The organism is Paenibacillus sp. FSL W8-0919 (genome assembly GCF_038003785.1).
Lineage (GTDB): Bacteria > Bacillota > Bacilli > Paenibacillales > Paenibacillaceae > Paenibacillus_AQ > Paenibacillus_AQ lactis.
The window spans coordinates 576712-807397 of the sequence record NZ_JBBOPV010000001.1 but is presented as its reverse complement, the minus strand read 5'-3'; the positions used below and the strand labels follow the sequence as shown (position 1 = coordinate 807397).

At 54.0% G+C, this 230686-nt stretch carries 198 protein-coding genes and 2 riboswitches (1 of these 200 cut by a window edge); of the genes, 121 read left to right on the top strand and 77 right to left on the bottom strand.

Features of this window, described 5'->3' with window-relative positions; all coding sequences use genetic code 11:
• Together NST44_RS03430 and NST44_RS03425 are read right to left on the bottom strand one after the other, a co-directional pair.
• A protein-coding gene (locus NST44_RS03430; RefSeq protein WP_007130699.1) for an RNA polymerase sigma factor crosses the window boundary here: on the bottom strand, window positions 1-49 show its start. Its footprint begins 485 nt before the window's first position; only the first 49 of its 534 coding nucleotides appear in the window; the start codon lies at window positions 47-49; its stop codon lies beyond the left edge, outside the window.
• A 216-nt stretch (window positions 50-265) separates the two neighbouring features.
• A complete protein-coding gene (locus tag NST44_RS03425; protein WP_007130698.1) occupies window positions 266-3061 on the bottom strand; it encodes a glycoside hydrolase family 3 protein in 2796 nt (931 codons plus the stop codon).
• A gap of 255 nt (window positions 3062-3316) precedes the next feature.
• Here NST44_RS03425 and NST44_RS03420 point away from each other — a divergent pair, with 255 nt between their 5' ends.
• Both NST44_RS03420 and NST44_RS03415 read left to right on the top strand, forming a co-directional pair.
• Window positions 3317-3646 (top strand): PadR family transcriptional regulator, encoded by a 330-nt coding sequence (locus NST44_RS03420; protein WP_007130697.1) that lies wholly within the window; start codon window positions 3317-3319, stop codon window positions 3644-3646.
• 2 nt (window positions 3647-3648) lie between these two features.
• Window positions 3649-4968 (top strand): FtsW/RodA/SpoVE family cell cycle protein, encoded by a 1320-nt coding sequence (locus NST44_RS03415; protein WP_007130696.1) that lies wholly within the window; start codon window positions 3649-3651, stop codon window positions 4966-4968.
• Window positions 4969-5239: 271 nt separating this feature from the next.
• Here the strand turns inward: NST44_RS03415 and NST44_RS03410 are convergent, their stop codons facing one another.
• From NST44_RS03410 to nikC, 4 genes are read right to left on the bottom strand one after another with little or no spacing between them, the layout of a single operon-like run.
• A complete protein-coding gene (locus tag NST44_RS03410) occupies window positions 5240-6265 on the bottom strand; it encodes an ABC transporter ATP-binding protein (protein WP_007130695.1) in 1026 nt (341 codons plus the stop codon).
• Complete coding sequence (locus NST44_RS03405) at window positions 6255-7271, bottom strand: ABC transporter ATP-binding protein (protein ID WP_251536145.1); 1017 nt, start codon at window positions 7269-7271, stop codon at window positions 6255-6257. The genes NST44_RS03410 and NST44_RS03405 overlap by 11 nt, the downstream gene beginning before the upstream one ends.
• Before the next feature lie 33 nt (window positions 7272-7304).
• Complete coding sequence (locus NST44_RS03400) at window positions 7305-8228, bottom strand: ABC transporter permease (protein WP_028404120.1); 924 nt, start codon at window positions 8226-8228, stop codon at window positions 7305-7307.
• 16 nt (window positions 8229-8244) lie between these two features.
• The gene (gene nikC, locus NST44_RS03395; RefSeq protein WP_007130692.1) at window positions 8245-9147 is read right to left on the bottom strand and encodes a nickel transporter permease; all 903 of its coding nucleotides are present in this window, start codon (window positions 9145-9147) and stop codon (window positions 8245-8247) included.
• Window positions 9148-9374: 227 nt separating this feature from the next.
• Here nikC and NST44_RS03390 point away from each other — a divergent pair, with 227 nt between their 5' ends.
• From NST44_RS03390 to NST44_RS03315, 17 genes are all read left to right on the top strand, one after another.
• On the top strand, window positions 9375-11042 hold the full coding sequence (locus NST44_RS03390) for a glutathione ABC transporter substrate-binding protein (RefSeq protein WP_210094254.1): 1668 nt from the start codon (window positions 9375-9377) through the stop codon (window positions 11040-11042).
• A 265-nt stretch (window positions 11043-11307) separates the two neighbouring features.
• The gene (locus tag NST44_RS03385; protein WP_100085238.1) at window positions 11308-11640 is read left to right on the top strand and encodes an ArsR/SmtB family transcription factor; all 333 of its coding nucleotides are present in this window, start codon (window positions 11308-11310) and stop codon (window positions 11638-11640) included.
• Between the two features lie 69 nt (window positions 11641-11709).
• Window positions 11710-12219 carry an SRPBCC family protein gene (locus NST44_RS03380; RefSeq protein WP_007130689.1) on the top strand — a complete coding sequence of 170 codons (510 nt, stop codon included), beginning with the start codon at window positions 11710-11712 and terminating at the stop codon, window positions 12217-12219.
• A 15-nt stretch (window positions 12220-12234) separates the two neighbouring features.
• Entirely contained in the window at window positions 12235-13059 is an 825-nt protein-coding gene (locus NST44_RS03375; protein ID WP_007130688.1) for an alpha/beta fold hydrolase, read from the top strand.
• Window positions 13060-13321: 262 nt separating this feature from the next.
• Window positions 13322-14281, top strand: a complete 960-nt coding sequence (locus tag NST44_RS03370) for a LacI family DNA-binding transcriptional regulator (RefSeq protein WP_007130687.1) — start codon at window positions 13322-13324, stop codon at window positions 14279-14281.
• A 164-nt stretch (window positions 14282-14445) separates the two neighbouring features.
• Entirely contained in the window at window positions 14446-15708 is a 1263-nt protein-coding gene (locus NST44_RS03365; protein WP_007130686.1) for an ABC transporter substrate-binding protein, read from the top strand.
• 292 nt (window positions 15709-16000) lie between these two features.
• On the top strand, window positions 16001-16876 hold the full coding sequence (locus NST44_RS03360) for a carbohydrate ABC transporter permease (RefSeq protein ID WP_007130685.1): 876 nt from the start codon (window positions 16001-16003) through the stop codon (window positions 16874-16876).
• Window positions 16876-17712 (top strand): carbohydrate ABC transporter permease, encoded by an 837-nt coding sequence (locus NST44_RS03355; protein ID WP_077570263.1) that lies wholly within the window; start codon window positions 16876-16878, stop codon window positions 17710-17712. The genes NST44_RS03360 and NST44_RS03355 overlap by 1 nt, the downstream gene beginning before the upstream one ends.
• Window positions 17709-18470, top strand: a complete 762-nt coding sequence (locus NST44_RS03350) for a ChbG/HpnK family deacetylase (protein ID WP_340897824.1) — start codon at window positions 17709-17711, stop codon at window positions 18468-18470. The genes NST44_RS03355 and NST44_RS03350 overlap by 4 nt, the downstream gene beginning before the upstream one ends.
• A gap of 54 nt (window positions 18471-18524) precedes the next feature.
• A complete protein-coding gene (locus tag NST44_RS03345) occupies window positions 18525-19964 on the top strand; it encodes a serine hydrolase domain-containing protein (protein WP_340897822.1) in 1440 nt (479 codons plus the stop codon).
• Between the two features lie 275 nt (window positions 19965-20239).
• Window positions 20240-21160 carry a proline dehydrogenase family protein gene (locus tag NST44_RS03340; RefSeq protein WP_340897821.1) on the top strand — a complete coding sequence of 307 codons (921 nt, stop codon included), beginning with the start codon at window positions 20240-20242 and terminating at the stop codon, window positions 21158-21160.
• Between the two features lie 568 nt (window positions 21161-21728).
• Window positions 21729-21903: riboswitch (cyclic di-AMP (ydaO/yuaA leader) on the top strand.
• A 129-nt stretch (window positions 21904-22032) separates the two neighbouring features.
• Entirely contained in the window at window positions 22033-22443 is a 411-nt protein-coding gene (locus NST44_RS03335; protein WP_340897820.1) for a hypothetical protein, read from the top strand.
• Between the two features lie 155 nt (window positions 22444-22598).
• A complete protein-coding gene (gene kdpF / locus NST44_RS31025; RefSeq protein WP_077570726.1) occupies window positions 22599-22676 on the top strand; it encodes a K(+)-transporting ATPase subunit F in 78 nt (25 codons plus the stop codon).
• Between the two features lie 31 nt (window positions 22677-22707).
• Window positions 22708-24387, top strand: a complete 1680-nt coding sequence (kdpA, locus tag NST44_RS03330; RefSeq protein WP_340897818.1) for a potassium-transporting ATPase subunit KdpA — start codon at window positions 22708-22710, stop codon at window positions 24385-24387.
• Window positions 24388-24409: 22 nt separating this feature from the next.
• Entirely contained in the window at window positions 24410-26443 is a 2034-nt protein-coding gene (gene kdpB / locus NST44_RS03325; protein ID WP_007130677.1) for a potassium-transporting ATPase subunit KdpB, read from the top strand.
• Window positions 26444-26539: 96 nt separating this feature from the next.
• A complete protein-coding gene (gene kdpC / locus NST44_RS03320) occupies window positions 26540-27169 on the top strand; it encodes a potassium-transporting ATPase subunit KdpC (protein ID WP_340901414.1) in 630 nt (209 codons plus the stop codon).
• Window positions 27166-29484, top strand: a complete 2319-nt coding sequence (locus tag NST44_RS03315) for a histidine kinase (protein WP_340897816.1) — start codon at window positions 27166-27168, stop codon at window positions 29482-29484. Before kdpC ends, NST44_RS03315 begins: the two co-directional genes overlap by 4 nt.
• Window positions 29485-29642: 158 nt before the next feature.
• Here NST44_RS03315 and udk read toward each other — a convergent pair whose 3' ends face one another.
• The gene (gene udk, locus NST44_RS03310; protein WP_007130673.1) at window positions 29643-30278 is read right to left on the bottom strand and encodes a uridine kinase; all 636 of its coding nucleotides are present in this window, start codon (window positions 30276-30278) and stop codon (window positions 29643-29645) included.
• Window positions 30279-30476: 198 nt separating this feature from the next.
• Here udk and NST44_RS03305 point away from each other — a divergent pair, with 198 nt between their 5' ends.
• Complete coding sequence (locus NST44_RS03305; RefSeq protein ID WP_340897815.1) at window positions 30477-31106, top strand: carbohydrate-binding family 9-like protein; 630 nt, start codon at window positions 30477-30479, stop codon at window positions 31104-31106.
• Between the two features lie 65 nt (window positions 31107-31171).
• Window positions 31172-31591: a hypothetical protein gene (locus NST44_RS03300; RefSeq protein WP_340897814.1), complete on the top strand. Its 420-nt coding sequence runs from the start codon at window positions 31172-31174 to the stop codon at window positions 31589-31591.
• A gap of 194 nt (window positions 31592-31785) precedes the next feature.
• Here NST44_RS03300 and NST44_RS03295 read toward each other — a convergent pair whose 3' ends face one another.
• The 4 genes from NST44_RS03295 to fabF all read right to left on the bottom strand — a co-directional run bounded on the left by NST44_RS03295 (window position 31786) and on the right by fabF (window position 35955).
• The gene (locus NST44_RS03295) at window positions 31786-32910 is read right to left on the bottom strand and encodes a stalk domain-containing protein (RefSeq protein ID WP_210094248.1); all 1125 of its coding nucleotides are present in this window, start codon (window positions 32908-32910) and stop codon (window positions 31786-31788) included.
• 202 nt (window positions 32911-33112) lie between these two features.
• Complete coding sequence (locus NST44_RS03290; protein ID WP_340897812.1) at window positions 33113-33997, bottom strand: DUF3298 domain-containing protein; 885 nt, start codon at window positions 33995-33997, stop codon at window positions 33113-33115.
• Window positions 33997-34509, bottom strand: a complete 513-nt coding sequence (locus NST44_RS03285) for an RNA polymerase sigma factor (protein ID WP_007130668.1) — start codon at window positions 34507-34509, stop codon at window positions 33997-33999. The genes NST44_RS03290 and NST44_RS03285 overlap by 1 nt, the downstream gene beginning before the upstream one ends.
• A 201-nt stretch (window positions 34510-34710) precedes the next feature.
• Complete coding sequence (fabF, locus tag NST44_RS03280; RefSeq protein ID WP_251536120.1) at window positions 34711-35955, bottom strand: beta-ketoacyl-ACP synthase II; 1245 nt, start codon at window positions 35953-35955, stop codon at window positions 34711-34713.
• Window positions 35956-36093: 138 nt separating this feature from the next.
• Between fabF and NST44_RS03275 the strand changes: the two genes are divergently transcribed.
• Window positions 36094-36939, top strand: coding sequence for a helix-turn-helix transcriptional regulator (locus NST44_RS03275; RefSeq protein WP_340897811.1), 846 nt, complete (start codon window positions 36094-36096; stop codon window positions 36937-36939).
• A 356-nt stretch (window positions 36940-37295) separates the two neighbouring features.
• Here NST44_RS03275 and NST44_RS03270 read toward each other — a convergent pair whose 3' ends face one another.
• From NST44_RS03270 to NST44_RS03255, 4 genes are all read right to left on the bottom strand, one after another.
• Complete coding sequence (locus NST44_RS03270) at window positions 37296-40256, bottom strand: DEAD/DEAH box helicase (protein WP_340897810.1); 2961 nt, start codon at window positions 40254-40256, stop codon at window positions 37296-37298.
• On the bottom strand, window positions 40253-41905 hold the full coding sequence (locus NST44_RS03265; protein WP_340897809.1) for an SWIM zinc finger family protein: 1653 nt from the start codon (window positions 41903-41905) through the stop codon (window positions 40253-40255). The genes NST44_RS03270 and NST44_RS03265 overlap by 4 nt, the downstream gene beginning before the upstream one ends.
• Window positions 41906-42210: 305 nt before the next feature.
• On the bottom strand, window positions 42211-42381 hold the full coding sequence (locus NST44_RS03260) for a hypothetical protein (protein WP_210094363.1): 171 nt from the start codon (window positions 42379-42381) through the stop codon (window positions 42211-42213).
• A 191-nt stretch (window positions 42382-42572) separates the two neighbouring features.
• Window positions 42573-42863, bottom strand: a complete 291-nt coding sequence (locus NST44_RS03255) for a hypothetical protein (RefSeq protein ID WP_210094241.1) — start codon at window positions 42861-42863, stop codon at window positions 42573-42575.
• Between the two features lie 732 nt (window positions 42864-43595).
• Between NST44_RS03255 and NST44_RS03250 the strand changes: the two genes are divergently transcribed.
• From NST44_RS03250 to NST44_RS03220, 7 genes are all read left to right on the top strand, one after another.
• Window positions 43596-45401 carry a sensor histidine kinase gene (locus NST44_RS03250; RefSeq protein WP_007130660.1) on the top strand — a complete coding sequence of 602 codons (1806 nt, stop codon included), beginning with the start codon at window positions 43596-43598 and terminating at the stop codon, window positions 45399-45401.
• On the top strand, window positions 45398-46960 hold the full coding sequence (locus NST44_RS03245; RefSeq protein ID WP_340897807.1) for a response regulator transcription factor: 1563 nt from the start codon (window positions 45398-45400) through the stop codon (window positions 46958-46960). Before NST44_RS03250 ends, NST44_RS03245 begins: the two co-directional genes overlap by 4 nt.
• A gap of 97 nt (window positions 46961-47057) precedes the next feature.
• Complete coding sequence (locus NST44_RS03240; RefSeq protein WP_007130658.1) at window positions 47058-48383, top strand: extracellular solute-binding protein; 1326 nt, start codon at window positions 47058-47060, stop codon at window positions 48381-48383.
• Between the two features lie 51 nt (window positions 48384-48434).
• Window positions 48435-49310, top strand: a complete 876-nt coding sequence (locus NST44_RS03235; RefSeq protein ID WP_007130657.1) for a carbohydrate ABC transporter permease — start codon at window positions 48435-48437, stop codon at window positions 49308-49310.
• An 18-nt stretch (window positions 49311-49328) separates the two neighbouring features.
• Complete coding sequence (locus tag NST44_RS03230) at window positions 49329-50198, top strand: carbohydrate ABC transporter permease (RefSeq protein ID WP_077570218.1); 870 nt, start codon at window positions 49329-49331, stop codon at window positions 50196-50198.
• Window positions 50199-50502: 304 nt separating this feature from the next.
• Window positions 50503-51564 (top strand): bifunctional transcriptional activator/DNA repair enzyme AdaA, encoded by a 1062-nt coding sequence (locus tag NST44_RS03225; protein ID WP_007130655.1) that lies wholly within the window; start codon window positions 50503-50505, stop codon window positions 51562-51564.
• 145 nt (window positions 51565-51709) lie between these two features.
• A complete protein-coding gene (locus NST44_RS03220) occupies window positions 51710-52558 on the top strand; it encodes an arylamine N-acetyltransferase (RefSeq protein ID WP_040738813.1) in 849 nt (282 codons plus the stop codon).
• 154 nt (window positions 52559-52712) lie between these two features.
• Here NST44_RS03220 and NST44_RS03215 read toward each other — a convergent pair whose 3' ends face one another.
• The gene (locus NST44_RS03215) at window positions 52713-53531 is read right to left on the bottom strand and encodes a helix-turn-helix domain-containing protein (protein ID WP_007130653.1); all 819 of its coding nucleotides are present in this window, start codon (window positions 53529-53531) and stop codon (window positions 52713-52715) included.
• Between the two features lie 141 nt (window positions 53532-53672).
• Here NST44_RS03215 and NST44_RS03210 point away from each other — a divergent pair, with 141 nt between their 5' ends.
• Both NST44_RS03210 and NST44_RS03205 read left to right on the top strand, forming a co-directional pair.
• Entirely contained in the window at window positions 53673-54446 is a 774-nt protein-coding gene (locus NST44_RS03210; protein WP_007130652.1) for a sugar phosphate isomerase/epimerase family protein, read from the top strand.
• A 39-nt stretch (window positions 54447-54485) separates the two neighbouring features.
• Window positions 54486-55505, top strand: coding sequence for a Gfo/Idh/MocA family protein (locus NST44_RS03205; protein WP_007130651.1), 1020 nt, complete (start codon window positions 54486-54488; stop codon window positions 55503-55505).
• A gap of 109 nt (window positions 55506-55614) precedes the next feature.
• On the opposite strand, the gene NST44_RS03200 is transcribed toward NST44_RS03205, so the two are convergent.
• From NST44_RS03200 to NST44_RS03170, 7 genes are all read right to left on the bottom strand, one after another.
• Window positions 55615-57261, bottom strand: a complete 1647-nt coding sequence (locus tag NST44_RS03200; protein WP_007130650.1) for an MGH1-like glycoside hydrolase domain-containing protein — start codon at window positions 57259-57261, stop codon at window positions 55615-55617.
• 83 nt (window positions 57262-57344) lie between these two features.
• Window positions 57345-58661: an ABC transporter substrate-binding protein gene (locus NST44_RS03195; RefSeq protein ID WP_007130649.1), complete on the bottom strand. Its 1317-nt coding sequence runs from the start codon at window positions 58659-58661 to the stop codon at window positions 57345-57347.
• 72 nt (window positions 58662-58733) lie between these two features.
• Entirely contained in the window at window positions 58734-59573 is an 840-nt protein-coding gene (locus tag NST44_RS03190) for a carbohydrate ABC transporter permease (protein WP_007130648.1), read from the bottom strand.
• 4 nt (window positions 59574-59577) lie between these two features.
• The gene (locus tag NST44_RS03185) at window positions 59578-60492 is read right to left on the bottom strand and encodes a carbohydrate ABC transporter permease (protein ID WP_007130647.1); all 915 of its coding nucleotides are present in this window, start codon (window positions 60490-60492) and stop codon (window positions 59578-59580) included.
• A gap of 147 nt (window positions 60493-60639) precedes the next feature.
• Window positions 60640-62223 carry a helix-turn-helix domain-containing protein gene (locus tag NST44_RS03180; RefSeq protein WP_007130646.1) on the bottom strand — a complete coding sequence of 528 codons (1584 nt, stop codon included), beginning with the start codon at window positions 62221-62223 and terminating at the stop codon, window positions 60640-60642.
• The gene (locus NST44_RS03175; RefSeq protein WP_007130645.1) at window positions 62198-64015 is read right to left on the bottom strand and encodes a cache domain-containing sensor histidine kinase; all 1818 of its coding nucleotides are present in this window, start codon (window positions 64013-64015) and stop codon (window positions 62198-62200) included. Before NST44_RS03175 ends, NST44_RS03180 begins: the two co-directional genes overlap by 26 nt.
• Window positions 64016-64129: 114 nt before the next feature.
• A complete protein-coding gene (locus NST44_RS03170; RefSeq protein WP_007130644.1) occupies window positions 64130-65419 on the bottom strand; it encodes a Gfo/Idh/MocA family oxidoreductase in 1290 nt (429 codons plus the stop codon).
• A gap of 128 nt (window positions 65420-65547) precedes the next feature.
• On the opposite strand from NST44_RS03170, the gene NST44_RS03165 reads away from it, so the two are divergent.
• From NST44_RS03165 to NST44_RS03155, 3 genes are all read left to right on the top strand, one after another.
• Window positions 65548-66408: an AraC family transcriptional regulator gene (locus NST44_RS03165; protein WP_007130643.1), complete on the top strand. Its 861-nt coding sequence runs from the start codon at window positions 65548-65550 to the stop codon at window positions 66406-66408.
• Window positions 66409-66645: 237 nt separating this feature from the next.
• Window positions 66646-67776, top strand: coding sequence for a DUF4261 domain-containing protein (locus tag NST44_RS03160; protein ID WP_007130642.1), 1131 nt, complete (start codon window positions 66646-66648; stop codon window positions 67774-67776).
• A gap of 297 nt (window positions 67777-68073) precedes the next feature.
• Window positions 68074-68619, top strand: a complete 546-nt coding sequence (locus tag NST44_RS03155; RefSeq protein ID WP_138919333.1) for a hypothetical protein — start codon at window positions 68074-68076, stop codon at window positions 68617-68619.
• Between the two features lie 4 nt (window positions 68620-68623).
• Here the strand turns inward: NST44_RS03155 and NST44_RS03150 are convergent, their stop codons facing one another.
• Entirely contained in the window at window positions 68624-69130 is a 507-nt protein-coding gene (locus NST44_RS03150) for a hypothetical protein (protein WP_007130640.1), read from the bottom strand.
• A 29-nt stretch (window positions 69131-69159) separates the two neighbouring features.
• Window positions 69160-70119, bottom strand: a complete 960-nt coding sequence (locus NST44_RS03145; RefSeq protein WP_007130639.1) for a phosphotransferase enzyme family protein — start codon at window positions 70117-70119, stop codon at window positions 69160-69162.
• A 292-nt stretch (window positions 70120-70411) separates the two neighbouring features.
• Here NST44_RS03145 and NST44_RS03140 point away from each other — a divergent pair, with 292 nt between their 5' ends.
• Window positions 70412-71650: a DUF4073 domain-containing protein gene (locus NST44_RS03140; RefSeq protein ID WP_040738810.1), complete on the top strand. Its 1239-nt coding sequence runs from the start codon at window positions 70412-70414 to the stop codon at window positions 71648-71650.
• 126 nt (window positions 71651-71776) lie between these two features.
• Here NST44_RS03140 and pgmB (NST44_RS03135) read toward each other — a convergent pair whose 3' ends face one another.
• Both pgmB (NST44_RS03135) and NST44_RS03130 read right to left on the bottom strand, forming a co-directional pair.
• On the bottom strand, window positions 71777-72451 hold the full coding sequence (gene pgmB / locus NST44_RS03135) for a beta-phosphoglucomutase (protein ID WP_210094234.1): 675 nt from the start codon (window positions 72449-72451) through the stop codon (window positions 71777-71779).
• Between the two features lie 292 nt (window positions 72452-72743).
• Window positions 72744-75032: a glycoside hydrolase family 65 protein gene (locus NST44_RS03130; protein ID WP_007130636.1), complete on the bottom strand. Its 2289-nt coding sequence runs from the start codon at window positions 75030-75032 to the stop codon at window positions 72744-72746.
• Between the two features lie 111 nt (window positions 75033-75143).
• Here NST44_RS03130 and NST44_RS03125 point away from each other — a divergent pair, with 111 nt between their 5' ends.
• From NST44_RS03125 to NST44_RS03065, 13 genes are all read left to right on the top strand, one after another.
• Entirely contained in the window at window positions 75144-75896 is a 753-nt protein-coding gene (locus NST44_RS03125) for a helix-turn-helix transcriptional regulator (RefSeq protein WP_007130635.1), read from the top strand.
• Between the two features lie 17 nt (window positions 75897-75913).
• Window positions 75914-77716, top strand: a complete 1803-nt coding sequence (locus NST44_RS03120) for a sensor histidine kinase (protein WP_040738808.1) — start codon at window positions 75914-75916, stop codon at window positions 77714-77716.
• 6 nt (window positions 77717-77722) lie between these two features.
• Entirely contained in the window at window positions 77723-79273 is a 1551-nt protein-coding gene (locus tag NST44_RS03115) for a response regulator (RefSeq protein ID WP_007130633.1), read from the top strand.
• Between the two features lie 174 nt (window positions 79274-79447).
• Window positions 79448-80686 (top strand): ABC transporter substrate-binding protein, encoded by a 1239-nt coding sequence (locus NST44_RS03110; protein ID WP_007130632.1) that lies wholly within the window; start codon window positions 79448-79450, stop codon window positions 80684-80686.
• Between the two features lie 103 nt (window positions 80687-80789).
• Window positions 80790-81734, top strand: a complete 945-nt coding sequence (locus tag NST44_RS03105) for a carbohydrate ABC transporter permease (RefSeq protein WP_007130631.1) — start codon at window positions 80790-80792, stop codon at window positions 81732-81734.
• A 5-nt stretch (window positions 81735-81739) separates the two neighbouring features.
• Window positions 81740-82564, top strand: a complete 825-nt coding sequence (locus NST44_RS03100; RefSeq protein ID WP_007130630.1) for a carbohydrate ABC transporter permease — start codon at window positions 81740-81742, stop codon at window positions 82562-82564.
• 49 nt (window positions 82565-82613) lie between these two features.
• Window positions 82614-84722 (top strand): beta-glucosidase BglX, encoded by a 2109-nt coding sequence (gene bglX, locus NST44_RS03095; RefSeq protein WP_007130629.1) that lies wholly within the window; start codon window positions 82614-82616, stop codon window positions 84720-84722.
• A 33-nt stretch (window positions 84723-84755) separates the two neighbouring features.
• Complete coding sequence (locus NST44_RS03090) at window positions 84756-86828, top strand: amylo-alpha-1,6-glucosidase (RefSeq protein WP_340897796.1); 2073 nt, start codon at window positions 84756-84758, stop codon at window positions 86826-86828.
• 195 nt (window positions 86829-87023) lie between these two features.
• Window positions 87024-87494, top strand: a complete 471-nt coding sequence (locus tag NST44_RS03085) for a DinB family protein (RefSeq protein ID WP_340897795.1) — start codon at window positions 87024-87026, stop codon at window positions 87492-87494.
• Window positions 87495-87949: 455 nt separating this feature from the next.
• Window positions 87950-88270, top strand: coding sequence for a hypothetical protein (locus NST44_RS03080; RefSeq protein WP_340897794.1), 321 nt, complete (start codon window positions 87950-87952; stop codon window positions 88268-88270).
• Window positions 88271-88385: 115 nt separating this feature from the next.
• Window positions 88386-88691 (top strand): DUF3139 domain-containing protein, encoded by a 306-nt coding sequence (locus NST44_RS03075; protein WP_340897793.1) that lies wholly within the window; start codon window positions 88386-88388, stop codon window positions 88689-88691.
• A 222-nt stretch (window positions 88692-88913) separates the two neighbouring features.
• Entirely contained in the window at window positions 88914-89696 is a 783-nt protein-coding gene (locus NST44_RS03070) for a TrmB family transcriptional regulator (protein WP_007130625.1), read from the top strand.
• A gap of 75 nt (window positions 89697-89771) precedes the next feature.
• The gene (locus tag NST44_RS03065; protein ID WP_007130624.1) at window positions 89772-90569 is read left to right on the top strand and encodes an inositol monophosphatase family protein; all 798 of its coding nucleotides are present in this window, start codon (window positions 89772-89774) and stop codon (window positions 90567-90569) included.
• Between the two features lie 123 nt (window positions 90570-90692).
• Here the strand turns inward: NST44_RS03065 and NST44_RS03060 are convergent, their stop codons facing one another.
• From NST44_RS03060 to NST44_RS03045, 4 genes are read right to left on the bottom strand one after another with little or no spacing between them, the layout of a single operon-like run.
• Window positions 90693-91682 carry a ketoacyl-ACP synthase III gene (locus NST44_RS03060; RefSeq protein WP_007130623.1) on the bottom strand — a complete coding sequence of 330 codons (990 nt, stop codon included), beginning with the start codon at window positions 91680-91682 and terminating at the stop codon, window positions 90693-90695.
• A gap of 12 nt (window positions 91683-91694) precedes the next feature.
• Window positions 91695-92036 carry a hypothetical protein gene (locus NST44_RS03055; protein WP_007130622.1) on the bottom strand — a complete coding sequence of 114 codons (342 nt, stop codon included), beginning with the start codon at window positions 92034-92036 and terminating at the stop codon, window positions 91695-91697.
• A gap of 59 nt (window positions 92037-92095) precedes the next feature.
• Window positions 92096-93721, bottom strand: a complete 1626-nt coding sequence (locus NST44_RS03050) for a thiamine pyrophosphate-binding protein (protein ID WP_007130621.1) — start codon at window positions 93719-93721, stop codon at window positions 92096-92098.
• On the bottom strand, window positions 93718-94173 hold the full coding sequence (locus NST44_RS03045) for a GAF domain-containing protein (RefSeq protein ID WP_007130620.1): 456 nt from the start codon (window positions 94171-94173) through the stop codon (window positions 93718-93720). The genes NST44_RS03050 and NST44_RS03045 overlap by 4 nt, the downstream gene beginning before the upstream one ends.
• A gap of 951 nt (window positions 94174-95124) precedes the next feature.
• Between NST44_RS03045 and NST44_RS03040 the strand changes: the two genes are divergently transcribed.
• The 9 genes from NST44_RS03040 to NST44_RS03000 all read left to right on the top strand — a co-directional run bounded on the left by NST44_RS03040 (window position 95125) and on the right by NST44_RS03000 (window position 104227).
• Window positions 95125-96465 carry an ABC transporter substrate-binding protein gene (locus NST44_RS03040; protein WP_007130619.1) on the top strand — a complete coding sequence of 447 codons (1341 nt, stop codon included), beginning with the start codon at window positions 95125-95127 and terminating at the stop codon, window positions 96463-96465.
• Window positions 96466-96470: 5 nt separating this feature from the next.
• Window positions 96471-97421 (top strand): carbohydrate ABC transporter permease, encoded by a 951-nt coding sequence (locus NST44_RS03035; RefSeq protein ID WP_007130618.1) that lies wholly within the window; start codon window positions 96471-96473, stop codon window positions 97419-97421.
• On the top strand, window positions 97411-98271 hold the full coding sequence (locus tag NST44_RS03030; protein WP_007130617.1) for a carbohydrate ABC transporter permease: 861 nt from the start codon (window positions 97411-97413) through the stop codon (window positions 98269-98271). The genes NST44_RS03035 and NST44_RS03030 overlap by 11 nt, the downstream gene beginning before the upstream one ends.
• 110 nt (window positions 98272-98381) lie before the next feature.
• Window positions 98382-99101, top strand: coding sequence for a glycerophosphodiester phosphodiesterase (locus NST44_RS03025; RefSeq protein WP_340897787.1), 720 nt, complete (start codon window positions 98382-98384; stop codon window positions 99099-99101).
• A 281-nt stretch (window positions 99102-99382) separates the two neighbouring features.
• Window positions 99383-100831: an MDR family MFS transporter gene (locus NST44_RS03020; protein WP_373872011.1), complete on the top strand. Its 1449-nt coding sequence runs from the start codon at window positions 99383-99385 to the stop codon at window positions 100829-100831.
• 59 nt (window positions 100832-100890) lie between these two features.
• Window positions 100891-101466 carry a TetR/AcrR family transcriptional regulator gene (locus NST44_RS03015; protein WP_232239381.1) on the top strand — a complete coding sequence of 192 codons (576 nt, stop codon included), beginning with the start codon at window positions 100891-100893 and terminating at the stop codon, window positions 101464-101466.
• A gap of 250 nt (window positions 101467-101716) precedes the next feature.
• The gene (locus NST44_RS03010; RefSeq protein ID WP_007130613.1) at window positions 101717-103039 is read left to right on the top strand and encodes an MFS transporter; all 1323 of its coding nucleotides are present in this window, start codon (window positions 101717-101719) and stop codon (window positions 103037-103039) included.
• Window positions 103011-103928 carry a polysaccharide deacetylase family protein gene (locus NST44_RS03005; protein ID WP_034273828.1) on the top strand — a complete coding sequence of 306 codons (918 nt, stop codon included), beginning with the start codon at window positions 103011-103013 and terminating at the stop codon, window positions 103926-103928. The genes NST44_RS03010 and NST44_RS03005 overlap by 29 nt, the downstream gene beginning before the upstream one ends.
• Before the next feature lie 23 nt (window positions 103929-103951).
• Window positions 103952-104227: a hypothetical protein gene (locus tag NST44_RS03000; RefSeq protein WP_138919332.1), complete on the top strand. Its 276-nt coding sequence runs from the start codon at window positions 103952-103954 to the stop codon at window positions 104225-104227.
• 22 nt (window positions 104228-104249) lie between these two features.
• Here the strand turns inward: NST44_RS03000 and NST44_RS02995 are convergent, their stop codons facing one another.
• Complete coding sequence (locus NST44_RS02995; RefSeq protein WP_007130611.1) at window positions 104250-105140, bottom strand: hypothetical protein; 891 nt, start codon at window positions 105138-105140, stop codon at window positions 104250-104252.
• Window positions 105141-105300: 160 nt separating this feature from the next.
• Here NST44_RS02995 and NST44_RS02990 point away from each other — a divergent pair, with 160 nt between their 5' ends.
• From NST44_RS02990 to NST44_RS02930, 13 genes are all read left to right on the top strand, one after another.
• Window positions 105301-106020, top strand: coding sequence for a response regulator transcription factor (locus tag NST44_RS02990; protein ID WP_007130610.1), 720 nt, complete (start codon window positions 105301-105303; stop codon window positions 106018-106020).
• On the top strand, window positions 106017-107402 hold the full coding sequence (locus tag NST44_RS02985; RefSeq protein WP_007130609.1) for a sensor histidine kinase: 1386 nt from the start codon (window positions 106017-106019) through the stop codon (window positions 107400-107402). Before NST44_RS02990 ends, NST44_RS02985 begins: the two co-directional genes overlap by 4 nt.
• A 231-nt stretch (window positions 107403-107633) precedes the next feature.
• Window positions 107634-108221: a TetR/AcrR family transcriptional regulator gene (locus NST44_RS02980; RefSeq protein WP_007130608.1), complete on the top strand. Its 588-nt coding sequence runs from the start codon at window positions 107634-107636 to the stop codon at window positions 108219-108221.
• A 141-nt stretch (window positions 108222-108362) separates the two neighbouring features.
• A complete protein-coding gene (locus tag NST44_RS02975; RefSeq protein ID WP_007130607.1) occupies window positions 108363-108824 on the top strand; it encodes an SRPBCC family protein in 462 nt (153 codons plus the stop codon).
• Between the two features lie 240 nt (window positions 108825-109064).
• Complete coding sequence (locus tag NST44_RS02970; protein WP_007130606.1) at window positions 109065-110486, top strand: aspartate ammonia-lyase; 1422 nt, start codon at window positions 109065-109067, stop codon at window positions 110484-110486.
• A gap of 310 nt (window positions 110487-110796) precedes the next feature.
• A complete protein-coding gene (locus tag NST44_RS02965; RefSeq protein WP_007130605.1) occupies window positions 110797-112434 on the top strand; it encodes an ATP-binding protein in 1638 nt (545 codons plus the stop codon).
• A 342-nt stretch (window positions 112435-112776) separates the two neighbouring features.
• A complete protein-coding gene (locus tag NST44_RS02960) occupies window positions 112777-114108 on the top strand; it encodes a hypothetical protein (protein WP_007130604.1) in 1332 nt (443 codons plus the stop codon).
• A gap of 285 nt (window positions 114109-114393) precedes the next feature.
• Window positions 114394-115488 carry a DUF4349 domain-containing protein gene (locus tag NST44_RS02955; protein ID WP_007130603.1) on the top strand — a complete coding sequence of 365 codons (1095 nt, stop codon included), beginning with the start codon at window positions 114394-114396 and terminating at the stop codon, window positions 115486-115488.
• Between the two features lie 227 nt (window positions 115489-115715).
• Entirely contained in the window at window positions 115716-116732 is a 1017-nt protein-coding gene (locus NST44_RS02950; RefSeq protein WP_007130602.1) for an NAD-dependent epimerase/dehydratase family protein, read from the top strand.
• On the top strand, window positions 116733-117815 hold the full coding sequence (locus NST44_RS02945) for a dihydrodipicolinate synthase family protein (protein ID WP_007130601.1): 1083 nt from the start codon (window positions 116733-116735) through the stop codon (window positions 117813-117815). It abuts the gene before it with no gap.
• A gap of 39 nt (window positions 117816-117854) precedes the next feature.
• On the top strand, window positions 117855-118538 hold the full coding sequence (gene sdaAB / locus NST44_RS02940) for an L-serine ammonia-lyase, iron-sulfur-dependent subunit beta (RefSeq protein ID WP_007130600.1): 684 nt from the start codon (window positions 117855-117857) through the stop codon (window positions 118536-118538).
• Window positions 118535-119455 (top strand): L-serine ammonia-lyase, iron-sulfur-dependent, subunit alpha, encoded by a 921-nt coding sequence (gene sdaAA / locus NST44_RS02935; RefSeq protein ID WP_007130599.1) that lies wholly within the window; start codon window positions 118535-118537, stop codon window positions 119453-119455. The genes sdaAB and sdaAA overlap by 4 nt, the downstream gene beginning before the upstream one ends.
• Before the next feature lie 6 nt (window positions 119456-119461).
• Complete coding sequence (locus NST44_RS02930) at window positions 119462-120367, top strand: Gfo/Idh/MocA family protein (RefSeq protein ID WP_007130598.1); 906 nt, start codon at window positions 119462-119464, stop codon at window positions 120365-120367.
• 149 nt (window positions 120368-120516) lie between these two features.
• Here the strand turns inward: NST44_RS02930 and NST44_RS02925 are convergent, their stop codons facing one another.
• Window positions 120517-120780 (bottom strand): hypothetical protein, encoded by a 264-nt coding sequence (locus NST44_RS02925; RefSeq protein WP_040738803.1) that lies wholly within the window; start codon window positions 120778-120780, stop codon window positions 120517-120519.
• A 126-nt stretch (window positions 120781-120906) separates the two neighbouring features.
• Between NST44_RS02925 and NST44_RS02920 the strand changes: the two genes are divergently transcribed.
• The 6 genes from NST44_RS02920 to NST44_RS02895 all read left to right on the top strand — a co-directional run bounded on the left by NST44_RS02920 (window position 120907) and on the right by NST44_RS02895 (window position 129401).
• Complete coding sequence (locus tag NST44_RS02920) at window positions 120907-122529, top strand: extracellular solute-binding protein (RefSeq protein WP_007130597.1); 1623 nt, start codon at window positions 120907-120909, stop codon at window positions 122527-122529.
• A gap of 83 nt (window positions 122530-122612) precedes the next feature.
• Window positions 122613-123578, top strand: a complete 966-nt coding sequence (locus NST44_RS02915; RefSeq protein ID WP_007130596.1) for an ABC transporter permease — start codon at window positions 122613-122615, stop codon at window positions 123576-123578.
• Complete coding sequence (locus tag NST44_RS02910; RefSeq protein WP_007130595.1) at window positions 123572-124450, top strand: carbohydrate ABC transporter permease; 879 nt, start codon at window positions 123572-123574, stop codon at window positions 124448-124450. Before NST44_RS02915 ends, NST44_RS02910 begins: the two co-directional genes overlap by 7 nt.
• A gap of 66 nt (window positions 124451-124516) precedes the next feature.
• On the top strand, window positions 124517-126757 hold the full coding sequence (locus NST44_RS02905; RefSeq protein ID WP_007130594.1) for a helix-turn-helix domain-containing protein: 2241 nt from the start codon (window positions 124517-124519) through the stop codon (window positions 126755-126757).
• A gap of 27 nt (window positions 126758-126784) precedes the next feature.
• A complete protein-coding gene (locus tag NST44_RS02900; RefSeq protein ID WP_007130593.1) occupies window positions 126785-127783 on the top strand; it encodes a zinc-dependent alcohol dehydrogenase in 999 nt (332 codons plus the stop codon).
• Window positions 127784-127826: 43 nt separating this feature from the next.
• On the top strand, window positions 127827-129401 hold the full coding sequence (locus tag NST44_RS02895; protein WP_007130592.1) for an FAD-dependent oxidoreductase: 1575 nt from the start codon (window positions 127827-127829) through the stop codon (window positions 129399-129401).
• A 95-nt stretch (window positions 129402-129496) separates the two neighbouring features.
• Here the strand turns inward: NST44_RS02895 and NST44_RS02890 are convergent, their stop codons facing one another.
• Entirely contained in the window at window positions 129497-129865 is a 369-nt protein-coding gene (locus NST44_RS02890) for a hypothetical protein (protein WP_210094232.1), read from the bottom strand.
• 303 nt (window positions 129866-130168) lie between these two features.
• Between NST44_RS02890 and NST44_RS02885 the strand changes: the two genes are divergently transcribed.
• From NST44_RS02885 to NST44_RS02865, 5 genes are all read left to right on the top strand, one after another.
• Window positions 130169-131395 (top strand): glycosyl hydrolase family 8, encoded by a 1227-nt coding sequence (locus tag NST44_RS02885; RefSeq protein WP_340897775.1) that lies wholly within the window; start codon window positions 130169-130171, stop codon window positions 131393-131395.
• 393 nt (window positions 131396-131788) lie between these two features.
• The gene (locus NST44_RS02880) at window positions 131789-134191 is read left to right on the top strand and encodes a LamG-like jellyroll fold domain-containing protein (RefSeq protein ID WP_007130589.1); all 2403 of its coding nucleotides are present in this window, start codon (window positions 131789-131791) and stop codon (window positions 134189-134191) included.
• Window positions 134192-134498: 307 nt separating this feature from the next.
• A complete protein-coding gene (locus tag NST44_RS02875) occupies window positions 134499-134900 on the top strand; it encodes a DoxX family protein (RefSeq protein ID WP_007130588.1) in 402 nt (133 codons plus the stop codon).
• A gap of 30 nt (window positions 134901-134930) precedes the next feature.
• Window positions 134931-135557 (top strand): nitroreductase family protein, encoded by a 627-nt coding sequence (locus NST44_RS02870; protein WP_007130587.1) that lies wholly within the window; start codon window positions 134931-134933, stop codon window positions 135555-135557.
• Between the two features lie 249 nt (window positions 135558-135806).
• A complete protein-coding gene (locus NST44_RS02865; RefSeq protein WP_251536077.1) occupies window positions 135807-136919 on the top strand; it encodes a hypothetical protein in 1113 nt (370 codons plus the stop codon).
• Between the two features lie 113 nt (window positions 136920-137032).
• Here NST44_RS02865 and NST44_RS02860 read toward each other — a convergent pair whose 3' ends face one another.
• From NST44_RS02860 to NST44_RS02835, 6 genes are all read right to left on the bottom strand, one after another.
• Window positions 137033-137467: a DUF6376 family protein gene (locus tag NST44_RS02860; protein WP_007130585.1), complete on the bottom strand. Its 435-nt coding sequence runs from the start codon at window positions 137465-137467 to the stop codon at window positions 137033-137035.
• A 216-nt stretch (window positions 137468-137683) separates the two neighbouring features.
• Window positions 137684-138193, bottom strand: coding sequence for a hypothetical protein (locus NST44_RS02855; RefSeq protein WP_244152713.1), 510 nt, complete (start codon window positions 138191-138193; stop codon window positions 137684-137686).
• 300 nt (window positions 138194-138493) lie between these two features.
• Entirely contained in the window at window positions 138494-139144 is a 651-nt protein-coding gene (locus NST44_RS02850) for an amino acid ABC transporter permease (RefSeq protein WP_007130583.1), read from the bottom strand.
• A 65-nt stretch (window positions 139145-139209) separates the two neighbouring features.
• Complete coding sequence (locus tag NST44_RS02845) at window positions 139210-139863, bottom strand: amino acid ABC transporter permease (protein ID WP_040738847.1); 654 nt, start codon at window positions 139861-139863, stop codon at window positions 139210-139212.
• 132 nt (window positions 139864-139995) lie between these two features.
• The gene (locus NST44_RS02840) at window positions 139996-140805 is read right to left on the bottom strand and encodes an ABC transporter substrate-binding protein (protein ID WP_007130581.1); all 810 of its coding nucleotides are present in this window, start codon (window positions 140803-140805) and stop codon (window positions 139996-139998) included.
• Window positions 140806-140904: 99 nt separating this feature from the next.
• Window positions 140905-141633 carry an amino acid ABC transporter ATP-binding protein gene (locus tag NST44_RS02835; RefSeq protein WP_040738845.1) on the bottom strand — a complete coding sequence of 243 codons (729 nt, stop codon included), beginning with the start codon at window positions 141631-141633 and terminating at the stop codon, window positions 140905-140907.
• A 192-nt stretch (window positions 141634-141825) separates the two neighbouring features.
• Between NST44_RS02835 and NST44_RS02830 the strand changes: the two genes are divergently transcribed.
• Window positions 141826-143013 carry an acyltransferase gene (locus tag NST44_RS02830; protein WP_340897768.1) on the top strand — a complete coding sequence of 396 codons (1188 nt, stop codon included), beginning with the start codon at window positions 141826-141828 and terminating at the stop codon, window positions 143011-143013.
• 157 nt (window positions 143014-143170) lie between these two features.
• Here the strand turns inward: NST44_RS02830 and NST44_RS02825 are convergent, their stop codons facing one another.
• Window positions 143171-143704, bottom strand: a complete 534-nt coding sequence (locus tag NST44_RS02825; RefSeq protein ID WP_340897767.1) for an AAA family ATPase — start codon at window positions 143702-143704, stop codon at window positions 143171-143173.
• Window positions 143705-144006: 302 nt separating this feature from the next.
• Here NST44_RS02825 and NST44_RS02820 point away from each other — a divergent pair, with 302 nt between their 5' ends.
• The 10 genes from NST44_RS02820 to NST44_RS02775 all read left to right on the top strand — a co-directional run bounded on the left by NST44_RS02820 (window position 144007) and on the right by NST44_RS02775 (window position 155174).
• A complete protein-coding gene (locus NST44_RS02820) occupies window positions 144007-145632 on the top strand; it encodes a cellulase family glycosylhydrolase (protein WP_340897765.1) in 1626 nt (541 codons plus the stop codon).
• 25 nt (window positions 145633-145657) lie between these two features.
• A complete protein-coding gene (locus NST44_RS02815) occupies window positions 145658-146122 on the top strand; it encodes a pyridoxamine 5'-phosphate oxidase family protein (protein WP_340897764.1) in 465 nt (154 codons plus the stop codon).
• A gap of 337 nt (window positions 146123-146459) precedes the next feature.
• The gene (gene cspD / locus NST44_RS02810; RefSeq protein ID WP_006207896.1) at window positions 146460-146660 is read left to right on the top strand and encodes a cold-shock protein CspD; all 201 of its coding nucleotides are present in this window, start codon (window positions 146460-146462) and stop codon (window positions 146658-146660) included.
• A gap of 175 nt (window positions 146661-146835) precedes the next feature.
• On the top strand, window positions 146836-147078 hold the full coding sequence (locus NST44_RS02805) for a cold-shock protein (protein ID WP_028404717.1): 243 nt from the start codon (window positions 146836-146838) through the stop codon (window positions 147076-147078).
• Between the two features lie 187 nt (window positions 147079-147265).
• Window positions 147266-147439 carry a hypothetical protein gene (locus NST44_RS02800; RefSeq protein WP_007130574.1) on the top strand — a complete coding sequence of 58 codons (174 nt, stop codon included), beginning with the start codon at window positions 147266-147268 and terminating at the stop codon, window positions 147437-147439.
• Window positions 147440-147714: 275 nt separating this feature from the next.
• The gene (locus NST44_RS02795) at window positions 147715-148713 is read left to right on the top strand and encodes an ABC transporter permease (RefSeq protein ID WP_340897726.1); all 999 of its coding nucleotides are present in this window, start codon (window positions 147715-147717) and stop codon (window positions 148711-148713) included.
• A gap of 22 nt (window positions 148714-148735) precedes the next feature.
• Entirely contained in the window at window positions 148736-149617 is an 882-nt protein-coding gene (locus NST44_RS02790) for a carbohydrate ABC transporter permease (RefSeq protein WP_007130572.1), read from the top strand.
• Between the two features lie 170 nt (window positions 149618-149787).
• Window positions 149788-151461 carry an extracellular solute-binding protein gene (locus NST44_RS02785; protein WP_007130571.1) on the top strand — a complete coding sequence of 558 codons (1674 nt, stop codon included), beginning with the start codon at window positions 149788-149790 and terminating at the stop codon, window positions 151459-151461.
• Window positions 151462-151684: 223 nt separating this feature from the next.
• Window positions 151685-153616, top strand: coding sequence for a cache domain-containing sensor histidine kinase (locus tag NST44_RS02780; protein ID WP_340897723.1), 1932 nt, complete (start codon window positions 151685-151687; stop codon window positions 153614-153616).
• Window positions 153591-155174 (top strand): response regulator, encoded by a 1584-nt coding sequence (locus NST44_RS02775; protein ID WP_340897721.1) that lies wholly within the window; start codon window positions 153591-153593, stop codon window positions 155172-155174. Before NST44_RS02780 ends, NST44_RS02775 begins: the two co-directional genes overlap by 26 nt.
• A 180-nt stretch (window positions 155175-155354) precedes the next feature.
• On the opposite strand, the gene NST44_RS02770 is transcribed toward NST44_RS02775, so the two are convergent.
• Window positions 155355-155507: a hypothetical protein gene (locus NST44_RS02770; RefSeq protein WP_007130568.1), complete on the bottom strand. Its 153-nt coding sequence runs from the start codon at window positions 155505-155507 to the stop codon at window positions 155355-155357.
• 301 nt (window positions 155508-155808) lie between these two features.
• A complete protein-coding gene (locus NST44_RS02765) occupies window positions 155809-156678 on the bottom strand; it encodes an AraC family transcriptional regulator (protein ID WP_340897718.1) in 870 nt (289 codons plus the stop codon).
• Between the two features lie 157 nt (window positions 156679-156835).
• Between NST44_RS02765 and NST44_RS02760 the strand changes: the two genes are divergently transcribed.
• Window positions 156836-158230, top strand: coding sequence for an MATE family efflux transporter (locus NST44_RS02760; RefSeq protein WP_007130566.1), 1395 nt, complete (start codon window positions 156836-156838; stop codon window positions 158228-158230).
• Between the two features lie 195 nt (window positions 158231-158425).
• Here the strand turns inward: NST44_RS02760 and NST44_RS02755 are convergent, their stop codons facing one another.
• A complete protein-coding gene (locus NST44_RS02755) occupies window positions 158426-158758 on the bottom strand; it encodes a hypothetical protein (protein WP_340897714.1) in 333 nt (110 codons plus the stop codon).
• A gap of 565 nt (window positions 158759-159323) precedes the next feature.
• On the opposite strand from NST44_RS02755, the gene NST44_RS02750 reads away from it, so the two are divergent.
• The 7 genes from NST44_RS02750 (at window position 159324) to NST44_RS02720 (ending at window position 166868) form a co-directional block, all read left to right on the top strand.
• Window positions 159324-160316, top strand: coding sequence for a LacI family DNA-binding transcriptional regulator (locus NST44_RS02750; protein ID WP_213613200.1), 993 nt, complete (start codon window positions 159324-159326; stop codon window positions 160314-160316).
• Between the two features lie 149 nt (window positions 160317-160465).
• Complete coding sequence (locus NST44_RS02745; RefSeq protein WP_340897713.1) at window positions 160466-161962, top strand: glycoside hydrolase family 32 protein; 1497 nt, start codon at window positions 160466-160468, stop codon at window positions 161960-161962.
• On the top strand, window positions 161959-163380 hold the full coding sequence (locus tag NST44_RS02740; RefSeq protein ID WP_007130562.1) for a sucrose-specific PTS transporter subunit IIBC: 1422 nt from the start codon (window positions 161959-161961) through the stop codon (window positions 163378-163380). Before NST44_RS02745 ends, NST44_RS02740 begins: the two co-directional genes overlap by 4 nt.
• Window positions 163381-163523: 143 nt before the next feature.
• Window positions 163524-164066 carry an RNA polymerase sigma factor gene (locus NST44_RS02735; protein WP_007130561.1) on the top strand — a complete coding sequence of 181 codons (543 nt, stop codon included), beginning with the start codon at window positions 163524-163526 and terminating at the stop codon, window positions 164064-164066.
• The gene (locus NST44_RS02730; RefSeq protein ID WP_340897710.1) at window positions 164056-164877 is read left to right on the top strand and encodes a hypothetical protein; all 822 of its coding nucleotides are present in this window, start codon (window positions 164056-164058) and stop codon (window positions 164875-164877) included. The genes NST44_RS02735 and NST44_RS02730 overlap by 11 nt, the downstream gene beginning before the upstream one ends.
• Before the next feature lie 4 nt (window positions 164878-164881).
• Window positions 164882-165250, top strand: a complete 369-nt coding sequence (locus tag NST44_RS02725) for a hypothetical protein (protein WP_340897708.1) — start codon at window positions 164882-164884, stop codon at window positions 165248-165250.
• A 400-nt stretch (window positions 165251-165650) separates the two neighbouring features.
• The gene (locus tag NST44_RS02720) at window positions 165651-166868 is read left to right on the top strand and encodes an asparaginase (RefSeq protein WP_340897705.1); all 1218 of its coding nucleotides are present in this window, start codon (window positions 165651-165653) and stop codon (window positions 166866-166868) included.
• A gap of 212 nt (window positions 166869-167080) precedes the next feature.
• Here the strand turns inward: NST44_RS02720 and NST44_RS02715 are convergent, their stop codons facing one another.
• Window positions 167081-169087 (bottom strand): S9 family peptidase, encoded by a 2007-nt coding sequence (locus tag NST44_RS02715; protein ID WP_340897703.1) that lies wholly within the window; start codon window positions 169085-169087, stop codon window positions 167081-167083.
• 532 nt (window positions 169088-169619) lie between these two features.
• Here NST44_RS02715 and NST44_RS02710 point away from each other — a divergent pair.
• Both NST44_RS02710 and NST44_RS02705 read left to right on the top strand, forming a co-directional pair.
• On the top strand, window positions 169620-170204 hold the full coding sequence (locus NST44_RS02710) for a nitroreductase family protein (RefSeq protein ID WP_007130557.1): 585 nt from the start codon (window positions 169620-169622) through the stop codon (window positions 170202-170204).
• Between the two features lie 111 nt (window positions 170205-170315).
• Complete coding sequence (locus tag NST44_RS02705) at window positions 170316-170687, top strand: hypothetical protein (RefSeq protein ID WP_007130556.1); 372 nt, start codon at window positions 170316-170318, stop codon at window positions 170685-170687.
• A 113-nt stretch (window positions 170688-170800) separates the two neighbouring features.
• On the opposite strand, the gene NST44_RS02700 is transcribed toward NST44_RS02705, so the two are convergent.
• On the bottom strand, window positions 170801-170992 hold the full coding sequence (locus tag NST44_RS02700; RefSeq protein ID WP_028404723.1) for a hypothetical protein: 192 nt from the start codon (window positions 170990-170992) through the stop codon (window positions 170801-170803).
• Between the two features lie 193 nt (window positions 170993-171185).
• Between NST44_RS02700 and NST44_RS02695 the strand changes: the two genes are divergently transcribed.
• Entirely contained in the window at window positions 171186-172016 is an 831-nt protein-coding gene (locus NST44_RS02695) for an aldo/keto reductase (protein ID WP_007130554.1), read from the top strand.
• An 84-nt stretch (window positions 172017-172100) separates the two neighbouring features.
• Here NST44_RS02695 and NST44_RS02690 read toward each other — a convergent pair whose 3' ends face one another.
• The 8 genes from NST44_RS02690 to NST44_RS02655 form a co-directional block, all read right to left on the bottom strand.
• A complete protein-coding gene (locus NST44_RS02690) occupies window positions 172101-172676 on the bottom strand; it encodes a PadR family transcriptional regulator (RefSeq protein WP_340897700.1) in 576 nt (191 codons plus the stop codon).
• 14 nt (window positions 172677-172690) lie between these two features.
• Entirely contained in the window at window positions 172691-174196 is a 1506-nt protein-coding gene (locus tag NST44_RS02685; protein ID WP_007130552.1) for an MDR family MFS transporter, read from the bottom strand.
• A gap of 281 nt (window positions 174197-174477) precedes the next feature.
• Window positions 174478-174885, bottom strand: coding sequence for a VOC family protein (locus NST44_RS02680; RefSeq protein WP_028404725.1), 408 nt, complete (start codon window positions 174883-174885; stop codon window positions 174478-174480).
• A 259-nt stretch (window positions 174886-175144) separates the two neighbouring features.
• Window positions 175145-176206, bottom strand: coding sequence for a BtaManbiosPhlase (locus NST44_RS02675; protein ID WP_028404726.1), 1062 nt, complete (start codon window positions 176204-176206; stop codon window positions 175145-175147).
• Window positions 176207-176325: 119 nt separating this feature from the next.
• Window positions 176326-177273, bottom strand: coding sequence for an MTP-1 family protein (locus NST44_RS02670; RefSeq protein WP_340897697.1), 948 nt, complete (start codon window positions 177271-177273; stop codon window positions 176326-176328).
• Between the two features lie 59 nt (window positions 177274-177332).
• Window positions 177333-178172 carry a carbohydrate ABC transporter permease gene (locus NST44_RS02665; protein WP_340897695.1) on the bottom strand — a complete coding sequence of 280 codons (840 nt, stop codon included), beginning with the start codon at window positions 178170-178172 and terminating at the stop codon, window positions 177333-177335.
• Window positions 178159-179037, bottom strand: coding sequence for a carbohydrate ABC transporter permease (locus tag NST44_RS02660; RefSeq protein WP_028404728.1), 879 nt, complete (start codon window positions 179035-179037; stop codon window positions 178159-178161). Before NST44_RS02660 ends, NST44_RS02665 begins: the two co-directional genes overlap by 14 nt.
• The gene (locus NST44_RS02655; protein ID WP_340897693.1) at window positions 179037-180350 is read right to left on the bottom strand and encodes an ABC transporter substrate-binding protein; all 1314 of its coding nucleotides are present in this window, start codon (window positions 180348-180350) and stop codon (window positions 179037-179039) included. Before NST44_RS02655 ends, NST44_RS02660 begins: the two co-directional genes overlap by 1 nt.
• Before the next feature lie 358 nt (window positions 180351-180708).
• On the opposite strand from NST44_RS02655, the gene NST44_RS02650 reads away from it, so the two are divergent.
• On the top strand, window positions 180709-181740 hold the full coding sequence (locus NST44_RS02650; RefSeq protein WP_340897691.1) for a LacI family DNA-binding transcriptional regulator: 1032 nt from the start codon (window positions 180709-180711) through the stop codon (window positions 181738-181740).
• 281 nt (window positions 181741-182021) lie between these two features.
• On the opposite strand, the gene NST44_RS02645 is transcribed toward NST44_RS02650, so the two are convergent.
• Window positions 182022-184514 (bottom strand): UvrD-helicase domain-containing protein, encoded by a 2493-nt coding sequence (locus NST44_RS02645; protein ID WP_340897689.1) that lies wholly within the window; start codon window positions 184512-184514, stop codon window positions 182022-182024.
• Between the two features lie 191 nt (window positions 184515-184705).
• On the opposite strand from NST44_RS02645, the gene NST44_RS02640 reads away from it, so the two are divergent.
• Window positions 184706-184885 carry a hypothetical protein gene (locus NST44_RS02640; RefSeq protein ID WP_007130543.1) on the top strand — a complete coding sequence of 60 codons (180 nt, stop codon included), beginning with the start codon at window positions 184706-184708 and terminating at the stop codon, window positions 184883-184885.
• A gap of 18 nt (window positions 184886-184903) precedes the next feature.
• On the opposite strand, the gene NST44_RS02635 is transcribed toward NST44_RS02640, so the two are convergent.
• The 5 genes from NST44_RS02635 to NST44_RS02615 form a co-directional block, all read right to left on the bottom strand.
• On the bottom strand, window positions 184904-185530 hold the full coding sequence (locus NST44_RS02635; protein ID WP_007130542.1) for a hypothetical protein: 627 nt from the start codon (window positions 185528-185530) through the stop codon (window positions 184904-184906).
• A 266-nt stretch (window positions 185531-185796) separates the two neighbouring features.
• On the bottom strand, window positions 185797-186924 hold the full coding sequence (locus tag NST44_RS02630) for an ArnT family glycosyltransferase (RefSeq protein ID WP_007130541.1): 1128 nt from the start codon (window positions 186922-186924) through the stop codon (window positions 185797-185799).
• A gap of 155 nt (window positions 186925-187079) precedes the next feature.
• Window positions 187080-187310, bottom strand: a complete 231-nt coding sequence (locus tag NST44_RS02625; RefSeq protein WP_007130540.1) for a hypothetical protein — start codon at window positions 187308-187310, stop codon at window positions 187080-187082.
• A gap of 109 nt (window positions 187311-187419) precedes the next feature.
• Window positions 187420-189276, bottom strand: a complete 1857-nt coding sequence (locus NST44_RS02620; RefSeq protein ID WP_007130539.1) for a bifunctional diguanylate cyclase/phosphohydrolase — start codon at window positions 189274-189276, stop codon at window positions 187420-187422.
• A 262-nt stretch (window positions 189277-189538) separates the two neighbouring features.
• On the bottom strand, window positions 189539-190156 hold the full coding sequence (locus tag NST44_RS02615) for a DUF5317 domain-containing protein (RefSeq protein ID WP_210094224.1): 618 nt from the start codon (window positions 190154-190156) through the stop codon (window positions 189539-189541).
• A 315-nt stretch (window positions 190157-190471) separates the two neighbouring features.
• Between NST44_RS02615 and NST44_RS02610 the strand changes: the two genes are divergently transcribed.
• Together NST44_RS02610 and nfsA are read left to right on the top strand one after the other, a co-directional pair.
• Window positions 190472-190675, top strand: coding sequence for a cation transporter (locus NST44_RS02610; protein ID WP_007130536.1), 204 nt, complete (start codon window positions 190472-190474; stop codon window positions 190673-190675).
• 367 nt (window positions 190676-191042) lie between these two features.
• Window positions 191043-191783, top strand: coding sequence for an oxygen-insensitive NADPH nitroreductase (nfsA, locus tag NST44_RS02605; protein WP_210094351.1), 741 nt, complete (start codon window positions 191043-191045; stop codon window positions 191781-191783).
• A 213-nt stretch (window positions 191784-191996) separates the two neighbouring features.
• On the opposite strand, the gene NST44_RS02600 is transcribed toward nfsA, so the two are convergent.
• Entirely contained in the window at window positions 191997-194324 is a 2328-nt protein-coding gene (locus NST44_RS02600) for a helix-turn-helix domain-containing protein (protein WP_028404735.1), read from the bottom strand.
• Window positions 194325-194662: 338 nt separating this feature from the next.
• Between NST44_RS02600 and NST44_RS02595 the strand changes: the two genes are divergently transcribed.
• The 4 genes from NST44_RS02595 to NST44_RS02580 all read left to right on the top strand — a co-directional run bounded on the left by NST44_RS02595 (window position 194663) and on the right by NST44_RS02580 (window position 198652).
• Complete coding sequence (locus NST44_RS02595) at window positions 194663-195655, top strand: ABC transporter permease (RefSeq protein WP_007130533.1); 993 nt, start codon at window positions 194663-194665, stop codon at window positions 195653-195655.
• Window positions 195656-195681: 26 nt separating this feature from the next.
• On the top strand, window positions 195682-196566 hold the full coding sequence (locus NST44_RS02590) for a carbohydrate ABC transporter permease (protein ID WP_007130532.1): 885 nt from the start codon (window positions 195682-195684) through the stop codon (window positions 196564-196566).
• Window positions 196567-196654: 88 nt separating this feature from the next.
• Window positions 196655-198205 (top strand): extracellular solute-binding protein, encoded by a 1551-nt coding sequence (locus tag NST44_RS02585; protein WP_340897678.1) that lies wholly within the window; start codon window positions 196655-196657, stop codon window positions 198203-198205.
• Window positions 198206-198475: 270 nt separating this feature from the next.
• Window positions 198476-198652: an aspartyl-phosphate phosphatase Spo0E family protein gene (locus tag NST44_RS02580; RefSeq protein WP_028404736.1), complete on the top strand. Its 177-nt coding sequence runs from the start codon at window positions 198476-198478 to the stop codon at window positions 198650-198652.
• 135 nt (window positions 198653-198787) lie between these two features.
• On the opposite strand, the gene NST44_RS02575 is transcribed toward NST44_RS02580, so the two are convergent.
• The 6 genes from NST44_RS02575 to NST44_RS02550 form a co-directional block, all read right to left on the bottom strand.
• Window positions 198788-199630 carry a TatD family hydrolase gene (locus NST44_RS02575; protein WP_340897676.1) on the bottom strand — a complete coding sequence of 281 codons (843 nt, stop codon included), beginning with the start codon at window positions 199628-199630 and terminating at the stop codon, window positions 198788-198790.
• A 346-nt stretch (window positions 199631-199976) separates the two neighbouring features.
• The gene (locus NST44_RS02570) at window positions 199977-200807 is read right to left on the bottom strand and encodes an ABC transporter ATP-binding protein (protein ID WP_340897675.1); all 831 of its coding nucleotides are present in this window, start codon (window positions 200805-200807) and stop codon (window positions 199977-199979) included.
• A gap of 189 nt (window positions 200808-200996) precedes the next feature.
• The gene (locus NST44_RS02565; RefSeq protein ID WP_007130527.1) at window positions 200997-201752 is read right to left on the bottom strand and encodes an ABC transporter permease; all 756 of its coding nucleotides are present in this window, start codon (window positions 201750-201752) and stop codon (window positions 200997-200999) included.
• Window positions 201749-202042, bottom strand: a complete 294-nt coding sequence (locus NST44_RS02560; protein ID WP_340897672.1) for a thiamine-binding protein — start codon at window positions 202040-202042, stop codon at window positions 201749-201751. Before NST44_RS02560 ends, NST44_RS02565 begins: the two co-directional genes overlap by 4 nt.
• A 103-nt stretch (window positions 202043-202145) precedes the next feature.
• On the bottom strand, window positions 202146-203186 hold the full coding sequence (locus tag NST44_RS02555) for an ABC transporter substrate-binding protein (protein WP_007130525.1): 1041 nt from the start codon (window positions 203184-203186) through the stop codon (window positions 202146-202148).
• A gap of 120 nt (window positions 203187-203306) precedes the next feature.
• Window positions 203307-203418, bottom strand: a riboswitch (TPP riboswitch).
• A gap of 199 nt (window positions 203419-203617) precedes the next feature.
• Complete coding sequence (locus NST44_RS02550) at window positions 203618-204001, bottom strand: VOC family protein (protein ID WP_007130524.1); 384 nt, start codon at window positions 203999-204001, stop codon at window positions 203618-203620.
• A gap of 302 nt (window positions 204002-204303) precedes the next feature.
• On the opposite strand from NST44_RS02550, the gene NST44_RS02545 reads away from it, so the two are divergent.
• Window positions 204304-205842 (top strand): diguanylate cyclase domain-containing protein, encoded by a 1539-nt coding sequence (locus NST44_RS02545; RefSeq protein ID WP_144867127.1) that lies wholly within the window; start codon window positions 204304-204306, stop codon window positions 205840-205842.
• A 212-nt stretch (window positions 205843-206054) separates the two neighbouring features.
• Complete coding sequence (locus NST44_RS02540; protein WP_028404740.1) at window positions 206055-207098, top strand: EAL domain-containing protein; 1044 nt, start codon at window positions 206055-206057, stop codon at window positions 207096-207098.
• A gap of 336 nt (window positions 207099-207434) precedes the next feature.
• Here the strand turns inward: NST44_RS02540 and NST44_RS02535 are convergent, their stop codons facing one another.
• The 3 genes from NST44_RS02535 to NST44_RS02525 form a co-directional block, all read right to left on the bottom strand.
• The gene (locus NST44_RS02535) at window positions 207435-209741 is read right to left on the bottom strand and encodes a glycoside hydrolase family 65 protein (protein ID WP_340897666.1); all 2307 of its coding nucleotides are present in this window, start codon (window positions 209739-209741) and stop codon (window positions 207435-207437) included.
• An 89-nt stretch (window positions 209742-209830) separates the two neighbouring features.
• The gene (gene pgmB, locus NST44_RS02530; protein WP_340897664.1) at window positions 209831-210490 is read right to left on the bottom strand and encodes a beta-phosphoglucomutase; all 660 of its coding nucleotides are present in this window, start codon (window positions 210488-210490) and stop codon (window positions 209831-209833) included.
• 141 nt (window positions 210491-210631) lie between these two features.
• Window positions 210632-211666 carry a LacI family DNA-binding transcriptional regulator gene (locus tag NST44_RS02525; protein WP_007130519.1) on the bottom strand — a complete coding sequence of 345 codons (1035 nt, stop codon included), beginning with the start codon at window positions 211664-211666 and terminating at the stop codon, window positions 210632-210634.
• A gap of 626 nt (window positions 211667-212292) precedes the next feature.
• Between NST44_RS02525 and NST44_RS02520 the strand changes: the two genes are divergently transcribed.
• Complete coding sequence (locus tag NST44_RS02520; RefSeq protein ID WP_340897663.1) at window positions 212293-214035, top strand: alpha-amylase family glycosyl hydrolase; 1743 nt, start codon at window positions 212293-212295, stop codon at window positions 214033-214035.
• 112 nt (window positions 214036-214147) lie between these two features.
• On the opposite strand, the gene NST44_RS02515 is transcribed toward NST44_RS02520, so the two are convergent.
• The gene (locus tag NST44_RS02515; RefSeq protein WP_213613431.1) at window positions 214148-216439 is read right to left on the bottom strand and encodes an ATP-binding cassette domain-containing protein; all 2292 of its coding nucleotides are present in this window, start codon (window positions 216437-216439) and stop codon (window positions 214148-214150) included.
• 173 nt (window positions 216440-216612) lie between these two features.
• On the opposite strand from NST44_RS02515, the gene NST44_RS02510 reads away from it, so the two are divergent.
• The 6 genes from NST44_RS02510 to NST44_RS02485 all read left to right on the top strand — a co-directional run bounded on the left by NST44_RS02510 (window position 216613) and on the right by NST44_RS02485 (window position 223380).
• The gene (locus NST44_RS02510; RefSeq protein WP_210094220.1) at window positions 216613-217557 is read left to right on the top strand and encodes a helix-turn-helix transcriptional regulator; all 945 of its coding nucleotides are present in this window, start codon (window positions 216613-216615) and stop codon (window positions 217555-217557) included.
• Window positions 217558-217704: 147 nt separating this feature from the next.
• Complete coding sequence (locus tag NST44_RS02505) at window positions 217705-218379, top strand: response regulator transcription factor (protein WP_213613430.1); 675 nt, start codon at window positions 217705-217707, stop codon at window positions 218377-218379.
• Complete coding sequence (locus NST44_RS02500) at window positions 218376-219851, top strand: sensor histidine kinase (protein WP_340897659.1); 1476 nt, start codon at window positions 218376-218378, stop codon at window positions 219849-219851. The genes NST44_RS02505 and NST44_RS02500 overlap by 4 nt, the downstream gene beginning before the upstream one ends.
• 1159 nt (window positions 219852-221010) lie before the next feature.
• Entirely contained in the window at window positions 221011-221931 is a 921-nt protein-coding gene (locus NST44_RS02495; RefSeq protein WP_445670715.1) for an ABC transporter ATP-binding protein, read from the top strand.
• Entirely contained in the window at window positions 221928-222644 is a 717-nt protein-coding gene (locus tag NST44_RS02490) for an ABC transporter permease (protein WP_007130511.1), read from the top strand. Before NST44_RS02495 ends, NST44_RS02490 begins: the two co-directional genes overlap by 4 nt.
• Window position 222645: 1 nt before the next feature.
• A complete protein-coding gene (locus tag NST44_RS02485) occupies window positions 222646-223380 on the top strand; it encodes an ABC transporter permease (protein WP_007130510.1) in 735 nt (244 codons plus the stop codon).
• Window positions 223381-223532: 152 nt separating this feature from the next.
• On the opposite strand, the gene NST44_RS02480 is transcribed toward NST44_RS02485, so the two are convergent.
• The 3 genes from NST44_RS02480 to NST44_RS02470 form a co-directional block, all read right to left on the bottom strand.
• A complete protein-coding gene (locus NST44_RS02480) occupies window positions 223533-224390 on the bottom strand; it encodes a hypothetical protein (RefSeq protein WP_007130509.1) in 858 nt (285 codons plus the stop codon).
• 33 nt (window positions 224391-224423) lie between these two features.
• On the bottom strand, window positions 224424-225506 hold the full coding sequence (locus NST44_RS02475) for a Gfo/Idh/MocA family protein (protein ID WP_007130508.1): 1083 nt from the start codon (window positions 225504-225506) through the stop codon (window positions 224424-224426).
• 171 nt (window positions 225507-225677) lie between these two features.
• Window positions 225678-226610: an AraC family transcriptional regulator gene (locus tag NST44_RS02470; RefSeq protein ID WP_340897653.1), complete on the bottom strand. Its 933-nt coding sequence runs from the start codon at window positions 226608-226610 to the stop codon at window positions 225678-225680.
• A 190-nt stretch (window positions 226611-226800) separates the two neighbouring features.
• Between NST44_RS02470 and NST44_RS02465 the strand changes: the two genes are divergently transcribed.
• Window positions 226801-226998: a hypothetical protein gene (locus NST44_RS02465; RefSeq protein WP_340897650.1), complete on the top strand. Its 198-nt coding sequence runs from the start codon at window positions 226801-226803 to the stop codon at window positions 226996-226998.
• Between the two features lie 227 nt (window positions 226999-227225).
• Here NST44_RS02465 and NST44_RS02460 read toward each other — a convergent pair whose 3' ends face one another.
• The 3 genes from NST44_RS02460 to NST44_RS02450 form a co-directional block, all read right to left on the bottom strand.
• Complete coding sequence (locus tag NST44_RS02460; RefSeq protein WP_340897649.1) at window positions 227226-227810, bottom strand: TetR/AcrR family transcriptional regulator; 585 nt, start codon at window positions 227808-227810, stop codon at window positions 227226-227228.
• Window positions 227811-227817: 7 nt separating this feature from the next.
• Entirely contained in the window at window positions 227818-228573 is a 756-nt protein-coding gene (locus NST44_RS02455) for an alpha/beta fold hydrolase (RefSeq protein ID WP_213613155.1), read from the bottom strand.
• 216 nt (window positions 228574-228789) lie between these two features.
• Window positions 228790-230538, bottom strand: a complete 1749-nt coding sequence (locus NST44_RS02450; RefSeq protein ID WP_007130504.1) for an alpha-glycosidase — start codon at window positions 230536-230538, stop codon at window positions 228790-228792.
• Window positions 230539-230686: the final 148 nt, after the last annotated feature.

The window sequence follows — 230686 nt, the reverse complement described above, 5'->3', positions numbered from 1 at the left end:
TCCGGTACACTTCCTTGTTGTACGAATCAAACAGCTCACGTTCGGTCAATTACGGCACTCCTTTCTTCGCGTTATGCTATATAAACAAATGACCCTTGGAAAAGGTTCATTTTCCGAAATAGCCCCAAGTATGGTAGAACAATCCGTTAAAGCTATGACTCTAAGATAGCAAAAGAACATCTGTCCCGCTCTAAAAAAAGAGGGGCAGATGTTCTCGGAATTGATAGGGAGAAGGCATTGCCGAAAATATAAGCAGTTTCGCCGATTAAACCATCCGCAGCCAGCTGACTTGAACTTCGCCTTTTAAGATAAGGAACACATCATGCCGTCCGCATATGGCCTCTACGGACGCCTTGACGGTCGTCCAGGCTTGGCGTCCGCCGGTCGGGATCACCTTGCAGCTTCCGATGATCGGGCCATCTGGGCTGCCTGTTGCGAGAACTAACTCGCCGCCCCGGATATGGCCGGACACTCTGGCCTCGAACGTAGAGACAGGTTCGCTGAACTCAACGTCATGGAAGGCGATCCATCCGCTTTCCGTGGCGACACGGATGCTTTCGCCGCCTTCGCGGCATTCGTCGATGAACACCCCGCTGTAATCGTCGTAATTGACGGCACGGACACGCCCGGATAAGGAACGCGGCGGAATGACTTCTCCTTCCACTTGCAGGATAGCCGTTTCGGCAGCCTGTGAAGAGGAAGGTCCGACCATAACGCTGTATTCACCGCTCTCGATGCAGTAACGCTCGCGCGTGACGTCCCAGAACGCCAGCTCCTCCGCGGCTAGCTCGAAGCTTACCGTTTCCGAGGCGCCCGGGTCCAGGTGAATCCGGCGGAAGCCCTTTAACGTTTTGAGCGGACGCACGACGCGGGAGTTGTTCGCGCTGACGTACAGCTGGACGACCTCGTCGCCGGCGCGATCGCCTTCATTGCGCACCTGAACGGAGACCGTAACCTGACCGTCCGCTTTCATAACGGGTTCGCTGATGGACAGCCGGCCGTAAGCGAAGCGGGTATAGCTAAGACCATGTCCGAACGGGTAAAGCACATCCCCGTCAAAATATTGATACGTACGCTTCCCTTTAATGATATCGTAGTCCATCAGGTCCGGAAGCTGATCAACGGATTTATACCAGGTCATGTTCAATCGGCCGCCCGGATTGTAGTCTCCGTATAGGACATCCGCTACGGCACGGCCGAGCTCCTGGCCGGCATGCGACGTGAAGACGATGGAAGGCACATGCTCCTGCTCCCAGTTCACGGCGAATGGATAGCTGCCCACAATGACAACAACCGTGTTTGGATTCGCTGCATGTACTGCTTGAATCAGCTGCTGCTGGGATGGCGGGAGCACGATGTCAGGACGGTCGATGGTTTCCTTGCCGTTAATGAACGGGCTGTTGCCCACAAAAACGATGGCCGTTTCGGCCGCTTTCGCCGCGGCAGCCGCTGCTTCGATGCCATCCTGAACGGTCTCCACCATAAACGGTGCGGCCTCTGCACCGTCAGCACCGATGGTTAACCGGCCTTGTTCATCCAGAATGACCGGCTTGCCTTCCCATGAAGTCATGACCGTTGTACCGTCCGGAAGCGTCTCGAGACCAAAGGCTTCCTTCACGAACCAGCCGCGGGCTTCGTCAGCGATCGCCTGAAGACCGTTCTCGGTCTCCGTCACGAATTTGCCGCTGCTCACAAGGCGGAGCGTAACGGATCCCCAACCCCAATCGTTGCGTTCAAAGAGGGCAGCCTCCGAAGACTCGTTCGTTCCGAAGAGAAGCCTGTTATCATCCGCCAACGTCACGTACTGACCGCTGGCCGCGCTGCGCAGGCGCACTTGATCCAGCCCGGTATGGAAGTTCACCTTGCGGCCGTTCATTTTCTCCGTAATGCCTTGGAGCGGCGTGATCCGGTATGGCGGCGTGCCGCTGTACCAGTCGGTAAAGGCTTCATCCGCAAGCGGGCCGATCACCGCTGCCGACGGCATATTGTTGTTCAGCGGCAGCAGGCCGTCGTTCTTCAACAGGACTACGGATTCACGAGCTGCCCGTAAGGACAGCTCGGCATGCTCGGGTGCGCACAGCTTCGATTCCGGGACGTGGCTGTATGGATTGCGGTCCTCCGGATCGAATTCGCCGAGGCGGAAGCGCACGCGAAACGTGTTGCGGAGCGCGTGATCGAGATCCTGCTCTGTAAGCAGGCCCTGCTCCAGCGCATCGCGGAGGGCGCGGAAGGAGATCTCCTGGTCATCGGTAATGCTGTCGATTCCGGCCTTTACGGAACGGGCTACAGCCTCGGCGTAGGAATCGACGTAATGATGATCCATGACGGTGCCGAGCACGTCCCCGGCATCGCCGACGACAAATCCGTCCATGCCCCATTCCTGTTTGACGATCCGGTTTACCTCATCGTTCAGATTGCACGGCGTACCGTTAATGCCGTTATAAGCGGTCATCATCGATTTGGCGCCGCCTTTACGGAAAGCCGGCTCGAAGGCCTTCAAATAGTACTCCCGCTTGTTGCGCGGGTCGATGCTTACCGAAGCGTTGCCGCGGTCAACCTCGTTGTTGTTGCCGTAGAAATGCTTAAGGGTTGCGACCGTTTTGTAGTAGAAAGGATGGTCGCCTTGCATGCCTTGAACAAGTCCGGTGGACAGCTCGCCGGTCAGATGCGGGTCCTCGCCGTAGGCTTCCTCGGTGCGTCCCCAGCGGGGGTCGCGTTCCATATCGACGGTCGGCGCCCAGATGGTCAGGCCGTTGACGGCCTTGTCGCGCTGGTAGTAGACGCGGGCCTCATCGGCGATGACCGATCCGATCTGACGCATCAGCTCGGGGTTCCAGGTGCAGGCAAGCCCGGTATTTTGGGGAAAGACCGTCGCCTCGCCAAGCCATGCAACGCCGTGGGCACCTTCGGTGCCGTGTTTGTATTTTTGCACGCCAAGACGGGGAATTTCCGCCTGGTATTGGCACATGAGCTCGATTTTCTCCTCCAGCGTGAATCTTGAGACCAGGTCGTTAACCCGTTCTTCTAAGGGAAGATCCGGATTTTGGAATGGATAATTCATAATATAACCTCATTTCTTAGCATGATTGTGAAATGGAAACGCTGTCAGTAACAACCGGGCAGCGTCTACACGTTGCAGCCGAATTGAAATCAACTCTATCATATCGTGGACCGCAGCCGCTTCATACACGCATAATTAGCGTTGTTTTCATGCGATAATTTAGCCTTTTTAGGATTGCGAATCAGGGGAGGATGATTTATACTCATACCTAAGATTACAATACATAGATTTACTAGGTATAGGGGTGAGAGCAGGATGGGCATCAACAAAGAGCTGCTGAAGGGCAGCACCGTCATTTTACTGTTGACCGTCTTGAACAAGCGGGAGATGTACGGGTATGAGCTGATCAAGGAGATCGAGCAAAGCTCGGACGGTGTATTCGTTATGAAGGAAGGCACGCTGTATCCGATCCTGCATACGCTTGAGGCGGAAGGGTGGCTTGAATCCTATTGGAGCCAGGTTGATGGACGCAAACGGAAGTATTATCGGATCACGGAGCGGGGGAAGGATCAGCTTCATGAGAAGACCAAAGAATGGATTACGTTCCGCACCGCGGTAGATACCGTAATCGGGGAGGGAAGCTAACCGTGCGGTATATTGAAGAGTACAGGACGGTACAGGATTTTCTGGACCGCGTGTGCAAGCAGGTTCGGGCTAAGCCCATGCATGCGGAGATCCGCGAAGAGCTGCTAAGCCATATCGAGGAGCGGGCAGAGCTGCTGATGCTGGAGGGGAATGCCGAGGAGCCGGCCGTGCTGGAAGCGGTTCGTCAGATGGGCGAGCCGGAAGAGATCGGGCGAAGTCTGCATATGGCCCACCGGCCGCAGCTGGATTGGAAGCTGCTTGTCATTGTAGGATTGTTCTCGGTAATCGGACTGTTCGGGACAATGAGCGTTTACTATACCGATGTTATTCGCTTTATGCAAATCCCTGATAGGAAGATACTGTTTTTTGGAATAGGGATTTTCCTGCTTATCGTTCTTTATTTTACGGATTATCGAAAATTAAGAAGATTCGCGGGAATGGTATTTTTCTCTGTCTTATTCTTACTTGGATATGTTTTAGTCTACGGTAAGCTGCATGGATACAATACAGGATATTTGGGTATCGGCTTTATTGGGGTCAATATGATTACCTTTTCCTTGCTCCCGCTCCTTGTTGCACAGGCTGGAATGAAACCTGCATTCGAGTGGGGGCGATGGGAGATGGTGCTGAATCTGCTGTATCGGGGCGTTCTGCCAATCGTGCTTTACAGCATGAGCAACTCGGTTATGTATTCTCTTATTTACGCGGCCGGATTCCTTGTCTTGACCTGGAGAACGAAGAAAAACCCGCGGCAATTTGTCCTAATCATGACGCTTCCACTTGCGAGCTTAACGATTTCTCTTTTTACGCATATGGAGCTTTTGCTTATTCGGTGGAGGGATATGTTAAACCCGCTTTCCGGCTATAACTGGCATGTTGGCAACAGCATAAGTGCGATTAAGAATGCCGGGTGGTTTGGGCAAGGATTCGGAGCAGAATCCCCCAAATTGCCTTATATCTTGAATGATAGCGTATTTCCTTATCTCGTATATTGCTTCGGTTGGATTTTTGGTATTGCCGTTGTAGTCTTGACGATATTATTCCTGATTAGAATCTGGAAAGTTTCCAAAACGCATCGGGATCTTTATGCCAGACATATGGCAGCGATGATCATGGTCGTCTTTGGAATCCGGCTGTTATGGCCGTTACTTATGGGAATAGGGATTGCCCCGCTCGTCTCTCTGGACCCGCCCTTCATCTCCTACGGCGGAACGAACCAGCTCATAGATTTGGCTGTCGTCGGCCTGATCCTGTCGATTTACCGGCGGAAAAATATGATTCCGAGCGACCTCGGAGGAATCGAAGCGGTTAGAGTGAAGTGAGCGAAAACAAGCTACCACGTAGCGGTTGATTCTGCTCTAGCCCATGATTAAGACCGAGCGGCACAGCCGCTCGGTCTTTCTATTGCATCACTTCTATCCGCACCATTTCTACCCGCACCATTTCTACCCGCACCATTTCTACCCGCACCATTTCTATCACACCTGTTTCTTACGCACCTGTTTCTATCCGCACCTGCGTCCACTCACACCCGTATAATTTCGCACCCGGTTCTTTCCTCCGCATAGCGATGTATTACCGGCCTGCGGTATATTACTCCCGCCTAGAATAAAGCGCACCTTCCGCAATTTCCTCGATGTAATGGCACGCTGCCTGATGGCCGCCGCCCATGCCTGCTTCCCGAAGGACTGGGGCTTCGGATTTGCAGCGGTCCGTGGCGTACATACAGCGGGTATGGAAGCGGCAGCCGGACGGCGGGTTGAGCGGGGAAGGGACGTCCCCTTTCAGCAGAATCCGCTCCTTCTTGCGGTCGGGATCGAGGGTGGGGATCGCAGACAGCAGCGCTCGGGTGTAGGGATGCTGCGGCCGCCGGAACAGCGATTGTTTGTCCGCAATCTCAACGATCGTGCCAAGGTACATGACGATGATCCGGTCGGAGATGTGGCGGACGACGCCAAGATCATGGGAGATGAACAGATACGTCAGCTTGAATTCCTTCTGGAGCGATTTCATCAGGTTCAGCACTTGAGCCTGGATCGAGACGTCAAGGGCAGACACGGCCTCGTCGCTGATAATGAGCTTGGGATTGACCGACAGCGCGCGGGCGATGCCGATCCGCTGCCGCTGTCCGCCGCTGAACTCGTGGGGATAGCGATCGGCCTGATAGGCGGAGAGGCCAACGGTTTCGAGCAGCTCGATGGCCCTTGACCGGCGTTCCTTTTTCGGGACGATGTTCTGGATTTCCATCGCTTCCTCCAGCACTTGAACCGCGGTTTTGCGAGGGTTCAACGAAGCGTACGGGTCCTGGAAAATCATCTGCAGGTCCTTGCGCTTCCGATTCATCTGCGATTTGCTTAGGGCAAGAAGATTCGTGCCCTCGAACATGACTTCACCGGAGGTGGGCTCATCCAGGCGCAGAATTGCCCGTCCGGTCGTCGATTTGCCGCATCCCGATTCGCCGACGAGGCTGACGGTCTCCCCCTCGTTAACGGAGAAGGAAATGTCGTCTACGGCCTTCACGACATTGACGGTACGTCCAAAGATGCCGCCCTTGATCGGAAAATACTGCTTCAGATGCTTAACGGACAATAATTCCTTTGCGGTTCTATTATCGCTCATCGTTATCATTCACCTCGCTTACGGCATCCCATTGATCGGTATACTTCCAGCAGCTGACCTGCTGGCGGTTCGTCAGCGCCGACAGCTCGGGCTGCTGATCATAGCAGAGCTTCCGGGCATCCGGGCAGCGCGGGGCAAACCGGCAGCCTTTCTGCAGGTCGAATGGGCTCGGCACCGAGCCCCGGATCGGCTCCAGCGCTTCTTGGTCGACGTCATGGCGCGGCAGCGAATTCATCAATCCGATGGTGTAGGGATGCTTCGGATGCTTGAATAGGGACCGGACATCGGCATATTCCACGACCTTGCCGCAGTACATCACCGCCACATCATCACAGGTTTCGGCGACAATCCCCAAATCATGCGTGATGAAAATAATCGACATATGCAGCTTCTGCTGCAGCTCTTTCATCAGCTCCAGAATTTGCGCCTGAATCGTCACGTCGAGCGCGGTCGTGGGCTCATCCGCGATCAGGAGGTCGGGATTGCAGGCGAGCGCCATCGCAATCATGACGCGCTGCCGCATCCCGCCGGACAGCTGGAACGGGTACTGCGAAATCCGCTTCTCCGGGGAGGGGATGCCGACAAGCCGCAGCATGTGCACGGCTTTCTCCAGCGCTTGTTTGTTGCCCAGCTGCTCGTGAATGCGATAAACCTCGGCGATTTGATCACCGATCGTAAAGACCGGGTTCAGCGATGTCATCGGCTCCTGAAAGATCATCGAAATTTGATTGCCCCGCAGCTTGCGCATCTGCCGGTCCGTTTTATCCAGCAGATTCTCGCCGTTATATAGAATTTGACCGCCTACAATCCGGCCCGGACTCAAGATGAGACGGAGAATCGACAAGGACAGAATGCTCTTCCCCGAGCCTGATTCGCCTACGATCCCAAGCGTCGCTCCTTTGCGGACATGCAGGCTGACCCCGTCCACGGCCTTGACCTCCCCCTGCTCCGTGAAAAAAGAAGTCCGCAAATCCTTAATGTCCAGCAGCGTTGATGCTGACTTCATCTACCCTCGCTCCCTTCTCTTCGAATTCGTCGATCAATCGAAATCAATGCGTTTGTTGAAATACCGATAGGAGATGTCCACGAGCAGGTTGACGAGCACGAACATGACCGAGAGCACCAGCACCGTAGCCTGCACGACCGGGAAATCCCTGCCCCTGATGGAATCGACCACATAACGGCCCATGCCATTGACCGCGAATACGGATTCGGTTAGCACGGCGCCGCCAAGCAGTCCGCCGAATTCGAGCCCGATGACGGTGATGACCGGAATCATTGCATTTTTCAGCGCGTGCCGGTAGATGATGACGCGTTCCCGAACGCCCTTCGCCCGCGCTGTGCGGATATAGTCCTGGCTGATCACCTCCAGCATGCTGGAGCGGGTCATCCGCGCAATGATCGCGGCACCGCCGGTCCCAAGGGTAATGACGGGCAGGACGGTCTGCGACCAGGTGCCCCAGCCGGAGGGACGGAACCAGCCGAGATCCACTGCAAAATATTGGATCAGCATCAGACCGAGCCAGAAATTCGGCATCGACAGCCCGAACAGGGCGATGAACATGACCCCGATGTCGGCGGGGGAGCTTTTCTTGACGGCGGAGATGATGCCGGCGAGGATGCCGAGAAACACGGCCAGAATCGTACTATACACGGCGAGCTCTAACGTAATCCAGAACCGGCTGGTGAAAATCTCATCGGCAATCGGCCGGCTGCTGCGGATCGAGTCGCCCAGATCCCCCTGAAGCAGCCCGCTGACATAGTTCCAATACTGAAGCGGCAGCGGATCGTTGAGTCCGAGATTTTCCCGGATCTGTTCGACTTGCTCTCTCGGCGCGCCTTCCCCGATGATGACCTGTGCCGCGTCCCCGGGAATGAGATGCATGAGCAGGAAGACGACAATCGTGACGCCGATGATCACGGGAATCGTCTGAATCAGTCTCCGAACGGAATACTTGAGCATGGCCCGGCAGCTCCCTTCATAATTTTTTTAATTTCGGGTCAAGGACGTCCCGCAGTCCGTCGCCCAGCAGATTGAAGGCAATGACGACAAGCACGATCGACAAGCCGGGGAACAAAGCGACATGCGGATGGTCGGTAATATAGTTGCGGCCGTCGTTCAGCATGGCCCCCCATTCCGGCGTGGGCGGCTGGGCCCCGAGCCCGAGGAAGGAGAGCCCGCTAGCCGTCAGAATAGCAACGGCAATCCGGAGCGTAGCCTGTACGATGATCGGCGACAGGATATTCGGCAGTATGTGGCCGAAAATAATCCGCCGGTCGCTGGCGCCGAGCGAGCGCATGGCATCAATGTACTCCAGCCGGCGTACGGCAAGGGTGGAGCCGCGCACGACCCTGGCGAACATGGGGATGGAGAAAATGCTGACGGCGATGATGACATTGAACAGATTTTTGCCAAGAACGCTGACGATCGCCAGGGCAAGCAGTATGCCGGGGAATGCAAGCATCACGTCGGTGATCCGCATGATGAACGTATCCCATTTGCCCCCGTAATACCCCGAAACAATCCCGAGCACGATCCCGAACGCGGCGCCGATGATGACGGAGACGAAGCCGACCGACAGCGTCAGCCGCATGCCGTGAATGATGCGGGTGAAGATATCTCGTCCATTATGGTCCGTGCCGAACCAATGATCGGCGGATGGCTTCAGGAATTTGGCCGTATAGTCGATTTTGCTCGGGTCGTATTGGGTCAATAGCGGACCGATTATCGCAACGAGGATGACGAATAGGAGAAAGTAGCCTCCGAATAATGCCGCTTTATTCTTCCTCAACCGATAATAGAAAGATTTCCATCTAGTCCTGTGAGCCTCATGCAGGCCGGGCTGCTGTGTTGTTCTAGCATCAGCGGTCAGGTTATCCATGGGGAATCATCCTTTCTCCAAAATATGAATTTGAGAATTGTTGCTAACATGCGCATGCGGATGTTGGATTAATATCTAGCTGGTATCAGGAATATGCAATATAGCTGATGGAAAGTCGATCTTTGGATTTTTGCAAAATCCTCGTATAAATATCAAATAGTAAAATATATGTTAACTGTGCATGAAATATTTTCCTATTTATCGCAAGAAGGGGGAGGATGTTTACTATGACAGGTAACAAGAGGACAAAATGGTGGCTGATCTGCATGCTGGTCATCTTTACGCTGCTGCTGTCGGCCTGCGCAGGCGGCGGCAAGAGCGCTAACCCGGAGACGCCGCCAAGCGGCGGAACAACAACGCCGCCTTCCGGGACGGACAACAAGGACCCCGGCACGGACACCGGCAAGGATACCGGGGAGGCGGCAGCTAATGAGCTTGTGATAGCCTGGCTTTCGGATCCGGCGTCGATGGATCCCCACATGTCGACAGACCAGCAAAGCAGCATCGTGACATCGCATATCTATAACACGCTGCTGGTGCATGATAAAGACCTGAACTTCCAGCCGGGGCTTGCCGAGAGCTGGGAGGCTGTCGATGAATTAACGTGGGAGTTCAAGCTGAGACAAGGCGTGAAATTTACGGACGGATCGCCTTTTAATGCCGAAGTGGTGAAGGCCAATCTGGATCGTATGCAGGATCCGAAGGTCGCATCGCCGCGGGCTTCGCTCGTCGCTATGATTAAAGAGGTCAAGGTCGTGGATGAACACACGGTTCAGCTTATAACCGAGTATCCTTACTCGCCGCTGCTCGCCCATCTCGCCCATCCGGCCGTCGGCATAATCAGCGCGGAGGCGATCAAGCTGGATTATGAGAAGGTCAATGCCGGCGAAAAGGCCGGTGCTTATCTCGCCCAAAATCCGGTCGGCACGGGGACCTTTAAGCTGGAGAGCTGGAATCCGGGCTCAGAGGTGAAGCTTGCGGCCAACCCGGACCACTGGGGAACCAAGGCGAAGGTGGACCGGGTGACGTTCAAGGTCGTCAGCGAAGAGGGGACGCGGATTGCGGAGCTGGAGACCGGATATGCCCATATCATCGATCCGGTATCGCCAAGCAGCATCAGCCGGATTGAGAGCAATGACGGAATGTCGCTGAATCGGCAATCGTCGTTAAGCTTGTCTTATATCGGGTTCAACAACAATAAGAAGCCGTTTAACGATATTCGCGTGCGGCAAGCCTTGACGATGGCCATCAATAAAGACGAAATTATGCAGGGCATCTACGAAGGAACGGGAATTCCGGCCGTCGGCCCGCTAGCCCCGGACGTGAACGGCTATGATCCGAGCGTGAAGCCGATTGAATACAATATGGATAAGGCGAAGGAGCTCCTGAAGGAGGCCGGCTATGAACAAGGCTTCTCGACGTCCATCTGGACGAACGACAATCCGGAACGGATCAAGATCGCGGAGTACGTCCAGTCCAAGCTGAAAGAATTGAACATCGACGTCAAAATCGAAGTGGTGGAGTGGGGGTCTTACCTCGCCCAAACGGCAGAGGGCAAGCATGATATGTTCGTGCTCGGTTGGTCCACGGTCACGGCCGATGCCGACTACGGAATGTATGAGCTGTTTCACTCGAAGAACGCCGGAGAGCCGGGCAACCGAACCTTTACCAATGACCCTGAATTGGATCAGCTGCTCGATGCCGGACGCAAGGAGAACGATCCGGAGAAACGCAAGGCGATCTATAAGCAGGCCCAGGAGAAGCTGGTCGAACTCGCACCGATGCTCTACATTCACCACCAGGAGTATTTGAACGGCGTTAGCAGCAAGGTGCAAGGATTCTGGAGGCACCCGAATGGCATAATGCAGCTGCACGACGTGTCCATTCAGCCCTAATGTGCAGGCATAAAAGAGGCATAAAAGGGTAATGGCGCGACGGGATTTCAATTTCTCGTAAGCAGTTCATTTTAGGGGGAGGCAGCCCGATCGGGCTGTCTTTTTCTCTTTGATATAGGATAGAGCACTGAGCACTCACCAGGGAAGATCCGCCCGGTTAACGATGCTGAGAAGAAGAGGCTGACGGGAGGCATTTGAAAGAAAAATAATGTTTACGCCAATATATTCGTTGACACGTATATACAAATTGGTGTATATTTCAATCATGAACACTTCAGCAATGCAATTAACCCTGTCTACGATCTCGGAACCGAACCGTTTTAACATTATCGAGCTATTAAAGCAAGGACCGCGTTCGGTAAGTGACCTCGTAGAGCTGCTTAACATCGGTCAGCCGCAAGTATCCCGGCATTTGCGGATCCTGAACGAAGCGGGATTGGTGAAGGTCCGCAAGAATGCGCAGCAGCGCATCTATAGTCTTGAAGCCCGTCCGTTCCAGGAACTGGACGAGTGGCTCGACTCCTTCAGCCGCCTGTGGGAAGAGAGACTCGACAATTTCGAAGACTATATGAGCGACTTGAACGGAAAGGAGAGTTAATTGACTTTTTTGCTAGATCCACAGGAAGGGCTCTGCCGGGGCAGAGCCGAATAGACGGGAGGGATTCACATGGGCAGGAAGACAACCATTACGAAAGACAGAGAACAGCGAAAGCTGACGGTGGAACGCATCGTTTCCATCCCCCTGAAGCTTTCCTGGGAAGGCTGGACCAAGCCTGAGCACATCGAACGCTGGTGGGGGCCGAGGAACTGGACCGCCACGGTGTACGAAATGGATGTAAGACCGGGCGGCGCTTGGCGCTACCGGATTGCGCCCGATACGGCCGGTGAGGGAGATACGGCATTCTGCAAGGCGATTTATACCGAAGTGGTGGAATGGTCGAGGCTTGTCTACAATGACACATTTACAGACTCGCAGTGGAACCCCGTCGAGGGAAGCGATATGCTGACGTCCGTCACATTCGACGAGGCAAGGGGTGGAACAAGGCTGAGCATTATCACTCAGTTTGCAAGCGCAGAGGATCTGGATCAGGCGGAGCCCATGGGCATGGTGGAAGGATACCAGGAGACGCTGGAAAGATTCGAGCATCAAATGCAGTACATAATTAATCAACCATAACAAGGAGGAATTGGGATGAGCCATGTGATTTCGAAAGACGGTACACGGATTTTTTATGAGAAAAAGGGTACGGGACCGGCAATCGTGCTTGTGTCCTCCGCCGCTGCGGATCACAACGACGGATCGCGCCTTGCCGAGCTGCTGTCCGAGCATTTCACCGTCTACAATTACGATCGGAGAGGGCGCGGCGACAGCGCGGATACGGCTCCATATGCAGTTGAACGCGAGATCGAAGACCTGGAAGCCCTTATCCAGGAGGCGGGCGGCAGCGCCTATGTGTTCGGGAGCTCATCGGGGGCCGTTCTGGCCCTGGATGCAGCCAGCAGCCTCGGCAGCGGTAAAGTTAGCAAGCTGTTTCTATACGAACCGCCGTTTATCATCGATGACAGCCGTGCTCCGGTACCGCCGGAATACGTGCAGCACTTGAATGCATTGATGGCCGGGAACCAACGAAGCGAAGCGGTAGAATACTACATGACAGCCGCACTGGGAATTCCGGGCGAATACATCGAATTCATGAAGGCAGACCCATCCTGGAAGGCGATGGAGGGTTTAGCGCATACGCTGGCTTACGACGGAATGATTATGGGAAATACGCAATCCGGTCAACCATTGCCTACGGACCGGTGGGAGGTCAGTGCCCCGGTGATGGTAATGACGGGCGCGAACAGCGGGGCTTTATTCCATAACGCTGCCAGCGCTTTGGCCGGCTTGCTCCCGCATTGTGAACACCGCATGCTTCCAGGCCAAGACCATTCGGCTGTCGTCATGGCGCCGGAGGTGCTGGCCCCGGAGATCGTGGACTTTCTGCAGCCTTCAGCGGGCCATATTTCGAGATAAGAAGTGCATAGCGTGAAAAGAAACCGTGGCTAATGGGGCCACGGTTTCTTTGTTATTGCATCCGATTGAAAACTTCAATCGGATTTCTCAAGCAGCGCGGCTCCTTTTGCTTGATAAAAAAAGAGCTGTTCGGTCCGGAAGTATATAGTGACAGGGGGAAGCTTCCGGCAAAAAAATTCGTTTACCCAGAACAAGTAAATTTTATTAAAAATAAAACCATGTTATATTAAAATTACATAGCGTTTGGAGGGGGACTGGAATCATGAGTAGTTTAAAGGAAATTGCCAAGCTCGCGGAGGTCTCGGTTTCGACGGTATCCAATGTGCTCAACGGACGGAAGAACGTTGGCAAGGACACCCGGGAACGGGTGCTTCGGATCTGCTCGGAGCAAGGTTATTTTCCGAACAAGGCGGCCAAATCCGATCACAGCAACACGATCATCTTTGTATTCAGCGATTTCGACCGCGACTATTATTTGAAAATTATTAAGGGCATCAGCCACTGCCTGACGGAGAACGGCTATGATCTGATCATCTGCACCAGCAAATCGAGCGCGAACTTCATGCGCAGCAAATTTGCAAGCGGTACCATAAGCCTGGATCGGCATATGACGGACGATTATTTAATCTCCGTGGCGACCCCTCAATTCCCTGTCGTGCTCATGGACCGCATTATCGATAATGCATTTGCCAATACCAAAAGCGTCCTTGTCGACAATTATCCGGTGATGTGCGATATGGTGCAGGCGTTGGTGGATAAGGGGTTCCGCAGTTTCGGGTTTATGGGCGGTCTCGAGTTTACGCTTGACCATAAAGAGAGGTACGCCGGATTCGTCGATACGCTGGAGAAGAATGGGATCCTCTTTGACCGCCGCAACTACTTCCATGGGGACTACAGCGAAGAGAGCGGATATCAGGCAGCCAAAATTCTGATTCTCGGGAACTCGCTTCCGGAAGTGCTGGTATGCGCGAATGATAATATGGCGCTTGGGGCGATCAAGGCTTTCGAGGAGAACGGGCTCCGCGTGCCGGAGGATATTTCCGTTACCGGCTTTGACAACTCGGACGCGGCGGCCATGGCAGGCCTGACGACGATTGCGATCCCGCGTTATGAGAGCGGTTATTTGGCCGCCAAGGAGCTGCTCGGCATGATTAAGGGGACGACTGGCAAGGAGCCTTTTAAATTAAGTGCCACCATTCAGTGGAGAAAGACCGTTAAATAAAGTTTTACGAACTATTCTAGTAAAAAGTAATATATTTTACTAAATATTTTACTTAATATTTTATGAAAACGCGTACAATTTTTATTGACATGAGCGCATAACAGGCCTATGATTGGGTTGTAAACGTTTTACTTTATTGAGTCCTTACGGGGGAGGCGTGTCACTTGAAAAAAGTAAAAAAGGTATTAAGCGTACTGACTGCAACGGCTTTGGTGGCCACATTGGCGGCCTGCGGCGGCACTTCCGGTACAGCCGACAAAGATTCGGGAGCAGCATCCGGAGGAGACAAACTAAAGAAAATAACACTCTTCCAATCGAAGGTTGAAATTACGGAGCCTCTTGAAGCACTGGTTAAGACCTATAAAGAAGAAACCGGCAATGAGGTTGAAGTATGGGGAGCCGCCGGCGATGCTTATTCGCAGCAGCTGGTAGCGAAGCTTGGCAGCAATCAAGGCCCTACGATTTTCAGCGTAGCGCCGGGGCCTGAATCGGAGAAATTGAAATCTTACTTTACGGACTTGAGCGGTGAGGAATACGTCAAAAATATCGCGCCTGACATGGAGCTGAAGGTGGAAGACAAGACGGTCGGCGTTCCTTACGGCGTTGAAGGCTTCGGCCTCGTGTACAACAAGGATCTCGTCGATCCGGCAAACGTGAAGGACCTGGATTCGTTCACGAAGCTGTTGGAGCAGATGAAGGCAGAAGGCAAGAACGGGCTGAGCCTGTCGCAGGAAGCTTACTTTCTGATCGGGCATATCCTGAATACTCCGTTCGCGCTTCAGTCCGATCCGCTGGCCTTTATCGACCAGCTGAACAAAGGCGAAGTGAAGATGGCGGATACGAAGGAATTCCAGGAATGGGCGAAATTCATGGACGCGATCAAAGCCAATGCCAAAAACCCGATGGAAGTGAAGTACGACAGCCAAATGGGTGATTTCGCAACAGGCAAAACGGCGATGGTTCACCAAGGCAACTGGAGCTATTCCATGCTCGCCGATTTCGGGGATATGGATTCGAAAATCGGCATGATGCCGTTCCCGCTGGCAGGCAACGACAAACTTGCGGTCGGGGTTGCGAGCTACTGGGTGATCAACAACCAGGCCGATGCGGACGAAGTGAAAGCAGCCAACGCATTCTTGAACTGGCTCTTCACCAGCGATACCGGTAAAAAAGCGATCGTCGACGACTTCAAGTTCATTCCGGCGCTGACCAACATCGAGGCAGGCAACCTGGACCCGTTGTCCCAGGCCGTGCATGAAGCGACGAACAGCGGCCAGACGATCCCTTGGGCGCTGAACTACTTCCCGTCCGGCATCATTACGAACGACTTGGCGCCGGCTACTCAGGAATTCTTCATGAACAAGGATATGACAGGCGAGCAATTCCTGCAGAAGCTGGATGAGGTTTGGGCGAAAGCCTCGAAATAAGGGATACAGCAAGCGCTCGTGAACGAGCGGTGATCTAAACAATTTCATCATAACGAAAGCCTAGCCTCTGACGTTCCGAATTGACTCTGAGCGTTAGGCTTTTGTTTTTTCAAGCTCGAAGTATCGGGTAACGAACATCATCTACTCCCACCAGCATGCATAGCACAACGGCTTCGGAAGGGGCCAGAAACGTCCCCGACCGGGCTCGTTTAAACGAAAAACACAGCAATTGCAAGTATCAAGGTGATGCCTTACCACGGGGATCATCCGGGACAGAAAGAAGGTATGGATTATGAGCAAAGGAAAGGACAAAGCCTGGTTTGCCCTGTTCACGGTACCGCTTTTGTTTATTTTCACGACCGTGGTCATCATCCCGTTCATCATCGGGATTTATTACTCCTTCGTCCAGTGGGACGGAATTCCGGCCAATCCGAAAGTATTTGTGGGCATGGACAATTATGTCCAGATCTTCCAGGACGAACGCTTCCTGTCATCGGCTTGGCACACCGTGCAGTTTACGCTTCTGGCGCTGGTATGCGTCAATATCCTGGGCCTGGGATTCGCGCTGCTAGTGACGACCAAGCTTCGCTCGCGTAATGCCGCAAGGACGATGTTCTTTATGCCGAACCTGATCGGCGGCCTTATTCTCGGTTATATCTGGCAGTTCATTTTCACCGATGCCTTTAGCTTCCTTGGGGAGAAAACCGGGCTCGGCAGTATCTTCTTCAACTGGCTCCTGCATCCGCAGTTCTCGCTTTATGCGATCGTTGTCGTATTTACCTGGCAGCTTGCCGGCTATACCATGATCATCTACATTGCCGGCATCCAGGGGATCCCGGATGAATTGATGGAAGCGGCCAAAGTCGACGGCGCGAGCCTGTGGCAGCGACTGAAGAGCATCGTCTTCCCGCTCCTGATGCCATCGTTCACGATATGTCTGTTCCTGACGCTGTCGGGCGCATTCAAAATCTACGACGTGAACCTGTCCCTGACCAAGGGCGGTCCGAATAACGCGACCGAGATGTTTGCGATGAATATTTTCAATGAAATATTCGCTTACGGCAATTACGGCATAGGCCAGGCGAAAGCGATCATCTTCTTCCTGATCGTAGCCGGGCTTACCTTGACCCAAGTGATCATTACGAAGAGAAGAGAGGTGCAGATGTGATGAAGAAAACAGGCAAATGGCTGCTCGATATCGTACTGCTTCTCTTCGCGATCGTCTTCCTGTCTCCCGTCTTCATCATGCTGATTAACTCGTTCAAGGACCGTGCGGAGCTGTATGAGAACGCGCTCGCGCTTCCATCGTCCTTCAGCTTCGAGTATTACAAGTCGGCGATGGAGAAGATGAATTTCTTTACGGCGCTGGGCAACTCGCTCTACGTGACGGTTGTCTCGGTGATTCTTGTCATCGTCCTGGCTTCCATGACGGCATGGATGCTGGTGCGGACGGATAACAAGCTGAGCAAAATCATTTTCTTCACGTTCGTGGCGACGATGCTCATTCCGTTCCAGACGCTGATGATGCCGCTTATGCAGGTGATGGACTGGATCCGCAGCAATCTGCATATTCCGATGCTGAATACGCATGAGGGCTTGATCTATATGAATGTCGGTTTTACCTCGAGCATGGCAGTCTTCCTATACCATGGCTTTATCAAGTCGGTACCGGTCGCTCTGGAAGAGGCCGCGACGCTGGACGGCTGCTCCAAGCTGGGCGTATTCTGGAGAATCGTATTTCCGCTGCTGAAGAACATCACCGTAACGGTAGCGATTTTGAACGTGATCGCCCTGTGGAATGACTATCTGCTGCCGTCCCTGACGCTGTCGGATAAAGGGCTGCGGACGATTCCGCTTTCGACGTTCTACTTCTTCGGGGAATTCACGATCGTATGGAACCAGGCGATGGCCGGCCTGACCTTAACGATTATCCCGGTGGTCATCTTCTACATTTTCGCGCAAAAGTATATCATCAAAGGGATTGCTGCAGGTGCGGTTAAATGAGGCGGATCATTACCAGAGCGGATGATTTGGGCTCGAGCCGTTCGGCCAATCTGGCGATTGCCAGAACCGTAGACGCCGGATTTATCAAAAACGTATCCGTAATGGCGCCGGGGCCGTATGCTGCGGAAGCGGCCGAGCTGCTGGCCCACCGCGATGACATATGCTTCGGATTCCACATGACGCTGAATGCGGAGTGGGATCACATCAGATGGGGACCTGTTTCGGCGAAGGAACAGGTTCCTTCGCTTGTGGACCCAAGCGGATATTTCTATCAGGATCCGTCGATGTTCAAGCAATCCCCTCCGGCCTTGGAGGAGATTGCGGCCGAGTGCAGCGCGCAGCTGGATAAGCTGACGGCGCTGGGCTTTCGCATAACGTATGCGGATTCGCATATGCTACCGGAGCGCTTCGTCCCCGGGCTTCAGGAAGAGCTGGACCGCTGGATTGCAAGCAAAGGACTGATCAATCACCGGTATTACTATAACTTTTTCCCTGGCGGCGTCCCTTCTTCCGTCCCGCAATTCGAAGCTGTGCTCAGCAGGCTCACAGACGAGCAATACTTCTTTCTGTCTCATCCGGCACTCTATTCGGAGGAGATGACGCAGTGCGGCAACGCTTGGGTCGACGGCGAGGAGCTTGCGCGCGGGCGTGATGCAGAGGCTGCCTTTCTGATGCAGGAGGACTTGATCGAGATCAGCGAGCGCCATGGCTTTCGACCGATTCGATATGATGAAGCGGTTTCAGAATCTGGTGTATAATGGTTCTGACAGGATGATCGATCACTTGCAATATACAGGGAGAGGCGGATTTTTATGAGTATGGACACGGTTCAATCATTGTCAAGAAGCACCCCCGAACGCCAAGGCATTTCCTCGCGGGCCATCGAGCGCTTTATCGGTTCGGTCCAGGATCAAGGACTAGAGCTGCACAGCTTTATGCTGCTGCGACGCGGTCATGTCATTGCGGAAGGCTGGTGGGATCCGTACGGGCCCGAGCTTCCGCACATGCTGTTCTCGTTAAGCAAGAGCTTTACCTCAACTGCGATCGGACTCCTCGCTGAGGAAGGCCGCATCGCCTTGACGGATCAAGTGATCAGCTTCTTCCCGGAATATGCGCCGGAAGATCCATCTCCCAACCTGGCGGCGATGACTGTGCGGGATTTGCTTGTAATGGGGACCGGCCATGCGGCGGAACCGCCGCTGGAATCCGATGATTGGGCAGCCGACTTCTTCAAGCAGCCTGTGGAGCATAAGCCTGGGACCCACTTCGTGTATAACAGTGCCGCTACGTATATGCTCTCGGCGATTTTGCAGAAGACGACCGGCCAGTCGCTGCTGGAGTATTTGGAGCCTCGGCTCTTCGAACCGCTCGCCATTCACGGGGCCACATGGGAGAACTGTCCGCGGGGCATCAATGCCGGCGGCTGGGGACTCAAGCTGAAGACGGAGGATATTGCAAAGTTCGGTCAGCTGTATTTGCAGAAGGGTGTTTGGGGAGACAAGCGCCTCATTCCCGAGGCGTGGGTCCTCGAAGCGACATCGAAGCAGATTTCGAACGGGCCGGCAGACGGCTCCTCCGATTGGACGGAAGGCTACGGCTACCAGTTCTGGAGATGCCGGCATGGCGCCTACCGCGGTGACGGCGCATTCGGCCAATACTGCATCGTTCACCCGGAGCTGGAAGCGGTGATCGCCATCACCTCGGGCTTGAATGATATGCAGGCCGTTCTGAACAGCATATGGGAGCATCTGGTGCCGGCCTTTGAGCCGGATGCTTTACCGGCGGATGAAGGAGCGGAAGCCTCGCTCTCCGGCACGCTCGGAGCGCTGAATGTGCAGCCGCCGAAATTCGCGGCCTCCTCCACGCGGGAGCAGGATGTTTCCGGAATCGTGTTCGAGCTCGAGGAGAATGAGCAGAAGCTCCGTACCTTCTGCGTTCGTTTCTCGGAGGAAGAAGCCGTGCTGGAGATCGAAGCGCACTACGGCCTCGAATCGCTCACGCTTGGCCGGAACGCATGGGTGGAAGGCACGACAAGACTGTTCCGGATGGAGGAGGGCAAGGTATGCTCCTCCATGACGTGGAATGACAACGGCAATCTGGTGATCACGCTTCGAGCGGTCGAGACGCCGTTCCGCCTGACCGTGGAGGCTGACTTTACAGAAGACGGGCTTCATTTGGCCCAATCGTTCAATGTATCCTTTGGAGACCCGGGGCTGAAGCCGATTACGGGTCAGGCAAGGGAAGGGCAGTAATGAGGCTAGGCGCTCCCTCAAGTGCAGATTGGGGCGTGAACCATAGAATTGCTTGAAGCACAGCCGTAACGTCAGCAATGAACAAACGCGCTTGGACGCTCGGAGATTTCTCCGAGCGTTTTTTAACGTGTGTTTCTTTCCCTTCCGAAGTCGCTTTTCCATTTTAGCGGAAACTCCCACCAAGCCGAAGGAATGTCCTCTTCGCATGATGCGACCTTTTTTGCATATGAGTTAAGGTAGAGCGCATTTTACTCCGAGAAGAGGGTGAGGCATGCATGGACGGGACCGAGCTTTACCGGAAAGTCGTGTTGACGGTGTCGGGGAACCGGCTGGTGAAATGGCTTTCGATTCGTTACGGCAAGAAACTAGCGGGCAGATTCATTGCGGGAGATACGCTGGAAGAGGCACTCGATGAGATCGAAAGGCTGAACGGGAAGGGAATCCTGGTAACGCTGGACCATCTGGGAGAGGGCATTACTTCGCTGACGGAGGCTTCGGCCTACCGGGAGGAGTATATTCGGCTTGTGGAGGGCATCGCCAACCGGGGAGTGCAATCGAACGTATCCCTGAAGCCGACGCAGATGGGCTTGGCGCTCGACCCGCAGGCAGCATACGAGAACATTAGAACGGTGGTCCGGGCGGCCCAAAGGCATGGCAACTTCGTACGGCTGGACATGGAGGACTCGCTATTCACGCAGGCCACGATCGATATGACGCTGCGGCTTCATAAGGAGGGGCTGACCAATGTGGGAACGGTCATCCAGGCCTATTTGTACCGGTCGGAGGAGGACGTCCGGATGCTAATGAAGGAAGGGGTGAAACTCCGGCTGGTCAAGGGAGCTTATAAGGAGCCGGGAACGATTGCGTATCAGAAGAAGCAGGAGATCATCGGCAATTATAAAAATTTAATCAAGCTTCAGCTGGACCAAGGAGCCTATACCGCTGTCGCGACCCACGATAACAACATCATCGATTGGGTCAAAGTATTTGCAGAGCAGAACCGGATCAAGAAGGATGCGTTCGAGTTTCAAATGCTGTATGGGCTGCGCATGAAGGACCAGGCCCGGCTAGCGCAGGACGGTTATCGAATAAGATGCTACATGCCGTACGGCACGATGTGGTACCCGTATTTTACCCGCCGCATTGCAGAGAAGCCGGCCAATCTGATGATGGTGCTGAGGAATATGTTCAAGTGATTGGGAAGCGAAATACCGCTGGCGATTTCGGTGGGGAAACGGTTCGAAAGGTCGGAAAAAGTAAATTCCGATTTGTGGCCGTTATTTTCTGAAAAAACGTGAAAACAGCGAAGGAAAGCGCGTACATTTGGGAATGGCATTCATTATTGCCATTCCATCGCCTTATATCGCTTTATTGCTAAGAAATGGCGAAATAGAGAGGGATATCGAGTATGGAGAAGATAATCGGGGATGAAGAGGACTTTCCGGATTGCACCTGTTCCATAATACGTTACACGGGTTTTCGTCTGCATTTACTTCCCGAATCGCCGGTCGTATGATACGAACTATGAATTGACCGGATGATTTCCGGAAGCTGGCAGGGCGGCCTGATACCGCCGTGGAAGCCGGCCAGTGTGGGAGCTGCGGCCTTCCATCGGAAAAAAGCGCGTATGCCGGAGACCGCTATGGGGTCCTTCGGCTCGTACTTGCGTCAAGTGCCTCTCACCGCTTGACCCTCGGCCGGGCCGCTTTGACAGTTTTCGAAAACATCAGGGTCAACCATTAACCGAATACATGCAGCTCGCTAGATTCATTTTCGCTGAGTCCTTGAATGAAAAAGGAGCGGGGGAACCAATCGGGAGACGCGATTTCGCGCGTTCTCTCCGGGGTGAATCCCATAGACAAGATAACGGTCTATGGGTAGGGCGACTCTCACGCCCGAATCCGTCAGCTAACCTCGTAAGCGTATCGAGAGAGGCAACGATTGTCGTGACTTGACGAAGCCGCGGTGTTTTTCGCCGTGCCTTTAGGAAGAAGCCGCGGGAAGAGTTCTTCTCCTCCCGAGGCTTCTTTTTTGTTGCCTTCTCCGACGGACACGAGGAGGAGAACGTATGGAAAAAAAGCAAGACACGATTCTGATATCCGCGCCGACCAAGGCCGGAGAGGCATTCATCCGCCAATTGCTCTTAAGGGAGATCCCGTTCGCCGTTCTGGCAAACAACCCTGCAGAGGGGGAGAGGGCGAGCAGGCTCGGATGCAAGGATGTCATCATGCTCGACACGAGAGACGAGCAGACCTGGGTGCTTCCCGAACGGCCGATCGGCAAGGTGTTTCTGTTCGAGAACAGTTTGAACCTCTGCTGCCGCTACTTGCGAATATGCCGGACATGGACCTCGGCTTCGATCTATGTTATTACAAATTCCGGCAATCCGAGACTGATTTACAGAGGGCTTGGCGCGGATGTCGTGCTGCACACGAATCATGACCGCGTCGATTTCCTGATCGCCGCGCTTTTAGACTAGCTACCGGAAAGAGCTGTTTTTACGGCTTACCGCCAAGGAGGGATAACAATGCAGGATGTATATATGCTGCTTCTGCTAGGTGCAGCCTACGGGCTGTTCCGGCTGTTCATAAGCTGGTGCGGCCGCGTTATTCAAGAATCGGAGGGTGACAGGCCATGACGCTGATTTTGATATTGACCGCTGCGTTATTTTTATATTTGGTTTATGCGCTGATTCATCCCGAAAAATTTTAGGATTCCAACATAAAGGAGGAAGCCGCTTATCATGGGCATCGTACAAATCGCCATCGTCATCCTGGTTCTGCTGCTGCTCGTCAAGCCGCTTGGAACCTACCTCTATCTCGTGTTTCGCAATGAACCCGGCGGCACGGACAAATGGTTCTCCTGGGCGGAACGCCCGATATTTGCCCTCATCGGACTCAAGGAACGCAGGGGGATGAGCTGGAAGGGCTATGCGCTCAGCTTCCTGCTCACCAATATCATCCTGGTCGGAGCAGGGTATGCCATCCTCCGTTTTCAACAGGTGCTGCCGTGGAATCCGAACGGCATCGAGAACATGGAGCCGACGTTGTCGCTCAATACAATGATCAGCTTCATGACCAATACGAACTTGCAGCACTATAGCGGGGAGTCGGGCCTCTCTTACTTTTCCCAGATGGCCGTGATCATGATGATGATGTTCACGTCCGCCGCCACCGGGCTGTGCGTTGCCATCGCCTTTATCCGGGCCGTGACGACGAAAGGCGCTACGGTCGGCAACTTCTTCGAAGACTTCGTGAAGGCCATGACCCGGGTGTTTATCCCGGCGGCCTTCCTTATTGCCATGCTGCTGGTGGCACTGCAGGTGCCGCAGACGTTAAAGCCGACCATGAGCGTAACGACCCTTTCGGGATCAGAGCAGCAGATTGCGGTCGGCCCGGTAGCCGCGCTTGAATCGATCAAGCACTTGGGAACGAACGGAGGCGGCCATATGGGAGCCAATTCCGCGCATCCGTTCGAGAATCCATCCCCGTTGACGAACGTGATCGAAATATTGTGCATGTGGAGCCTCGGGGCTGCCCTGCCCTATACGTTCGGATTGTTCGCCAAGAGCCGCAAGCAGGGCTGGATCGTGTTCTCTGTCATGATGACGCTGTTCATCGGTTTTCTATCCCTGAACTATGCGGCCGAATCAAGCGGGAATCCAGCGCTGAACCGGCTCGGGATTGATTCGTCCCAAGGCAGCATGGAAGGCAAAGAGGTCCGCTTCGGCATTCCGCAATCCTCCTTGTTTACGACCGTCACGACGGCGGCCACGACCGGATCGGTCAACAACATGCACGATACCCTGACCCCGCTTGGGGGCATCACGCCGCTAGCGCTAATGATGCTTAATTCCGTCTTCGGCGGGAAGGGCGTCGGCTTGATGAACATGCTCATGTACGCGATTCTGGCCGTATTCCTGGCCGGGCTGATGGTCGGACGAACACCCGAATTTCTTGGCAGGAAGATTGAAGCGAAGGAAATGAAGCTGATCGCCGTCGTGATCCTGGTGCACCCGTTCATCATCCTGGCACCGACAGCGCTTGCGTTGATGACCGATGCGGGTCAATCAGGCATTACGAACGCAGGGTTCCACGGCATCTCCCAGGTGTTGTATGAATATACGTCTTCGGCGGCGAACAACGGGTCCGGGTTTGAAGGGCTTGCCGATAACACGCCGTTTTGGAATGTAACAACCGGTCTGGTCATGCTGCTCGGCCGTTATATTTCGATGATCGCATTGCTGGCGGTCGGCGGATCGCTGATGCGGAAACAGTGGGTGCCGGAGACCCCAGGAACGTTCCGTACTGATAACGGGTTGTTCGCCGGCATTCTGATTGCCGTCGTGCTGATTATCGGCGCGCTGACCTTTTTGCCTGTACTGGTTCTCGGGCCGGTTGCCGAGCATCTTACGATTCGTTAAATAGAAGAGGTGACTTAGGACAATGAATAACCCCAAACAACGTTTAATGACCAAAGCGATGGTCGTTCAGGCGCTGAAGGACAGCGTTGTGAAGCTGAATCCTGTCTTGATGCTGAAAAATCCGGTCATGTTCGTGGTGGAGGCCGGAACGATCGTGGTGCTGCTGATGACGCTGTTTCCGTCCTATTTTGGGACGGAGAGCAGCATCGGCTTCAATCTGACCGTGTTCCTGATCCTGCTCTTTACGCTGCTGTTCGCGAATTTCGCGGAGGCGATGGCGGAAGGGCGCGGAAAAGCGCAGGCCGATTCCTTGAAGCAGTCCAAGAAGGAGATGACGGCCAATAAAGTAACGGAAGGAGGCGGCGTTACGGTAGTTCCGTCGACCGAGCTGCGAAAAGGGGATATCGTCATCGTGTCCCAAGGCGAAATGATACCTGGCGACGGCGAGGTTATCGCGGGACTGGCATCCGTCGACGAATCGGCCATCACCGGCGAATCTGCGCCGGTGATCAAAGAGGCCGGTGGCGACTTCAGCTCGGTTACCGGGGGCACCCGCGTGGTTAGCGATACGATCAAAATTCGGATTACGAGCGATCCGGGAGAATCGTTTCTGGACCGGATGATCTCGCTTGTTGAAGGAGCCTCCCGACAGAAGACGCCTAACGAAATTGCGCTTAACACGCTTCTGACCGTACTGACGCTCATCTTCCTGATCGTGGTGGTGACACTGGCGCCGATTGCGAAGTACCTCGGCATCGAGCTGTCGGTTCCGGTGCTCATCTCGCTGCTTGTCTGCCTCATTCCGACGACGATCGGCGGTCTGCTGTCAGCGATCGGCATTGCGGGGATGGACCGGGTCACCCGGTTCAATGTGCTGGCGATGTCGGGGAAGGCGGTAGAAGCAGCCGGGGATATCAATACGATGATTCTGGATAAGACAGGAACGATCACATTCGGGAACCGGATGGCCAGCCGATTCATTCCGGTGGGCGGCGAATCGCTGGCTTCCGTTGCCCAGTGGGCGGCCGTTAGCTCTCTGCTGGATGAGACGCCCGAGGGCCGTTCCGTGCTGGAGCTGATGAAGAAGGAAGGATATGCCTTCGATGAAGGGGTGGCGTCCTGCGCCGAGTGTGTCGAATTCAAGGCCGAGACGCGGATGAGCGGCATGAATCTGAAGGATGGCCGGAAGGTTCGCAAGGGAGCGGTGGACGCGGTGAAAGCTTGGGTGCAGGCACAAGGAGGAGAAATCCCCGCAGATCTGATCCCAAGCAGCGATGCTATCGCCACCGAGGGCGGCACGCCGCTGGCGGTTGCCGTCGACGACCGGCTCTACGGCTTGATCTACCTGAAGGATACGGTGAAGCCGGGCATGAAGGAGCGGTTCGAGCAGCTGCGCCGGATGGGCATCAAGACGATTATGTGCACCGGCGACAATCCCTTGACCGCAGCGACGATCGCCCGCGAGGCGGGCGTCGACGAATTCATTGCGGAGAGCAAACCGGAGGATAAGATTGCGGTCATCCGCCGGGAGCAGGCGGAGGGCAAGCTGGTTGCTATGACCGGCGACGGGACGAACGACGCTCCGGCGCTGGCGCAGGCCGATGTCGGCCTAGCGATGAACAGCGGCACGGTTGCCGCGAAAGAAGCGGCCAACATGGTGGATCTCGATTCCGATCCGTCGAAAATCATCGAGGTGGTTGCCATTGGCAAGCAGGTGCTGATGACGCGCGGTGCCTTGACCACGTTCAGCGTGGCCAATGACGTGGCCAAATATTTCGCAATTATTCCGGCCATGTTCACAGCGGCTATTCCAAGCATGGGCGCACTTAATGTTATGGGGCTCGGCTCCCCGATGTCGGCGATTTTATCGGCGCTGATTTTCAATGCGATCATCATACCAGTGCTGATTCCGCTTGCGATGAAGGGCGTGTCCTACAAGCCGATGAGCTCATCCAAGCTGCTGCAGCGCAATGTGCTGGTCTACGGATTTGGCGGGGTTATCGTCCCGTTCGTCGGCATCAAGCTGATAGATATGATTGTCCATCTATGGATTTAAGGCGAGCGCCTTGGCGGTCCTAGCAAGGGATGCAAGAGTTTGCCCGCCGGTCACAATATCGCGATGAACCTAATCAGAAGGGATCGAAGAACCATGATGAATCATCCTGTGCAAAAAGCCTCTGGACGTGTTTCCGCTCGAGCCGAGGCGATCCGCGTTCCGGTCGGGATTGCGGTGAGAACGAGCTTTGTCTTTATTGTTCTGTGCGGCTTACTGTACCCGCTCGTAACGACAGGCGCCGCGCAGCTGCTGATGCCGAAGCAGGCCAATGGCAGCTTGATCGAGGATCGAAGCGGCAATGTGGTGGGCTCGGAATTGATCGGTCAGAGCTTCCCGGATCCGAAATATTTCCACGGCAGGTTATCCAGCATCGAATATAACGGGGCGGGATCCGGCAGCAACAACTATGCCCCGTCAAACCCGGAAATGCTGGAGCGGACCAAGGCTGAGATCGAGGCGTGGAAGAAGAACAACCCGAACGTTCCCGTCCAAGAGCTTCCGATCGATCTCGTCACGAACTCGGGCTCGGGACTAGACCCTCATATCACGCCGAAATCGGCTGAAGTTCAAATTCCGCGCGTCAGCGAGCGGACGGGAATTGCCGAAGCGGAGTTGAAACGACTGGTGAAGGAGCATACGGAAGGGCGGGATTTCGGCGTGTTTGGCGAGCCCCGTGTCAATGTGCTCAAGCTGAATCTGGCGCTGCAAGAGCTTTTGGAACATTGACTGAGCCCTACCGAAGAAAATCGCCGGAGGAAATCCTGCGATCGATCTTAAAGCTGAGGCAAGGACGTCTCAAGGTCTATATCGGAGCTGTAAGCGGGTCCGGCAAAACCTATCACATGCTCCGCGAAGGCCAGAGCCTGAAACGGCAGGGGATCGATGTTGTCATCTCCGCCGTATCAACGATGCAGAGGCCTGATACGGTGGAGCAGGCCCGGGAGTTGGAGCGGGTGTCCAGCATCCACTGGTTCGAAAGCGGGAATGAGCGTAAGGACCTGGATCTGGAACGGCTGCTGCGGCGGAATCCGGAGGTGCTGCTGGTAGACGGTCTGGCGCACCGGAACCGCCAGGGAGCCAGGTTCGAGACCCGGCTAGAGGATATCCGTTTTCTTCTTAGCCACGGCATCAGCGTTATTACGACGATCAATGCTTATGAGCTGAAGGACGTAGGCGATATCGCGAGCAGATTGACGGGCGTCACGGCCGGTTATTCGCTGCCTGCGGATACGCTGGAGTTCGCCGACGAAGTGGTACTGATCGACGTTACGCCCGAGACGATGCTGGAGCGGGTGCAAAGCGGTCTGCTTGCCGGCGGCGATGCTTGGGAGCGGGGCAATCTGGCCGTGCTTAGAGAGCTTACCCTTCGGCTGGTAGCGGAGGGCGTTAACAGCTCGCTGGAGCGGCATCGGAGGGAGCGTGGGTTGACAGGCCCTTCCGGCGCCGCCGAGCGGATCCTGGTCGCAGCGCAGTATCATTGGAACGGATCCATCTATATGCGTCGCGGCCAGCAGATTGCCAAGCGGCTGAACGGCGAGCTGCTCGTCGTCACGTTCGTGAAGCCCGGATCGACGCTCGGGAAGGAGCAAGCCGCCTTCAGAAGTTCCCTTCAGAAGCTGGCAGAGCGAATCGGAGCGACCCTGGAGGAGCTTCCGTTACGCTCCCGGCGCAAACTCGCAGGAGCGATCCTGACGTATGCACTGGATCGGCATGTCACCCGGATCGTGCTGGGACATTCGAAGCAGACCCGAAGTCAAGAGCTGTGGCAGGGCTCGGTCATTCATGATCTGCTCCGGCAAATGCGAGGGGTGGACCTGCTCGTGGTGGCTGACCGGACAGCCCATAACGGCGAGCGCATCATTCCCGCCCGGATTCAACCGAATCCGCCGAGGGCAGGGGCGTTTCAACGGCTTAGCGGGACCGAGCTCGATGAGCGGATCGAGCAGGCAAAGCGGGGGCGGTTCAAGATGTATATCGGCGCGGCCCCCGGCGTTGGAAAAACGTATGCGATGCTGCGGGAAGGCGGCGACCTGCGCCGAAAAGGTCTGGACGTGATCGTCGGTCTCCTCGAGACCCACGGCCGCGCCGAAACCCAATCTCAAGTTGGCGAGCTGGAAGTAATGCCGCGGAAGACGAAGCAATACCGCGGGACGCGATTGGAAGAGATGGATACCGACGAGATCCTGCGGCGAAAGCCCGATGTCGTGCTGGTCGACGAGCTGGCCCATACGAATGTGCCCGGCAGCCGGAACAAAAAGCGGTATGAGGATGTGCTTGATATCTTGTCTGCCGGAATCTCCGTCATTACGACCGTGAATGTGCAGCATCTGGAGAGCCTGAACGATGCGGTCCTGCAGGTTACCGGCGTCCGCGTCAGGGAAACTGTGCCTGATCGCATTCTGCAGCTGGCTGACGAGGTTCAACTGATCGACGTCACCCCCGAGACCCTGCAGCAGAGGATGCGGGAGGGCAAAATCTATGCGTCCGAGAACATTAAGCAAGCGCTCGGCTCCTTCTTCAAGACCGGAAACCTGATTGCGCTGCGGGAACTAGCGCTAAGGGAAATCGCCGACGACGTGGATGAGCGGTTGGAATCCCTTGAGCGAAGCGCCTCGCTGCGGGGACCGTGGCGACGGGAGGAAGTGATCTATGTTCTCGTCGGCAGCGGTCCCGAGTCGGAGCGAATCATTCGCCGCGGCTTTCGAATCGCCTACCGGCTGAAGGCGGCCTGGTATGTAACGCCGCTGCCGGATAGATCTGAAGACGGCAAGCTGTCCATGCCGGCACGAAGGGATCCATTTCAGGCGATGACGGAGCGGCTTGGGGGGATTTTTCGTCCGCTGGAGCTGCAGGGAAAGCAAGCGTACGACTTGCCTGCGCTTCTGATCGCGGCGGCTGATGAAGTGAAGGCTACCCAGCTTATTATTGCTCAGCCGCCGGGCAAAGGGTTCCCTGGCTCCTCCCAAATGCGGTTTGTGAAGCAATTGCTGAGACGGGCCAGGCATATGGATGTGCTGGTCATTGCCGACACCGGCCAGTAAAGGGCGGTTGCTTCAGGCGATAGATAGCCGATGATGCCCTATACGCTCAATGACCCGCCGATAGTGTTCCAGTTATCAGAACGCCCGCCTTCCTGTATAGGAAATGCGGGCGTTGTTGTTATGCAAAGCTACGGTCAGTTATGCGTTTTTAAGGGCTTCTATTCGCCGGACAGCGAGCGGTCGCCGGTCAAATATTTTTCCGTCAGGGTGGATAGCAGCTGGATGCCGACTTCATTCTGTCCGCCTTCCGGAATAATCAGGTCGGCGTATTTTTTCGAAGGCTCGATAAACGCTTCGTGCATCGGTTTTACGGTCGACAGGTATTGATTATGGATGGACTGAATCGTCCGGCCGCGGTCCTCGATATCCCGGACGACCCGGCGGAGGAGGCGCACATCGGGATCGGTGTCCACGAATACTTTAATGTGCAGCAGCTTGCGAAGGTTCTCATCGGACAGCACATGCAGTCCCTCGATGATGACAATGTTGTTGGGCTTAAGCTCCACGGTTTGATCCTTGAAGCGGGCATGCTTGGTGAAATCGTACACGGGCGCCTGTGCCGGCAAGCCCTGCTTGAGGATGCCCAGATGCTCGATGAGCAGATCGTTATCGAAGGCAAACGGATGATCGTAATTGATCGCTTCGCGCTCCTCGAAGCTGAGCTCCGGGTGATCCTTGTAATAATTGTCTTGAGAAATGAACGTCACTTTATCTGAGCCGAGTCGGTCGATGACTGAGCGGGCAACCGTTGTCTTGCCTGAACCCGTGCCGCCGGCGATACCTATAATGAGCATGGCGAATCCATAACCCTCCCTAGAAGTTTACAATTTCATTATTGTAGCACAGCATGCGCCTTTTTTCACTATGAGGACGCAGAGTAAAAGCTGGGATTTTCGAATTTTTCTCATCACTATTCTAACCAAGGAATGGTTAACAGAATCTGGATCGATTATCATAAAGCTAAATGCTCATATGGACAGGAGAGATGAAGGATGGCATCAGTACCGATTTATCCTTGCAAGCGCGCGGTTTACAGGGGGGCAGGAGAGGACGGCGCCGCAATCGATTGGGAGCGCTGTGAAGCGGTGGAGCTGACCGATACCGTGACGGGAAAGCCTGTGAAGGAACAGACAAGCGTCCAGGCCTGTTGGAGCCCGGAATGGTTTCATGTCCGGTTTATCTGCCAAGACTCTCATGTTGTATCCCAGTATCGGCACAGGGATGATCCGCTGTACGAGCAGGATGTGGTCGAGCTGTTCATTGATGAGACGGGAGCGGGGAGCGAATATATCGAGCTTGAGGTCAGCCCGCATAATGTTGTTTTTGACGCCCGGATCCAAAACGACGGCATGAAGTCGATTACCGCCAGTGATGTGGCGTGGGATTTGGCCGGACTTGAAACTACCGTAACGCAGGATGACAAAGGTCGAAGAATATACGACATCGCGATCCCGGCCGTCAATTTCGGGAATCCGCCTCGTGCGGGCGGGAGCTGGAACGTCAACTTTTACCGTATAGACGAGGATCCCCAGGGCTTGCAGGAATTTCAGGCGTGGAGCCCGACGGGAGAGGTGAATTACCATATTCCGTCCCGGTTCGGCAAGCTCGTATTTGAGGAATAGAGGCTTAAATGGTTCAGCGGATAAAAGGCTCTCCTTTATACATAAACAACATGGGGTGAAACAAAATGGATCGAGAGCATGCCGTATTCCTTCTGAAATGTCACGCTTTCGTGCATGAAGACCTCGAGCATCCGAAGAAGCAGCGCGGGTTTCTCGGCATGCTGCGCCCGTTCAACGGCGAGCTGGTGGAGGAGAACTTTCACGAGTTGATGCAGATCATCGAGGTGCTGGCTGATGACCATGGCCAACCGGCGCTGGATCGGGAGATCATCGCTTGCTTCTGGAGCATCTGCCAACTGGCAACGGCCTGGGCGGTGTATCCGGAGGGGATGCTGCGGAGGAATGGGCTCTTGACGGCCGACCAAGAGGAAACAATCGAGGAATGGATTGACATGATCTCTTATGCGGTCATGGTGCTGCTGGAAGGCGAAGGCCAGCTGGATGAAGCCCTGTGGGGCTACCGGGAGTATTTGAAAAGGGCGTAGGGAAGCAGTCATGGGGCGAATACCATCTGTATGTTTATAATGATGACGGTTCGGAAGGTGTCTTAAACATCGTCGCTTCGACGAGAGAATAGGCATTTTGGCTGTGAAAAAGAGACCGCTCGCGCAAATGAATGCGGGCGGTCTCTTAATGTACTGTAATATGAGGGCGTGTAGAAGGACTGAAGCGCGTTTTTTTATTTTCCTGCGACGGAGATTGTGATCTGACCGTTCTTATTATCTTGGCTGACCTTCAAATTCAGAATGTCGGACAGGAACTCAAGCGGCACGTATACGTGTCCGTTTCTCATCTCCGGTGCTGCACCGAGCTTGCGGGGGGCTTTTTTTCCAAGGAAGTAGCTGTCCTTGTTCAAGCTGATGGAGCTCCAAAGGGCACCCTTCGAAATGTCGGCGGCTTTGCGCTTGCCGTTCCATGCAACGTCGAACTGCAGCTGGCGCAGGGCGCTTGCCAACGGCACCATGATCTTGCCGTCTTTGCCGATGTAATGCTTGCCGGAAGGAATGATCGATTGGACAGCTCCGTGCACTTCCTCCTTACGGTCCGGAAGCTTCACGGCAAATTCGGGCGTGCCGGTCGATCCCGGGGCGATGCTGTATTCTTGGAACACGATGTACGCTTTGCCGTCCTTCACGTAAAAGCTCTGCTCGGGATCTACACCCTGAAAGCCGTCCTCCCCTTCAAAATAGCGCTCTTGATCTGCAGCGATCGCGGATTTAATATGCGCATCCAGAATGGATGGGTACTTACTGCCGAACAGGTCCGCAAGCGTTACGCGCTTCGCTTCGGCCTCATTCGTGAAGTTGTACGTATCGATACGGGTATCCGGATTGTTCATGCCGGTCCCCTCCGTCGTGATTTTCAGGGAGACCAGACCGTTGTCCGAGCCGTCTGATGTCAGCTCATATTGAATCAGCAGCTGGTAGGGATGCATGGCGTAGCCGTTCTTTTGGGCCAGAGCTGCGGATGCCGCGGCCTCCTGTTCCCATATTGCGAGATCCTTGAAGGCATGGGATTCAATGATATCGTTCAGCTGATCCTGATATTTGGTGTCGGCGAGCCCTTGGAATACGGGAATGGTGATATCGGCCTCGAGCCATTTCTCGGTGGATTGGAGCGTCTTGCTGGTAACCAGCGGCGCGGCAAGCGCGGGAGCCGTGATCCGTCCGTTGCCGGAAGCGGCCTGGGCCTGTGCATGGACATGAGCGAAAGGAAGCCCGGAAGCGGACACCATCAGAATGCCTGCCAAGCCGGCCGCAACCAAGGTTTTGGTCCATTTTGTTGTATGCTGCATCGTTTTCATCGTAATTACCTCCTGGTGTTAAAAAAGGATATAGTCGTACAGTAGTTGTTAGTTGTTACATTGGAATCATGCCCAGCCGGGCTCGCCCGAGGCGATTTCCTGCTCCCTTACGCGGCGCCATTCATGTGGTTGATTTCCCGACATGTGACGCCACACCGTACACTGTGGAGCTATTGCGCGGTACAAAACGGCTTCTTATTAGTTAGTTGATATACTCGTTGCTGACGAGCAAGTCCTGGATCGCCTCCGTCGGAATCGTGAATTCCACAACGCCCATGTAGCCCGGCGCTACGTCATATTCATCGAAGCTGATGACCAGCTTGCCGTCCTGATTAATGTAGAAGTTCTGATCCTTCGCGATGCTTCGGAACATCTCCTCTTCCGGCATATCGGGTTCGATGCCCGGCTGCTGAACCCAGTAGACCTTGTTAGGGTCGTCCTTCATCTGCTGACGCATTTGCTCTTTAATATTGTCGCTGATCGCTTGGATATAGCGGTCGTCGCTGAAGAGGCTCGGCAGCGTGATGACGATGTGATTGATTTTATCGATCGTATCGTATTTGCGGGATTCGGCGGATGATCCGGCCGATTCGACGACATAACGGGAGAGGGTCAGCAGCCGATCCGTATCGGTGACGACTTCATAGCCGCTTTCCAGCCCGAGATGTCCGCCCCCGCCTTTTTCCAGCTGAGCCACTTCATCCTTAAAGTCCTCGTACAGCCTCCTGTTTTCCTCCAAATACTTGGTATTTAGGGACTGCTCCAGCTCAGGATCGCCGATGCCGGCAATGCCGGGCGTTTTAAGATGCACATCGGTGTTTTCGCTCTGCTCGGCATATTCCCGGATGGTGATCACCTTGACGATCTTCCCGAGCACCGGCACTTCAGACAGCGCCTGGGCGAAGGCCGGGCTGGCGTTTACGCCGGCAAACAGCAGGATGCATGCAGCCGCGGCGCTGGCGAGCCAGGGCATGGCCTTTATTTTTTTTCGCCGGGAGGCGATCGTTCTGTTCACCATCTCGTTTAATTCATCGGGAATAGGAATGGACTCATACTCCTGCTTCATCCTATTCAGCTTGTCATGCATTATCGTCGCTCCTCCTCTTGGTCTTCCTCGCTCATGTTCACCCGAAGCTTCTGCAGTCCTTGATAGAGCCTTGTTTTCACGGTACTGAGATTCTCATGGAGCACTTCGGCAATTTCTTCGATCTTCATATCTTCAAAAAAGCGGAGGATAATCACGATCCGGTATTTGTCCGGCAGTTCATCCAGTGATCTTGCCAGGTCCAGATTCGGATAATGGTCTTGGCTGCTTGGCAGCACGACCTCCAGTTTTTCATCGTCCATGATTTGGACTTTTTTCTGTTTTCGTATGAAATCCAGGGATGTTGTCACAACGATCCGGAAAAACCAGCTTTTTAATGAACCCGTATGCTTTAGGTTTTCCATGGACATGAACGCTTTGTGGATGGCGTCCTGTACGATGTCGAGGGCATCCTCTTTGTTGCGGACATAGCTGTAAGCCAGTCGATATGCCCTTTCCTGGTTTTCGGTGATGCATTGGATTAGAAGCTTCTCCAGCTTCCGGCCGCCTCTCATGTAATCAGACACTCCTTTGGGCCCGCGCGGGTAACCATCAATTGCAATTGCCTTACGGAAGCAAGACGTGCGAGTGGTTTGAAAAGTTTGATTAGCTTAAAAAAAATTTTGGTCTGCTGCGACCGTCCACGATTTAGCAGGCAGAGAAAGCCGCGCAACAAGCAAAAGACCCCAGCTTCACCGGGGTCCTGACGCTAACTTCTATTCACCTTCATATTTTTGGATAATAATCGCGGAATTATGCCCGCCGAAGCCGAACGAATTGGAGATGCCGATCCGCAGACCATCGGAGCGTCTGGCCCGGTTCGGTACATAATCGAGATCGCACTCGGGGTCTGGCGTTTCCAGATTGATGGTGGGCGGAATGACGCCCTCTTGCAGTGATTTGACGAGCGCGATCGCTTCGATGCCGCCCGAGGCGCCAAGCATATGGCCGGTCATCGATTTGTTGGCCGTCACCGGAATCCGGTACGCATGCTCCCCGAATACCTGCTTGATGGCCGCCGTTTCCGAACGGTCGCCAATGACGGTGCTCGTAGCATGGGCGCTGATAACATCGATATCGGCCGGCGACAGTCGTGCTTCGGCGAGCGCAGCTCTCATCGCCCGGGCAGCTCCTTCACCATCCGCAGGAGTAGCGACCATATGATAGGCGTCCGAGCTGGCGCCGTAGCCGATCACTTCGCCAAGGATGGGAGCGCCTCTGCGTTTGGCATGCGTAAGCGACTCCAGAATCAGGATGCCGGCGCCCTCCGCCATGACGAAGCCGTCGCGATCCGCGTCGAACGGACGGCTGGCGCGGGCGGGATCGCCTTCCCGGGTAGAGAGGGCGGTTGCGTTCGCGAAGCTGGCGACGGATATGCCGGTCAGAGCCGCTTCCGTACCACCTGCAATGATGACATCCGAGCGGCCAGCCTGGATGTGATAAAAGGCCTCGCCGATGGCGGTGTTCCCGATCGAGCAGGCGGTCACCGGAGCGAGCGTCGGCCCTAACGTCCCGTACCGAATGCTGATCATGGCGGCAGCCATGTTGGGGATCATCATCGGCACGAGCGTAGGACTTATTCGCTCCGGCCCCCGCGTGGCCAATGTTTCGCTTTGATTCATGAGCGTCTGGATGCCGCCGATGCCGGAGCCGACGTAGACGCCCATGCGCTCCCGGTTGACCTGGGTCAGGTCCAGCCCGGAGCTGGACACGGCCTGATCGGCCGCTGCCAAGGCGAACTGGCAGAAGCGGTCCATACGGCGGGCTTCCTTCGCGCCGAATCGTTCGTTTGGATCAAATCCTTTGACGGTGCCTGCTATTTTCACTTTATGCTTTAAGGTATCAAATGTATCAATAGGCGATATGCCGGACTCTCCCCGTGACAATCTCGACCAGAAGGTTTCGGTGTCATTGCCGAGCGGCGAAATGACGCCCATGCCCGTAATTACGACTCTTTCCATAAGATTCCAGCCTCCTCTAAGACTTTATATCTTGTCTTGCTTAAGGCTATAATGTCATTAGTTATATCCTATTACAAGATAGCGTTTATCCTAGTATAATTACTGCTATCCTGAGCTGGATAGCGAGGGGGGACTGGTATGAACTCTCAAATCAGGCTGCAGGCGCTGTCGGCGTTCCTGAAAGGCCAGCGGGCCAAAATATCGCCGGAATCCGTCGGCTTGCCGCCAGGCACGCGCAGAAGAACGCCGGGATTGCGCCGGGAAGAAGTGGCGCAGCTGGCCGGCGTCAGCACCACCTGGTATACATGGCTGGAGCAGGGACGGGACATTCAGGTGTCCTCGTCCGTGCTGGATTGCGTTGCGAATGCGCTGCAGCTGAATGCGGATGAGCGGCGGTATTTGTACTCCTTGGCATTTGAGGGGGGCGGGGAAGTGTACCCCGTTCAGCAGGAAGCCGTTCAGATCAGTCCTTCGCTGCAGAAGATCATGACAGAGCTCAAGCTGTGCCCTGTCGTGATCTCCGACCGGATGTGCAACATCGTCGGGTGGAACCGGGCCGCAGCCTTCGTATTCCTGGATTTCGACCGGATTCCGCCGGAGGAACGGAATATGATCCGCCTGCTGTTCACACGCCGCGAATTCCGGCGGCTGGCCGTGAACTGGGAGCAGTTCGCCAGCGGTTATCTGGCGATGTTCCGGTCCTACTACGGACAATATGTCGGAGATGAATGGTATGACCGATTTCTGGAAGAAATGAAACGGAAGAATCCGGATTTTACCCGGATGTGGGAGGAGAGCCAGGTCAGCTACGCGCCGGAGGTGCATCTGGAATTCAGGCATGCGAAGGCCGGAAAAATGGTGTACGAGCTCACCTCGCTGAAGGTGTACGGGAATGCCGACCTGCGCTGCAGCATCTACACGCCTGCACCTGACACGAATACGGAAGCGAAGCTGCGGCAGCTGATGGAGGAGATGGGGGGTTGAGTTAGGGTCTGGGTCTGTTTTCGGCATTAAATTTAGCCATACAAAAACTGCACCCCCAATATGTTAGATGGTGTCCAACATTAGGGGTGCAGTTCAGCGGTACAGCTTCCGTGCACTAAGCAGAATGCTTAACACGGCGGCAACACCTTTGAGAATGTTCAGCAGCTCCCCAAGGGTGATCATGGCATCATCCCCTTTAACAAGAGGCTAACGCCGTGATCACTCCACCGCACTTTGTCCTTGTAGATGAGTATAGCATCATAATAAAACGCTTGTCCCAGTAAATTCCAATAATCTGCGACAAACGGTGTACTATAGTTTAGGTCAGTCGATCACACCCCAAACTTCCTGCTCGCCTACACCCATTCCCGCCGCAGCGTGAACAGCTCCTTCAATTCATCGGTGGAGAGCTCGGTAATCCAGCCTTCGCTGCTTGAGATGACCTGATCGCTGAGCATCTGCTTGCTCTCCAGCATCTCATCGATCCGTTCCTCGAGCGTTCCCATAGAGATGAACTTGTACACCTGGACATCCTTGGTCTGGCCCATCCGGTAGGCCCGGTCCGTTGCCTGATTCTCAACGGCCGGGTTCCACCAGCGGTCGAAGTGGAACACGTGGTTCGCGGCGGTCAGGTTGAGTCCTACGCCGCCCGCCTTAATTGACAGGATCATCACATTCGGCTGTTCATTTGGGGGCAGCGACCGGGATTGGAACCGCTCGATCATGCTGTCCCGGGCCCGCTTGGTCGTGCTTCCGTTCAGGTACAGCACCGGCTCGCCAAGCTCTTGCTCCAGCACCTGGCGCATCATATCGCCCATGCCGATATATTGGGTGAAGATCAGGCAGCGCTCGTCTTCTTCCCGCAGCTCCTTCACCATGGACAGCAGCCGCTCCAGCTTCGCAGATCTGCTCACGATCGCTTCGGTGTCGAGAAGCCCGCCCGTTCCCGGCAATTCGGGAAGCGGCTCCTTCGTCAGCAGAGCAGGATGGTCGCAGAGCTGCTTGAACTGCGTCAAGGCGGCCAAGATCGCGCCTTTGCGCTCGATGCCTTCGAGCTTTTGCATCCGCTCCAGCAGTCCGCTTACCGTCTGATCGTACAGGGTGCCCTGCTCGGCGGTCAGATGAATATAGGTCTTCATCTCGTTCTTCTCCGGCAGGTCGAGCTGAATGGCCGGATCCTTCTTCTTGCGCCGGAGCATGAACGGCTTGATCAGCTTCTGCAGCTCCGCCGTGCGCTGCTCGTTCTTGTCCTTCTCGATCGGTTGAATGAACCGCACGGTAAATCCGCGGAGACTGCCGAGATATCCCGGATTGATGAAATCGTAGATCGACCACAGCTCCGAGAGGCGGTTCTCGATCGGCGTACCGGTCAAGGCGACGCGGTGCCTTGCGGGAAAGCTGCGGACAGCGGCGGATTGCTTGGTGTCTGCGTTTTTGATGTTCTGGGCCTCGTCGATGCCAATGGACTCCCACTTGACGTCCCTTAACAGCTCCTGGTCGAGCGTGGCGGTCGCATAGGAGGTCAGCACGATGTCGGCATCATAGGCCATCCGATAAAATGCTTCGCCGCCGCTTCGCTTGCCTCCGTAATGAAGCATGACCCGCAGCGTCGGTGCAAAGCGCTCCAGCTCCTTCTGCCAATTGCCCAGAACCGAGGTCGGGCAGATCAGCAGCGATGGAAGCGGCTCTTCGCCGCGCTGCCGCACCGTGTCCTTCACATGCAGGAGGTATGCGATGAACTGCACGGTTTTACCAAGGCCCATGTCGTCGGCAAGGCAGGCTCCGAGGCCGTAATGCCGCAGGTAAGCAAGCCATGCAAAGCCGTCCCGCTGATAGGTTCGAAGCTCGGCCTTAAGGTCTGGCGGCACGGGAAGCTCCGGCCATTCTTCCTGCCGGCCGAGCCGCCCGATCAGCTTCACGAAATGCTCGTTAAGCTCTACCTCCAGCTTCACCCGATCTGCGTCTGATGAAGATTCCCCGGCGGCTTCGGACGTCTCCGCTTCGTCGCTGCTGCCCAGTAAATGCAGCTGAAGAATGTCTTGGAAGGACAGCCCCTCTTCGCGGTTCATGCCCGCCATCATCTGACGGATCTGCGCGACGAGGGCCGGATCGAGCGGAATCCACTCCCCTCGGAACCGGACAAGCCGTTCGTTCCGGGCGACAAGGTCGGCGAATTCGGCCTCAGTCAGCGTGGATTCGCCGATGGCGATACGCCAGTCGAAGTTGACCAGCGAATCCAAGCCGAACAAGGAGCCACCGCTGCTTCCTCCTGCGGCCTCGCCTTCCCCTGCGCGCACCTTGGCCCGCAGCTTCGGCTTCTTCCGGCGCGCCGCTTCCCACCAGGCGGGAAGCAGCACCTGCCAGCCGGCCTCCAGCAGCCGCGCGCTGTCGGCCGTCAGAAACTGCCAGGCGGCCTCATCGGAGAGGGGCTTGCCGAGCACTTGTTCACCATGGCCGTCAAAGAAGCGGTCCGGCAGTGCCGCTCTCAAGCTTCGGAGCCAGCCGGGAGAGCGCTCGGCGATATGGGCAGCCCATGTGTCCGGCCAAGCACCATGCGCCGTTCCGTCTTCCGCCAGCCGTATGTCGGTAAGAGCCGCCGCGTCCTGCTTGTCCTGCAGCACAAGCGCAAGACGCCAACTCGTCTCTTCTTCATCGGGCTCCAGCAGCTGCAGCAGCGGACGGAAGGGAGCGGTATCCGGACGCCATCCGATGGAGATGAGCCAAGCCGCCGCGTCCATGCCGGCTGCCGCCGCCCGTTGCGGCGTGAAGAGCAAAGGATATTCTCTGCGCAGATCGGCTGCCGCTTCTTCCGTTCCATAATATAGGCGGTGAACATAGGCCGAGAAGGAAGCGCGCAGTCCCTCATCCCATGTTTCGTCCGCGCACAGCAGGGCGAGCTTCTCCTGCCCCTCATGGGTTAAAGCCTGCTCATCCCACACCCACTGCAGCTTTCCGGCCTTGTAGGCGCCGAAATCGGGAACAAAGCGGCGGTCCCTCGCGCACGCAGCGAGGGCAGGGGCCAATTCGATAAAGGGAATACAGGCTTCATCCCACAGCCATTCGATATGTTCCAGCAGCTGCAGGTCCGCGAAGAACGGAATGGCCTGTTCAGCCGGCAGTATGACGACCTCGATATCGGAGACGGATTGGACCGTGAGCTCCGTGCCGTAGAAGGAGTCCTCATGCCAAGCAAATAAGCGATGCTTCAAATACGTTCCGGGTACATAGCCCTGCATCAGGGTCGAGCCGTAAATCACCGCGTCCCCGAATTCGCTTATAGCCATATGAATCGTGATGGTTTCCGTGTATTTGCTCATGATATCAGCTTTCCTCTCCGCAGCTCTTCTTGAAATGCGCGCAGCCTGCTGTTGCGGACGGATAGGGACGTGATAAACAAATCCCAGCGTTCCTGCTGCTTGAGCTTCTTATACAGCTTGGCCAACCGCTTCAGCAGCTTGACGGCAGCTTTGTAGCCGTCCCGGTTCTTATGGAGAATGTAGCGTTCGACCGCCTGGTGGTAAAACGGCAGCAGAAGCTCCGGCGCATGCTTCTCAACAGGCGCAAGGTCGCTTACCCTCAGCTCCAGCGGTTCTCTGCCCGTGCTCAGCTGATAATCGATCCACTCCCGCCAGCGGCCGTGGGTCATGAGCGCATTTTGGTAAATGTGCTTGGAGTATGGAAGCAGGGAGGCAAGGCAATTCCACATGCGCTCGGCCGCCTCCGGAACATGCTCGATCACCGCATCCCAGTAGTCCTGGTAACGGCTGAGATGTTCGTTTCGATGGCTGCCAAGCAGCGGGCCGATCTCCGGAAGCCAGCGGGCGAGTCGTTCCCACTCGGAAGCCGAATACAGCATATGGAAGAAGCCCAACACGAATTCGGCCGAAAGGGTGCTGAGCTTGTCCGCTTCCCGGAGCAGCTCCCAGGCCGCCTCGTCTTGCCTCATATAGAAGTGCATCAGGCTCTGTGACGTCAACCATGCCGCACGGGAGAGCGATGCGCCGAAATCGCCTTCGGCCGCTTGCAGCTCCTTAAGCTCATCCGCATATGTCTGCTGATTCTCCCCGTAAACCGGGCTGATCCAGTAGATCCACAGCTGCATATAGACCTTGGCAAAAAACTTCCGGTTCCTCGGCTCGACCAGCATGCTCCTGCGGATATACGCCTTGGTTTCGTCCAGGCGTTCCCGAAACGCCTCTCCCGGTTCAATGTCTTCAAGTCCGTCTTTTAAGATTCTCCCGATTTGGTCTTGGACGTGGTCAGCTGCCACTTGGGTATGGTAGCCGATATAGGAGCCGGAGGAATTCCAGGCGCTCGCCTGCTGCTTTACCAGCTTCTCCAGTACAAAGAGATGGGCATGCAGCCCGTATAGCGGTTCCAGATCGGCAGGCAGAGGCGGCTTGATATAATGAAGGGCGGCCAAGGCATTTTTGGCGTAAAACGAATTTTGGGTGTTCGTTCCGAGCGAAGCCGTGCAAATATCAAACAGCTCATGCCATGCCGTAATAGGCAGCGTCGGCAGCTGCTCCGCTTTGTCTCTCCATTTCTGGGGGCTCGGAGCAGCCTGCCCTGCTGCAGTCCTGGGCCGTAGAGAGTTGGGAGTAATGGGGGAGCTGGCCCAGGACATCGAATGTGCATTGACGAGGGCGTGAATGGACCGCCCTTGCTGCTGAGCGTAATCCAGCAGAACGGCCGCCATATGCTTGCATGCCCCTTCAACAGGGCATGAGCATTCGCTGTCGCTCAGGGAATTGACGCGAAGCCGGACCTGATAGGGTTCCGCAACCGAGCCTTGTACGAGGGCATCGATCACCCCGGAGGAAGGGTCAGACAGCTCGCTTGAGCGGACGCGGCCTTGCTTGAAATATTGAAAGCCCCTCTTGATCGTGAGGTCGCTGAAGGTCTGGGTCGTTCGCTGAATGAGTTCCTGCCACTGCATATCGTCTAAGGTCAAGTATGAATTCATGTTCGCATAGTCTCCTAAGAGAATTTATATCCATGTATCCATTTAATCTATCATATTCACAGAATTGGCGAAACAAGGCCAAGAAGCCGAAACAGTGGAAAAATTCCCTAACATGCATGAAACAGGGGGCCGAAGAGAGAAAGGGAGCTAGAAGCCATCGGGAGAAGAGAAACGTACGCGCCAAAGGGAGCTCCATATCCTCAGCAAGCAGCAGATGTGCGTGACAAGCAGCGGTAGGGAGCCCCCCAGGTTTTAAGCAAATCTTCCAAAAGGAACTTGCATGTTATTTGCCGTCAGGCTTCCTTTTATAGACGACGGTTCTTCTTATCATCAATGTACAGCTCGACCGCCGTGATGAGCCGGATCAATAGCTTGATCAGAAGAAACAGCGCATAAAGGCCAAGCAGTGCCAATAGCCCCTGAACGATTAATGCGATAAGCGGCAAGAATGCAAATGCGGAAAAACTCATGCTCACAGTCCATCACCTCCTCCAATAGAATCAATTGCTCTGGATCCGGGCGACGATGTTTGAGCTGCAGGAAGGATGTTTTCATATTAAATCAATTAGGAGAAGAACATGTATCCTTTATATCTTGCGCCCTTTTCGCCTTGTAAGCTTTAATCCATTTTCGTTTAGCAAAATAAAACCAAAAATAAAAACGAGTTTTAGAAATTGTATTTTTCAGGGTTTTTAAAAAAGTCGAGATAATTATATCTTCCAATAGGCTCAAAGGTCTTCCTGTCCTCATTGAACTCCAAAACAATTACTTCTCCACTCAGTCCAGAATTAGTTTCTGTTTCAACTATAGCTATTCTGTTCTCAGCTAGTTGTACAACTGACTCGCTGACGTATGATGGAAAATCAGGAGCATTATTTTGGGGGACTGGCTTAAGAGCAATAATTATAAGACAAATTAAGATTCCAATCATAATAGTTAATTTGCTTTTTTCCTGCACTGCTTCTCCTCCTAATAGGTTTTTTAAGTATCTAATTATAAAAACACATTTTATCAAATAATGTTTGTTTCATATCGGGACATATTGTACTCTTTAGAGCTGGTAGTTTGCCAAAGCGGTGCTACTGATCTCGGGTCAAGTTAACGAATTTTTAATTAAATTTCTGTCTAATTGGTGGTAATCGTAATATGTATCGGGCACAATCGCGCACAATCGTGCGCGGGAAACGGCTCTTGGTGTTCCAAGCCGAATCGGACACTGGGAAGTAACCGGTGCTTGCCTGTATTGCATATTTCTGCAAATCTAAACGGCTTGTGATAGATTATAAAATGCAGCTCAAAGCATTGGCTTCGCAGGCATGCAAAGCTCCCCCGGCCTGCTGCTGCTGACCATGTGCAAGAGCTTTTAATTGGAGTCTTCTAAGCTTACTAATGGCTTCAAGGCCCCTTGGGCCAAGAAATCTTCCGGTTTAAAGACAAGCTGCAGAAGGTAATATGTAAGGCTGCAAAAGGCGCTCCCATAAGCTGCTTCCTGGATATCTGGTGAGCGGGATGGAGGGAACTTATATTTTCCTCCCTAAGCCTTTAATACCATTTACTTGAGTCTTAAGTATCCTCTAAGATAGGTAATAAACTTGGTGGATGTCGACCGTTGTCCAATTTTGTAGTAACCGCATACAAAGTTAACTAGCCTTACGGACCCATTCCCTAGGGTATAAATGAGGTGAACGCATTGCAGCAATGGCTTGGGAAATCATTAAAGCATAAATTATCGCTGCTTATCATTATTACGACGATGGTTCCTTTGCTGTTTCTCGGCTTTTTCTCTTTTAACATGGCGGAAAGCCTGACGGAGGAGAAGGCCAAAATTACGGGCATGAATACCTTGCGCCAGCTTGAAGCGTATCTCGATACGATGGTGAAGGATGTTGAGAACATGTCGCTGTTTCTGATCGGCCATAACGGCGTGCAGTCCTATCTGAAGTCGTCCGAGAGCAATTACGTCCAGCAGACGACCGTCATCAACTTTTTGACCAATCTGGCGTTTTCCAAAGACTATATCGCCAACATTATCGTGGAGCCGCTCGGCAATAAGGATCCGATTTCCCATAAATCGCTGGTGCGATCCGAGTTCAAGGACATTACGGAGGAGATTCCGGATTATTACGCGCAGCATCCGAAATGGTGGTCTTTCGTCCACCGGCAGTGGACTTTTGAAGGAGTCAGGAAGGTGATCACCCTGGCGAGGCCGATCCGCAGCACGGACAAGTACAAGCCGATCGGCAATTTGCAGATCAACCTCGATCAAGCGGTCATCGCGAACCAATTCCGGCAAGCGGTGCTGGAGAAGAGCGGCTTCGTGCTGCTTCTGGACGAGCAGAACCGGATCATCGTCGGCCCGCCGGATATGGAGACCAATCTGACGCTTTCGGATTACTACCCTTCCATCGGCGAATTTGAAGGCGACAGCGGCAGCATGGATTACGGCAAGGATGAAGACAAGAAGACGATCCTATATAAAAAAATGTCCAGTGTGAACTGGAAGCTCGTCGGCATCATCCCGTCGCAGGAGTACCGCTCGCAGAACCAATACTTTTTGAAGCTTACGGCGGTGGCGGTCACCGTGGCCGTCGTGTTCGTGATCGTGCTCGTCCTGTTTCTGATCCAGAAAATTACGAACCCGCTGTCCGTGCTCGCGAAGTTCCTGAAAAACTCCAGTCCCGAGGAGCCGCTGCCGGCCCTCCCGGTCAAAACGGTTGACGAGGTCGGCCAGCTGATTATCAGCTATAACCGACTAAGCTCGCGGATCGTGAAGCTGACCGATGAGGTAAAGCTGAGCGAGTCGCTGAAGAAGGAAGCGGACATGCACGCGCTGCAGGTACAGATCAATCCGCATTTTCTTTACAATACGCTATCCTCCATCCACTGGCTGGCCCTGATGAACCAGGATGTAAAGATTGCCGAGATGGTGGGCTCGCTCAGCGACTTTCTGCGGTTCAGCCTGAACAACGGCCAGGAATACTGCACGATTCAGCAAGAGATCATGCATGTCCGCCATTATGTGAATATTCAGAAGATCAGGTACCCGGACAAGTTCGAGTTTGACGTCCGCGTGGAGGAGAGCTTGTATAACCAGACGATGCTGAAGCTGCTGCTGCAGCCCCTCGTGGAAAACTCCATGCTGCATGGTATTTTGAGCCGGGACGGCCTAGGGACGATTACGATATACGGGGAGCGCGTACCGGGCGGGATTCGCTTCACCGTGGAGGATGACGGAATCGGGATGTCCCCGGATCGCCTCAGATGGCTGCAGGAGCAATTGACGGAGCATCCGCAGCAGCAAGAACGGGAGAAAGCCGGGCGCGGGAGCTACGGGCTGCGCAATGTGCATAAACGGCTTCTTCTCCATTACGGGCGGGATGCCGGCTTGGAGATCGAAAGCACCGAAGGTGCCGGAACCCGGGTCCTGTTTACGATACCGGATACGATGGATGACACCGGCCATGAAGGAATTAACAAAGGGGATGACAAACCTTGAAGGTATTGATCGTTGATGATGAAGTGATCATTCGCAATGGTCTGAGCACGGTGATTCAATGGGCGGAGCATGGCTATACGGTGCTTCCCCCCGCGGCTTCGGCGGAGGAAGCCCTTCAGCGGCTTCCGCTCGAGATGCCGGATATTATATTTACCGACATTCGGATGACGGGCGCAAGCGGGCTCGATCTGGCTCATGAGGTACGGCAGCGTTATCCCGAGATCGAGATCATTATCATCTCCGGCTATGACGAGTTCGTTTATGCCCAGCAGGCGATGCGGGAGGGGGTCAGTGATTATCTGCTCAAGACGAGCAGGCCGACCGAAATCATTGAGGCTGCCAATCAGGCGAGGGCACGGATTGAAGCACGCAGGCAGCATCACGCCAAGGGCAGGGAGCAGGAAGCCGCCGTTAACCGCAGCTTTCTGCGAAGGGTGCTTGCAACGGGCTTTTCGCCCGATGAAGCGAGCATAGCTGAGTTGTGGAACCGATATCCCCAGCTTCGCATCGAAGCGGGCAAGTCGCTTCAAATTTGGCTGCTGTCCATTCAGGCGATGGAGCAAGGGGACGAAGCATCCCGGCCAACCGAATGCAATGCATCCCTAGGCTCCGTGCTCGCCGAAGAGCTGCCCTGCGCGTGGATTGAATGGAACGGCGCGCTGCTTGTGCTCGCTAGAACCGAGCCAGGCGGCCCGGATCGGATGAACGCCGCCGTCCGAGCGTGGGAGACCCGGCACGGCTGCCGGGTCTTAGCCGCAAGCGGCCGGCCGGTTCATGAGGCCTCGGAGCTGCATATTGCCTTGGCTTCGGCGGAGGAGGCCGCCTCCTATGCATGGCTGCTCGGGCATGAGCGGAGCATCCGCTATGAGGACATCTCCGGCCGTAAAGGGATCCGGACCGTATGCACGCAGGACGAGGAAGCGGAGCTCGCTTCGCTGCTTCGTTCCGGCCAGGAGCCGGCCCTGTATGCCTGGATCGGGCGTTTGCTCGAGCGAATTACAAGCGATCCGGAGGCAACCCCGGGATCGGTGCAGGCATATCTGCATTCCCTGCTCATCCATGCGCAGCGCTGGCTTGAACGCGCGGCGGCCTCTATCGGGTATTCCAGCCCGCTTACTTCGGAGGAGCCAATCCATTTCGGGGAGTTAAAGATTTCGCCGGAGAGCGTGCTGACCCGTTATCTCGGGCTGATCATGAAGCAGTACGGTGAAATGGTATCGGCGACGACACCGGTTCAACGTGCGATCGCCTATATTCACGAGCATTTGGGCCAAAGCCTGTCGCTCCAGCAGGTTGCCCGCCATGTGCACATGAATCCGAACTATTTCAGCGAGATGTTCAAGAAGGAAACCGGTCAAAATTATATTGAATTCGTCACCCAGGCGAAGCTGCGGAAGGCCATGGTGCTGCTTCGGGAGACACCGGCCAAAATCAGCGAAATTGCCAATGAAATCGGCTATGAGGACATCAAGTACTTTAACCGGCTGTTTAAGAAATGGACCGGACAGACCCCGTCGGAATATCGGGCAAATCCTGAATTTTGTCCCTCTATGGACTGAAGTATATCCCCTATGTAAGCGCTATATCCTCTTTTATACTAAAGACGAACATCAAGAGATTAACCCATCCGAACGATTATAAAAGGGGGATTTAACTATGAGACCAGGAAGAAAAATAGGTCTAGTCCTGCTGGCGATGTCTCTGCTCCTGGCCGCTTGCGGCGGCGGAAAGAGCAGTGAGAAGGCCGGCGAGAGCACGAACGGCTCGGAGAAGGTAAAGCTGACGATCTGGCACAACTTTGCCGGTGACGACCTGCGGGCGAAGGCCGTTCGCAGCTATATCGATCAGTTCGCACAGGATCATCCGGAGGTTACGCTGGACGCACAGGCGATCCCTCCGGACGGCTATCGCCAGCGCTTGAGCACGGTGGCTGCCGCCAACGAAATGCCGGACGTATTTTTCGTCTATGCCGGAAGCCAATCGTCCGAGCTGCATCAAGCGAAGCTGCTCCAGCCGATTACGGAAGTGCTGGATGCGCATCCGGAATGGAAAGAGAAGTTCCTCCCTGGCGCATTCGATCCATTCGAATTTGAAGAAGGCCAGATTTATTCCGCTCCGCTCGGAATGTCGGCGACATCGATCCTGTATTACAACAAGGCGCTCTTTGAGAAGCACAACGTGAAGGTGCCAACGACGTGGGATGAAATGATGACCGCGATTAAGACGTTCAACGACAACGGAATCACGCCGATTGCGCTTGGCAACAAGGCGCCGTGGGTAGCCCAGTCGACGATTCTCGGCTCGCTTGCGGACCGGGTAACGGGTACGGAATGGTTCAAGAATGCCGCTGCCCAGCAGGGAGCGAAATTCACCGATCCGGAATTCATCGAGGCGCTTGGCTATTTCAAGCAGCTCGTGGATAACAAGGCGTTCCAAGAAGGCGCGAACAGCATTGATAACACGCAAGCCGAGCAGTACTTCATTCAAGGCAATGCAGCGATGATGATCAGCGGCGCTTGGACCTTGACGAATCTTGCGGCATCTTCTACAGAAGAGCAAATGAAGGACATTGAAGTAACCACATTGCCGGCGATTCCAGGCGGCAAAGGCGAAGCGAACACCATTTCCGGCGGCGCCGGCGGCGGACTTGCGCTCAGCAGCAGAACCGAAGGCAAAGCGAAGGAGCTCGCGCTGGAGCTGATCTACACCGTGAGCGGACCGGAAGCCCAGAAATCCATTGCCGAGAGCAATTCCATGGTTATGTACGATGCCGAGATCGACCAATCCAAAGTAACTTCCCTGTACTACAAGGCGTACAACCTTGTGAAATCGACGGGAATCACGCCGGTATACGATGCTTATCTGTCTGCAGAAGCAGCTGAAGTCATCAACAACGGTCTGCAAGAAATTATGATGGGCGGCTCCGTTGAAGATGTGGCTAAGAAGCTGCAGGATGCGCAAGCCAGATCCGCTACTCCGTAAATTGTTAGCCCTGAACATGCTAAAGGATAAGGATAGGAGGAGGAGGCTGCCATGCCTACAGCGATGAGAAGCAAAGGATTTATAGCCATAGCGCTTCTTCCTGCGCTGCTGTTGTTTCTGATATTTGTCATCATCCCGGTGTTCTGGTCGGCCTATTACGGATTTTTCAGCTGGAAAGGGTTTGGTGAAGCCACGTTTATCGGACTTGATAATTATAAAGAGATGTTCAAGGATCCGATCTTCTGGCGCGCTCTTCGCAACAACTTGATCCTGGTGGTGTCCTCGATCATCGGTCAGGTGCCGATCGCGTTGGTTCTGGCGATCGTCCTGTTTAAAAATTCGCTCTTCAGCCGGTTCATCCGTTCGGCCGTGTTTATGCCGATGGTTCTCTCGACGGTAGTTGTCGGCCTCATCTGGGGGTACATCTATCATCCGCAGTTCGGAATCGCGAACCATGTGCTGGAGATGCTTGGATTGGAATCGTGGACCCGGGCCTGGTTGTCGGATCCGAAGGTGAATATGCTGGCGATCTCGATTCCGATCAACTGGGCCAACGTCGGGCCATACCTGGTTATCTTTATCGCAGCGCTGCAAAACATCTCCCCGGAGATTCATGACGCAGCCAAAATCGACGGATCCTCGGGCTGGAACAAGCTGAGAAACATTACGCTGCCGATGATCTGGAGCACGGTCGTCGTTACCATCGTGCTCTGCATCTCGGGAAGCTTGAAGGCGTTCGACCACGTTATCGTCATGACGGGCGGCGGACCGGCGCAATCGACGGAGCTGCTTGCCACCTACATGTACAACAGCACGTTCAGCGTCTATCGTTACGGTTACGGCTCGGCCGTATCCACCATGATCATGATTGTCAGCGCGATCCTGATCGCCATCAACTATTTTGCAACGCGCAGAAAGTCAAGTTAACAGGAAGGAGTGAGCGACATGAATTTACAGACAACCGGAACCGGAAGCGCTTCGGGAAAAAGAACGATCATGAAGGGATTATCCGGGTTCGTCAAACTGCTGCTGCTTGGTTACGCCATTCTTACGCTCTACCCCCTGTACTGGCTTTTTACGAGCGCGTTTAAATCCAATCAGGATTTCTTTACCAATCCTTACGGCCTGCCGAAGGAATGGATGTCAGAGAACATATTCCGGGCGTGGGAGCTTGGAAATATGGGCCGCGCGATGCTGAATTCGACCGTTGTGACCATTATATCCGTCGCCCTGACGATTCTGCTCAGCGTTCTTGCTGCCTATGTGCTGTCCAGATTCCAGTTCCCGTTCAAAAAGGCCGTCGTGGTTCTGTTCACGACAGGCCTGCTGATCCCGATTCACAGTACGCTTGTGCCGCTGTTCATTATGATGAAGAACATCGGCCTGCTCGATACGTACGGGGCGCTCATTCTTCCCTACACGGCGTTCGAGCTGCCGATCGCGATCTTCCTGTCGATGGCTTATATGTCATCGATTCCAAGGGAGATCGAGGAAGCGGCCATGATCGACGGCAGCGGCTGGTGGGGAATCTTCGGCAGAATGATTCTTCCGCTCTGTATGCCGATCGTGGCAACCATTTCGATTCTGGCGTTCCTGCGGTTCTGGAACGATTTCTCCTTCGCGCTCGTCTTTATCAATACCCAGGCGCTGAAGACGCTGCCTCTCAGTCTGTCGCTCTTCTCGGACGGCTTCGGTACGGATTATGCGTTGACGATGGGGGCTATGGCCATCGCGGTCATTCCGACCATTGTCGCTTACCTGATCCTGCAGGAGCAGATCATGAAGGGTATGGTGGCCGGCTCGATTAAAGGTTAAGTCAGCTGCAAGGGAAATCAAACTGTACCGTATAGCGGGAATACAGTCGATGGATTCAGGAAGTTCCACTTCATATGCATCTTGAAAACCCTCTACCGATTCATTCGGAAGAGGGTTTTTGTTGATGGCGGTGGATTCAACGTTTTAATTTTAAAAAAATTCATGCACGATTTTCGGCGATGTCATGCTTGCAGAAGAAATATAATGAGAACAAATGGCGGTGCCTGGATTACCCCAAAGCAGCTCACAACATGAACCACGGTCGCGCATGACGTGCCAACAAAGGATACGGGAGGAATTTTGCATGATATCAGCCTCGAATCAACAGGAATATTACCAGGCGCTGCTGGAGAAGAAGTCGGAATACGAGGGCGTCTTTTATGTAGGCGTCAAGACAACCGGCGTATTCTGCCGCCCGACATGCCCGGCAAGGAAGCCTAAAATCGAGAACTGCGAATTTTTTGGAACAGCCGAAGAAGCGCTGCTTGCTTCCTACAGGCCCTGCAAACGATGCCGGCCGCTTTCGCATCCCAATCAGGTGTCCGACCTGGTTCGGCTGCTTGTAGACGCGGTGGAGGCAAACCCGGAGAAGAGATGGACCAACCAGGACTTTCAGGAGCTGTCGGTGGATGCCTCAACGGCGAGGCGCCAATTCAAAAAGCGGTTCGGGATGACCTTTGTCGAATATGCAAGGGCACGGCGGATGGGGCTTGCCTTGAAGCAGATTCGGGAGGGACATGCCGTCATCGATGCCCAGCTGACGATCGGTTACGAGTCCAGCAGCGGGTTTCGGGATGCCTTTTCCCGGATTATGGGCGCAGCGCCTACCCGGTCAGGCCATCACCGTGTTCTAAGAGCTTCCTGGCTGGACACGCGCCTCGGGCCGATGATCGCGATTGCGGACGAGGAAGCGTTATATTTGCTTGAATTCGTTGATCGCAGAGGGCTGGAGCGCGAGGTTGAACGACTTCGGCGGAGAACCCGTTCGGCAATCATTCCGGGTTGCACCGCCCCCCTCCGTTCGATTGAGCGTGAGTTGGGCGAGTATTTTGACGGGAAATTAACGGTGTTTCAAACCCCTCTGCGCATGTTGGGATCTCCGTTTCAAACCGAAGTCTGGAGTCGGTTATTACAGATTCCTACCGGTCAAACGTCTTCGTATGGCGAAATCGCGGCAACGATGGGAAAGCCAACCGCGTACCGTGCTGTTGCTCAGGCGAATGGGGCGAATCAGCTCGCGATTGTCATACCCTGTCATCGCGTGATCAATGCGAATGGTGAATTGGGCGGGTACGGCGGGGGATTGTCGCGCAAGCAGTGGCTGTTAAACCATGAGAGGGCGATGGGGGCCGGAGCTGATAATTAGACTTAAGTCGTAGGGAATGGTCTTAGCTCGGGCCGGACTTTTTTTGTATCGATTAAGTAGTCGTTCGTATGATGTATTCAGATGGAAGGTCTTTAAAATAAAGAGCATAGCTTCCACTATCGGAGAAGGGAGACTGATCATCGTGATGGATCAAGAGCGATTACCCCAATGGGTCACCAATTATCTGAACTATATTCAAGTTCCGTTAAAGGAGCCTTCCTATGCGTATTTAACTGAAATCTGCACGGCGCATCATAACCGGATTCCGTTTGAGAATATCAGTACACTCCTTCGATTCCATGAGTATCATCAAACAGGAAGCCTCCAGGAAGATGCAAAGCGGTTCGTGGATCAGCTGCTGCAGTTCAATATGGGGGGGACCTGCTACATGATCAACAGCAGCCTTCAACAGTTGTTGACACAGCTTGGTTTCCGCAGCCGCTACACGTTGCTTGGAGGCGGGCATGTCGGATTGCTCGTTCAGCTTCCTGATGAGGAGGAAGAGGTCTATGTGGATTGCGGGAATGCAGCACCATTCTTTCAGCCGGTTCGATTGATGAGCGAGCCCGATTACGTGTCTGCGTATGCCGGTATTGAAGTAAGATTACGCCCAGCCGGCGAACCGGGAACCTATGCGTATTACCGGTATGTCGACGGCAAGCTGCAAACGGATCTCTTGTGGACCTTCGATACGAGAAAAACCTATCAATTTGATGATTTCCAGCCTGCGATACGGCAATATTTCAAGCCGGATGATATGTTTACTTCGACCTTGCGCTGCCAGCTTTGGCAGCTGGATCAGCAGCGTTCGCTGTCCTTGGTCAACAATGGTTTGAGCATCCGGTATATCGATGGAACGGTCGAGAAGCGGGTATTGTCGGATCTTGGAGAATTACGTGAAGTCATCAATCAAGAATTCAAACTCCCCAAGCTGCCGGTAGAAGAGGCGGTTAATGTTCTCCGGCAGCTCGGGGTGGATATATGGAAGGAATAATGATGCCTCTTTTCATAGAAGCGAAATCCCATAGGCCGCCGCCAGTTGGTTGAAGAATACTCATGGGCTGCCGTCAGTAAGTTGAAGAATACTCATGGGCTGCCGCCATTGGTTGAAGAATGCTCATAGGCCGCGTATTCGTTGAAGAATACACTCAAATGAGGCGCTCAGGACTCGCCGGGACGGTGGCAGCTTCCCGGAATTTAACCGGCGACATGCCGTAGTTGGCGCGGAAGACGCGGTGGAAGTAGGAATAGCTGGCGAACCCCGAGGTTTCCGCGATTTCCTCCAGCGTCATCGTGCTGTATTTGATCCGCTCAACGGCCGCGTTGAGGCGGATTTCCAAAGCATATTGAATCATCGTCTTGCCGTAATACTCCTTGAACAGCTTGACTGCCCGCGACAGGCTCAGGCCGACGTGCTTTGCCGCATCCTCCAGCTTAAAGGTAACCGTGGCATGCTCCTCCACAAACCGCTTCAGCCGGAGGGCTGTAAAGGCGAGGCGGTCGGCCGGCTTCGTCTCGGTAATGGCGCGATCCAGGCTGAGGCACAGCCCGCGCAGCAGGTAGCCTGTCATTTCATCGTTTTCCCCGTCCATTCCGCGCCGTTTCTCCAAGAGGAGATGTCTCCATAGTCCAAGCAGATGATCGTCCAGCCCGATCCGGCTGACGACCGGGCGCTGTATCCGGCCCCACCATTCATCGATCCATGCCCCATCGCAAAATATGAAATAATCCCCGCTGGACACGCGGCCTTCCCCGCCGCCGTCCTTGACACGCAGCTCGTACTCGTCGCCGGGCTTCAGCAGCAGCAGATCTCCCCCCTGCACATGGTGCACGATTCCGTTGCAGTACACCTCACAGGATCCTTCCGTCTGCAGACGAAACAAATAGTTCGTCAAGCCGCCCCGATGGCTGTTGCTGAATTGCTGGAAGTGGTACGAATAGTCGCAGATCAGCAGTCTTGCATCCATAATGGCCAAAACCTCCAGTGAAAAATATAAGCAGATAGTTCATGTTGCAGCCATATTGTTTATGTTCATTTTAGCCCATTTCCTTGTATGATAGTAGCAGATTGAGCATTAACCCAAATTTTGAATCGAGGTGCGCCAAACATGAGAAGAATGAATATCGGTTTGCAAATGTACACGCTGCGCGACGAGACGGCACAGGATTTCCGCGGTACGCTCCGCAAGGTGGCGGAATTGGGTTATGAGGGTGTTGAATTTGCAGGCTACGGAGACATTCCCGCCGAAGAAATGAAAACGCTTCTTCAAGAGCTCGGACTGAAAGCGATCGGCAGCCACGTCGGTCTGCATCTGCTGCGCGAGGATCTGCAGAAGGAGATCGATTACCTGAAGACGATCGGCGCGAAATATATGATGTGTCCATACGTTGCTCCGGAGGACCGCGAGAATGCCGAGGATTGGAAGAAGCTGTTCGCGTTCTTGGAAGAGGTAGGGGCTGAAGCCCGCAAGCAGGGTCTTATCTTCGGTTATCACAACCATGCATTTGAATTTGAAGATAAAGTGGATGGAGCGTTCGTATTTGATGCCATGTATGCGGCAACCTCACCTGAAGCTGTGCAAGTGGAAATGGACGTATGCTGGGTACAATTTGCCGGTCAGGACCCGCTTGCCTATATTCCGAAATATGCTGGCCGTCTGCCGCTTCTCCATCTGAAGGACTTCAGCAAGGATGCCGAGGGGAACATGAAGACGCTGGAGCTTAGCCAGGGCGACGTAAACCTGCCGGGCGTCATTCAGGCTGCATCCGATGCAGGCACGGAATGGCTGATCGTTGAGCAGGACGTATGCCAGAATCCGCCGCTCCAAAGCGTGGAGAACAGCATGAACTGGCTGAAGCAGAACTATTTGAACCAATTTTAATTAATTCGTACCTGAGAACGAGGAAAAGGAGAATTGTTCATGAGCAAAATTAGAGTAGCTGTATTCGGCTGCGGCGCGATCGCCCAGCGCAGACATATTCCTGAGTATGCCAACAATGAGAACGTGGAGCTGGTAGCCTTCGCCGATCCGGTGAAGGAGCGTGCCGAAGAAATGGCGGCCCAGTACGGCGGTACGGCGTACACGGACTACCAGGAGTTGCTGAAGAATGAAAAGCTGGATGCCGTAAGCGTATGTACACCAAACTACCTGCATGCGCCAATGACGATCGCGGCAGCTAATGCCGGCCTGCATGTGCTGGTCGAGAAGCCGATGGCTTCCAATGCCGAAGAAGGGGAGCAGATGATCGAGGCTGCCCGCAAGAACGGCGTTTATCTGATGGTCGGACACAACCAGCGCCTGATGCCTCCGCATGTGAAGGCGAAGGAAATTCTGGACTCCGGCAAGCTCGGTAAAGTGCTGACCTTCCGTACATCCTTCGGTCATGGCGGTCCGGAGGGATGGAGCTTGGACGGACGCGACAGCTGGTTCTTCCGCAAGGAGGAAGCGGTTATGGGCGCCATGGGCGACCTCGGCGTGCACAAATCCGACTTCATCCGTTACTTGCTGAACGATGAAATCGTGGAAGTTGCCGGCTTCATCGGCACAGTTCATAAAGAAGGCACCGACGTGGACGACAATGCGACTTGTATCGTGCGCATGAAGAGCGGGGCCGTAGGCACCTTGATGGCGAGCTGGACGCATTACCGGGCCGGCGACAACGGCACCGTGCTCTGGTGCGAGAAGGGTGCCATGAAGATCGGTACGGTTCATGGCGACGAAGTGATCGTCGAGCTGACCGACGGCACGGTTGAGACATATAAAGTCGGTGCGATGGCAACGAACGAGAAGCAGGTGCCGAGCGGCGTTATCGACGAGTTCGTGGAGTGCATCCTGACCAATACGCCTCCGCGGATTTCCGGCGAAGAAGGTCTCCGTTCGCTCAACGTAATTCTGGGCGCGTTCGAATCCCAGGCTACCGGCAAAATCGTGAAGCTGTAATAAGTTCATAAGAGAGGGGAGCCGTATCATACGGCTCCCCTAATTACATTTTAGAACGGATAAATTGGAGGTGATGCTTCCTTATCATTCGGTAGATAACCGGAAACTATCAGCGGTACGTCGGATAAATAATGCCGATATCCCGCTCGGTCGTCAGGATTCCATCCTGGTAGCGCTGCTGTTCATTACCCTTGATCTCGACGGCTATTGACCGGCCGTCGTAATGCAACATTCCCGTTACGGTTCGTACACTCATGCCTACAATCCCTTCCAGTTTTCCGGCGGTGTCGGTGATAAGCCGGATCCCGGACGGAGCCTGAATGTGAACCGCTCCGTCTCGGAGGATCGTCATGGTATCCGAACCATTCGTCAGCTCGAAACGCATGCCGTTCACTATCCGGGTATAAGCTGTACTGCCTGCGATTTCCTCTCCATGATCCATGGCTGCCGGCAGAAGGCCGGTGAACCATAGACGTTCTCCGTCTTTAGGCAGGATTCCGCATAGCCGCTCCACGTAATCCATTAGGCAGAGGATGGCGGGCGAGTAAGTCTCCGTAAAACCCTCCTGACCGGTCCACGGACTCAAAGCCTGCGGGAAGCGTTCGGCTCTGGCGAGGGCGGACAGGATCGGCTGCATGACCCAAGTCAGCTCGACATAACGGTGATGCGCTTCGAACGCATGCGGCGCGCGGATCAGGCTCAGGAAGTTGGATGGTCCGCCCCAGCTGTTATAAGTAGAGAACGGATCAAAACGTGGATCGTCCATGGCCAAGGAGGTGAAAGGGTACTTGGCAAAAAATTTGCTCGTATTAAGGAGATAACGCTCCAGCATGGTATCAAACAAGGACCGGTCGCCGACTTCGCAGGCCATGACCCGCAGCAGAACGTCGGACTGGACCCGTACGAAACGGCCGTTTCGGTCCAGGTCATAGAAGAACATATCCTCTTCGTCGTAGCAATAGCGGAAGAGACTGTCCAGGCTGGCCACGGCCTTCGCCCTCCAGCCTTCTCCGGATTGCCCGAGCTCCTCGGCGATCCGGGACAAATACAGCCGCTGGCAGTAGATGTTGGCCGTTAAATCCGGTGCCAGGAAGGGGAGGATCGGCGAATCCGGGTGGAAGGCCGCCGCATCGCTCCCGTAAGGTGTATCGGGTACATGCCAGAACCTTGGTGATAAGTCATGACCGGTATCGAAGGTGCTGAAGGCTTCGACGCAGCCTGTGCCCCGGGTGTTGCGGTTAAGCGCAATCCACTCGTCGTACCGGGCCATGGCCTGATACATCATGTCCAGGAAGGACCGGTCCCGGCCATGCAGACGGTAATGATTCCAAATGCAGCGTGCAAGCGGAGTGACCAGCTGGATCTGGCGGAAGGCCGGCCCGTTCTCGGTCAGCTTGTATGGAATTAAGCCGTCGTCCCGCTGGAAGTCGGCAAAGGCCAAATAAGTCGACTCGGCCACAGAGGGAAGAAAGCGGGACAACAGCTCGGCATTGATTGTCCCCGTGCTTTCCAGCCAGCACCCGAGATAGATGCCGCCCTCCTGGAGAATGGGATTGCGGCCCCTTATGGGGACGATGCAGCAAAGAAGCTTCTGCAGCGCGGCATAGTAAGCATCTTCCAGATTACCGCCGGAAGCGGCGAACCGGACGCCCGATTCCTGCCACTCGGCTAAGAGCAGCGGATCCTCCTGCTTGACCGGCCGCACCCGATCCTCAATCGACATCCGGCGCAGCTTCTCCATTGCATTTTCGTTCATGCTCTAAAGCCACCTCCTTTTCCCCGAGCTCCTCGCGAAGCTTCCAGCGCGGTGCTCGGCGTCACATGACGGTAGAAGTTAGGTTATTGATTGGATTCGAAAATGCGGACCGTGCCGTTATAAAAGTCTGCCACAGCCTGTTTGACGTCTTTACGCCCGAAGCCGATCTCCTGGGTTGTCGTCTGGGCCAGCTTGGAGAATTCCGCGAACCCCGGCGGGTTATAGCTGACGTCGAACGGCTCTTTTTTGGTCGCCTCGGATACCAGGCTCGTATAAGCGTAGACGATCTCCTCGACGGGTCCGGCTTCCTTCTGCAGCAGCTCCCGGTTCGCCTCCGTGACGGGCACCCCGCGGTCATTGCCGAGGATTTTGGCGGCTTCCGGATCATTAATCCAGAAATCCATTAATAAGGCGACTTCTTTCGGATGCTTCGTATTGGCATAACCGGACAATCCTTGGCTCGATTCGAACACGACGCCGGTTCCCTTAGGACCTCGCGGGACCGGATACAGCACGAGCGGGTCTTCCGTTAGGCTCTGAAAAGCGGCCAGCTGATTCGAAGGAAGGAGGCTCATAGCCGCCTTGCCGGTAATTAACAGCGATTTGCTCGTGTCGTCATGCGGATTGGAGACTTGGAGCTCCGGCGTCACCACGCCGCCGGCTTTCGATGCCCTCTCCCAATATTCAAACCATCCCAGAATATCCTCTTGGGCAAAGCCGAGCGTACCGTTCTCCATGTCGTACAGCTGCTTTCCGCGCTGCTTCAAGTAGATGTCCATACCGTCCACGGTGAAGTTATACGTTCCGTATACGCCATTCCCAAGCTTCTCGGACAGCTCCCGGCTGACTGCAGCGTACTCTTCCCAGTCCCAATCCTGGTTAGGCATTGGCATTCCTGCCTTTTCGAACAACGCCTTGTTGATGACAATTCCTCTTGCATTCGCACCGGCGGATATATGCTGCAGCTTGCCGTCGATGCGCCCGTATTCCACCATTGCCGGATCCATGCCATCCAATTTCAGCTCGTTGCCGACGTAAGGATCGAGGTTCAACAGGACGTCCTTCTTGGCATAGTCGACGACGTTCCCGCCCAGGAAGAAGATGTCGGGAGCGGTGCCGGAGGCAAGCTGCGTGTTCAGCTTGTCGAAGTATCCCGACGAGGGCGAGAACTCGCCTACGATTTTGATGTTTGGATGTTTTTCCATAAATATCTTAAGAGCTTCGTTCGTAATATCCGCGCGTTTCTGGTCTCCCCACCACATCATCCGCAGCTCGATTTGGCCTTCGGCTTCGCCCGCTGAACCAGTGCTTCCGCTCTTACCCGTATGATCCGTTCCGGAGCAGGCTGTGATGAACAAGAGAAGAGAAGCCAACATGCCAACCATGATTCGCTTTAACATCGTTATTCCTCCCAAAAATTCGTGATTCGTGCTATACAAGCCATCAATTACGATGCTTTTCTGCAGGGAACTTTACTTCAAGCCTGTCGTGGCGATGCCCTCGAGAAAATACCGCTGAAATAACAGAAAGATGATCGTCACGGGCAGCAGCGACAGCGTGGACATGGCCAGCAAGGCGCCCCAATCGGATTGTCCGGAAGGGTCGAATAAGGATCGAATGCCGAGCTGAACCGTGAATAGGTCGATTTTGCTTAAATAAATCATCTGACTGAAGAAGTCGTCCCAGCTCCAGATGAAGGTGAAGATCGAGGTGGTGATCAGGGCGGGTACGAGAAGCGGAACCACGATTCGGAAAAAGATCTGCGCCTGACCACACCCGTCGATCGTTGCGCTCTCGTCCAACTCGCGCGGAATACCGCGTATGAACTGCACCATCAGCAGGATGAAGAACGAGTCATGGGCAAGCCATTTCGGGAGAATCAGCGGAAAGTACGTATTGATCCAATGCAGCTCATTATACATAATGTACTGGGGCACCAGCGTCACGTGGTACGGAAGCATGATGGTCACGAGCATGATGCTGAACCACAGGCCCTTGAGCCGGAACTTCAACCGTGAGAATGCATAGGCTGCAAGCGAGCAGGACACGACGTTTCCGATGACGCTGAGGATTGAGATGACCAGCGAGTTGCTGAAGAACCGGCCGAAGGACACGCCCTGCAGGCCTTTCCACCCGTTTACGTAATGATCCAGAGTAAACACCTCGGGAATGAGGCCGGAACTGTTGAATATTAGATGGTTCGGTTTGAACGAGCTCAAGACGAGCCATAAGACCGGGTATAGCATGGCGATGCCCAGCAGAATGATAACCGCATGCCTTCCAGCTTGAATAAGGCGGCGCTCCAATGGCATATCGTTACCTCCCTTCCTGGTTGTCGCCATAGAAAACCCAGAACTTCGATGTCAGAAAGACGACTGCCGTAAAGATGCCGATAATCCCCAGCATGATCCATGCCAGCGCCGACGCATATCCCATATCGAAGTACGAGAACCCTTTGAGATAGAGGTACAGAGTGTAGAACATGGTGGCGTCCAGCGGTCCTCCACGCCCGTCGCCGATGACATAAGCCGGCGTGAAGGCTTGAAAGGAATTGATCATGCTCATGATCAGGTTGAAAAAGATGACGGGTGACAGCATCGGCAGCGTAATACTGAAAAATTGCCGCAGTTTCCCGGCACCATCGACCCCCGAAGCTTCATAGAGGTCTGCCGGGATCTGTTTGAGGCCGGCAAGGAAGATGACCATCGCCGATCCGAACTGCCAGATGGACAAGGTCACGATCGTATAGATCACATAATCTGGATGCGCGATCCAGGAAGGTCCGGTAATTCCGAACCAGCTTAAGAACTGGTTGACAAGTCCGCTGCCATCAAAGATCTGGCGCCATACGATCGCAATGGCCACGCTCCCCCCTAACAGCGAAGGAATGTAATACACGGTTCTATAGATGCCGAGACCGCGGATGCCCTTGTTCAGCGCCATGGCGACCAAGAGTGCGAAGGCGAGCCGGAGCGGCACGGATAAGAAGACGTAATAGAACGTCAGCCATAGCGATCGCCGGAAGGTATCATCTTCGCTAAAAATTTGGACATAGTTGCTCAGTCCGGTCCATGTTGCCGATGACAACAGGTTGAATTTGGTCATGGATAAGTACAATGAAGCAATCATCGGCCCGAGCGTCAGACAGAAAAAACCGATGAGCCAAGGAAGCAAAAAGAGGTATGCCGTTTTGTTCTGCTGTCCATACAAGGGTTTGGACGAATTTCTCATCATGAGCCTCCCTTCGGGTATGATGCAGTGGTAGCCTGACCGGTAGTTCGATCAGCGCATTGTGACCGCTTACAAATGGCGCGGTGCACGATCCGTTGCATTCATCATAACGGGGGAGTCCGGAAGGCGGAATCTCATTTCTTCGGATCATGATTGTTGTTTTTTTCGGGTGGCTGCCAAGCGGAAGTCCGACGGGCTCATGTGAAACATCTTTTTGAATTTGGAACTGAAGTAGCCGGGGGAGGAGAATCCGACCAGCTCCGCGATGTCCCAAACGGTGAGTCCCGTCTCCGTCAGAAGGCGAACCGCTTGCCTCATGCGCATCTCCGTGACGTACTGAATGAAGGTGACACCTGCCGCTTCCTTGAACATCTCCGAAAAATACGTAGGATGGTAGTTGTATTGCTCGGCCAGATTTGTCAGTGTAAGGTCCTGCATGTAATGTTCCTCAATATACCGCTTGGCCGATTCGATCACCGTCTGCTCGGCGTGTGTTTCCCGTTCTCCGAAGGCATACTGCTGCGCCCACTCCATCAGCAGACGCTCGGCTTGCTCGGGCGACTCCATCAGCAGGACCCAATCCGGGGAGAGACCGATCGGCTCGCGTTCGGGAAGATCCCGCGGTACGTCGGCCAAGATTGATTCCATGAGAAGCGAAATTTGAAAAATGCAGCGGTAGAACCGGGGAGAGGAAATAGCAAAAGCGTCCCGGAGTTCCTTCCGAATGATGTCCCCGAAGGCATCCATTTGTCCGCGAACGAGACAGCGATGCAGTGTCCTGCTCGTTTCCTCAGGCAATAACGGGCTGTGATCCGTTACCGGGGCAGGGGTAGGTCCGCCCTGACGCCAAGCCATGTTCCAAGCGAGGAGGGAATGGAGATAGCCCTCCTTCCAACGCGCCAAGCCCGTTACGGGCCGGCCTATTCCGATGAGAACGTCAACGTCCAGTAGCGCATCGGCTTGTTCCGTCAGCCTGCGGGCGAACTCCTGTTGAAGTCCCCTTGCGATAACGCAATGCACCGTAGCCGCGTTGGCATGATCACGGAACATCTGGATATTCTCCGAATGAAGCTGTGCCAGTTCATGGCAGAGCATATGAAACGGAAGGCGGAGCTGTTCCAGATCCCGGCCGCCAGCCTCCATCCGTGAACGCGTTGATCTGATGCCCGCCGTGATGAAGCAGACTTCGGATTCCTGCCAAGCATCCAGATGAAACAAGCGGAGGCGTTCCGATAACGAGGAGGGGGGAATCCGGTCTCCCCTCACCAAGTCCATTAGGAATCGCCCTTTCATTTCCTGATAGTATTGGGATAGTCGCCACTGCATCATCTCCGACTCATCCCGCACTTTCCGCTCCTTATCGAGGCTGGCCTTGATGCGCTCCAGTGCCGACTTCAGATCGTCCCGTGTTACGGGCTTAAGCAAATAGTCTGCGGCTTGGCTGCGGACGCCCGCTCTTGCGTATTGAAAATCCTCGTAGCCGGTAATGATCATGATCCGAATGTCGGGAATATAGCTCCGGCACACGTCAAGCAGCTTCACCCCGTCCATAACGGGCATGCTCATATCGGTAATCAGCAGGTCATAATGGCCGGCTTTCAGCAGGGACTCCGCTTCCAAGCCGTTGGCCGCTTCGCCGGTGATCTGAAACCCGGAGGCTTGCCAGTCGACTTTGAGCTTTAGCCCTTCGCGTACCTCAATTTCATCATCCGCAATCAATACGTTGTACATAACGTTCCTCCTGTGCCGGTAATATCAGCTCGATGCAAGTGCCGGTTCCTTCTTCGGCATGGATGTTAACCGTGAACAATGAACCATAGTGCAGGTGGCAGCGGGCGATGACGTTCCCTAGTCCGATATGCCAGCTCCGGCTGTCCAGAATCGGGTCCAGCTGCGGGGTGGCATCCTGATCTCGCAGCTTCCGCAAGATGCCTTTCGGCATGCCGGGTCCGTTATCGGAAATGCGCAGGCGGAGCCGGTCGGCCTCCCGGGTAACCCGGATTTCCACGATGGCGATGGGCTGGTGCCGGAAGCTGTACTTGACCGCATTCTCGATGAGCGGCTGAAGGATAAACTTAATGACCATCAGTGCTTCCAGTCGTCCTTCCTCGGCGATATCGATGCGAAGCTTATCGCCGAAGCGGGTTTGAAGAATGGAAATATAGTGCCGGACATAACCCAATTCTTCCGCTAGGGCAACCCGGTCATCGCTCGTGTTCATCGAAAAGCGCATCATTTTGCCGAGATCCTCGATGACCTGAACCGTATCGTCGGTTCGGCGCTGCATTGCGAGACTGCTGATGAGCTCAAGCGTGTTAAACATGAAATGCGGATTGATCTGCATAAGCAATGCTTTGTATTCCGCCTGCTGGCGAAGCAGCTTGAGCTCGAATTCGTTCTGGATATGCTGCCGGAGACGGCTGATCATATAACGGAAGGTGGAGATAACGTAGCTGACTTCGCTTTTTACGTTTTTATCAGGAGGCAACATCGTCTCGGCCTGATCGAAAGCGCCGCGCTGCACCTGCCTCATCGCCAGCACGAGACGGGTAAGGGGCTTGGTTACGCCATAGGAGAGCCAGGCCGCCGCGAACAGCGAGACGAGGACTAGGATGGCCGTGACGGCTATGATCGTGCTCTGAAGTCTATGAAGCGAGGCATACAGCTCTTGCTCCGGCGCCAATCCGGCGAGCATCCATCCGGTTCGCCCGAGCTTCTTGTAGACCAGGATGTCGCGCTTTCCTTCGGCGTTGTCCAGATAAACAACCCCTGATTTCATCGGCCCGCTCCGGATGCGGTCTATTTCGTGCGCGGCCTCGGCGCCGAGCTCATGCGCTTGTTGGGAAAGAATCGGCCCGCCCTTTTCATTCAAAAGGAAGATCGTACTGTTCTTGGCCAAGTGAATCCTGTTCAGCGGCTCCAGAAAATAGGATTCGCTCACATTTACCTTCATGACCGTTTGAGCCGCTTGATGGTGGAATGTGCCGATCGGCATCAACAGGCTGATGACCGGATTTCCATGGTCCCGAACTCGTTCGTGAGCATCGATGTGGGCAGGAAGCCAGCGCTCTCCCAAGTCGAAGAAGCTGCGATACCACCTCTCCTGCAGGAATGCCGGTTCGAAGGCGACTTGATTCTCACCACCGACTCGCAGGCCGTCCTCGCGGTATACCGAAATATCGGAAATGCTGGTATAGCTGTTGGTTGCCTGAGTAAGGAAGCGGCTCATTGCCAGATTGGCCAGCATCTTCTCGCCTTCGGTCATCGATTTGTCATTCAAGGCGCTGTCCCAGTTCTTGGTCGTGTCGCTGTTGAACACAAGCGAAGCGGCATCGTAAATCTGCATCTGCACCATATCGACATACGAGCCATACTCCTCCATCTTTTCCAAGGCGGAGGACTCGATATAAGAACGGATGACGGTGCGGGCCTCGCTGAAGAGCAGAAAGGACAGCGTGCCGAACGAGAGTACGAAGAGCACCACGATCAATCCGATGAGTCGGCTTTTTAGTGAGAAAAACATGAAACCCCTCCTTGTGTTTGCCACTTGTTTGTTGTTCAAGCAGCAAAAAAGGCTGCGTGAAGCACGCAGCCTTATGGATGTGTGTATGCCGGCGGGAAGCCGTCCTATGCGCTCCTAGAAGCGGACCAGGCTATGAATATGAACCGGCATACCGGTTGCGATGGCGCGGTTGGCTGCAATTCCCGTGAGGATCGATCGGGCCCCATCGATATGATTGGCCGCGCGGTGGAATGGATCCTCCGCGGCCTCTCCGAACAGATCGTTCAGCAGAACCGGATCGCCGCCGCCGTGGCCGCCTGCCTTTTCTTCAACCTCAACTTCATACGGAGCCCCGAACATCGGAAGTACGCGGAGGCTTTTTCCTTTCAACGCGCCTTCCAGCTTCTTATCTCCTCCCGAGTTGACGTAGGACTGCTCGATGACCGACATCTCGATCCGGCCCTTGGTCCCGTTGATGGCAAGGCGGTATCCCTCCCATGGCTGGTAGGCGACCAAGGAATAGGTCAGGATGGCTTTGTTGCGGTAACGGACGAGGACGCCCATCGTATCCTCGATATTAATGCCGTCCCCGAACACGCTCTGATCCCGCTGGTAGCCGTCCTCTTGCTCCGCATCCAAATACATCGCCTTCAGATGGTCATTGGAATCCAAATGGAGCGCGAAGGGATCGTCCTTGGCGACCGGATTTCCGGTCGCCCGGTTGTAGAACTGCGTTACTCCGCGGGCTTCCGCATTTTCCCTTCCATAAAACATGAGATCGCCAAAAGCAAACACGGTTTCCGGCTGAGACCCGATCCAGAAATTGACCAGATCAAAATGATGGGTGGATTTATGAACGAGAAGCCCGCCGCTATTGCGCTTATCCCGATGCCAGCGGCGGAAGTAGTCTGCGCCGTGGCGCGTATTGAGCAGCCACTCGAAATGGACCGACGTCACTTGTCCGATGGTGTCGTTCATGATCAACTCCCGCACCTTGGTATGATGGGGCGCATAGCGATAGTTGAAGGTGACCCGGATGTTTCGGCCCGTCCTTTTGGCGGCATCCAGAATGGCTTGGCATTTCTCTTCGTCGACGGTCATCGGCTTCTCCGTTACGACGTCGCAGCCGAGCTCCATGGCGCGGATAATGTACTTGTGATGCGTCCTGTCAATGCTTGTCACGATGACGTAGTCCGGCTTCTCCGTTTCGATCATCCGGTCGAATTGATCGGCGCCGTAGGTTGGCACCTCGGGGTGGTTATATTTCTCGCGAAGCAGCCGGTTGGCATAGTTCATGCGGGTATGGTTGATATCGCAAAAGGCCGCAAGCTCGGATTGATCGCGGAAATGCTCCGCCAGCGCACCGTAGAAAAATTCGGCCCGGCCCCCGGTTCCGACCAGGACATAGCGTTTTTTGCTGCTCATCTTAAATCGCCTCCTTGAATATAGCTCAAGCCTATAACAAGGGAACACTTCTTTCTCCGCATTTTATGCGTAATCGCTTTCAAACACCGCATATTTTGCTATAATTCAGAACAAGAGGGGGCGAGCGCATGGTGAGACCGTTCAAAGCGGAGTACCGCGATCCGGGCGGATACCTGGATATTGAATATGATCGCCGGATCGGGTATTTCTCGATGGCGACCGATCATCTTCATGACCATTATGAGCTGTATTATCTCTTGTCCGGGGAGCGTATTTACTTTATTAAGGACCGCTCGTACAGAGTGATGGCGGGGGACCTCGTATTCGTCGACCGGAATGCGGTGCATAAGACGCTGGACAGCGGCCGGCCCGACCACGACCGGGTCGTCCTGTATATAAGCCCAGGCTTATTCGGCGATTTATCGGTTTCGTCCGAGCTCGAGGAGAGCTTGCTGGAGCCCTTCCGCTGGGAGGTTCCTTTGCTGCGGCTTCCAACCGCCGAAGGAGAAGCGATCCGGCGCATCGTGGACGAGATGGTGGGCGAGATGGTCCGCCCTCAAGCGGGGAGCGGCCAGCTGCTGCGACATCGCGCTTTGGAGCTGCTGCTCCAAGCTTACCGGGGCCGGCATCTGGGCCAGGTCCGCCCGGCGGACACCGAGCCGGCTCTTCATCCGAAAGCCCAGGCGATCGTGCAGTATTTGAACCGGCACTACCAAAGCCCCGTCACCTTGACCGGTGTCGCCGAAGACTTCCGGATCAGCCCGTATTACCTCAGCCGGTTGTTTAAACAGATGACAGGCTTTACCTTCAGCGATTACGTGAATCTGCTGCGGATCAAAGAAGCACAGCGTCTGCTGCGCGAATCCGGCGATTCCGTAACGGATGTCGCCTTGCATGCCGGATTCGGCAATTTCTCGCATTTCGGGAAAGTGTTCAAGCGGACCGTCGGCATGTCGCCAAGGGAATATCGCCGGCAGTACAGGCCGTAGGGATGAGGGGACCGAGAGCTTGATTGGTTTGCTTGCATAAGAGGGAGCTGGGGGAGGGGAATGGTGAGTGCGTTTTGACATAATCGCATGTGTTGAGGATACATGTCGCCGCAGCGACCGCCCCAGAGCCTCCGGGAGTGTGGATTGGCTGGCCATCTGCCGTTCTGTTGCTGAACCTGCTGGGGGCTGGTAGAATATAACAGGTGCAATCCTAGATGAAATTAAGGAGAGGAATACATGACAGCTCAACAGCAAGCGGCCACGGATTCAATGATCGAATGGCTGGCCCATGAACAGGAGCTCGGCCACAAGCCCAGCAGAATCGAAATAGCCGGAGAATTTGATCTCCACGATATGCATTACTACATATTTAAATATAAGAAGTCCATGCTCGGGAAATGGTTACTTGGCGTCTGCGGCGGCTATGAAAGCTCCTCTGATACTGACCACTGCGGACATGTATTTAGCGAGATGCAGCCCTACAACCCCGCAACAGCAGAGCAGGAGGCCATAGCTATGGTCGAAATGATCCGGGAGTATTGGATGAAGCAGGCGGCAGCCTATGAACAAGAAACCGCAGAGGACAGCAAGGCCGAGCCAGATGAATCATCCGGATCCGGCATCTTTAACGGGTTTGTTCTGCTGAACTCCCCGGAATGTGATCTGGAACAGATCAAGGCCAATCTCCGGCATGACTGGAATATCACCTGGTCCCCCGAGGAGGAAGATGGTGCCTCCAGTAAGGAGAAGGACGGCATTCTGGTTTTTGAGGCAGAGGGCTGTATGGCTGCGGTCAGCTTCGTTGAGGCTCCGGTTCCGGATGGAGAGGCTGAGCATTACGCGCAAGGAAACTATTTGTGGCCCGAGGCGGCTGCGGTTACCCAGACCCATGTTGCGCAGCTGATCGTGGCGGTATTTACACGCACAGGTTCTCCGCTGGACAGCGGAAAAATGTATGCGAAAGTGGCGGCAAGCTGTTTGAAGCTGCCGAATGCGGTGGGGCTTTATTCATCCGGAACGGTATTTCAGCCCGAGATTTTTGTCGATATGGCAGAGCTGATGAAGGAGGAAGATCTATTTCCTCTGTTAAATCTGGTTCACTTCGGTTTGGTCGGAACGGAATCGGGAGTGAGCGGATATACCTATGGGCTGAGAGCTTTAGGCAAGGACGAAATTGAGGTGCTGGACAGCCAGGTAACCCCGGCTGAGCTCCGTGAATTCTTGATGGATATTTCATTGTATGTTGTTGAGCAGGACGTCACGTTAAGGGCTGGGGAAACCATCGGATTTTCGGCTGAGCATAAGCTGCCGATTACCCGCTCCGAGGGCGTGTATGTTCATGGGGACACGCTTAAAATTCAGTACTAATCCAAGGCTGTTGGCCATGGTTCTTCGCTTGCCGTGAAGATCCGCAGCCATGCCGGGTTGCAACAAAGAGCCTTTACCGTTAGCGCGGTGAAGGCTCTTTGTTTATAAGTAACATTGCTGCCAAAACACGTGAATATCAACTTAACAAAGCACAGCTGGTCACATAAATAGGAGGGGATTTTTTTTGGTTATAACCTGAAACCTTGCCTTTCGTTCCGGAGTCTATAAGATATAGCCTAAAAAAATGTAGAAGACCTTAATGAACGGGATCGCAAAGAGCAAAAGGGGTGCATGATTTTGAAAGCGTTGAAGATGCTTACCCTTCTATGGGTTGCCCTATTCGCATTGGCAGGATGCTTCCAGGCGGAATCGAGGGGGCCTGTTACGAAGCAGGAAACCGAAGGGCGGGCTCAGGCTGATAACCCGATGGACTCATCCGCCGCGGGGGAGGCCACTGAGGTACGGTTTACGCTTGAGGATGTGGAAGAAGCATTGAAGGGGCAAGGGATCGACCTCCGCTCCAAGCACATCAGCCCGGACTGGGTGCTAAGTGGCGTGCAAGCCATGATGTATGCACTGGATGAGAACCAGCCGGAAGGCTCAGGCATCGAGGAGCGAATTTCGGTGTACATTTTTGATACGGAAGAAGAACGCATCCAAGGCCAGGCTGATTTCCATAAGCAGAAGGATGTGTATAATATGCAGGTCCCGAATGAACATGAGCTTGCGAACGTCCTGATTTTATACTGGCACCGGGAAAGCTTGGACGAGGCAGCCAATGCGAAATGGGAACAGGACATTAAGACCGCCCTGCCCTCAGCCTTTCTGTCAGTTGTCCACTAACACGCTATTCTTGAAAAAAACGCCCCATCGAGATATTCCTCTTGAAGGTCAGCCCCAGGTATCGATATTTCAGCTCGACTGCCCGGATCGGCTCATCGTGGAGTAGGCGTATCCCATAATTCAGCGGGATGCGGGGGCTTTGGTTCAGCGCGGCCTGCTTGTCTTCCGGGGAGAGGTCCGGATGGAGGGGCATGTCCCCGAGCCCGACAAACGCGATATCGGGATTGCCCTCCAGGTTGGAGCCGCCGACAAGGTGCAGCGAGTAGCTCACGCCAAGCTCTGCCTTAACCGGCCGGTGTCCGCCGTTGACGAGCACGTCCAGCAGCTGCACGTCCGCAATCCCTTCGTTCACCGCCTCGAAGATGATCGTATGCTCGTTGTCGACCGTCGTAAAGAAATCCGTCTTAATCGGTGTGGGGCGGAGATACAGCAGATAGAGCAAGGCGGCTGCGAGGAGCAGCCCCGCCGCAAGAAAGAGGGTCCGCCGTGTTCGCTTCGTGGTTGATTTCATTTTGAAATAGGTCCTGCTTTCCTTATCGATTATGATATCGGCAAATGAACGACCGGAGTGCCGGCCTCGATATCGGCTTTCATCCCTGCGAGATACTTCCGGGTCCGTTCGTCGAGCTCATGCCAGTCAACGTATTTGGAGAAGTAGACGAAGGAGTATACGTTTCGAAAATCAATGAAAAAAGGAATCCGCTTGATCCAATCGGTGCTGAGCGGATGCTCCTGAAGATATCCGGTTAAGAGCGCATCGCAGAAGCGGGAGGCAAACTCGGCTTTTCTCGGGCCGGGAACGGTCTGTACCGCATGATAGATCGAGATCGCGATATCGTAAGCGTACCAGTGATAGCCAATGTCTCCGAAGTCGAAAAAGACGATGTCGCCGTCGTGGACATGGAAATTGCGATGATGCAGATCATTATGGACGATGCCGTAGCCTTGCGGATCTTGGGGGAGGGAGGACAGCTCCTTTAGATACTCCTTCCAACGGGTGTGCACCTTTTCGCCGGCGGCAGCCGGAAATTCATCCGTAAAGATCGGATGGCTGTTCCAATGGGCAAAGCCCATTTGGTGAAGGAGAGCGGCGGAACCGTGCTTGCCGAGCGCATGCATCCTGCCCAGACCGCGTCCCCAGCGCTCGATCACGGCAGCATCCGATTCCAGATCGGTTAACGGCCGGCCCGGGGCCATCGTAAAGGCGATCACATAAAATAACTGTCCGCCATGGGCTACCTCTTCGATAAGGAGTCCCTGATGTGAGGTTAACGATTCCGCGATGCGAAGCCCGTGTCCGGCCAGATGGGCCATCCAGGTCTGCTCCCGGATGATGTCAGCCTTCCGGTATTTGGCGGCATCCAGAAACTTTAATACGAAACGGGACCCATCCTCCCCGGCATACTCGAATACACTCTGATCAAATCCCCCCAGCAGCTTTAACGAATACGCCCCCTTGCCGAATTTCCCGGCACCTTGGTTCAAAACAGCCTGTTCCATCGATCATTCCCCTCTCTTCCGCTACTCTTCATAGATTCCCGCCCACGGCATAACCACTATCATATGATGGGAATCACTGTATCTATCAGTCTACTATTTTTTATTGTCGGATTGTCAAGTCAAGGTGGCGGCAACTCTTCTGAAAAGGCTTCCCGCTCATTATGTGAACGATTTACTTTAAGTGAATATTAGCTTAATATTTCCTGTTTACAATAAGAGAGAAGCATACATTAAAGCATACATTGTTTTGCGAAAGTATTCTGAAAATGAACATTACTAGGAGGAATTAATGATGAAGAAGCTGCTAACAAGTATTATGGCAACATCTATTTTTTTTAATATAGGTGCTGTTTCAGGATCCGCTCAAGCAAAACCGGATGAACATCTATTTTCGAAAAAACCAGGCCTTACCTTTGATGTCATTAGTGACATTCAAGGGGATTACGCTGACTTTAAGCATGTGCTTCATGATATGAAAGAGGTAAATCCTGCTTCGAAAGCATTAATCATTAATGGCGATATTACGGACCGAGGGTGGGATTTCGAATATCAAGCCGTACAACAAGTGTTAGATCGTAATCCTCACCCGGAAAATGTATGGTACAGCATAGGAAATCATGAATTTTATAAACCGAAATGGGCAACACCGAACAAATTAGCACAAGACACATGGCCTAATCATACACCGGAATCTGAAATGTTCCAAAATTTTTATAACTTTACTGGTGAGGAAAAAGTCTACCATAAAAAAGAGTTAGACGGATATCCGTTCCTTTTCTTGGGTACCGAAAAATATATGCACTATCATGATGAGTCTTTGTGGGATGAGGTTTATCTTAGCGATGAGCAGCTTGATTGGTTAAAGCAGAATCTTGAGGAATATTCAAAGAAAAAACCAAATAAACCGATCTTTCTCTTTAGTCATCATATCCTAAAGGATACGATTTCAGGCTCTAATCAATCGCCGTATACAGGTGACTACTTAGACCAGGCTAAATTAGAAGCAATCTTAAAGGATTATCCGCAAGTCATTCTTTTCACAAGCCACAGTCATTGGGATCTGAATCTTCCGGATTGGGCAGGTAAAAAGGTAGTAGAAGGTGGAGATCAACGTGGGTTTACCGTTGTGAACACAGCCGGGATTCAAGCGGGGTGGGCATCGGCAGGGCCTAATGGCGGTGAAGTTTCGACAGGCAATGATTTTAAACAGGGCCTCCAGGTTGAAGTGTACGGAAATGATGTGAAGATCAAGGCGTATGACTATAAAACAGATAAAGTTATTAAAGAGCTTGGTGTGCACAATGGTACTGTTGTTCAATTACCACCCGATGTAGTAGCAGATGACGAAAAAAATCAATTGATCGGTGCTACCCAATACATGGAATACTCTGTGAATGGGAAAAGTCGCTGGGTAGACTATGATCCGAAGAACCCTCCAACATTTGAAGGAAACCAAAATGTATTCGTTCGCCATAAAGGTGAGATGAACCTGGAAGACGGATTATCCAAAAAGGTGACTTTCAAAAAATAATATCTGCAATTCAAGTGTTATAAGAGAGAAAACGATTTAATCGACAACGGTGGCATTGGAATAAAAATGGGAGTGTCCGAAAGAACGCCAGACTCTTTCGAGAACACTCCCATACTTATTTCAAAGCTACCCTTCAAACGCTTGCTTCAGCTCGCGGAAGTCAAGCTGCGACGTGCTAGGCAGCACGATATCCGCATGCGGGAAATGCTCGGCCCGGCCGATCGCAACCGCGAACATGCCTGCGGCCTTGATGGCCTCCACGCCGGACGCAGCGTCCTCGACGCCGATGCAAGCGGCCGGATCGGCGCCAAGCTGGGCAGCCGCCGTCAGGAAAATCTCCGGGTCCGGCTTGTTGTTCTTCAGCTTCGTGACGTCAACGATGACGTCGAAGCGATCCATGACGCCAAGCCGGGTAAGGACGGCTACGGCGTTCTTGCTGGCCGAAGCGATGCCTGTCGCCAGGCCCGCCGCCCGGATAGCGGCGACGAAATCGGCGACGCCGGGAAGCAGATCGGCCGGCGTAATCGTCTCGATCAGCTCGACGTAGAGCTTATTTTTACGCTCCGCCAGCTGATGCAGCTCCTCGTCCGAATAGCTGACGGGCGTTTCCGCTTGGCTTAAGAGCAGCTTCAGGGAGTCTATGCGGGAGACGCCCTTCAGGTTCTCATTAAACTCGCGGGTGAAGGGAATGCCAAGCTCGGCGGCAATGGCTTTCCACGCCTGGTAATGATATTCGGCCGTATCGGTAATGACGCCGTCCAGGTCAAAGATGACGGCTTGAAGCGTTATTCCTTCGCTCATGGTTCATTTCTCCTTCTATCAACGGAAACATGTCTAAGTCATGTTCCCGATTATCACTTTTAAATAGTCTGGCAGCCGATAGGGGATGGACTTTCATGGACCTTCACCAGCAACATGCCGCGTCAATCCCGGCAATTTTGCGATGTGTACCCAGTATGCAATGTGTACCCAGTATGCAATTTGTACCCAGTATGCGATTGTGCTTGGTACATGTCAGGTGAGATTCCCGGCGCATGCGTCGTACGAGCCGTGGACATCCAAGCCTCTGGCTGAGTTAAAACCCTTGAGCTGTTTAGCCTTTAAGCGGCCGTTTCACCGGCTGTCCGGAAGCCAGATCCACAAGCTCCTCATACAGCTTGATTTCGAGGGGTTCGCCTTCGACGAGCTCGATCGTCACACCTGATTTTTCAATCGATACGCCGATCAGCCGGCCCCGGAAGTTCAAGCGGAATGCATACTGCTCCCAATCCTTCGGTATGGCCGGAGAGAGGGACAGCCCGTTTTCCTTAATGCGCATCCCGGCAAATCCGTATACGATGGACATCCAGGTGCCGCCCATATTCGCCATATGCAGCCCGTCCTTCGTATTGCCGTGCGTGTTGTCCAGGTCCAGGCGCGCGGTTTCGATGAAATACTCGTACGCCTTGTCCATATTGCCGATCTTCGAAGCCATGATGCTGAAGATACAGGAGGACAGCGAAGAATCGTGCGTCGTGATGCCCTCGTAATAATCGTAGGAGCGGCGGATCGTCTCGAAATCCTGCTCGTCCTCCAGCAGGAAATGCGCCAGCACGGTGTCCGCCTGCTTGCACACCTGGTACCGGTAAATCGTCAGCGGATGGTAGTGCAGCAGCAGCGGATATTTGTCTTCCGGCGTGTTCTCGAAGTCCCATACCGCTTTGCGGAGGAACGTGTCATCCTGCGGATTGATCCCCAGCGTCTCGTCGTAAGGCAGCAGCATCGCGTCCGCAGCCTTGGCCCAAGCGGCGATTTCCGCATCGGTTACGCCGAGTCTGTCGCAGAGCGCTTTGTAGCCTTCCGCATCGTAATCTTGCAGGATCGAGCAGCTCTTGGCGGCCCACTTCAAGTTATGCTTCGCCATCACGTTGGTGTAATAGTTGTTGTTCACGCAGCAGGTATATTCATCCGGTCCCGTCACTTCATCGATGTGGAACGCCCCGTTGTAGTAATGGCCGATGTCCGCCCAGAGGCGGGCCGTCTCGATCAGCACCTCCGCACCGTAAGACAACAGGAAGTCCTGATCCTGTTCAGCCAGATAATACTGAATATAGCTGTAAGCGATATCGGCGCTGATATGGTACTGCGCGGTTCCCGATGGGAAGAACGAGGAGCATTCGGTTCCCGAAATGGTACGCCACGGGTACAGGGCCCCCTGTTTATGCCCCATCTCGCGGGCTCTTGCCCGTGCCTGGTCAAGCGCAGCGTAACGATACAGCAGAAGCTGGCGTGCGATGTCCGGCTGAGTCATCAGGAATACCGGGAACATGTAAATTTCCGTATCCCAGAAGTAATGCCCTTCGTATCCTTCGCCGCTGAGGCCTTTAGCCGAGATGTTGCTGTACTTGTCCCGACCGGCGGATTGCAGCAGCTGGAACAGATTGAACCGGATGCCCTCCTGAAGACGATCATCGTTACGAATCGTGACATCGGCGGACTTCCAGTAGTTGTCCAAATACCGGGTCTGCTCGGCGACCAGATCCTCGAACGACAGATCCTGCAGCCGCTCGTGGAGCCTGATGCCCTCCTCCACGAGATCCGAGCCATGACGCAGGCTGTCCGCGTACATATTGTATTTCGTCAAAGTAACCGGTCCGGAGAGCGGGAATGAAGCGGTGAACAGAACTTCGCCCGATCTGGCTTCCAGCTGCACCTGCGCCCCGGAGCCTTCCAGACGGTGACGCGTCACGCAAGCCGCACGCAGCTTGGAAGCCATCGTCTCGTCAATGACGTAGCCGTCCTGACCTCGAACGCCGGCATCGATCACGGTCATCCGCTCCGCATGACCGGCTCCGACCCGCGGATCGTTCGGGTTCGTGTAGTTTTTTACGTTACCGTTCACCGTCGAGACGATGCGTACCCGGCCGTTGAAATTGACCGGCTCCAGCTGGAGCTGGATCGCAAACAATTCGCGGCGGGTGAAGGACACCAGGCGCCGGAACGTCAATCGGATTTCTTTGCCGGACGGAGAAGTCCACTGCACCTTTCGCTCCGCATAGCCTTTATCCATGTGCAGATGGCGTTCATGGGCCGAAATCGTGCCGTGGTCCAGACGAAACGGCTCCGGCTCGTCGTCCAAGTAGACGAGAACGGTTTGAGCGTCGATATTGTTAACAAGCTTTTGCTGGGTATCGGGAAAGGCGAACAGTTTCTCGCCGTATGGAATTTCAATGATATCGTGAAAAGCATTCAGATAGGTTCCGCGAATGGTCGACATGGACGGGCCATATCCCTCCTCGAAGTTGCCCCGGACGCCGAGGTAACCGTTTCCAAGCGCGAACAGGCTCTCCATATTGAGCAGTGCCTGCTGTGATAATTCGGAATTTGAAATCTTCCAAGTCATCGTGTACACTTCCTCCCTAGCAAGGTTATGTTTGAATTTTAGAGCCAAAAAGGGTTATATTATACTAAAATATTCAGATTTTTATCAATATTTTTAGGTGGTGTGCAAATAATGAAGGAGCTGTCCCGGCCGGCAAACCCGCCCTTTGTTTTGTCTTCCCGGATGCAGTATTTACGCGACAATTTTATCCATCCGCCGTTCGATTACGAGCATGAGCTGCTGGAAGCGATCCGATTCGGCGACGAGGCCAAAGCGATGGATATGCTGCGCAAGATCAATGAGCTCGAGGCCGCGGTCTTGGCCAGCTATCCGCTCCGCTCCAAGAAGAACGCGCTGATTGCCTCTTGTACGTTATTTACCCGGGCGATTATTAAGGGCGGCGTCGATCCGGAGACGGCCTTTCATCTCAGCGACACGCTTATTTTGGAAATCGAGAAGATCGGCGATGTGGAGCGTCTCGTCGCATTCGAATACGAGATGCTGGTGCAGTTCGTCTCGATGATCCGCAAGGAGAAGGAAGAGCTGACGTACTCGCATATTGTGAACCTGGCGATCTATTATATTCGCGAGCATATTTTTCAAGAGCTGTCCCTGCAGGGAATCGCGGACCATCTGGGCGTTCACCCGAGCTACCTGTCCGACCGCTTCAAGCGGGAGACCGGCATGCCGCTGACCTCGTATATTAACCGGAGAAAGGTGGAGGAATCCAAGCATCTGCTTGTGTACACGAATCAGTCCATCTCCGAAATCGCATTCACGTTCAAGTTCTGCAGCCAGAGCTATTATACGCAGGTGTTCCGAAATTTTACGGGGATGACGCCGCGCCAGTTCCGGTTAAGCGGAGCCAAATCCATATCGACATGAAGAAAGAGACCTCTAGCATGAACAGACTAAAACAGAAAATGCTGGATTTAAGCCTGGAGCATAAGCTGATCGCCGCTTTCTCCTGCTTCATCATTGTGCCGCTCATTCTGATCGGCGGGATCGTATCCTGGGTATATGTGGACAACAACCGTACAACGATGATTGATGCGGCCGTGGAGAACAATAAACAGATCGTCAAAAATATCGATACATCCCTTCAGCCCCTGCTGCGGCTGTCAATGTTCCCGATCCAGGACTCGACGGTGTATCAGATCATGCGCAAGGATTACGCCAAAATCGAGTATCCCCTGCTGGAACGCGGCCAGGATTTCGACAAAGTGAACGGCTTGATCCAGAGCGGCATCATGCTATATTCTGATCTGATCGATTCGGTGGTCATTTATCATGAGAACAGCAAGTCGATCATCGGCCGCAGCAACCGGGAATATATGAATGCTGCTTATTTCAGGGACCGATTCACCGAGGAGCCGTTTGTCCGGAAGATCCGGGAGGCGTATGGACTCTTTGTGCCAATCGGCATACACAAGGAGGAGCTGCTGTCCGCCAAGGGCGTGCCGGTCGTATCGGTAGGCCGGGCCATTATGGACCCCTATACGAAGGAGGACCTCGGCTTTATCCTGTTTAACATTTCGGTGGACAAGCTGAAGACGCTGTGGAGCGATACGGCCTTTTCGGAAAACACGAGCTTTTACCTTATCGATGAAGCCGACCGGATCGTTCACAGCATGAATGCGGAAGAGATCGGGCTGCCGGCTTCCGAGGTGCTTGGCAGCGAGTTTCAATATCATAAGGACGGCAAGGTGAACACGCAGATTGCCCGGGACACCTATATCATTTCTTCCGGTTCCTCGCTGGCGAATTGGAAGGCCGTCACCGTCATTCCGAAGAAGGACCTGTTCTCGATCGTGTACCTGATGGTAGCGGTTTTGATCGGCGTCCTCATCTTGCTTCTGGTGCTCTCGATCCTGATCTCCGCCCGAATCGCGACCACGATCATGAAGCCGCTGGCGGTGCTCAACAGCAAGATGAAGCTGGTATCCCAAGGGCAGCTGAACGTAAGCCTGGATACGAAGCAGCGTGGGGAGATCGGCGTCATCAACAACACGGTCGACCAAATGCTCAAGGAGATCCGGGAGCTGATCGAGCGAATCTACGTGGAGGAGGAGGAGAAGCGGAAGCTGGAAATGAATGCGCTCCAGTCGCAGATCCGCCCGCATTTTATCTATAATACGCTGAACGTGATTAAGTGGATGGCCAAAATCCAGGGCGCTGCGGGCATCGAAGAAGCGCTGCAGGCGTTCTCGTCCGTCATCAAGTTCACGGTAAAGAAGGAAGGGAACTACGTTACCATTGCCGAGGAGGTCGAATTCATGGAGAATTACACCAAAATCCTCGATTTTCGGTACTTTAATACCTTCGATGTCACGTATGAGGTCGATCCGGCCGTTATGAAATATAGGACGCTGAAGTTTCTATTGCAGCCGCTAGTGGAAAATGCAGTGTTTCACGGATTCGAAGGCATTGACTATAAAGGCCACCTGATCATCGCTATTTATGAGGATCAAGGAGCGCTTGTCATGAAGGTCGAGGATAACGGACGGGGCTTCCCGGAGGACGGGCAGCCCAAGAAGGAACAGAACGGGCCAAGGGATGGCTTCAACTCGATCGGATTGAACAATATTCGTAACCGGATATCCCTTCACTTCGGTCCGGAATACGGGCTTTGGATCCAGCGAAGGGAGCAAGGCGGAACGGTGGCATGGATCCGCGTTCCGATCATCACAGAAGAAGCAGGGTGATAGCAAGTGCGGATACTTATCGTGGATGACGAGCCGCTCGTTCGGATCGGCATCAAGTCAGCAATCGACTGGGAAGCTCAGGGTGTGCAGATCGTCGGAGAGGCCGGTGACGGAGAGGAGGCGCTGCAGCAAATTGCGGACAAGGACCCGGATGTGGTGCTCCTCGACATCAAAATGCCCAAGCTGGACGGCATTGAGGTGCTTCGCAGGGTTCGTGAGCAGCAGCTGCCGGTTCAGATCGTGGTGCTTAGCAGCTTCGACGATATAGCTTATGTGAAGGAAGCTTTGAAGCTTGGGGCTTTCGATTACTTCCATAAACCGGATATGAACGAACGCGAGCTGACAGCGATGCTTCGGAGCATCCGGGAGCAGCTTGGAACAAGCGGGACGCCTGCCCCGCCGACCGTGGTGACGCAAGGCAGCCGGAAGGAACAGCTGCTGTATGAGGCCCTCGAAGGCAAGGTGCAGGACCTGTCCGAAACGAGTCTTGAGGAAGGGAATATGTATATCGTTCTCTTTAAAATCAAAAACTATCGCACAGTCATTCAGCGATATACGAAAGAAACCGAATCGGTGCTCCCCAGCACCGTTCAAAATGTGGTGCGCGAGATGCTCTCCAAAGAGAAGGAGGTCGAATACCTGCAGCTAGACGTCCAGCATAGCTGCGTATTCATCAGCAACAGCGAGCATAAGAGTCTGCTCGCATCCCTAAACCGCGTAAACAAATTGGTGCAGATGATCAGCTCGGCCCTGAAGCGGTTCGTGAACATCGATATCGTGCTGGGCGTCAGCGATTGGTTCGAAGGCTACAGCGCCATTCCTGCAGGCTATGAGCAGGCGGCTAAAGCGCTGTCCCATCATTTTTACCATCCTGATACGTCCATCTTCTATTATCAGCATCTGCGGCTGCAGGGGGAGAGCGCGCTGAAGCAGGCGGATGCCTATGTGAGCCAGATGAAGTCGGCGCTGCGGGAAGAGGAGAATGAACGTTTTCTGGAGCTGCTGTCCCGCTGGGAGGCGTTCTTGGAGCAGGAGGAGTGCATGGAGGAGCGGGATGTCCGCAAAGTGTACGAAGGCTTGCTGTTCATGATCGGCGGGGACGACGGCAAAGTTGAATCAGGGGCGGAGCACAGCGGAGGCTTCGAGGATATCGAGGATTTCCGGGGACTGGCCGCGGGCTACCGGAAGCTGTTCGAGGACCGTCTCAAGCAGCGCCAGCGACTGTTGAATAAAGGCTACAGCCAGCTTACGCGCAGCATTATGGAATATATCGAGGAGCATTATGCCGAGAGCCTTTCCCTGAAATTGTTCGGGGAGCTGCTGCATGTCAGCCCGAATTACGTCAGCCGGCTGTTCAAGCAGGAGGTTGGCCAAGGGCTGTTCGACTATATTAATGAGCTCCGGATTGAGAAAGCGAAGAGACTGCTTCGGGACTATCGATACAAAATATATGATGTCGCCGAGATGGTGGGATTTCATAATCAGGCCCATTTTGCGATTGTATTTCAGAAATACACAGGCTTATCTCCTAAGCAATATAGGAAAGAAGAAGTGTGATTTTAGAGAAGAAAGTGTAATTTCTCATAAAATCGTTTCTCTCGTGCAAGATATCTATAAAAAAATAGTCAATATTAAAAAATTAATCATCATTTGATTAATTTTTTTTATTCTTCGGACTCCTTATCATGAATGTGTAAGGTTTAACGAAACGAAACATAGGGGGTAGCAACCATGGGTAAAGTGAACAAGAAGATTTCCGCCATGCTGGTATTATGCCTGGCTCTTGTTGTCGCGTTAACCGCTTGCGGCGGCAATAAAAGCGCTGACAATAAAGAAGGAGCATCCGGAGAGAAAGTGACCGTAAACTTCGGCTTCTGGGGTACGGCGCAGGATTTGGAGATCTACCAGAAAGCAGCCGATACCATTTCCGAGAAATATCCCGAGATCGAGCTGAAGATCAAGCAGTATCCGAGCAGCGAGCAGTTCTGGAATACGTTGCCCGGCGAAATTGCGGCAGGCGTAGCGCCTGACTTTATTAAGATGTCCAATGAAGGCGCATACGAGTACATCAACAAAGGCCTGTTCACGCCGATTGATGATCTGGTTCAAGCGACGGGCGTTGACATGGGCCGTTTCCCGGATACCTCGAAGAAGATCTGGAATGTTGACGGCAAGCAGTACGGCATTCCGAACAGCGACATGCCGGCCATGTTCTTCATTAACGAGCAGATGTGGAAGGACGCCGGTCTTGGCGATTACCCAACCACATGGGACGAAGTGATCGAAGCGGCGAAAGTGCTGAACAAAGGCAATGTAAAAGGCATTATCGTCAATCTGGACGCATTCCATATTACGAACTACGTGAAAAGCTTCGGCGGCGGATGGGGCAACGGCAAGACCATCAACTCCCCTGAAAACGTAAAAGCGCTGGAATTGATCATCGACATGTACAACCAAGGCATCGCGGTTACTCCGAAATCCGCCGGCTTCGGCTGGGACGGCGAAGTGTTCGCGAACAGCCTGGGTGCTATGAGCACCGGCGGATATTGGTATAAAGGCTACCTGAAGGACGCCAACCCGGATATGAAATACGTTGCGATTCCGGTTCCGAAAGGCACAACGAACGGCAGCACCATGAGCTCCGACGCTTATATGGTGCTGAAGGATGCCAAGAACAAGGAGGCCGCACTGAAGGCCGCTTATTACATGACCAATGACGACACGCAAACCGCATTCATGGATCTTGGCTTCAATCCTGCCGTGTCGTCGCTGTCCGAGAAATACTTCGAGAAAAATCCGGAGTTCAAGGCGCTTCAGCCGGCGCTGGAATACAGCACCGACTATGGCTATCCGACCGATACCAAGCGCTTCACGGATGAACTGGTGAAAGAGCTGGAAGGCCTTGTGCTTGGCGGTTCCGGTAAGACGGCTCAGCAAATTCTCGACGATATTCAGAGCCAGTTCCAATAAGAAAAACAGGCAACAACCTGCTCCCGCTCCTTGATATCAGGGAGGCGGGAGCCTTTATTTTGCATGAGCGATTCAATTCTAGCATGGGAGTGGGGGATAACTTATGTCCGAATACAGCAGCAAGCATGTCGGCGCGAAGGGCGGCAAGATCAAGCAGTCCTGGCTGCGTTCGCTGGCCGACTCCGACAAGACACTCGGCTGGTTGTTTACGCTGCCCTTTTTGATTTTGTGGGCTTGGTGGTTTTTATATCCGTTTATCCAATCCTTCGTGAGAAGCTTCCAGGACGCCAATTTTGCGGCACTGGACCAGGCCAAATTCATCGGCCTCGAGAACTATACGGCGATTCTTCACGATAAGGAGTTTTTCCGGGCGCTGCTGCATTCCTTGGAGATCGTGGTCATTTCGATCCCGATCCAAACGCTGCTCGGGCTGCTTTTGGCCATCCTCGTGAACCAGAAGCTGAAGGGCAAGGGGATTTTCCGTACGGTGTTTTTCCTGCCGTATATCACCTCGCAGATCGCCATTACGACCGTTTTCATGATGATGTTTAAGCAAGGGACCTTTCTGACCGATTTCTTCGGCGTTTTGGGCTTCGGGAACGTCACCTGGTTTGCGGATACCCGCTATGCGCTTCTGTTCGTCTGCATCCTGTTCATTTTCCAGCAGGCAGGCTTCACGATGATCGTGTATCTGTCCGGCCTGCAGGAAATACCGAAGGATCTGTACGAGGCCGGCGAGATCGACGGCGCTTCAAAATGGAACAAGTTCCGCTATATCACCGTGCCTTATCTGAAGCCGATCACCTTCTTTATCGTGTCGGTATCCACTATCGCCGGCTTCCAGATTTACGACCAGATCGCGGCGATTTCGCGTTACGGCGCACTCGGCTCGCCGGCGGGAGCGACCAGCACGGTGGTGACGTACTTCTACCAGCACGGGATCCGTTACATGAACATCGGATACGGAAGCGCGGCGGTCGTACTGTTCTTTATCATTATTATGCTGATCACGTACCTGCAAAAAAAATTCCTGGATGAGAAGGAGTGAGAGCAATGAAGACCCGCATAAACAGCAATCGGCCGTTTCTGTATATCGGCACGATCATTCTGGGGCTTTTATTCGCCCTTCCTTTTCTCTATACGATTTATACGTCCGTCATTCCGATGCGGTATGTCAATACGCTGACGTCGCCGGCCAACTGGACGTTCGAAAATTTCAAGGTATTCTTCACAAACGATGCGTACAACGTGCCAAGATGGTTTCTGAATACGGTCATCATGACCGGCGCCGTCGTTCTGGGCAACCTCGTCATTAACCCGATGGCCGGCTTTGCGCTTGCCAAGCTGAATTTCCGCGGGAAAGGCCTGATTTACTGGATCGTGGTGGCTACGATGATGGTGCCTTATCACATGATTCTGATCCCGGTATATGTGAACGTGGCGCAGCTTGGATGGCTGAACACGTTCTGGGGCTTGACGGTGCCGTTCTTGTATCAAGGGTTGTATATCTTCATGCTCCGGCAGTTCTTTATCTCGGTTCCGAATGAATTTCTGGAAGCCGCCCGCATCGACGGCTTGACGAAGATGGGCGCCTTCTGGCGGATCGTCTATCCGCTGGCGCGCTCTTCCCTGATCACGATGTCGATTCTTGCGTTTGCGGGCACCTGGAACAGCTATTTGATTCCGAGCACGCTCGCCAATACGCCGGAGATGTACGTGCTAGTCGTCGGCCTGAACAGCGTGAAGGACATGTTCTTCGAGAATACACCGATGATCATGGCGGGCGTCGTGCTGTCGACGCTGCCGATCATCCTGTTCTTCTTCCTGTTCCAGCGCCAATATATTGAAGGCATCTCGAATGCCGGCGTCAAAGGCTAGATTGCTGATTGTTGATCGCTAAGTAGACATACGTTGAGGAGGGAGCTGCATGGATCAAGCAGAACAGCGAGCGCGGGAGCTGTTAGCCCGGATGACGCTGGCCGAGAAGATCGGCCAGACGGTACAATACGGCCGCTGCGAGGAACGGGAGAGGCAGCTGGTCGCCGAGGGGCGGATCGGGTCTTTGCTGAACGTTCACGGGGCGAAGAAAATAAATGAATTGCAGCGTCTGGCAGTGGAGCAAAGCCGCCTCGGCATCCCGCTGTTGATCGGCGACGATGTCATTCACGGCTTCCGGACCATCTTTCCGATCCCGCTTGGCGAAGCCGCCAGCTGGGATCCCGAAGCGATGGAGAAGAATGCCCGCATCGCGGCGAGGGAGGCGGCGGCCGAAGGCATCCGCTGGACCTTTGCCCCGATGGTGGATATTACGCGCGATCCCCGGTGGGGACGCATCGCGGAGAGCACGGGCGAAGATGTGTATTTGTCTTCTCTGGCTGCCGCGGCGAAGGTCAAGGGATTCCAGAGCCCGAACGAGTCCGGATATCCGGCCGTGGCTGCCTGCGTGAAGCACTTCGCCGGGTACGGGTTTGTCGAGGGCGGAAGAGATTACGATACGACGGATATGTCGGAACGGACGCTGCGGGAGACGGTGCTTCCGCCGTTTGCGCACGGCATTCGGGCCGGCGCCATGTCGGTGATGAGCGCATTCAGCGAGCTGAACGGCGTGCCTGCATCGGGCAGCCGGTACTTGCTGCGGGATATTCTGAAGGAGGAGTGGGCCTTTGACGGCATCGTGGTCAGCGACTGGGAGTCGATTGAGGAGCTGATTCATCACGGCTACGCGGAGGACCGTAGAGATTCGGCGCTGAAAGGCTTGGCGGCAGGCGTCGATATGGATATGCATTCCGGCGTCTATCTCGATCATCTGGAGTCCATCATTGCGGAGCATCCCGAGATGATGGAGCTGCTGGATGATGCCGTGCTTCGCATTCTGAAAGTGAAATTCCGGCTCGGCTTATTCGAGAATCCTTATGTAAGCGAGGACGATCCGGAGGAAATCGGCATTCCTGCCGCTCATCTGGAGCAGGCCCGGGACAGCGCACGCAAATCGATCGTGCTGCTTCAGAACGATGACGGCATCCTGCCGCTGGATACCGGCCGATTCAAGAAGCTGGCCCTGATCGGGCCGCTGGCCGACGATCGCCACAATACGATGGGCTGCTGGGCGTGGAAGGGCCGCGACGAGGACGTTGTTACCGTATGGGATGCCTTCCAATCCGAGCTGGCTCCGGATACGCAGGTGTTCCATGAACCGGGCAGCGGCATTTTGGAGGAACTTCCCGGAGGGATCGATCGTGCCGTGGACCTGGCAGGGCGCTGTGACGTCGCGGTCGTGGTCGTCGGGGAATCGGAGCCGATGACCGGGGAGCATTACAATGTGGCGTCCATTACGCTCCCGGCGTGCCAAGAGCGGCTGATCCGGGAGCTGAAGAGCCGGACCTTCACGCCCGTCGTGGTCATCCTGATGAACGGTCGCCCGCTCGCGGCGCCATGGCTGCACGAGCTGGCGGATGCGGTCATCGAGGCATGGCACCCGGGGACGGCTGCGGGGTATGCCGTGGTCGATGTGTTGACCGGGGCGCACAACCCGAGCGGCCGCCTGCCGGTAACCGTTCCGCGGGCAACCGGACAAATTCCGATGTATTACAATCGGAAGAATACGGGACGTCCGCATTTGTACGAGGATTACATCGATTGCGACGATTCGCCTTTGTACCCGTTCGGGTACGGCCTCAGCTATACGACGTTTGAATATGCGGATCTGGCGCTGGACAAGCCTGTAATCGGCAAGGACGAGAGCGCGAATTTGTCTGTGAGAATCAGGAACACCGGCAAGCGCGCCGGCGAAGAGACCGTGCAGCTGTACATTCGCGATCTGGTGGCCAGCTCTACCCGTCCCGTCCGGGAGCTGAAGGGCTTCAGCAAGGTGTTTCTTGAGCCAGGAGAGAGCCGTGTCGTCCATTTTGCGCTTGGGCCGGATGAGCTCGGGCTTCTCGACGAACGGATGGCGTTCACGGTTGAGCCCGGGAAGTTTCATATTTGGGTCGGGCCGCATTCGGAGGAAGGGCTGCGTACGGAGCTCACCGTGATTTGAAACGCCGTAAGGGCGATAAAAGGGGGATGAATGATGGATTATCGCGTAATTAAGGAAGGGGATCTGTTCTTTCTGACGGGGTTGAATGGGGATATGGCTCCTGGGGATGATCAGGGTCACGGTTTATATACGAAGGATACGCGCTTCTTAAGCCGCATGGAGGCGTTCATTGACGGGGAGAGGCCTTCCCTGTTGTCCTCCGCCGGGGATAAGAGCTACATCGCTTCCTTCCGCTTGATGAAGGATTCCAAGGATGAGGGAGCGATCGAGCTGCACCGGGAGCGGTTTATTTACGGCGGGATCCTCTACGAGCGCTGCACGCTCACCAACTATTTTATCGATGCCCGGAACGTTGAGTTTTCGGTCGCATTCGATGCCGATTTCCAGGATATGTTCCTGGTTCGGAAATACCGCACCGGGGACGTTGGCCGCATGGAAGAAGCAAGCGCCAAAGACCGGGAGCTGACGCTGTCTTATATGGGCGCGGATAGCCAAAGACGCAAGACGCGCATTTCCTGGGATGCCGAGGGCGGCAAGGCGCATGGAAGAGGAACGATTACGTTCCCGATGTTCTTGAAACCGAAGGAACAGCGGGTGGTCACCTTCTTCATTGCGCCGATCACGGAGGAGCACGCGGAGCCGGAGCCGCTGTCTTATGACGAGGGGCTGAGGAAGCTGGAGGCTTCCTATGCGCAGTGGTACGCAAACAGCACGCGGGTGAAATCCGACTCTGCCGTGTTCAGCGGATTGTTCGAGCGAGGTCTGCAGGATTTGCGCATGCTGACCCTGGACGTCGGCTTCGGCGACACGACGGTGGCCGGACTGCCATGGTTCGCGGTTCCATTCGGCCGGGACAGCCTGATCACCGCCCTGTTCATGCTGCCGGTGAATCCGCAGCTGGCCAAGGGAACCCTGAAGACGCTGGCCTCCAATCAAGGGGAGAAGACGGATCCTTGGCGAGACGAGCAGCCGGGAAAAATCATGCACGAGATTCGTTACGGCGAGCTGGTTACGACCGGGCAATCGCCGTTCTCTCCTTATTATGGCACGATCGATTCCACTCCGCTGTTTCTTGCCCTGATCGGAGAATATTACCGCTGGACGGGCGATTTGTCTCTCGCGGGGGAGCTGAAGCCGAACATGCTGCGGGCGCTTGATTATATCAATGCTGCCTTGGAAGCGGGGAACGGCTTCATGGCCTACAAGCAGGAAGCCGAGAAGGGCTTCCCAAACCAAGGCTGGAAGGATTCAGCGAACTCCATCATCCATGAGCATGGGGAATATGCGGAGTCGCCCATCGCATTGTCCGAGGTGCAAGGATATGTATATCAGGCGAAGAAATCGCTCGTCCCCGTGTTCGCTGACATGGGCGAGCACGAGCTGGCCCGCAAGCTAGAAGAGGAGGCCGAGGAGCTCCGCGCAAGATTCGAGGCGGCGTTCTGGATGGAGGACGAGCAGTGCTACGCGATTGCGCTGGATAAGGAGCAGCGTCAGGTGCGAAGCGTAACCTCGAATCCCGGGCATCTGCTCATGAGCGGGCTCCCTGAAGCCGGACGAGCCGCAGCCCAGTCCAAGCGGATGCTGAAGGACGACATGTTCAGCGGATACGGCATCCGTACGATGAGCACAGGCTCCACGGGCTACTATCCGATGAGCTATCACAACGGCAGCGTGTGGCCGCACGATAACGGGATGATTCTGCTTGGGCTGGGCAAGCAGGGCTTCAAGGAAGAGGCCGGCAAGGTCATTTCCGGACTGCTCAAGGCCTCGGAGTCCTTCGAGTACCAGCGCCTCCCGGAGCTGTTCTGTGGGAATGATGCGGGGCTCGGTTATCCGGTGCCTTATCCGACGACCTGTTCGCCGCAGGCATGGGCGGCCGGCACGTCGATCGCTTTTCTGCAGGCGATGCTCGGATTGTACCCCGATGTGCCTAGGAAGGAAATCGCGTTGTCACCGTTCCTGCCGGAGGGCATGAACGAGCTGAAGGCCGAGCGGATTGCGATCGGTAATGGCCATCTGTCGGTCAGCGTAACGCGTGATGCCGGCGGAGCATCCTTCAACGTGAAGGTGCTTGAAAATACGACCGGCTATACGCTGGTCGGATAGATAATATGAACAGCACGACAGCACGACAACACGAACAGCAAATACACGGACAACGACCTGATTCTCTCGCTTCAAAGAGAACCAGGTTGTTTTTTATTGAAAATACAGGAACATGTGTTCTATAATATAGAGCGGAGTTTTAAACTACATACCCCAAGCATGCTGAACGACAACCTAAGATGGGAGAGAACGGGAATGAATACCTTTTGTACATATGCGCTGCACCAGATCGAAGTGGCGGTGCTGTCGGTCGTGGCGATTATTGACAAGCTAACAGAGGAGGATCTGTTCGTCAGGCCAACGGCGGACAAGCATTCCGTCGGCGAGCTGCTGAAGCATATCGCGGTCATCTGCAGGGCCGACTTCCTTATATCCGGCGGGGCGACGCAGGAAGAGATGAGCGCTTATTACGCCGGCGTGTCGCTGAATAACCTGAAGGATATCCAGGCTGAATTGTTAACGAGCTATTCGTATCTGGCGCAGGCGTTTCATGAGATGAGCGACGAGGAGCTGCATCGGGAAGTGGCGTCCTATTGGGGCGCAACCTATACCCGTTATGAGTGGCTGCTTGAGATTCTGGCCCACCTGTACCATCACCGGGGACAGCTGCATGCGATGCTGGTCCACTGCAATGGCAAAGACCCGAAGGTGCCGCTGTTCGAGTAAGATATTGGCATCAAAGAACCGCTCCCGAGATGCGATAGGAGCGGTTTTTTGTTTAGGCTTAGGCCAAGGTGCTGTTATTTGAATATGAAGGCACAGGAGTGGCTGGAAACGGAGGGAGACATTAGCTGCATTTTTCCCAACGGGGGGATCAGTTGTTAGTGCTGAGAGTCTTACTTCTGAGGAGAGTATCAATCTTTATAACATAGAAGTTAATGATAACACGGACAGTAGCGAAGATATTTCAATCCAAAATGATAGCGAATTAATTGAACCATTTGCGGAGATTGGGCCTACATATCCCGGTACTTAATGTTCCAATGCGAATCGGAGATGTCCTCTATTCGACAAAAACGCTAGGCTCTAGTTCACAGATTGTGGGGCATACTGGAATTGTAAATTCAAATTATAAAGTGGTCCACGTAACATTACCTGTGAATGGTGGGACCGTAGATAACATGTCAGGTTATATGAGTAGACATGGCAAAGGAGAAACTATCAAAGTCTATAGACCTATTAATGGTATGGGGGTTGAGGCTGCCAAATGGGCAACATACAACTATAAGTATGTGACAAAATACGAAATTGAACCATACGTAAAGAAGAGCACACTCTCTCCAAACTATTGTTCGAAATTTGTATGGCAGGCATTCTATTACGGGGAAGGAATAGATCTATTGGATCTTGGTAATACCCCCGATCTAAGAGGATTTATTACTCCATCAATGGTAATAAATGCTCCTAATTTGGTATATGTAACTCAATTTACAGCACAATAATTTATACTAGAAACTGCCATTGTGCAGTTTTTCTTTTTAAGATTATCGGATATGATAAAGTGTTATGAGATTTTCAATTTGACAACTTAGATTTTCGTAAGGGAGGATGTTAATAGTGAAAAAAACCTTGGCTATTTTTGTGATAGTAATTGTGTTAATTATAGGAGGCGGTTATGCAGCACTACAATACAAATACAATGCACTAGAAAAGAGCTTAAAGAACCATTTAATTAATGTAGAAGGCTACGCTGAATCTGATATCATCAGTATTAAGGCGAAACTAAGTAGTATGCCTAAATTCCCTGTTTACGTAATATTCGCCGACGATCCAAATACTAAATATATTTTTACTGATAGAGATACAGGAGAATGGACACAATTAGATCCTAAAACACCGCAGCGTTTAAATGTAAAGAATTGAAGTTTGATCTAAACCACTGATCTTGATAAAATCAGTGGTTTTTATATTAGACTACTTATCGAGGTTATAGCCTATTGCTAGATAGCGTTAAAGAGATGCCTTTTGCGGATTAGAGTTCCTCATCACAATTGGAATGGCTGATAAAATGAAAGGATTGACAACATACCTCCTCAACAGTAGTATTATTGAATAATACTACTAATGGCGAAAAGGAGCGTTACGATGATTGATGAGCTGCGAAGCATCGGGCTGTCGGATTTGGAGGCGCGTATTTACCTTGCCCTGCACGAATCCCCCGAAATGTCGGGATATGAAGTAGCCAAGCGGGTGTCGGTATCCCGTTCGAACGTTTATGCGGCCCTGCGGGCGATGACGGATAAGGGGGTGTGCCGAACGATCGAGGCGGATCCCGTGTTATATGATGCGGTGCCGATCGGTCAGGTGGTGAAGACGCTGAAAACCCAATTCGATCAAAATGCACGTATGCTGCTTGAGGAGCTGAACGCGCCGCCGAAGTCCTCGCCGTCGTTCTACAGCTGGAAGGGGGATCAGGCGCTGCGCAAAGCCATTGACCGTCTGGCGGCAAACGCCGAGAAGAGCATTGTCGTTGATCTATGGTCCGAAGACGTCCACTGGATGAGCGAGGCGCTGTCTGAGGCCGAACGGCGCGGCGTCCGAGTTGTCGCGATTGTCATCGGAGAATCCGGGCTCTCCCTGAAGCATGTCATCGAGCATAAGCGGAGCGAGATATGGCAGCAGGCGCAGTCCAGAAAATTCTCGATGCTGTGCGATTCGAAGTCGGCATTAATCGGAAGCTTCGGCCGGTCTCTCCGATTAACGGCGCTTGAAACCGATCATCCTTCCATAATTGAACTGCTTCAGAACGGTCTATATCACGATCTGGTGATGGAGCGGATTGAGGAGGATTTCGCCGCCGAGCTTTCGGATCAATACGGCAGCGATTATGAACGGATTATCAGCCCGTTTCGGGAGCTGCTGGAATAGAGTAGCGGGAGACCGCTTCTTTTTGCGAAAATATTAGTAGTATTCAAAAATACTATCCTGAGGAGTGGACATTTTATGATCCATGTAGATCCACATGCCATCGGGGCCATACTGGCTCAAGTCGGGGAAGAATTGTTGGAGGAATATGGAGGGCTTGCTCCTGCAGCGTCGCGGGAGCAGCTGATTGAACGTTTTGCGGACGCCAACGGCTGGGCAGAGCGCCGCATACGCCAGGCGGTGAACGAAATCCATCCCGGGCTGCCATGGTCCGATGCTGAGCTGGATGCAGCCAGGCAGGGAAGTCCGGAATACGGAGACGCCTACTGGGTGCTTGACCCGATCGACGGAGCCGTCCATCTGCATCAGGGATTCGGATTTTGGGCGATCTCCCTTTGCTTGATCCGGGAAGGCGTTGCCGTCTTCTCGGCCGTTTATGATGCCGGCCGCCGCGAATTGTTCCATGCGGTCCGCGGAGAAGGGGCTTACTTGAACGGCGAGAGGATTCGGGTATCGGCGAAAACGGGTCTGGCCGATGCGCTTCTGCTGACGGCTCCCCCTAACAAAGTCGAGGTGGAGCCCGAGAACGTCAAGCTGACCGCCTGGAGCGTCGGCAAGCTGCTGCCGGAATGCACGGCGCTGCGCATGCTCGGCTCCGTCGCGCTTCAGATGGCTTATGTGGCCTGCGGGCGCATGGATGCCTACTGGGAGTTTGGCCGCGAAATTTACGACTGGCTGGCAGGCGCGCTGCTGATCGAAGAAGCGGGCGGCTGCGTATCCGATGTCGACGGATCGCCGTTCACTTGGGGAACATCCGGGGTTGTTGCAGGACCGGACGCGCTTCGGGACAAGATCGTAACCGTATTGGCAGGGTGATTTTCCCCTGCATGAATCCATGACATGGAGAAGCCCGTCCATTGCGGAAAATGGGCGGGCTTCTTGCTGCAGATACCTTTTATTATTAACGTTGAGAATCGGTCCGTTCCCAGAGCAGGATGCTCAGTACTGAATCAACAGGCTGACATTTTGCCAACCCGCTCCTACCGTCCAGAAGACCAGGTAATCGCCGCGCTTCACTTTTCCGGCCCGAACTGCTTCGTACAGGGCGAGGAAAGGGCTCGTTGTCGCGGTGTAACCGTACTTGTCCCCGATATAAGGAACCTTGTCCTGATCAATCCCGAGGCGCTCCGAAACATGCTTGATATTGCCCAAGGTAAATTGGGAGAACATAAAGCCGGCAATATCATCCTTGGTCAGATCGTTGCGTTCCAGCAAGATGCGAATCGAATTCACCGCGGATTCGGCACAGACCGAATCATCGAAAGGCGTAAACTTCACCTGCGCATCCTTAGCCGTAAACTCCTCACGGTACAGATTCGACAAGCCGTGGGCCGGGAACAGGGAATTGTCGATAACGGATGTATCGGTTTGATAGACGGAATCGATCAAACCGCGGGTGCCTTCCGCTTGCTCCAAAATCACGGCTACTGCCGATTCGGCAAAATTCGAATAATACACCGGCTCCTCCGGACTGTGAACCGAAAGATAATCGGAGCCGACCACAAGCGCACGCTCTACCCTAGGATTAGCGGTCATATAGCGGGAAGCCTGCTCTACCGCAACAAGGATGCCGGCACAATTCGCGTTAATGTCGAAGCAAGCCGTTAGGAGATCGCCTCCAAGGGCATGGTGGAGCTTCAGCGCATTGCTGGGCAGCAAATATTCCGGTGTCTGGGAAGTGAAGATGATCAGATCTACGTCTTTTGCGGACAGCCCGCTCTTCTCCAGCACCAGCTTGGATGCCTGCACGGCCATCGTGAATGTATTCTCTTCCGGATTATCGATAATAAAACGCTTATTACGGCCCAGAGCGGTTACAAGTCCGGTAACATCCGTACCTCTTTCCGCAAAATAGTTAATGTAGTATTCGTTGTCTACTTCATTAGCAGGATGGTAGATTTCAATCTCGCGAATTTGTACACCTCTCATGGCCATCTCTCCTTATTGTTCGATAATTTCGTAGTTGTCCAGCTTCACGCCACGAGCAACACGCCCGAGCTGCATCTTCAGGATCGGATTTTTGGAAATGCGCAGCGTAACTTTCTTAAAGCCGTCTTTTTTATACATCTCGAAGCATCCTTCCAAAAGCGGAAGCGTCTCAGGCGCAGAGACGTTCAGCTTCGTGCAGTCGATGTCAATTTCATATTCCGGAACGGAAATGGTTGAGATGGCCTTGCCGTAAGCCTCAATGGATGCCATTCCGTCTTCCGGCGAGAAGGTGCCTTCCACCTCGGCATGAAATACTTTTGCAGCTTGATCGATTTTGATATTAAAGCTTCCCATGTTGCTCTTCCTCCTATGATCGAAACATATTATGTTGAATTGGTGTTGTACCTTAGTGCTTATTTCTTCAGGGCTTTCAAGCGATCCAAGATCGGCGCGGGCTCGCTGCCGTCCGTATTGACCTCAATGATGCACGGCCCTGTCATCTCCCGCAGGAATCCCGGAATATCCTCCATGTCCTCCAGACGGTCGACAGACATCGCTCGGATTCCGGCGATTCGCATCATGTCGGCGATGGAGATTCTCTCCTGCTTGTAATCCGGGATCGTGCGGTTATATAGAAACTTCTGCCCGCGCTCGACGTAAGACAGCATGGCGTTGTTAATAATGAAATAAATGATGGGCAGACCGTACTCTTTAGCGGTAAGCACCTCGGTGCCATTCATGAAGAACGAGCCGTCCCCCGCAATAACGGCAACCGGGCGGGTCGAGTCGGCCAGATATAGTCCCGGTCCTCCCGCCATCGCCGATCCCATCGCTCCATAGTTCAGATTGATTTCAAAATCGCCGCCGGCGGGCACTTCCAAGTACTTCAGGACAAAGTTGGTAAATTCCCCGATATCGCATACATATCGCGTGTCTGCCGGCATCACTTGGCTCAGCTTCTCCAGAAACAGGCGCAGCGACAAGCCTGTATGATTGGGCTCGTAGGCCTCGTTAAGCGGGAACGGCTTCTTAAATGAAGCTGAAGACGGACTCACGTGCTCCGCAAAATAAGGAACGGCATCCCGGAGATCGGCAACAACGGCTGCATCGGTCCGGAAGACTTTCCCAAGCTCTTTGGCATCACGGTCGACATGAATCACCTTGCGTCCGTCCACCAGGACATCATTGAAGTTGCATGTAGAGGACTCTCCCAGGCTTGTACCCAAGATTAAAATGCAGGTGGCCTTCGAAGAGGTGACGTATTCCATCGCCGCATCGGTGCTTGAAAATCCGTAATTCCCTAAGTTAAGCGGAAATTCGGCCGGAATGATGCCTTTGGCCGATGGCGTCGTAATGATGGGCCACTGCAGCCGTTCGCTGAGACGCATGATGGCTTCGGCTGATGAGCGCCCGCCGCGTCCGACCATAATGATTCCCCGCTCAGCCTCATTCAGGAGGGCTGCAGCACGCTCCATCTCATCCGGATTCGGGCGAATACGCTGAAGCGCGGAAGGCTCTGGAGCCGCAGGCAAGAGCGCCGGCGCTTCCATCCGCTGCACATCGATCGGAACCGAAATATGCACAGGCCCGCAAGGGGGAGTCAGCGCGATCCTTACCGCCTTATCCAGCTCGGCCAACACATCGGCTTCGTTCATCACGGTGTTGCTGTATTTGGTGATGGGCCGGACAATATCCTGCGCATCCATCTCTTGGATGGCTCCCTTGCCGATCTGCCACCGGTTTACGTATCCGGTGATGACCAGCAGAGGGGCTTTGGCGCGCATGGCATCGGCAATCCCGTTCATCATATTGCCGACCCCGACCGCACCGGCACCGGCACAAACGGCGAGCTTGCCGGAATTGCTGGCATATCGCGCAGCCATATAGGCGGCGCCGGCTTCATTTTTCGTAATGATCGGCTTGATATCGACATCAATCAACGCGTCATAGATCGGGCCGATGATCCCGGCCGGAATTCCGAATATGCAGTCCACTCCGACATTTCGCAAATACTTCAGCACGGCTTCGGCAATATTCATCTTGAAGAATCCTCCTTATGCTGTAGTTGAAACGCATCCTTGTATTCAAACACAAGTGATTCTGCACGTTTGACCTCTTCTTTCGTAAAATCATGCCGTGCTCCAATCGAGGCGACGACGACGATCCCCTTCACCGTCTCATGCTGCATGACAGGCAGAACCATAATGCTGTCGATCCCAAACAGGAAAAACTCGTCGGCCGCGCGCGGATCGTTCTTGACGTCTTGCAGGACAACCGTTTGCGGATGCTCCATCATTTCGCGCAAAAGGCGGTCATGCCGGATGTAGACGGGGTGCTCTGCATGAACGCTTTTCCACTTCTCCACGCCGAGCTGGTCCGTCTTCGTTTTGGATACCGGATTCAAACGGCCGTCCCGGATTTCATGATAGGCGATATCGGCCACGCCTGTGAGGCGTTCAAGCTCTTCAAACAGTGATGCTAATCGCTCCATGCCCATTTCTCCTCCGTATCAAAAATCTCATTGTCCGATCGGATGTTTAGTTTCTTCGTCCGATTCAAGCAGCTAGGAGGACGTTAACATTTCTCCCTTAGCGGATAGCTTAAAGCAGCCGCTCTTGTCCAAATTGTCGGTGTCGTTATGTTTGCTGAAGTACGGTACGCCCCCTTTGTCGCAATGGCCGCGGCATTTCCGGGTACGGGCAAACTGCGGCTATTTTTGGAATTGCGTGTAACACACCATTTATATCGGATCCTTTTTTTCGTTCTTTCATGGTTTTTCGGAAATATTATAATTTTTTTCACTTTTTCATAGCGTGTTATCCAAGTTGAGGTGAAGGGTTTGTTTCATTTGTTATGTTCGCAATGACAATTGTTACATCAAGCTAAAATTCTTTTTAATTCGACAAAAAAACACAAAATTCGCTATAGACTCCTGCTAATTAATTCCTCTATGATAGATACTAAACATGATAGACACAGCTTGAGAGCAGTTTTGGCTATTCTGAAAGCGCTCTCCTGGGTGAGGCGGCGAATAACTGAAGGATTGGAAGAGGCTAAAGCCGGTATGATAACTCCAATCCATTGTTTGTGCAGCCATAACCGAAAGCGCATTCATAGAAATGGCCGTTTGAACAGGAGGTTGTTTAGACTAACGCTTGTTTAATACTCCCTTGATCAACCGTCGCTAACACGAAGTCGTGCGTGTTTCATTGGGCGGTTTGATCCGCAGTGAATGAATTTGCTTAATTGCATATCGCTAGGGGTGGAGACGATGAGATAACCCTGGGAGGCAGCTGCTTTAGCTTTTTTAGGAGGTGGTGGCTCTTTTGGTTGCTCGTTAACGTCTCTATTTTTGTGCGCATTTTTTAGGAGATATCCAGGCTTTGAATCACAGACAGCAGATATGCAGTGATAGAAACATTCGAAAGGGGCCAGAACATTGATGAAAAAGAAAACATGGTTGCTTACGCTGTTGACCATTGTGATGATCATGACGACCGCGTGCGCAGGAGGCAGCGGAGGAAGCGGGAATGCAGGGGGCGAGGTTAACCTCGATGACGTGGAAGCGGCTTCGATGGATTTGAAGAACGATACGACGCCGATCAAAATCCAGTATTGGCACTCGCATGCCGAGGCACAACTGGAAGGCTTGAACTACATGATTGGAGAGTTTCAGAAGAAGTATCCGCACATTACAGTCGAACCGGTATTCCAAGGCGGGTATCCGGATCTGCATAAGAAGCTGTCGGCTGCCGTGGCCGCTGGCGACGTTCCGGCTGTGACGAACGTGGAAGTATCCTCCCTGCCGAACTTTGCGGACAGCGGCGTATTCGCCGACCTGGGACCATGGATCAAACGGGACGAAGTGAACATGGATGACTTCGCGCAAGGCATGTTGAACGCGTATGCATTTAACGGCAAGCAGTACGGCTTCCCGCTGATCGTCAGCACCAGCGTCTTCGTGTACAACAAAACGATGCTGGACGAGCTCGGCGTAGAGCCGCCGCAGAAGTGGGACGAGATTGAAGCCTTCAACGCCAAAGTCGTGAAGAAGGAAGGCGACAAGACGACACGGTATGCCTTCTCCGTTCCTGGTTGGGATACCTGGTACTACGATCCGTGGAACATTAACGGCGGCGGGCAAATCTTGACAGAGGATATGAGCGCATCGGCGGTGGAGAACGAGGATTCCCTGCGCTACCTCCAAAACTTCTACAAGTGGCAAAACGAAGGCAGCATGCATATGGGCTTCGGCAAGGGCGCTTCCGACAATATGCGTCAAATGTTCCTGAACGGCGAGATCGCAATGGTACAGCACACATCGGCCATGCTGAAAATGTACCGTGAGAATGCGGATTTTGAAGTGGGCGTATCCTTCCTCCCTGGCGACAAGAAGCGTACCTCTAATATTGGCGGTGCAGGCATCGTGATGATGAACGGCGCCAAGGATCTGGAGAAGGAAGCTGCATGGAAGTTTATCGAGTTCATGACCGCAGCCGAGCATAACATCAAGTGGGCGGAATCGGTAGGCTACCTGCCAACTCGGAAATCGGCCATCGAATCGGAAGAAGGCGACCAATATTTCGAAAGATGGCCTCAATACAGAGCGGTTTACGAGCACTTTGACGAAGTGACTCCGCGCCTGCAGCATCCGGCTTATCCGGAATTCAGCGAGGTGTATAAGGAAGTGATCGGCGAGATGGTGCTTAACAAGAAAGATCCGGTGCCGTTAATGCAGGAAGCGGCCAAGAAGATTAACGATATTCTGATGGATTACGAGTGATGTCTATGGGAACCAATCCAAAATTAAACAAGGCGGCGCCCAACCGGGCGTCCGCTTCCGTATCCAGACGGGTGTCGAATTCGGTCATCGAGAAATGGAAGGACTTTGCCTTTTCGGTGCCGGCCCTGGTATTCATGGGGGCTTTCCTGTACTTTCCGCTCCTGTACTCCATTTATATCAGCTTCACGAACTGGAACATGACGCGCCCGGTGATGAAATTTGTCGGAGCGAACAACTATACCCGGCTGCTGACGAACGAAGAGTTCTATCAATCGATGAAGGTGACGTTCCTGTACACGCTCATGGATGTCGTCTTTACGCTGGCGATCGGCTTGCTGCTGGCGCTGCTGCTCAACGTGTCATCCTCCCGCCTGTTCGGATTCATGCGGGGCGTGATCTTCATGCCGTATTACATTTCCATGGTCATCGCGGCCATGGTGTTCACTTGGATTTATAACGGGCAGTACGGGCTTCTGAACCAGGTGGTGTCCTGGTTCGGAATGGATCCCGTGGAATGGCTCATCAATCCGTCCACCGCGCTGCCGGCGCTTGTCGCCGTCTCGGTCTGGAAGGGCGTTGGCTTTGCCATGATCCTGTTCATTGCGGGTATGCGCGGAATTCCGGCGGAATATTATGAAGCGGCCTCCATTGATGGAGCCAGTCGGCTTCGGCAGTTCCGCAACATTACGCTTCCGCTCTTGTCGCCCATGACGCTGTTCCTTGTTATTACCAGCTTCATTTCGTCGATGCAGGTCTTCCAATCCATCGATGTCATGACAGATGGCGGACCGCTTAAGGCCACCAACGCGATCGTATACTGGATTTATACGATGGCCTTCGTCGAATTCAAAACGGGAAGGGCTTCTGCGCTTGTCATGATTCTGTTCGTGATTATATTGCTGTTAACGATGTTTCAGATGTGGGTCAGCAGGAAGAAGGTGCACTATGAGGGATAATTATATGGCCGGTTCGGCCGCAAACCGCAAACTGCTCATGGCGCTTCGCATTATAGCGGCGGTCCTGGTCACTCTGGTCATGTTCTTTCCGGTATATTGGCTCTTGATCAGCTCCCTTAAGACGCAGGCAGAGATGCGGATGGCCGTACCGACGTTCTGGCCGCAAAGCTTCGCATGGGAAAACTTCGCCGAAGCTTTCCGCGTCATTCCATACGCGCGGTATTTCGGCAATACGCTGATTATGGCCGTAGGGACGATCATCCTGCAGCTGAACGTAGCGTTAATGGCGGCTTATGCGTTCGCGAAAGGGCAATTCCGGGGACGGGATGCGCTGTTCTTGCTCGTGCTGGCTGCCCTGATCGTCCCCGAGCAGGTTACCTTCGTGCCGGTATACGTCATGATGTCGAAGCTGGGCTGGCTGGACACATTCTTGGCCCTGATCGTGCCTCATGGCGCTTCGGCTTATGCGATCTTCCTGCTTCGGCAATCGTTCAAATCGATCAACAATGATGTACTGGAGGCGGCACGTGTCGACGGTGCCGGCCGGTTCTCCATCTTGTACAAATTGCTGCTCCCGATGGCGCTGCCGACCGTCGTAACGATGGGCGTTCTGATCTTCATCTCGACCTGGAACTCGTATTTCTGGCCGCTGATCATGACCAATGATAACGATATGCGGGTGCTTACGGTCGGCATCGCGATGCTTCGCGATTCCATTGCAGGCAATGAAGCGATGTTCTTCCATATCATCATGGCATCGAGCGTCATGGCGATTATTCCGATCGTGCTCGTCTTTACGGTCATGCAGAAGCATATCGTAGCGGCTATGGCAAATTCGACTTTTAAGTAAGAGGCATGCCTTGGCCTCCGGGGCGCTCGCTCCCCGGGGCCTTTCCATGTTGCGGCGGCAGGCCGCATCATGGAATAATAACCATAAAGCTTACGAGGGGGAATTGAACGATGACAGTACGTGGACTGGCCCATCGGGGATATCCGCTGAAATATCCGGAGAATACGATGCTGGGCTTTCGGAAGGCGCTGGAGCTTGGGTGCACGCATTTGGAGCTGGACGTTCAGCTGACGAAGGACGGGGTGCCTGTCGTCATCCATGATCCGACGGTCAACCGGACGACGAACGGCACCGGAGAGGTGAAGTCCTTCACGTTCGAGGAGATCCGGCGACTCGATGCCGGACAGGGGGAAGCCATCCCCACGCTGGAGGAAGCGCTGCTGCTGGCGAAAGACCGCATGACGGTGGATATCGAGCTGAAGCAGACAGGCCTTGCTTATCCGGGGCTGGAGCAGAAGGTGATCGAGACGGTACGGCATGCGGGCATGGAGAAGCAGGTGTTCCTGACCTCCTTCGATCATTATTCGATCGAGCGGGCCCGGACCCTGGATTCGGACATCGAGCTTGGCCTGGTTATTTACGGGGCAACGCCATCGGTATTTCCGTATCTGGATCAATTAAGGGCAAAGTATGTGTCCGTAAAATACGTGTTTATCACGCCTGAATTTTTGGAGGAAGCGCGAAAGAGGGATATTCAACTGATTGTGTGGACGCCTGACGATGAGTCGGTGCTCGAGTCCCTCGCACAGTATCCGGACCTGTTGATCTGCACGAACAATCTGGAGGGCTGGGCGAAGGTGTACAAGGAGAAGGTGCTGCTGAACTCGTAAAGCATTTGCAGTGTTTGCAGAGAACCTGAAGAGCTTCCAGCATGTAAGCAAGTTGTTCTCTACTCCTCGTTTGGCCGACAGCGGGTTTGGAGTTGAATCAAATGGAATACGAATGGTTAAGGGTATGTCCGGGCCGGTGGAGGCCGGACATACCCTTTCTTTGTAAAGAATATGTAAAATTTTAAATTTCAGTTTGACTTGCGGACAATTGTCCGTTAGAATAATACCACGCTAACGGACAATTGTCCGTATATAGAGATAAGGAGGATACATTTTTGGATATGGGAGTGGGGCCGAGTTCGGCCAAAATTGATTTAAGCAAGATAAAGAGGGGACCGATCGTCGCCGCGCTGATTATCGGCGCGTTCGTCTCGATCTTGAATGAGACGCTGCTGAATATCGCGTTTCCAAGCTTGATGGAGCAGTTCGGCATCGGTGAGGCGACGGTGCAATGGCTGTCCACGTCTTACATGCTCGTTGTCGGCATTCTCGTGCCTATCACGGCGCTGCTTCAACTGTGGTTTTCGACAAGGCAGATGTTTATCGGCGCGATGTCGCTATTTCTTGTCGGGACCATTATATGCGGGTTCGCTCCAGTATTCGGGGTGCTGCTGACCGGCCGCATTTTGCAGGCAGTCGGAACGGGTCTCATGATTCCGGTGCTGATGAATACGATCCTCAGCATCTATCCGCCCCAAAACCGCGGAGCCGCCATGGGGATGATCGGGCTTGTCATTATGACCGCCCCGGCGATTGGACCGACGCTGTCCGGTTTGATTGTTGACGCGCTCAATTGGCGCTGGTTGTTCTACCTCGTTATGCCGCTGGCTGCGTTCTCCATTATTTTTGCAGCTATGTTTTTGAAAAATGTAACAGAGCTTACGAAACCGAAGGTCGATTTCATCTCCATCATTCTGTCGACGATCGGCTTCGGGGGCATCGTGTACGGCTTTAGCAGTGCCGGAGAAGGCTCTTGGTCGGATCCGGTGGTTATTTGGTGCATCGCGGCCGGGGCTATCAGCCTGCTGCTCTTCGTATGGCGTCAGCTGAGCATGAAGGAGCCGATGCTGGACCTGCGTACCTTCAAATATCCGATGTTCTCGCTGGTGACGATTCTGATGCTTGTGCTGATGATGAGCATGTTCTCCACGATGATCATGCTGCCGCTGTTCTTGCAGAATGCACTGGGAATGACGGCGCTGGCAGCCGGCCTTGTCATGATGCCGGGCGGTATTATCAACGGACTGATGGCGCCGATCACGGGCAAGCTGTTCGACAAGTTTGGGCCGAGAGTGCTGGTCATTCCGGGACTCGTCCTGTTAGTTATTGCCATCTTCCTGTTTTCGCGCGTTAACGCTTCATGGACGGGTGGTTATGTCATCTTCCTTCATGTTATGATGATGATAGGTATATCCATGGTCATGATGCCTGCCCAAACAACGGCTCTGAATCAGCTGCCGAGACTGCTGTACCCGCACGGAACCGCGATTATGAATACTCTTCAGCAGGTAGCGGGGGCCGTCGGTATGGCGCTGTTTATAAGCATCATGACAGCAGGAGCTAAAAATTATGTCGTGACAACCGGGGATCTGAATCCGGTCGAGAGTATGATAGCCGGCCTTCATAGTGCTTTCATCACCGGGCTTGTTCTGGCAATTGCCGCATTGGTGCTGGGTCTGTTCGTGAAACGCGCATCTACGCCTTCTGAACAGGAACGGTCCGCCGCATAAAGATTCCTGTGTCGATGGGAAAGGATGCATGCATTCTGAGCAAAAAAGAGAATGACGAATTGAGTCAAAAAATCTTGGATACGGCTCAAGCGTTGTTTAATAAATACGGGGTCGAGGACGTATCCATGCATCAGGTGGCCAAAACGGCCGGGATCGGTCAAGGCACGCTCTATCGCCGTTATCCAAGCAAGAGCAAGATATGCTTTTCCTTGATGGAAGCGAAAATCGATCGGTTCCTGCAGGAGTTGGATGAGTATCTTCGCAACAGTGATGAACCGGTCGCCGTCCGGATTCGGACGATTATCACCCGCGTGATCCTGCATTTTAATGAGGATTTGGAGTGGCTTCGGGTGATGCTGACCTCCGACAGGCTGGAGGAAACCAAGAATCATCTGTGCGAAAATCCGCCCTTCACCTATCTGCGGCTGCAGATCAAGACTCTGCTTGAGGATGCGGCGGAACAAGGCGTTCTGATGCCCGTGGATCCGCAGTTTACTTCCGTCATGATGGCCTCGCTGCCGCGTGCGGATATTATCTTGTTCCTGCGCGACATGGGATACAGCGCGGAGCAGATTGCCGAGCAATATTGCCGAAGCTTTGTGGATCCGCTGTTTGTAGACCGTTCAACCATATAGCATTCGCGGTAACCATGCCGCTTCGCCTCAAGACCTGCCGGTCTTGGCGAAGCGGCTTTTCTTTTCCTGTTGTTACAGCAGGCCTGAAGCGGCAAGCCGGTATAAGAGAAGGGTCCCGCGAGACTCATTTGGCAAGTGCTTTGCTCATAATCGGGCCCCGGGCGCGTGAGCAGGTATAAACCCAGGCTGCGGCGAATACTGTACACCAATATCGTCCATTCCAGGATGGACCTTTGGTGGGGGGATGCGCATGAAGCGCAGTTGGGTCAATTCGCCGTATTCATTTTCGCTCGGGATGTTTGCCATGATGGTGCCGAGCCAGGCGTTCAGCTCCTTTTACATCTTCTTTTATGTGGATCAGCTGGGATTGGGAATTGGGCTGGCATCTCTGGCACGGACGGTTTTTCTAATCTGGGATGCGGTCAATAATCCGCTGATGGGGTATTGGTCCGATCGGACGAAGACAAGATTCGGAAGGCGCAGGCCGTGGGTGTTCGGCGCGATTCCGCTGTTTATGCTCACCTTTGTGCTCGTATTTTCCCCGCCGGAGGGACTTGGGCAGAACGGACTTTTTACGTGGTTTCTGATAACCCTAATTCTCTACGAGGCGGTAGCGACGGTGCTGTGGGTCAATTACGGGGCATTGTTTCCGGAGCTGTTCCGGGGCGACCGTCTTCGTGCCAAGGCTTCGGCGGTGCAGCAGGGCTATCAAGTCGTTGCTCTGCTGATCGGTACGGCCGTGACGCCGATTCTGTACGATGCGATGGGGTTCTCGAACATGGCGATCCTATATGCGGTGCTGTTCGGCGCGTTCATGTTCATATGCATGATGAGCGTCCGGGAGCTGGAGGCTTATCGGGAAGCAGACCCGCTCCCGCTTGGCGCGGCATTCCGGGAAACGCTCCGCAACAAGAAATTTTGGGTATTCAACATCTCGAATTCGTTCGCACAGACGGTGAACGGGCTTATTAGCTCGACGATTCCCTTCTATGCCAAATATGTGCTGAAGATTCCTGACGACCAGGTGTCGCTGCTGCTGGCGTCGGTATTTGTATCGGTCATTCCGCTCGTGTTCGTCTGGTACCGGATCATCCGCAGCATGGACGGCGTGAAGGCTTGGCGGCTGTCCTTGGCGATATACGGTCTGTCGGTCATTCCGCTCTGGTTCGGCTTTAACCTGGTCAGCGGCATCTTGGCCGGCATCGGCGTCGGCTTCGGGCTTGCCGGCTTTCTGGTGACCCCGGCCGTTGTCAGCGGCAGTATCATCGATGAGGATGCGTTGCGAACAGGCTTGCGGAGGGAGGGGATCTACACGTCCGTGAGCGGGTTTATTACGCGTTCGAGCGGTCTGATCTCCGCGCTTGCCTTCTGGGTGGTCGGCATCATCTTTGGATATGAAAGCGGCGACAACCCGGGAAGCGATCCGGAATCGACCTTCCGTTATTTAATGAGCGTCGTTCCGCTATGCCTGCTGGTCGTTTCATTCCTCGTATCCTTCCTTACCAAAATCGAATTTTCTAAACCGATCGGAGGCGTGCATGAGCATGGAGCGAAGATTGATCATCAATTGTGACGATTTCGGGCAGAGCGGGCCGATGAATCAGGCCATCCAGCACCTGCTTGAAGAGAATAAGGCATCATCGGCCACTATTATGACGGTTGCCCCCGGATTCGAGGAGGCGGCAGCCTGGGCATCGCGCAGGAATCAGGCCAATGTGGGTCTGCATCTGACGATGACCAGCGAATTTGAAGCCTTGCGATGGCGAAGCCTGACCGGACATTCCTCGCTTCATGATGCCGAAGGCTACCAATACCGGACGGTCCGCGAGTTCGAACAAGGCGCTGAGGCTGGAGCGGTGCTCAAGGAACTGGAAGCCCAGTACCGGCTCGCCCGCAGGGCAGGGATCCGGATTAGCCATGTCGATAATCATATGGGGAGCCTGTACGGGATAGAGACGGGGCGCAGCCTCATCCCTCAGATGCTGTGGAAGACCTCCCGCTGGAAACTCCCGGTGCGGCTCTTCCGCTATATCGATCCGGAGGACTCCCTGCTCCGCTCCCTGCCGAACATCGAGCGGCCGGTAGCGCTGGCATCGGGCTTAGCCGATACCTTCGGGGTTCCGATTCCGGATTATTTGCTCTCGCATCCCTTCGCCAAGCTGGAGGGGGAGACGTACGACAGCTTCAAGCAATCGATCATTGCCAGACTGTATCGGCTGCCGGAAGGCGTATGCGAAACCTATGTCCATCCGGGAGTGGAGGATGACTGGATGGAGGCGAATATTCCGAACTGGGAGAAGCGGGTGTGGGAGTTCAAGCTTTTGTTTGACGATGATTTTGCCTACGGGATGCGGGATGCCGGCGTAATCCTGACGGATTACCGGTATGTCGAGGCGCACTTGAAACGTCCCCGCATGCGGTCGGCGATGAAGCTGGTCAAGGTGCTGGCCAAGAAATCGTAATCGGGCGCTGGAGTCTGGCAAGCTTGGTCGCCGAATTCGGCCAGCCGACACACCCAAGCCTGCATGACATTAGTCCAGCCAACAACTTGCCGGATCCAGCAAGCAGCCTCTGCCCGGCCAGACCTGCCAACAAACTTGCCAAGCCTAGGCTCTCCAACAGAACTTCCGGGTCCAGCAAGCAAGCCATCCTGAAGCGGGTCAGCTATAACGACTGCCTGGCCTGGGCCAAGCATCAAGCCTGCCGGGTCCGCCAAGCCAAGCCCTGCCCAACCCGGGCAGGGCTTGTTCTTGAATTTTAGTTTATCGTTTCCTAAAGGCTATTCATCGCCCGGCATCTTCCTTCGCAGCCTTCAGCTCCAGTTGGGTGATTTGTGCCTTGTACTGCTCAAGAAGGTGGGCCAGCGCGTTCTTGATGGCTGCGGAATCCTTCGATTCCACGGCTTCTGCAAGCTCCATTCGCGCTTCGATGAATGCGATATCGCTCTCGGTAAGTTTGACGGCCTTAAATTCCTTATGGTGGCCTGGAGCTGCTTCAATAGGGATACCGTCCGGAGATACGGCTGCTGCCGCTTTGATAGCAATGCTCGCTTCTATAGGGGAGACGATTGTGTCGCTAGCCGTATCATCGGACTTAAGCTCATGCCGTATGATCGTTTTCACCCATTGCTTAGGGAAACCCTGTTCCGCGATATCGCTCGGTTTCGCGACATGTACCAGGCCGGCATCACTTTTTATCTCGTAATTTCCCAAGATCTCTGAATCTCCCAGGATCTTTGTAATTTCAACCGTTTTCGCAGCCTCTTTCAATTCCTTGATGTCTTGGCCCTGAATGTCCAGCGCTTTAACTGCTGCAACGGCTGCTGCGCGGATGGCCGCAGGCTTTCCTTGTGCTTCCGGATCCGATTCGAAAGGAGCGGCTTCGGCCGTAATGAAGAGGGCCTTCCCTTCCGCTACGGCCAGCTTCTTGTATTTCTCCAGCGCCTGCTCCCAGTCTTTCAGCGTCTCCGGTGCGTACCGCTTGGCCAGCTCCAGCGGATCAGGCAGTATGCGAACGGAGGAAGCGACCGGACCGGCTTCCGTGTGGTATATCTTCACATTGTGAAGGGATCGATCGGTCGTAGACGAGTCTGCGGAGGCATGGGCCGTGCCGGCGGATGCCGCAAGCAGAGCGGCCGAAAGGGCCAGCTTGCCGAAAACATGCTTGTGATTCATCGTAACACTCCTTTTTTGGGGGATAAGTTGTCTTACAGCTTCCAATTTACAGATCGGCATTGGCAGAACGTTGGTGCTTTTGTGGAAAAATAATGGCATTTCCCATTCGCCGACCGCCGCTTGGTATACTGGGAGAAGATAAAGCCCGGAGGTACATGAAATGAATGCAAATGTGCTGATTGCGGTCGTTGACGATGACCAGCATATCCGTAACTTGGTGGAGGCCTACTTGCGTAAGGAAAACTACAGGACGGTCGGTCTTGGAACTGCTGAGGAGGCCTGGGAGCTGTGGCGGACGAATCCGCCGGATATGTGGGTGCTCGACATTATGCTTCCTGGCATGGACGGCTTCGAGCTGTGCCGGCGAATTCGTACGGAGGCCGAAGTGCCGATCATCATGATTTCCGCCAAGGACAGCGAAGTGGACAAAATTTTGGGGCTTGAGCTCGGAAGCGACGATTACATGGTGAAGCCGTTCAGCCCCCGCGAACTGGTGGCCCGCATCAAACGGCAGCTGAGCCGGTGGTATAAACTCAATCATACAGGCGGAGCTTTCCAGCCTGCGTCCATGTCTGCAGGGATTACGAACGGCCGTCTCCGGCTGCTGCCGGACGAGCGGCGCGTATTCTGGGACGGTGCTGAAGTGGATATGACCAACAAGGAGTTCGAGATGCTCCGGGTGTTCGCCGAGCATCCGAATCGCGCGTTTACGCGGGACGAGCTGCTGACCTCCGTATGGGGGGATGATTATTTCGGCAGTGACCGTGCGGTCGACCATCTGATCAAACGTCTACGGAAAAAGGTGGAGCAGCTGCCGATCGAGGCGATCTGGGGACACGGATACCGAATGCGGGCCGAAGGAGGAGAGATATTGCCATGAAGTTGGTGCATCAGATTAATCTGGCGTTTGCGATATCACTGATCGCGGTTCTGTCAGTGACGGCGGTGATCATCCATTACGTGCTTCTTGACCATTTCATCGGAACGCAGCGGAAAGACATGCAGTCCATTGGAGCTCAAATGACAGCAACTTTGGTCAGCGCGGCTGAGAAGCAGATTCCGATTGAAGAAGCCCCTTTGGCAATGGCGAGCGGGATTTCCACTTACCCGATCGTCGACGTGGCTGCCGTCATTACGGACATGCAGGGAAATGTGGTCAGCTCCATGCCGCTTCCTGCGGCGGTCCCGGCGGAAGCAGCCCCGATCAAGGGTACCGAGGGCCGATCTGTCGGGATTGCCGAAGGCCTGACGGTCCGGCAGATGCTGAAAGATGATCTCTTCCTTACGGAGGTTACCTCGGTGCCTCAAGGCACGCTTACGCTGATCACGCCGATCAGCAAGATCAAGGCGATCGAGCAGGCGCTGCTGGGACGGCTGCTGCTCGTCTTCGGCGCCGGGGCGGTCATGATGCTGATCCTAAGTCTATTTATAACGAAAAAGCTGATCAAGCCGCTCATGCTGCTTCGGGAAGAGCTGAAGAAGGTGAAGGAGCGTCAGTTCTCGGAGGTCCGGCGAGTGGGCGCTCCGGGAGAAATCGGCATTGTGGCGGAAGCCGTCCATGAAATGGCGAACGAGCTGGAGCGGTATAGCCATGTGCAGAAGCAATTTTTCCAGAATGCCTCCCATGAGCTGAAGTCGCCGCTCATGTCGATCTCCGGATATGCGGAAGGCATCCGGGATGGCGTGTTCGAAGGGGAGGATATCCGCAAGGGGCTGGACATCATCATGAGCGAAAGCAGCCGAATGAAAAATATCGTAACTGAAATGACCCTGCTGGCGAAGCTGGATAGCGAGGAGGATATTTTCCGGGCGGCTCCCGTCCACCTGAAAGAGCTGGTGGAAGAAGCCGTCGAGAGGATCAATCCGGTCCTCGTCAAGAAGGGGTTGTCCGTGCATCTTTCCTATGCCAAGAACGAAACATTAATCGTATATGCGGACCGCGATAAGCTGCTGCAGGCTCTCCTGAACATCGTCACTAACGGCGCAAGGCACGCCAGTAAGCATATTTACATCCACGCCGGCATTGAGAAGGGACGGGTGGTGCTGTCCGTCTCCGATGACGGGGAGGGAATCGCCGAGGAGCTCCTTCCATACCTCTTCCACCGGTTCGTAAAGGGGAAGAACGGGGAATCCGGTCTCGGCTTGGCCATCGCACGGGCGATTGTCGAGCGCTGCGGCGGACTGATCATGGCTGCCAACCGCAAGGAGGGGGGCGCAGTTATCACGCTCGGCTTCCCTCCGTATCGTGCTGCAGGAGCGTGAAGCTGTTAAGGGACGGGCTGGACGGGCTGCTGACACGAACGGCCCTTGCGAAGCAACGGGGAGCCGCTAAAGCCTGCATGCATTCTGGCTTGAGCAAAGATTGAGGGCGCGTGGGTTAAAGCAGAGCCTCACGCCCGATTACCTTCTATTGACAACAAAAGTGCAAGGGGCTACAATCATACAAAAAGGGCGATAGTGAGCACTAACAAACGAAATGGGGAGGGAGCATAGGTGAAGCTTAGGGAAACGATGAGCAACAAAGACAGACTGCTGCTGACGGCAATCGATCTGATGGCCTTGAAGGGATACAAGGGAGTATCGACCAAGGAAATCGCATCAGCCGCGGAGGTTAGCGAAATGACGCTGTTCCGCAACTTCGGAAGCAAGCAGAATCTGCTGGAGACAGCAATCGAGCGCTTTTATTACGCCGGGGAAATGAAGCGTGTGTTTGACGAAGAGCTGGTCTCGGATTTGGAGAGCGACCTGCTGCTCATCAGCCGGCGATACCAAGAGAGCATGAACCGCAACCGGAAGATGATCCGCATCGTGCTGCAGGAGCCAGAGCTGAAGCCGCTTAGGGACCAGGCCCAACGGCATCCGAGGCTGCTTAAGGAGATGCTGACGGAGTATTTCGATCAGATGCAGCGCGAGGGAAAGGCAGCAAGTACCGATTCGGAAGCGGCGGCGTTGTCGTTCATGTGGATGAATTACGGGGCGTTCATGAGCAGCTTGTTCGAAGCGGAGCCGATTACCGACGGGAGTATGCCGGGGCTTCTGGAGAACGGGATCTCGCTGTTCGCAAGGGCCATGAGGCCGTGAGAGCCAGCCTCGTGCCCCCAAATTTTCGCCACGGTACAGGAAAAAACTCGTCAGAACGACGTTTTTTTTACAAGAATAGATAGTTAGCACTAACTATTGATTGTGATCAAAGGCAGGTATGAAAAAAGGAGGGATCTGTTTATGAAAGAGTCTCAAATTACACGCTCCGAGCAAAAGCCGGTCGGCTTGACCGCAGCTGCGGGATTTCAGGTCGGGGTCCGCAGAACGTTGCCGATCACGCAGGAGGAGGCATGGCGATTGCTGATTTCACCCGAGGGATTGTCCCTATGGCTGGGAGAGGTCGAGACGCTGGAGCTTGCTCGGGGAACGGCTTTTGCGACACGGGAGGGAAATCATGGGGAGCTGCGCGTCGTCAAGCCTATGCACCAGCTTCGGATGTCATGGCAGCGGGCCGGCTGGAGCGTCCCCTCGACCCTGCAGATCCGCCTTCTGCCAACCAAGCAGGGGGGAACGACCATCAGCTTCCATCAGGAGAAGTTGAAGGATCTGTACGCCAGGGAGCAGATGAAGGCGCATTGGGAGGATGTGCTGCACCGATTGAAGGAAGCATCCGATGGAATCAGCCGGGAGCACCATGAATAGCTTCTGTTGAACCAATGCCGATGGAGCGTCATTCCATCTCCCTAAAGGCCTGCCTTCAGACCGGCGATTGCTTGCACATCCGCACAAAATGATCAATCTTCCCTGACATCGGACGTAAACTATAGAGGGGGAGTTAGAGGATTTTCCCGTTTCAAGCAGAATTCTATATATATCCGGGCATGATGGATGATAGCAGGTTCCCTGCATTTACAAAAAAAGAAAAGGCGATGGTGATTGTCCATGGGTATGCAATTTCGGGTTGAAAAAGATTTTCTGGGGGAAAAACAGCTTCCGGCTGAAGCTTATTACGGCATTAATACCGTCAGAGCGGTTGAGAACTTTCCGATAAGCGGCGTGCCGATCCACGCAGAGCTGATCTCTGCGCTAGGGGAAGTGAAGAAGGCGGCAGCCCTGGCCAATATGGAGCTCGGGTTTCTGCCGAAGAAAATCGGCCAAGCCATTGTTGAAGCAGCAGATGAAATTATCGCAGGCAATCTCCGTTCGGAATTCATCGTGGATTCGATTCAAGGCGGAGCAGGCACCTCGATTAATATGAATATGAATGAGGTTTTGGCGAATCGTGCACTGGAGCTTCTAGGGAAGCAGAAGGCGGAATACTTTTACTGCAATCCTAACAATCATGTCAATATGTCGCAGTCCACGAACGATGCCATTCCGACCGCAATCCGCATTGCCTCTTACCGCCTGGCGCAGGAGCTGCTCGCGGTATTCCGGACGCTGGTGGATGGTATTCGGGCGAAGGCCCGGGAGTTCGATGATGTGATCAAGATGGGACGCACGCATCTGCAGGATGCGGTTCCGATTCGGATGGGGCAGGAGTTCGGGGCGTACGCCAACGTGCTCAGCCGGGATATCGCCCGGATTGATCGGGCTGCGCAAGGGCTGCTCGTCGTGAACATGGGGGCGACAGCGGTTGGAACAGGACTGAATGCAACGCCGGCTTATATGGACAGCGTGGTGAAGCATCTGGTTGAACAGACGGGATTCACCTTGAAGCAGGCCGAGGACCTCGTCGATGCTACCCAGAATACCGATGCTTATATGGAGCTCTCGGCTGCCTTGAAGGTATGCGCCGTGAATATTTCGAAAATGTGCAACGACATCCGCTTAATGGCTTCAGGGCCGAAAGCCGGGTTGAATGAGCTGAACGTGCCGGCAAGACAGCCGGGCTCTTCCATTATGCCAGGTAAGGTTAATCCGGTGATGGCCGAAGTAATGAACCAGATCGCCTTCCAGGTGATCGGAAACGACCATACGATCAGTCTGGCTTGCGAAGCGGGACAGTTCGAGCTTAATGTCATGGTTCCGGTAGCGGCGAACAATTTGATGCATTCCCTTAAAATTTTGAGAAACGGAATGGACGTGTTCTACAAGAACCTGGTGGTTGACCTGCAGGCCAATAAGGAACGCTGCAAGCACTTCGTTGATACCAGCTACGGCATCATTACCGCATTGAATCCGCATTTGGGTTATGATGTGGCGTCCCGCTTGGTGAAGGAAGCACAGAAGACGGGCCAGAGCATCCGGGAGATCATTCTGGAGCAGGGTCTGTTGACGGAGGAGCAGGTCGAGGTTATTTTGGATCCGTATCACATGACCTCCCCGGGAATCGCAGGCGAGGAGTTTCTGCTGAACCAGTAGGCTCCAAGAAGGCAGAATGCTTCGGTTACAGGTAAATGGCAATACGGTAGATCCAAGCTTACCGTAAACGAATTACGGCTTGAATAGCATGGCGGTGCAGGTTAATCCTGCGCCGCTTTTTTTCATGAACTTATATCTTAGTTCCTTATCCGACATCCGGATCATGGTGATCGAATCCAAACGGCCAAAAAAAGCCAAGGGCGGAGACAAGCCGTTATGGTATGATAATGTTAGATATATTAGGCAGAGGGCAGGCCGCAGGGTCTTGTGTTGAGCCCTCTGATTGTATTAAAGAGCTATGCTTAAATAGATGAAACGTAATATAAAGGGGTACACGCTTGTGGAGAATCAATACGGTGAAATCACAGATCGGGAGATTATACAGGATGCTAAACAGCAGTGCAAAGATAAAGGGATGAATCCGGCGTTTCTTCCATCTCATCCTGATCGATTGGATCCCGAGACATTGGCCGCAAGGCGTGAAAAATATAAGGAATATATCGAAGTCACGCAAATGTTCGTTCGGAAATTTCTCTCCTCCGGCTCAGGCAATCCGGTCACCATTACGCTAACGGATGATGACGGGTACGTGCTTGATCTTGCAGGGGATCCTGCCATTATTGAAACGGTGAGAGAATTGGGAATCGGAGAAGGGCTCGGGTATAACGAACATAACGGCCCGAGCTCGGTGCATCTGTGCCTTCAGCACAAGCGCCCGTTCCGGTTAGTCGGAGAGGATCATTATCATCACATTCTCCAGCGGATGGCCTGTTATTCCGCTCCTTTCCGCGGCGAAGACGGCTCAAGGATTCTAGGCACGCTCTCCCTCATGACCGATATCGAGCACGAGCATCCTCACCTGCTTGCGTTGCTCTGCACAATGGCGGATTCGCTCGAGCGCGAAATGTTTACCCGGAAGCAGAACACCCAGCTTCAGACTCTGAATCAGGTGCTCATGGATACAAAGTACCACGGCGTCATCATTACCGACGACAGCGGGCGGATTCTGAAGATGAACGATTGCAGCTTAAGGCTGCTCTGTCCGGATGATGGCGACCGTTCGAACTATGTGAGCCGGCCGATATTTGAGATTCCTCCGATCAGCCGGTATTATGAGCAGGTCATTCACAAGGGGAAATCCTGCATCGGCGCCGAGCTGACCATGGAGCTTGGCGGGGATATTCATCACTATATGCTGGATGTGCAGCCGGTCTACGACCGGGAGGGCAATCTCATCCGCGTGATCGGCACCCTGCGGGACATTACGGAGATGAAGCGAACGGAGGAAGTGCTTCGCAATACGGAGAAGCTGGTCTTTGCCGGACAGGTGGCCGTGAGCATTGCCCATGAAGTCCGCAATCCGCTAACAACGGTCAAAGGGCTGCTGCAGCTGGCACATCGGGACAATAACCTGCGCCATTATGATTTGATGATGTCCGAGCTGGAACGGGCCAACCTCATCGTGGGGGAATTTATGATACTGGGTAAGCCCCAGGCGACGGTGTTCAAGCTTGAGGATTGCGGCGGAATTTTGGAGGAAGTGCTCCAGCTGTTCGAAATTCAGACCGAATTGAATGACATTGAAATAACCCGCACCCTTGAGCAGAGCGCCACCATCCGCTGCGACCGGAATCAGATCAAGCAGGTGTTCCTGAATATTTTGAAAAATGCGATGGAGGCACTGCCTTACGGCGGCCATATTCATGTTCGTTTGGATGTATGGGAAGGGTATCAGCGGATTACCTTTACCGATAACGGCACCGGCATGACGGAGGATGTGCTTTCCCGGATCGTGGAGCCGTTTCATACAACGAAGCCCGAAGGGAACGGCCTCGGGATGATGATCGTTCACCGGATTCTTGAAACCCATGACGGGACGATGACCATTCGAAGCGAAGCGGGAAAAGGAACATCGGTCGAAATCGGACTGCCGATTCAGGATATGTAGACTTTTGGGAGATCCCGGGGCGCCTTGGGGACGGTAACGACGATTGTTTGTGTATCTCTTAGGTATGAACGAGCAAACGCTGACCGCTTCATCTTTCGGTCCGAATCGGCCGGGATGGGGGTCAGCGTTTTTTTGTTCATTTGCTTGAAATCACGAAGTGCGGAGTGCTACTTTTTGTACTCCATGTACAAAGCTTCGTTCGATCCCATCATGCTGGGAGATGGATTCACTTTGGCTTCATAACTTGCCAAATTTTCGATAGCAGGTATGATTTAGGTAACCATGCCGGCTTGATTAACTCGAATCGCCGGTGCAAACCGAAAACAACGGGAGTGAAGGATCGTGAGTGAGAGCAGCCGGCTGCAGGTTCAGCAAATTCGCATCGGGATTATTGGGACGCAGACCATTGTCGATAAAATCATGAAGATCATGGACACTTTTCCGTCCTTCGACCCGATGCCGCTGGTATTTCAGGAAGAAGATGAAGCGCCTGCCTTGGCTCAGCGAATCAGTGATGAGGTGGAGGTATTGTTCCTCTCCGATCCGTTGTCGCAGCGGAAGGTAAAGGAGAGCGGGCGCTTGGCGATCCCCGTTCATTATGTGCCGGTCACCGATGCCGGCTTGTATAAAGCGTTGTTCTCAGCCAGCCAGAAAGGGGAGCTTGCGGGCGGAGTATCCGTGGATACGCTGACGGAAACGATGGTTGTGCGCACGCTGAAGGATTTACGCATCCCTTCGGTACGGGCCGTCGTATACGATGGGCCGGCATATGCCCCTAAGCAGCACATAACCGCCTTCCACCAAGCCCAGTACGAATCGGGTGCATGCTCCATTGCGCTTACCGGCGTCGAATCGGTCGCCAGGGAGCTGGCCGCCCTTGGTATTCCGCATGAATGGCTGCTTCCCTCGGATCAGGATATCGTGGTGTCGCTGGAGCGGGCATTGTTATCTACGGCATCCCGCCGAAGCCGGGAAGGGCAAATCGTTGTCGGCATGATCAATGTCGATGATTTCGGAGCCCAGGCGCTTCGCCGCAGCAATGAGCACGAGGTGCAGAAGCTGAAGCTCGACATCCACCGGATGGTGCTGGATTATGTGGAATCGCTCGATGGGTATTTGACCCATCTGGGCGGGGATGAATATTTGTTTTTTACGACACGGGGGATCTTTGAGCGGGAGAGCGGCGGGTATAAGACCATTCCGCTGGCCAAGGACGTGAACAAGACCTACGGGATCTCGCTGAGCATCGGGATGGGCTTTGGCAGATCGGCCAGCATGGCGGGGACGAATGCCCGCATCGCCATGCGGAAGGCGAAGGAGGTCGGCGGCAACGCCTGCTTCATCGTCCGGGAGGACGGAACGCTGATCGGCCCGCTGGAGATGGCCGATCCGGTTCAGGAGGTGCTATCCGTGACGGATCCGGCCTTGATCAAGCGGGCGGAGGATGCGGGGATGACAAGCGCGTATTTGAGCAAGCTGCTGAACCAGCGGGCCCGCTCCGGCAAGTATGAGTACAAGGTCCATGAGCTTGCGCATCTGCTGGATATTACGGTGCGGAGCGCGCATCGGCTGCTGCAGCTGTGGACCGACCACGGTCTTGTCGAAATTTCGGGGATCGAGAAGGTGCCTCGGGGAAGACCAAGACAGATTTTCAGATTTACGTTTTTGGAATAGCTCTGTGGAATTGCTCTGAGAACAGGCGCCTCTTCCGTTATGCGACGGAGGAGGCGCTTTTGGCGATGGACTACATCATCAAAAGCGGAATTGGAGCAGGTGGGGCTAAGATGGTGTCCTAAGCCGAATTGCCGAGCGCATATGCGGAGTTAAGGGGATAAACGCGGCATATTGCGAGCCGTAAGACTCGCCTTGATAATTTCTTATAGCCGGATCCGCAACCTTCCATATGATGGAACCGTTAGTAGTTAAAACGGGAAATATCCATATATAGGGGGTTAAAGGATGAGAAAGCGGAGTTCATGGATTGCTGCGTTGATGCTTATCGTGTTGCTGGTCAGCGGCTGCTCATCGGGTTCTCAAGGCAAAAGCGAAAGCGCCGGGGGAGCCCCGGAAGCCGAAACGCAATCAGCCTCGGCGGATCGGACTTCAAACACAGACGGAGGTGCGTCGGCGAAAAACGTAACGTCGGTGAAAAGCGGTCACAATGCCGAGGAACCGGCCTCGGCGGATGCCGAGCTTCCGAATATGCCATCGCCTGCTCAGACTTCCGGCGCGGGCATTAATTCGCAGGATCTGTCAAACGGGCTTAACAAAAAGCTGATGTACAAAGCGAATATCGTGATGGAGATTCAGGATTATGGCAAAGCGCAGTCGGAAGTCCGGAACATCGTGACGCTTTCAGGCGGCTATATCGTGAATTTCAGCGAAACCCAGTCCAGCAGCGAAAGAGGCGGCACGTTTATTGTGAAGGTTCCTGCAAACGGCTTCTCCTCCTTCTTAAACCGTTTGGAGAACATTGCGCATGAAAACCTGCAGCGAAGCATCGAGGGGCAGGACGCGACCGAGGAATATGTCGATCTGGAATCCAGGCTCAAGGCCAAGCAAATCATGGAGGAGCAGTACGTAGCCTTCATGAAGAAGGCGACCAAAACGACCGACCTTGTTGCTTTTGCCAACGAGCTGGAGCGCATTCAATCAGAAATCGAGCAGATGAAGGGCCGGATGCGGTACATTGACCAAAACGTGTCGTATTCCACCGTAGAAATCAGGCTTTACGAGACGCCGCAAAAAAAGGATGATCCCAAGTCCTCCGCCGCCCAGGCGCCGCTCGGCCAGCGGGTCTCCGAAGCCTTTCAGGGCAGCATCGACGTGATCACCATCATCGTCCAATGGATGATCGTCATCCTTTCCGGCTCGCTTCCCGTCTTGGTCATCGCGGCCCTCGTCCTGCTCATCCTATGGCTGGTTCGAAAATCGGGGCAGCGGAAACGGGAAGAGGCTGCCCAAAAGCGAAAGCTGCTCAATAACGGGCCGACGTTTGAGGAAAGGCATCCGGAAGGCCCACAGGACGAGGAAAACGAAAGGAAAGACGAATAACGGCAAGAGTTAAACTTAAGAATACGATGCAGGCAGTCGCCTTTGGTTTCAGATTTCTACTGTGCCAGGTTCTATACCGTCAAGAAATCTGAAACCTGCAGCGATTGCAGAAACATTTTGCGTGCTTGCCCTAACATCCATTTATTTAAAGACGATTTAAAGATTTGTCTTTATATAATATCCCCCCGTATGATGAAAGGGAATCAATACGAGGAGGAGATGGAATGATGTTGACAGTTGCAGAACTAGAAGCGAAGCTGGCTGAGCCTTCGGAACAGCTGGTCGCCGATCTGGCGTCATTGGATGGAGATATTGTGGTACTTGGCGTCGGTGGGAAGATGGGTCCGAGCCTTGCGAGACTGGCGGCGAACGCTGTCCGCGAAGGAGGCGGGGGTAAACGGATCATTGGTGTGTCCCGGTTCTCGAACCAGGAGGCTAGACGCGAGCTGGAGGAAGCGGGCGTCCACACGATCTCGTGCGACCTGCTGAACGATGGGGAGCTGCAGCAGCTGCCGGAGGCCCCGAACGTCATTTATATGGCCGGGAATAAGTTCGGCACGACCGGCCGCGAGTATTTCACCTGGGCAATGAATTCGTATTTGCCTGGGCGGGTGGCTGAGAAGTTCAAGCAATCGAGGATCGTGGTGTTCTCGTCGGGGAATGTGTACCCCTTCTCCCCGGTAGGGAGCGGCGGTGTGGACGAATCGGTTGCGCCGGAGCCGATCGGCGAGTACGCGCAGTCCTGCCTGGGCCGGGAGCGGGTCTTTGAATATTTCTCCCATCAGAATGGAACGCCGATGGCCATATACCGTCTCAACTACGCGATCGATATGCGGTACGGCGTACTGCATGAGCTGGCCAAGGCCATCCATGAGGACCGCCCGATTCACCTGGCGATGGGGCACGCGAATATTATATGGCAGGGGGATGCCAACGCGATGGCGCTCCGATCTCTCTTGCATTGCAGCACTCCGCCCGAAATCATTAACATTACCGGACCGGAGACGATGTCGATCCGCTGGGCGGCACAGGAACTGGCCAAACGGATGGGGAAAGAGGCGCAGTTTATCGGCACGGAATCCGAAACGGCGCTGCTGAATAACGCGTCGAAGTCGCACCAGCTGTTCGGCTATCCGAAGGTATCCCTGCTGCAGATGATCGACTGGACCGCAGCATGGGTACAGGCTGGCGGCGAAAGCTGGAACAAGCCGACACACTTCCAAGAGAGAAAGGGGAAATTCTAAATGAGCGGACTGACAACCACAACCTTGCAATTGGCGCCCGAAAAATTAGCGGCCCTCCATCAAGGGCTCGTCATTCCGGCTCACCCCCTCGCCTTGGACGAGAACCGTAAGCTGGACGAACGTCGTCAGCGGGCCTTATCCCGTTACTATGCGGCATCCGGTGCCGGCGGCATTGCGGTCGGCGTGCATTCGACCCAGTTCGAAATTCGCGAGCCCGGCATTGATCTATACGAGCCGGTGCTGCGGCTTGCGGCCGAAGAAATCGGCAAGGCCAAGCTTGAGCGTCCGTTCATCCTGGTCGCGGGCGTCTGCGGACCGACTCCGCAAGCGCTCGAGGAGACGGAGACCGCCAGAAGGCTCGGTTATGATGCGGTGCTGCTCAGCATGGGCGGTCTTGACGGCTGGAGCGAGACAGACATCCTGAAGCGGACCGAGGCGATCGCCGCTAAAATGCCGGTTATCGGCTTCTACCTTCAGCCATCGGTCGGCGGAAAGATCTTCTCCTTCGATTTCTGGCGGGCTTTTGCCGAAATTCCGAACGTCGTGGCCATCAAGATGGCGCCGTTTAACCGGTACCAGACGATCGATGTCGTTCGTGCCGTCTGCTACTCCAGCCGCCGGGACGAGATCGCGCTGTATACCGGCAATGACGATAATATCGTGAACGATCTGCTGAGCACGTACCGTTTTCAGGTCGACGGGGTTGCTGTAGAGAAGGGGATCGTCGGCGGACTGCTCGGCCACTGGGCTGTTTGGACGCAGAAAGCGGTCGAGCTGCTGGAGGAAATCAAGGAGGCGAGAAAAGCCGGAAGCCTCTCCAAGGAATGGCTGACGCGCAATGTCGAGATTACGGATTGCAATGCGGCTTTCTTTGACCCCGCGCATGGGTTCGCCGGATGCATCCCGGGAATTCACGAGGTTCTCCGGCGCCAAGGGCTGCTGAAGGGCACCTGGTGCCTGAATCCGCATGAGACGCTGTCGCCGGGACAGGCCGAGGAAATTGATCGGGTCTATCGTGATTATCCGCATCTGAATGACGACGACTTTATTCGCGAGCACTTGGAAGAATGGCTTTCGGACTGATACAATGAGGGCAGAATAGTCGAAAGTGGGGAATCGCGTATGCGGTTTAAAGATGTGTTTTCAATTATCGGGCCGAGTATGGTGGGGCCGTCGAGCTCCCACACCGCCGGGGCCGTCCGGATCGGAAGGGCTGCGCGGCGCATATTCGGCGCGTTCCCCGACCAGGCGGAAATTGTATTTTACGGCTCCTTTGCCGATACCTACCGCGGTCACGGCACGGACCTGGCCGTCGTCGGCGGACTGCTGGATTTTGCCACGGACGATATGCGCATCCGAAGCTCGATTGAGCTGGCCGAGGCGGCAGGCATGAAGCTGACCTTCAAGACGGCGCAGAATGTCGCTTTCCATCCGAATACGGTGGAGCTGAGACTAATCAGCGGAGAGCGCGAAGATCGCATTGTAGGCGCTTCCATAGGCGGAGGGAGCGTTGAGATGCTGCGGGTGAACGGCTTTGACGTCAAGTTCACGACCAACTATCCGGTGCTGCTGGTCTTCCATGACGATACGCCGGGCATGGTGGCGCATATCACCCGCCTGCTCGAGGGCGGAGGCGTCAATATCGCCTATATGGATGTGGATCGCAAGGGACGAGGCGGTGATGCCCTGACCGTCGTCGAATCGGACGAGGCGGTTCCGCAGGAGCTGATGAAGCATATCGAGGGCCTGCCTGGCGTGCATCGCGTCGTGTTCGCGGATTTGACGACAGAGGAGGCGGCGTCATGAAATTTTCCACATTGAAGGACATCATTGCCTGCTGCGAGAAGGATCAAGTGACGATCGGGCAGCTGATGCTGCAGGAGCAGATCAAGGAAACCGGCAAAAGCCGGGAAGAGACATTCAAGCAAATGGCCGATTATTACGGCATTATGAAAGAGGCGGTTCACCGGGGCATTCATGAGCCGGTTCCGTCGAAGAGCGGCTTGACCGGGGGCGATGCCGTCCGGGTTCATGAATATTTGTCAACAGGCGTGCCGGCGCTCGGCACGGATGCGTGTACAGCGCTCGCTTATGCGCTGTCCGTATCGGAAGTGAACGCGTCCATGGGACGGATCGTGGCCACGCCAACCGCCGGCTCATGCGGCATCATTCCCGGCGTGTTCGTCAGCGCGCAGCAGCGATTTGGCTGGGATGACGATCATCTGGTGATGGGGCTGTTCAGTGCAGGCGCCATCGGATATGTCATTGCGAACAATTCATTCATTTCGGGCGCCGAGGGCGGATGTCAGGCCGAAGTAGGCTCTGCGATCGGCATGGCCGCCGGCGCATTGACGGAGCTTCGTGGCGGCACGCCGGAGCAGGCGGTCCATGCGGTAGGGCTTGCACTGAAGAACTCGCTGGGCCTCATCTGCGACCCTGTCGGCGGTCTGGTAGAGATTCCGTGCATCGTTCGCAACGGCTTCGGCGCGGTTACGGCGCTGGCGGCGTCGGATATGGCGCTGGCCGGCGTTCGAAGCGTCATCCCGTCTGATGAAGTGATCGATGTCATGCTGGAGGTCGGCACGGCCATGCCGGCTAAGCACCGGGAGACCGCGAAGGGCGGGCTTGCACAGACGCCGACCGGCAAGAAAATTTTAAAGGACCTCTACGGGAAGGAAGGCAAGAAGCTGCGCGAGAAGGGTGCAAAAGGGAAGGGGGAGTAACCGGATATGACGCTGTTGAATATCGGCATTATCGGACTGGACACGTCCCACGCGGTCGCGTTTACCCGGCTGCTGAACGATCCCGGACACCCGTACCATATTCCGGGCGGCCGGGTTACGGCTGCGTTCCCCGGAGGATCGCCGGACTTTCCGCTTAGCGCCGGCCGGGTGGACGGCTTCACGAAGGAGATCAAGGAGCAATTCGACGTTGCGATTCTGAATACGCCGGAAGAGGTGGCTGCCGCTTGTGACGCCGTCCTTCTGCTGTCGGCAGATGGGCGGGTACACCTGCGGCAGTTCCGCTCGATCGCTTCTTACGGCAAGCCGGTGTTCATCGACAAGCCGCTGGCGCTGCGCACGGATGAAGCGAAGGAGATCCTCGCCGCAGCGTACAGCGCCGGCGTGCCGCTGATGAGCTCCTCCTCGCTCCGCTATGCGGATGCGCTCGCTAAGGAGCTTGTCGGAGAAGGCCGCGGCAGCATTCTGGGCACCGACGTATCGGGGCCGATGGATGTGCAGCCGACCCAGTCCCACTATTTCTGGTACGGCATTCACGCCGTCGAGATGCTGTATGCCGTGATGGGGAGCGGCGCCAAGGAGGTTACTGCGGTCTCTACGGAAACAGAGGAGCTGATCACCGGCGTCTGGGAAGATGGCCGCATCGGAACGGTACGCGGGAGCCGGAGGGGCACCGGCAGATTCACGGCGTTGATCCATCGAAGCGAAGATTGCCGGTTTATCGATGCTGGGGCATCGGATAAGCCGTGGTATGCCAGCCTGCTGGAGCAGGTGATGATCATGTTTACCGAGCGGCGAACCGTTCTTCCGCCAGAGGAAACGCTTGAGGTGATCTCATTCCTCGAAGCTGCCGAGAAGAGCAGACGGAGCGGCTGCAAAGAGCGGCTCATGTGACGCCGTCATTCGCGAATTTGATCGGCTGAACCATGCGCGCAGCCTCCATTTCGGAGGGGAAAATGAACATCAAATGAACACGAAATGTGAGGGATTTCCGGAGGGAAATCCCTTTGTTTTTTGTTCTATTTCTACCGCTTTAGCATTTTCTACACAGCTAAAAAGCCTGCTATATCAAGGGATTCAGCGATTTTAACATCGGCTGCAGGGAAAAAGTCCAGCTGGCTGAAATACGATGGTTTACGAAAACCTGAAAGCGCTTTTATGATGAGGGCGGGTAGAAAATGCAATATGGACTTCAGCCCGAAGGCAGCTTTATGAAAAGTAAGAAATACATTCTTGAAAAGCTGCACAGGACGATAGGACTTGGGAGGGGATAACGCCCGCAGGAACATCTGATGAAATGTCATCATCTAAGCGCATCACGCGGCAGGGCATGATTGAGCGAGAATGAAGTAGGGAAACGACGGGGGTAGTATAACGAAGGCATCTTATGACTCAGTCAAATACGAAAATCCAGATTTAGGAGGAGCACATATATGAGAAAACCAAAACCATGGTTTCGTATGGCACTTGTATTAACCATTATCATGTCGATGCTCGCTGCATGCAGCGGCGGGGGCAAAGGGGCTGCGCCGGAGGCGGGAGGCGGCTCAGGCGAAACACCTGCTCCGGCCGCACCGGCCGATCCGAACCAATACGGAGATACGGGCGGGCTCACGCTGCCGCTGGTGGATAAACCGACAACCCTCACTTGGATGGTGGTGAGCGAGAAGACGAATCTCAATGACTCTTTGCTGGCCAAGGAAATCGAGAAGCGTACCGGGATTAAAATCAACTTCCAGGCGTATTCGGCGGCCACGTTCAACGACAAGCTGAAGGTAACGGTCGCTTCCGGCAAGCTGCCGGATATTTTCCACGGCCTGACGCCGTCGGAGCTGAAGAAGATCGGCAAGCAGAAGGCGGTTGTGGCGATTAACGAACACCTTGACATGCTGCCGAATTTCAAGCGGATGTATGTCGAAGAGAATCCTTGGGTCATTCCTTCCTATGGGGATGAATCCGGGAACATCTATACCTGGCCGGTGGCGAACATCAACCGTGACGTGAACCACGGCTTCCTGTACCGCAAGGATATTTTCGACGAGCTCGGCATTAAGGAATGGACGAATACCGAGGAGTTCTACCAAGCGCTTAAGAAGCTGAAAGAGGCTTATCCGGACTCCTATCCTTACGCTTCCAAGACGAAAGAGCATATTTTCCGCGACTGGGCATACGGCTGGGGCATGGGCGGCGCCAACTATCCGGTATATTACGACGAGGCGGCCAAGGTTTGGAAATATGCGACCGTGCAGCCGGAGCATAAGGAAATGCTCGACTTCATGAAGAAGCTGTACAACGAGGGTCTTCTCGATCCGGAATTTATGACCGATACCGACGATTCCTGGACCGCGAAGATGACGAGCGGTAATAAATCCTTCGTTACCTATGACTGGATCGGCCGCCTTGACCTGTTCTACAACCAAGTGAAGGACCAGAACCCGAACTATGATCTGCGTTACGGCAATCCGGTAGGCCCGACGGGCAATGGCAAGACGATCGAGAGCATTACGAACGGCTTCAGCATCGCGGTTGCGAACAATGATAATAAGGAAGCGGCCCTGAAGCTGCTGGACTACTTGACGAGCCCGTCCGGCGCAACGCTGGTAACGATGGGTGTAGAAGGCGAGACATTTAAAATCGAAGGCGATAAAGCCGTTTATCCTGAGCTGACGGACGTTCCATTGGTGGATATCAGCGTCCTGGAGGACCGCTATGGACTGTGGCTGCAAGGCTTGTACGTCAATGCCGACAAACGCAGCGTGTACTTCAACTATACGGAGAAAGAGCAGGAAGCCCAGGATAAGCTGCTGAACGGCAACAAATTCGAGCCGCTGGATCCGGTCCTGAACTTCACGGACGACGAAACGGCCACGATTGCGGAAATTCAGACGTCACTGAAAAAATTGGCGGATGAATTCAACGCGAAGTACATTCTGAACAAAGACTACGGCGACGCGCAGTGGCAGCAATGGCAAACGCAAGCCGAGAAGCAAGGCGCCAAGCAGCTGGTCGACATCTTCAATGCCGCTCAGAAGAGACTGGATGAAGCTACGAAGTAAGCAGCAACAGATATAAGGCTGATGGCGGCATCCGGGATTCGCACCCGGGTGCTGCTCATCTTCTTAAGGAGGGAAAGAACACCATGGCAAGTGCAGGGACAGAGATGAAGCCGGCCGCTCCCCGCGGGGGAATCGGCGGACGAATGGTTGCAGCCTTTCAGCATATGAAGCGGGACCGGCAGCTGTTAATTTTGTTTATTCCGTGTCTGTTGTTTTATATTATTTTCCGTTACGGGCCCCTGTACGGCTTGATTATTGCTTTCAAGGACTACAGCGTGTTCACCGGCATCATGGAAAGCGAATGGGTGGGACTTAAGCATTTCGAGAAATTTTTCAGCAGTCCGGACTTTTGGCTGCTCTTTAAGAACACGCTGCTTCTCGGCGTATACAATCTGATTTTCGGATTTCCGTTTCCGATCATTTTGGCGATTCTCTTAAATGAGGTTAGGGTCCGCTGGTTCAAGCGTTCGGTACAGACGCTCAGCTATCTCCCCTCCTTTCTGTCGGTGGTCATCATCAGCAGCATGATTATCGATTTCCTCTCGCCGAACCAAGGGATCATTAACCAGTTCATCGCGGCGTTAGGCTTTGAGAAAATCTATTTCCTAGGGGAACCCAGCTGGTTCCGAACCATTTACGTCTCCTCGGACATCTGGGCGACCGTAGGCTATGAGGCGATCATTTATATGGCAGCGATCGCGGGCATCAACCCTTCCTTGTATGAAGCGGCGAAGGTGGACGGGGCCAAGCGGCACCATATGATTTTTCGGATTACGATTCCCGCTATTCTTCCGACGATCATCATTATGTTTGTCCTGAAGACGGGTTCGATGCTTCGCATCGGTTACGAAAAGGTGCTCCTGCTCTACAGCCCGATGACATATGAGGTAGCCGACGTATTCTCTACTTACGTCTACCGGAAGGGACTCATGGAGAGCAATTACAGCTATGGCGCAGCCGTAGGCTTGTTTGAAGCCGTTGTCGCGATGATCCTGCTGTTATCCTCTAATTACTTCAGCAAGCGATTGGGAGGCAGCGGACTATGGTAAACAAACGATTCAGCCTTCGAAATATTTCATTGTTCGGCGTCGTAAACACGATCATTCTGACGTGTCTTGCTATCATTACCGTGTATCCCGTGATATATATTACAGCCGTTTCGCTCAGCGCGACGTCCGAGGTGGTGCAGGGGAATGTTACGCTGTTCCCGAAGGGCTTCAATCTGGACGCGTATGCCCAGGTGCTTAATGACGACCGGGTGCCGCGCGCGTACCTGAATACGATCATGTACACGGCGCTCGGGACGGCCATCAACTTGCTCTTAACGGCCGTAGCGGCCTACCCGCTGGCACGCAAAAATTTCTTCGGACGCAAGTTCTTTTTGCTGGCCATCATCATCACCATGTTCTTGAACCCGGGCATTATTCCGAACTATCTGATCGTCTCGGAGCTGGGGCTGCTGAACAGCGTGTGGGCCTTGGTGCTGCCGAATGCGATCTGGACCTTCGAGCTTCTGATTCTGAAGAGCTTCTATGAGAATATGTCGGAATCGCTGCGCGAGGCGGCTGTCGTCGACGGCGCATCCGAGTACCGGATCCTGTTCCAGATCGTGATCCCGCTCTCGAAGCCGGCGCTCGCTTCCATCGGTTTATTCTACTTCATGGGTCACTGGAACAGCTTCTTCATCCCGATGATCTACTTGAACGATTCGGTGCTGTACCCGCTGCAGGTGGTGCTGCGCGATATGCTGATCTTCAGCGAGAACGGCAGCAATCCGAGCCTGGTCGACGCGGCGGCGCTGGCCCCGCAGGCGATGAAGAACGCAACGATCGTATTGTCGATGATTCCGGTGCTGCTGATCTATCCGTTTGCGCAGAAGTATTTTGCCAAGGGGGTTATGCTCGGCTCTGAAAAAGGCTGATCGTGAAGGGACCCGGGCCATGTGTGTTGAATATGAAGGGATGACATCAAGAGAGGTGAATCCATAATGAATCGACTGATCGCCAACAGAGGATTGCTTCAGATTTTCTTCGCTCTGCAACTGGTCATCGGCATCATGTTCATATTCAATTACATCGTGTACAAAAATTCCATCAGCGGAATTTATGACAAGGTGAGCGATAACAATCGCATGGTGATCAAAAACGTCATTCAATCGTTTGATACCAGCTTCTCCTCCATCAACAACCTGATCTTCAACATTCATGCGCTTCCTTCGGACCGGATTCAGGCGGACAGCGGAGGGCTTGACATGGAGAAGGTCATAACCCTGCAGGACAATCTGACGAGCATTGTGTCCAATGTTGATATCGTGGAGGACGTGATCATCTCGTTCGATGATCATGATCTTGCCATTACGACCCGGGGAACGAGCAACCTGGATGCCCTCTTTGACAGACGCTACACATCCCAGCGCTACAATTCGATGTTCTGGAAGAATCTTACCCGTTCCGAGCACGAATTTACGGTATTTCCGGCCGAGGTTTACATGGATCAGAGCACCGGGTACGGGCGAAATCTGATGATCGCGGTGGATAGCAACAAGGTCCGGTTATCGAACAAGAACCTCATGATTCTGATCAACGTGAACAAGCTGCTGAAAGGCATCGACCTGAACTCGATGATCCCCGGCGCTTCGCTCATCGTGCTGGATGCGAACCGTAACGTCATTCTGAGCACGGAGAAGGACCTGGATTTGGTGGATATCTTGAACGATGTGTATTTTAACCCGTCCCAGGAAGCTTCCCTGACGCATGGCAATTACGAGTACAATTTCTACAAGTCCGAGTATAACGGATATATCTATATCAACAAGCTGCCTTACAAGTTTCAAAATATCGATTCCGTCACCGATGCCAATCAGTGGATTATGTACGGGGCGATTGTGCTGGCGGTGCTGATGTCGCTGCTGCTCAGCGTCTACCTGTACCGGCCTGTCAAAAATATCGTCAAGCTGCTTGGCGGCAGCACGCTGAAAGGGAACGATTTCGTAAAAATTCAAAGCGGCATTATCAAGGTCCAGCGGGAGAACGAATCGCTGAAGAAGCAAATGGACCTTGTCGACGAAGAAATACGAAGGGGCGTATTCCTGCAAACCCTTGACGGTCAGAATCATTCGCGGGAGCAGGAAATTCAGATGCAGAAGCAGTACACGCATTTTTTCCAGAGCAGGCATTTCGTGATGGCGGCCATCTATTTGCAGCCGGAAGACAAGCTGGACTCGGAGGGCGGATTCGTGCTGGAGGAATTGACGGCAGCGATTCGAAGCGATCTGACGGCGCGCTACGAGCATGCGGTTGTGTATCATATCGAGCATTTGCAGTTTCTGGCGCTGATCGGCCTTGACCAGCCTTCGGAACGGAAGAAGCTGGTGCAGCGGTTCGAGGAATTCCTCGGGGCAGCGAAGCAAGGGTATCTGCAGGCATTCGGGGTATGGGGTTGCGTCAGCCGGGCTTACGAGTCCAAGATTAGCAACTGCCGCGCAGCCTATGAAAATATTAAGGAAGGGCTGCTGTACCGGCATGTGAATGAGGGGACTGTCATAGTGGACACGGAACGCATCCGGTACGTCCCCGAGCTGTATTTCCCGCTTCAGGAGATCGAGAAGCTGAGCAACTGCATGTTGAGCGGCAAGGTGGATGAAGGGCTGCGGATCGTCAATGAGATCATTCAGGAGAACGTCTCGCTGCAAATTCATCATCATCAGATGGTTCATATTGCCAAGAGCATGTTTTTCTTTGTCCTGAAGCAGGCGGAATCCTCTTCCGCGGATCGCAGCGAGCTGTTCCAGCTGGAAAGCGCCTTTATCCGCAAGGTCGATCATGCGTTTACGTACAAGGAAATTCAGGAGGCGCTGGTTGAAGTGATTCGCGTGGTCGCGAATATGCGCAATCACGATCCGCGCAGCAAGCTGAATCCGGCATTCATCTCTCAATATATCGAGCTTCATTATATGGAGAACCTGTATCTGGACCATATGGCGGAGGTGCTGGATACAAGCTCCAAATATTTCTCGAATTATTTCAAGAAGACATTCGGCGTCAATTACGTGGAGTATTTGAACAAGGTCCGGCTGGCCCATGCCCGGGAATATCTGCGCAACACGGAGCTCAGCATCGCTGAAATCGGCGAGAAGACGGGCTATTCGAACTCGTCCACGTTCACAACGACATTCAAAAAGTATTGCGGCGTCTCCCCGAGCGAGTACCGTAAGACCTCGGGGAAATAGGGGCCGCAAGGAAGCAGGAGGCATCATATGAAGGCGGTGGCTACGATTCAAGGCAATGTGATCATTGCCGATCTCGAGGAGCCGGTTGAAGTGCCGGCAGGGCATGTTCGAATACGCACCGAATATTCGGCCGTGAGCCCGGGAACCGAAATGACGTTTATCAAGAGAGCTTCCGATCAGCCTGTGGTGATGGGTTACAGTGCGGTCGGGATAATTGAAGCGATCGGGGAGCGCGTCAGCGGCCTGTCTGTCGGTCAGCGCGTCGCCTGTTACGGGGCGCCTTATGTGCGCCATGCCGAGGTGCTGACCGTTCCTTCGAATTTGACGGCAGCGGTGCCGGATGGGGTCGATCCCAAGGAAGCGGCATTCGCGGGTCTCGGAGCGATCGCGATTCATGCGCTGCGGGTGGCCGACTTACGTTTCGGCGAATCTGCCGTTGTCGTGGGCCTTGGTATTCTCGGCCAGCTGATTGCCCAGATTGCGCATGCGGCAGCCTTCCCTGTCGCCGGATTCGACTTGAATTCGGAGCGGGTGAAGGAGATGCGGGCGTATATCTCGCATGCCGCCGATAGCCGTGAGCAGCTGGAGGAGAGCATCCGGCGCTTGACGGGCGGGCATGGCGTGGACAGCGTTATTTTGTGCGCAAGCGGCCCCGGAGAGGAGCTGATCAACGCCTCGATGGGTTGGATCCGGGACAAGGGGAAAATCGTCATTGTCGGCGATTTGACCACCGTGTACTCCAGGGAAAAGATGTTCGCCAAGGAGGCGCAGGTTCTCATCTCGCGGGCAGGCGGTCCGGGGCGCTACGATGCGAACTACGAGCTGGAGAACCGTGATTATCCGATCGGCTTCGTACGCTGGACGGAAGGGCGCAATGTCGCCGAATATATCCGTCTGCTTGCGGAAGGAAGAATATCCGTAAGACCGCTTATTTCCCACGTCGTTCCCGTAGAGCAAGCGGCCGGCGCATATGAGCGGTACGGGCCCGGCTCCACCACGCTCGGAACGATCTTTAAATACAGCTAGCCCTGGCGGATAAATAACATTATCGATACGAGGTGAACAGACGTTGGGTCAACATAGAGAGGCGGACATTATCATCCTCGGCGGGGGGCTGGGCGGATGTGCCGCAGCATTGGCGGCGGCTCGCAGCGGGAAACGCGTCATCATGACGGAGGCCGAAGATTGGCTAGGCGGGCAGATCACCAGTCAGGGCGTGCCGCCGGATGAGCATCCCTGGATCGAACAGTTCGGCTGTACGGCGAGCTATCGCGAATTCCGCAGCCGGGTTCGGCAGTATTACCGGTCGTGGTTTCCATTAAAGCCGGAAGCCAGAGCGGCCGAACGCTTCAACCCCGGCAGCGCGCTGGTGAGCGCAATCGCTCATGAACCCCGGGCAGCCCTGGCCGTTCTGCGGGATATGCTGGCTCCGTACGTCCACAGCGGTAGGCTCGTTATCCTCACGGAGCACGTCCTAACCCGAGCAGAGAGCGACGGTGACCGGGTCACGGCCGTTTCGCTGCGGAACGTAAAATCCGGCAATGAGGTTACCCTTACCGGCGCGTTGTTTCTGGATGCGACCGAAGAGGGGGATCTGCTGCCGCTTGCGGGAATCGAGTACGTCACCGGCGCGGAATCCATGGAGGATACAGGGGAACCCCATGCGCTGTCCGGTTCGCCGGACCCGATGGATATGCAGGCGTTCACGTGGTGCTTCGCGGTTGACTACCTTGAAGGTGAAGATCATACGATTCCGAAGCCGGATAGGTATGACTTTTGGAAAGCGTATCAAGCCGATTTCTGGCCCGATCGCATGCTCAGCTGGAGCGGGCTCGTCCCGCATACGCTGGAGCCTGTCACCTACAGCCTGTTCCCGGACGGCAAGTCATTCTCGCTGTGGAAATACAGACAGATTTTGGACCGGGAGCATTTCGCCGCAGGCGCTTTCGATAGCAACGTGACGATCGTGAATTGGCCGCAGAACGATTATTGGCTGGGACCGATCATTGATGTAAGCCCGGAGGAGCGGGAGAAGCATTTGAAAGAGGCCCGGAGCCTAAGCTTGTCGCTTCTCTATTGGATGCAGACGGAAGCTCCTCGTCCGGACGGAGGAGCCGGTTATCCGGGGCTTCGTCTCCGTCCCGATGTGCTCGGCACAGAGGACGGTCTGGCGAAGGCGCCGTACATCCGCGAGTCACGCCGGATCCGGGCGGAATTCACTGTTAAGGAGCAGCATGTCGCCAGCGATTGCCGGCCTGATGGAAAGGCAGCGGAGTTTTTCGATTCCGTCGGCGTCGGCTGCTACCGGATCGATTTGCATCCAAGCACGGGACAGCGCACCTATATCGACATTTCGAGTCTCCCCTTCCAAATTCCGATGGGAAGCCTGATTCCGGTGCGGGTGAGCAATGTGCTGGCCGCATGCAAAAATATCGGCACGACACATATTACGAACGGCTGTTACCGCCTTCATCCGGTCGAGTGGAACATCGGAGAGTCGGCGGGGTATTTAGCGGCTTATTGCGTGGAGCATGGTCTGAAGCCGTCCGAGGTCCGCAGTAATCCAGAGCGGCTGGAGGCGTTCCAGCACCTGCTGGTGCGGCAGGGGATCGAGCTGTCGTGGCCATCCATTCACGCGGTTTAAACCAGAGCGGTGCAGGAATATAGGGCGGTGCAGGTATGATCCTGCACCGCCCATTTTAGGACATCTATAGACCGGAAGAACGCGGTCCGTTTGCCCTAATTTTTGAATAAATAAGACAAAAAGTAATGCAGAACGGCAACCACAGATCCCGCCAGTACCAGGATAATGATCGTCGAGATCGGCATCAGATTCATCGTGATGACATAGAAGAGGGCAACGTTGGCAGGATAGATCAGAATATAGAGCACGCGCCTGAACGCACGATACCGCTTTAAACCCAGGATGGCAGCCTGAAGGATCATGGACAGAAACAGAATAAAGAAAGAAGGCGTGAAGAAGATGGCCGTCGCAACGTCATTGAACAGAACCATTTCGTCATCCGGCGAATAGTTCGGCCAATACGTGATTACGCCGTACAAGGACAGCAGCGCAGAAACAACCAGCCATATATAATAAGGCATCATACCCACCACCTTTATCTTAAGGGTGTTCCTTTTCGGATACTCCCCGTAATTCCCCTTCGCTATTTACAAACGCTTGGAGCAGGGGGTTAGTTCGATGCTTTCTATCTTTTTTTTGAAAAACTGACGGAAAAACGAGACTATAGACTTACATAATTAACCATTTTAGATTATACTTGGATTACATAAAGATTCTCCGTCACCGTGTCATCCAGTGATGAAAGGTGGTGATCGAAGCGAAATCGGCCGGACAAGCGGTAAGGGTAACCGAATTTTCAATTCGAATCTATGAAGGAGATGAGGTTGATGAAATCAAGCGGTAAACGAGTCATCCGCAAGAGCGCGCTGTTGTTCTGTGTCGTCCTCCTGATGCTGCCGGCGGGATTGTCCATGGCGGCGAATCAAAAGCCGTTTCCGCAGCATACGACTTATACGAGCGGCTCGATCAAGCCCAATCATGTGACGCAGACGGCGATGGACGATGCTGTAAAGACCAAGTGGAACAGCTGGAAGAGTTCTTTCCTCAAGCCTGCCGGCACGGGTCAATATTACGTTAAATACAACTCGGCCGGAGAAACGGTATCGGAGGCACATGGCTACGGGATGATCCTGACCGTCATGATGGCTGGAGCCGATGCCAACGCTCAGACCTACTTCGACGGACTATACCGATACTATAAGGCTCATCCGAGCAACCAGAATCCATACTTAATGGCATGGAAGCAGAACAGCAGCTTCCAGAATATTGAGGGGGCCAACTCGGCGACGGACGGCGATATGGATATCGCATACGCACTGCTGCTGGCAGACAAGCAGTGGGGCAGCAGCGGCAGCATTAACTATTTGCAAGCCGCCAAAAACATCATAGGCGCCATCATGAGCTATGACGTGAATCAATCGCAATGGACCCTTCGTCTGGGAGACTGGGCAACGAGCGGGAGCTTCAATACCGCCACACGCCCGTCCGATTTCATGCTGAATCATCTGAAGGCGTTCCGGAAGGCTACCGGCGATGCCAGATGGGATCAGGTGATCAACAAAACGTATAGTATTATCAACTCCGTCCACAGCAGCTATAGCCCGAATACGGGATTGCTTCCGGATTTCGTCGTGCTGCAGGGGGGAAGCTATCAGCCTGCGGCGGCCGACTTCCTTGAAGGCGCGAACGACGGGAACTATTATTACAATTCGGCGCGGACGCCTTGGCGAATCGCTACCGACTATTTGATGACCGGCGACACGAGGGCCTTGGGTCAGCTCGAGAAGATGAACGCGTTCATCAAATCGAACACGAGCCAGAAGCCGGCAAATATCAAGGCTGGCTATACGCTCGGCGGAAGCCCGCTTGTGTCGTATAACAGCGGCGCATTCTACGCTCCGTTCGGCGTCAGCGCGATGGTCTCCCAGAACCACCAAAGCTGGCTGAACGCCGTGTGGACCTATACGGCGAATGCGTCGGCCGAGGGATATTACGAAGAAAGCATCAAGCTGTTATCGATGCTGGTCATGTCCGGGAATTGGTGGACCTACTAATCTCAGAATAGCTGTTATATTCATTTGATTCATAAAAACATAAAACAAAACCCCGACCTCCGTTTGTGGTCGGGGTTTCGTTCGTTCATTAAGATCCCATGCTCCGTGCAAGCGGCGGAGAGGGGGGTGAAAATATAACAAGGGCAGGTTTTTCTAGGGGGATTCGGCATTTTCTTATACTGGGTCTTTAAGACCATACCGATTCGCTTCGGATAAAATAAATGGAAAAGGGGATTGAAATTGGAGCAACTGCAATGATAATATCTTATATAATATAAAACGTTTTATGTTTTAATGAATTAAAATTATCGTGGTTCAGGCTTCATGTCACTCTTGTTTGTCTGTTTTGAAAGGGTTTACAAAAAATCAGCGATTGGTTGAAAGGAGCGTCGTATGCGAAAGAACATGATTCGAACTGGAGCTGCCGCAGCTGTTGTATGCGTTTTATTGGCGGGAAGCGCTATGGCATTTGGGCAGGGGCCGGAGACGGGGAGCTTAGGCGTGAAAGTGGAGGCGGCGGCCAAAAAGAAGGAGCCAAGCGCTCCGGTATTCCGGGAGGCCTCTGTGCACGATCCATCCGTGATCAAGGCGGGCGATACCTACTATGTATTCGGCTCCCATTTGGCAGCGGCCAAATCCAAGGACCTCATGAAGTGGGACATGATCGCTTCCGGGGTTGCTGAGGGGAATCCTCTGATTCCGAATGTAACGGAGGAACTGAAGGAAACGCTGGCGTGGGCTCAGAGCGATACGCTATGGGCGGCCGATGTGATCCAGCTTGCCGACGGCAAATTTTATATGTACTACAATGCCTGCAAAGGAGACTCCCCGCGCTCGGCGATGGGGATTGCCGTAGCCGATCGGATCGAAGGACCTTATAAGGACACCGGCATTATTCTGAAATCCGGCATGTGGGGCGAGCCGAGTGAGGACGGCACCGTGTACGATGCAACGAAGCATCCGAATGTGGTGGATCCGGATGTTTTCTTTGATAAGGATGGAAAGCTGTGGATGGTATATGGCTCTTATTCCGGGGGAATCTTCATTATGGAGATGGATCCTGCGAACGGCAAGCCGCTTCCTGGACAGGGCTATGGCAAAAAGCTGCTGGGGGGCAACCATAGCCGGATCGAAGGACCGTATATGCTCTACAATCCGGAGACGGATTATTATTACTTGTATCTTTCGTACGGCGGACTTGATGCGGTTGGCGGGTACAATATGCGGGTCGTCCGATCCAAGAACCCCGACGGCCCGTTCTATGATGCGGAAGGAAACGACATGAGAGAGGTGAAGGCCGATCCGTCCCTGCCGCTCTTCGATGACCGGTCGATCGAGCCGTTCGGCACCAAGCTGATGGGCAACTATCTGTTCAAGCGTTTGATTGGCGATCCGGGAACGGGCTTGGGAACCGGTGCGGTATCCCCTGGACATAACTCGGTATACTACGATAAAGCAACCGGCAGAACGTTCCTGATCTTCCACAGCCGCTTTCCGCAGCGCGGCGAAGAGCATGAAATCCGCGTCCATGAACTGTACATGAACGAGGAAGGTTGGCCTGTCGCAGCCCCGTTCCGTTATGCAGGAGAGGAAGCAGTGGACAAGAAGGTAACCCCGAAGGATGCAGCAGGGGAATACAAGCTGATCAACCATGGGAAGGATATTTCCGCAAACATCAAGGAGTCGCAGCCGATCCAATTGCATATGAACGGCCGGGTGACAGGAAGCGTCTCCGGCACATGGAAAACTAGCGGAAAGCAGCAGGTTACGCTGACTTTGGACGGTGTTGTGTATAAGGGCGTGTTCGCGCCGCAATGGAATCCCGAGGCCGGGCAGCAGCTCATGACCTTTACGGCTTTATCGCCGGATGGAACAACCGTTTGGGGAGCGAAGGAGCCGGAGCGCAGCGATAAGCAGATTGCGGAGGAAGTTCGAGCAGACCTGTCGCTCGGTGATGTGAGCGGCATCTTCTACGATTTGACCCTGCCTTCCGAGGCATCCGGCGGCACAACGATCCAGTGGTCGACCTCCGATCCGAACGTGATCACCGCTGACGGCAAGGTGACGCGTCCAGCCGCGGGCTCCGGAAATGCGAAGGTTACATTGACTGCCGGGATCGTCAAGGGCAGCTACAAGACTTCCCGGTCCTTTGACGTGACCGTGCTGCAGCAGTCGGCCGGACCGATGCTATTGAACTATGGCTTCGGTGAGAACCGAGAGGGCGTCGTGATCGACAGCTCCCCGAACGGATATGACGGGCGGACGCACGGCGGCGTTCAGTGGAATGAGCGAGGCTATCAGGGCGGGGGCATTGATTTTGACGGCAAGAACGGATATATTGAGCTGCCTAATCTGGTAACAGACACGGATGATCTAACGTTCGCGGCATGGGTATATTGGAAGGGAGGGGCTCCGTGGCAGCGGGTGCTCGATGCCGGCAGCGGGCTCGCAAGGCATATGTTCCTGACCCCGTCCCAGCACACCGGCGTCCTTCAGTTTACGATTCACGGCAACGGCGGCGACCAGAGTCTCCTTGCTGACGCGCCGCTTCCGGTAAATGCATGGACGCATGTAGCCGTGACCCTTCAGGGGGATACGGGCAAGCTGTACGTAAACGGACAGCTTGTTGCCTCCGGCGATCATATGAAGCTGAACCCAAGCGGGCTGTTGACCACGGAAGCTTACTTGGGCAAAAGCCGCTTTGCAGCCGATCCGTACTTCAATGGAAGCCTGGATGAGGTTCGGATTTATAACATGGCGCTAACCGACAGCGAAATCAAGAAGCTGGCGGAATAATATAGGAAAAGATCCGATGAAGCATTCCTGCTCTTTGCATGCAGGAGTGCTTTTTTCGTTGTTCTGATGGGAATCCGTCATTTTCATAATCAGTGGTTGACAGAAGGGTAGTCTATGATTTATCTTAATATCAAGACAAATAACTATAAAAAATATAGTAAGTATAAAGGAGTGAGTTGATGTTGTATAAACGTTAGCGGCTATGAGCGAATGGTTCCGTACGGCTTTATCTGCGATTCAGAATGTAAAAATAAATCGATCATGAGAAATGATTTTAAATAAAGCAAATAACTTGGAGGTTTTTATAATGACGATGGATTTAGGTTTGCTTATTCTTCGTTTGGTCATCGGGCTGTCATTTATGGCCCATGGCGCACAGAAATTGCTTGGCTGGTTCGGCGGCTACGGTCCGAAGGGAACCGGCGGCTGGATGGAATCGATCGGCATCAAGCCAGGAGTTGCAGCGGCTGTAATGGCTGGTTTGATGGAGCTGGCGGGCGGGCTGCTGCTCGCTTCCGGCTTCCTGACCGTGCTTGGAGCTGCCCTCATCACGCTGACAATGCTTGGGGCAATCGTTAAAGTTCATGGAAAGAACGGCTACTGGTCTACTGCGAATGGTTACGAGTATAATCTGCTGCTGATCGCAGCTGCGGTGGCGCTTGCTCTTACCGGTGCGGGAACTTACTCTCTGGATGCATTGATCTTTTAATGAAAGAATTCGATTGGAGGGGCGTACAAAATGAATGATTTAACAACCTTAATCAAAAGCCGGAGGTCGGCGAATCGGTTCATCGAAGGCATCGACATTCCGGACAGAACGCTGGACGACATATTTAACGAGGTGAAATACGCTCCTTCGGCTTTCAATCTCCAGCATGCCCGCTATGTGGTGGTGAAGGCTCCGGACCTTAAGGATAAGGTGTACGAAGCCGCAAACAAGCAGCATAAGATCCGAACGGCCTCTGCGGTAATCGTTGTGCTTGGCAATATGCGGGCCTATGAGGAGGTTGGACGGATGAACGAGGGATTCCTCAGTCTGGGGATCATCGACAAGCTGGAATATGACCAGACGGTTGAGGAGGTCACCCGATTCTACAAGGAACGGGGAGAGTCCTTCATGCGGGATGAGGCCATTCGCAATGCAAGCTTATCCGCGATGATGCTGATGCTCGTGGCGAAGGATAAAGGGTGGGATACCTGTCCGATGATCGGCTTTGATCCCGAATTGCTTCGTAAGGCGCTCGGTATTCCCGCTGAATATGTTCCCGCCATGCTGATTGCGATCGGCAAGGAAGATGCAGCCAAGCCTCGTCCGAGAGGCTACCGTAAGCCGGTGCTGGAGTTTGTCAGCTATGACCGGTTTTGAAGATGTGCAATGGTTCATGATGCAGCAGCAGGCCCTTCCTATATCCCCGATAAGCTCGTAAGTTTGGGCTTGCGTGAGTTTGGGCGAGGATGCCGCTGGGGCAATGGCAGCTATCGCACGGGTGAATTCTTTCATCCGTGCGATTTTTATTGCTGCAGCAATTAACATTCGCTTCGGGAATGACGATGATGAATATATAGGGATTGACACAAAGATTACATATAAATCGTTGGTTGTCGTTACGAGGGGGTGTACAAGCTGAATGATCGTATAAGGCGGTACCGCCGTAAGGGAGGATTATCCCTGTGGATTGCGTTGATGCTGCTGACTGCGGCGTGCAGTCAAGAGGGGGCATCGCCGCAGCCTTTGTCCAGCGCTATGCCGGCTTCCGTCGAGGAGCTCTCAACGGCTCGGGCGCAGCAGCCGCCAGCGGAGAAGTCCGAGGTCCAGCGTACGGCAAACGAGGATAAGGAGCGAGTGGGCACGGTTTCGCAGAGCCTCGGCCAGCTGGAGAACAGACGGGACCGCATGGCTGTCGATACCGTTCTGCAGATGTACGAAGCGCTGCATGCGGAGGATCGCGAAGCGTATTTCCGGTATGCGGACATTGCCAGTGTCCGCATGACGCCGTCAAAGCTGGATGTGCTGATCGAGGAAGCAGGGAAGCGCGAGCTGAAACCGGAGCGCTTTCGGTCCTTCGACAAGCTGACTCTGGCGGAAGACAGCAGGCGGCTGTTGTCCATCCATTACGGCAGTCAGGTCGAACTTGTGCTGGAAGAGCTGAGCTATGGGGATCAGAATGTATGGTTCGTCAATGTGTTTCCGGACGGACCGAAGGTGATCGACCAGACGGCGATTTATCCGGGAGCGTATGAGCTGGGAAGGGAGGCGTCCTTCGAGGAGCTCGTTGCGGCAGGCATTCAGTCGGCTGCGGAATACAGGGAGTTCCTGGCCTCCAATTATGATACGCCCCTCTGGACGCCGATTCAGACGGTTTCTCTGCTGTACCAGGCTGCTCAGGAAGGCGACGAGCAAGCCTTTGCAGCCATAGCAGGTGGAGGAGAAGGATATTATGCGCAGCTGTATGCATCGGATATGGTGCCGTTCGCTGACTGGATGAAGGCCTATGGCAGCGTTCAGGCGTTCCCGCTGGAGCTCTTGCCCCATGACCGGATTGCCGAAGCCTTTCGGGAATCCTGCGACGAGCGGTACGGAGAAGACTGGCAGCTCATTGCGGCCTGGGAACCGGAGGATCCGGCGGAGAGGCGCGGCACGTATTGGATTTTGACTCCCAGCACGGACCAGACCCGGTATGTCGTTCGTGAAGCTTTTACGGGCAATCTTCAGCTCTTTGTTCAGTGAGTCGAAATTGATCTCTATGCATGACATAATCTGTCTTCGGACACAAGCGATAAGGCTGTCCTCGAGATCTGCGAGATCTTCGGGAACAGCCTTATTGCTGTGCGAATGTTCGATTATGGCTGGAGGTTTTGGATGAGGTCCATCGTTTCGTTGATTTTGTTCACCGTCTCAACAATGCCGGAATTTTGGAGGTCGGTCACACCGTTTTGGATTTGGTCCATATATCCGTTGATGTCGGTTAGCAGCGTATCGTTTAAAGCTACAAGCTGCTCATGTATATCCTGCGCAAAAGCGGGAGCCTCGATCCCGTTAAACTCCGAGATGCGGGTCTTCATCTCTTCAAGCTCCTTGGTCAGCGTCTCTTTGGCATCCGCGCTCGTAGCCGCCTGTTGGGCCAGATCCGGGATGGACTGGGCGAATTGTGAAGCCTCATTGATGAACGTGCCGGCTTCCTTCGTATAATCCAGGGAATTGTTCACGCTGTCCAGCAATGAGCAGCCCGAGAGAACCCCCAGTAGAAGCGTTAGCAGCAAAAATCTCTTGATCATCTCTCATCCTCCTGTCAGCTTGTGCAATCTTATTGTTATATACGCATGTTCGGAGGATTGGTTCGATATTTTTGAAGATATCAGAAAGTATAACCTCGGAGGATCTGCTGCCTGATATCGCAAGAAAAAATACTGCTAAACGCGGTCTGTCTTCTGTGGGAGTACGTCTATAGGGGGTTTCTTGTGGAGATGGCACGAGGCTTGAGGTAGTCGGTTTTAATATTTGCTGCATAGGAAGCGGATAATCTCAATCACACTGCCAAGGAGGTTTCCGAATCCCGCCCCGGATGCCGTCCTTTCGGGCAGTTCGGAAGCTGCAGGTTGTTTGCCTTCGCCCAAGGAAGAGGTGTCGACCGATGAGGAAGGCCCCGTATTCCCGCAGAGTCGGGCTTTGACCCTTTCTTTACCCGCATTCGCGAACACGATGTATTCCCTTCCTTCCTCAAAGGTGTCCCAGCCGGTAGGATGGAGCGTGATCGTCCCTTTCTCCAGATCGCCCTTCCACCATTCCGAAACCGAGAATGTATAGGTGCTTTTCATGAAGTCGGCGTTCTCGTCGTAGGAGACGAGGGTTCCGCGGAACACGATATCCGATACTTTGAGCTCTTCGGTGATTTTTCGGGGCTCAGCACAAGATAAGGCCGAGGCCTCCGGGCTCGCCGGGCCGAGCCAAAGACCGGCCATCAGGGAAACGCCGACCAGCAGCTGCAATCCTCTCTTCATCATCTTAGCACTCCTTTGTGAATGATTAGCATGTATGCCCATTAGACGATGTGTTGACGTACAGGGTTGCAGTCCGCTTGGAAAATCATCCGAATTTCCCCAGAATGACCAGTATGACGGAACGGCAAAGAACCGCAGGGCGTAAAAGACCTCGCGGTTCAAGAAGCAGCCTTGCGGTTTAAGGGGCAGCCTTAGGTTTTCAAGGAATAGCCTTGGGGATCAAGAAGCAGCTTTGCGGTTTGCGAAGCTCCTGCCTCCTTGACGAAGGCTTCATCGGAGCAAGCGCCCAGGGTCTTCGTCTCCTTAAATCTGTCTGGCCTCGAGCCGTTTAGCAACCAGCGACAGCGAATAATTCAAGGTGAAGTAGAGCAGGGACGCAAATACAAGCGCCGGAATGACATAAGAGAAGCTGGATCCGCTTAGAATCTTTACGTTCCGCATCAGCTCCGGCAGCGAAATGATGATGGCCAGGGATGTGTCCTTTATCAGCGATATGAATTGGCTCACCATCGGCGGGGACATTCGGCGCAGCGCGAGCGGGAGGATAACATGCCGAAGCGTCTGCATGTAGGATAGACCCGAGGCGCGGGCTGCCTCGATCTGCCCCTTATCGACGGATACGAGACCACTGCGTACGATTTCGGAGATCATCGCCCCTTCGAAGATGCTCAGCCCGACGACCGCCGCCCAAAAGGTCGGAATGCGGATGCCGGCTTGAGGCAGAATCATGCCGATGAAAAAAATGATCAACAGGAGCGGCAGATTACGGATGGCATCCACGAGGATGGCGACCGTCCTCGAGACGAAGGCAACCCTCGTATACCTGACGGTTCCCAGCACGGTTCCGATGATAAAGCTGAATAGAATCGACAAGCCGGCAACCTGTACCGTAATCCAAAAGCCTTGAAGGAGATATCGCAAATTTGGCCAGGAATATGCGCCAATAAAATCCATCTTGTGCCACCTCCCTTATAGATGAGGATTTGCAAAATCCTGAGATCGGCAAGTTTCAAAAGATATCAGTTGCTTTTGGCAAAGCGCCGCTCCATGTAATGAACCGCCTGACTGAGCGGTATGGTCAGCAGCAGGTAGAACAGGGCAACAAGCGTATACACCGGAATACCCTTGAACGTTTTCAGATTGATGATGTCCGCGTAGTACATCAGGTCAAGACCGGCGATGACGGCCAGCACGGAAGAATTCTTCACGAGATTAATCATCTGGTTGCCGATTGCCGGCAGCACGATTTTGACCGCTTGGGGGAGAATAATGTAGCGCATGGTTTGAATATAGCTGAGCCCGGAGGAGCGTGCCGCCTCGGATTGTCCTGAAGGAACAGCCTGGATACCGGCCCGGATGGACTCCGCAACGAAAGCGGCAGTGTAGACGATTAAACCGAGCGTGCCGGCGGTAAAGGGTTCCATGGCGATCCCGAGCGCAGGGACCCCGAGGAAAAAGAAAAAAACGGTCACCAGCAGCGGAATGTTGCGGATGAACTCGACATAGACGGTCCCGACCACATTGAGTATGCGAAACGGAGCGATTCGGAGGATGGCAATCAAGGTGCCGAGAACCAAACTGCCGATCAGCCCGAGGAGGCTTGCGAGAACCGTCCGACCTAGGCCTGCCATAAAATCATCCCAATAATCGATCAGGATGCTGAAATCCCACAGGTTCAATGTTCCTCACCTCCGATAGGGGGATTAGGCCAGCGTCCGGTAAGGCTTAAAATCGCTCCCTCCCCCGATCAATAAAGAGGAGGGGCGGTATGCGCATACCTGGAACGCCTTGCATTCATGAGCGGATTATTCCGGCTTGATGCCCATCCACTGCTCATACAGCCTGTCATATTCGCCGCTTTCCTTCATTTCTTTAAGCAGCTCGTTGACGGTCTTCACAAACTCGGGATTCCCTTTTTTAATGGCCATGCCGTATGGCTCATCCGTAAAATTGCCGCCGACGAGCTCGTAATTCGGATCCTGCTTCTGCATACCGAGCAGAATGGAATTGTCGGTGGTCAACGCATCGCCTTGACCTGCCCGGAGCGCGGTGAAGGCATCCTGATAGTTCTCGAATTCCAGAATCTCGGCGTCCGGCGCTTTCTCGCGGATATTTTGCGCAGAGGTCGAGCCTTTAACGGTGAGCACTTTCGTGTCTTTGTTCAGACTCTCCAGTCCTGTGATCGGACTGCCCTTCTTCACGAGAAGCGACTGGCCGGCCTCGAAATAAACATCGCTGAAGTCGACCTGCTCCTTGCGTTCCTCCGTTATCGTCATGGTGGCGATGATAATATCGATATCCCCGTTTCGCAGCATGTCGATTCGGGTTTTGGAGGTGACTTCCTTCAGCTCGAGCTTGGTCTCGTCGCCCAGGATTTTTTTCGCGAGGGCCTTGGCCATATCGATATCGAAGCCCTCCACTTGGCCGGTAGCAGGGTCCTGCAGCCCGAACAGCTTCGTGTCGTATTTCACGCCCGCCACCAGCTTGCCGCGCTTCTTGATCGCCTCAAGCGTGTCAACCTCGCCTGAACTGCCGCAGCCCGCGGCGATCAGCATGATGATCAGCGACAGCACCGCCGCGCTCCACCTGAACGTTCTGGACAATTTTCTATTCATTTCGGATCCCCCTTCAAAATCAATGTTCTTCACGGTATCAATCATTAAGGTCATGAATGAATCATCCCGAGACCAAGGAAGCCTCGCTTGATTTTCGGGCTAATGATGCAGCAGCCGGCTTAGAAAGGTTCGCGCCCTCTCTTCGCGCGGCTGCGAGAAAAACTCGGACGCCGTAGCGTCTTCGATAATCTTGCCTTCATCCATGAAGACGATCCGGTCCGCCGCTTCCCGGGCAAACCCCATCTCATGAGTGACGATGACCATGGTCATGCCCTGGTGGGCAAGCGAACGCATGACGTCCAGCACTTCGCCGATCATCTCGGGATCGAGGGCCGAGGTCGGTTCGTCGAACAGCATGATTTTGGGATTCATCGTCAGTCCGCGGGCGATCGCCACGCGCTGCTGCTGCCCGCCGGACAGCTGGGAAGGATAGCTGTCCGCTTTATCCGCAATGCCGACGCGCTTGAGATAGGTCATCGCCTTGTCCGTGGCTTCGGCTTTGGTCATACCCAGCACCTTCATCGGTGCAAGAATGATGTTATCGATCACCTTTTTGTGCGGATACAGGTTGAAATGCTGGAATACCATCCCGATATCCCGCCGGAACCGGTTGATATCGATTCGCTTGTCATGCAGCCTGACGCCGTTTACAACGAGCTCGCCGTCCGTGATGCTCTCGAGCCGGTTGATGCAGCGCAGCAGCGTGCTTTTCCCCGAGCCGGACGGCCCGACGATGACCACGACTTCCCCTTGCGAAACGGTCAGGTCGATTTCTTTCAGAACGTGAAAGCTTCCGAAAAATTTGTTGACGCGTTTGAATTCGATCAGCAGAAATCTCCTCCTATTCGCTGAATGTTGAAATGCAGCCTGAGCCGGTTGTTGTCCAGACTTTCCTGCCAGGCTCTTTTTACACTGGTATGGCAAAGAATGCTTGTTCCATACCAAATTCAGAAAAATTTAAGTACCAAGGGGGTGTAACGTAGGCTATAATAGGGGGCGTTCGGAAAAGAGGGGAAATGAATGGAGAAACGCGCCAAACTTATGGAAATCGACCTGGTTCGAGGCTTTGCGATGATGGGCGTGCTGATGGTGCATGCGACATCGTTCGCGACGGTCCAGATGCGCGGGGACGATTTTTTTGGCTTATACAACTTTTTGAACATATTTTCTAAAGTCGGTACGACGACGTTTATTTTTCTGAGCAGCTTCGTGCTGTTTTACAACTACTATCACCGTCCGTTTCGGGGCAAAGACCTTGCCCGGTTTTACCGCAACCGGCTGATGTATATTCTGGTGCCGTATTTTATCTTCTCGGTGCTGTTTTTTACGGTGGCTTGGTACCATCGGGGAGGCGTGACCGACGTCTCTGCGATGCTGGATAGCTTCTGGCCTAAGCTGGCTACGGGAAAATCGTACACGCATTTGTATTTTATTTTCATCAACATTCAATTCTACTTGCTGTTTCCGCTGGTACTGCTCCTGCTGAAGCGCTTCAGGGGCTTTGCTGCCATCTGCGTACTGGTCGGGATCGTGCTGCAGTGGATTTTCTACTTGGGGAATGACGCGTGGTGGCATGTGACGAACCGAAACAGCTGGTCGCTGTCGTTTCTGTCATATTACTTCCTCGGTGCCTGGATGGGGATTCACTATGAGCGCGTCAAATCCTGGCTGACCGATGCCAAGCATGCTGCAAGGCCGCTGCTTCGAAGGTTCGGCTGGGCCGCGCTGTGGACAACGTGGATCGCCAGTGCGCTGGTTCATATCGGGCTGCGTTATAATCAGAGGCTGCATGGAATCGAGGTTCACCCGCTTGTCTATGACGCGTTCTGGAACGTGCATACGCTGACCACGGCGCTGGTCATGATGCAGACCGCTCTGCGCCTCGGCGGCAAGCGGAGCCTGCTGGTTCGCGGCTTTCGAAGAATCGGGGTGTATTCCTTCGGGATTTATCTGGTGCATCCGCTGGTGCTGCTCGTTTACCGGGACTATCGGCCGAAGACGGATAATTCCTGGTTTCTGCTCGCATGGTATGCTGGCGGACTGGCGGCGGCGCTGGTCGTCTCCTACTTGCTGGTGTACGGCATTCGCCGGCTCGGGGGCTGGACATGGGTCCTGTTCGGCAAGCTGCCGGGCCGGGAGCGTCCGGGCTCGGCGGGGTTACCGGCGCAAGCCGCTTCGACACCAGGCATTACCAAGGCGGCACCGTAAACGCTCAGGATTAGCCGCAGCTCTTCCCCAGGATGACATAAGCGGCTCGGTCCGTGGACAACAAATAAGGGGGGCTCCCGGCAGAAGGCATCTGCCAATGGGAACCACCCTTTTTGTGTCGTCCTACAAATGTGCTGTAGTTTTTTTCGTGCCGTTGTCATGAAAGCACTTGGAAACGGGGATCGACAAGGATCGCTTCCGCCGTTTCCTCGGGCCGCTTCAGCGTCGTATCGTACAGGAACCGGCGATTCGACGGCATGGATTCCAATTTGTCCAGCAAAAATAAGGAGCGTTCCAGGGAATCGATATCCCCTCTTGTTGTCAGCCTTTCGGCGATTTTCTCCTTGTCCGCCCGCAGCACAGCATATTTTAAGCTCACATCCAGGTCGGACAACTGCCCGCAAAACCACTCGAGCTCATCCTCTACGACAAAATCAATAACGACATTCAGGCCTTGGTGCAGCATATTTCGCGTTAGTGCCAGGATGTTCCTCCATGTTACGCTTAAGCGTTCATCCCATGAAAGCGGGAGCTCATGATGCAGCATGTGCAGCAGCAGATCGCCTTCAATCAGCACGCATCGTTCCACGCACGCTGCCAACATTTTTGATGTCGTTGATTTTCCAACGCCAAGCGGACCCGAAATCAAGTACAGCAGGTTGGGATTCGTTTCTTTTATCAAAGGGATCATCCTTTCCAAAGCGTGCGGCCGAAATTTACTTGGGGCTTGGCGCAATACAGCACATAAGCTGTTCAGTTTAGAAACCGTGTTCCGTTCGCTTACAGTATACCATGGCCTAAGAAAGCAGCGGCACGAAATTTCAGGATGCATCCCTGATTTTCGGCAGCGGAAGGATTGGCATCCCGGCCATCGTATAAAGTTTGGGTGTTATGCGTTACGAGCCGAAGGCATATCGCCGTATCATCAGAAGCGGCGGCAGGAAATCGGCAGTCAAGTACATTCGTTACAGACAAGAAAGCGGGGAGGATGACATGATGGGATTGAGCGGCAATTTATTGGTAAACGGTTTCATTCGTGCAGACGGCAAACGTCTTGTCAACGGGGAAGGACAAGAAATTTTGCTTCGCGGGGTAGGACTTGGCAGCTGGCTGCTGCCTGAAGGATACATGTGGAAGATGCCTGATCAGGGAGATCGGCCGCGGCGGATCGAGGCTATGGTGAAGGACCTGATCGGAGAAGAGAAAGCAGCGCTCTTCTGGGAGACTTATTACGACCGGTATATCGGCGAAGCGGATATTCGGCAGATCGCGGAGCAGGGCTTTAACTCCATCCGGCTCCCGATCAATGCCAGGGTTGTTATGGAGGAGGGGCAGCAGAAGCCTTTTCACTTCCATGAAGGCCATCTTCGGTTGATCGATCGGGTGATCGATTGGTGCAGGTCGTACCGGCTGTATGTTATTCTGGATTTACATGGAGCGCCCGGAGGACAGACCGGAGGGAATATTGATGATTCGGCGCGTGATCTGCCGGAGCTGTTCACTGATCCGCTGAATACCGAGCGGACGGTGGCGCTGTGGCGGATGCTGGCCGAGCGCTACAAGGATGAGTGGATCGTCGCCGGCTATGATCTCCTGAACGAGCCGCTGCCGGATTGGTTCAGCGAGTATAACGACCGGGTCATGCCGCTCTATCGGGAAATTACGGCAGCCATTCGGGAAGTGGATCAGCGGCATATGATCATTTTGGAAGGCGTGCACTGGTCGACGGATTGGCAAATATTCGACGATCATTTTGACGATAACCTGCTGCTGCAATTCCATAAATATTGGAACAATCCGGATACGGAGAGCATTCAGAAGTATTTGGATCACCGGGAGCGATGGAATGTGCCCATCTTTATGGGCGAAGGCGGCGAGAACAACCCTCAGTGGTATACGGGGGCGTTCCGGTTGTTCGAGGACCATAATATTTCGTGGAATTTCTGGACGTGGAAGAAGATGGACACAAGCAACTCACCGTACTCGATCCGCAGGCCGGAAGGCTGGGAAAAACTGACGGGCTATCTTGAGGGCGGAGTGAAGCCTTCCCAAGAAGAAGCCGAGGCCATCCTTCAGACGTACTTGGACAACCTTCCGCTGGAAGCTTGCGACGCCTATCCGAATGTATCGCGTTCGCTGTTCCGGCAGCTGCCGATCCAGATTCCGGCTGAATTTTACGGCTACCGCGGGGAAGGCGTTTCTTATCACGTTGGCACGAAGGCAGAAAGAAACATCGGGCTGCGGGTAAGCGACGGCGTCCCGATGCGGATGGTGACCGGCAAGGCCGAGAAGCCGAGCTACGCGCCGGAAGGCGGCAAGCCGTGGGAAACGGACAATCTGGTATGCGTGCAGCTGCAGGCAGGAGACTGGCTCGCCTATGAAGCTTTGTGCGCCCAAGCGGCTGCATACCAGCTCGATGTCCGGGCGCTGCTTCCGGAAGGCAGCGCAGAGTTAACGCTGCGGATCGGGGACAGGGAGCTGGGGAAGCTGTCTGTCAGCGGTGAAGGATGGCAGGTGTTCAGGCTTGCTTCGGAGCTTGTGGTCGAACAAGGGCCGGTCCATCTCGTGATCGACGTAAGCCAAGGTTGGGTCGAGCTGGATTGGGTGGAGTTTTCGTAAGAACAAGGAAGGAGAGGATGTCGCTGTGACGCAGAGGGCTTCAATCTCGGAAGGTTTATGCCAATGGCTGAACGGCCTGGAGCTGGAATCCAAGCAGCATACGGCAATGATGCTGCTGACCGTTACGGAGGATTTATGGCCGCATACCGCCATGGTCAGCGCCGGGGAGGTGCTGGCACTAACCCGGAGCACGATCCGGATCGCGCTGTGGCCGGGCACGGTAACGATGGGCAATATTCTTCGTTCCGGCCAAGCTACGTTGGTCGCCATTCATGAGGGGGCGGCCCACTACGTGCGGCTTGCGCTGCGCGCACTTCCGGATGTGCCGGACGCCCGCCATCCCCGGCAGCGATTTAGCGCCGAGGTTGTGGCGGTTCGGGAAGACCGGGCGAAGTATGCGGATATCCTGTCCGCCGTTACGATCCGGCTGCATAACCCGAATGACGTGCTGGAGAGATGGCGGGAGACGCTTCGGGAGCTTCGGCAATAATGGCAATAATACGGCCCTTTCGATGAAGATATACAGCTGCAAGAAATCCCCGGCGGTAAAACCGGGGGTGTCTTGCTTCGGTCTTCAGAGCGGATAAAACGCGGCGATTGCCCGTCAGATCGGGCTTGCGCACCGGTTCATTATGGTGTACGATTATTTTTTCAAATTATTTGCTATCGAAGCGCAGATGTGGTAAGATATGAATATCGAAATCGACCTGAATTCACATATTGTAGAGGGTTGTCATTTCAGATAACCTTGTGCAATATGTGAATTTTTTTATTCCGCTTGCGAAGAAAAAAAGGTCATGTAAATACAAATCAAGGAGGATTCCCCCATGCAAACAGGAACTGTTAAATGGTTTAATGCTGAGAAGGGCTTCGGTTTCATCGAAGTTGAAGGCGGAAACGATGTATTCGTTCACTTCAGCGCGATCCAAGGCGATGGCTTCAAGACGCTGGACGAAGGCCAACGCGTTGAGTTCAACATCGTTGAAGGCAACCGTGGACCACAAGCTGAGAACGTTGTAAAACTGTAAGTACGAGCGAGGACTGCCCTTAATGTGTCACATTAAGGGCAGTCCTCTTTTCGTTTTTCAACAAAAGCAGGATGTTCAGGGGTTCCTGCGGAGGCGGGCTGTCTTGCAGCCAAGCGTCCATTTGCAGGAGAGTTGTTTTTCGATTTCTAACGACAAGCACAAGGAGGAGCGTTATATGTATTCGCGTAAAAACTCGATGGAAAGTATTCCTGAGGAAATTACGGAAGTGTGGGCATGCACGAAGGAAGACTGCAAAGGGTGGATGCGGGACGATTTTGCGTTCGACACGGAGCCTGTGTGCCACTTGTGTCATTCCCCTATGGTCAAGGAAACGAGAAAGCTTCCCCAGCTCATCAATACGAACAAACAGCAGAAATCGCTCAGCAAGGGAATCCAGATTAACGGAAGCAGCAGCTAATACCCAGAGATAGAGCCGGAAGAAGGGAGAGCGTGGGTTCGCTCACGTAATGCTCCAATACCTGGAAATTCGGCCGAAACTGATTCATCGGATGGAGTTTGGTTAGGTAATACACATGTCCCTGTCATTGGTTCAGATTTTTGGACGAATCTGCAGGGGTGTAATTATTTAAAGGGAGTGAATCATATTGAACACGCATACCGAGGTACTCAAGCGCAACATCGACAACATGATCATTCAGGATAACCAAGGAAGCCTCAATGATCAGGAAAAATTCATCATGCAGAAGCTGATGCGCGAGAAGTTTCAGCAAGAGCATGAGAGCAAGCATGAGCAGCGCGAGCAGGAGAAATCGGAGTAACCGAATGACAGCAGCTTAATATATATTGAGAACATGAGCGAGAGCGAGCATTAGCTTCCCGCTCATGTTTTTTTGTGCGCAATTTTATTGTTCGACGACCCCGGCACGCAATGCTGAATGAGTCTAGCAAGCCGGATTCCCGAAATCACCCGAAAAATGAGCACCCCGAAACGAAATCTGAAACCTTACGAGGGCATGTCGTGTGGGACTACAATATAGCTAAAGATTTGAAAGGGTTTACAAAAATAGAGAGACTCAACCTGGAGGTCATAACCATGCGCAATCAACCCCATGCCGAACCTGCAGCAGAGACCGGAGCGGGCCGGGCGCCTGCGCCGCCCCTTGAGGACGGGAGGAAGCTTGCCCGAAGCCGATGGCTCAAGAAGCTTTACAGCCAGCGGCATCTGCAGATCATGGCGCTGCTTGGCGTCATCTGGATGATTATTTTCAACTATATCCCGATGTACGGCGTCATCATCGCCTTCAAGGAATTCAACATCATCAAGTCCATTGGCGAGGCCCCTTGGGTAGGACTGGATCATTTCAGGGAATTTTTCTCTAACGACGATTTTAAAACAGTTATGCGAAATACGCTCGGGATCAGCTTGCTGAAGCTGTGCATCGGGTTTCCGCTGCCGATCATTTTCGCGTTGTTTCTGAATGAAATCCGTTCGTTTCGCTACAAGCGGACGATCCAGACGATATCGTATTTGCCGCACTTCATCTCCTGGGTTATCCTGGGCGGCATTCTGATGACCTGGCTTGCCGACACCGGCGTCATTAACAAAATCCTGCTCGCGCTGAACATGATTGATCAGCCGATTACGTTCCTGGCTGAGCCGAAGTATTTCTGGGGCATCGTCATTACGTCGGATATTTGGAAGGAGCTCGGCTGGTCCGCGATCATCTACCTGGCGGCCATCGCCAGCATCTCGCCGGAAATGTACGAGGCTTCCACGATCGACGGAGCGGGGCGCTTTCAGAAAATGTGGTATATCACGCTTCCGAGTATTAAGGCGACCATCTCCATTCTGTTAATCCTGGCCGTTAGTGGTGTGCTGAGCTCCAACTTCGACCAGATCCTGGTGCTTCGCAACCCGCTGAACGAAAGCGCAAGCAACGTCATCGACATCTTTGTTTACCATACGGGCTTGCAGAACGGGCGCTATTCCTACGCTCAAGCTGTTGCGCTGTTCAAGTCGGTGATCGCGATCATCCTGCTGCTGATTGCCAACCGGGTTACCAAAAAACTGAACGATACATCCCTGTTCTAACGAAAGGAGGCAGCGGCAAACGATGTTTAAACGCAAAACAAAGGGCGAAGCCATCTTCGACATGTTCAACAATTTCGGCATGCTGATCGTATGCTTTCTGACCATTTACCCGATCTGGTACGTGCTGGTCAATGCCTTCAACGACGGGCAGGACGCCATGCGCGGAGGCATTTACTGGTGGCCGAGGGAGTTCAGTCTGCAAAATTTTGAGGCCGTCTTCCAAAGCTCCGGCATCATGACGGCCATGGGCGTTACGGTCGCCAAGACGGTCGTCGGCGTTTTTGTCCACGTCCTGTTTACGGCGATGGTAGCCTACGCATTCTCCCGCAAGGGGCTGATCGGCGGCAAGTTGTATATTTTTCTCGGTACGGTCACGATGTTCTTCACCGGCGGGCTCATTCCGACGTACCTGCTGATCAAGGATCTCAATATGCTGGACAGCTTCCTGGTGTACATCATTCCCGCCATGTTCAGCTTCTTCGACCTCATCATCTTCATGACGTTCTTCCGGGAAATTCCGGACGGGCTTGAAGAAGCGGCGAAGATCGACGGGGCGAACGATTGGTCGATCTTCCTGCGGGTCGTGCTGCCGGTCTCGATGCCGGTCATCGCCACCATCGCCCTGTTCCACGGCGTGTACCAATGGAACGACTATTTCACGGGTGTGATCTATATCAACAACACGGATCTGCAGCCGATCCAGACCTACTTGTACAAGGTCATCGCGCAGTCCAGTTCGAACCAGATGATGGCCCAGGTGCCGGGAGGCATCTCCAAGACGGTGACCTCGCAGTCGATCAAAATGGCGACTATGGTCGTGACGACGCTTCCGATCGTGTTCGTCTACCCATTCCTGCAGCGTTATTTCGTCAAAGGGATGATGATCGGCTCCATCAAGGGTTAAACCGTAATCGGCCGCGGAGCGCCAGGGCATGTATGCAGCAAGGGCGGCGCTTCCGGACGGCCGGCGGGGCAACCGCTGGAGGTACTGCCGAAGCAAGGGTAGTTTCTCTTGCCACTCCTGGCAAGGGTTCTATATAATCATATCTCTAAATAAGAAAAGGGGAAAAACACATGAGCAAGATGCTTAAGCCAAAGAGCCTTCTGCTGTTGATGTTCGCGCTGGTCATGGCCTTTACGACAGCATGCTCGTCCGGCGGCGATAACAAAAACGCCTCCGAGAAGGAAGGGGAGCAGTCGCCTCCTGCAGAGGAAGTGAAGCTGACCCAGGACGATCCGGGCTGGAAGGTGGACACATCGCCGATCACGTTCGACTGGTACATCAACTTCGCCTGGTTCCCGAACAAATGGGGAGAGGACATCACCTCCCAATACGTAACGGAGAAAACCGGGGTTAACATCAACTTTATCGTCCCTGCCGGCAATGAGACCGAGAAGATGAACACGATGATCGCCTCCGGCACGCTTCCGGATTTCATCACGCTGGACTGGAACAATGACGCGGTTAAGAAAATGATCGAGGGTGAGCTCGTCCTGCCGCTGAATGAGCTGGCGGAGCAATACGATCCGTATTTCTTTAAAGTAACCGATCCCGGGAAGGTATCGTGGTATACGAAGGACGACGGCAACATCTACGGCTATCCGAACGCGTCCTCTTCGCCGAAGGATTACGAGAAGTTCAGCGACAACATCACGTCCAACCAGACATTCCTCGTGCGCAAGGATATGTACGAGGCGCTCGGCAAGCCGGATATGCGCACGCCTGAAGGTTTCTTGAAAGCGCTTGAAGATGCAAAGAAGATGTTCCCGGACGTGAACGGGCAGCCGCTGATTCCGCTTGGCCTGCACGACTTCCACGAGAAGGGCAACTATTCGCTAGAGAGCTATATCCAAAACTTCCTGGCGATCCCGCTGGAGAAGGACGGCAAGCTGTATGACCGCTCCACCGATCCGGAATACGTGAAATGGCTGAAGACGCTGCGCCAGGCGAATGAGAAAGGGCTGCTGTCCAAGGATATCTTCGTGGATAAGCGTCCACAGATGGAAGAGAAGATTGCGCAAGGCCGCTATTTCGCGATGCTGTATCAGCGCAGCGACATGGCTAACCAGCAGAACGTGCTTTACGCGAACGATCCGAACTCCGTATATATTGCGGTAGACGGACCGGCCAACTCCAATCTGGATCAGCCGACGCTGTCGGGACCATCGATCTCCGGCTGGACGTTAACGCTGATCTCCAAGGATGTTAAAGACAAAGCGCGCGCCATCCGCTTCCTGAGCTATTTGATCTCCGAAGAAGGACAGCGCGACCTGTATCTCGGCAAGCAAGGCGTTACTTGGGATACGATTGACGGCAAGGACCAGTTCCTCCCTGAGGTTGTGGAGCTGCTGAACAGCGACCGCGGCGCGTTTGACAAAAAATACGGCGCGTCCCACACCTTCTGGATGATGATGGACACGAACATGACTCCGGCATGGGCGCCTCCGGCCGTCGAGCCGTTCAAGCAGATGGAAGACTGGACGCGCGGCAAGGCCCACAGCTTCTCGCAATTTGATCAGCTTGATCCGGACGGCAGCTCCGAGGAAGGGATCATTAACGACAAGGTTCTGACGGAATGGGGCAAGACGCTGCCGAAGCTGCTGCTCTCCTCCTCAGATGCGGAGTTTGACCAAGCATGGAACGATTACTTGGCTAAACGCGAGTCGCTCGGATTTGCGAAAGTGCAGGAATACAGACAGAAAGAATACGAGGAGAATGTGAAAAAGCTTGAGGAATTCCTGAAATAATGAAAGGAACCCTCTTGAGGTGAACGGCTGCTACTATTTGCGGCGAGGTTGACGCTAACTAGTTGCTCCAATAGATGCGAAGGTACCCTATTTCATTTGATGTCGAAATAGGGTGCCTTTTGGCATGTCAAGCGATATGATAGGAGCATATCCGGCTTGTCGCAGGAAGAGCGTCAGTTTCACGATGGAAGCGCGGACGTTAACGAAACAGGAAGTGACCGTCATGAGAAAACGATGGGTGCAGCTAATTTCATCCTTTATGTACTGGGTCGGGCGCAGGTCCATGCAGAGCCGCCTGGTGGCCGCCTATATATTGATTTTGCTCATTCCGAGCATCATCGTGTCGAATTACTTTTTTCAACAGATTCGGGATACGTATATCAGCGATGCGCTGAACCAAAACACGTTCCTGCTGGAGACCGAGAAGATGAACATGCAGAGCCAGATCGAGTCGATCGAGATGGCGGCGCAGCTTGCGATCTCTGACCAGGCCATCAAGGATTACCTGGGGATCGAGGAGGAGCTCAGCTCGGCTGCGCTGATGGAGGTGGCGTGGGGGCCGTCCAAGGACATCCAGCGGATTCAGACGAATAATCCTAACATCGCACACCTCCGCTTGTTCACCGGCAATGAGCATGTCATGGAAATGTGGCCGATTATATTCAAGGAGAGCCGCATTGCCGCGGAGCCCTGGTTCGCCCCGATGAAGTCGCAAGGCGTTAGCGAGCTGTGGGTATTCAATCACCGGGATCCGGACATTCTTCAGCGCTACGCTACAGACGTGCCCGAGGAGCAGCCGAAGGTGTCCCTGATCCGGCGGGTCGGAAGCGGTGCCGAGGACGGGCTTATTCAGGTCGATATGCTGCTTAAGTATTTCGCGCCGAAGACGTTCGGAGGGATTCATGATACCGGCTCGCAGATGGTGATCGTGGATCGGGACGGCCAGTTCTTCATGGATCGCAGGCAGTCCTTCATGACAAGCCGCGAGGGGCTGAGAGACGAGGTCGAGACTCAGTTCAAGAAGCTCCTAAAGGAGGAAACCGATCCTGAATCGGACCGCATCGTCCATTCCCGGTTCAGCGTGGACGGGGCGTCGTACCTGCTCATCGCCGCGCCGGTGGAGCGTTTGCAGGCACATGTGCTGAATGTCGTTTCCCTGGAGGGCGCGTTAAACAATGTCTCCAAGGCACAGTGGCAGATCATAGCGGCGAACGTGATCCTGATCATTTTGCTGTCGTTCATCACGTACTATTTGAACTCGATTATTTTGAAAAATTTGCGGCGCCTGACCGACACGATGAAGAAGGTCCGCAAGGGCGAGGTTTCCTCCGGTATCGATATCCGGGGCGGCGGCGAGGTCGGCGAGCTAGCGCATCATTTCAATAAGCTGATCCGCACGATTAATGAGCTGATTGCTCAAGGGATCCGGAAGCAAGCCGTCACGAAGGAAGCAGAGCTCCGAACGCTGCATAGCCAGATCGACTCGCATTTCCTGTACAACACGCTCGAAAATATCAAGATGCTGGCCGAAATCGAGGGACAGCGCACGATCTCGGATGCGTTAACCTCGCTGGGCGGCATGATGCGCTACAATTTCAAGTGGTCGGGGGAATACGTCAAGCTGAGGGATGAAATCCGCCATATTCGCAATTACATTGATGTTATGAATATCCGGTACGATGAGCCGATTGAGTTTGAGCTTAATATACCTTCGGAATTCATGGAGCTGGAGGTGCTGAAGATGTCGCTGCAGCCGATCGTGGAAAATGCGGTGAAGCACGGCTGGCCGGACGGCTCGGCCGAAGCGAAGCGGATCCAGATCGATGTGGTGGCCTGGGAGGAGGACCGGATTACGATTTACGTGAAGGATAACGGGGTTGGCATCGAAGCCTACCGTCTGGGCAGGCTACGCGAAATTTTGCGCACGGTGCATGATGAGGATCTTCCGTCCGGAGATTACGGGCGAGGCGGGCACCAGGCCGGAGGCATCGGGCTCCGGAACGTGCATCAGCGGATCAAGCTGTTCTACGGGAATGAATACGGCTTGGACGTGAATAGCGAAGCAGGCGGGTTTACGCTGGTGACGATGACGTTTCCGAAGGTGTTGTTAACGGGAGGAGGAGGCGGACATGAGAAATCTGTTGATCGTGGATGACGAGAAGAACATCCGCTTCGGATTGAAGATGATGATCGAGCGGGAGTTCCCGGAGGCGTACGATATCCGGATGGCTTCGCAAGGGGAGGAAGCGCTGCAGCTGCTTCGCGCCCAGCCGGCGGACATCGTGATAACCGACATCCGAATGCCGGTCATGGACGGCATCCGGCTAATCGAGTCGCTGGCCGAGCTGGAAGGAACGGGGGCAGCCAAGCCGGTCGTGCTGATCCTGAGCGGCTATGAGGACTTCGAATACGCAAAGGCCGCGATCCGGTATCAGGTGAAGGAATATCTCCTGAAGCCGATCCGGCGCGAGGAGCTCTTCGCCGCCCTTCGCAAGACGGAGGAAGCGCTGATTCGGCAGGCCGAAGTGGACAGCCGCATGGCCGCCACCGACGTGTATCTGCAGCAGCTGCAGTCTCACCGTCTCAAGGAGCTGCTGGAGCAGCCGGAGGATACCGACATTGATTTGGCGGCAGCAGCCGAATCGATCGGCTTCGAAGCGTACGTCAAGCCGTTTCGGGTGGCTGTCATGAAATATAAGTACGAAGACGGCAACACGATGAACAAGGATGAGCTGAAGCAGCTCGTGGAGAAAATGATGGAATCCGTCGAGGGGCGGATCAGCGCCAGCGTTTTGGACGGCCGGGGGAGGCTCGTGCTGGTCGGCAGTCCCGATGGGCAGTTCGAGAAGCTGGCGCGGCAGTTTGCGGAGCGGGAGATGGACGGATTATTCGTCGGCATCAGCCGGGAAGGCTCCCGGATCGAGGATGTCCGGATCTGCTACAATCAGGCGCTCCTCGCGCTCAGCTACACCTTCATTCAACCGAACATCCGGCTGATGAATCATGAGGACATAAACGGCGAGCTGCGCAGCTATCCGATGCCGGAGGAGGATATCCGCAAGCTCGGCAATATGCTGGGCACCGGGCGCGACCGGGAGATCAAGACGCTGCTGCTGGATATTTTTCATATCGGGGATATGCCGCATGTGGATATCGCTTATCTGGAGCGCGTCGGCAAGCAGATCAATGAGCAGGTGCTCGATGAAGTTTTCCGCGTATACGGGGAGTCGATGGTCGAGGTGCTCAAGCTCTACCGGAGGGTAGGGACGATGGATAATTACCGTCATTTTCATGCGTATTACCGCAGTCTCGAGCACCTGCTGCTGAGTGTGAACGAATATATTCAAGGCATCCGGTCCGCTCATAGCGAGCATTCCGAGATGAAGGCAGCCATCGCTTATATGGAAGAGAACTATCACCGACCGCTGAACATGGCGATGGTCAGCAATCACGTGTCGCTTAATTATTCGTATTTCAGCGAGGCATTCAAAGCCCATACGGGCGAAAACTTTGTCGCTTATTTGAAGAAGCTGCGGATCTCGCGGGCCAAGGCATTGCTTCAGGACGGGGCGATGAAGCTGGCCGATATCGGCAAGGCGGTCGGATTCGAGAACACGAAGCAATTCTCGCGCGTGTTCAAGGAGCTGGAAGGCATATCGCCGCATGAATACCGCATGAAGCTGCAGGCTGACGCGGAGCTGGGGCGGGGATAGAGAAGTGGAGTCGCTCCGTCCCTTGCCATGCTGAGGATTCAAAGCATCTCGTCACTAAACGTCAAAAAAAGACACCTTGAACGCTCTTCACGGCCACGGTACTTTCCGGGGCACAGACGTCCAGGTGTCTTTCGTATATATGGGATCATGTGGCCATAATCCTTAAATGCATGGATGTGATTATTTCGAGGTCGTTTCCAGAGAGGACAGCGTCATTTCCATCTTGCGGGTAATTTCTCTCTGCCATTTCACATCGCCAAGCTGGATGGCAAGATTCAGCAGATCCAGGTAATCGTCAATCTGCAGTGAACAACGGCGGGAAGTCGTTTTCATAAGACCATCGGCTCTCCTTTATAATTCAACTCCTCAAGCAGGAAAGGCGGTCATGGAGGCGGCCTTGCCAGCAGCGGATGTTCCGGACCCGCACGGATGTCTGTCTGAGCCCTCCACGCTTATTGCCCTATAGAACTAACTGCTTGCATCCACCGCTACAGCAGCCAGGCGGCCGCTTTCGTCCATTCTCAGCTCATTCTCACTTGTCCGGTAATGATAATCATTATCATGTAACTAATGTTTATTATAAAGACTTCCCGCGTAATTGCAAGTGATTTTCCTATCCGGCATCAAAAAAACATTAACTCATAAAGAAACGCTGCCTGTACTTTCGAGGCGAGATCCCTTCCTGCTTGGTGAAGCAGGAGGTGAAGTAGGCCCCATGGTTAAACCCCACCTCTTCGGCGATGCGGCTGATGCTCAGGTCCGTCTGAAGCAGCAGCAGCTTCGACTGCTCGATCCGGTAGCGCTGCAAATATTCGACGGGAGAGCAGCCGTATTCCTTCTGCATGCAGCGTGCGATATACACCGGATGGAAATTGATCCGGTCCCCTAGCTGCTGCACCTTGAATTCCTCCTTGTAGTGCTTCCGCAAATAAGCGGCGGCCCGTTCGGCGCAGGCGGAGGAAGGCGTGGAGACCGGTGCATCCAGGGCGGCGGCAAGCTGCTCGATCAGCTCCTGAAAGACGACCTGCTGCCGCCATAGGAATTTGGCCTGCTGCCCATGCTGGACCAAGGCGTTTAGCGTGGCCAGCAGCTCCGCCGCCTTCTCCGGCTGCGGGAGGCTTCCGAATTGCGGGATTTTGACGGAAAAATAGTTCGGCGTCATCGCCTTCAGCTCCACGATGTCTTCTCTTCTCGAAGCATCGCCGGATTCCTCCGCGCTCCATGGCCCCGACGACTGAAAGTGCAGCCAGTAATAATCGGTTTCCTCCGTGCAGCCTCTTGTACCGAAGTGATGGGTGTCGGGACGCAGAATAAGGAACATGCCCTGCCTGATTTCATAGGGATGGCCGTTCTCGGTCACGTCAAGCTGCCCCTTGACGACGACGAGCAGGTCGAAGATGCCGATGTTTTTACGGTTCGGATGCCCTCCATTCACGGGGGCACGGGTGAGTCCGCTATGAATATAGACCGGCAGCGGCGGAACGGTAAAATTCAGGATCGTCATAAAGAAAGCCCTTTCGTGATGAGTGAGGTTGGATTTTTTATAATTTACGTTCGGATACTGATATTATAACCCTAGTATACCATCTATAATTTGAAAAGGTTATCGCCGTTTGAAGCGAATTGGGCGTGTAACCCTTACATCATGGGTGGAGGTTGGAATGTTGGATAAAGATACGAAAAAATTTACGCTATGGGTTCTGGCATGGCCCATATTTATAGAGCTGTTCCTGCAGTTTTTGCTGGGAGCGGTGGATACATTGATGGTCAGCCGCATTTCCGATGACGCGGTAGCGGTGGTCGGCTTCTCGAACCAGCTGTTCCAGGCGATGACGACGCTGTTCATGACGGTGGCGAGCGGTGCGGGGATTCTGATCGCGCAGAAGATCGGCTCGTATAAAACGGGCGATGCCCGGACGATCGGCATCATGGCGGTGAGCGTCACGACCTTGATCGGCCTGGTGTGCAGCGTGATTCTGTTCGCCATGCCTGAGGCGATTGCTTCCATGCTTCAGCTGCCGGACCGGCTGCTGCCGCTTGCCGGAACCTATATCTCGATTGTCGGCGGGGGCATGGTGCTGATCGCCATGATGGCAACGATGAGCACCGTCATTCGCAACACGGGCAATACCCGCGGACCGATGTACGTGGCGATCGGCATGAACGTTATTCATGTCATCATGAACTACGGCTTTATTTTCGGCGCCTTCGGCTTCCCGCAGTGGGGCTTGACCGGGGTGGCGATTTCAACGGTGGCCAGCCGGCTGCTCGCGGTGCTGATGCTGCTGTACATGTTCCTGCGCGCGTTCGAATACAAGATCAAGTGGAAGGAGTTTCGGGTGTTTGACCGTCCGCTGTTCGGCGAAATTTTAAAGATCGGCTGGCCGCTCGGCATCAATATGTCCTGCTGGGTATTCTCGCAGCTGGTCATCTACTCGTTCATCGCTCAGCTAGGGGCAGCGGAGCTTGCGGCGCGTACGTACATGAACACGCTGGAATCGTTCTGCTTCCTGCTCGGCTCCTCCATTGCGATGGCGGCCCAGATCCAGATCGCGCATTTGTACGGGGCCGGCCGGACCCGGGAGGCGTACCGGAGCGCATATCGTGCGCTCGGCATCGGCGCAATTTACGTGATCGTCAATGCGTTCGTGCTGTATGTGTTCGGCAAGCAGCTGCTCGGACTGTTTACGGATGACAAGACGATCATTGCGATCGGCGCGTCGCTGCTCGGCATGAATCTGATCCTTCAGCCAGGCAAAATGCTCAATATGGCGCTCGGCAACTCGCTAAATGCAGTGGGCGATACGCGGTTTACGATGTATATCTCCCTCGGCTCGATGTGGATCGTCGCAACGGTCCTGTCCTACGTACTGGGGATCTATATGGGATGGGGACTCATCGGCATTTACTCCTGCATGATTGCCGATGAATACTTGCGGGGCGTCTTATCCTATTTCCGCTGGCGGGGACAGAAGTGTCTGCGCAAAGCGGAATCGCAGGCACCTGCGGATTCCGTGAAAATGCCAGGGGAATCGGTGGCAGCCGCCGGAGTGTAGCGTATAAATCATTGTGCTGCAAGCGTAGAGGTAGAAAGAAGATTGCAATTGTTTTAGTTGGCGGGGGTTGGCCAAAAAAGTGTCCCAAAGTCATCGTGAAGACTTTGGGACACGATTTTTTTAGAGAGGCGATTGCATCAGGCGGGCTTTTTCTTTTATACAATTTAAATCTTCATCTCTACATAAACCATCGTTTCAACGAATTAGATAAGCTCTATCCTTTTCCAATTGGTCAGGATATAAATCCATAAAAGTGTTAAAATCCAATTCTTCATTTGGTAGTGAAGAGATAATGTCCGATATTTCCAATTGTAAGTTGGTATATTTATTGTTATCTAAGATAATGCAGAAGGTAATATCCGTACATAAATGTAATGCTTGAAATAACTCTTTTATCTCTTTAGCCTGATTTCTTTTTGGGTCAGAAGAGACAAAATCGCAGGAGCATTGGTTGGTAATATCATAATAGTACTTCTCTGGATGTTTATGTTCCACACCCTGTGTTATGTCCCTAATATAGATATTCATGTCGATGAATTTCCCGATAATAGAATCTGGGATACTACGATCTATTACAATATGCATAAAATAACACATAGCTGCCTCCTATTTAAAAGATGAGGTGGATCATGATCAGCATCTGTTTTGGCGTTATCTGGGTTAAGAACCGGATGCTATCATTACCTAGAAAGGTACAGCAGCACACGAGTTCCTCTTTTTCCATCTAACTTACATAACAGTTTGAAATTGATAAATGTTACATCCTTGGAGTAAAAATTTCCATTCTAATAGACCGTGTTTCGATCCATCCTTGGTATGAACAGTTACAAAGTTGGAGAATGGGGCAGGGAAGAGAGAGGGAAGCCGCATTGAGAGCGCGCTCAAGGAATTTGGTTTTGAAGCTCAAATAAAATTCAAGGTAACTCCCGTTACAGCTAAGTTTTTGCCGCCAAGCCCCCTTAGTTTCCCGCATCCCTGCCTGCATGTTATATTTAGGGGAAACAGAGGATGAAGGAGAGAGTACTGTGTGCAGACATATCGCAACCATTCTCGGGGCTGGACAGGCCGTTGACGTCATGGGTGGAGGACAAGAATGAACACTACCATTTCAGATATCGCCAAAATCGCAGGCGTGGCCAAGAGCACGGTGTCCCGTTACCTGAACGGCGGTTCCGTCAGCGAGGCTACCCGGCGGAAAATCGAGCATGTCATCAAGGAAACGGGCTACATTCCAAACTCCTTCGCCCAAAGCTTGAAGGCCAAGAAGACGAGCATGATCGGCGCGATCGTACCCCGGCTGGATTCCTTCGCCGCATCTCAGACGGTGACGGGCATGGATGAGGAGCTGAGGGAGAACGGCTACCAGCTGCTGATTATCAATACAAGCCAGAATCTATCGCGGGAGATCGAGGCCCTGTATGATCTGGCAAGGCAAAAAATATCGGGGATCGTCCTGTTCGCTACGCAGATTACGGAATCCCATTTGACGGCGATCGAGGAAATCGGGATCCCGGTCATTTTTCTCGGTCAGCAGCATGAGGATGTCCACAGCATTATTTATGACGATTACACGGCGGGGTATGAGATCGGCCGATATATTTTAGCCAAAGGACACCGGGATATCGCTTATTTGGGGGTAACCGAGAAGGACGTGGCCGTTGGGGTGCGGCGCAAGCATGGATTCCAACAAGCGCTGAAGGAGCAGGCCGGCGCCTCGGCCGATTTTTATGAGAGCGGGTTTAGGATGTCGGCAGCGGTAGAAGCGGCTTCCCGTATCCTGGATAACCGGGATCGGCGTCCGACGGCCATCGTATGCGCAACGGACAATATTGCGCTTGGAGTGATGAAGGCGGCGCATATGCGGGGAATCCGGATTCCGGAGGATATTTCGGTTACCGGCTTTGGGGGCTACGATGTGACTGAAGTGATTCATCCGGGCCTCACAACGGTTAAATATGGCTACGCAGCGGGGGGACGTCTGGCCGCGCGTCAAGTCATGAAGCTTGTCCAAGAGGAATCCGTCGACACCCTGACGGTACTGGATTATGAATTTATCGAGCGCGAAAGCGTTGACAATATCGAATAGAATCGATTATACTCAAATCATCGGAACCGGTTCCAAAGCGTTGAAACACTTTGGAACTGCGTCCTTTATTTTTACCTCGGGTTGGAACCGGTTCCACTACAATGTCGCTGTTGTGATGTTGTTAAGAACAGACCAGTAAGGAGAAGGATATGAACAGAGAACAGAAATACCGCCGCCTGGAACAGGCTTCTCCCGAAGAAATGTCCGCCTTGAGGAAGAAGGTGGAGGATAGCGGCTGGAGGCAGACGTATCACATTCAGCCGATCACCGGCCTTTTGAACGATCCGAACGGGTTTGCTTATTTTGCAGGTGAGTATCACCTGTTCTATCAGTGGTTTCCGCTCGGAACCTACCACGGGCTCAAATATTGGTACCACACGGCATCGAAGGATTTGGTCTTTTGGCGCAATGCCGGAATCGCGATCGAGCCGCAGGATCCGCATGATTGGTATGGCGCCTACTCGGGGAGCGGTATCGTGAAGGACGGCAAGCTGCACTTGATGTACACGGGAAATACCAGGGATCGGGACTGGAACAGACGCTCCTTCCAGTGCATGGCCGTCATGGATGCAGCGGGAGCTGTCACCAAGCTTCCCGAGCCTCTCATCGATCATGTGCCGGAAGGATATACCGAGCACTTTCGCGATCCGAAGGTGTGGAAGGATCCCGATCTGTACCGCTGCGTCATCGGCGCCCAGAGGGAGGACGCCACCGGGACCGCCGTCATGTATGAGTCTTCGGATTTGCTCAATTGGCGCTTCGCCGGGGAGATCAAGACCGGGCTGAAGCATTTCGGCTACATGTGGGAATGCCCCGATTATTTTGAGCTCGATGGCCAGGGGGTTCTTCTCTTCTGTCCCCAAGGGATAGAGCCTGATGGGGATCGCTTCCGGAATGTCTACCAATCCGGTTACCTGGTCGGCAAGCCGCTGAACCGGGAGACGCTGGATTTTGAACACGGTGCCTTTCATGAGCTGGACAGAGGCTTTGATTTCTACGCGCCGCAGACGATGGAGGATGATCAGGGGCGCCGGATCTTGGTCGCCTGGATGGGGCAGGCGGAGATCGGCTACCCGACGGATTCGCACGGCTGGGCGCACTGCCTGACGCTGCCGAGGACGCTGGAGCTTCGGGACGGCAAGCTGGTGCAGCAGCCGGTGCGGGAGCTGGAGAAGCTGAGAAGAGAGCGCCGCGAGGTACAGGACATCCTAACGAATGAGAAAAAGTCATATGCAGGCGTGAGCGGAACCGCATTCGAGCTGATCTGCGAATTTGCCGATGTGAACGCCGAATCCGTAGGCATCGAATTTCGGGCCGGTGAAACGGAGCGTACCGTCATTCATTATGACTTCGAGCGGCAAATCCTGACGCTTGATCGCTCGGAGGCCGGTGAGAGGATCGACAGCAAGTACGGCTCGACCCGGTCATGCAGAGTGCAGACGAAGTCCCTCAAGCTCCATTTGTTTGTGGACACTTCCTCGGTGGAGTGTTTTATCAACGACGGGGAAGAAGTGTTTACTAGTCGTATTTTTCCACACCCCGACAGCACGGGCATTCGGTTTTTCGCCAATAACGGCAGTGCCGGCTTGAAGGTAGCCAAATGGGATTTGGCGCAAGCCGTAAATGATATGGAAGGGAATGAATGAGCATGGCAGCTAATAACCGCGAGATTGCTAAGCAGGTCGTTGAAGCCATCGGCGGCAGGGAGAACATCGCTTCCTTTGCCCATTGCGCCACCCGGCTTCGCATTATGGTTCATGATCAGCAGAAGATCGACCAGAAGAAGGTCGAGAATATCGACAAGGTGAAAGGTGCATTTTTCAACTCCGGCCAGTATCAGATCATCTTCGGCACCGGTACCGTCAACCAAATCTTTGAAGAAGTTGAGAACCTTGGGCTGGAGAGCACAAGCAAAGAAGAGCTGAAATCCGAAGCGAAAAAATCGGGCAATGCGCTTCAGCGCGCGATCCGCACATTTGGCGATGTATTCGTTCCGATCATCCCGGTATTGGTCGCTACGGGACTGTTCATGGGGCTGCGGGGCCTCTTGACCCAGGAGACGGTGCTCGCCTGGTTCGGGATGGCGCCTGACGATATTTCGGCTAATTTCCTGATGTTCACCCAGGTGCTGACCGATACGGCGTTTGCGTTTTTGCCTGCCCTTGTCGCTTGGTCGACCTTTAGAGTATTCGGCGGAAGCCCGGTGCTCGGCATCGTGCTGGGATTGATGCTCGTCAACCCGGCCCTGCCTAACGCTTATAGCGTGGCTAACGGGTCCGAGGAAGCACTTATTATGTTTGGTTTTATCCCGGTGGTTGGCTATCAGGGATCGGTTCTGCCGGCATTTTTCATGGGGCTGCTCGGGGCGAAGTTCGAGCGTTATCTGCGAAAGCGCATTCCTGAAGCGATCGATCTGATCGTGACGCCATTCGTCACGCTGCTGGTGATGATCATTCTCGGCCTGTTTGCGATCGGCCCGATCTTCCACTCGCTTGAAGACGTCATCCTGAGCGCGGTCACGTATCTGCTGGATCTTCCGTTTGGCATCGCCGGACTGTTGATCGGCTTCTTCAATCAGATCATCGTCGTGACGGGGGTTCATCACATCTTTAACTTCCTGGAAATCCAGCTGCTGGAGCAGACGGGAAGCAATCCGTTCAACGCGATCGTTACCAGCGCGATGGCGGCTCAAGGCGCAGCCTGCCTTGCCGTCGGCATGAAGACGAAGAACAAGAAGCTGAAGGCACTTTCCCTGCCATCTTCGTTCTCGGCATTTCTCGGCATTTCGGAGCCGGCCATATTCGGGGTGAACCTGCGATATGTGAAGCCTTTTATCATGGGTCTGATCGGCGGGGGCATTGGAGGCTTCATGGCTTCGATCTTCCACTTGAAGGCAACCGGCATGGCGATTACAGTTATTCCGGGGACGCTCCTGTATCTGAACAGCCAGCTGCCGCTCTACATTTTGTGCAACCTGACGGCGATGGCGATTACCTTCGTGCTGACCTGGATGTTCGGCTTTAACGATAAAATGCTGGACGACTTGAAGACGGAAGCGAAATAACAAACACGAAAAGGGTACTGTGACTGCACTGCAAGCATGGTATCCTTTTTTTGTCATGAGAAAAAAATAATAAATCGAAAACTTTTCGCAGCCATGCCGGGGTATCTTAAGTGATTGGCCAATTGGAAAGGAGGCAGGCGCGGTTGGTACACGACCTGATACAACGATTACAACAGGAATATAGTGACGAGCTGTTCGAACAGCTATACCGGCTGTATGCGGATCGGGCGATCCGAACGGCAACGGCGATCACCGGCAGCGCGGCGAGCGCCGCGGATGTCGTCCAGGAGACCTTTATCCGGGTATACCGCAATTTGGGGATGTATGATCTGAGCAGACCGTTTGACCCTTGGTTTCACCGGATTCTCTATAACGAATGCAACCGTTATTTGAAGAAGCATGCGAGGATGGTACCTTCGGAAATTTCGGAGGAGACGGACCTTCCACCTGAGACGGACACTTACGAATTTGACCGCCACGGCGATGTTTATGAGATGGTGCAGCGGCTGGATGACGAGCATCGGATCCCCATCGTGCTGAAATACTTGAATGATCTGGCGGAGAAGGATATCGCGGACATGATGGAGCTGAACGTTAATACGGTGAAATCAAGATTGTTCAAGGCGCGGAAGAAGCTGAAGGAATGGATGCTGCAGAGACAAGGAGGGAGTCAGCATGGGACGTGAGCCATGGGAGAAAGAGTTGAAGGACGGCCTGGAAAAAGGGACGGAGGACGCGATGAAGCAGCAGGATGAAATATGGGCGTCGATTAAGAAGCGGATTGACAGCGAGCGCGCATCGCAGTCTTCGGAGCCGGCCGCGGTGCCGTTCGCCCCGCGGAAGACGAAGGCGCGCCGTTCGGGAAGAAAGACGGCCGGCTGGATGGTCGGAACGGCCGCTGCGGCGGTGATTGTGCTGGCATTAAGCGTTCAGACGCCGCCGGTGCAAGCATTTATCGACCAGGTGAAAGAGTGGTTCGCTCCCCAGAAGACGGTGGAGCAGGAGCTGGAAGGGTCGCCGGAGACGAGCGTGGATTCCCTGCATGAGAGCGCCGATTATGTCATCTATATTGACGAAAGCCGGTTCAAGATGATTCAAGGCGAAGGCGTGGATCGGATCGAGCCGGTTCATAAGCCGGAGGATGACCGCTATCCGGAAGTGTACATGGAGATCTCGCAGGACCAAGAAGCACCGAAGGCGGTATCCGAACGGCTGGAAGCCGAGCTGTCGGATCAGCCGAAGGTAGAGGCGGAAGCCATTCAGGAGCCGGTTAACGGCTTCGAAGTCCGGGCGGTAGGCGGGACGGGCGGCAAGGAATGGAATGATCCGATCGTGCGCTACTATATTTTCGATAACGGACAGGGCGGAAGCTTTGTGGTGAAGCAGCAGTATTTCCTTGAAGCGGCCGAAGGCTACGGGGCGCGTTTCCACAATATGATGAAGGAGTTCCACATTACGACGAATGCCGGGGAAAAACAGGCAGGAGAAGGAGAATAAAGAGATGAGAAATTTCAGCTTGGTGCTGGCTGCGAGCACTCCCGACGCTTCGTTAAAGGATGTTCCGTTCGTCGGCAAGACGATGGACGACATCCGGGCGCGGCTTGGGGAGCCTAAGACGACGGGCAAAGCCGGCGGCACCGCAACATGGCAGTACGACTTCGCCAAGGAGGGCTACCGGTACCCGGAGAAGGCCGTATCGGTCGATGTCCAAGGCTTGTCGAACGGCAGCATGAAGGAACAGCTCTTTGTGACATTCGGGGAGGACGGGACCGTGCAGTCTGCCTCGCTGTACTATATGGCGGATGGGGAGATTATGGAGTATCGGGTAACGGAAGACGGAGCCGTTGAGGAGCCTGCCGGGAGAGATTGAGATTGATCTGACGGGACAATGGGCGGCGGGGGTTCAGGTGAATAAGATACGGGACCAACAGAACGAGTGATGTACAATGTACAAAATTTGAAAATTCAAACAAGCATATAAAAGCGGCTCGCCTAGTGGCGGGCTTTTTTATGTTGTGAAAATAACATACGTCATTTATGTTATTTATAATCACATATAAAGTAAGATTACGTAGTTACAGATATGGTGTCCGCAAATCGAAATTTAAAGATAAAAGCCGATATATCGGAAATAAACCATGAATTAACTAGATGTAATCGCTTAATTGAAGGAATTTATTGTTTGTGATATTAATTAACATAAAATAGAATGAACTCAATAAATACATAGTATTGAGTTAGGAAATATGACATCAGAGGAGCGTGCGATCATGAAGTCCAGAACCAATCACCCTATAGCCGTCTGGAGCACGGCAGCTTTAACCGCACTAGTCATTTCGTTAACCCCGGTCGGCAGCTATGCGGCATATGCCCAGACGGTAACGGAGGTCAAAGGGACGGTTAGTACGCCTGCATCTGCATCGACAGCTGCGGCGCCGGGACGGAATACGACGGTTCCGCCGTTGTCCGAGGCTTCTAAACAGTCGACGCGTCCGAATGTGCTCGTCATCGGAACAGGCGGCACGATTGCCGGGCAGTCGACGGATGCGACCAGCTTCCAGTCCTACAGAGCAGGAACGCTGGCGATTGAGGATATGGTCGGCGAGCTGCCGAACAAGGATAAAGTTGCCGATGTAACGGCGCTCCAGTTCGGCAACTCCGGCTCCAGCGCCTATACGATGGAAGACTTATACGACCTGTCCCTGACGGTGGACAAAGCGCTTGAGACGTATGACAGCGTGGTGGTAACCACCGGGACGGACACGATGGAGGAAATCGCGTATTTCCTTGATCTGACCGTGCAGAGCGACAAGCCGGTCGTCATTACAGGAGCGATGAGGCCGTGGACGGTGATCGGTTCCGATGCCCAGGCCAACCTGTACAATGCCATCAAGCTGGCGGGCAGCGGACGCACCGCCTCGTTCGGGACGGTGCTGATGCTGAACGACACGATACATCTGGCCCGTGGCGTCACGAAAACCAACGACTATCGTACGGACACGTTCGAGACGCCGATGCTCGGGGCCGTCGGCTACATTGATGAGGAGAATATCCGCATTTACCGCGCACCGCTTCGGACAACGAAGGCGGACGGCGAGGGCAAGCCGGTGTTCGATCTGAGCAAAATTTCGAAAGCCGATCTCGCCAAGGTGGAGATCGCGGTCTCTTACCAGCAAGCTGGGGGCGGCGCGATTAAGGGCTTTGTCGCCGACGGCGCGAAGGGCATCGTCACGGCAGGCACCGGAGCCGGCGGCATCTCCCGTGAGATGAGCGCCGCACGAAAGGAGGCGATTGAGAAAGGCGTTGTGTTCGTAACGACCACCCGCACCGGTTCGGGAAGCGTCTACGGCGGGGGAGAAGGCATTATTTCGGGCGACAACCTAAGCCCGCAGCAAGCACGGATCCTGCTGCTGCTCTCCCTGTCCTTTACCGACGATTTCAATACGATCAAGGGCTGGTTCGAAACGTACGGTACGCCTGAAGTGTAAACGCGTTGTTGTCTGTTGGCTCGGTCATCCTACTGAACTTATGAAGTTCCTTCCACCATTTTATACACTTGCCGCCAGGGCATCCCTGGCGGACTTTTTTTGTTTGAACACAAAAAAACGCCCCTGCAATGTTCATTGGCAAGCGATGCATTCCAATGAACATTGCAAGGGGCATAGTGAAGTTAGGGGCGAAGCAGCCGATGATATCGATCTTAACGCTCGATATGCTCCTCAAACCAGCGAACGATGTGGCTCAAACGTCTTACCCGCAGATGCGGATGGCCGCTCCGGGACAGATTATGGTCAGCGCCAGGGAAGCGGATGAGCTGTGTCTTTCTGCCGAGCTTCTTCAAGGCGATAAACAGCTGCTCGCCCTGCTCGATCGGACAGCGAAGATCCTGCTCCCCATGCAGAATCAAGAGCGGGGTATTCACGTTCTTCACGTAGGCGAGCGGGGAATGCTTCCACAGCTTCTCCAGATCGTCCCACGGGTTGCCCCAGATCTGGTCATGCGTGAACGTATACCCGATATCGCTGACGCCGTAGAAGGAGATCCAGTTCGAGATCGAGCGCTGCGTGACCGCCGCCTGGAACCGGTCGGTATGGCCGACGATCCAGTTGGTCATGAAGCCGCCGTAGCTGCCGCCGGTTACGCCGAGACGGGAGCCGTCCACGTAATCATAGGTATTCAGGACATAATCCACGGCTTCCATGAGGTCCTGGTAGTCGCGGCCGCCATAGTCTCCCCGGACGGTGTTGACGTGAACCTGACCGTATCCATGACCGCCGCGGGGATTGGTGTAGAATACCGCATAACCGGCAGCAGCCAGCAGCTGGAACTCATGCATGAACGTGTGCGCGTACATCGCCTGCGGTCCCCCGTGAATCTCAAGCACCGCCGGAACCTTCGAGCCTTCCTGGAAATCAACCGGCTTCATGATCCAGCCTTGGATCGACCAACCGTCGGAGGTGCGGAACGTGAATACCTCCGGCTTGCTGAGGTCAAGCTCATCCCACAGCTCCTTGTTGCACTCCGTAAGCTGCTTCTCCCTGCCGTTGTCTGACGAGTAGAGGAACAAATCGCCCGGCTGCAGGGAATCGGCTGCGGCGAATACGATGTTCTCTTCCGGAGTCAGGGCGAATTGATAAACCTCGCGTTCCCCGGATACGACCAGCTCGTAGGAGGAGCCGTCCAGTGCAAAACGGCCGATGTGCACGCCGCCGTCCTGGCTGAGCTGGAGATATACCGATTGGCCGTCTCTGCTGAACAGCGGCGGCGTGCCGGCGCCGGCACGCATATCGCTGACTGCCGCATGGCCCAGCTGGATATCCATGTCCGGGAAGAGCATACGGGATTCTCCACCCGCTAGCGGAACCAGATGAATCTTGGAGAGGGTGGCGAATCCGCAGGACAGATCGCTGGCGAGCAGGAGAATGTGACGGCCGTCCGGCGTGAAAGCGATCGTTCCGATGGATAGCGACCCATCCGTAATTTGGCGGGCGTTGGAGCCGGATGCCTCGGCTACGAATACATCGTTCGTCAGTCGGAAGTCCGGATCGGGAAAAGCCTCGGAAGCGGTGCTGACACTATAAGCGATACGTGTGCCGTCCGGCGACCAGGCAAAGGACTGCACATCGAACTCGCCATCCGTAAGCTGCTTGGTTTCTTCGGCCGCAAGATCCACGAGGTGCAGATGAGACCGGCGTCCGTTCCACAATCCCGCGCCATCGGCTTTATATCGGATACGGTTGTAGATTTTCTCTTCCGGCAGCTTATCCTTCCCGCCTTGCTCCTGCGATTCTTCTTCTCCGCTCTCTTGCGCGGCATCCGCCACTTCGCTTCGCACGAGCAGCATCTTGCTGTCCGGCGACCACTTAAAGGCGCTGACGCCATATTTCAAATCGGTAACGGGGCGAGCTTCGCCGCCGCTTGCCGGCATCGTCCATACTTGAGGCTTGTCATCCTTTTTCCGCAGAAAAGCAAGCTGTTGACCGTCCGGCGACCAAGCCGGGGCGCCATCCGTTTCGCCCGCGGTGAACGGAATGTCCCGATCCGCGCCGGTTGGAAACAGCCGGATATGGGTGCGGTAGCCATCCTTTTTCTCATTAACGGTCTTATGTACATAGGCAATAGCGCCGCTGGCAGGAGATACGACCGGGTCGTTCACCCAGCTCATCCGGTACAGATCCTCAGGGGTCATCCGTCTCTTTGCAGTCATAAATCATCCTCCAATTCTAGTATATATTAATGCTCATTATCCCAGATAATGGCATGAATTACTAGATGAAAATCGAGAGAATTAACCTGGTAATTTTCATGCAAAACCGAAGATATCAGGAATATATGACAGAAATGAAGGGGGAGCTGCCCCCTGCTAAGGTTGAATTCACTCTATTAATTATCAGACGGTCAATTTATCCTCGTTTTACCTGCGCATTCCGGCCCTGACCCGGATGCGTCTCGGGAGCGTCCCAGGCAATTCGTGAGCCTCTTCTCTTTTTGGTATAATTGAGATAGACTCTCAATTGAGGATATTGCAAAAATCCAAAGAGCGACTTTCAATTAGCAATATATAGAACGAAATGGTTTAGTTCGTCTATATAATGTACCCGGAAGCGGCTGAAATCGAATTTTGCAAAATCTGAACTAGGAGTCGGCGTAAGCCGATTCTGAAGAGAAATGAATCTGCTTACTTATGCGGCCGCATAGGAAGGCCTAATATCGATAATATGCTTAGGAGGATACAGGATATGAACGTAAGTGAAGCGATCCGCACGCGCCGCAGTATCGGCAAAGTAAAGCCTGACGCCGTGCCGCAGGAGCTGCTGGAACGAATTATTGAGGCGGGCACCTGGGCGCCGAACCATAAAATGACGGAGCCTTGGCGATTTTTTGTGATGCAGGGCGAGGGCCGGGATATTCTCGGTAACGCTCTTGGCGACATTCAAGCTGCAGGTGCAGGCGACACCAGCGAAGAAGGGATCGCCGCCGCCCGTGAGTCGGGACGCACGAAGGCATACCGTGCCCCGGTCGTGATCGGGGTTGCTGTCGAGCCCTCAACGGATCCTAAAGTGATTGAGGTTGAGGAGTACGGCGCGGTATTCGCCGCCATTCAGAACATGCTCCTTGAGATTCATGGTCTTGGTCTGGGTGCTGTATGGAGAACGGGAGAGCCGTGCTTCCACGCCCTGATGAATGAAGCATTCGGCTTGAGCCCGAATGGGAAAATGCTCGGCTTCCTGTACATCGGATATCCGGATATGGAGCCGAAGCAAGGCAAGCGGCAGCCGGCAGCCGACAAGACCGTTTGGCTGAACAGCTCTAAGGACGTGTAGTTTCTCTACCGTCCCCGGTCAAAATCCGGTATAATTATCCCTGACTTTGTTGAAGTCCACGGTTCATCCGCCCCTTTGCGGCGATGGACACGGGCTAGGGGAGTGTAGTGAATGAAGCTTCGGTTTATGGAATGGGATTTGGGCGGCAAAATCATTTTTATCGCCACCTGCCTCGCGCTGGCCTCTTTCTTTTTCAACTGGCTGGATATCGGTATCGACGCGGAGAACGGGTTTCTTCAGGGCGGGGTGTTTTTTATCGTGTGCTATATTTATCCGTTCGTGAAGGTAGTACGAGAAAAGCGGATGAACAAGATTATCGCATACAGCTTCGCGCTGCTGGCCGTGCTGTTCACCATCATGTACGTGTCGTCCAGGACGATCGAATTCTTAGGGGAAACGATCCGGGGCGCTGCAGCAGGTCCGTATCTGTTCATGGTTGCTTGCGGCCTGCTGACATTCGGCATCTTCATGCGTAAATATTGACTGACGGGTTCGGGCAGCGTGTTCATCCAAAAGCGGGGGCTGGTCTTTGGGGCATTTTTTCTATTTGCCTTGAGATCAGCCCTTTTCGCGTTCAGCTCCAGGACCTATCCAAGTCAGATATTCCTGAGAAGCACGAAGCAGCTGATGGAAACGGCGTAGATGCATAATGACGCTACGGCGTATTTTTTGGCGCGGGCATTCATGGAAAAGGCGGATGCAATTCCGTTGTTCCAGATGTTGCCTATAAAAAGGATCGCGGCAACCGCAAGGGCAGCAAGCGCGATGACCAGCGTTATTTTTTCCATCCGGCATTCCTCCCTGTGTTCTTAGCTGTCTCTATTGTACATGTCCAAGTTTAAATCCCGTTTAAAGCAAGTTTAGAAATCACTTAGGCCGAGGCGGGTAACGACTAACGTTGAGCGGGATACTTGGAATTTGATATACTGGAGGAAGCGGCCGCTAACCGCATGACATTACATAATCAGGAGGGATTTCAGAATGGCCAATCAAGTTTTTACCGATGGACCTACTTTGAATGACGGCGTCAAGATGCCTTGGCTGGGCCTCGGCGTATGGAAGACCAAAGAAGGCGAAGAGGTTATTCAGTCCGTAAAATCCGCCATTGCCGCCGGATACCGCATGATCGATACAGCTGCGATCTACGGCAATGAAGAGGGTGTAGGACAAGCCATTCGCGAATCCGGAGTTTCTCGGGACGAGCTGTTCATTACAACCAAGGTGTGGAACGACGATCAGGGCTACGAGAAGACGCTGCAGGCTTTCGAAACGAGCCGCAAGAAGCTGGGTCTGGAAGTCGTGGATTTGTACCTGGTTCACTGGCCGGGTAGAGATAAGTATCTGGAGACATGGAAGGCACTTATTCACCTGCAAAAAGAGGGGCTTGTCCGCTCTATCGGTGTGAGCAACTTCCAAATCCGCCATCTGAAGCATATTATCGAGGAAACGGGCGTCGTTCCGGTCGTGAACCAGGTCGAGCTGCATCCGCTGCTCTCCCAGAAGGAGCTGCTTGCCTATGCGCGTGAGAACAACATCGTGCTCGAAGCCTGGAGCCCGCTGATGCAGGGTAATCTGGATCATCCGGTGCTGGCGCAGATCGCCGAGAAATACGGCAAGACGACGGCGCAGGTCATTCTGCGCTGGGATATTCAGAACGGCGTGATCGTCATACCGAAGTCAATCAAAGAGCATCGTATCCGCGAAAATGCCAACATCTTCGATTTCGAGCTGTCTTCCGAGGATATGGCAGCTATCGACGGCTTGAACGAGAACAAGCGCTTTGGCTCCAATCCGGACGAGTTCCTGTTCTAAATTTGAAAATAAACAAAAAAGAGCGAGACCGCCCGGCAGGGGCGTCTCGCTCTTTGTCATTTTTAACATACGTTCAATGTCCGATCATGGTTCATCCTCGTCAATCGGCAGCGGATCTCCCTTTATGCCGAGCCGTCCATCGATCACATCCGCATATAGCCGTTTCAGCCAGTTGAGATCAGTCTTCGCGTGCTCATACATTCCGACCATCAGATGCTGGGTGCTTCGGGGAACGAAGCCGCGGTGCTCCACATACAACTGATACGCCTGATTGACCCGATGCTCGGCATCCCGAATCCGGGCCTGAAGGATCGGGCCGAGGGTTTCGGGATCCGCATGTCGGGAGAAGGGGAGCGCGATATAGAGCGGGTGATGCACCGGCTCTATATCCCTGAACTTCTTCAGCAGCAGCTGCTCAAAATGCTTGCGGCCGGCATTCGTGATCCGGTAAATGGTTTTGTCCGGCCGGTTGTCGCTCTGAATCGTTTCTACCGCTTCGATATAGCCCTCCTCGGCCAGCCGGTCCACGGCATAGTATAGGGAGCCCAATTGGAGCTTGGTGTATTGGTCCATGCCGCGGTCCTTCATGATGCTGCGGATTTCGTAAGGGTGGTAGTTGCCCTCCAGCAGCAGTCCGAGAATGGCCAGCTTCATCGACATAGGCTTATGCCCTCTTACGCATTCTTGGCCTTCTTGCCAGGTACGATGACCCGCTCTTTGCCCATCATGAGCACGAAGACAAGAGCGAGGACGGCCGGCACCAAGGCCCACATAAAGGTCCTTGCAACGGAATCCGCCAGCGAGCCGATGATCTGCTCCCGCACCTGAGGAGGCATCTGGTTCATTACCTCAGGCGACAGAATGGCATCGGCGCTCAGGTCGGCGCCGGCAGGGGCGTTTCCGCCCAGATCGGCAAGACGATTATTCAGGCCGTTACGCTGAATGATGCCGAATATCGTAATCCCTACCGTCATTCCGAAGGAGCGGAGGAAGGAGTTCGTAGACGTGGCGGCGCCCCGCTGCCGTGCGTCAAAGTTATGGATGGAGGCCATACTGAGCACGGAGAAGGAGAATCCGACGCCAAAGCCCGTCAATACCATATAAACCGTCAGCAAATAACGCGGGGTATCCGGGCCGATGGTGCTGAGGCAGAAGATCCCGGCGATAAAGCATACCGCGGACAGAATCATAATGTTCCGGAATGCGGCACGGGTCGTCAGCATGCCGCCCAGCTGGCTCCCGACTACGCTGCCAAGCATCATCGGCATCAGGATCAGCCCGGAATTGGTGGCGCTGCCGCCGTATACGCCGCTGACAAAGATCGGAATGTAGATGGTCGCCACGATGAAGGTTGCGCCATAGAACAGGGCGACGAGATTGCTTGAAGCGAACAGACGCTTGCGGAACATCTTGAACGAGATAATCGGCTCGGCTGCTCGGGTCTCCGCAAACAGAAACACGATGAATAGGACGAGGAAGCCTGCGAACAGTCCCAGAATTTGCGGGGAGCCCCAAGGATAGGTCTGGCCGCCGAGCTCGAGGCCGAACATAAGGCAGATGATGGCACCGACGAGCGTAGCCGCTCCCGTCCAGTCGATCTTCTGCTTGGTGTGCCCAGGGGATTCCTTGTATGCCGTCATAATGAAGATGAAGGATACGATCCCGATCGGAACGTTGACATAGAAAATCCATTCCCAGCCGATGCTGTCGGTGATGAAGGCGCCAAGAAGCGGCCCCATGATGCTCGAGGTCCCGAAGACGGCGCCGAGCAGACCCGTCATTTTCCCCCGTTTCTCCGGCGGGAACAGGTCGAACACGATCGTAAAGGCGATCGGCATGAGGGCGCCGCCCCCGATGCCCTGAATGGCCCGGTAAATAATGAGCTGGGTCATGCTTCCGGCCATTCCGCATAAGGCGGATCCGATAAGGAAGACGACAAGCCCGAAAATGAAGAACCGCTTGCGTCCATACATGTCGGACAGCTTGCCGAAGATCGGCGTACCGGCCATGACGGCAACCATATACACCGAGGTTACCCACACCACTTGATCGAATCCTTGCAGATCGCGAATGATGGTGGATAACGCCGTGGCGACAATCGTATTATCGATTGCGGACATGAAGATCCCGAGCAGCAGCCCGGCCACAACGAGTTTGATGTTGCTTTGCTGTGCATTCATGATATGTATGCTCCTTTTTTTATATGCAAATCGATTCATATTATTCAAATTTGAATAATACGGTGGTTCTATTGTAGCCGGATTAACAGAAGTTGGCAAGAGGTTAGGAGGGAGGGGAACAGCCGGATTTATGCGGAGAAAAAAAGAGCTGTTCAGCAGGGAACGTACTCCCGCGGAAGAGCTCTAATTGAGTCGATGATTCCGGATGTTTATGCCAACCGCTAGGACGGTACGTCACTATGCCGGCTCATGGAATGAGTTCTCTTTTGTAAAAAAATTCATTAGCAGTTCATCTGAGGCGATTTCGGATCCAGCTGCATGAATTCGATCCGGTTCCCGTCAGGATCCTTGGCCCAGCACTGCCAGTTGTGATCCTTGCCCTGCACAGGCTCCACGTCGAGAGGGACGCCATGCTTGCGGAGATGCTCGGCGATTTCATGGATATCCCGCACCTCCAGGCAGAGATGCGAGAAGCCGATCGGCTGCTGCACGCGCTCCGGCTTGTTCCGGCCGCCGTAGAACAATTCGATGAATTGTCCGTCCCTGACCTTAATGTACTCAATCCATGGCCGGCCCTGATCGTCCGGAATATCGAACGCGCGGGTGAATCCGAGAATGCCGCAGTAGAAGTGCAGGGATTTCTCCATGTCGGCCACATCGAAAGCCATATGGGCAATGCCTTGAATCATGCCGTCGATTCCTCCTTAGGGTTCCAGGGAGCATTTCAGGGAAAGGGTTCACATGCGCACCTGGAGCGTCAAAATGGAATTCATTTGCCTTCTATTGTAACGCAATTCGAATGCGCTTCCATAGCTATTTTTTGGGATGAATCTGCCGGTTCTATGGAGAGGGTTTATCCCGTAAAAAAAATAGCCGAGCCTGCTTCAGTGGGTCTCGGCTTCATGCGCATCAGTCATCCGGCGCGTTACTCATAGGTGAGCCGGCGCATTACTCATAGGCAAGGCTGTCCAAAATCTCGCTAAGGCTCAGCTCGGCGCAAGCCATGGACGTATCGGCAACGCCGTAATACATCTTTACAACGTCACCATCGACAAGGGCACCGCAGGAGAACACAACGTCGCCGAAAAATCCGTTCTTCTCATAGTCTGCTTCAGGCTCCATGATCGGGCGGCTCGAGCGGGCAATCACTTTCGACGGATCGTTCAGATCCAGCAGCAGCGCGCCCATGCAATAGCGGTGCTCCTTGGTAGCGCCGTGGTAGAGCTCCAGCCAGCCCTTCTCCGTACGGATGGGAACGGCCCCGCCGCCGATGCGGCCGCTGTCCCACATGCCTTCGCGGAGTCCGGCAAGATGCTTGTGGTTGCCCCAATACACAAGATTGTCGGATTCGGCGATCCACATTTCCGGATTGCCGGTGCTTTTGGTGGTCGGCCGATGAAGCGCATAGTATTTGCCGCCGATTTTCTCCGGGAAGATCAGCACGTCCTTGTTGTCCGGCCCGAAAATCATGCCGTGATGGGTGAAGGTGACAAAGTCCTTGGTGGACACCATCGATTCCCCGATCCCGACGGGGGAGACGGCGGAGAAGTAGATATAGTAAGTGTCCTCGATCTGGGTTACCCGCGGGTCCTCGATGCCGAACGTCTCAAGGCATTGGGCCGGATACACGAGCGGCTGATCCTCGATCGTAAAGCGGTGGCCGTCCTTGCTGCGCGCCAGCCGAATATAAGACAGAGAGGTCAAATACTCGAACGATGCGCTTTGATGGACGTTGCGGATGACCCGGGGATCGGAGAAATCATAGCGTTCATCGTCTGTGCGGAATTCCAGAATGTCGAGCTCCCGGGTTCGGGTGTTGTATACGGGAGCCTTCACGATGCGAGGGTCGCTGCTCACCGGACGCTCCGCAATGCGCAGCAGCAGCAGCACTTCACCGTTGTATTCGGCAACGCCTGCATTGAAGGCGCCAATCACCTCGAAGCCCTCGTGGTACGGCTTTACGTCGGCCGGCGTGATCAGAGGGTTCTCCTCATAACGATATATATTCATAGCTGCAACCCCAATCATTAAGCAGATTTATAATTAAGAAGATGAATCATGTCCAAGTTCGGGTAGCGATCCGAAAACAGCTGTTTCGGGAATCGAGCATCAGTCAAAAAGCAACGGCATCAGGACTCAAATCGCAGGAAAGGATCGGGCATGCTGATTCGCTGCGCCTCGGCATCGCTGATTCCCGCGTAGAGGTCCGCCGTTCCGTCCGGCTTGCGCATGAGCCCGCCGCTAAACACGACATCGGCGAGATCGGGACGTTTGGCTTCGCCCGGCAGGAAATCGGCCCGGACTGCGATTAGGGCCATGTCGGAATGCTCACCCGTAGCCGGGTCGAGCGCGAACACCATCGGGTAATAGTGCCGGTCTCCGGCGTCATCGAAGCAGGCGACGTGTCCGAGTACGCCGATCCGCCCGTTCTTGAGCAGGTGCAGCTCGTTGGCACCGCCCCATTCCGCGTCGATGAACTGGTCCGCGAGCAGCGGGGCCTCGTTGACCAGCTCTACGGTCAGGTCGCGCAGCGAGGAGGCGACGGCGTACCCGATTTTGCCCCGGCCGCCTTTCGCTCCTTGCGGCCGGGTAAAGACCGCGATCTCCCCGCCGGGCAGCTCGGCGATGCGCAGATCCTTCATGGCGTCGGGGCCGGTGAAGAACGGAGTCAGCTCATGGAGCGTTTTTCCCTTGTACAATACCGTCCGCCACAGCGGCGCATCCGCCTTGAGGGGATGCGGGAAGACTTCGACGCCGCCGAGGATCAGCTCCCCTTGAATGAAGGTGAAGAACGGATCCTGCAGCATAAAGACGGGAGCGCCGCTTAGAGGCGCCCAGCTGCTGTCCGGGCGCTCGGTAAAGAAGCGGATTTCCGAACACTCGCTGTCCCGGGATTCCACCCGGCCGGCGAGGATGGTCTTCCCGCCCAGCGTGAACGGCGCCGTAATGTTATACACATCCTTGCCGCCGACGCCGGTGAAGGACAGCTTCACCGGGTTATTGACGCCTTTCGGCTTATCCTGGTATTCGCGCAGCAGGATCTCGCATGTTTTTATAGTTGAACGGTTCATAGTCAATGCAGTATGCCTCCTTGGACAGTAAACGTAATGATGGGTTTTGGCCGCAGCAAGTGGCCTTATTTCAGGCTGAACTGCATGCCTTCCTTGAACTTCTTGCCGAAAATGATGAACAGGATGATGATCGGCACGGTCAGCAGCACGGATGCCGCATACAGCGGTCCGGGATAGCTGCCGTACGGACCGAACATCTGGGACAGGAGCACGTTCAGCGTCAGCATGTTGTCGCTGCGCGCAACAATCATATCCCAGAGCAGCTCCGTCCACCGTTCCATCAGCAGGAACAGGAAGATGACCGCGGTAATGGACTTGGACATCGGTACCATGATTTTATACAAAATTTTGAAGTCTGAAGCGCCGTCCAGCTTGGCCGCCTCGATGAACGCATCCGGGATCGCCTTGAAGAAATTCGTGTACATGAAGATGGCCCAGAGGCTGACCGCCTTCGGTATGATCATCGCCCAATACGTGTCGTACAGCCCCAGCTTCTGAATAATCAGGAAGTTGGGGATCAGCAGGATGATGGCTGGGAAGAACATATGAAAGAGCACGAAGTTGTTGACGGTGTCCCGGCCTCGGAACTTCATCTTGGACAGGGCATAAGCCACCATGATCCCGAAGAGCATCATCAAGAAGGTGGAGGCGACGGACACGATCACGCTGTTCAGGAATGCGTTCGTCCACGGTCTGGCAATGCCGACCTCGCCCCCGGTCAGCAGCCATTCATAGGATTGAAGCGAGTATTGGCTCGGAAGCAGCTGGCGGTCCACCTGTAACCAATCAGCGAATGAATTGAGCACCATGTACAGATACGGATAGACCATGACCAGGAGCAGCAGGGTTGCCAAGACATAACGGACCGAAAGACGCCGCTTGTTATTTTTATTAGACCCAACCATTGCGTTTCCCCCACATTTCCAGCACTTTGCGAATTGCGAAGATGGAGATGAAGGTTACCAGGGATGCCAGAATGGCGATCGCCGAAGCATATCCCGCTTGCAGATTCGTAAAGGCTTGATTGAAAATTTCCATCTGCCAGGTGTTCGTCGCGAAGTTCGGACCGCCGCCCGTTAGCTGGTACACCTCGGTGAAGATGCCGAAGGTAACGCCGAACGAGAGAATAAGCGTCGTATACAGCGCAGGGTACAGGAGCGGCAGCGTGATTTTCCAGAACCGCTGTCTGTCCGACACCCCGTCAATCGCCGCAGCTTCATAGATTTCCTGATCGATGCTTTCCAGCCCCGACGTCAGGATCAGCGCATAGTAGCCCGTAAATTTCCAAGCCAAAATCAAACCGACGATAAACAGCGCCGAGAGAGGAGAGCCGAGCCAGTCGATCTGGATGCCGAACGTCCCTCTCAGAAATTCGTTGACCGGACTGTTATAGGACAGGAAGCCCTGCACGATCAGTGATGCGACGACCCCCGAGGACAGATACGGCAGGAAGAACCCGATCAGGTATACGCTTTTGAACCGGGGCAAGCCTTGGATGACGACGGCGACGGCCAGCGACATGGCCGTGACCAAAGGAACGAAGATGATCATGAATTTGTAGGTGACCCAGAAGGCAGCCTGAACCCCCGGCGTTGCCATGGCTTTCAGGAAGTTGTCGAGGCCTACATAATCGTATTCGGGAGCGATGAGATCCCAATCCGTGAAGGACAGATAGAGGGACCAAACGAGCGGCCCCAGGAAGAACACCAGTCCGAAAATAAGGTAGGGGCTGGAGAATATCCAGCCCAATTTATCATTTCGCTTATCGATCATGATTGAAGCTCACCTTCAATCGCTTTCTTCATGTTGTCCCAGCCGGTTTGCGGATCGATTTCACCTCGGATGATTTTATTGAACGCCTCTTGACCGATGAGCGTCTGAATCTCGTTGAACTTCGGATTGTCCATCGCCGGCACGCCCTTGGACACCGCTTCGGCGTAAGGAGCAAGCTCCGGCTTCTCCGCGAGAATCTGCTTGAAGCCTTCCAGCTCCGTCAAATCATCGCGTGCGGGCGGCAGATTGGTCTGCTCGAACCATTTGACGTCATGCTCTTCCTTGGAATACACCCATTTCAGGAACTCGGCTGCCGCCTGCCGGGATGCTTCCGGTGCTCCCCGAAAGATGACGAGGCCCTTGGCGTCCGCATAAGTCTTCGCATCCGCAGGGTCCATGCCGTCCGGAACAGGAGGCAGCGTCAATTCATAATTCTCGCCGTACTTAAGCTCCGGATACTTCGTCTTCCACATATCGAAGGTCCAAGGGCCGATATCGGTGAAGACGCCGGCTCCGGTCTCGAACGGGTCGGTCGCGTTCTGGGACAAAATGCCGCCCGCTTGGCGAAGCTCATCGACGAAGCTCAGCACTTCGACGCCGGCTTTGTCATCCGCAACCAGGCTGGTTCCTTCGACAAACTTGTTGCCGTCCGAGGCTGCATTATACAGCAGGAAGAAGTCAAACCAGCGCTTCCATGCGGTCGGATCCGCCAGGTCGGCGCCCTTCGTCCACATGAATTTATCGGGATGCTTCTCCTTCAGCTTGCTCGTGGCATCCAAAATCTCGCCGTACGTACGGGGAGGCTCGTTGTAGCCGATTTCGCGGAGCAGGTCGGTGCGCCATCCGATCAGCATCGGATTGGAATAGATTGGCAGCACGTACTGATGACCGTCGGCGAATACCCAGGGCTTGATCGTCCCCTTCATGTTGCGGGAGCTGACGATCTCTTGGAATTGGGGCAGCTCGTCAAGAGGAATGAGCGCTTTGCTGTTCGACAGCTGGGCCGCGAAGCCGCGGTTGATGTTTTCGGCTACCGTCGGCGCATTGCCGCCTGCGATGGCTGCCTGGATGCTTGCTTCCGAGCTTGGCGATTCCTTGATCGGGCTGACGTTGATCTTCACGTCCGGCTTAACGCTCTCGTATTCCTTGGCCATCTCCTGCCAGAAGGCCTGCTGCGGCGGGTTCGGGGCAGCCCAGAATTCTACGGTGGTCGTTCCGTCAACGGCTTTCCCGCCGCCTCCGCAAGCGGTGAGCACAGCGCCGCCTACCAATGTCATGGCAAGAAGCATGGCGATTCTCTTTTTCCTCATGTTGACCTGTCCTCCTAATTTACGTATGACTTCCAATGGGAGAATGACAATAAATTGATTTGTAACGTTACTAAATTCGATTAAAAACATGACTGAAAGCGCTATATCCACATTATTATGGATTCAAACTCGGTTTGTCAACGATATAGTTGTGAAAATTATCAAATTTCGGGCGTTTATTGATGAAAGGTGTAGAACGGTTTTGCTTTACATTGATTTATTGTAACGTTACAATATTAATTGTAATGTTATTGGGCGAATCTTTCAAATCTCTATCGGTTTTCGGTATAGTAGGATGAGAATCCAATATTTCGATGCGATGCTACTATTCTTCATATAAGAGAAAGGAACGTTATCCTTGACGAAGCCAAAAATTACGATGCAGGATATCGCAGACCGGTTGAATATCTCGAAAAATTCAGTTTCCCAGGCCTTGTCCGGCAAGGCGGGGGTAAGCGAGGAAACGCGCAGGCTGATCTTCCGGACGGCGGATGAACTGGGTTACGTGTATACGGGGAGCCGGAAGCGGAGCGCAGGTCAGGCGGAACAGACGGGAGGAACCGGCAGCATTGCGCTTGTTGCGACGGACTTTGCCTTTTCCATGAGAGGTTTCTTCGGGGAAATCTACTTGACGATCGAGAAGGAAGTGCAGAAGAGGGGCAAAAGCTTGCAGATTCAATCGATATCCAAGCAAATGATGGACGAAGAGGCGCTGCCGGCCTTCATTGAACAACGGGAAGTCGACGGCATTCTCATCCTCTCCCACTTGAGCACCGACTATATGAATAAGCTGGTAGACACCGGCATTCCTACGGTGCTGATCGATCATCATCATCCCGACGTGCACGCGGACGCCATTTTGACGAACAACCGCTTTAGCGCTTACCGGGCCGTGAAGTACCTGTCTGAGCTGGGGCATTCCCGAATGGGCTTTATCGGAAACACCTCCTTTTCGCCGAGTTATTACGAGCGGCTCGAGGGCTTCCATCTTGCCCACCATGAGCTTGGGCTGACCGTGAATCCGGAGTGGGTCGTTTCGGACGCGCTGGAGGACCCGGAGTTCTTGGAGAAGCGGATCGGGGCGATGGGGGAACAGCCGACCGCTTGGTTTTGCGTCAACGACGGTCTCGGCTTCATCGTGAATTCGACCGTTCAGAATATGGGTTATCAGGTTCCGACGGATATATCCATCGTCAGCTTCGATAACGGGCAGCTGTCCAGGCTCGCAACGCCGAAAACGACTACGATGGCCGTCGATCTGGCGCTATTCGGTCAGACAGCGATCCGGCAGCTGTTCTGGCGGATGGAGCAGCCGGAGGCCCCGTATATGGAGCTGCTGCTGCCTACGACGCTGATTGAGCGCGATTCCACGTCATCTCCCCGTGCGTAAGCAGGATCAAGCGATAATGTACGGCGCTTGCGAATGACCTAAAGCTCGCCGGGGCGGAAATGCACGACACTTACGGAACGACCTAAAGCGTCACCGGGACGAAAAATGCCGGATAATCAGACCAAAGAGCCTCCTCTCTCGGATCCCAGCATGCGAGAGAGGAGGCTCTTTTGAATCTTTCGTTATTATATAAGGAAACATCGAATGGTGTCGAAATTTTCGGATGTTGTAGGCATGGCCCTTACGGCCTCCATGGTTCGATTCACCGGGAAGCCTTGCAATTACGACCTTCGCACACGCTTCGGGACAGGCACCTCTTTACGGCCCTGCTTCATCGGCGCTTGGCATAGCGGGCATGCCTTGCCCTCAGAACCCCGGGAGCCGCGGACAGGAGCTTGCCCGGCAGGCTGGATCCGCTGCCAGCCCTTGCAGCCCGCTCCCGTGCACAGCCATACGTTGACGGTTTCCATTTCAACGGGCGGCTGGGGCTCCCGTCGCTCCGGGTTAACCGTACCGGAAACTGTTACCGGAATCGGCTTCCGCTTATGCTCCCGTGATGCTCTGTCGGAGCCGCCGCCTGCCGTCCGCGTTGACACGGGCCGTCCCGAAGATGCCGGCCTGCGGGCTGTCTCAAAGCCATTTCCGCGGGTTCTCCGGGCTTCGGCCGCTTCCGAAGCGTTCCCGCGTGCTTGTTCGCGCTGCTCTTCCGTAAGGAAGACGTCCCGGAAGAAGCGCGACACGTCGGTTTTACGCCCGCGATAGTAAGCCGGTGAGCTTATGATGAGCTCATCCCGGGCTCTGGTGATCGCCACGTAAGCCAGCCGGCGCTCCTCCTCCAGCGCATCCAGTGCCTTATCTTCCTTGTCCGACAACGGATGGTGATCGTCCAAATGCTCGGCGAGGAGCGAAGAGGAATGGGGTAAAATGCCCTCGCTTGCCCCGATCAGGCAGACCGAAGGGAATTCCAGCCCCTTCGATTTATGAATCGTCATCAGCCGGATCGCATCCGCTTCCTCGTCCCGCTTCATTGCCGCCATCTCCCGATGGATATCAATGAGACGGTCCACGAAGCCGACGAACTCGGCAACCTCTTTGAACCGCTTGGCTGAGGCCTCCAGCTCATCAAGCCCTTCCTGAATCAGCTCCTTATGCAGCGTCAGCTCCTGCCGCTCATCCGCCTCCAGGAACTTGTCATAGAAGCGCCGCCGGATCTCTTGAATGGCCGATACCGGCTCCATGGCCTGCAGCCCTTTAATCAGCTTGGAGCGTTCCCGGATTTGCTCGACCTGAAAGTCTTTCAGGCCGGGATAGCTCAGCAGATGGGCAAGAGGTCCCTTCTTGGGACGGGGCGCATCCTTCTCCCGGATAAAGGCCATGCCTTTGTCCCGGTTCACATACAAGGTATGGAGCATTCCCTCCATAGCGTTAAAATTGCGGCGGTCCAGCGACAGGCGCAGATGGTCCATCACCGGCTTGACGACCCATTGCTCGTAGAACAGCTCGCCATTTTCATAATGAATGAACGGAATTTCCCGCATCACCAGCTGTTCAAATATGGCTCTGCTATTGCTGGCGGTCCGGTATAAAATCGCATAATCCCGATAGGACCTGCCGCGCTCCCGGATCTCTTCCGTAATATGGTTCAGCAGCAGCTCGGCTTCTTGGTCAGGGTCGCCGGGACGCAAGTACAGCGGCACGCTGCCGCTCTTGCGGGTGGATCGCAGCTGCTTGGGACGGCGCCGCTGGTTGACCCGGATGATTTCATTGCCGAGCCCGACGATCGAGGAGAGGGAGCGGTAATTGATATCCAGGGTGATGATTTTCGCATCGGGGTAGGTCTGATCGAATTCAAGAATAAACTCGTTTCGGGCGCCATTGAAGCCGTAGATCGTCTGATCGTCATCGCCGACCACCATGAGGTTGCGGTGCGGGGCGACGATTAGCTTCAGAAGCTCATACGGCAGCAGCCCGGTGTCTTGAAATTCATCGACCATGACATACCGGTAACGCCTTTGCAGCGAGGCCAGCAATGCCGGCTCGGTTGTAAGCAGACGATGCGACAGCACCAGGATATCGTCAAAATCCATCTGGTCGTGCGCTTCCTTCCACGCCTCGTAGCGGGCGAAGATTTCGCGCTGCTCCACTTCCGCCGGCGTGCTGCCGGGCAGCTCATTCATCCCGGTCATGTTCATCCGGTAAGCGGACCATAGCGAGAGCAGCGTTTCAGCCTCATAGCGGTCCTGCAGTCCCATTTCCCGGAGTATGCGCTTGATGATGAATTGCTGATGCCTTGCGTTTCCCAGAATTTCCTGGCGATACCCTCGCGTGCGGAGCAGATACAGGAAGAAGGAGTGGAATGTTCTTGCCGTCACTTTGGCCGCTTCTCCGGCTCTCAGCCCGGGAAGCGCCATGATGCGTTCCTTCATCTCGGCCGCGGCCTTGGATGAGAACGTAACGAGCAGGATGGAGGCCGGGGCGGCCCTGCGGCAGGCGATCAGGTAGCCGGTGCGGCTGACCAGCACGGACGTCTTGCCGGAGCCTGCTCCGGCAAGGGTAAGCAGCGGGCCCTGCGTATGCCGTACGGCCTGGATCTGGGCGCGGTTCAAGAATAGACCCTGCGATTCCAATCCGCGAAAAAAAGCCGCGTCCGGCGCATCGTGGGCCACCAGATCCCGGCTGTTTTCCAAGGTGGCCAGCTTTGCCAAGGGAACATCCAAGCGGTTCGTGCCGAACGGGCGTTTATAAAAAGGTATGCTAACGGTTGAGGTTGTCATAAGCTTCACCAATCATTTCGTCATCCGATATTTGGGGTCCGATTCAGCAATCGGAGTTAAAAAACATGCCTATCCAGTTTACCGGATTCGCGGAAATCTGGCAAAGCTCCAAACCAACCGTAGGAACAAGGTGTTTTATTTATTAAAGGCAGCTTTGGGTGAACCATACTTTAACGTTAGGGGGTGATGTTGTGCTGGCTATTATCGTCATCCTTCAGCTTGTCATGATTGCTATACTACTGAATATGAATGGCAAGCTTAAGCCGCGCGATTACATCGCGGAAGCATTGGAGCGGGACCGCAAAGCGAGAGAAGAGCGGGAGAGGAAGCAGCGGTTGGAGCAGTTCGCTTCGGAAAACGAGTTGCAGTAGGGAGGCGTTCTCCCTCTGTTACCACTGCATGTCCGGATCCAGCACTTTCAACGTACCATCCTTCAAGGCGGCTTCCAGCAGCTTGTTTCGAAGGGCATGGCCGGTGGCGATCACGTCCCGTCCGTCCTCCTTCTGCTTGGCGACCAGCGCGCTAACCAAATTCGCTTTGGATAATTGCTCCTGATAAAACGGTGCGGCGTAATCCTCCCAGTATGCCTCCTCGCTGACCTTCAGCTCGTCGATAAAGGCTGCATGCTGCGCCTGCACTTCGGCCGGCTGCTCCTGTAATGTCTTCCGCATCCGCTCAGCCTCACGAATCCCTTCCTCACGGGTTGCAGTCAGCCCTTGTTCATCCGCCAAATGCAGCATCAGCTGGTCGATGGCAAGCTCTTTCACAAGCGTGGTGTCATCAGCTGGTGTTTCTGACGTAAACTGCATATGTTCTTTATATCGGGCAAGATCAGCCTCCGTAATGTACAAGGAGCCGATCTGAACCAGCGGTCGTCCGGAAGCATTCTCCGCAGCTTCATGTCCTCGCAGCCCTGCAGGATTCGAGCGATCGCCAAAGTAAAGAATCAGGCTGACGATAAGCACGCAGGCAGCAGCAATGCCGAGGAGCATCATGGATTTTCGTTGTATTTTCATGAAAGACCATCCTCCTTCATAGGTAGTCGTCAGATCGTCTTGATTGTCTTTACCTTTATAGACGTTTAGAGCCGACAAAAGGTTATCGAGAAAATTGCTTTTTTAGAAGAAAATGTTAGGGCAATTGTACCCGGACATAAAAAAGCCTGAAGGCACTTGGCGATCATTATCCGTGCTTTCAGGCTGAGTATGAAATATATAGGTCCTTGCCTGCCGGATGGCGGGCGGGACGAGCCGGCGGACCATCCGTCTCACGACGTTCTGTTCTACGACCGCAGCAGGCGGGTCTTATGCGCGTATATAATGGCTTTGTCCGCCAGAAACCCGACATACAGCAGCAGGAATACCGCATAAGGGAAGCCGGTGCCGTCGAGGCTTGGGACGAGCCACTCCGCCGTAATGAAATACAGGAGCGTAAGCAGCACGGGAAGCTGCCGCTTCAGCCGGTATTTCCATACCGACCAGATCACGCCGCTTACCCCGGCGTAGAGAAGCACCAGCCGGACGGCGTCGAGGGCGGACTGCACGACTCTGCGTGCCTCTTCGTTGCCGAGTGCAGCGGCATATTTGGAGGTCCGGCCTTCGAATATGCTCCGGTACAGATGCACCAGCGGGTTGCCCTCGATATATCTGGAGTCCAGCCATAAGGAGGCTAGATTCCACGGGCCCGGCAGGTAGGTCGCCAGCCGATTGAAGAGGGGGATGTTAAGCCACCACGGCGAGAGGATCAGCAAATAACCGGCCATAATGAGCAGGGTTCCGCCGGCGATGATGCTTGCCGGGCTGCGGTATTTGATCCAGAACGGAATGAATAGGAGCGGATACAGCAGCGCCTGAAGATTGTAGCACGCCATAATCGCTGTGAGCGCCCCTGCAGCGGCGTACCAGCCGGCCTGCTTCAGCTCGAGCGCGCCGATGACGGCGCAGACGAGAAGCAGCATCAGCATCTGCATCGTCGTATCCGGCAGGATCAGCCGCACGGCCCCGTAAGCCGGCCAGAATAGGGCATAGATGAAGCAGCACAGAAAAGCGATCCGCGGATTAAACATATACCGTGACAGCACGAACACCAGATAGACAGAGAACGCATGGAAGATGCACTGGAGAAGCTGATAAATGATTAACGCCGCATCCATGCTTCCGAGCAGCCCGATCAGTCCGGCCATCATAAGCGGTACGCCGGGCATGACGCCCGAAGCCTCTTCGGGGGCAGGCCCCGGATCGCTGATCATGGCCGCACTGTCGATATATTTCTGTTCGATGGCGGCCGTAACGCCTTGAGAGGCTTCATGGCCGCCGGCTATCACCAGCAGGCATGAAAGGGCCAGAACGGCTCCGATCAGTGACAGCAGCATCCTCCGCTGCAGGCGGTTCAATGTCCAGATGGAAAACAACAGGTCCAACTCCACTCTTTTATAATCTCTAGGGCGTTTGCCAATAATCTATCCTCCTCTATATTAAAGAAAAAAGACGGAAATAAAAAGGCTCCGCCAGAACGGAGCCCGCATGTTAAGGGAGAGAGGGGGAAGACGATGGTTCGTTTACCGGCCTAAAAGCCGCTGTGATACTTGCCTGGACTGGAGGATTGGTCCTTGGAAGTGCCGTCCCGCCGTTTCTCCTCCCGGCGCTCCAATGCAGCATCCTCCATCGGAATCGGGTCGACATGACGCTCGCTTTCGAACTTGTCGAACAAGCTCTCTTCTTCCGTCGGATATTGCTCAGGATGGTCCATATGGCCCGGACCGTGATCAAGGGGAAGCTCCTTTTTGCGATCAGCCATGAAACTCACCTCATTATTTGTTGGGATACTACCTTTTACCTTTTTTAAAGGCATATCAAACATCCAATCAGGGAGAATCAGGCTAAAGAGTCGCCTGTCCGCTATCATGTTAATTGGTTTCCAGACCTGCAGCGGGCTGCTGCTGCCCTGCGATCTTGTCCACGATATACAGGATGAACACTTCAACAAGCTCGGGGTCGAATTGCGTCCCGGCGCAGCGGCGGAGTTCGTCAATACCCTCCTCGAACGTTTTGGTTTTTTGATAGGGCCGTTCCGTTGTCATCGCATCGAAGGAATCGATAATGGTAAGCATCCGGCACAGCTTCGGAATTTGGCTTCCCTTGAATCCGTGCGGGTAACCGCCGCCGTCATACCGTTCGTGATGCAGTTCGATATACGGAACGAGCTCCTTGAATTTCTCGTTCGTTTCGGCGATGCGCTTGCCCCAGCTGACATGCCGTTTCACGGTTTCCCATTCACTTGCCGTAAGCTTGTCCCGTTTATTGAGGATTCCCCATGGAATTTCGAGTTTACCGATATCGTGGATGAGCGCTCCAAGCACGAAATTGCGGCGCTCGACACTGTCGAGGCCAAGCACCTCGCTCATATCCATCGCGTAGCGGAATACCCGTTTCGAGTGCTTGAACGTATCCACATCCTTGTAAAGAAACAGCTTCAACTGCTGCTCGATATCCCGCGCATCCTCCGCAAAGTCGATCTCGAATTCCTTCTTCTCGCCGCTTCCGTACACATGGACATTGTTCTTGCCCTGTTTTTTGGCGTAATACAGTGCCTGATCGGCCTGCTCGACCAGCTGCGATTTATCGTGGATATCCATCCGGTATGGAGCGATCCCGGAGGAAAAGGAGAGGCAGCCGGACGGGAAGATTTCCACGCCGTCGAAATACGAATCATTCAATTTTTTGCGGAGCCTGTTGATGAATACCTCGGCTTTGCTTTCGTCATACCCTGGCATAAGCAGCGTAAACTCCTCGCCGCCGAACCGGGACGCCACAACTCCGGCCGCCTGGGCCTCAACCTTCAGATAATTTCCGAGAAAGCCGAGCAGCATGTCGCCCTTCAAATGTCCGAACTGATCATTGTATTTCTTGAAATCATCAATATCGATCATCGCCAAAGACAAAGGAGATTGACTGGCCTTCGCTTTTTTGATCTCGTCTTCGAGCAGGCTCTCGAAATAGCTGTGGTTATACAATCCTGTCCGCTGGTCCTTGATGGCCTTCTCCTGAACCTCGTTGTACATCAGGAACAGCTGCTTGAAGGAATACGAGAGCATGACGCTGAGCCCGATGAACAGCGTGAGCCCGAAAACGCCGTTATGTACGATCAGAACGGATAGAACCAGGGAAAGGATCAGTGTGCTCAAGTAGACCAGCAGCGTATCCTTGATAAAGGATTTGAGAATATCATATAGAGAGCCTCTGTACAGTAAATAATAATAGAATCCGAGCAGAAGCACATTAATGATGAAATAGATGAGAAGGGCTGCCAGATAAGCGCCGAAATGATTGTTGAGAATAGGCCCTGTTTGCCCTCCGGCGGCTTTGAACACCAAAGAGGAGCCGACGATCATAAGGGTGTATATGCAGAAGTTAACAAAATGCTTCCAGAACGGCACCTTCCTGTCATAGAGAGCGATTGCGATTGTATTAAACAGGATGACAGAGAGGGCGAACGGAGCGCCATAAATAAATATGCACGCCAAATAAACGGAGGAATCCATTGATTGCAAGTTGCCTTCAGGAGGGAGCTGGAAGGTGAAATAATTCAATATCAGCGCGGCGCCTAACATGGCATAAACCCATACCCACTGCGAAGGAGCGTAATTTAAAAATTCTCCTTGATGTACGATCATAAAGGTTATACAGCCCATCAGTGAAATAAACACAAAGTACAGCTGTCCTGATAGCTCTCTGGAGATCTGAGCGCGCTTGAATAGGGACATAATGGTTTCTCCTCAATAAAGCATGTTGTTTTCTACACATTTTAAGATATATTGCAGGGCAAAACAACGAAAAAGATGTAAAAAAACAGGCTGAAAATTCCAGCCTGTTTTTTGTGAGATGCTTATTATCCCAATCTGTAACCGGAAGTCAGGGCGACAACAACGGAAGCAACGATGATCGCATTCAGCACGATGCGGGAATACTTGATTTTATCAGTTTTCTTCATAGTTCTCCCTCCTTTCCAGGTAGTTTGATGTATGATTAATTTTGCGGTTCCACATGTTCAGGCTTGCCTTGCTTGCGCATGATGTTCTTAACGGCGGTATTCTTACCGGAAGTCATGAGATGAACGATGTAGAAGAATATTCCGATATTCATGATAATATCGCCGATGCTGATAACCTGTGTTCTCGGATATGGCGGAGATAATGGAATGATGTCGCCGAGGAATGCAAGACGCGTTGATGCATCCATCAGGTAATGCTTGGTTGTCGCCGTCGCATCCATGAGCATGTCCACATAGACAGGATCCAGGACAGATGCGGCGCTCATTGACACCGGCATTCTGCCGCCGTTGACGGCCATGACGAGGAAGTTAAGGAACACCCCTGCCAGTATGCTGCCGAAGCCCTTCTGATCCCGGTTCATCCATAGGAAAATCATGCCTGCAACGTAGATGAGCATAAATATATATCCGCTCGCGTCTGCCAACCAACCGATATTCTCTTGAAAGCGGAATATGAGCAGCTGCACAATCAGGAGGATCGGGAATATAAGGCCGCCCTTCAGGCGAATCTTGCTGAATTGCTGCAGTCCGTGACGGAAACCGCCCCGAATCAGTCCGACAAGTATCCCTAATATAATACCGTCAAATACCATGATCGAATTCCTACTTTCATCATTCATTACTTCCGTAATAAGAGAGTTCGACACTCGATTGGTAATTCCTGCAACAATATTCAAATTTTATGGAAAAAATTTTGAGGATGCTGGGGAGATGTTGTCCGAAATTGTATGAATTGCAATTAAAGCGTTGATATTGTTTTCATTATAGCAAAATTAAAGGATAAATCTTCCTACTTTTTTCGTGTTTTTATTGCAGAAACATGCGTAATCATGGACTTTACATACCTACCGGGGGTATAGTACAGTGAAGATGTGTAAGATGAAACGATCGATAGGAGGAGGAGCATCATGAAACAAGTGACATTAACCGTAGAAGGCATGTCCTGCAATCATTGCGTAAATTCGGTTGAAGGCGCGCTGAAGAATGCCGGAGCTTCGGGAACCGTAGATCTTGCATCAGGCACCGTAAGCATTGAATATGATGATTCCAAGGTAAGCCTTGACGCGCTGAAGGAAGCCATCGAAGATCAGGGATACGACGTCGTATCTTAAGGGAAGGCAATGGAATAATCCGTAGGCTGTCAGCTTCGGGCTGAATAGAAACCGGCTGCTATCTCGCCATAGCACGCCGGTTTTTTTGCGGTGCTTCCCTTCGTATGCTGGCGGGGCGCGGAAGCTTGCGGCTCCAAGTCCAAAGTTACATAATAGATTGAAAGTACCACGCAAGGGGATAATGACTTTTGGTACAACTATGCATGGCAAGTCGGTCCGAGCGATCAGCTTTCGTGCGGTGCGCCATCATGGTTTAACTGCGAATGCCAAGCGAGGAGGCAGACAGGTATGTGCACAGAATGGAGCATTTGCCTCTGGAAAGGATAGTATACCTCATATTACAAAAGCCTAGGAGTGAGAATAGCTGATGAACGATACGTTGTCCTTGTTAATGAATCATCGATCGATTCGGAAGTTCACGGACGAGCCTGTGACGGAGGAGCAGCTGAAGACGATTGTGGCGGCCGGGCAGATGGCATCCACGTCCAGCAATGTCCAGGCTTACAGCATTATCGCGATTACCGATTCGGAGAAGAAGAGAAGATTGGCGGAATTAGCGGGAAATCAGGCATATATTGTGGAATGTCCCGTATTTCTCGTATGGTGCGCGGATCTGTACCGGCTGAAAAAAATAACTGAGCCCCATGTCGGTGACCAGCCGACGTATGAGGATTCGACCGAAAACTTCATCGTTGCGACGGTAGACGCTGCGCTCTCTGCGCAGAATGCCGCCATCGCCGCGGAATCGCTCGGACTCGGCATCGTTTATATCGGCGGGATCCGCAACAGGATTGCCGAATTTGCCGAAGCGCTCGATTTGCCGGAGCTGGTCTATCCCGTATTCGGCATGTGTCTCGGCCATCCGGACCAGCAGCCGGGCCTCCGCCCGCGTCTCCCCGTGGAAGCGGTGCTGCACCGGGAAAGCTACGACCGGGCGACAATTGAAGAAGCGAAGCGATATGACCAAATCTCCGCCGAATACCTGTCCAAGCGGACGAACGGCAAGAATCGCACGCCTTGGTCGGAGCTGATGGGCAAGCGCCTCGCCGAGCCGGTGAGACTGCATATGAAGGAATTCCTGGAGGGGAAGGGCTTCATGAAGCGGTAGGCGAGCGGCAGAATGAGGGCCAGGCATAACTGGACGATACAGCCGCGAGGAGCCCGGATAAAGGGAGAGTTTTCGTCCGCTTGTCCTTCCAATATCCAATAGGAAAAACCTATTTATCAAGACGAAATCAAGCCGCAGGTGGATTGCTGTTGCAGCCAACCTGCGGCTTTTTCATTCTGCTCCAATCGAGGAGGGGGTTCTCGTACAATTACACTAATCGGCGGAGCCCTGCTGGCGGTATTGGCCTGGCGTCACGCCTTCGAGCTTCTTGAACATTCGATTGAAGTACGAGGGCTGGTACCCCGCGGCCTCCGCGATTTCATGAATCCGCAGGTCGGTCGTGAGCAGCAGCTCTTTACAGCGGTTCATGCGCACGGTTGTCAGATAGTCCACATAGTTCGTGCCCGTCATCTGCTTAAACGCCTTGCTTAGCTGAGATACGCTGACGCCGGCTTCCATGGCGATCGTATCCAGGGACAGATCCTGCATCCCGTTCTGTTCGATTTGCTCAAGCACGTGTTCCACCAGGGATTTCATGGAGCTGTTGAAATTCTTCTTCAGCTGATCGAGATAGGGCTCGATAATCTCCCTTTGGAACCAGTCCACGCAAGCTTTGGAATCGCGGAGCAGGGACAGCTGCTCCTGCAGATTGGAGAAGTCGTACACCTGGTAAGGGTTCAGTCCGGCCTGCAGCATGGAGCGATGAACGCTGGTAAGCAGCCGCATCAGCCCATGATGGACATGCCATTCCGAGCCGCCTCCCGCCTGAAGGGCCGTGACGAACCGGCTTAGGGACCGCCGTGCATTGTCGTGCAGCCCCAGATTCAAGGCATGAATGAACTCCTGCTCCAGCTCCAGCGGAAAGTCGACCCAGTCATTTTTCTGGGACAGCACCGTTTCGGCCTCAAGCACCTGACTGCCGGCATCGAAGGAGCGGTAATGCAGCGCCCGCTTGGCCTGCTCCAGCAGATGGGGAACATCGGTCCATTTCCGGCTCGGCCCCCCAAGCACAAGGGTTGCCGTCATGCGCAGCGTATCCCGCAGGGCGCGCATGATCTGATCGCACAATGATTTGATGATGTCGGCACGCCCGTCATCTGCATCGGAGGAGGCCGGGACGATCAGGATGACGCCGAAGGAGCCGTCAAAGAAGTTGATCGGATGAACGTAGGCCTTCAAATCCTCCGCCAGCTCTTGAATGACATTCAGGGCGGCGTAAGTAAGGAGATGCTCATCATTTTCCGTTAACGGTGTCCGGTCTTCCCCGTGCGTATGCTGCTGAAGGACAATGGCCGCAAACTGCTTGCCGGTAATATCGAGCTCCATTTCCTGCAGCTTTGCCGCGTATTCACTCTCGGTCAGATGGGCAGCCTGTCCGCTCAGAAATTGATTGATATAAGCCTCGCGAATCGCCGGCAGCGATTGGCTCCACTGGCTCTGCAGCGTGGAATGGGAGAACCGGTACTGCTTCCACTCATTTTCTATGTAATCGAGCTCATTATACCTTGCGCCGGGCTTGGCTTTATCGCTGCCGATCATATGGAGCATTTTCCGGATCGGACGGTACATGCTCTTGGACGCATACCAGCTTATTGCCAAGGAAGCCGCGAGCGCAAAAGCAAAGCAGATCAGAATGATATGCGTGTACGGTTTTGTCGGTGCGATGATTGCCGATTGCGGCGTACCGGATACATAGGTCCATTGCCGCTGCATCTTTTCAAATTGAACGGTATTTACAAGCAATACATCCTGTGGGATCCGAACCTTCATCCGCAGCTGATTGGAGGTCTGGACGTCTTCGCGTCCGCGCAGCATCAGCTGCTCCCGGATCGCTTGCATCGCCTCCGGCATTTGGCTGCTCATCCCGGACTCCCCGATCACATGGCCCTGGTCATCCAGCAGGAAGGATACATTCTCGCTATTGCGGATAACGTGCAGCTTCGATGGGTCAATGTAAATGACGATGGCCCCGTACGGCGTATGGCCGTTGAACGGAAGCCTCATCACGAGCGCATGGGTGGAGCCCCCTTTGTTGAAAGGACGCTCAAGATCATGCACCCAGAACATATCGGCATCCCCGTCCATCAGACTCTTGAAGCTGGCCGCATCCTTTTCCCGATCCAGCGATCGGAGGCCGAGATCAGGCTCCATGATTTTATTTTGCTTTTTGATATAGAGGTATACCTGGTCGACAAGAGGATCGGCATTCTCCACCAGGTTCAACGTATTGAACAGCTCGTCCGTCTCTTCAATATTCGATACAAAATCCATATCTGACAAGGAAGGCTTAAAGTGAGGCTTCACCACCATATTGAGCGCATATTGGACCAGCTGCGTGAACTGCTCGTCCACTTGCCTCGCAGCGTCGACCAAGGTTTCCTCGTTCCGCTGTTGATATTGATTGATCATATGCTGATTCCCTACATACAGATAAACGGCCGTTATGGCCGAGATGGGAAGGCATGTTAAGAGCACGGCAAGCGCTATGCTTCTCCAATACATAATTCCTTTGAAATCGGTTTCAAGATTTCTTGCCCTCATTGCATGAACCCCCTGGTTGGTTATAAACGAAATCAAAGGCTTGGTCGAAGTAAGCCGGGATGGATTAAGTATTATCATAACGAATGAGCGGTGCAGTGAAAAGGTCGTATCTGCCTAAATCACCTCCAGGAAAAAAAGTGCAAGAGAAGGAAATGGACATGCCTGACCGCTTGACGTATCAAGCTTTGCGCGGATGCTGCATCGATTGGAACGAGGGGAAGGGCCCGCGGAAAAAAAGTGAAATTGCAGGGAACGTTGGAACCGTTTACATTTAGAATGCGTTCCAAATGAACGGCAGATCGAAACGAGATGACGAGGCTGAAAGCGAGGGAATAACGATGAAAGAACTGGAGACCGTTCAGATCGAACCGAAGAACAGGGGAGCAAGCAGGAAAGCTTCCACTTCCGGGAAGTCCAAAACGAAGTGGGGACGGCTATGGGCGGATGTAGCGCGTGATAAATATTTGTATGTCCTGGCCTTGCCGGGCCTTATCTTTTTTATCATTTTCAAATACGTTCCGATTACGAATCTCGTCATTGCCTTCCAGGAGTATTCGCCGTACTTCGGGGTGCTGGGGAGCCCTTGGGTAGGCTTTGAGCATTTCATCCGCTTTTTCTCCAACAATGATTTCTGGATGCTGCTGCGCAATACGCTTGCGATTAGCTTCCTGAGCTTGATTTTCTTTTTTCCGGCGCCGATTATACTGGCTCTGATGCTGAATGAGGTTCGAAGCTCCCTTTATAAACGAACGATCCAATCGTTAGTGTATATTCCGCACTTTTTGTCATGGGTGCTGATCTATGGCCTGACTTATCTGATGTTCTCGCAATCCGAGGGCTTGGTCAACAAGTGGTTCATGTCCATGAATTGGGAGACGGTCGATATTCTCTCCAATCCGAACTATTTCTGGGCCATGCTTACGGCACAGTCCATTTGGAAAGAGGTCGGGTGGGGAACGATTATATTCCTTGCGGCCATCGCCGGCGTTGATCCTCAATTGTATGAAGCGGCCGTCATGGACGGCGCGGGGCGCTTTAGACGAATGTGGCATGTTACGCTGCCGGCCATGCGCAATGTGATTATGATCCTGCTCATACTCCGCCTGGGAACGATCCTCGATACGGGATTCGAGCAGATTTATCTGATGATGAATGCGCCTGTCACCCAGGTGGCCGAAGTGTTCGACACTTATGTTTACAGGGTGGGGATCCGGCAGGGAGAGTTCAGCTACAGCACGGCTATCGGATTGTTTAAATCGATCGTCGGCGTCATTATGGTCGTTACCGCCAACCGGTTGGCCAGACGATACGGCCAGGAAAGCTTGTACTAGAACATCGAGACAAGGAGGATGGAAGCATGCATGAGAAAGGTTGGAAGACGCGGCTCTTTAGCCTCGTAAATAACGGGCTGCTGCTGGTCGTCGGTCTGGCAACGATATTTCCCATTTACTATACCGTGATTCTTTCGTTTACGGATCCGGTGGAGTATTATCAACGAAGCCTGATTTTATGGCCGCGGGTCTGGACCCTGGATGCGTACAAGCATTTGCTGTCGAACGGATTATTTGTCAGCTCGATATCGGTGAGCGTGTTCCTGGCGACGATCGGCACGCTCCTCAGCCTGCTCGTTACGGGCGGGATGGCGTATGCATTGTCCCGTAAACGCCTGCGGTTCCGCAAAGCGATGATGATCATGGTGCTGCTCACGTTTCTCTTCACGCCGGGGCTCGTTCCGCTCTACCTGGTCGTCCGCAATCTGGGACTGATCGACAGCGTCTGGTCGCTTATATTGCCGAGCTTGACCAGTGCATGGTATGTCCTGCTCATGAAGGGCTTCTTCGACAGCATTCCGGTCAGCCTGGAGGAAGCCGCCATGATCGACGGCTCCAATGATATCGGCGTGTTCTGGCGCATCATTCTGCCATTGTCATTGCCTGCCCTCGTTGCCTTCGGATTGTTCTTCGCGGTCGGCTATTGGAATACGTACTTTAACGCCTTGATGTTCATTAACGACCAGAAGATGTGGCCGCTGCAGGTGCTGCTGCAAAATATGCTCGTCGATCCGACAACGATGGGATCAGGCAATGGCGGAGGGTTTGCGTTCCAAGTGAACCGGCAGGTTCCGACCGAAACATTGAAAATGGCGGCGGTCGTTATTGCAACCGTGCCGATCATGCTGGTGTACCCATTCCTGCAGAAGCACTTCGCCAAAGGGGCGATGGTAGGCTCCGTCAAGGAATGATTCGATATATGGTTACACATGGATACAACATCCATTATCCATCAGGTTCAGACAGAAGCCAATCCAATGATAAAGGGAGGTCCATTTTATGAAAACAATGAAGCTCAAGCCTGGAAAATCGCTTGTTAAGACGGCCAGCTTACTGATCTTGGCCAGCTCGCTCCTGCTCAGTGCATGCGGTGGCGGCTCGGGAGGCACCGCCAGCGGCAGCGGAGGCGGAAAGGATGGCGGAGAGCCGACAAGCATTACGATTCAGACTCTGAACTACGCGACTGAATTCATCGATAACACGAATCCTCTCTGGAAGGAGCTGGAGAAGCGAACCAACACCAAGCTGAACATCACCTGGCTGTCCCCTTCCACGGCGGAGGAGAAAATTAACGTCATGCTTGCGTCCGGCGACCTGCCGGAAGTAACGTTCGTCGAATCGATGCAGAACCCGCAGCTGCAGAAAATGCTGAAGCAAGGGGTGTTCTGGGACTTGACCCCGTTCCTTAAGGATTATCCGAGTTTAAACCGCGAAGAGCTGAAGGAAATGTGGGAGATCACGAAGGTCGACGGCAAGAACATGGTTATTCCGCGCTACTATCCGAGCTATGGCGGCGGCGTGTTCCCGATGATCCGCAAGGATTGGCTGGATGCGCTGGGACTGGAAACGCCCAAGACGCTCGACGAATTCTATAACGTGCTAAAGGCCTTTAAGGAGAAAGATCCGAACGGGAACGGCCAAGCGGATGAAATTCCGTACGCGGCCAACCCGGGCGCGCTTGCTTATATTTATAATATTTTCAACGAGACGCAAGGGGGCTGGAAGCTGGAGCCGGATAATACGCTATCTCCGATCATCACGTCGGATGCGTCGAGGGAGGCTATGCTGTGGATCAAAAAGGCTTATGACGATGGCCTGTTCCCTAAGGACTTCGCCATCATGAAGTTCTCGCAGGTCATGGATACGATGCGCAGCGCCAAGGCCGGAGTCGGGGGCATGTCCATGAACCATGCCTGGGTAACCGGTCAACCGGTGAAGGAGGTTGATCCGAAGGCGGACCTGATGCCGCTGGCTTATTTGGAAAATGCGAATGGGGTGAAATATACTCCTTCAGGCTCGCCGTATTATGGCGTATATCTGATCCCGAAGAAGGTTCCGGAAGCCAAGGTGAAGGAAATTCTGGAGTTCTTTGACTACGGCTACAGCGTGGAAGGCAACGAGATGCTGACGTACGGCCTCGAGGGCGTTCATTACAAGGTAGAGAACGGCAAGAAGGTGGCAACGCCGCAAGCGGCAATCGATAAGACGGGAGACGGAAACCTGAACAATATGATTCATCTGGTGAGCGACGATATGGCGATCAGCGCCGTGGGGATGCCGGATGAGGTATATCAGCGCAACGTGGAGATCGTAACGGAGCGCAAGACGGTCAAGGTGCCGAATCCTTCGGCAGAGCTGTATTCGGAGGCGTATAATAAATATTATCCTGAAATCTCCAAGAAAGTGGAAGACATGCGCGTCATGGTCATTACGGGCAAGGAGCCGATTGAAGCGTATGATCAATTGATCGAAACGATCAAGAATGATCCGAAGATGGCGGAAATTACGGAAGAAATGACTAAGGCGTACCAGGAGAAGTACCTGAAATAATTTTATAGAGGCTGTTCAAATTTCGGTGCTGAAAAGCCGGCGACTTGAACTCGCATCTATATATGAAAAAGGCCGTCCGGGCAGAGAAGACTCTGCTCATGGACGGCCTTGTTTTTATGTGAAGGGGCGCGCTACTTCAAGCCCTGCAGTGATTATTCCGTATTATAACAGGCTTCCGAGCCTCTGTGTTATGCCTCCCTGATGTCTAACATCAAACATTCTAGAATTTTACATTAAAGTATAAAATATTACATAAGGGAGGCATAAATCATGAAAACGAAGGACGGCATGAAATTTGATATCGAGCGAGAGAGAAATAAGCTTCATAAGATGAAGCAGCGATATCGTGATTTTAATCATCCCAAGGTCCTCGAGCAATCGGCGGTGCTGGACGAGCTGATTAATCAGTATAACCGCTTCCTTCGGGAGGACAAGCCGATTGCATAAAGATTGACTTGAAGCGGTTTACCGAAACGCAAGATTCATAGATTCCGATTTCACATTACTTCGCGAACCATGGATAGTATATCAACCGTCGAAACCAACGAAAAGCTGCCTTCGGCCAGCATGTATCGTTCGCTTTTATAGTCCGTACAGCCGTGCGGCATTTCGATACAGCTGTCTGCGCGCTTCCTGTTCGGAAATCCCCTGCAGCTCGGCCCAAGCGGCAGCGGCAAGGGCGGTCATTTCCGGTCGGGTCGTCTGCCCTTGAAGGGGACCCTCGAACGGCCAAGGACCATCCGTCTCGGTCATGACCAGCTGCGGAGGATACATTCTCGCAATATCGCGGATCTCTTCTTCATAAAGGATATCCGGCGTAAAGGAGATATGATAGCCGCTTGCGGCCATCCGGTCTAACGTATCGCGTGAGCCCTTGAACCAATGAAAATGAGCGCGGGCGATCCCGTAGGCTTCGAGCAGATCGCATGAGGTATCCGCATCCTCATACACGGCGTGCAGAATGATCGGTTTATCGTGCTTCTTCGCAAAGGCGACGAATCTTTCGAGCAGCTCGATATAAGGCGCGTTGTCCCACGAATGTCCTGCTGACTCAGCCTCCAGTCTTGCATAATAGGGGAGGCCGACCTCCCCGACCGCCACCATGTCTTGGACATGGTTCTCCATCCAGCGAAGCAGCTCTTCGGTTTCGTCCGGAGAGGGGAGAGGCTGCTCCGGGTGATAGCCGAAAGCAGGCTTAATGGAGTCCCCGTAGATTCGCGACAGCTCCAGATTGCGCTTGCAAGAGGGCAGATTCATGGACACGGTGATGATGTATTGGACGTTTCCTATCGCGAGCGCCGAGGCGATGCTCTCCTGATCGGCAAGCGAATAGCTGTCGAGATGGATATGCGTATCGATGAGCGGGATATCCGCGCGATCATACGTTTCAAGCGGTAATGAGGTTGAAGCTGTTCCGGATGCCATAATGAGCCCTCCTTTCGTTTCCAATGTTCTTACAGTTTGTCTCTACATATATTATATAGAAGCTATTCTTTATATATCCGGCTCCGTGCCGGAACCTATAACAGCCGGCCGCTTGCTTATGCATGCAGCCGGCTGTTCCGTCTGAGGAATGGGATCTGAATCCGCATCAAATGAAGTTGGTATAGCACGCATACCGAAGCTTCCGAGGAATGGCAAGTTAACATTTCCTACAATCGGCTGAAGCATAACAAATCTGCACCTGACAGCGGCTGGAACATAACAAGTCAGCATCTTGAATGCAGCCGGAAGCATAACAAGTCAGCGTCCTGATAGCAGTCCCTGCTAGTCAATTGCGTTTCTGCTGCTCCTGCCGCAGCACGGCTGAAATCTCGGATTTCAGCTTGATGAAGGACGGATCCAGCAGCAGATCCTCCCGGCGAGGACGGGTGAACGGAACCTCGACCCGTTTCAGAACCGAGCCGGGACGCGCGGACAGAATATAGATGCTGTCCGAGAGCAGCAGCGCCTCCTCAATATGATGGGTGATCATCAGCACCGAGCGCCGCGTGTCCTCCCATATATCGAGCAGCCAGCGCTGCATGTCGCTTCGGGTCAGGGCATCGAGCGCGCTGAACGGCTCATCGAGGCACATGACCTCCTGCGGGCTCATGAGCGCCCGCAGAAATGCCGCGCGCTGCTGCATCCCGCCTGATAGGGTATGCGGATAAGCCTGCTCGAAGCCGCCAAGCCCGGCCCGTTCCATCCAAGCGCGGGCATGGGCGCGAGCGGAAGCTTTAGAGGTCCCCCGGAGCTCCTCCGGCAGCAGGACGTTGTCCTCAATCGTCCGCCACGGGAACAAGGCCGGCTGCTGGGGCATATAGGCGATGCGGCCCTTCTCCCCAGTGACCTCCCGCCCCTCCATGAGGACCTGGCCGGCATCAGGCGCAATCAATCCGCCGATGATGTGAAAGAGCGTGCTTTTTCCGCTGCCGGAAGGGCCGATGATCGATACGAATTCCCCTGGAAGCACCCTAAGCGACAGCTCCTCCAGCACATGCACTTCACTGCGCCGCTCGCGGAACACCTTGCGAATCCCCCGGACCTCCAGGGCAGGAGCGGGGGCGGCGGCTGCGCCGCCGGTTGAATTCAAGATGGAATCAGTCGCTCGCTGCGGCATATGGGCAGCCTCCCTTCTTTATTAAGATCCCTGATTTCAACCTTATCTGTAACCTGGATTTGAAAGAACCATTTAAATCTGGGGAGCAGCCGCGATGCTTAGAGGAACCCTGCATGTATTTGCCCCGAATCCCGGTCCAATCGTTCAACTTATGAAGCAGAGAGCATCTATATGGCCAAGCCATGCCAATCAATGCTTCCGGTTCCAGCGGATCAGCCGTTTCTCCAGCAGGGTAATAACGCCTACCATGAGCAGGCTGAGCAGCACGATAACCAGAATGGCCACGAATACGCGATCGGTCCGGTACCCGGATTTTTGCAGCATCATATAATAGCCGATTCCCCGGTCAGACCCGATCCATTCCCCGATGACCGCCCCCATGACCGAATACGTGGCCGCGATCCGAATACCGGAGAAGATGGATGGCAGCGCGTGCGGAAGCTCCAGCTTGGTGAAGATTTGCCACGGCGTGGCTCCCGTCATCTGCATATAATTCATCATCGTGCGGTCGGTCCGTGCCAGCCCGTCGAGGGCCGCTACGGCTACGGGGAAGAAGCAAACGAGCGTAATGACGATGACCTTCGGCAGCATGCCGAACCCGAACCAGATCATGAGGAGCGGGGCCAAGGCGATGGTCGGCACGTTCTGGCTTAAGATGAGAAGCGGATAAAGGGCTGTTTTGAGAAAAGGTACCCTGTGCAGAGCCAAAGAGAGCAGGAGTCCGATACCGGTTCCGATGGCAAATCCGATCACGGTTAACTTTAGGGTAGCCCAGGTGTGTTCCATAAGTCCCGACGCCCCGGTGATGGCTTCATGCCCGATAGCCGTCGGCGCAGGCAGAATGAATTTCTCGATATCGAACATCCAGACCGCAGCCTGCCACACGATCAAAAAGAAGAGGACCGCCACGACGGGCGGCCATATCGAGCTCCACCAGCTTTTCATGGACGGTATTTCTCCGTGAGCTTATCCATGCTGATGCCCTGCGGATGATGTGCGATTTTGACTTGGGAGATGATGCTCGGACTCCCGGCTTTCACCAGCGCATCATGCATGCGCTCCACGATACGGAGCAGCTCGGGCAGCTCGCCTTCCATCGTTGTTTCCAAAGCATGGACCTCGTATTTGACGCCGGAATCCTGGATTACCTTAATGGCTTCATCCACATAAGGGATGCTGTCTCCGCCGTCCGGCGTACGCGGAATGACTTGAATGCTCAGCAGTGTATTCGCCATGAGTCAATCGTCCTTTCGTATATGGGTTCTCATTTGCACGGCCGTTAAGCCTCATGCCGATGAGCCGCGAAGCAGCATTGCAATGCTGCGGGGAGTGCTTCTCCTATTTGTCAGGCAAAAACTCATTCGTAAACGCGCGCTCCGCGTCCAATTCCTTCTCCAGCAGCTTGCGCTCAAACATCCAGTCGGCATATCCGGACCAAACCTCGGCCTTCTGCTCGCCCCAGCGCGGCGCGTCATCTTGATAGCGCGGGCTGAGCCACTTCTGGCTTTCCAGCACCAGCTCGGCATCCAGGTCGGGAACTGCCTTCGACAGCAGTGCCGCGGCATCTTCCGGATGGTCTATCGCATATTGATAGCCTTTGGACGTTGCGCGCATGAACGCTTTGACAAGCTCCGGGTCATCCGCGATCAGCTTCTCGTTCGTTACGATGACCGGCGTATAATAATCCAGCTGTTCGGAATAATCCTTCACGTAGATCATGTCCAGCGGCTCGCCGCGAAGCTGGGCTTCAATGCCTGTCCAGGCATAGTAGATCCAGGCGAAATCAATATCCCGCTTAACCGCCGTAAAATAATCGGCGTCTCCGATGTTCACGATGTTGACCTTGTTCACATCGGCTCCATCGATCTCCATGATCGATTTCATGACGGCTTCCTCAATCGGAGAGCCCCAGCCTCCGTAGGATTTTCCTTCAAAATCGGAGGCCTTCTGGATGCCCCGATCCTTCGGTGCAGCGAATCCGGACGTATTATGCTGAATGATGGCTGCGATCGAAACCAGCGGCAGCCCCTGTGTCCGGGCGAGCGTTACGCCCTCCTGATAGCTGATGCCGAACGGTACGTTGCCGGAAGCGACCATCGCATCGGTTCCCCCGGAGCCCGGCTGTACGATTTGCACGTTCAGCCCTTCCTCCTCATAATATCCGAGCTCCTTGGCTGCATATAATCCGGTGTGGTTCGTGTTCGCCGACCAGTCCAGCATCAATTGGACATCGCGGAGCTTGGCCGGCTGTTCTCCTTCTCCGGCAGTCTCTTGTTTGCCGGGCGCGCTTCCGCCGTTCTGGCCGCTTGCCCCGCAGCCGGAAGCGACCAGAAGCAGGACGCAGGCGAGCAGCAGAGAGAGCCATGTACGTTGTTTCATCGTGTTTCTCCTCTCCTTATATGTCTTCCATTTTCCGTATTAACTTCATAACAACAACAAAAAACGCCCCGATCGTATCGGAGCGCATGACGGCGTAAGTATATACTACGGCTTATGAACAGCCGCAATCCTATGGCTTCCTACGCTGGCATTACCCAGATCAGGTATAAGGGTCAGTATCTCTATGGGATACACTCTCAGCCGGCCGATTCCAGCTCCCCCGGTATTTATGAAGTTACGGGTTATACTTCCGTTATTATAGACCTACCGGAAGCACCTGTCCAGTACGGGAACGCCCCATGCCTGAAGGCGATTTTCTACGTTCGTATAGGTCGCCGGGGTGAGTGGCTGTCCAGGCATGGAAGACCCGAATGATCCAGGCGACCCATAGGAGTCTCTATATGCGGGCGGGCAACCTTAGACCTGGCCTGTTAGCGCTGGAAAAATTCAATCCATTCGCCTTCCGGACCGTGCACGAAGAAATAGCGGTAGCCGTTGGGCAGCGTGACGATTTCCTCATCCAGATGCGGAACGTCCAGCTCCTTCACCCGTGCATATTCCGCTTCAATGTCGTCCGTGCTGACGGCAAAGTGATGCACCGTTCCCTCCGCAGGAAGGGAGTCGCTGTATCCTTGAATCAGCTCGACCTCGGTTTCATCGCTGCCGTTAAAGCCGAGGAAAGCCAGCTGGATGACACCGTTCGTGTGCGTCAGACGGTCCTTGAGCTCAAGGCCGACCACCTTCGTATAGAAAGCGATCGTTGCTTCCAGATCCCTTACGACAATGCCTACATGGTCCAATCGTCTTTGTCCCATTTTACAAGAACCCCTTCCATGAAACTATGCTAGGATATAAAACCAAAGATACGTTGATATGAAAGAATAATACTACATAAACCCCATGTGTCAAGTGGGGATTGAGTGACTACAATCCCGGGACAATTCCGCAAATAACGATTCTACGCGGCCTATATGCCTATAAATATCCAGTTGTTGGGCGCTTCTTTCTTTACTTTTCCTCGGGCTAAAAGTATGATTGGATATGGAAACGCTTTAATTCGAAAGACCTATTCATCATGAATGACCAAGCCTACCTTTTGTTTCAGGGAGGGATATGAATGAGCCCGGGTCCATCCGATTCCATATATATTCGGCTCGCGATTGGATACGCATTGATCCAATGGATATTGGCCCTGTGGATGCCGGACGCTTTATTGCTTCACCGCATCTTAGCCATTATGGCTCCGATAGCCGCATTCGCGTATTTGATCGGGGTGATTGGCAGTCGGTATGAGCAAGGCCATCTTCGCAGATTTTGGCTTCTGATTGCAGCCGGATTGGCCGGCGATGCAATAGGGCGCATCCTGTATGCGGGTGATGAATGGATTGGAGGGGTGTTTGGCGGATCCATCCGGCTGGCGGAACTGTTCTGGAGCTTGGAAGCTCTATTGTTCGCCGGTGCCCTGATTTACCTGTTCAGACGAGTGCAGGGTCCGCTGCGGGGCGCTCGGTTTACCCTGGACATCATCATTGTTGCGATTACCTTGATGACGGTGGGGTGGGAGTATCTCATTAAGCCGGAGATGGAGAGCGGGACGGATACCGTCTGGAGGTCGGCCGGAGGAGCGATGCTCTATCCGCTGTGCGGAATCGTACTGATGTTCTTTACGCTGGTCGTGTATTTTAACACTAAGCAGCTGCACAAGCGGGCGGTCATCTTCCTGTGCCTTGGTGGAAGCGCATTTGCGCTCGGGGATGTCCTTCGGATCTTTCTTGATAGTTTCATGAACATCGGAGCAGGCCTATATGTATATCCGCTGCACAGCCTCTCTGCATGCTTTATAGGCTTTGCGGGTGGACAAACGCTGCCTCGAAGGGGGAGGAGATCCCTATCCGAGAAGAAGCCGTGGCCGGCAGGAACCTTGATCGTACGATATTTGCTGCCCTACAGCGTCCTTGGCGGAATGTTTGCCCTGATGGCCCATCGGTTCGGGGGATGGAGCGGTCTATTTACCGGCTTGACCCTCTGCTTCATTCTCATTTTGATCAGGCAAATCCTGATCCAGGTCGAGAATGACCGCTTGTTCGAAAGGCTGCATGTCAGCCTGCAGAAGAGTGAATCGCTCGCGCACCGCGACGATTTGACGGGCCTGTATAACCGTCGTTATTTTAACGCCAGGCTTTCGGAAGCTTTGGGCGAAGCAGATCGGGCCGGTTTCCGTGTCGGACTGCTGTATATGGACTTGAACCGTTTTAAGCGCGTGAATGACAAGTATGGGCACCGAGCGGGGGATTTGCTGATCCAGAAGGTGGCGCAGCGCCTCCATTCGCTGGAGTCAAAGGGCGTAATCGTATCCCGGCTCGGCGGCGATGAATTTACGGTTATGCTGTATCCGGCCGGAGAGGATCAGGAGCTGATCTGGATGGCGGAGGAGATCTGGACGCTGCTGAGCGAGCCCTATGAGCTGGAAGGAACCGAAATTTACACCTCGCCGAGCATCGGGATTGCGGTTTACCCCGATCATGCCAAGGATGACCAGGAGCTGATCGGCCGTGCGGATACGGCGATGTATGCGGCGAAGGAGCGGCATGCCCGGTGGCATTTTGACGTAGAGCAGACCATGCTGCTGCAGCTTCTTCATAAGAAAGCGGATTAAAAGGTGCGATTCCTTTGTCAGATCGTCGAAAGTCAGTTGTTATCGGCAATTCTTGTCGATTTTTGCTATATCAAGAGTCGCTTTAACATAGATATTACGCATTTGCAGTAAAATTAGGTCATAAGTTTGATAGAAATCCATAAAATGCAAAGAAATCATATTCTAAATGCCGATAAAGCATAGTGAGAGCTTGCTTGCCAAGGAGGACGAACATGATTTGCGACAATTGCAGCACCTTTGAAGCGATTGAGGACCAAGGAAGAACCGTTCATATGAAGCCTGCTCGGCAAGAGCTTGTGCGCTTGCTTGCACAGAACGGCTACACGGTGCAGGAACACAATGAGAGTTGTGCTGTGAACTATAAGGAACGTTCCGATCTGATCTCCATTATGGAGTGTCTGCAATCCCTTCCGCGAAATCTATGTGATGAGCTGTCCTTCTGTGTCACTGGAGGGGAAGCTCCGAAGACCCGGCATATTTGGACGCCGATGCAGAGGTTTGAGCTGCAGATGGAGCACTATGATATGGTGAACGTTATATTACATAAAGAATTTACGAGCTATATGCAGCCGATCGTGGATCCGTCCGAGCATATTGTTGCCTATGAATTTCTGCTGCGTCCGCTCAAAGGCGGGATCCCGTTTAAGCCCCATGAGCTGTTCGAAACGGCACGCAAGACCGGTTTGCAGGTTTTTCTGGATCAAGCGGCCAGAACGTCTGCGATTGAAACCAGCGCACAATGGCTTCCGAAGGGCGTGAAGCGCTTCGTGAATTTCCTGCCATCTTCGATCTACGACGCCCAGATGTGCCTGAACCATACCTTCCATACGATTGAACGACTCGGGCTCGATCCCGGGGATTTCGTATTCGAGGTGGTGGAAACCGAGAAGGTCGATGATGTCGGGCACCTGCAATCGATCTTCGAGGCCTATCGCAGCCACGGGATCTCGGTAGCGATGGATGACGTAGGGGCAGGCTACTCCACCTTGGAGCAAATGATCAAGCTGAAACCGGATTATGTCAAAATAGACCGAAGCCTGATCGACGGCTGTGATCAGAATCCAACCCAGCAAAGGCAGCTTGTGACCATTACCCATATGGCTCACGAGTTCGGGGCGATGGTGCTTGCCGAAGGGATTGAAAGACGGGAGGAATTCCATTTCTGCCGGGAAATCGGAATCGAGCTGTCGCAAGGATATCTGTTCGGAAAACCGTCCCAGCGACCCCCATGCGGTCCGGAGCCGCAGCTCATTTAACCAAAGCTAGCCCGGCGGCTTAGCCTGATCATCACAGTATTATTATAGCCTTAGTGAAGATACGGGTCCTGTCCTAGCGTGCCAACGGCAAGCGGAATATCTGTTTATATAAAGGAAGAAGCTCCGCACACAGGTGACGGAGCTTCTTCCTTTTCGTGATAGGGCAGAGAACGGTGAAGTAAATCCTCAGACCGTCCCGAGCATTATTCGTTTCTACAAGCCCTCAATCCTACAATCAGTCGGACCTACAATCAGTGGATCCTACAATCAGTGGATCCTACAATCAGTCGGTCCTACATGAAGCCCGGGCTGCTTGGGTCTGCCCGAATAAACCGATCAAGCTCGCGGTGCTTTTACCTCGCCACGGCCGGCGATGCCGTATTCCTTACCGCTGACGTTCAGCACGGCAGGCGTGTCGGTCTCGTTAACGATGATGGTTTCCTTGTCGGTCACCTGAACCTTCAGGCGGGATCCGCGGAACATCACCTTGAACGAGAAGGAGGACCAGTGGCCCGGAATGAACGGATTCAGGTGGAGGACGCCGTCTCTCACGCGCAGGCCGCCAAAGCCATGCACGACGGACATCCATGTGCCTGCCATGCTGGTCGTATGGCAGCCGTCTTCCGTATCGTTGTTATAGTTGTCGAGATCAAGGCGAGCCGTGCGTAAATACATCTCATAAGCCTTCTCCTGATACCCGAGCTCGCAGGCAAGTATCGCATGCACGCAAGGGGAGAGGGAGGACTCGTGTACGGTGAACGGCTCGTAGAAGTCGAAATTGCGCCGCTTTGTCTCCAGATCGTACCGATCGCCCAGGAAGAACAGACCTTGCAGCACATCGGCTTGCTTGATATATACGGAACGCAGGATCCGGTCCCAGGACCAATTCTGATTCAGCGGCAGGTGCGCAGGATCAAGCTCCTTGACCGGTACCAGCTCCTTATCCAGGAATCCGTCCTGCTGCAGGAAAATACCGCGTTCCGGATCCTCCGGATAGTACATTTTGCTGATGATGTCCTGCCACTTGGAGGTTTCGCTGCCCTCGAGCTCCAATTTATCGATCAGCTCAGCATAGCGCGAGGCTTCGTTCTCCTTGACGTAGGCCAGAACGTCCAGCGTATACTCCAGCGTCCAGCTGGCGATCCGGTTCGTGTACCAGTTGTTGTTCACGTTGTTCTCATACTCGTTCGGGCCGGTGACGCCCAGGATCATATAACGGTCCTTCGCAGGCACGTAATTGACGCGCTCCTCCCAGAAACGGGAAATTTCCACGAGAACCTCAAGCCCGTATTGGCCCAGGTACGAGAGGTCGCCGGTGTAGTTGACATAGTTATAGATCGCATAGGCAATCGCGCCGTTGCGGTGAATCTCTTCAAACGTAATTTCCCATTCGTTGTGGCACTCTTCGCCGTTCATGGTGACCATCGGATAGAGGGCGCCCTTCGTGAAGCCGAGCTTCTTGGCGTTTTCCTTCGCTTTTTCCAGATGCTTGTAACGGTAGATGAGCAGATTCCGGGAGATGCTTGCATCGGCCGTGCTCAGATAGAACGGCAGGCAATAAGCCTCGGTATCCCAGTATGTGCTGCCGCCGTATTTTTCTCCAGTGAAGCCCTTCGGACCGATATTCAGGCGGTCATCCTCGCCGCTGTATGTCTGGTTCAATTGGAAAATGTTGAAGCGGATCGCCTGCTGTGCCGCCACATCGCCTTCAATGACGATATCGCTCTCTTTCCATTTATCGCCCCAGGCGTCAGCCTGCTCCTTGAGCAATTGCTCGAACCCGGTCTGGACCGCAGGCGCCAGCACGGAACGGGCTGCGTCAAGCAGCTCACCGAGCCCGTGGTTGCGGGAAGTCACGTTAGCCACGTATTTGTAGACGGTGATTTCGTCATCCTGAGCGATCTGAACGCGCAGTCGGTTCGCCGCATACTTTTCCTTCTCTACCAATTCCGCTTGCAGGCTCAGCTTCCCGCCGTTTTTCACAATATCGTAGGACATGACGGAGGTGACGTGGAAATCGAGCTTTTTGGTTTTGACCGTCAGCGCGGCAGAGCCCTGAGAAGCTTCCTTGAACACTTCCAGCCAAAATTTCTCGTCATAGTTGGCATCCTTGTTCTTCACATCCCCATCGAGGTATGGGGTGATCGTCAGCTCACCGCTGAAATTCAGAGGCGTTACTTTGTAGCGGATGGCCCCGATCTCATGACGCACGATGCTTACGAAACGGATGGCTTCCACCTTCAATTCCTTGCCATCCTCCATACGCGCGGTAAAGCGACGCGCGAGGTAGCCTTCCTTCATGTTCAGCTCGCGGACGAAGTCCTTCACCGTGCACTTGGCCAGATCGAGCGGCGTGCCGTCAACTTCAATGCCGATCCCGATCCAGTTCGTACTGTTCAGCACTTTGGCAAAATATTCGGGATATCCGTTCTTCCACCAGCCCACGCGGGTCTTATCCGGGTAATACACACCGGCCATGTAGCTGCCCTGCAGGGAGGGGCCGCTGTAGGACTCCTCGAAGTTGGCGCGCTGGCCCATAAAGCCGTTGCCGATACTGAAAATACTTTCTGAAATTTCATGCGTATGCGGGTCAAAGCCTTCTTCAATAATTGACCATTCATCAAGCTTTAAATATTGTTTCACAATCATCGGCTCCTTTGATTTTAGGAAAATGGTTGCTAATGCAAAAAATATATGGATGATCGCTGCCCGAAAACGGCGGGAGAACTGCTTTACTTCTCCTGCAATCCGAGCAGACGGTCCACTGTAAAGCCTTCGAGTGAGGAGATTACCAGATTAGCGCGCCCCAACGTTTCCGGCGATCCGATGCCGACACAGCGCATGCCGGCCCGGGTGGCGGCCTCGATTCCAGCCTCGGCATCCTCGAATACGACGCAGCTCTCAGTCGGTACGCCAAGCTCCCGGGCACCGAGCGTGAAGACCTCCGGGTCCGGCTTAGCCTGCTGGGTTTTCGTGCCGTCGATAATGGCATCGAAGTAGGGAGTTAGCCCCGTGTTGTTCAGAATCAGCATCGCGTTCTTGCTGGCGGACCCGAGCGCGACCTTTATGCCGCGCTCCTTCAGCGACTGAATGAACTTCAGCGCGCCGGGCAAAATTTCCGAGGCGTCCATGGTGGAGATATACTCCACGTACCAGGCGTTCTTTTTCGCGGCAAGATCCAGCTTGGTCTCCTCATCCGGGGCAAGCCCGCCAATCTCAAGCAGGATGTCCAAGGAAGCCATCCGGCTTACGCCCTTCAGTCGCTCATTGTCCTGCTCCGTGAACTCAAATCCTAGCTCTTCGGCAAGTCGCTTCCATGCGATATAGTGGTATTTGGCCGTATCAACCAAGACGCCGTCCAGGTCGAATAAGCATGCGGTGATCGGTGACATACAATTCCTCCTCTTGCATAAAATCGTTGAAATGCGAATTAGTGCAAACGTTTGAACCAAACATCAAAAATAAAGGAAGCACTAGGTGGCTTCTTTATTTTACAAAAATTGTTGGTGGCCTGACGGCAATAGCCGCCAAGCTTATGATTTCGGCATCGAGTACATCGATGACTCCCGGATCATCAAGCGATGCGGGATAATATAGCGATGGGGCAAGACCGTCTCGCCATCGTGGCGGATTGACTGGATCAGCGCCTGGGAGGCTGTGTAGCCAAGGTTGTAAATCCCGATGTCCACGCTGCTCAGCGGCGGTGTCGACAGCTCGGTCAACGAAATGTTGTTAAAGCTGATGATCGACACGTCCTCGGGAACCTTGTATCCAAGCTCGTGCAGGCCCCGAAGCACGCCGAACGCCACGATATCGTCGACGATAACGAGCGCGGTAGGGCGCTCCGGCAGATTCATGAAGAAGGACATGGCACGATAGCCGCTTTCCTGGAGAAACTCGCCTTCGACAACCCACTCCTTCCGCATATCGAGCCCGGCATCGGCAAGCGCCTTGCCATAGCCCTTCATCCGGTCCTGGGATACGATCAGGTTAGGCGGCCCGCTGACAAAGCCGATCCGTTTATGGCCCAGGGAGATCAGATGCTTCGTCGCATCATACGCCGCCTGGACGTTATCCGTATCGACCGATAGCAGGTCCGGATACTTCTCGCTGCGTCCGACCAGGACGAACGGATAATCGTTGGATTTCAGGAAATCGACAACGGCATCATCCTGCCGGGAATACAGCAGAATCGCGCCATCGACGCGGCGGCCGTTCAGCAGCCGTGATACCGCTTCGACCTCCTCCTTCTCATTGCCGCCCGAGCTGATCAGGACATCGTACCCGGAGCGGTTGGCTTGGGCGACGATCCCGCGGATCAGCTCCATGAAGAACAGGTTGAGAAACAGCTCTTCAGCCGGTTTGGGAAGAATGACACATATGCTTTCCGTTGTTTTGGAAACAAGGCTTTTTGCCATAATATTGGGGTGGTAGCCCATTTCCTCCATAATGTCTCTGACCTTCCGCGAGGTTTCGCGGCTGATTCTCGGGTGATTTGACAGCACCCTAGAGACGGTAGAGGGGGATACGCCCGCTCGTTTAGCGACATCTTTAATCGTCACAGACATAATAGGACCTCCAGTGGAACCGTTTGCGTTTTTTTGAAAACAAGAAAAGGGCAGCCGCTGTTTTTAGAACAGAATCAATAGCTCTTGCGCGAGCCGCGGTGCTCCTCTTCATTTCCATGTTGGGTCTGTAAGGCCCCAATTATACAAGGTTCAAGCTGATAATAAGCCGTATTCATGCGATACTTTAAACGGTTTCACACTGTAATATTAACGTTAATCGAAATGCTTGTAAATACGTATCCGGATCCGCCGAGCGCAATTATTCACAAACGCAACAAAAACGAAGATATTTACAGATATCGAGAGAAAACCCTATATTATTTTTGGAAAACTGCTGAAAACAACACAATACGGACTTGTGCAAACGATTTAACAATTTCGTGAAGTGATGTATGATAGGAGAAGTTCGAGTGTTTTACAAAATGATCATAAGCATAGCATGGGCAGTTGGACCAGGCTGTAAAAGGAAATCCGTTATGTTGATTTAAGAATTGTAACCGTTTTATTGGTAGATGTTAGGAAAATGAATTCAAACGTTTGCGCGTTGTTATGAGCTGTAGGCAAAACCGCTCTAACTTTAAGATTAAGGCAAAATTTAAGAATAAGACAAACAGGAGGAAGTGAAGATGATGAAGCAATGGAGCAGCAGGCGATCTTGGGCCGTCTGGTTTAGCTGCGTGGCACTTGTAAGTGTTCTGCTTGCCGGGTGCAGCGGCAACGGAGGGACTTCGGCGCAGGAAGAAGCCGGGTCGAAGGCGGGAACCGGGCAGGAGCAGGGACAGAACCCCGGCAAGGCTGAGACTGCCCAAGAGCCGGGGCAAGGAGGCGATACGAGCTCATCTGAGTCCGCGCAGGCAGAGGTGGATGAACAGCCGTCCGATGTATACTACGAAATTTTCGTGCGATCCTTCTATGATTCTGATGGAGACGGTGTCGGCGATTTGCGGGGAGTTATCGAGAAGCTCGATTACTTAAACGACGGCAATCCGGACACGACCGATGATCTGGGGGTCACCGGCATCTGGCTCATGCCGATTAATCCATCACCCAGCTATCACGGATATGATGTGACCGACTACCGGGCGATTCATCCTGACTACGGAACGCTGGAGGATTTCAAAGCGCTGCTGGCCGAGGCGGAGAAGCGCGGAATCAAGGTCATCATGGACCTGGTCGTCAACCATACAAGCACGGAGCATCCATGGTTCAAGGAGGCAGCCGCCGACTCGAAATCGCCGACCCGGGATTGGTATGTATGGGCCGAGGACCAAGGCAAGAAGCCGACGGGCTCGAGCGCAGCCGGCAGCGGCACCCCTTGGCATGAGTTAAACGGAGCCCATTACATGGGGACGTTCTGGGGCGGCATGCCGGACCTGAACTTCGACAATCCCAAGGTCAGGGAAGAGATGAAGGATATTGGAGCCTACTGGCTGGAGATGGGAGTAGACGGCTTCCGCATCGATGCGGCCAAGCATATTTATGAGGATCTGATGTCCGACAAGGGCGAGGCCACGACAGCCAAAAATACCGCTTGGTGGCAGGAGTTCCGCAGCCGCATGAACGAGGTGAACCCCGATGCCTACATCGTAGGGGAGATCTGGGACAACTCGGCAGCCGTTATTGCCCCGTACCTGGATAAGGCATTTGATTCGGGCTTCAATTTCGGTCTCGGCGAAAGCATGATCGGGGCCGTAACGAATGAGAAGGATAACAATCTGGCCTTCACGCTGGAGCGGACATACGGCTTGTTCAGCAAGGTATCGGGAGGCTCGTTTTCGGATGCGGCGTTCCTTACCAACCACGACATGAATCGTGTAATGACCCAGCTGAACGGCAATTTGGATCATGCGAAGATGGCTGCGGGCATTCTGCTCACCATGCCGGGCAACCCGTTTATTTACTACGGTGAGGAAATCGGTATGCGGGGAGCGAAGCCGGATGAACAGATCCGCGAGCCGATGATCTGGTCCAATACAGGCAGCGACAAGGGACAGACCACTTGGGAGCCGCTCAAGCATAACCGGGGCGATCAGGTCGAAGGTGTGCTGCAGCAGACGGGCGATCCCGATTCCCTGTTGTCCCGCTACCGTACCTTGATCGCATGGCGCCATGAAATGCCGGCGCTAAATCGGGGAACGATCGAATCGTTTGCCTCCGGCAACGAGAGCGTGATGGCTTACGTTCGTCGGACGAACGACAGTAAAGCGCTAGTCGTCCACAATCTGTCCGGCAAGGAGCAGCGTGTGGAGCTGGCGGGAACGAGCGGCGGCGATCCGTTCAAGGCGCTGGCCAAAACGACGGATGACCGAGCGACATTAAACGGGTCAAGCTTAACGCTGCCGCCGTATACAACCGCCGTATTGGAGTAGCGTCCGTAAGGGAAGCGGCTACAGTTGCAGCAAGACCCCCGAGCCTTCGTATATGAGGGCACGGGGGTCTTTTTTTATGCTTGCAATTTCGGGATACCTTCATGACTTGCAATTACCGGTACGCTTCTAGGTATCTTGCCGTTAAGGAGTCTTTGCATTCTAACAGCTCCCTCGGCTTGCCAGAGAAAAGTAGCTGCCCGCCGTCCATGCCCGCGCCGGGGCCAAGATCGATGATCCAATCCGCCTGGCGGATGATATCGAGATTATGCTCGATGACAATGACGGTGCTGCCTTGCTCCACCAGCCGCTCGATGACCGATACGAGCTTCTCGCAGTCGGACAGATGCAGCCCCGTCGATGGTTCATCGAGCACATAGATCTCGCCGTGCTTATCCAGTTCCGCCGCCAGCTTGACTCGCTGCCGCTCGCCGCCCGACAGTGTGCTGAGCGGCTGGCCCAGCGTCATATAACCGAGGCCGGTATCGTGCAGGCGCTGCAAAGCGGGGCGGATGTCCTTCTCCGGGAAGAAGGACATCGCCTCGTCAACCGACATCGCCAGCACCTCGCTGATGTCTTTGCCGCGAAGGCGGTACCGCAGAACGTCATCGCGGAAACGGCGGCCCCGGCATGCTTCGCAGACGGTGACCAGCTGATCCATGAAGGCGAGATCGGTCGTGATCGTTCCGGCACCGCTGCAGGCCGGGCAAGCGCCCTTGGCATTAAAGCTGAACAGGGATGCGCTGACATGGTTAGCAGCGGCATACAGCTTCCGAATCGGATCGAAGATGCCGGTATATGTGGCGATGTTGGAGCGGTTTGAGGCATGGATGGCATCCTGGTCGACGATCACCGTTTCCGGATAGCACTGAGGGAGCACGTGGTTGATCAGCGTGCTTTTGCCTGATCCGGCGACGCCGGTGACAACCGTCAGCACCCCGGTGGGGATGCGAACCGTGACATCGCGCAGATTGTGTAAGGCGGCGTTCGAAATCGTCAGCCACCCGGAAGGTTCCCGCACCTGTTCCTTTAACCGTGCCCGCTGCTGAAGATGCTTGCCGGTCAAGGTGCCGGACTCCAGAAGTCCTTCGTAATCGCCTTCGTAAACGATCGTGCCGCCGGCAACACCGGACCCGGGGCCCATGTCGACGATATGATCGGCCAACCGGATGACATCCGGATCATGCTCCACGATCAGGAGCGTATTGCCCTTGTCGCGAAGCTGGAGCAGCAGCTTGTTCATGTTATGGACATCATGAGGGTGAAGACCGGTGCTCGGCTCGTCGAAAATGTAGGTGAGATCGGTCAAGCTGCTTCCGAGCTGCCGGACCATTTTGATGCGCTGCGACTCTCCGCCCGACAATGTTGCGGTCTCGCGATCCATGGACAGGTACCCGATTCCGACCAGCTTCAGCTGTTCCAGCCGGGTTATGCAGGCGCTTGCGATCGGTGCAGCCTCCGACTCGCGAATCCTCCGCAAAAATGCAATCAGCTCATCCGCCGGCATCCGTGAGCAGTCGGCGATGGAATAGCCGTTGATTTTGCAGGACAGCGTCTCTTGATTGAGCCTGCCCCCTTGACATTCAGGGCACACCGAGCGGGGGGCTACATCGTTGATCGCTTCCCTGTACAGCTGCGCATCTCGGGAATCCTTGCTTAGAAATGACCGCTCGATTCGCGGAATGACGCCTTCATAATAAGAGGTCGGCGGCCATTCCGGCGTCGGGTTCGGCGGCTTGAACCCGGATTGGTACAGGAGCAGGTCCCACTCTTCCGGACTATAATCCTTCAGCTTCCGGTCATTGTCGAATAATCCAGTGGCCGTATACCGCTTCCAGCGGAAATCGCCGGGACGAAAGGTCGGGAATCGGATCGCTCCTTCATTCAGTGATTTTTCCTTGTCGATCAGGCGATCGATCCGGATGACGTTGACTTTGCCAAGCCCCTCGCAGCGCGGACACATGCCCTGCGGATTGTTGAAGGAGAAGACGTCCGAGTGCCCGACAAAAGGCTGACCGATCCGTGAAAACAACAGCCGCAGCAAAGCATGGATATCCGTAGCCGTTCCGACGGTGGACCTTGCGTTGCCGCCGATCCGCTTTTGGTTGATCAGGATCGCTGCGGATAGATGCTCGATCGATTCGACATCCGGTTCCCCGTATCCGGGAAGGCGGTGCCGAATAAAGCTGGAATAGGTCTCATTCATCTGGCGCTGCGACTCGGCGGCGATCGTATCGAAGACGAGGGCGGACTTGCCGGAGCCGGATACGCCGGTGAATACCGTAATTCGCTTTTTGGGGATATCGAGACTGACGCTGCGCAAATTTTTATTCTTGGCGCCGATAACGCGAATGACATTGTTCGGATTGGAAGCGTTGCTCTTGTCCGAAATCAAGCCTGGACTCATGCTCGATTTCGTGTTCGAGTTCATGTCTGATTTTTTGCCCGAGTTCATGTCTGAGCTCATGATTCATTCTCCTTTCCGGTTCCAGTCTTTGACCTGCTTACGGGAATAGCATATCTTATAAACATGACAATAATTGTCTACTTATTGGCAAGGCCGAAAAGGAGGAGCAAGCGGTGTCCAAAGCCAAGCTGTTGATGGATGTGATTCTGTTCGTCAATGCCAAACGAAGCTTTACCGCCCAGGAGGTTGCCGATGAATTTGGCGTTTCGGTGCGCACGGCGCACCGATATTTGACCGAAATCAGCGATATGGGCGTTCCCTTATATACCGAGCAAGGACGTCATGGGGGCTACCGTACGCTCAGCAGCCGTGTTCTTCCGCCGGTGCTGTTTGATGAGGATGAGGTGTTTGCGATCTTCTTTGCCTTCCAGTCTTTGAAGCGCTACCGGTCACTGCCGTTTGAGCTGAACATGGATTCGGCCGCACGGAAATTGCTGGCGGGGTTTCCCGAGGATGCCAAAGCGATGATCAGCCGCTTGGAATCCGTGCTGGCCTTTTGGAGTCCGCGCCGAACGGCAGGTTCCCCTTTTCTGAAAGAAATGATCGAAGCAGCCCTATACCAGCGCGTTGTGAGGATCGGGTACCGCTCAAAGAACCGTACGAGCGACCGGGAAATTCAGCCGATCGGCGTGTATGCCCGCGACGGTCTGTGGTACATGCTGGCCGCCGAGGGGGAGACGGAGGAGCCGCGCTTGTTTCGGGCTGACCGGATCGAGTCCTGGACCCCGACGGACCGGTCGTGGGAGCTTGATATGACGCTGGAGGAATGGCTTCAGGAATACCCGATCCGGCAGCCGGTCCGCCTGTATGCGGAGCTCACAAGAGAAGGGGCCCGGCAATGCGCGAGCATCCCTTGGCTGGAGGATGAGGTGGTTATGCTTGAAGAGCATCGCGGCGTTGTCGACGTGACGGTAGACCGCAGCGATTTTGAATACATAGCCGATGTGTTTCTCAGGCTTGGAACGGAAGCGAAGATCATCGAGCCTCAGGAGATTGTGGATTTGATCCGGGATAAGGCAAGGCGGCTCATCGCCCACTATGATCAGGGACGGTTGTGAGTGGGCTGCAGAAGTGTAGCTCTTCCTTTTTTACATGTTACAATGACAAAAGACAGGTGCCGGAGGAACGAATCGCTGACCCGCACCTTGGCGTTAGCGGCTGGAAGAAGCATTGCCGACATTTTGGTGGTGGAAAGGGAGATATCCATGAGCGCAAGCATTTTATATATCGAGGATGACCGCGATATCGGCGGATGGGTGAGTGATTTTTTGAAGGAAAAGGGCTATGGGGTGAAATGGCTCCAGAGCGGAGAAAAGGCAGTGGAAGAAGCTGCCCAATGCGCGGTTGTCGTCTTGGACGTCATGCTCCCCGGGCTCGACGGGTTTACGGTCGGACAGCGGCTGAAGAAGGCGTACCCCGGATTGCCGATTCTGATGCTGTCGGCCAGAACGTCCATCGACGACAAACTCCAGGGTCTGCAATTCGCGGACGATTACTTGACCAAGCCTTTCCACCCGGACGAGCTGGCGGCAAGGGTCGAGGTGCTGCTGCGCCGTTCTGCCGTACAATCCGCCGAACCGGTGAGGGTCAAGCATTTGACGGTTTATGAGGGCGAGAACCGGATCGTCAATGAGGATACCGGAGAGGAAATTTTGCTGACCGGCAAGCAGTATCAAATTTTTATGTACCTGCTTCAGCATCAGGGCCGCGTCATGACCAAGGAGCAGATCTATGAATCGGTATGGGGTGAGTCTTATATCGAGGGGGACAAGACGTTGATGGTTCATATCCGTTACCTGCGCGAGAAGCTGGAGCGGGACCCGGCGTCCCCGGAAATTATCGAGACGGTCCGCGGGCTCGGCTACCGGGTGAAAGCATGAAAGGGTGGAGAGCGAAGGGGCGGTTTCGCAAATCCCTGACGAATCGGTATCTGCTGCTTATTTCGGTGGCCATGATTTTCATGCCGATTCTGTTCCCGCTCGCCTCCGTGTTCTACTGGTTCGTTGCCAACACATTCATGGACGTGCCGCCGCTTCCCGACAAAAAATATGAGAACGGGACCGTATTGGAGAAAATGTGGCATAAGGAAGCAACCCAATTAGAAGGCGCATCGCCGGAGGAGATCGAGCAGAGGCTGAAATCGCTGCGGCAGGCTTATCCTGAAGTTCAGATGCTGTGGGTGGACAGCGATAGTCGAAAGCGGATCGAGCTCCCTGTGCAGGAGGATATGCCCGCGTTATGGAGCGCCCAGCATACCGTACAATTTATGAAAAATTCCGTCGGGGCCGATCCGTTCACGGTGGTCGCTTTTATCGGGGATGAGGGAGCGGACGAGGGCTTCATGGTGATGCGGATTCCGAGAAAATATATCAGCGTACAGGATCCGATCGCCAGCGAGACGACCCTGTACGGTTTATTCATGGCGACCATGTCCGGCCTCTTCATCCTGGTGTCCTGGCTGTTCTTCGTACGCATCCGCAAGCGGCTGCTGCGCCTCCGGAACGCAATGACATCCCCGAATGAAGCAACAGGCATCCCGCAGCCAGTCACGTTGACCAAGCTGGATGAGATCGGGCAGCTGGAAGAGGGCTACAACGATATGGTGAGCCAGCTGGAAGAGGGCCAGCGCCGCCAGCGCGAGGAGGAGGAGCTGCGCAAGTCGCTCATTGCGAGCTTGTCGCATGACTTGAGGACGCCATTGACGGTTATACGAAGCCATATTTTCTCGTTGGAGCGGGAGCCGCTCAGCGGGAGGGGCAAGGAATCGCTCTCCCTAATCGAGGCCAAAATCGGCGATTTGGGGGGATTAATTGATAACCTGCTATCCTATAATCTGCTCACGAGCGGCAAGGTGCAGCTAAACCTTGATGCGAAGGACGTTTTGAGACTGGTCAAAGAGAGTGCGGCCGCATGGTATCCGGTATGGGAAAAAGCAGGCATCGAGCCCGACATTGCTCTGCGCGAAGAGCCGCTGATCTGGAATGTCGATGTGTTATGGTTCCGGCGGCTGCTCGACAATTTGTTTCAAAATGTCGTGCGCCATGCCCAATCCGGTAAGTATATCGGCATTTATACCGAGGAACGCCAAGTCGAAGGCGGTGGAGAGACCGGGGCGCTGATCATCTCGGATCGCGGCCCGGGATTCGGCAGCGAGTCCCATAACAAGGGCGCAGGCATTGGGCTTGCGGTCGTGGATTTCCTAGCGAAGGAAATGGGGTTAAAATGCGAGGTTGAGAGCTCCGGCGAAGGAACGAGAATCACCATCTGGAAGCCGGGAAGCGGCGGCGTTTACCAAGGGCAGGAGCTTAATCCCGGAGGGAAGCAGGTCCGGTTTGAAGTGGACGATATGTAATAAGCCGCGACGGCCTGTAAAGCTCACTCGGAAGTTGATGATCATGATGACGCGCAGCGCCGTGAACAAGACAAATCATTGAGGTGAATGAAGGAGCCGGACGTTTCCGGGTCCTTTTTTTGTGCTGTTTGCCGCCTTAACTGCGGCATTTACCTAGGGGAAGGCTAATCCTCCCTTTATTAAAACAATCTCATAATCCAACGTGGGATATACAAGATCACATCCAGGATCAAAGTCACGTAATTGGAGAAGTTGTCTAGCTTGCTTCTTCCAGGCCAGATTACCTTTTTGATGAGAATGACCTCATTTCGAATTGAATTGTCGGGCATAAATCCACGAACGGGGGGACGATAGCCAGCCGACAGTGCCTATAGAAGCAGCACCACTACCAGCAACAAGCACAGCTCGGACCTTAGGCTGTAACATGCCCTTATCCTGTTGGCCAGCGTCAGCTAGCACGCATTCAGTGATTAAGCCCTAAGTGATCATACGTAATGAGGGATTGGAAGTTTCAGTAAATTTTAGATCATCATCAATCGACGAACTAATTATAGGAAAATAAAGCTCTGTATTGCATAATCTCATACCCGTCGCACCAGCGATAGGGGAGGAATCGGTCTGGAGAAGCGAAGCGCTCGCCTTTAAATCCGGGAAACAACCTTGTTTAGGATCATTCCGGTTTCCCGGATTTAACAGCGATCGGAAGAACGACCCGCCACCGAAGCGCCCTTGTTGCAGGAAGAGTTTATGACCACCACTCGAAGCGGTGGTGGTTGTCCTACCCATCCCCGGCACTGCGATCAAGGGCAGAGCGAGCAACTGTATGAGAGTTTGAGTGCCGGCTCATAGAAACATTGTAAAGCATAACTTGATATTCGCAGGCACCAGCGGAGGGGGAGGAATCGGTCTGGAGAAGCGTAGCGTTCGCCTTTAAATCCGGGAAACAACCTTGTTTGGGATCATTCCGGTTTCCCGGATTTAACAGCGATCGGAAGAACGATCCGCCACCGAAGCGGCCTTAGTTGCACGAAGTAACTGGTTAATGATTTGCAACACGTGGAGTGGAGCGCGCTCTACCCTGATTCGCTTTTTTAAAGAAAATTTAAACTTGCCCCCGACCGCCGTTTAACCTTGACCAAGTACGATGTTTTACGAGGTGATGAACGTGACGGAACTCGTCATTCAAACAAAGGGACTTTATAAAACATACAAAAAACGCGCGGCAGTCGAGGACTTGAATCTGGAGATCGCGCGCGGTGACATTTACGGCTTTCTCGGGCCGAACGGGGCCGGAAAGACAACGACGATCCGGATGCTGCTCGGGCTGATCCAGCCGACGCGCGGAGCCATTCATCTATTCGGCAAGGATTTGAAGAGCGAGAAAATGGACATCTTGCGCCGTACCGGCTCGCTTGTAGAATACCCGTCGTATTATGGACATTTGACGGCGGTGGAAAATTTGGAGGCCATCCGCCGGATCACCGGCAGCCCGAAATCCCGCATTGCGGAAGTGCTGGAGATCGTCTCTCTGACGAAAGAGGCGAAGCGCCCGGTGAAGGGATATTCCCTCGGCATGAAGCAGCGACTCGGGATTGCGGCTGCCCTGCTGAACAATCCGGAGCTGCTGATTCTTGATGAACCGACCAACGGATTGGACCCGTCCGGGATTCATGAAATCCGGGAGCTGATCAAAAACATGCCGCGCCAATACGGCATCACCGTTCTGGTCTCCAGTCATCTGTTGGGCGAGGTCGAGCAGATGGCCGACAAGGTTGGCATCATCCGTGAAGGCCGAATGGTATTCCAGGATTCGATCGATAACCTGATCCGGACGGCTTCCAGCGGCTTCCGCCTGGCGGTGTCGGAGCCGGAGGACGCTCTGCAGCTCGTGCTGGATCTTGGCTGCGAAGGCACGCTCAGAAACCATGTGCTCGAGCTGGAATCAATGCAGGATGCCAAGGTGGCGCTGCTCGTCAAGCGGCTGGTCGAGAATCGGCATGCGGTATATCGGGTCGAGGAGAAGCGGAAGTCGCTCGAGGATATCTTCATGCAAATCGTAGGGGAGGGGAGCCGCCCATGATGGTCCGAGCACTGTCAGCCGATTGGCTGAAAATCCGGGGCAAAGGCATTTGGTTTCTCGCCGCGCTGGGACCGATCGGGCTGGTGGCGATGCAGGGCCTAAACTTCGGACTGCGGTATGACTACTTGATGAAGTCCTATGCGGATGATCCGTGGGGCGGCTTGCTGGAGAACGTACTGTTCTTCGTGCCGATCGCGCTGTTCCTTGGCATCACGCTGGTCTGCTCCCTCATGGCAAACGTCGAGCACCAGCTCAGCTCCTGGAAGCAGCTGCTGGCATTGCCGATTTCACGAACGGCCGTGTTCAGCGCGAAATTCGTGCAGGCGTTCCTGATTCTGTGCGTGTCCTGCATTTTGCTGACATTAGGTACGGCTGGCTTGGGGCTGCTGCTGGGGATGGGCGTCGAGCAGATGCCGTATCTGGATCTGCTGCGGATCGGCTTTGTCCAGTTGTTCGCCGCACTACCGATGCTTGCGCTCCAGCTGTGGCTGTCGCTGACGCTGAAGAATCAGGGCTTGCCGGTAAGCATCGGCATTACGGCATCGGTCGTGTCCATGTTCGCCTTCCAATTTCCGAATTGGATGCCGCTCAAGTGGCCGCTGCTAGCGTATATGGGGCCGGGCGAAGCGAAAGTAATCGGTGCGGGCCTGCTGCTGGGCGTTGTCATTGCTTGCGCCGGGCTGATTCATTTTAACCGGAAGGATGTGGATTGAGATGACGGCCTATACAAGAGCGGTGTCCTGCGAGTGGCTAAAATTATCGAAGTCAAGACTATGGGTGCAGATTCTTATGTGCGCGGCCCTGGTTATGCTGCTTGGCATTGTGGAAGGCTCATCGAATCCGATCGCGCCTTGGGAAGCGCTGGTCGGCATAATGAGCATCCTGCATGCGATGCTCTTTCTGCCCATCATGACGGGGATTTTCAGCGCAATGGTGTGCCGGTATGAGCATTCGGGCGGAGGCTGGAAGCAGCTGCTGGTGCTGCCTGTCTCGCGCAGCGCGGTTTATTTTGCGAAGTTTACCGTAGTCAGCCTGCTGCTCGCAGTCGTGCAGGCACTGTTCCTCGCAGCGGTGCTGGGAGCAGGGATGATCAAGGGGATCGACGCTTCGATTCCGTGGGACATGATGGGACGCAGCCTGCTTGGCGGCTGGGTGGCCTGCCTGCCGCTCGCAGCCTTACAGCTTGGCGTGTCCACGGCTTGGAGCAGCTTTGCCGCTCCGCTGGCACTGAACGTGGTGTTTACGATTCCGAATATGCTCGTGGCGAATTCGGAAACCTATGCGCCGTATTATCCATGGGCTCAGCCGTTTTTGGCCATGATGCCCCAGGGACAGGCCGGCTTCGGAGCGTTCAATCTGCCGTTCGAAAGCCTGATGATGGTGGTGGTCGGCGGGTTCCTGCTGTTCTTTATCGCGGGTCTTATCTATTTTCAGCGGAAGGAAATATAGCTCGTGGAGGACTCTCCAACCGACCGAAATTGCGCAAAACGGAATCTTGCTCGACATGAAAAGAGCTGTTCTTGAGGACGCGTCCTAAGAACAGCTCTTGTTTTTCCATGATGGAAATGAACCCTATGAACTATGCAAAATTCTGTTAAGCTTTACTGCAAGTTGTTCGCGAATACCGGCAGCTCTACCCAAACATACGGCGTTGTGGATGCCTTCAGCCCGTACTCGATGATCGTAATGACGGCAATCGTCTCGGCGGGATCGACCGCAGGCTTGCCTGTCTCGAAGAAGTGCACCAGATTCTCGATGAACGCCCCGAAGAAGTTGGAGTTCGCCGTTGCCTGCTTGAAGCTGCCGGAGTCGTAACGAACACCTAGCGTAAATGGGCAATTGTCCCCGAGGTGGTTCACTGCAGCCTGGCGTCCTTCGCCGAAGTCGATCAGCAGGGCGGGAGACGCCTCGGTTCCGGTGAACATGACGCGTTTCGGATTCGAGCCCATCAGCTGGACGATCGGCTCGATCTGATGGATGGAATAATTCGAGAAAGCACCGGGTCCCCAGCTGCTGATCGTTTGAATCCCTGCGGGTTCAAGCTCGGCATACTCGCTGGCGAAGCGAAGCGCCGAGGTCGAGTACATCGGCGTTCCATGCTTCGCGGCCAGCTCGAACAGACGGATGGCCGTCTCGCGATCAGGCGCAAACGTTTTGTCGATATACGTAGGCTTCCCGGAAGCCAGCGGCAGCTGCGACAGCTCCTCATGGTACTCGGGATTGTCCGGGGACAGAACGATCAGATAGTCGCTTCGTTCAACGACCTCCTCGATGGAATGCACCTGCTCGATCCCGTTCTCCTTGCACCAAGCTTCATTGGTGAGGCCGCCTTCTTTGTCCTGTTTGCCGTAGGCGCAGACGACTTTCATGGTTCCGTTGCTTGCCTGCTCAATCCAACCGGGATATTTATTCGCATGGAACTGGTCGAGATGCAGATCGACAAATCCGATTTTTTTCATAAAACCTATGCCTCCCTGACGTTTCGAACTGGGTTATTTGCTGCTCTGGGCTACGGGCTGAAGCGATACCTCTGCTCCCTTGTCGGACGAATCATAGATCGCCTGGATGATCTGAGAGGACAGAATGACCGTATCGATATGCGATGGCTGCTTCTCCCCGGTCTGGATGGAGCGGATAAAGCCATCGATCTCGTTCTGGAACATGTTGCCGATATTGAATTTCGGCGTCGTTTCAAGCAGCGCGCCGTCCTTCGCGGTATAGAAGGTGAACTCGGCCCCGTATTTCAGACGGATGCCGCCTTTGTCGCCCAGGAAGTCGATGAACATTTCTTCGGCTCCGATATTTTGCGCCCACGCTCCGTTTAAGGAGATCGTAGGACCTTCCGTCCGAATGAGGGCCGTAACGAAATCGTCGACGTCATATGTGCCATCGTATTTCGGCGGGCCTGCCCACATCTTGAGGAAGGTGTAGTCCTCCATATCCTTACCGAGCTTGCAGTAAGCCTGGCCGGAAACGGTTTGCGGCTTCGGATCGCCGGTGCAGTACATGACGACATCCAGGAAATGAACGCCCCAGTCGATCAGCGCGCCGCCGCCGGCGATCGCCTTCGTCGTAAATGCGCCGCCGAGACCCGGGATGGAGCGGTGGGCACGGAAGCTGGCATAGACATGGTACAGCTCGCCGAGCTCGCCGTTTTGGATCATGTTCTTGATACGGTTAACGCTTTCATTATAACGGTTCACAACCCCGATATTGAGCGTCTTGCCGGTCTCGTGCTGAACCTTCTGCATCTCGAGTGCTTCGGCATAGGTCCGTGCTGCAGGCTTTTCGCATAATACGTGCTTGCCGGCCCGCAGGCAGTCGATGGCGATCGAGGCATGAACATCGTTCGGCGTGCAGATGGATACAGCGTCAACCTCCGGATCGTTCAGCACTTGCCGGTAATCCGAAACAGCTTGGCCGCATTCATATTTGGAAACGGCAGCCTCCGCCCGGTCCAAGGCAATGTCACAGAAGTATTTGATTTCAGCATCTTCGTTGGCTATGTAGGCGGGAATATGAGCGCTGTTGGCAATCGTGCCGCAGCCAATGACGGCAATTGTAATTTTGTTCATCGGTTCTCCTCCAAAATCGTGGATTTGTTAAAGCCTGCGTAATGGTGACGCCGAATTGAACTTTCATTAGTTTCTTGCACAGAGTATACCATGGGCTGCATGCATTCGGATTTCACTATTGTGTTTATTTATTGGATTATCGTTCAGGGTTAAAAAAACAAGGTTCGCGATCTAATAGGCGTTCTTCTTATAGTAAGCCGGAGTTGTGCCGGTATATTTCTTGAAGATGCGGCAAAAGTAGGGCAGTTCGTTAAATCCCACCTTAAAACAAACCTCCGTCACGCTCAGCTCGGGCTGCGCGAGCAGCTTCATCGCCATGCGGATCCGGTAGTTCGCCACATACTGGCTGAAGGTGCGGCCGGTCACCTCTTTGAAATGCCGGCAGAAGTTCGTCCGGGACATCATCGTGATGGCACACAGCTCCTGCAGGCTGAGGGGCTTGTCGTAATGGTTATGGATAAACTCGATGGATTTCATAATAGGCTCGCGATACTGGTTGGTCGAGCCCGCCACTCCGGCGGCCCCGTTCTCAGTCTGCTCCCGGCTCAGGATGCCAAGCAGCTTGAGCAGATTCGCTTTAAGCAGCAGCTCGAAGCAGGGGCCTCGACGGCCGTATTCGGCTAGCATCTCGGTAAGCAGATCCCTGACGGCAAGATCACTGCTGCTGGAGAGCAGGATTTTGAGAGGAATCTTATCTTCAGGGACCGTGAACGACTCAATGAAAGCCTGGTCGAGCCCGCTGGAATCTCCCATGTGCGCACGCAGATGCTCGTTAACGAACTCGGGCATAAACTCGCAGCCGAGCACTTCAAGCTCTTTTCCTGGAAGCATTTCGACCCTGTGCACGCTGTAGGGAGGCAGGACGAATATGCTGCCTTGGGTCATCCGGTATTTTTGGCCGAACAAGGTGTGGTCGAACTCTCCCCGGCTGATATACCAGATTTGGAAGTAGTCGTGCATATGGTCCGACAGGCTGCCGAATTCCTCGGTAATCCGGTATATTTTGCACGGCAGGCCGCTGATCATCTCCAGCTCCGACGTGAAAAAGGCGACGCCCCGGCGGGTGCATTCGACAATATCGGGCTTGATCCAGTGAATGGCCATCTCGATGTCCTCCTGAATGAATTCTTCGCTGATTTCGTTAATTCAGCTTATATACTATTCATAGCATAACGCATTCATGGCATGAAGGAAGAGGGAAATATAGTATCAATCAGGTAAGATATGAGCGACAAACGGTCCTATGCGTTCAAGCGACGGAAATAAAAGTTCTACCAGGGGAATTATGGTATAATTGAAGAGACAAAGTAACCGGTGGGAGTGGGGCGGCGAAGCTAACCCGAAAGGGGGTGACGCCGTGTCCCTTCTTGAATTGACGCTCAAGCTCCTGGACGGAATGCTAAAGCTGGTCGGCATTATTACTGGCCTGAATGCTTTAGTTAACGCCTCCCGGAAACGATCGCAGCCAAACAAGAAAAGCCACCGGGAATAGGTTGGCGCCTAGCTATCCGGTGGCTTTTCATTGAATTGTGAAATCCTCGCCGTGGTCGCCCACCGGCCTTTGTTAGAAGTCGCGATGTGTCCAGCATCGCGGCTTTTTAAGTTTACGCATCTTTAACCAAAGTATACCACAAAAGCATGAAAACAACACAGGCATTTCAATGGATGAAGCATGCCCACTGCATTTCAGCACAGAGCGGTATGGCGGCAATAGGGTTGCTAGCGGCGGAATTCGTCCAGCATCTGCGCTTTGATCTCCTCGATCGGAAATTGCTGGGGATAGGTGGAGATCATGAGCATGATGCCTTGGAGCGTAAAGGAGAAATAAAGCGAGCGCTTGCGCGGTTCGGCGACGCCGAGCCGCTCGAATATCCTGCACTGGAGCTCGAACTGCCGCGCCGCTTCCTCTACGAGGAGCCTGCTGTACTTGATCAGCTCCTGATCAGCTTCGGGCTGAGTCTGGAGATGGAGATAGAACCGGTGCTCCTCCGGCTTTTGGTAGACGCTGTCGATCGCGTGCCCGATAATGAACTTCAGCTGCTCAATAGGTTCGGTGAGCGCAGCTGCATCCTGCATGACCTGCGCGATGGCCCCGATGCGTTCCGTTACCATCGTGGCGAGCAGCTCCTCCTTGCCTTGAAAGTAATTATACATAAGGCCTTTGGATATCCCGGCATGGCGGGCTACATCGCTGATGGAGGTGGCGTGGTAGCCTTGGCGGATAAACAAGTCCATCGCGGCCTCCAAAATGTTGGCTTTCGCCATCTGTCGAATGCGTTCGTTCTCGCTAGGTGTCCGCGGCATGAATCCTTCAGTCCTCCACAAAATCGGTAATATGCTGAGATACAGCTTCAGGATGAGTCAGCGTGACCATATGATCGGCCCCTGTTATCCTGACGAATCGGATGTCCGGAACTCTCTGAAAGCTTTCGGCGACCAGCAGGTTATCCGGAAGTTCCTGGTCTCCGATAATGAATAGCGTTCTGGCCTGAATCTCTTCGAGCCGCTCGTAAGCAGGCGGCGTCGGCCAGATCGGCGCAAAGGCGGCGGCAGGCCACGTAAAGGTACGCATGAAATGACGGCGCAGCATGTCAACCATGAGCTCCCGCTGGGGGCTGTTCCTTGCCACCTCATAGGACGGGGCTCCGATTGAACGCTCAATCATCAGCTCTACGTCCGGAGCGGCTTCTCCCACGTGTTTCATATAGTCCTGGAATTCATCGGAATACGGATAGCCGGATAAGGCAGGTGCGATCAGGACTAACTCCGATACTCTTTCAGGATAATGGATCGCGAATTCGGTGGCAATCTGGCCGCCCATGGAGTGGCCGACGATGGCGGCCTGCGGAAGGTTAAGGTGGTCGAGCAGGGACAGTACATCAAGAATATAGTTGGGCTGCCCGACAGGAGAAGGGGAGTTGCCGATTCCTCTACCGTCCATCGCAATCACTTGAAATCGATCTTGGAGCAACGGCGTGATGAGGCTCCAGTCCCGCGAATCGGCGCCGCCGCTGTGAATCATCAAGATCGGCTTCCCCTTGCCGTGAATCTCGTAATACAAATCCATGTGAACACCCTCCATTCATTTTCCGAAATATGGATCGGCCGATGCGTTTATTTTATTATTGGTTGACCGGTTAGTCAATAGAAAAAACAGAAGAATACGATCACCTATCAACAAAAAATTGACACCGAAACCACGGGCGCCGCCATTCAAAAAGCTCCCCCCGAGCCGTAAGCACGGCGCTCGAAGGGAGCTGCATCTCTTATTGTAGAATATGAATTATTGCTGGGCCTTCAAAATCGCAAACCCGTACGCAGGCAGCTTCACGGTCAGCTGACCTTGCTTCGCGCTAAGCGATTGACCGTTCCACAGGTTGGTCCATTGCTGGTGCTGCACAGGCAAGGAAATGGTATTGCCGGCTCTATCGTTGTTGACCGCCACGATGATCGTTTCGTTGTCGTCCTCCCGCAGGTAGGCAAGCTTGCCGCCGTTCTTCTCCGCCTGCAGGAACTTGAAGGAGCCTGTGCGCAGCGCCGGATGGGACTTACGCAGCTTGATGAGGGTCTGGTAGAACGTGAACAGATCCTTGTCGTGCTTGGTCTCATCCCACTCCATGCATTTGCGGCAGCCCGGATCGTGTCCGCCGTCCATGCCGATTTCGTCGCCATAGTAAATGCAAGGGGTGCCGAAATAAGTGAACTGGAACATGGCCGCAAGCTTCATCAGGCGCTTGTCGCCGCCGGCCTGTGTCAGCAGTCTCGCGGTATCGTGGCTGTCCAGCAGATTGAACATCACTTCGCTTGCCTGTCTCGGGTAGCCCGCAAGCTGCTTGCCCAGCATGAAGGAGAACTTCTCCGCATCCGCGGTGCGGTTAATGAAGAAGTCCAGCACCGCATTCGTGAACGGATAGTTCATGACGGCGTCGAACTGGTCCCCTTCGAGCCAGATGGAGGACTCGTGCCATACTTCACCCAGGATGTAGGCGTCAGGATTGGCTTTTTTCACGACCTGACGGAATTCGCGCCAGAAGCTGTGTCCGACCTCGTTGGCGACGTCCAGGCGCCAGCCGTCGATGCCTGTCTCTTTGATCCAGTATTCGGCAGCCTTCAGGAGGTAAGCCCGCACCTCCGGATTCTCCGTGTTCAGCTTCGGCATGAGCGGTTCGAAGGCGAAGGTATCGTATGTCGGGATGCCGTCCACCACTTCAAGCGGCAGGGAACGGATATAGAACCAGTCCTTGTATTTCGATTTTTCACCGTTCTTCTGCACGTCCACGAATGGCGCGAACGTTCTGCCGGAATGGTTGAAGACCGCATCGAGCAGGACGCGGATCCCCCGCGCGTGGCACAGGTCCACCAGCTTCTTCAGCGTATCTTTATCCCCGAACTGAGGGTCGATTTCCAAATAGTCTTCCGTATCGTATTTATGGTTGGTCGTTGCCTTAAACAGCGGCGTGAAATAGATCGCGTTGACGCCAAGCTCGCTCAGATGATCCAAATGATCGATCACCCCTTGGAGGTCACCGCCGAAGAAGTTGTTCGGCGTCGGCTCTGCGCTTCCCCATGGCAGTGCGCCTTCCGGATCGTTGCCCGGGTCGCCGTTTGCGAAACGCTCAGGGAAAATCTGATAGAATACGGCGTCCTTCACCCAAGCCGGCGGCTGGAATACGTCATCCGGGTTAATGAACGGGTACTCGAACAGGCGATCCGGATTAGCCGGCGGCTCCGTCAGGAAGTCATATTCCGTCATCCAGCGCTTCTCCTGCCCCTTCTGGAGCAGGAAGCCGTATTTCAGGCGGCGGTATGGCGGCGTAGCCTCGCACTCCCAATAGTCGAACAGCTCATCCGTGGCCAGCTTGGTCATCGGAATGTATTCCATCGTCTGATCCCACATGTATTTATCGCCGGCAAGCGCGTAGACTTCGGTGAGATCATCCTTTTTCGTACGGATTCTGAGGTGGACGGTAGTTCCGTCGTAGGCATAAGACCAGTTTTTGCGCGGGCGATGATAAATGGCTTCCAAGAACATCGATAAATTCCTCCCTTGATTGATAAAATTAAAAAAAGGCACACCCAGGACTAAAAAATAGCCGAGGTTGTACCTTTTGTAAGTAGGGGATTTTGCAAAATCCGATTCCAGCCGCTTCAGGGCCACAATATACAGACGAATTAAACCG

Excerpts from the sequence above, each read along its gene's own strand:
- NST44_RS03360 (WP_007130685.1), top strand. The coding sequence starts at position 16,001 with ATGAGCAAAGGAAAGGACAAAGCCTGGTTTGCCCTGTTCACGGTACCG.
- udk (WP_007130673.1), bottom strand. The coding sequence starts at position 30,278 with ATGCTCATTATAGGTATCGCCGGCGGCACGGGTTCAGGCAAGACAACG.
- NST44_RS03380 (WP_007130689.1), top strand. The coding sequence starts at position 11,710 with ATGGGCAGGAAGACAACCATTACGAAAGACAGAGAACAGCGAAAGCTG.
- NST44_RS02825 (WP_340897767.1), bottom strand. The coding sequence starts at position 143,704 with ATGATCCCTTTGATAAAAGAAACGAATCCCAACCTGCTGTACTTGATT.
- NST44_RS02695 (WP_007130554.1), top strand. The coding sequence starts at position 171,186 with ATGGCCAATCAAGTTTTTACCGATGGACCTACTTTGAATGACGGCGTC.
- NST44_RS02745 (WP_340897713.1), top strand. The coding sequence starts at position 160,466 with ATGAACAGAGAACAGAAATACCGCCGCCTGGAACAGGCTTCTCCCGAA.
- NST44_RS02730 (WP_340897710.1), top strand. The coding sequence starts at position 164,056 with ATGGGACGTGAGCCATGGGAGAAAGAGTTGAAGGACGGCCTGGAAAAA.
- NST44_RS02790 (WP_007130572.1), top strand. The coding sequence starts at position 148,736 with ATGTTTAAACGCAAAACAAAGGGCGAAGCCATCTTCGACATGTTCAAC.
- NST44_RS02760 (WP_007130566.1), top strand. The coding sequence starts at position 156,836 with ATGTTGGATAAAGATACGAAAAAATTTACGCTATGGGTTCTGGCATGG.
- NST44_RS03210 (WP_007130652.1), top strand. The coding sequence starts at position 53,673 with ATGAGAAGAATGAATATCGGTTTGCAAATGTACACGCTGCGCGACGAG.
- NST44_RS02635 (WP_007130542.1), bottom strand. The coding sequence starts at position 185,530 with ATGAAAATACAACGAAAATCCATGATGCTCCTCGGCATTGCTGCTGCC.
- NST44_RS02740 (WP_007130562.1), top strand. The coding sequence starts at position 161,959 with ATGAGCATGGCAGCTAATAACCGCGAGATTGCTAAGCAGGTCGTTGAA.
- NST44_RS02975 (WP_007130607.1), top strand. The coding sequence starts at position 108,363 with ATGAAAGAGTCTCAAATTACACGCTCCGAGCAAAAGCCGGTCGGCTTG.
- kdpC (WP_340901414.1), top strand. The coding sequence starts at position 26,540 with ATGAATCATCCTGTGCAAAAAGCCTCTGGACGTGTTTCCGCTCGAGCC.
- NST44_RS02620 (WP_007130539.1), bottom strand. The coding sequence starts at position 189,276 with ATGTCCCTATTCAAGCGCGCTCAGATCTCCAGAGAGCTATCAGGACAG.
- NST44_RS02930 (WP_007130598.1), top strand. The coding sequence starts at position 119,462 with ATGACGCTGTTGAATATCGGCATTATCGGACTGGACACGTCCCACGCG.
- NST44_RS02570 (WP_340897675.1), bottom strand. The coding sequence starts at position 200,807 with ATGCCGCAGCGAGCGACTGATTCCATCTTGAATTCAACCGGCGGCGCA.
- NST44_RS02675 (WP_028404726.1), bottom strand. The coding sequence starts at position 176,206 with ATGAATATATATCGTTATGAGGAGAACCCTCTGATCACGCCGGCCGAC.
- NST44_RS02920 (WP_007130597.1), top strand. The coding sequence starts at position 120,907 with ATGAGAAAACCAAAACCATGGTTTCGTATGGCACTTGTATTAACCATT.
- NST44_RS02475 (WP_007130508.1), bottom strand. The coding sequence starts at position 225,506 with ATGAACAAAATTACAATTGCCGTCATTGGCTGCGGCACGATTGCCAAC.
- NST44_RS03125 (WP_007130635.1), top strand. The coding sequence starts at position 75,144 with ATGAAGGAGCTGTCCCGGCCGGCAAACCCGCCCTTTGTTTTGTCTTCC.
- NST44_RS02750 (WP_213613200.1), top strand. The coding sequence starts at position 159,324 with ATGAACACTACCATTTCAGATATCGCCAAAATCGCAGGCGTGGCCAAG.
- NST44_RS03220 (WP_040738813.1), top strand. The coding sequence starts at position 51,710 with ATGGATCAAGAGCGATTACCCCAATGGGTCACCAATTATCTGAACTAT.
- NST44_RS02520 (WP_340897663.1), top strand. The coding sequence starts at position 212,293 with ATGATGAAGCAATGGAGCAGCAGGCGATCTTGGGCCGTCTGGTTTAGC.
- NST44_RS02610 (WP_007130536.1), top strand. The coding sequence starts at position 190,472 with ATGAAACAAGTGACATTAACCGTAGAAGGCATGTCCTGCAATCATTGC.
- NST44_RS03200 (WP_007130650.1), bottom strand. The coding sequence starts at position 57,261 with ATGAACGAAAATGCAATGGAGAAGCTGCGCCGGATGTCGATTGAGGAT.
- NST44_RS02725 (WP_340897708.1), top strand. The coding sequence starts at position 164,882 with ATGAGAAATTTCAGCTTGGTGCTGGCTGCGAGCACTCCCGACGCTTCG.
- NST44_RS03055 (WP_007130622.1), bottom strand. The coding sequence starts at position 92,036 with ATGGGAAGCTTTAATATCAAAATCGATCAAGCTGCAAAAGTATTTCAT.
- NST44_RS03190 (WP_007130648.1), bottom strand. The coding sequence starts at position 59,573 with ATGCCATTGGAGCGCCGCCTTATTCAAGCTGGAAGGCATGCGGTTATC.
- NST44_RS02820 (WP_340897765.1), top strand. The coding sequence starts at position 144,007 with ATGATGGGATTGAGCGGCAATTTATTGGTAAACGGTTTCATTCGTGCA.
- NST44_RS02645 (WP_340897689.1), bottom strand. The coding sequence starts at position 184,514 with ATGACAACCTCAACCGTTAGCATACCTTTTTATAAACGCCCGTTCGGC.
- NST44_RS02915 (WP_007130596.1), top strand. The coding sequence starts at position 122,613 with ATGGCAAGTGCAGGGACAGAGATGAAGCCGGCCGCTCCCCGCGGGGGA.
- nikC (WP_007130692.1), bottom strand. The coding sequence starts at position 9,147 with ATGGATAACCTGACCGCTGATGCTAGAACAACACAGCAGCCCGGCCTG.
- NST44_RS02720 (WP_340897705.1), top strand. The coding sequence starts at position 165,651 with ATGAAGTCCAGAACCAATCACCCTATAGCCGTCTGGAGCACGGCAGCT.
- NST44_RS03060 (WP_007130623.1), bottom strand. The coding sequence starts at position 91,682 with ATGAGAGGTGTACAAATTCGCGAGATTGAAATCTACCATCCTGCTAAT.
- NST44_RS02685 (WP_007130552.1), bottom strand. The coding sequence starts at position 174,196 with ATGAATGCACAGCAAAGCAACATCAAACTCGTTGTGGCCGGGCTGCTG.
- NST44_RS03355 (WP_077570263.1), top strand. The coding sequence starts at position 16,876 with ATGAAGAAAACAGGCAAATGGCTGCTCGATATCGTACTGCTTCTCTTC.
- NST44_RS02855 (WP_244152713.1), bottom strand. The coding sequence starts at position 138,193 with ATGATGAAGAGAGGATTGCAGCTGCTGGTCGGCGTTTCCCTGATGGCC.
- NST44_RS03225 (WP_007130655.1), top strand. The coding sequence starts at position 50,503 with ATGATATCAGCCTCGAATCAACAGGAATATTACCAGGCGCTGCTGGAG.
- NST44_RS02485 (WP_007130510.1), top strand. The coding sequence starts at position 222,646 with ATGACGGCCTATACAAGAGCGGTGTCCTGCGAGTGGCTAAAATTATCG.
- NST44_RS02995 (WP_007130611.1), bottom strand. The coding sequence starts at position 105,140 with ATGAATCACAAGCATGTTTTCGGCAAGCTGGCCCTTTCGGCCGCTCTG.
- NST44_RS03370 (WP_007130687.1), top strand. The coding sequence starts at position 13,322 with ATGAGTAGTTTAAAGGAAATTGCCAAGCTCGCGGAGGTCTCGGTTTCG.
- NST44_RS03045 (WP_007130620.1), bottom strand. The coding sequence starts at position 94,173 with ATGGAGCGATTAGCATCACTGTTTGAAGAGCTTGAACGCCTCACAGGC.
- NST44_RS02655 (WP_340897693.1), bottom strand. The coding sequence starts at position 180,350 with ATGAGGAAAAAGAGAATCGCCATGCTTCTTGCCATGACATTGGTAGGC.
- NST44_RS03130 (WP_007130636.1), bottom strand. The coding sequence starts at position 75,032 with ATGACTTGGAAGATTTCAAATTCCGAATTATCACAGCAGGCACTGCTC.
- NST44_RS03030 (WP_007130617.1), top strand. The coding sequence starts at position 97,411 with ATGAGGGATAATTATATGGCCGGTTCGGCCGCAAACCGCAAACTGCTC.
- cspD (WP_006207896.1), top strand. The coding sequence starts at position 146,460 with ATGCAAACAGGAACTGTTAAATGGTTTAATGCTGAGAAGGGCTTCGGT.
- pgmB (WP_210094234.1), bottom strand. The coding sequence starts at position 72,451 with ATGAGCGAAGGAATAACGCTTCAAGCCGTCATCTTTGACCTGGACGGC.
- NST44_RS03275 (WP_340897811.1), top strand. The coding sequence starts at position 36,094 with ATGAACTCTCAAATCAGGCTGCAGGCGCTGTCGGCGTTCCTGAAAGGC.
- NST44_RS03120 (WP_040738808.1), top strand. The coding sequence starts at position 75,914 with ATGAACAGACTAAAACAGAAAATGCTGGATTTAAGCCTGGAGCATAAG.
- NST44_RS02875 (WP_007130588.1), top strand. The coding sequence starts at position 134,499 with ATGACGATGGATTTAGGTTTGCTTATTCTTCGTTTGGTCATCGGGCTG.
- NST44_RS02830 (WP_340897768.1), top strand. The coding sequence starts at position 141,826 with ATGGAGAAACGCGCCAAACTTATGGAAATCGACCTGGTTCGAGGCTTT.
- NST44_RS02775 (WP_340897721.1), top strand. The coding sequence starts at position 153,591 with ATGAGAAATCTGTTGATCGTGGATGACGAGAAGAACATCCGCTTCGGA.
- NST44_RS02550 (WP_007130524.1), bottom strand. The coding sequence starts at position 204,001 with ATGGGACAAAGACGATTGGACCATGTAGGCATTGTCGTAAGGGATCTG.
- NST44_RS03145 (WP_007130639.1), bottom strand. The coding sequence starts at position 70,119 with ATGGAACAGGCTGTTTTGAACCAAGGTGCCGGGAAATTCGGCAAGGGG.
- NST44_RS03265 (WP_340897809.1), bottom strand. The coding sequence starts at position 41,905 with ATGAATTCATACTTGACCTTAGACGATATGCAGTGGCAGGAACTCATT.
- NST44_RS03005 (WP_034273828.1), top strand. The coding sequence starts at position 103,011 with ATGGAGCGAAGATTGATCATCAATTGTGACGATTTCGGGCAGAGCGGG.
- NST44_RS03235 (WP_007130657.1), top strand. The coding sequence starts at position 48,435 with ATGCCTACAGCGATGAGAAGCAAAGGATTTATAGCCATAGCGCTTCTT.
- NST44_RS02470 (WP_340897653.1), bottom strand. The coding sequence starts at position 226,610 with ATGGCCATTCACTGGATCAAGCCCGATATTGTCGAATGCACCCGCCGG.
- NST44_RS02585 (WP_340897678.1), top strand. The coding sequence starts at position 196,655 with ATGAAAACAATGAAGCTCAAGCCTGGAAAATCGCTTGTTAAGACGGCC.
- NST44_RS02490 (WP_007130511.1), top strand. The coding sequence starts at position 221,928 with ATGATGGTCCGAGCACTGTCAGCCGATTGGCTGAAAATCCGGGGCAAA.
- NST44_RS02770 (WP_007130568.1), bottom strand. The coding sequence starts at position 155,507 with ATGAAAACGACTTCCCGCCGTTGTTCACTGCAGATTGACGATTACCTG.
- NST44_RS03175 (WP_007130645.1), bottom strand. The coding sequence starts at position 64,015 with ATGTTTTTCTCACTAAAAAGCCGACTCATCGGATTGATCGTGGTGCTC.
- NST44_RS03335 (WP_340897820.1), top strand. The coding sequence starts at position 22,033 with ATGGAAAAAAAGCAAGACACGATTCTGATATCCGCGCCGACCAAGGCC.
- NST44_RS02970 (WP_007130606.1), top strand. The coding sequence starts at position 109,065 with ATGGGTATGCAATTTCGGGTTGAAAAAGATTTTCTGGGGGAAAAACAG.
- kdpF (WP_077570726.1), top strand. The coding sequence starts at position 22,599 with ATGACGCTGATTTTGATATTGACCGCTGCGTTATTTTTATATTTGGTT.
- NST44_RS03025 (WP_340897787.1), top strand. The coding sequence starts at position 98,382 with ATGACAGTACGTGGACTGGCCCATCGGGGATATCCGCTGAAATATCCG.
- kdpB (WP_007130677.1), top strand. The coding sequence starts at position 24,410 with ATGAATAACCCCAAACAACGTTTAATGACCAAAGCGATGGTCGTTCAG.
- NST44_RS02625 (WP_007130540.1), bottom strand. The coding sequence starts at position 187,310 with ATGGCTGATCGCAAAAAGGAGCTTCCCCTTGATCACGGTCCGGGCCAT.
- NST44_RS03140 (WP_040738810.1), top strand. The coding sequence starts at position 70,412 with ATGAAGAAGCTGCTAACAAGTATTATGGCAACATCTATTTTTTTTAAT.
- sdaAB (WP_007130600.1), top strand. The coding sequence starts at position 117,855 with ATGCGGTTTAAAGATGTGTTTTCAATTATCGGGCCGAGTATGGTGGGG.
- NST44_RS02525 (WP_007130519.1), bottom strand. The coding sequence starts at position 211,666 with ATGTCTGTGACGATTAAAGATGTCGCTAAACGAGCGGGCGTATCCCCC.
- NST44_RS02945 (WP_007130601.1), top strand. The coding sequence starts at position 116,733 with ATGAGCGGACTGACAACCACAACCTTGCAATTGGCGCCCGAAAAATTA.
- NST44_RS03295 (WP_210094248.1), bottom strand. The coding sequence starts at position 32,910 with ATGAAAACGATGCAGCATACAACAAAATGGACCAAAACCTTGGTTGCG.
- NST44_RS03410 (WP_007130695.1), bottom strand. The coding sequence starts at position 6,265 with ATGAGCGATAATAGAACCGCAAAGGAATTATTGTCCGTTAAGCATCTG.
- NST44_RS02555 (WP_007130525.1), bottom strand. The coding sequence starts at position 203,186 with ATGAAACAACGTACATGGCTCTCTCTGCTGCTCGCCTGCGTCCTGCTT.
- NST44_RS03180 (WP_007130646.1), bottom strand. The coding sequence starts at position 62,223 with ATGTACAACGTATTGATTGCGGATGATGAAATTGAGGTACGCGAAGGG.
- NST44_RS02795 (WP_340897726.1), top strand. The coding sequence starts at position 147,715 with ATGCGCAATCAACCCCATGCCGAACCTGCAGCAGAGACCGGAGCGGGC.
- NST44_RS02545 (WP_144867127.1), top strand. The coding sequence starts at position 204,304 with ATGAGCCCGGGTCCATCCGATTCCATATATATTCGGCTCGCGATTGGA.
- NST44_RS03205 (WP_007130651.1), top strand. The coding sequence starts at position 54,486 with ATGAGCAAAATTAGAGTAGCTGTATTCGGCTGCGGCGCGATCGCCCAG.
- NST44_RS03425 (WP_007130698.1), bottom strand. The coding sequence starts at position 3,061 with ATGAATTATCCATTCCAAAATCCGGATCTTCCCTTAGAAGAACGGGTT.
- NST44_RS02690 (WP_340897700.1), bottom strand. The coding sequence starts at position 172,676 with ATGTCGATGAAGCTGGCCATTCTCGGACTGCTGCTGGAGGGCAACTAC.
- NST44_RS03185 (WP_007130647.1), bottom strand. The coding sequence starts at position 60,492 with ATGAGAAATTCGTCCAAACCCTTGTATGGACAGCAGAACAAAACGGCA.
- NST44_RS03065 (WP_007130624.1), top strand. The coding sequence starts at position 89,772 with ATGATCCATGTAGATCCACATGCCATCGGGGCCATACTGGCTCAAGTC.
- NST44_RS03385 (WP_100085238.1), top strand. The coding sequence starts at position 11,308 with ATGAACACTTCAGCAATGCAATTAACCCTGTCTACGATCTCGGAACCG.
- NST44_RS02765 (WP_340897718.1), bottom strand. The coding sequence starts at position 156,678 with ATGACGATCCTGAATTTTACCGTTCCGCCGCTGCCGGTCTATATTCAT.
- NST44_RS03375 (WP_007130688.1), top strand. The coding sequence starts at position 12,235 with ATGAGCCATGTGATTTCGAAAGACGGTACACGGATTTTTTATGAGAAA.
- NST44_RS02955 (WP_007130603.1), top strand. The coding sequence starts at position 114,394 with ATGAGAAAGCGGAGTTCATGGATTGCTGCGTTGATGCTTATCGTGTTG.
- NST44_RS03215 (WP_007130653.1), bottom strand. The coding sequence starts at position 53,531 with ATGGATGCAAGACTGCTGATCTGCGACTATTCGTACCACTTCCAGCAA.
- NST44_RS03010 (WP_007130613.1), top strand. The coding sequence starts at position 101,717 with ATGAAGCGCAGTTGGGTCAATTCGCCGTATTCATTTTCGCTCGGGATG.
- NST44_RS02950 (WP_007130602.1), top strand. The coding sequence starts at position 115,716 with ATGTTGACAGTTGCAGAACTAGAAGCGAAGCTGGCTGAGCCTTCGGAA.
- NST44_RS03040 (WP_007130619.1), top strand. The coding sequence starts at position 95,125 with ATGAAAAAGAAAACATGGTTGCTTACGCTGTTGACCATTGTGATGATC.
- NST44_RS02495 (WP_445670715.1), top strand. The coding sequence starts at position 221,011 with ATGAACGTGACGGAACTCGTCATTCAAACAAAGGGACTTTATAAAACA.
- NST44_RS03020 (WP_373872011.1), top strand. The coding sequence starts at position 99,383 with ATGGGAGTGGGGCCGAGTTCGGCCAAAATTGATTTAAGCAAGATAAAG.
- NST44_RS03340 (WP_340897821.1), top strand. The coding sequence starts at position 20,240 with ATGGACGGGACCGAGCTTTACCGGAAAGTCGTGTTGACGGTGTCGGGG.
- NST44_RS02870 (WP_007130587.1), top strand. The coding sequence starts at position 134,931 with ATGAATGATTTAACAACCTTAATCAAAAGCCGGAGGTCGGCGAATCGG.
- NST44_RS03305 (WP_340897815.1), top strand. The coding sequence starts at position 30,477 with ATGGCATCAGTACCGATTTATCCTTGCAAGCGCGCGGTTTACAGGGGG.
- NST44_RS02515 (WP_213613431.1), bottom strand. The coding sequence starts at position 216,439 with ATGAGTCCAGGCTTGATTTCGGACAAGAGCAACGCTTCCAATCCGAAC.
- NST44_RS02580 (WP_028404736.1), top strand. The coding sequence starts at position 198,476 with ATGAAAACGAAGGACGGCATGAAATTTGATATCGAGCGAGAGAGAAAT.
- NST44_RS02805 (WP_028404717.1), top strand. The coding sequence starts at position 146,836 with ATGTATTCGCGTAAAAACTCGATGGAAAGTATTCCTGAGGAAATTACG.
- NST44_RS02540 (WP_028404740.1), top strand. The coding sequence starts at position 206,055 with ATGATTTGCGACAATTGCAGCACCTTTGAAGCGATTGAGGACCAAGGA.
- pgmB (WP_340897664.1), bottom strand. The coding sequence starts at position 210,490 with ATGTCACCGATCACCGCATGCTTATTCGACCTGGACGGCGTCTTGGTT.
- NST44_RS03240 (WP_007130658.1), top strand. The coding sequence starts at position 47,058 with ATGAGACCAGGAAGAAAAATAGGTCTAGTCCTGCTGGCGATGTCTCTG.
- NST44_RS02705 (WP_007130556.1), top strand. The coding sequence starts at position 170,316 with ATGAAGCTTCGGTTTATGGAATGGGATTTGGGCGGCAAAATCATTTTT.
- NST44_RS03300 (WP_340897814.1), top strand. The coding sequence starts at position 31,172 with ATGGATCGAGAGCATGCCGTATTCCTTCTGAAATGTCACGCTTTCGTG.
- NST44_RS02985 (WP_007130609.1), top strand. The coding sequence starts at position 106,017 with ATGAAGTTGGTGCATCAGATTAATCTGGCGTTTGCGATATCACTGATC.
- NST44_RS02590 (WP_007130532.1), top strand. The coding sequence starts at position 195,682 with ATGCATGAGAAAGGTTGGAAGACGCGGCTCTTTAGCCTCGTAAATAAC.
- NST44_RS02755 (WP_340897714.1), bottom strand. The coding sequence starts at position 158,758 with ATGAATATCTATATTAGGGACATAACACAGGGTGTGGAACATAAACAT.
- NST44_RS03085 (WP_340897795.1), top strand. The coding sequence starts at position 87,024 with ATGAATACCTTTTGTACATATGCGCTGCACCAGATCGAAGTGGCGGTG.
- NST44_RS02925 (WP_040738803.1), bottom strand. The coding sequence starts at position 120,780 with ATGATGACATTTCATCAGATGTTCCTGCGGGCGTTATCCCCTCCCAAG.
- NST44_RS02565 (WP_007130527.1), bottom strand. The coding sequence starts at position 201,752 with ATGAAAAGCTGGTGGAGCTCGATATGGCCGCCCGTCGTGGCGGTCCTC.
- NST44_RS03035 (WP_007130618.1), top strand. The coding sequence starts at position 96,471 with ATGGGAACCAATCCAAAATTAAACAAGGCGGCGCCCAACCGGGCGTCC.
- NST44_RS02715 (WP_340897703.1), bottom strand. The coding sequence starts at position 169,087 with ATGACTGCAAAGAGACGGATGACCCCTGAGGATCTGTACCGGATGAGC.
- NST44_RS03400 (WP_028404120.1), bottom strand. The coding sequence starts at position 8,228 with ATGCTCAAGTATTCCGTTCGGAGACTGATTCAGACGATTCCCGTGATC.
- NST44_RS03390 (WP_210094254.1), top strand. The coding sequence starts at position 9,375 with ATGACAGGTAACAAGAGGACAAAATGGTGGCTGATCTGCATGCTGGTC.
- sdaAA (WP_007130599.1), top strand. The coding sequence starts at position 118,535 with ATGAAATTTTCCACATTGAAGGACATCATTGCCTGCTGCGAGAAGGAT.
- NST44_RS02900 (WP_007130593.1), top strand. The coding sequence starts at position 126,785 with ATGAAGGCGGTGGCTACGATTCAAGGCAATGTGATCATTGCCGATCTC.
- NST44_RS02880 (WP_007130589.1), top strand. The coding sequence starts at position 131,789 with ATGCGAAAGAACATGATTCGAACTGGAGCTGCCGCAGCTGTTGTATGC.
- NST44_RS02990 (WP_007130610.1), top strand. The coding sequence starts at position 105,301 with ATGAATGCAAATGTGCTGATTGCGGTCGTTGACGATGACCAGCATATC.
- NST44_RS02785 (WP_007130571.1), top strand. The coding sequence starts at position 149,788 with ATGAGCAAGATGCTTAAGCCAAAGAGCCTTCTGCTGTTGATGTTCGCG.
- NST44_RS03420 (WP_007130697.1), top strand. The coding sequence starts at position 3,317 with ATGGGCATCAACAAAGAGCTGCTGAAGGGCAGCACCGTCATTTTACTG.
- NST44_RS02905 (WP_007130594.1), top strand. The coding sequence starts at position 124,517 with ATGAATCGACTGATCGCCAACAGAGGATTGCTTCAGATTTTCTTCGCT.
- NST44_RS02850 (WP_007130583.1), bottom strand. The coding sequence starts at position 139,144 with ATGGATTTTATTGGCGCATATTCCTGGCCAAATTTGCGATATCTCCTT.
- NST44_RS03150 (WP_007130640.1), bottom strand. The coding sequence starts at position 69,130 with ATGAAATCAACCACGAAGCGAACACGGCGGACCCTCTTTCTTGCGGCG.
- NST44_RS03050 (WP_007130621.1), bottom strand. The coding sequence starts at position 93,721 with ATGAATATTGCCGAAGCCGTGCTGAAGTATTTGCGAAATGTCGGAGTG.
- NST44_RS03070 (WP_007130625.1), top strand. The coding sequence starts at position 88,914 with ATGATTGATGAGCTGCGAAGCATCGGGCTGTCGGATTTGGAGGCGCGT.
- NST44_RS03110 (WP_007130632.1), top strand. The coding sequence starts at position 79,448 with ATGGGTAAAGTGAACAAGAAGATTTCCGCCATGCTGGTATTATGCCTG.
- NST44_RS02600 (WP_028404735.1), bottom strand. The coding sequence starts at position 194,324 with ATGAGGGCAAGAAATCTTGAAACCGATTTCAAAGGAATTATGTATTGG.
- NST44_RS02575 (WP_340897676.1), bottom strand. The coding sequence starts at position 199,630 with ATGGCATCCGGAACAGCTTCAACCTCATTACCGCTTGAAACGTATGAT.
- NST44_RS02595 (WP_007130533.1), top strand. The coding sequence starts at position 194,663 with ATGAAAGAACTGGAGACCGTTCAGATCGAACCGAAGAACAGGGGAGCA.
- nfsA (WP_210094351.1), top strand. The coding sequence starts at position 191,043 with ATGAACGATACGTTGTCCTTGTTAATGAATCATCGATCGATTCGGAAG.
- fabF (WP_251536120.1), bottom strand. The coding sequence starts at position 35,955 with ATGGAAAGAGTCGTAATTACGGGCATGGGCGTCATTTCGCCGCTCGGC.
- NST44_RS02560 (WP_340897672.1), bottom strand. The coding sequence starts at position 202,042 with ATGGCGAATACACTGCTGAGCATTCAAGTCATTCCGCGTACGCCGGAC.
- NST44_RS02500 (WP_340897659.1), top strand. The coding sequence starts at position 218,376 with ATGAAAGGGTGGAGAGCGAAGGGGCGGTTTCGCAAATCCCTGACGAAT.
- NST44_RS03195 (WP_007130649.1), bottom strand. The coding sequence starts at position 58,661 with ATGTTAAAGCGAATCATGGTTGGCATGTTGGCTTCTCTTCTCTTGTTC.
- NST44_RS02450 (WP_007130504.1), bottom strand. The coding sequence starts at position 230,538 with ATGTTCTTGGAAGCCATTTATCATCGCCCGCGCAAAAACTGGTCTTAT.
- NST44_RS03290 (WP_340897812.1), bottom strand. The coding sequence starts at position 33,997 with ATGCATGACAAGCTGAATAGGATGAAGCAGGAGTATGAGTCCATTCCT.
- NST44_RS02460 (WP_340897649.1), bottom strand. The coding sequence starts at position 227,810 with ATGCCGCGGACACCTAGCGAGAACGAACGCATTCGACAGATGGCGAAA.
- NST44_RS02680 (WP_028404725.1), bottom strand. The coding sequence starts at position 174,885 with ATGATTCAAGGCATTGCCCATATGGCTTTCGATGTGGCCGACATGGAG.
- NST44_RS02910 (WP_007130595.1), top strand. The coding sequence starts at position 123,572 with ATGGTAAACAAACGATTCAGCCTTCGAAATATTTCATTGTTCGGCGTC.
- NST44_RS03105 (WP_007130631.1), top strand. The coding sequence starts at position 80,790 with ATGTCCGAATACAGCAGCAAGCATGTCGGCGCGAAGGGCGGCAAGATC.
- NST44_RS03270 (WP_340897810.1), bottom strand. The coding sequence starts at position 40,256 with ATGAGCAAATACACGGAAACCATCACGATTCATATGGCTATAAGCGAA.
- NST44_RS02455 (WP_213613155.1), bottom strand. The coding sequence starts at position 228,573 with ATGGATTTGTATTACGAGATTCACGGCAAGGGGAAGCCGATCTTGATG.
- NST44_RS02700 (WP_028404723.1), bottom strand. The coding sequence starts at position 170,992 with ATGGAAAAAATAACGCTGGTCATCGCGCTTGCTGCCCTTGCGGTTGCC.
- NST44_RS02890 (WP_210094232.1), bottom strand. The coding sequence starts at position 129,865 with ATGATGCCTTATTATATATGGCTGGTTGTTTCTGCGCTGCTGTCCTTG.
- NST44_RS03100 (WP_007130630.1), top strand. The coding sequence starts at position 81,740 with ATGAAGACCCGCATAAACAGCAATCGGCCGTTTCTGTATATCGGCACG.
- NST44_RS03160 (WP_007130642.1), top strand. The coding sequence starts at position 66,646 with ATGACAGCTCAACAGCAAGCGGCCACGGATTCAATGATCGAATGGCTG.
- NST44_RS02965 (WP_007130605.1), top strand. The coding sequence starts at position 110,797 with ATGAAACGTAATATAAAGGGGTACACGCTTGTGGAGAATCAATACGGT.
- NST44_RS02885 (WP_340897775.1), top strand. The coding sequence starts at position 130,169 with ATGAAATCAAGCGGTAAACGAGTCATCCGCAAGAGCGCGCTGTTGTTC.
- NST44_RS02665 (WP_340897695.1), bottom strand. The coding sequence starts at position 178,172 with ATGGTTGGGTCTAATAAAAATAACAAGCGGCGTCTTTCGGTCCGTTAT.
- NST44_RS03230 (WP_077570218.1), top strand. The coding sequence starts at position 49,329 with ATGAATTTACAGACAACCGGAACCGGAAGCGCTTCGGGAAAAAGAACG.
- NST44_RS03285 (WP_007130668.1), bottom strand. The coding sequence starts at position 34,509 with ATGAGAGGCGGCCGGAAGCTGGAGAAGCTTCTAATCCAATGCATCACC.
- NST44_RS03080 (WP_340897794.1), top strand. The coding sequence starts at position 87,950 with ATGTCAGGTTATATGAGTAGACATGGCAAAGGAGAAACTATCAAAGTC.
- NST44_RS03350 (WP_340897824.1), top strand. The coding sequence starts at position 17,709 with ATGAGGCGGATCATTACCAGAGCGGATGATTTGGGCTCGAGCCGTTCG.
- NST44_RS03405 (WP_251536145.1), bottom strand. The coding sequence starts at position 7,271 with ATGAAGTCAGCATCAACGCTGCTGGACATTAAGGATTTGCGGACTTCT.
- NST44_RS03345 (WP_340897822.1), top strand. The coding sequence starts at position 18,525 with ATGAGTATGGACACGGTTCAATCATTGTCAAGAAGCACCCCCGAACGC.
- NST44_RS03170 (WP_007130644.1), bottom strand. The coding sequence starts at position 65,419 with ATGAGCAGCAAAAAACGCTATGTCCTGGTCGGAACCGGGGGCCGGGCC.
- NST44_RS02780 (WP_340897723.1), top strand. The coding sequence starts at position 151,685 with ATGAGAAAACGATGGGTGCAGCTAATTTCATCCTTTATGTACTGGGTC.
- NST44_RS02505 (WP_213613430.1), top strand. The coding sequence starts at position 217,705 with ATGAGCGCAAGCATTTTATATATCGAGGATGACCGCGATATCGGCGGA.
- NST44_RS03165 (WP_007130643.1), top strand. The coding sequence starts at position 65,548 with ATGGTGAGACCGTTCAAAGCGGAGTACCGCGATCCGGGCGGATACCTG.
- NST44_RS02710 (WP_007130557.1), top strand. The coding sequence starts at position 169,620 with ATGAACGTAAGTGAAGCGATCCGCACGCGCCGCAGTATCGGCAAAGTA.
- NST44_RS02860 (WP_007130585.1), bottom strand. The coding sequence starts at position 137,467 with ATGATCAAGAGATTTTTGCTGCTAACGCTTCTACTGGGGGTTCTCTCG.
- NST44_RS02840 (WP_007130581.1), bottom strand. The coding sequence starts at position 140,805 with ATGAATAGAAAATTGTCCAGAACGTTCAGGTGGAGCGCGGCGGTGCTG.
- NST44_RS02615 (WP_210094224.1), bottom strand. The coding sequence starts at position 190,156 with ATGGTATTTGACGGTATTATATTAGGGATACTTGTCGGACTGATTCGG.
- NST44_RS03090 (WP_340897796.1), top strand. The coding sequence starts at position 84,756 with ATGGATTATCGCGTAATTAAGGAAGGGGATCTGTTCTTTCTGACGGGG.
- kdpA (WP_340897818.1), top strand. The coding sequence starts at position 22,708 with ATGGGCATCGTACAAATCGCCATCGTCATCCTGGTTCTGCTGCTGCTC.
- NST44_RS02480 (WP_007130509.1), bottom strand. The coding sequence starts at position 224,390 with ATGAAAAAAATCGGATTTGTCGATCTGCATCTCGACCAGTTCCATGCG.
- bglX (WP_007130629.1), top strand. The coding sequence starts at position 82,614 with ATGGATCAAGCAGAACAGCGAGCGCGGGAGCTGTTAGCCCGGATGACG.